Genomic DNA, 216,644 nt, shown 5'->3' with positions numbered 1-216,644 from the left:
TAAAGTGAAACTTCATTCCGTGGAATGCTTTTTACACGGAATGTTAGTACCACAAGGGTATGACCTAAAGGCCCTTGAACCAATCGGGCATTTAGGTGCCGTTTCCCACTTTGACCCTTTTGTATCAATTCAGGTCTTGAAGTGGGAGTCTTATGGCATCTTACATGCGGGATAAACCCTAAAGCTTTATACCTTCCTACAGTATAAAAAAATGCCCCTTCCATAAGAAGAGGCATTTGCAATAACTCCTCTTCTTATCTTTCAAGCTAATGCTTGCTGGATTTGGCACAGTACTATAGAATAGTCCGCTGCCGAGGTTTCTTCGGGCCAGTCCCTCCACCTCTCTCGATAAGAAGTATTTGATTTTTATAATAATATTCAAAAAATCCGGTAAAATAACTCGTTTCTGTTGCTTAAGTTGTTAACTTACGTACAATCCGCTTTCTAAACTTATTAGCTCGAAAGCAATTTTTATCCCTTGTTAAACAAAACGGATATGATGAAATTCAATTCTTGCGCGAAGATGCTTATCTAGTGTAAAAAAGAAAAATCCCTCCTTATTTGTAATAAGAAGAGATTTGCAATTTATGGCGCTCTCTTCTTATTTTTCAAGCATATATGCTTGTTGGATTTGGCACAGTACTATAAAGATAGTCCGCTGCCGAGGTTTCTTCGGGCCAATTCCCTCCACCTCTCTTCATAAGAAGCTTTACGTTATGAACTTATTATAATGTCTATTAGGATACTACTGTTTTTACTTTCTGTCAAATACTTTTTCAGAAAAAAACTTGGCTTGTCGCCAAGTCTTTAGCGAAAGCTGTCGTTTTTCTTATACGATAAAGTGAAACTTCATTCCGTGGAATGCTTTTTACACGGAATGTTAGTACCACAAGGGTATGACCTAAAGGCCCTTGAACTTATCGGGCATTTAGGTGCCGTTTTCCCCTACTTTGACCCTTTGTATCAACTAAAGGCTCTTGAAGCAGGAGTCTTACGGCACCTTACATGCGGGATAAAGCCTAAAGTTTTATACTTTCCTATAGTGTAAAAAAATGTTTCCTTATTTCATTATTTCCCTTCCACCCATGTATGGACGTAATGCAGTAGGGATAATAACCGTACCATCCTTTTGCTGGTAGTTTTCTAAAATAGCAGCTACCGTACGGCCGACTGCTAAACCAGAACCATTTAATGTATGAACAAATTCCGGTTTTGCTTTAGCTTCTCTTCGAAAACGAATATTAGCACGTCTCGCTTGGAAATCTTCAAAGTTAGAGCAAGAAGAAATTTCCCGATACGTATGCTGACTAGGAATCCATACCTCAATATCATATTTTTTACTGGCTGTAAATCCTAAATCACCTGTACACATACTCATCACTCGATATGGTAATTCTAACAGCTGGAGTACCTTTTCTGCATGGTTTGTCAATGCTTCAAGCGTTTCATAAGAGTCTTCTGGTTTAACAAAGTGGACAAGCTCCACTTTATTGAATTGATGTTGACGAATTAATCCTCTTGTATCCCTTCCGGCAGAACCCGCTTCAGAACGGAAGCAGCTGCTAAATGCTGCATATTTTTTTGGTAAATCATCTGCTTTTAAAATTTCGTCTCGGTAATAATTAGTTACAGGAACTTCTGCTGTAGGAGCCAAGAAATAATCCCAGTCCTCCAGCTTAAATACATCTTCTGCAAACTTTGGCAATTGGCCGGTCCCCGTTAAACTAGCTCGATTAATGATTTGTGGTGGCAACATTTCCTCATAGCCATGCTCATCTACATGTAAATCCAACATAAAATTCCACAATGCCCGTTCTAAACGTGATCCTAACCCTTTATAAAATACAAATCGGCTGCCAGTTACTTTACCTGCACGTTCAAAATCGACTATATCCAAATTAGTAGCTATATCCCAATGCGGTTTCGGTTCATATGAAAGTGGTGGCAAGGTTCCCCATTTCCGTATTTCTACATTTTCTTCTTCATCTTCCCCAATTGGTACACTTTCATGAGGGATATTCGGGATAGAGAGCATAATATGTTCCAGCTCATCATTAATTTCCTTCAATTCCTTATCTAGTCTGGCAATTTCATCACCAACTTCGCGCATCGCTTTAATTGCCGGTTCAGCATCTTTCTTTTCCCGTTTTAATACAGAGATTTGCTTCGACGTTTCATTTCGCTTTGCTTTTAATTGCTCCGTATCGGCAATAAGCTGACGTCGTTTTTCATCAAGGTCGCCAAACCGATGGAGCTCGGATAAATCCTCTCCTCGATGCTGTAATTTTTGCTTTACCTCTTCCAAATGATTACGTAAATATTTCATATCCAGCATATACTCGTTCCTCCTTTATTTTTCTTAACAAATCAAAAAACTCCCGTCCCTAAAAATAGGGACGAGAGTATAATTCCCGCGTTGCCACCCTGATTGAAGAATACATATTCTTCCGGCTTCATGTTGTAACGGTACGCAAACCGGGTTTATTTACTATCCAAAGAATTCAATAAACCAGCTTAAGGACGGATTCATAGCTGTCTCACATCGATTCACACCAACCATCGACTCTCTTGGAGAGACATTACTATTACTGCTTCCTGTCATCACTTTTTATTATTATCTTCTATCATAACCGATTTTTTATGCTTATGCAACTATCGCCAATAAATTTACGAAACCTCTTCCACCATGGTTATGAAATAAGCCAATAGTCGCTGATCATCCGTCAATTCTGGATGAAAAGCGGTTGCCAAAAATGGACCTTGGCGAACTGCCACAATATGATCATGATACGTTGCAAGCACTTCAACAGCTGTTCCTACTTTTGTTACGTAAGGAGCACGAATAAATACAGCATTAAAATCATTGGCAATACCTGTTATTTCTAATTCTGCTTCAAAGCTTGCCACCTGACGACCAAAAGCGTTACGAGCAACTGTCATATCAATTAATCCAAGATGAGCTTGAGCTTGTCCTTCAATAGCTTTAGCCATTAAGATCATACCCGCACATGTACCAAAGATCGGCTTTCCTTGGTCGGCAAAATCCCGAATCGGGTCAATAAAACCGTAACTGTCGATTAATCGCCTAATGGTTGTACTCTCGCCGCCAGGTAAGATTAAACCATCTATTTCTGCCAGCTGTTCTTTTTGTTTTATCTCAACTGCCTCAGCGCCACATGCTCTCACAGCTCGAATATGCTCGCGAACAGCGCCTTGTAAGGCAAGTACACCGATGGTCGTCATAAAAAATTCCTTCTTTCTTACTCGCTCCGATCTTGCATACGATCATGAGCTTCTAGTGTACTCATTTCGATCCCCTTCATAGCCTCACCTAGATCCTTAGATAGTTCAGCTATTAATTTATAATCTTTGTAATGTGTTGTTGCTTCCACAATTGCTTTCGCATATTTAGCTGGATTGGATGATTTAAAAATACCAGAACCAACAAATATTCCATCTGCTCCTAACTCCATCATCAATGCGGCATCACTAGGGGTTGCAATTCCACCTGCAGCAAAGTTTACTACCGGCAAGCGACCTTCTTTACGTATCTCAAGCAATAGTTCAAATGGAGCACCGATCTCCTTGGCATATGTCATCACTTCATCTCGTGACATTGCAGTTAGCATACGGATTTCTGATTGTACTTGTCTCATATGCCGAACGGCTTCAACAATATTACCAGTTCCAGGCTCACCTTTCGTACGCAACATGGAAGCACCTTCACCAATACGGCGTGCTGCTTCGCCAAGATTACGGCATCCGCAAACAAATGGTACAGTAAAGTCTGATTTATTAATATGGTATACATCATCCGCAGGGGTTAACACTTCACTTTCGTCAATATAGTCAACACCCATTGCTTCTAATACACGAGCTTCTGTAATATGGCCAATACGTGCTTTTGCCATGACAGGAATGGATACAGCATTTAATACTTCCTCAGTGATCGTTGGGTCAGCCATTCGAGCTACACCACCAGCTGCTCGAATATCAGAAGGTACGCGCTCTAGTGCCATGACAGCAACTGCTCCTGCTTCTTCAGCTATCTTTGCTTGCTCTGCATTGACAACGTCCATAATAACGCCGCCTTTTTGCATTTCAGCCATTCCTCGTTTAACACGGTCTGTTCCTATATTAGACACTGAAAACTCCCCCTAAAGATTTATTTAAAATAGTCCTTTAACCCAGTCTACCACTGTATGGAATAAATCAGCAAAAAAATCACCAATTGCGCTCATTGTAAGCATAAACCAGTTTGCTTTTTCCACTGCCTGATCTGTTACAATATCTACCGTACTCTTACTATCATTTACAATATATCCATAGTCATTTTCGCCTTTATACGTAAGCTTGGCTACTCCAACTTTTTCACCTTTTTTAATTGGTGCCTTTAGTTTTCCTTCTTTATCCAGCTTGTCTTTATCAATCTTGTATTCTATGCGATACATATCTTTTTCATCCGGTTTAATCGGCAGAATGAATGCTTCACCAAGGGAAATACTTACTCTATCTTCTTTTCCTTTAGCAACTGGTAAAGATGTCTTGTCTTTTAATTGATATCCTGCTGGGAATAACTTAGTATTCTCAAAGTTCTGAAAGCCAAAGTCTAATAGTTTAGCAGTCTGCTCAAAGCGTTTCTTTTCACTTTTTGTTTTCATGACGACAGAAATTAATCGACGATCCCCTTTTTTGGCAGTCCCTGTAAAACTGTAACCAGCTAAATCCGTAAAGCCTGTTTTTAATCCATCAACACCTTCATAATAAAACTGCTTAAAAAATGTTGTATTATGCGACAACATATAATTTAAGTTTCGAAGTTCTTTTCCATCAAATGTTGCTGTTGGTTTACTGGATATTTCCAAAGCCTTTGGATAATCATTAATTAAGTGATAAGCCAATAACGCAGCAGATTCTGCCGAAAGAAGATTGGTCCCATTAGGATCTGTTCCTTTAGGGTAATTATCTCCTAACGATTTATTTTCAATCCCTGTGGAGTTAACGAATTTAAAATCCGGAAGCCCCATTTCTTTTCCCTTTTTATTCATCATTTTTACGAATTCACCTTCTGAACCTGCAATCAGTTCAGCTAAGGCAATCGTAGCTGCATTATCAGAAATAAGCGCCATCGCATGGTACAAATCTTTTACTGTATAATCTTTAGATTGTTTTAATCCAATTCCTGAAAAAGTAGAATCCGCAGAAATACTGTATGGATAGTCGCTAATCTGTGTTGTTGTATCCCAGCTGATTTGACCCTTTTCGACCGCTTCCCATACAAGATATTCTGTCATCATTTTGGTCATACTAGCTGGGGGAAGTGCTTTATCTGCATTTTTGGAAAATAAAATTTTACCTGTATTTGCATCTACTAAGATTGCAGATTCTGCTTCTAGTTCTACTTCTGCAGCCTGTAATTGATATGGCTGCGATAATATGGTCAGCATGACAACTGCTGCTGCTAGAAAAAATACGAAACTCTTTTTAAAAATATGTTTCACCTTCTTGTACCTCCACCCTGTAGTTTAACCTCTATGTCTATTTATGCACATTTATTCTTTATGAAAGTGCACTTAGTTATTTTACCATATAAAATAATAAAAAAATAGACGGGATTAACACCCCATCTAATATTTTCTTATACTTACTAGTACAAGTTACAAGAATTGCATGGCAAACTGTTGTAAAACACGGAACTTCATATACATAAAGACTTGGCTTATCGCCAAGTCTTTATGGCGACAGTTATTGTTTTCTTATACGATAAAGTGAAACTTCATTCAGTAGGAGTTTTCTTCCTTCTCCTACTGAATGTTAGTACCACAAGGGTATGACCTAAAGGCCCTTGAACCAATCGGGCATTTAGGTGCCGTTTTCTCCCACTTTGACTCTTTGCACAAACCCAGGTCTTGAAGTGGGAAACTTACGGCACCTTACATACGGGATAAAGCCTAAAGTTTTATACTTTCCTATAGTGTAATAAAGAATCTAACAAACAGGTAAGCAAATTAACTACAATATTAAAGGTAAAGTTACCCATTATGAAGGGCTCAAAAAGAGAGCGTCTTTACACAATATAGTTTGGAGCTTCTTTCGTAATTTGAACATCATGCGGATGACTCTCTCTTAATCCGGCGTTGGTAATTCGGATAAAACGACTATTATTGCGCAATTCATCAATTGTATTTGTACCACAATATCCCATTCCAGCACGTAATCCTCCGACTAATTGATGAACGGTATCTGCTAGAGGGCCTTTATAAGCAACGCGCCCTTCAATTCCCTCTGGAACGAGCTTTTTCGTTTCTGCATCTTCTTGGAAATAACGATCTTTTGAGCCTGCCTTCATCGCACCAACTGATCCCATTCCACGATAAACTTTATATTGTCTTCCTTGATAAATTTCAGTTTCCCCGGGGCTTTCTGTAACTCCTGCAAATATACTACCAAGCATAACAGCATGTGCTCCTGCAGCTAGTGCTTTCACAATATCTCCAGAGTATTTAATGCCACCGTCTGCAATGACAGGTACATTGTATTCAGCAGCAGCTCTTGCACAATCATATACAGCTGTAATTTGCGGAACACCGACACCCGCGATTACTCTGGTCGTACAAATAGATCCAGGGCCAATACCGACTTTAACAATCGATGCACCTGCTTCAATTAAAGCCTTCGTTGCTTCACTAGTAGCGACATTACCTGCAATAATATCTAAATTTGGGTAGGCTTTACGAACCGCCTTCACCTGATCAATGACGCCTTTTGAGTGACCATGAGCTGTATCAATTACAATAACATCAATACCTGCTTCAACTAGCTTTTCGATTCGTTTCATTGCATCAGCAGTAACTCCGACAGCAGCACCTACAAGTAGCCTTCCTTGTGTATCTTTGGCAGCATTCGGAAATTCGATAACTTTTTCAATATCCTTAATTGTAATAAGCCCTTTTAAAATGCCGTCCTCATCTACTAATGGCAGTTTTTCAATTTTGTATTGTTGAAGGATTTTTTCGGCTTCCGTAAGTGTTGTACCAACCGGTGCTGTCACTAAATTTTCACTCGTCATCACATCAGAAATGGATATGGAATAATCCTGGATAAAGCGGAGATCTCGATTTGTTAAAATACCTACAAGCTTTTTCTCCTCAATGTTGTTTACAATAGGCACACCTGATATACGAAATTTCCCCATCAAATGTTCAGCATCATATACTTGGTGTTCCGGTGTTAAAAAAAATGGGTTTGTAATAACACCGCTTTCCGATCGTTTTACTCGGTCTACTTGCTCAGCCTGCTCCTCTATGGACATGTTCTTATGAATAATACCAATTCCACCTTGGCGAGCCATAGCGATGGCCATCGACGCTTCTGTAACAGTATCCATTCCTGCACTGAGAAGTGGAGTATTCAACTTGATGTTCTCTGTTAACTGCGTACTGACATCAACATCCTTTGGTAATACCTCTGATTTATCAGGAACTAATAACACATCGTCAAAGGTTAATCCTTCTTTTACAAATTTGTCCTTGCGCATGCTTATCCTCCTCTTTATTTTTGGTTACTTACTTAAGCTGTGATGTTTTTCCGTACATTACTCCATGTATGGTAATTTCGTACTTGCATACACTAGTAATACATCTATTTTTATATACAATACGCCAACCTATTAGGTTTTTCAAGTTGATTTCACTGGAATTAAAAAGTAATTCGATTCTAAATATTTTTATAGTTATGAGGTCATTACCATGGATATAGCTTATTTATTTATGTCTTACTTACAGTCACAACAAACAGCACAAACATTTTTATATCATTGTTATACACAACTAGAGGACGAAGATGCCGAAATAAAAAGCTATGAAAACTGTAATGCATTTATGTATTACTTAGATCACGGCATTCATTTTTATCGTCAAGGTGAGCAAACAGAACCATTTATGCAGCCGATTCTTTACTATTACGGGATGATCCATCTAATTAAGGCTTGTTTATTAACGAAACGTCCAAATTATCCTGAATCAACGAGTCTATTAGCTCATGGCGTTACTGCAAGAAAACGAAAAAAAAAGAATTATTCATTTATGAATGATGAAATAAAAGTGCAGCATAATGGGCTTTTCCCTTATTTCTGTGAACATTTATACAAGCAGCCTGTTCCATTTACAAAGCGTACAATGCAAGGGTTATTAGCGCTCATACCAGAAATAAATCCATTATTTATTTTTCAAAATCAAGCAAAATTGATCGTTGTTGGAAAACAATATTCACCGCTTTTAGAGTTCCCGGTTAACCTGTTAGATAATTATCATCTTACTGATCAGGCATTTATTCGTCGAGTGGAAGCTTATCTTCCTCCTATCAAATACGTAGATATAGATAAACAGATGATTCGTATGGAGGTAGCTTATCCAATCACCGAAGCTAATGGACCTTTCTTTATGCATCAGCAAACGAAAGAATTATATTTCCCGTTAGATAGGGAAAACTTTTTACCAATTCATGAAGTAATGATCCATTATCTGCTGCTGTACAACCTAAGTATGCTATGCCGCTATGAAACGGAGTGGTGGGGGGATTTATTTGTTAACAAACCAGATATAGACTTTCCGTTTATTTTACATTTTTTACAAATCACAGCTCATAAAATCCCCTCTTTATTGGCACATGAGCTATGGCAGCAGACAGGTAACAGTAAATAGAGAGTGCTCCATTACAATATTTCTTCAATAAACAGCTGTGGATGATTTTCTAAGGAGATAATTTGCTTGTTTTCATCTAATCGAATCATTGGACGCGTTGGTTTTTGTTCATCGGTAAAGACTATTTCACCAATTTGCTGATTAGATAGTTTCACCTTGGTACCAATGGAAAAACTAGCCAACCCCTTAATAAAATGTTGTACTATTTCAGGATCCAGCTTGCTAAATTGTTCTTTTCTCAACACTTCAACAACACGAAATGGGGATTGCTTGGTTTTATATAATCGCTCAGATGTCATCGCATGGTACGTATCAGAAACAGCTATTATTCGGGCAAAGCGATTAATTTTGTCTTTTTTGAGTCCAAGTGGATAGCCACTCCCGTCCATCCGTTCATGATGCTGTAAGATAGCTTGTTTTACTTCTTCTTTTAAGGCTGGCAACTTTTCTACATATCGATACGAATACATCGGATGTTTTTTTATTTGTTCCATTTCTTTTTCCGTAAGTTTGGATTGTTTTTGAATAATCGGTTGGTCAATACGGGCCATACCGGAATCGCTCAAAAATCCGCCTAAGCCGATTTGCAGCCATTCTCCCTTCGCATAATCCATTTTATAGCCTAGGTAAGCCGATAGCATAGCAACCGCTATATGGTGATGGTAAAAATAATCTTCTTTGTTTGCATAATGATGAAGTTTATAAACCGATTTTTCAATCTCATCCATTCTTTCCAATAATGGCAGTAAAAGTTCACGTACCACTATAATGTCTACATTAGCCCCGTTTCGCCATTTGTCAAAGAGTTCTCTATATCGCTTAATAACATAGCGGTAATGTGCCTCTAAAGAAGTCTTATTTCCTTTTGCTTCGTCTTGTTCTGGCCCAAAGCATTTGCCATCTGCTAACTTCGACGCCACTTCGACCGTATCAACTAAAAATTTGCCTAAAATAATCCTATGTTCTTCTGTAATCACCGTATTTTTTGGAATAATTGGCCGATTCGATTTCCCCTTCACATCAAGAAGCAATATACAACCAGGAACAAGCTGCTTCGTTTGTACTCGCATATAAACTCCCCCTTAACACCATTATATTTTCTTATACGATAAAGCCTAAAGTTTTATACTTTTTTCCTATTGTGTAAAAAAAGATGGCATTATTATAAAATAAAGCCATCTTTTTTATCATCTAGATTCTCATAGTTACAACTTAGTTCTAATTCTTCTTTATAAAAACAAAAAATTACTCAAGCAATATCCGTTTCACTTTAGCCCTCTTGATTTTCTTCGTTTGTTTCCTCATCATTTTCTTCCATTGTTTCTTCTGTCTCTTCTTGTTCTTCTTCATCCTGATCAATCCGGGCAACGGTGGCTACCTCTTCATCTTCATGTAAACGAATTAAGCGAACCCCCATTGTATTACGACCCGTTTCAGATATTTCTTGAACTGGAATACGGATAAGTACACCCGCAATTGTAATTAGCATCAAGTCTTCTTCACCTGAAACTGCTTTAACTGCTACAACTTGTCCGGTTTTCTCGGTTAGGTGACAAGTGAAAATACCTTTTCCACCACGATTTGTTACGCGGTATTCGGATTCTGGTGTTTGTTTTCCATAACCCTTACTCGTTACATGCAAGATTTTTACACCCGGTTGTAATATTTCCATCGAAACGACTTCATCATCTGCTCTTAAAGATATTCCTTTTACACCAGCCGCTGTTCTTCCCATTGGGCGAACTTGATCCTCTGGAAAACGAATGAGATAGCCATTTTTTGTGGCAATCATTATGTGTTTCGTTCCATCCGTTAGACGAACAGATATCAGCTCATCATTTTCACGAAGACCAACCGCAATTAATCCACCTTTACGGATATTGGCAAACTGAGAAAGAGAAGTACGTTTTGAAATTCCATACTTTGTCGTGAAGAATAAAAATTGATCTTCGCGATAATCGTTAACAGAAATTACCGCATTGACCCATTCATCTTTTTCAACTTGTAATAAATTAATGATTGGTATTCCTTTGGCTGTTCGGCCAAATTCAGGAATCTCATACCCTTTCGTTTTGTATACTTTTCCTCTATTGGTAAAGAATAGTATCGTATCATGGGTTGACGTTGATACAAGATGCTCAACGAAATCATCTTCATTCGTTCCCATCCCTTGAATTCCTCTGCCTCCACGCCGTTGCGTGCGATACGTGGAAGAAGGAAGCCGCTTAATATATCCCTTATGGGTAAGCGTGATTACGATACTTTCCTCAGGAATGAGGTCTTCGTCTTCAAAAAAGTCGGTGCCGCCAATGACAATTTCCGTACGGCGTGGATCATTAAATCGTTCTTTAATTTCTGTCAGTTCTTCACGAATGATTTCAAGCACTTTTTCCTCATCAGCTAGAATTGCTTTTAGCTCTTGGATTAAATCCTTCAATTCTTTATATTCATTTTCAATTTTTTCTCTTTCCAAACCTGTCAATCGTTGCAAGCGCATATCCAAAATTGCTTGAGCCTGCTTTTCAGAAAGTTTAAACCGCTCCATCAAGCCATTACGCGCAATATCCGTAGTTTTTGAACTACGAATTAATTCAATGACTTCATCTAAATTATCTAAAGCGATTCGCAAACCTTCCAAGATATGTGCACGTGCTTCTGCTTTACGTAATTCAAAAGCAGTGCGACGTTTAATGATTACGATTTGATGATTTAAATAATGAGAGAGACATTGTTTAATGTTTAACACTTTCGGTCGACCATCAACCAGTGCTAGCATATTAATACCAAAAGTAGTTTGTAAGGCTGTATACTTATATAAATTATTTAACACTACATTGGCATTGACGTCCCTACGCAATTCAATTACAACACGTAGCCCTTCACGATCAGATTCATCCCGTAAATCCGTAATACCTTCAATCCGTTTGTCACGGGCTAGTTCGGCAATTTTCTCAATAAGCTTTGCTTTGTTTACCTGATAAGGTAATTCGGTTGCAATAATCACGGGCTTGCCGTTTGCCATTTCTTCAATCGATACCTTTGCTCGAACGGTTATCGAACCTTTTCCCGTTTCGTAAGCTTTGCGAATACCACTTCTACCAAGTATTTGTCCGGCTGTTGGAAAATCAGGCCCGTGAATATAGTCTTCCATAAGTTCATCTATTGTAATATCAGGATCTTTACTTAATGCCAATACGGCATCAATTGTCTCTCCTAAGTTATGAGGAGGAATATTTGTTGCCATTCCAACTGCAATTCCAGAGGCTCCATTGACTAAAAGGTTTGGAAACCGGGCTGGAAATACAACAGGTTCCCTTTCCGATCCATCATAGTTATCTGTAAAATCAATCGTGTCCTTGTTTATATCTCGTAACAATTCCATGGCTATTTTCGACATTCTTGCTTCTGTATAACGCATAGCTGCTGCTGAATCACCGTCTACAGAACCAAAATTACCATGACCATCTACAAGCATATTACGATAGCTAAAATCCTGTGCCATTCGTACCATCGCTTCGTAAACAGCTGTATCGCCATGTGGGTGGTACTTACCAATTACTTCACCAACAATACGCGCAGACTTCTTATAAGCCTTATCTGCATGCATTCCTAAATCATTCATTGCATATAATATTCTACGATGAACAGGCTTTAAACCATCACGAACATCTGGTAACGCACGAGAAACAATAACACTCATTGCATAATCAAGAAACGATGTACGCATTTCCTGTCCAAGATTGATATCTTGAACTTTTGGACGTTGTTGATCCGCCATTGAACTACTACCTCCATTCACTCGCTAAGCGCCTAGAACTAGTTTTATCCGAGAAACTTAAGAAAGATCAATAGCGTAAGAGGCTTAGTAAACCTAAAAATTTTTACAACGGAGCGACCTCTACGTTAAACACTTCTTAAGCCGTAAAACAAAAACTTATATTCTATAGCAAACGTAGTGATTTTCAATTAACTTTAAATATCTAAATTTTTAACGTATTGTGCATTTGCCTGGATAAAGTTTCTTCGCGGTTCCACTTTATCCCCCATTAGCACATCAAAGATATGGTCTGCTTCGATAGCATCCGTCAACTCAACTCTTAAGAGAGTACGCGTCTCTGGATTCATGGTTGTTTCCCAAAGCTGGGCTGCATTCATTTCCCCTAAACCTTTATAACGCTGCAAGCCTGGTTTGGGAGCCTTTGGTAACTCAGCTAAAATCTGTTCCAATTCTTTTTCGTTATAGGCATAATGAATTGCCTTTCCCTGCTGAATCTTATAAAGCGGAGGCTGAGCAATGTAAATATACCCATGCTCAATTAAAGGACGCATGTAGCGATAAAAGAAAGTGAGCAATAATGTACGTATATGGGCACCATCAACATCAGCATCTGTCATTAATACAACTTTATGGTAGCGGGCTTTAGAAATATCAAAATCTTCACTAATACCAGTACCTAAAGCCGTGATAATGGATCGCACTTCATTGTTAGATAAGATTCTATCCAGTCGTGCCTTTTCCACGTTTAGAATTTTTCCGCGTAGTGGTAAAATAGCTTGAAAATGACGATCTCTTCCTTGTTTTGCTGATCCTCCAGCAGAATCCCCCTCAACGATATAAAGCTCACTAATAGATGCATCCTTGGAAGAACAGTCTGCAAGTTTACCAGGTAAGTTAGAAATCTCTAAAGCACCTTTTCTACGTGTTAACTCCCGTGCCTTCTTCGCTGCTGCACGAGCTCGTGATGCCATTAATCCTTTATCAACAATGATTTTTGCTACATCAGGATTCTCAAATAAAAACTTGGAAAATAATTCACTAAATACGGAATCCGTAACTGTTCGAACCTCACTATTACCGAGCTTTGTTTTTGTTTGACCTTCAAACTGTGGATTCGGATGTTTCACAGAAACAATCGCTGTTAACCCTTCACGAACATCTTCACCAGATAAATTAGGGTCATTTTCTTTAAACAAATTATTCTTTCTGGCGTAGTCATTAATTACACGTGTTAAACCTGTTTTAAAACCCGATTCATGTGTACCACCTTCATACGTATGAATGTTATTGGCAAATGAATATAGGTTACTTGTAAATCCATCATTATACTGTATTGCTATTTCCACAGTGATACCCTGTGCTTCGCCTTCTGCGTAGAAAGGTTCATGTAGCACTTCTTTGTTCTGATTAATAAATTCAACATAAGAGCTGATGCCACCTTCATAGTGATAGCTTACTGGCTCTCTGTCTGTCCGTTTATCTTCCAGCGCAATTGTTATTCCTTTATTTAAGAATGCGAGTTCTCTTAGCCGCTGTGATAAAATATCAAAGTTAAATTCTGTTGTCTCCGTAAAGATAGTAGTATCAGGTACAAAGTGAACGATTGTTCCAGTTATATCTGTTTTTCCAACAATCTGAATTTCACCTTGTGGAACACCTCTTTCAAAGGCTAAATAATGAATTTTATTATCTCTATGAACATAGACTTCTAATTTACTGGAAAGCGCGTTAACTACCGAAGCACCTACGCCATGAAGTCCTCCAGAAACTTTATAACCTCCACCGCCAAACTTACCCCCAGCATGGAGAACGGTCATGATCACTTCTAAAGCAGGTCTGCCTGTTTTTTTCTGAATATCAACAGGAATTCCTCGTCCATTATCTTTAACGGTAATACTATTATCCTTTTCCACAATGACTTCAATGCGATCACAATACCCGGCTAAAGCTTCATCAATACTATTATCTATTATTTCCCAAACGAGATGGTGCAGCCCTTTCTCACTTGTAGATCCAATATACATTCCCGGTCGTTTACGAACTGCTTCTAACCCTTCCAGGACCTGAATTTGATCTGCATCATAGGCTTGTTCCTTCATGACTTTATCTTCCATCGACATGTTTTCACTTCCATTTCTATACTTCTTCCGAGTCCAATTCTTTTACATCGTCTGAAAAATCATTAAGCTTACTAATCGTTGAAATCATACTTGCTCGTTTTTTTAAGGTAGAGACTGATAAAGAGCTATAATAAATCAAATCTTTTGTTATCATAATCGATTTTGCAGCCTCCAATGGACCAACGATCTTATGTTGCTTGCTTGATTCGGTTATCAATTCTTCCATGATCGTGGATGATGAAATTAAATGATAATCAATAATAGCTATAACATCACAGGAATGGATGACATTATTATTACCGATATGAATAAACATGATTATTCCCCCGAATTTAAGTTTCTATCTTGCCATCTTTAACATGAAAGATCGTAGCCTTATCAAGCGTTTCATGCTCAATACCGTCTACACTTGTTGTAGAGACAAAGGTCTGTACCTTTCCATGAATTGTATTTAACAAATGGGACTGTCGATAATCATCCAATTCACTTAACACATCATCAAGCAATAACACTGGATATTCGCCCACCTCATTATAAATTAATTCGATTTCTGCAAGCTTTATGGATAATGCTGTTGTACGTTGCTGACCCTGTGATCCATAGATTTGTACATCCTTGTTGTTAACGTAAAACAACAGATCGTCTCTGTGCGGACCAATCAATGTTGTACCTCGATCGATCTCTTTTTCCTCAATATCCCGAAATTTATGAACATATATATCTTTTATTTTCTCCTTCTTTGCGCCTTCTGATACTTCAATCGTAGGAGAATAGGTAATTTCCAGCGATTCAAGCTCCCGACTAATCCCGAAATGAATTGGACTTGCCCACTTTCTAAGTAAATCCAAAAAAACAAACCGCCTTTCAAGTAAGGTCGCGGCGTGTTCTACCAGCTGATCGGTTAAAACGTGTAGCATCGTTTTGTCCTGCTGTGGACGCTTTTGCAATTGTTTCAATAGATGATTTCGTTGTTTGAGGATTTTTTGATATTGTCCTAAATGATATATATATGTGGGTTGGATTTGGCCAAGCTCCATATCTATAAAACGTCTGCGAATTTGTGGCGGTCCCTTAACAAGTGTTAAATCCTCTGGGGCAAACATGACTACATTTAAAGCCCCTATATAGTCACTTAATCGCTTTTGTTCAATTCCATTTAGCTTTGCTTTTTTCCCCTTCGAAGAGATAATAATTTCTAATGGGAATGACCGATTTCGTTTAGAAACCTTACCATTTATTTTAGCATACGATTCATCCCACTTAATTAATTCCTTTTCCCTGGGCGTTCGATGGGATTTTGTAACAGCTAATAAATAAATAGCCTCCATCATATTGGTTTTTCCTTGCGCATTCTCACCAATAATTACATTGATCGTCTTATCAAATGATATATCCAATTCTTTGTAATTACGGTAATTTTTTAATTGCAATTGTTCTATATGCATGTTTCATCCTCTTTTAATCCCTAGGAATATTTCATGTGTGGTGTTTTACCGTATCTCAGGTGCTTATAAAATTCAACATTCAAAAGTTGTACGTGAGGAAATTTCTAAGTAGAAAGATGTCAGAAAGTTCCTGCCAAATAAAGTTTTACTTGATTCCAAGGGGTACCCTGTCTAGGTGAAAAGAGGCAGGAATTTATGTACCTGCTTCTTTCACAACTTGGAAACGTCCTACATCATCGATTTCAATGATGTCATCCGGATATAACTTTTTCCCTCTTCGATGCTCTCGTTCTCCGTTTACTACGACACCTACGTCTTGTATATATCCTTTGATCATTCCGCCAGAATCAAAAATGTTAATCAACTTGATAAACTGTCCCAACGGAATATAGTCTGTTTTAATTGTTATCTTCTCACACATGTAATCACTCATTTTCCTTGAAATTGCTTTATTTCAATCCACGCTCTTTTGTTTAAGATAATGATTATGCTTTTAAAGAAATATAAACTTTATCACGGAATGCCTAAAATATCTTCTATTCCTATTTTACTAAAGATTTGTCCTTATGGAAAGGTATCTCCCTTCTTTTATAAAATAAACGCTGAATTAGGCTTAAAATTACTTTTAAAGCAGTAATTTTATCGAACGAGAAGTTTGGTCTTTCTAAATACAAACAAACCGAACAATTATAAATGAATTGTTCGGTTTGTGCTATTTATTATTTACATATGTCCCAGTCCTATATATTTCGCTTCTATTAGGATGGGCTAAAAAGTTTGGCAAAAGGAAAACATCGTTAGCAACACATCATGGTTTTTTAAGTTTGTTTTCGATCTTCATTGGCCTTGGTCTTCTCCACTTGAACACCCAATAGGAGCTTTGCGAGATTCTAAAATGTTCGAACTGGTAAAATAAGTTGCAATATGGAATCATCTTCTACTGGATGAATAATAAATGGTCGCATTGCACCAGTAAATTCAATCTTTACTTCATCATAGTCAATCGCTTTTAATGCATCCATCATATATTTTGAGCTAAAAGAGATTTTTAAATCTTCCCCTTCCTTAGAAGAAATGGCTATCTCTTCTGTGACATTACCTACTTCCGGATGATTACTAGCTATTTCCACCATATTATTTTCTTTTGTTGTTAAACGAACCACATTATTTCGTTCTTCTCTTGCTAAAAGCGATGCTCGATCAATCGTATGCAATAATTCTTTCGTATTAAAATAAAGCACTGTTTTACTTTGTGTCGGGATTAAGCGGGATGTTTCCGGATAGTTTCCATCCAGCAAACGAGATAAAAACTGTAAACGTTTGGTTCGAAATAATATTTGGTTGCTTGTAACACTAATTTGGATTTTTTCTTCGCTGTCATCGATAATTTTATTCAATTCATTTAAACTTTTCCCTGGAACAACTACGTTGGAAAACTCAATTCCTGTTTCTGCGATTGGGACGGTACGGGACGCTAAACGATGACTATCGGTTGCTGAAAAAGTAAGGGTTTGATCCATCAATTTCATATTTACCCCGGTTAAAATAGGACGAGTTTCCATTGTTGAAACAGCAAACACGGTTTGTTTAATTAAACTTTTTAATAAGTCAATTGGGATTTCAAAACTATCTGCCGCTTGCAATGACGGAAGTTGCGGATATTCTAGGGCGTCTTGACCATTTAAATTAAATTTTGCCTTTCCTGAACGAATGGTTATTTTTAAATTTTCATCGGCTTCAATTTCTACTTTATTCTCCGGCAGTTTACGTACAATGTCAGGAAAGTATTTTGAATGTAATACAATGCTACCTTCTTCTATATAATCAATATAAACCATTCCATCTTCTTCAGCTGGAATATATGATTCAATTGAAATATCGGCGTCACTTCCAGTTAACGTAATCCCGTCTTGTCTAACTTCTAGCTTAATACCTGTTAAAATCGGTACAACCGTACGGGGGGAAATAGCCTTCATTACATTTTGTACTGCTGTAAGTAATTGATCACGATCAATAATAAATTTCATGAAACAAATCCTCCTAATGGAAGTTTAAATTGATTAGTTGTGGTGTTGCATATATTATATTAATTATTTTTAATAAAATAGTAATAATAGTAATAAGCCTTGTTATTATGTGGATAAGTGAAAAATATACAAACGAGACAAGTTATGCACATGTGGATAACTTGTACATAAGTGTGATTGACTTGTGCACATTGTGCACAACTAAATTTTATAAGCGCTGTTCAAAAAGTTCGGTAAAAAACATATTGAATTTTATTTTACATTAGGATGAATTATAATTTAACGATAAGTATCCGCATCTCTCTCCATTTAAACACTTTTATTGTTTAGGGTTTATGAAAGAGAAACGCCTATAAAGCTCAATTGGTTTAGGTGGCAGGGAAAGAAAGACTTCTTGATTAGATGTCGAACGTGAGAAAAAGCAATTATCTTTTTAACGACAAGAACACAAACGTCGACAGAGATACATTGCGCTTTTTCAAGAATGTTTGAATCATTAGCCCCTGACTTTGGATCTTTACCCCTTTTTTTGAACACGCACTTCACGTACTTATAATGATTTTAATTGCTCCTTAATTTCCTCAATTTCTTTTGCTAATTGGGTGTCTTTTTCTACAAGCCTCGATATTTTTTCATGAGCATGGATGACTGTTGTATGATCACGTCCTCCAAACTCTTCACCAATCTTCGGTAAAGACAAATCAGTTAACTCTCTTGATAAATACATAGCAATTTGTCGTGGAAAGGCAATTGACTTTGTCCGTTTTTTTGCTAAAAAATCTTCTAAACGAACATTATATTTTGCTCCGACCACTTCTTGAATGTTGGGAATTGTAATTGCTTTTGGTTTGTTGCTTGGAATAATATCCTTTAATGCATCCGCTGCAAGTGATGCATCAATATCTTGATTAACTAAAGATGAGTAAGCAACTATTCGGATTAAAGCACCTTCTAATTCTCGAATATTTGTATCAATCTGATTTGCAATATATAGCATGACTTCATTTGGTATATCTAAACCTTCTGCTTTTGCTTTTTTGGTAAGTATAGCAATCCGAGTTTCTAAATCTGGCGGAGTTATATCTGTAATAAGTCCCCATTCAAAGCGCGAGCGTAGCCGATCTTCTAAGGTAGGAATTTCCTTTGGAGGCCGGTCACTGGAAATGATGATTTGTTTATTGTCATCATGGAGTGCATTGAATGTATGGAAAAACTCCTCCTGTGTTGATTCTTTCCCTGCAATAAATTGAATATCATCAATTAATAATACATCGACATTACGGTATTTATTGCGAAAATTAACGGTTTTATTATCCATAATGGCGTTAATAAATTCATTCGTAAATTTTTCCGACGATAAATACACTACTTTTGCATTTGGATTATGATCTTGTACATAATGACCAATGGCATGCATTAAATGGGTTTTCCCCAATCCAACTCCTCCGTAAATAAATAACGGGTTATAAGCTTTGGCTGGCGCTTCTGCTACTGCTAAAGATGCCGCATGTGCAAATCGGTTTCCAGCACCAATGACAAATGTGTCAAAGGTATACTTAGCATTTAGCATTGATTTTGGCGATTCGTCATGATCAGTCGGTTTTCGTTTTGATGAGGTTTCCCTAGAATCATTTGTCGCTTTGGTGTTTGGAATAATAAACTTTGCAATAATTTCTGAACCGGTTATTTCCGTTAAAATATCAGAGATTAACTTCGTATATTGGTTTTCCAGCCAATCCCTAGCAAATTCATTAGGTGCAGAAACAATCAGAGTATTGTTTTCAATCGCTTCTGCTTTTGTGTTCTTTAACCACGTATCAAAGCTAGGCTTACTAATCTTTTCTTCAATTCTTTCAAGTGTTGCAACCCAAATCTCTTGTATATTTTCCAACCAGAAGTTCACTCCTTTCTTGAAAGAATATTTGATTATCTGCAATTTTCATTATCCAATGATGGGAAGCTATTCCAAAAAATACCATTGCTATACAGTTTGTTTCGTAATGTTTTGTACCTGTAGACATATGTATGCCTTTAAGGACTAATGGAACGCATTTACGACGGAGCTAATAAAAAACAACGACATGGTGCTTTTAGCTGATTTTGGTACTAAGATAAAGTGGAAGACAAATGTGGACTTCTGCTGTATGTAACTAGCTCGTATAAATTCGTAATTAGAAGCGGTTCATTTTGAAACGAACGTCTAATATAACTGTTCCTGTTTAGTTTATAAAGGCATATTTTCCTCATTAATTACATATACATGACAGAAAAAGCCTCTCTCAATCTATGAATAAAGATGGAAAGGCGTATTCAGTAATGAAAAAATAATCATATATAAATTTTGCATCTTGTGGATATTGGATAGCAGTTTCTATGCAAGTGAAAACAAACTATCAACGTTATCCACAGCAGTGTTGATAATATTATAAACGAGGATGTTTACAAGTATCCACAACTTATCCACAACCTGTGGGTAAGTTGTTTTGTTTTTTTAGTTCTGCACAGGTTAAACACAAATATAATATCAGAAAAAACATTGAAAAGCAATGGTATTTCGACACTTATCCACAAAGTCCAGTGCTTGTAGACAATAATTGTCCACACCACTATATTTTGTGATTTCCCTGTCGATAATTGTTGTGGATAGAAAAATGAAGACGAAAAACGTTGCACAAGGGCTGTGGATATCTAGACTGTAACATGTAAGCTAGGAAATATAGAAGGCTTTCCATACTGTGGAGTTTTATTTTACATAGAGGATGAACAGTAGAGGTATAGGTTGAATTGAGTGTGGTAATAATTTTAGATATATACGTATAAGTTCCATTAGAGATTGCTTGTATTAATGACTTACTATATCTTTAGTTTAAAATTGATTTTTTAGAACAAGTTGACAGATCATATTCCTTTTACGTATAATTACAAAGACTGTCTATGGATTGATTAAAATTCGATAAATTCATCCCTTGGGGAGGTGCAGAATAAATGAAAAGAACGTTTCAACCAAATAATCGTAAACGTAAAAAAGTACACGGCTTTCGCTCACGCATGAGCACTAAAAATGGACGTAAAGTAATTGCTCGTCGTCGTCGAAAAGGAAGAAAAGTCTTGTCTGCATAGGCCACTGAAATAATCAGTGGTCTTTTTTCAGATGAAAAGCGCAGTCCAATCGGAGAGAATTATGGGTACTTGCGCTTTTCTTTTATACATAAATATGAGAGATTAGGATAGATAGCTAAGCGTTTTGTAGTAAAGGTGATTGTACAGTGAAGAAAGAATACCGTATTAAAAAAAATAGTGAGTTTCAACATGCCTTTAAGTTTGGAAAATCCTTTGCAAACCGGCAACTTGTCATTTATTATGTAGAAAGAGAAGGTCAAGAGCATTTTCGAATCGGTCTTTCTGTAGGTAAAAAGATAGGAAATGCGGTGACGAGGAATCGCATTAAACGTTGTTTACGACAAGCCTTCCATGAGTTAAAGGATAAAATTGCTTATCCATATGATATTGTAATTATTGCCAGACATCCGACTAAGAATATGCAGTATAAAGAAATTAAAAAAAGCTTAATGCATTTATTATCTAGGGAACAGTTGTTAAAAATTCGATAATGGATATAGAATCTTACGTTTAATTAGGTTAAAATAACGATATAGATACAGTCGAGAAGTTATTGATAAGGACCTGCGTACTTGTCTTGTACTTAGTTAGGAGGAAGAGTGTTGCGTAAAAAGTTTTGGTTGCTAGTAGGGTTGATTAGTTTACTAGTAATTTTATCTGGATGTAATGAAATAAACCAACCGATAACAGAGGAAAGCGAAGGAATTTGGAATTCTTACTTCGTTTATCCGATTTCATGGCTTATCACTTATTTTGCTGATTTATTTAATCAAAATTATGGACTGGCTATAGTAGTTGTTACTATTTTAGTTCGTCTGTTGCTGTTACCATTAAATATAAAACAATTAAAAAGCTCTAAAGCCATGCAGGATATTCAGCCAAAGTTAAAAGAGCTACAGCAAAAATACAGTTCTAAAGATGCTAATACTCAGCAAAAATTACAACAGGAAACGATGGCATTATTTCAAAAATATGGTGTCAATCCACTTGCAGGTTGTTTGCCCATTTTTATACAAATGCCGATTTTAATAGGTATGTACCATGCTATTATGCGAACAGAATCGATTAAAACAGGAAGCTTCTTATGGTTTGAATTGGGTTCGCCCGATCCCTATTATATTTTACCGCTGATTGCCGGGGGAGCAACATTCCTACAGCAAAAGCTGATGATGGCAGGAAGTCCGGCAGCGCAAAATCCACAGATGATGGTCATGTTATATGTGATGCCGATTATGATTACGGTCTTTGCCATTTTCTTCCCAGCTGCATTAGCGTTATACTGGGTAGTAGGTAATATCTTTATGGTTGCTCAAACTTTATTTATCCGTAAGCCAATAATGGCTGATAACAATAATGGAGGAGACAAAAAGTGAAAGAAATAACTGCTAGTGGACAAACAGTTGAAGAAGCGGTCCAAGCAGCACTAGAGCAGTTAGAAACAACCAGGGACCATGTAGAAGTTGAAGTCATTGATGAAGGCAAAAAGGGACTGTTTGGTGTATTTGGTTCAAAACGAGCCTACGTTAAAGTTCGCATCAAGGAAAATCCAATTGAAAAAACAGAAAAATATCTCCAAAAAATGATAGAACAAATGAATATCGTTGCTACTGTTCACACTTCTGTAGAGGACAATCATGTGACGTATGAGGTAGAAGGGAAAGACATTGCCATTTTAATTGGTAAACGCGGACAAACATTAAATGCACTACAGTATTTATTGCATTTAGCAATCAATAAAAATGGTGGTACTGAATATCTCACGGTCACATTAGATGCAGAAGGATATCGAGCTCGTAGAAGAGAAACTCTCGAGGCGCTTGCTTTAAAAATGGCAGATAAGGCAATTCGCTTAAATAAAAAGATAGCACTCGATCCGATGCCTGCATTTGAACGAAAAATCATTCATAGTGTACTTCAATCGAATAAATCTGTTACGACTTATTCGGATGGTCAAGAACCGCATCGACATATTGTGATTCAACCATAAGTGAATTATTCATCCGCTTAGTTTTTAACTGAGCGGTTTTTTATCTATAAATATTATACCTATACCCTATGAATGAGGGTTCATTTTATCTAGTTAGAACCTTCCCAGTTTGTATGTCGCTATCAATTACTGTGCTTTTTTTAGGTTCTTATAGAAAGAAAAAGTTTCAGTGTTTTAGTATGTAGACAAAAAATACAATAGTTCTCCTCTTTTTTGTTCATTATTAAAAATAAACGATTTTAAAATAGAAGCAGTTATCCACATGTGTATAATAATTACAATTATTTGCGAGAAAATATTGTGGATAACTTTATTTTTTGTTCAATTTATGATATTCTATTAAGTTAGTGACAATGAAAATTATGTTACTTGATATAGATGAAACTGTAATAGGTTGGAGGTGATTTGCAAGTGGGAACAGATACAATCGCTGCCATATCAACACCGATTGGTGAAGGAGCCATTGCTATTGTTCGTCTTAGTGGTCCAGAGGCTATAGCAATCGCTGCAAAAGTTTTTACGGGTAAAAATTTAATAGACGTAGCTTCTCATACGATTCATTACGGAAAAATTATCGAACCGGAAACGAAAGAGGTTGCTGAGGAAGTAATGATTTCTGTAATGCGAGCACCAAAAACATTTACTCGTGAAGACGTAGTTGAAGTAAATTGTCACGGAGGCATGGTAGCTGTAAACCGCGTATTAGAAATAGTGTTAAGTCAAGGAGCTCGTATTGCAGAACCGGGTGAATTCACAAAGCGGGCATTTCTTAATGGCAGAATTGACTTGTCACAGGCAGAAGCTGTAATGGATTTAATTCGGGCGAAAACAGACAAAGCGATGTCTGTAGCTTTGAAACAGATGGATGGGCGATTATCTGCTTTAATCCGTCGACTCCGTCAAGATTTATTGGAAACAGTTGCCCATGTAGAAGTTAATATTGATTATCCAGAATATGACGATGTGGAAGAAATGTCACATGAAATGATGCGTACAAAGACTAAAGAAGTATATGCTGAGATTAACAACCTTTTACAGGTAGCTAAACAAGGTAAGATTTTACGTGAAGGCTTGGGAACCGCAATTATTGGTAGACCAAATGTCGGTAAATCGTCACTAATGAACGCGCTTGTTCAGGAAAATAAGGCAATTGTCACTGAAATACCTGGAACAACGCGGGATATTATTGAAGAATATGTAAATGTAAGAGGAGTTCCGTTGCGATTAGTCGATACTGCCGGAATTCGAGAGACAGAGGATATTGTTGAAAAAATTGGTGTAGAACGATCACGGCAAGTATTAAAGGAATCCGATTTAATCTTGTTCGTGTTAAACTATAATGACGTATTAACCGAAGAAGATGAAAAGCTGTTTGCAGCTATTCAAGGATTGGATTATATTGTTGTTATTAATAAAACAGATTTGGAACAAAAGCTGGATCTAGATCGTGTTCAAGAATTAAGTGAGGGAAAACCTATTGTTACCACCTCCTTATTGAAGGAAGAGGGGGTAGATGAGCTGGAAAAGGCGATCTCTAAGACGTTTTTTGCTGGAGAAATGGATATGGGTGATTTAACCTATGTTTCTAATGTCCGCCATATTCAACTGCTCAAACAAGCTAAAAAAGCTTTAGAGGATGCAATGAAAGGATTGGAGCTCGGTTTACCGTTAGATATTGTGCAAATTGATGTAACCAGAACGTGGGAACTGTTAGGTGAGATAATTGGGGATACAGCAAGTGACAGCCTCATCGATCAGCTATTCTCACAATTTTGTTTAGGAAAATAACGATACTCTTAATTAGAAAGGATGAGACCAATGACTTATGATGCTGGACATTATGATGTAGTCGTGGTCGGTGCAGGTCATGCAGGAGTTGAGGCTGGTCTTGCAGCTGCAAAAATGGGAGCAAAAACATTAATGCTTACCTTAAATCTAGATATGATTGCCTTTATGCCATGTAATCCATCGATTGGCGGTCCTGCCAAAGGAATTGTCGTTCGCGAAATTGATGCCCTTGGAGGAGTAATGGCAAAAGTCATCGATAAGACGCATATTCAAATGCGTTTATTAAATACTGGAAAAGGACCAGCTGTTCAAGCGCTGCGGGCCCAAGCTGATAAACCTTTATATATTAAGGAAATGAAAAAAATCATCGAAAATGAAAAAAATATTACACTTCGTCAAGGAATGGTTGACCGCTTAATTGTTGAAGACGGTGTATGTAAAGGTGTTATTACAGAAACAAATGCTGCATACCGAGCAGAAACTGTAATTGTTACCACCGGAACGTTTATGCGTGGAAAGGTCCTTATGGGAGATCTGGAATATGAAAGTGGGCCAAATAATCAAAGACCAACGATTAAACTATCGGAAAATCTGGAAGAACTTGGCTTTGAATTGGTTCGTTTTAAGACTGGTACACCACCACGAGTAAATAGTCATACCATTGATTATTCGAAAACGGAAATTCAACCAGGTGACGAAACACCACGAAGCTTTTCGTATGAAACGACAGAATATATTACCGACCAAATTCCCTGCTGGCTAACCTATACGAATGAATTTACACACAGAATAATTAATGACAATTTGTCACTTTCTGCTATGTATTCAGGAATGAAGAGAGGAACAGGACCTAGATACTGTCCGTCCATTGAGGATAAAATTGTCCGTTTTAATGATAAACCACGTCACCAAATCTTCCTAGAGCCAGAGGGAAGAGATACGGAAGAGGTTTATGTACAAGGATTATCAACTTCTTTACCTGAATCCATACAACATGATATTGTTCGCAGCGTAGAGGGATTAGAAAATGCAGAAATTATGCGTCCCGGCTATGCAATTGAATATGATGCGATCGTACCGACTCAACTTTGGCCAACATTGGAAACAAAGAAGATATCTGGATTATTTACAGCCGGGCAAATAAATGGAACATCTGGCTATGAAGAAGCAGCGGCGCAAGGGATCATGGCTGGAATTAATGCGGCCGCAAAGGTTCTTGGTAAAGAACCAGTTATCCTAGATCGATCCCAAGCTTATATTGGAGTACTCATTGATGATTTAGTAACAAAAGGTACCAATGAACCATACCGTCTTTTGACATCGCGTGCTGAATATCGTCTCTTGTTAAGACATGATAATGCAGATTTACGCTTAACTGAATTAGGATATGAACTTGGACTTATTTCTGAAGAACGATATGCTGCGTTTACTGAGAAATATCGTTTAGTTGAAGAGGAAAAGAAAAGATTGCATAAATTAGTTATTAAGCCTACACCTGAGGTAAATGCTTTATTAGAAAAAGCGGGTGCAACTCCAATGAAAGACGCAATAAAGGCATATGATTTATTAAAAAGACCTGAGCTATCCTATGATATATTAGCTCCGATTATTGATGCTGATCTAACTTTGCCACAAGATGTGACAGAACAAGTCGGTATTCAAATTAAATATGAAGGATATATTAAAAAAGCAAAAGAACAAGTAGAACGTATGTTAAAAATGGAAGGAAAGAAAATTCCTAGCGATATTGATTATGATCAAATTAGCGGAATTGCTTCAGAAGCGAGAGAAAAATTGAAGAAAGTACGCCCACTCTCAGTGGGGCAAGCATCACGTATTTCAGGTGTAAATCCGTCAGATATATCTATTTTAGTTGTCTATATTGAACAAGGAAATGTCGCTCGGTTAGCTAATTAATTATAATAAGTAGATTTAGTTGTATCTTGCTAAATCTGCTTATTTTACATAAGGAGTTTATTGAATGAATCCAGAGCAATTTTTTCAAGTATTACAGGAAAAGGGAATAGAGTTGGATGCACAACAAAAACAACAATTTTCCATTTATTTCCATAACCTGATTGAATGGAATAAGAAAATTAATTTGACAGCTTTAACAGTGGAAGCAGATGTGTATTTAAAACATTTTTATGATTCGGTTACCGCAGCATTCTATTTTGATTTCACTGATGTAAAGTCAATTTGTGATGTGGGTGCTGGAGCAGGTTTTCCGAGTATTCCGTTAAAAATATGCTTTCCTCATTTACAAATAACTATTGTAGATTCATTAAAAAAACGCATCGGCTTTTTAAACCAGTTAGCGTTGGATCTTTCACTAAACCAGGTGGCATTTTACCATGATCGTGCTGAAAACTTTGGTAAAAACACAAAATTTCGTGAATCATTTGATATGGTAACGGCTCGAGCTGTTGCGCGCATGTCAGTATTAAGTGAACTTTGTTTGCCACTTGTGAAGAGGCAAGGAGTTTTTTTGGCGATGAAAGGAGCAAAAGCAAAAGAAGAAGTAGATCAGGCTAAGTTAGCCATTGAATTACTTGGCGGAGAATTGAAAAGTATTCATACGTTTACTTTGCCACAAGAAGAAAGTGAACGCTCCATTATTGAGATTTATAAAACACGAAAAACCCCAAAAAAATATCCTAGAAAACCAGGAATCCCAAATAAAGACCCGATTGATTAAGCTGGAAAGAAAAACACACACAATTTCTAATCAGTTTGATAAGTGTATATGAAACCAGGAAAATAGATTTTTATCCCATCTAAGGGGTAATGGGGTTATAAGACTCCGTTCTAGATTTATAGAGAATATGCAAAAGTCTAAGTGGAAAATAACGACACGTAAATGCCAATTTATTCAGGTGTATGGAACATGAGAGACTGCTTGAATAGACATCGCAGTTTTTCAAGGACAAGAAAAGCTGCGTCAGCGACGCATCACGATTTTTTCAAGGGGAAAAGTACTCCTTAAGTGAAGTTTCATTTTATTTCAGACGCTTGCAGTTTGTACGTCGCTAACTGAGCACCTAAGCTATTTTCTAGTGATATCAGTGTGGGATGAAGTAAGATCTCATTGATAGCAGTTTCATTTTTTTTCGCATGTAAGATGTCGTAAGCCTCCCACTTCAAGAGCCTTTAGTTGATACAAAAGGGGCTAAGTGAGAGAAAACGGCACCTAAATGCTTGATTGGTTCAAGGGCCTTTAGGTCATACCCTTGGGGTACTAACCTTCAGTAGGAGAGGGAAGCAAACTCCTACTGAATGAAGTTTCACTTTATAGAAATAAGAAATAAGCATATTCTTTCAACTAGAAATATGGTAAAATAAAGTCGAACAAACAACGTAAAAAAATAAAGAATAGATTACGCGCAGCAGCATCTTGCTGCGGCGTTTTTTCTTATATGTTAAGAAATGTTGAAATTTTGCACAGAAAGCGCTCCGTCTATTATTTCATGTTTTTCATATAATTGCAGCTACATAATTACCTCCTTTTATGAGCTTAAAATAGTAGTCAAAAGAAAGAGTGGTTGATAGTACAGTCATAGTTATACCTAAATGCAAAGAATTAGCGATGTGAACGTTTTACTATGAAACCTTTTCCTATGCTATAATGAACATAACATAGTAATCCATATAAAATGTTTCACGTGAAACATTTTATATTTTATACATAGATAGTTTTTAAAAGTACAATTGAGGTGGTGTGGGATTATGGTGAAGCCCTTTAACCGTTTTTTTGGAATCGGTGATAAATCTGAAGTTGACGTCGACGAGGAGACGAATCATTCAGACGAGGTTATTCAGATTCCCGTTAAAAATATAAAACCTAATCGATATCAGCCAAGGTCGATATTTAGTGATGAAAAAATAAAAGAACTTGCTCAAACGATTCAAACCCATGGAATGATTCAACCAATTATTGTTCGCCAGCTGGATGAAGCTGAAGAAGGCGAGGAACAATATGAAATTATTGCAGGGGAACGACGTTGGCGTGCTGTCAATTCTTTAGGTTGGGAATATATTTCTGCAATTGTTAAGGAAATGACTGATACAGAAACAGCTTCAGTCGCTCTTATTGAAAACTTGCAGCGGGAAGAACTGACTGTAATTGAAGAAGCAGCTGCCTATGCAAAATTAATTGAGCTCCACTCCTTAACACAGGAAGCACTAGCACAGCGACTAGGTAAAAATCAATCAACCATAGCGAACAAGCTTCGACTATTAAAATTACCAGATGCTGTACAAGAAGCATTGCTAGAGAAGTATATTACAGAAAGACATGCTCGTGCATTAATTAAAATAAAGGATGAAGAACAGCAAATAAAACTATTGCAAGAGATAGTCGAAAAAGGTCTGAACGTTAAACAAACAGAAGATCGCATTGCTAAAATAAACGAAAAGAATAAACCAACAAAGAAAAAGCCAACTGTAAAGCGAAAGGGATTTAATAAAGATATCCGCATAGCTATGAATACGATACGTCAATCATTAAATATGGTTTCCGATACAGGAGTTGAAGTGGAGTCAGATGAACAAGATCTAGAAGATTATTATCAAATTACAATTAAGATACCAAAAAAGAAATCATAATTTTACATGTTACGTAAGTACAGAAAATTAATTTTGTAGTTTGTGTTTTGAGTATGAGTACAACAAGCATTTATCTGTGCAAAACCTGTAGTACAAGACAGGCTCTGTTTTTAAGAATAGACATTCTTAGGATTTATCCTAAAATCAACGAGACTAGTTCATATTTTTAGTAAAGTTTAATTATCTATAAATGAGCCCATTGATAAATTAAATAATAGCAGGTACTTCAAAAAACATAATATTTTTATTGATTTATAATTATATATTTTTATAAATACCCATCTTCCACTCTGAAAGATGGGTATTTTATACATTTCTTCATTAGTTGTATAGAAAACAAAAGCAAAAATATTAAAATAGGGGAACATGTTCATTAGTAAATTCAGGAAAAAACATTTATTTCACGCTTTCTTGCTCACCGGTTGATTACGAATTGCTAACAAAAGTGAAATAAGTCCACTATTTAATAGAAAAAGTGATAAAATAGATAGTATATTGTTTTTAGGTAGGTGTCAACATGGGAAAAATAATGTCCATCGCAAATCAAAAAGGTGGTGTAGGAAAAACAACTTCATCGGTAAATCTAAGTGCATGTTTAGCACATTTAGGTAATAAAGTTCTTCTCGTAGATATTGATCCTCAGGGGAATGCAACAAGTGGAACAGGGATTAACAAAGCAGATGTAAAACATTGTATTTACAATGTTCTTGTCGAAGAACTACCTGCTGAAGAAGTGTGTATTCCAACAACTATAGACAACTTAGATATCATACCTGCTACTATACAGCTTGCCGGTGCAGAAATTGAACTGGTGCCAACAATATCTAGAGAGATTCGCCTGAAAAAATCGTTGGAAAACTTGAAATCAGCCTATGACTATATTATTATTGATTGCCCTCCATCATTAGGATTATTAACTTTGAATGCGTTAACCGCCTCGGATACGGTTATTATTCCAGTACAGTGTGAGTATTATGCATTGGAAGGGCTTAGTCAATTACTGAACACGATAAGACTTGTACAAAAGCATCTTAATAAGACACTGATGATTGAAGGTGTATTATTAACAATGCTTGATGCCCGAACGAATCTCGGTTTACAAGTAATAGAGGAAGTGAAGAAATACTTTCAAGATAAAGTCTATCGAACGATAATTCCTAGAAATGTAAGACTAGGTGAGGCTCCAAGTCATGGTCTGCCAATTATTACTTATGATGCAAAATCAAAAGGCGCGGAAGTATATCTTGAATTAGCGAAGGAAGTGATGGCCAATGGCGAAAGGGTTAGGTAAAGGGATTAATGCTCTGTTTCCAGATATTGAAGAAAAACATGATGATGTTATCGAGGAAATAGCTATTAAAGATTGTCGCCCAAACCCATACCAACCACGAAAAACATTCCATGCTGATGCGATTGAGGAGTTGAAGGAATCTATTTTAGAATACGGTATCATTCAACCTTTAATTGCTCGGAAAAGTATCAAGGGATATGAAATTGTTGTTGGCGAAAGAAGGTTTCGTGCTGCTAAAGAAGCAGGGTTAGAAAGCATACCGGTTATCATTAAAGAATTAACGGATGAAAAAATGATGGAACTAGCACTTTTAGAGAATCTTCAACGTGAAGATTTGACGCCAATTGAAGAGGCACACGCCTATGCAAACTTAATGAACGAATTAAAGATAACCCAAGAGGAATTATCAAAACGTCTTGGAAAAAGCCGATCACATATCGCAAATATGATTCGCTTACTCTCTTTACCAGAACAAGTTATCGCTTATATTAATAATGGGGAACTTTCAATGGGGCATGGCAGAGCTTTGTTAGGGCTAAAAGATAAAACAAAGCTCCAAGCAGTAGTGCAGAAAATTAGAAAAGAAAAGTTAAACGTACGACAAGTTGAAAAGTTAATTATCCAATTAAATGATAGACCGGTTCAGAAGAAGGAAAAACCTAAGAAAGATTTGTTTATTAAAGAAAGAGAAACATTTCTTAGAGAAAGGTTCGGAACCGCTGTCTCCATTCAAAGAGGTAAACGAAAAGGGAAAATAGAAATTGAGTTTTATAGTGACGATGATCTCCAACGTATCATCGAAACGTTAGAAAACTAATGAATAGCTAAAAGGCTGGCATCTTATTGTCAGCCTTTTATTTCTTTAAGAATTTATATCCTCTATAACATGACGGGTAGCTTATTTGAAAGTATCTTTGTCTAACCTTATACGCTTAAGTACCAAGCAAACTACGATCTTCTTTCTACGATAAGTCAATCGTCGGCTTGAGTCTAAAGGAAGTTCAAACTAAAAGCGGGCTTACCGCTCAGGCATCGGCATGCTCCTGTTGTAGGGGCATATTTCCTTATCCCATGTAATGTAAGGAGTCATATTTCTCTCATTTGAAAATTGGCATAACATATTGTGAACTTTTATGAGAGAACCGCCGCCTAAATACCCGATTTGTACGGATGACAGACAGATGAGCTTCAGAAGCACTACATCAAACTATTCAAGGATGTCGGTCATAAAGATGTTGCAACCGGATAAGGAAGCTACGTAAGCAATAAATCGTGGTTTTTTCAAGAATAAGGAAAAACTTCAGCAATATGTCGTGATTTTTTTAAGGACAACCGAGTTTATTAGTTTTCGTTGCATTTCAAGAAGAGGTACGCTTTCAATAAAGTTTCACTGTATCTCGTGGTAAGTTCCCCTGTTTACCTGATCTTATAGAGTGCTTGTACTTTATGTATCTCTATGGGAAAGTATAAAACTTTAGGATTTATCGTATAAGAAAAACGATAGCTTTCGCCAGAAAGACTAGGCGACCAGCCAAGTCGTTCAAAATATTGTTGTTCTTTGGTGTACCGACCTTTTCATTAAAAAATAGATTACTAGAGTAAAGAATGTTTCACGTGAAACATAAAATAATAGCATACGATTGGCTGACATGTTTTATAGAGATAATATAATAGGCTTGTAAACATAGCAGGTATAAGTTGAATTAATGTATTGAAAAGGGAGAAAACAGAATATTAGTTATAACGGTGTACATTGACTTCGTAAATTCCTAAAAGAGATTATGCAAGGAATTGGACTTTCAGTCATGTTAATCGGCTTGCAAATGGCGATTGCTGCAGAAAATATAATGTTGTTTACTCAGTCTATTAACTGGTACTATCATAGTTGAGTTCTTTAATTGGAAAAGGGCTTTGATTTAGGAAAATGGTTAAGTAGTGCATTGGCAATATCAATTAATCCTGATCGGATATCAATTTTAAATACTGCTTCGTTAATTTTCGTAATCTATAATGGGAGCATTAGATAGTGACATCGAGGAAATCATGAAGTTTTTATCACCAAATATATTTCAGATGGATTTGTTTGCTTTAGTATGTCCCTTTAAGGTGAGGTGTTTTGTTGTCCGTGTTCCCTGTAGTTTTTTATACTATGGAGCAATCACTGTATTACCGCTGACTAGTACCGAATGCTTTTTTTTAATGGATTGATTACTGAGCTGATTGCAGTTGGTGGTATCCTTATCTTTGCAATTGAAATAAACTTTTTAAACATTATTTCCATTCGAATGGGAAACTTGCAGTTGGAATTATCTTTTATGTCTATCAATTATTTTAATAGAATTTGTAATGTATACCGTATCTAAGAAGATGTAAGACTCCCACTTCAAAATTTATAGAGAATATACAGAATTATAAGGGGGTAACGGTATCTAAATGGCAGTTCATTCGGTACGATAGGCCAGCGTTACTGCTTGAATAAGCATCGCACGAAGTAAAAGTGTGTTTCTTTGTCAGGGAAAGAAAAACTTCGACAGTGACACATCGCATAAAGAAAAAGAGCTTTCCCTTTTTTAGGAAAAGAAAGACTGCATGAATAGGCTTTCGCACATAGAAAAAGTTCCCTTCTTTTTCAAGAACGCCTAAGATTTTAGTTTTTGTTCTACTTCCGTTAGTAGGGGACGAATGAAAAAGCCCCACTGAAAAGAAGTATCACTATATTTTTAAGTCATTTAAAGATAAAAATAAATCTTCGTGAATGCTTATAAAAATTAGCTAATGGAAGAATTCGATCCTTGCGTAATAATGGCAGGGGAAGTTTTTCTGAATGTTAAACGCTGATCTAATTCGTTTAAAAGTTCAGCGATAGATCGAGCCATTGTCATCACAAGGTTAAGTCTCGTGTTTTGTAAAACGGAATACTCCATAAATCCACTAATATTGACAACACCTGTAATATGAATATCCCCGATTGGTGGTAATGGTTTATTCAGTGCAGCACCCGGTTTGATTGCACCTTTTCCGGCAATAATTTGCCCCACTGAAGTTGCTTTTCCTAAACAAGCATCGATTGCAATAATAAACGGATGATGATATGTTGCTTCAATACGGTTTATATATTCTGTTAAGTTAGTTGCATGAACTGGATTATCTAATGTACCATATATGGATATATGTTTTAGTTTTTTCTCTGCAATGAAGCTTCCAACCAGCGGCCCTAAAGAATCGCCTGTTGAACGATCAGTACCTATAGATAAAACGACATATTCACGTGGTACCTGTGGCATCCAAGAAATCATGTGTTCCAGCATTAAAGGAATGAGCTTAGGATCACTATGATGCATGCGATAATTCTTCCTTCTATTATCAAATGTGTTTTTTAAATTCATAGCTTATCCTCCAAAAACATATTGGTATAGTATACGGTTATTTTTTTTAATCTATACATGGAATATAAAACATTGGGGGAAATAGGATGGTTAATGCAGGATTGAAATGGATGTTTTTAATCATTGGAACAACAATCGGTGCCGGTTATGCTTCTGGAAGGGAATTATGGCAATTTTTTGGGCATGAAAGTGGACTAGCAATTATTCTATTTGCCCTCTTTTTTACAATTTGTTGTATTGTTATTATGACGATTAGCCATGAGCAAAGATCAACCCATTACTTGCCAGTTTTACGTGAAATTGTCGGTGTAAGATTGACGGGAGTATATGATGTTATGATTTTTGTTTATTTATTTACCACAACAGTAATAATGATAGCAGGTAGTGGAGCAACATCTCAGGCGTTTAACTTTTCATATTGGTGGGGTATAAGTATAATAATTATTGCTTTAATTATTTTGTTTTTAAAAGGGATCAATGGACTTTTATCAATGAATCAATTTATTCTGCCATTGCTATTAACCGGACTATTATTTGTACTATTATGGTTTACATATGATCAAAAGCTTGATTTATTTTCACATTGGCATGAGCAACGTAATTGGATAGCGGCTTTTCCGTTTACGGCTCTTAATATCCTTCCATTGATAGCGGTATTAGGTGCAATTGGAAATAAAGTCCAGTCAAAACAAGAAATTTGGATTGCTTCGGTTGGCAGTGGACTCATATTAGGAGTTATTTCTTTTATTTATAATAATAGTTTAATTCAGATCGCTGATGAAATATTATTGTACGAGATTCCATTATTTGCAATTATGAAGAATTATCCGTTTCAAATGCTTGTTTTTATGAGTATTCTATTGTGGTTTGCTATTTTTACCACAGCAGCAGCCGGAGTTCTAGGCATTGTTACAAGAATACAGGATTATATTCAACAGCCTATATGGTTGCTTGTTTGCCTTACCTTAGCTACAATGATTCCATTAACAGCATTAGGATTTTCAACATTGATTGAATATCTATATCCAATCTATGGAATTTTAAATCTATACGTATTAACAAGACTGTTATTCTTTCCGATTTGGAACAAAATAGATAACAAAAAAGCATCATAATTAGTTTGGGAGGTATAAGATGAAGCTATCTCAGAACAAAATAGAAAATGAAGTAGAAAAAGGAATAGATAATGTAAATAACCAATTAACAGGCTTTTGGAAATATATAACCGGACCAGAATTATGGTGGGCTGTAGTGGAGGGTATCATTAGCATTATCGTTATTCTCCTTTTAGCCTATACAGCAGTGCGAATTAGTCGCAAGCTAGTAGATCGTTTGTTTAAAAAACGAGAAAAAGGCCCAATTCGTATCTCCGAACGCCGTGAAAATACATTAAAAAAATTAATTAAAAATGTTATAAAATATGTTGTATATTTTATTGCTCTTATAATGATACTTGATGGGGTATTTGGCTTCAAAGTAGGTGCATTAATAGCAGGTGCAGGAGTTGCTGGTTTGGCAATCGGTTTTGGTGCCCAAAACCTCGTTCGAGATGTTATCTCAGGCTTCTTCATTATTTTTGAAGATCAATTTTCTGTAGGTGATTATGTCAAAGTCTCCGGTATAGAAGGTACAGTAGAAGAAATAGGTTTACGTACAACCAAAGTGTTAAGCTGGACAGGCGAAATGCATATTTTACCCAATGGAAATATAACACAAGTCGTTAATTATTCTGTCCATAACGGATTAGCTATCGTAGATGTTAATGTTCCATATGAAAATAGTGTCGATGATGCAGAAAGATTAATTAATGAAGTTGCAGCAACGTTACCAGATAAATATGACTTTCTGGTTGGAACACCGGAGATTATTGGGGTACAAAATCTCGCAGCCTCCCACTTTGTGATTCGTGTAATAACGGAAACACTACCTGGTTTTCAGTGGGCGGGGGAGCGTAATATTCGACGTGATATCCAGGATTATTTATACAGAAATGGTATTGAAATTCCTGCTCAACGGATAGTCATGTATTCACGAGAACAAAAGGAAAATATGTTAGATAAAAGTCAAATGCAACAATTACAATCAAATTCACACCTGCAAAGAGCTCATCCAGACGATGATGAACCAGAACAGTCTCAAGAAGGCGATCGATAAATAAATGCTATAATATAAGGAAGAAAAAAACGAGGAGTAGAATAAAAATGGAAGGAAAACAATTTGGACTTCATGACGTTGTACAAATGAAAAAGCCCCACCCATGTGGAGAAAATCGGTGGAGAATTATTCGAATGGGAATGGATATCCGTATTAAATGCTTAGGTTGTGATCATAGTGTTATGATTCCAAGAAAGCAGTTTGAGAAAAAAATGAAGAAAGTATTAGAAAGAAAAGAGCAGTAGAACAAATCTAATTTCTCCGTTTTTTCACTTACCCTTTAGATTATTAGCAGATATGTAGGTTTCCTAATCATATAATTATCAAGCAACTGTTAGTGAAATTGAATGAAGTAATATGATTTATCTTAACGTATTCAGATAAACATTTCTACCTGTAAAAATGGAGTTTTCAGTGATAAAATGGTATAATATAAGGTAGATAAAAAGAAAAACAGAAATATAATAGGGTAAGAGGCAAAAGTAGGCATATTAAACTTGCCTACTTTTGTTTTTTGTCTGCTTGTCATTTTTTTTGCTTGTATCTATAATTAAAGGAACAAACGCGTTCTTATGAATGGAATCCTTAAGGAGTTGAAATTTGCATGTCATTAACAGCAGGAATTGTTGGACTTCCAAATGTTGGTAAATCAACATTGTTTAATGCTATTACTCAAGCTGGGGCAGAAGCAGCAAATTATCCATTTGCTACGATTGACCCTAATGTTGGAATTGTGGAAGTACCCGACGAACGCTTAAATAAATTAACGGAATTAGTAAAACCAAAAAAAACAGTACCAACGACATTTGAATTCACAGATATTGCTGGTATTGTGAAGGGGGCTAGTAAAGGAGAAGGGTTAGGAAACCAGTTTTTATCACATATTCGTCAAGTAGATGCAATTTGTCAGGTTGTCCGCTGTTTTCAAGATGATAACATTACCCATGTCTCTGGAAAAGTAGATCCAGTTGATGATATGGATACGATTAATTTAGAATTAATCCTTGCAGATTTAGAAACTATAAATAAACGCTTACAACGAGTAGAGAAGCTGGCACGTCAAAAGGAAAAGACGGCGGTTTTAGAATATGATGTTCTCCTGAAATTAAAAACAGGGTTAGAAGAAGAAAAACCTGCAAGAGCACTACAATTTACAGAAGAACAACGTAAACTAGTGAAGGGTTTGCATCTTCTTACGAGTAAACCAATGCTTTATGTTGCAAACGTTAGTGAAGATGAAGTAACGGATCCTGATGCCAATGAAAACGTACAGAAAGTAAAGGAATATGCGATTAAAGAGGATGCGGAAGTGATTGTCGTCTGTGCGAAGATTGAAGAAGAAATTTCTGAACTAGATCCGGGAGAGAAGAAGCTGTTCTTAGATGAATTAGGAATTACGGAATCAGGTTTAGATCAATTGATTAAGGCATCTTATCATTTATTAGGCTTAGCTACTTATTTTACAGCTGGAGAACAAGAGGTACGAGCTTGGACATTTCGTAAAGGAATTAAAGCGCCACAAGCAGCGGGTATTATTCATACTGATTTTGAACGAGGTTTTATCCGTGCAGAGACAGTTTCTTATGAAGATTTATTAGCAGCTGGTTCGATGGCTAAAGCCAGAGAAAATGGGAAAGTAAGGTTAGAAGGAAAAGAATATATCGTACAAGATGGCGATGTTATTCATTTCCGATTTAATGTTTAATCAAACGTAAAAAAGGATCTCTCGAAACCTTGTAATGTAGAATGAATTTTGGTATAATACACTATCGTGAGTAATTAATTATTTGAATTACTCCTTGCTCCTAGTAGAATAAGTATTTACATAGGGGCCGTAAGTCCAAAAGGAGGTGCTACGGATGAGAAAATATGAAATCATGTATATCATCCGCCCAGACATGGAAGAGGAAGCGCAAACAGCTTTAATTGAGCGTTTCAAAGGAATTCTTACTGAAAATGGCGCGGAGATTGAAAAAGTTGATGAAGTAGGCAAGAAACGTCTTGCATATGAAATCAATGACTATCGTGATGGATACTATGTAATCATTAACTTCAGTAGTGATGAACAAGCTATTAGCGAGTTTAATCGTCTTGCGAAGTTTTCTGATGATATTATTCGTCATATTATCGTTCGAGAAGATGATCAATAATAAGGAGTGGTTCTGATGTTAAATCGTGTCGTACTTGTCGGCAGGTTGACGAAGGATCCTGATTTACGTTATACCCCAAGTGGAGTAGCTGTAGCTAATTTTACGCTTGCAGTAAACCGTCCTTTTTCAAATCAGCAAGGAAATAGAGAAGCTGACTTTATCAATTGTGTCGTCTGGCGTAGAGCAGCAGAGAATCTTGCTAATTATATGAAAAAAGGAAGCATGGTAGGAGTTGACGGACGTTTACAAACTCGTCGTTTTGAAGGACAGGATGGCAAGACTGTTTTTGTAACCGAAGTCGTAGCAGACAGTGTACAGTTTTTGGAATCAAAAGGCTCCTCGCAAGGTGGGGGACAAAGCTCATCAGGATTTCAACCAAATAGAAACCAGAGCCCATATGAACCTAATCAATTTGAACCTAATGATCAAGACAATCCATTTAGTAATAATGGAGAGCCTATTGAAATATCAGATGATGACTTACCATTCTAAACTAGAAGGAGGGGTTATAAATGGCGGCTCGTCGTGGACGCGCAAAGCGTCGTAAAGTGTGTTACTTTACAGCGAACGGAATTACACACATTGATTACAAAGATGTTGATTTGCTAAGACGTTTTATTTCCGAACGTGGAAAAATTCTTCCTCGTCGTGTAACTGGAACCTCTGCAAAATATCAACGTAAGCTAACAAAAGCAATTAAGCGTGCTCGTACAATGGCATTATTGCCATATGTTAACGATTAAACAAAAAACCTTCTATATTTAGTCCGTTTAGGGCTAGGTATAGAAGGTTTTTTCATTGTCTGGAAAATGATATTTGCTTTTACCTAGCATCGTCTAGCTTAAGCACCCGTGCAGCTAACAAACTTGTCTGCTTCCTTCGATAAGTCAACATCGGATTCTCTCGTAGCTGCAATTTTTCTTATACATACTAGTTTTTAGCAGTAAGTTAGCAATTCTAAAAAATTTTAAGATACCATTATAAGTATAACGATTATCATCTTTGCGCTAAATATGACAGGTTTTGTTTACAATCAAAATTGTATATGTATATCATTTTGTAAGAAACTGCATGAAACACGAACTTGGAATTTGGCTGTTATTTTTCAACAGATAATTTTTTAAAGCCATAGGATTCAAAGATCTTAGCAGTTTGCTCAGATTGTAAGTAGTCAATAAATGTTTCTGCATCATGATGATTCGTACTATATGAGGTAATACCTGTATAATATTGAATAGGAGAATGTAAGTCTTTATTTATTTCCTTGATTACACGGATTTGTTCATTCTGATGAGTGTCCGAAGCATAAACAATCCCTAGCTCTGCTTTATTACTTTCAACATAATCAACGACTTGATGGACATCTTTTAAAAATAAATATTTATCTTTAAGGTCTTCCCATAAGCCAGCAGATTCCAATGCTTCTTTTGCATAATTTCCGGAAGGGACACTAACAGGATCGCCAAGAGCAAGTTGGTCAAACGGTATAAATTTTAAATCCTCTAATTTCAATAAATCAAATTGACTATCGGCATTAGTAATTAATACAAGATCATTCCCAATAAATTTTTTTAAGGAATTTTTTATAATTAATCCTTCTTTATTTAACACATCAACCCATTCATAATTTGCTGATAAAAATAAATCGACAGGAGCACCTTGTTGAATTTTGCTAGCAAGCTGACCAGAGCTGGCATAAGTAACTTCCACAGTAATATAGGGATGCTTTTTTTCAAAGGCTGTGATTATTTCTGGCAGTGCATCCTCTAAGCTCGTAGCAGCAGATATATATATGGTATTTTTCTTATTGGATTTTTGAAAGAGCTCATCTTCCTCACTCATAGCACAACCAGCTAATATAATTAAGCTAAGCATCAGAAATAAAACGCGTTTCATGTAAAACCTCCTAGTCATTTGTTTATTCAGCATGTTATGGGGCATTGAAGGCAGAAAAAATTAAATAGAAGCAGATCCATTATTTTTTTCTTCTCTTTGGATATACAGAAATGATTAAAACAATAAACAAGAGAGAATAAATACAAAATATTAAAAGATACATATTGCCAATCGGTAAAAATAATGCAGCTAATGAATACACTAGAAAAGGAATGGTTGTTGTATAAGCAGTCATTTTCCAGAGAATAGAGTATTTTAATTTTCGCTGCATTAGTTTAGCTAATCCTGTACCAACAGCTGCAATCAAAGAAATAAGCATAAATACAATGATGGATAATGGTAAATAATTAAAGATAAAAAAGTAGATAATCTTAAAAAAAATATTTAGTGCATTAGCCAGTTTACTGCTACCTAATAAATAATCAATAAAAGCTGGTAGGGAGACAATGAATAGTAAAAGCAGTATGTAAAAAATTGTTATATCCATTCCAATTCGATTAAGCTGAAAAATTGCTTTCTTTTTTGGTAGTTTGATACTATGTAAAAATGCCCGGAGAAATACCATTTTCGTCATCCTTATTTCGTTTATATACCCATTATAGTAAAAATAACGGATAATTACCTTTCTAGGGGTTTGAAATAAGAAAATAAGCCCTTAAATAGGGTATTCAAGAGGATGTTAAAAAAAACGGTAAAAATAATGCCGCGAAATTCATGTACATTAGCATATATAAACTTTAGTTGGGACGGAATCTCATTCTAGTATTAGCCAAGTTTGAGATAACTTATGCGATACCGGGTTCCCCTTGCTTGAAATTTTACTTTGTTATTTCCCGGGAAATATTTTTTCTACTCCTTTCGACAACTATTTCTGCAAAAAACATGTTATTATAATAAGATGGAATAGTAACAATCTAAGTTAGATGAGGTGCAAAATGAATCAATCAAAAAGAATGACAGACGGGGCTTTATTAACGGCTGTTTTTATTGTAATATTGCTAGCTAGTATGTTCATTCCAATTTTATCAGTAGCTGCTATATTATTTTTGCCAATACCGTTTATAATGTTTACATCAAGATATGACTGGAAACCGGCTTTACTTATGTTGGTAGCTGCTATATTATCTTCTATATTAGTTGCAACTTTCATATCCATTCCGCTTGCTGTACCGGCAGCAATTGGTGGTATAATGATTGGAGGAGCAATTCATAAGAATCTTTCAGCTTATGAAACATGGGCACGAGGGACTTTTGGATTTATTATCGGTCTATTGTTTGCATTTGTGTTTACGCAAGTGGTTCTTCAAGTAAATATATTAAATGAATTTAAACAAATAACAGATGAGTCATTTAAAATGTCGGTTAGCTTAATGGATCAATTTACAACTGAGGAACAAACGGAAGCATTTCAGAAATCAATGGAGCAAGCGGTAACACTATTAACTAATTTATTCCCGTTTTTCCTTGTTTGTGCAGCAGTTTCACAAGCATTAATTAGTCAATGGCTCGGTTACAAACTTATTAATCGACTTGAAAGGAAAAAATTACGTTTTCCCCCATTTCGAACATTACGTTTTCCAGTAAGCATCCTATTTATTTATCTATTTGCATTGCTTTCGTCCTACATGATTACTGATCCGGATAGTATGCTATTTATGGCTGCGCAGAATTTTATTTTTATTATACAAATGCTGTTAACCATCCAAGGATTTTCGTTCCTATTTTTTTATGCACATCATAAAAAGATGACGAAAGCATTTCCTATTATTTGCATCGTAATAGCACTATTTATGCCCCCCCTTTTATTTATTGTTCGTTTTATAGGGATTATTGATTTAGGGTTGAATCTAAGGGATCGACTGGAGAAAAAGAGGTAATATTGTCTATGGAAAAAAACGTATCCGCTTTGTCTTTATCGCCTGACTTTTTGAGCAAACTTACATACGATTTAAAAAAGTGTTGCACAGTAGGAGCTGAATGTGATGTCAGATAAGCAAAAAAGGCCGAAACTGCGGACTCATGTATGGGTTATTTATTTATTATCCATTATCTTGCTTAGTGTTGCTTGGTATTTCCAATGGATACTTGGGATAGTGATGACGATCCTGTTAGCTGTTTCGCTTTACTATAGCATCCGTTCTGAACAAGCTTTGCAGGACGAAGCCGAAAAATATATTACAACATTATCATACCGAATTAAAAAAGTTGGAGAAGAGGCATTATTGGAGATGCCGTTTGGGATTATCTTATTCAGTGAAGATTATAAAATTGAATGGGCAAATCCGTATATGAACCAATTTGATGACGGCACATTAGTCGGTGATTCACTTCATACCTTATCGGAGGATCTAATTCCGATGATAAAGGAGAACAAAGACAAAATTTGGTTTGAATTACAAGGCTATGTATTTGAAACGGTTGTGAAAAAAGAAGAACGGCTGCTTTATTTATTTGACCGAACAGAGCAATCAGAATTACAAACACAATACCGTAATGAGCAAACGGTACTTGGATTTATCTTTCTGGATAATTATGAAGAGATTACGCAAAACATGAATGACACAAGTAAAAGCCACTTGAATTCACAAGTTACTTCCGTTTTAAATGAATGGTCAAAAAAGTATGGTCTTTATTTAAAACGGACATCCCAGGAACGGTTTCTTGCTGTTGGGACGAAGCAAATATTAGAACAGCTGGAAAAAGGTAAATTTGAAATTCTAGATGAAGTTCGGGAATTAAGTGGTGAAAGAAATACACCTGTGACACTAAGTATCGGAGTTGGTGTAGGCGATGTGGACTTACCAACACTTGGCGAATTAGCACAGTCCAGCCTTGATCTTGCATTAGGTCGTGGTGGTGATCAAGTGGCTATTAAGGATGAGTCTGGTAAAGTTCGTTTTTATGGAGGAAAAACAAATCCAATGGAGAAACGAACGCGAGTAAGAGCAAGGGTTATTTCTCATGCCTTAAAGGAATTGATAAAAGCGAGTGACAATGTTATTATAATGGGCCATAAGGCACCTGATATGGACTCATTAGGATCAGCAATCGGTATTTTAAACATTGCACTTGCTAATGATGTACCTGGCTATATTGTCTTTGATCCGGAAGATGTGGATACAGGAGTCCATCGTGTAGTTAAGGCTATTAAACAAGATAAAGAGCTTTGGCAATATTTTATTGATCCAGATGAATCGGAATCTATTATCAATAATCGAAGCCTTGTCGTTGTAGTCGATACCCATCGGCCTTCTATGGTGGCAAATGAAGTGTTGTTACAGAAATCAGATTATAAAGTTGTTATAGATCACCATCGTCGGGGAGAAGACTTTATTGAAAATCCTACTTTGGTGTATATGGAGCCATACGCTTCTTCCACAGCTGAATTAGTAACAGAACTTCTAGAATACCAGCCGAAAAAGCTGAAGTTAAGTATGCTTGAAGCAACAGCTCTTTTAGCAGGAATTATCGTGGATACGAAAAGCTTTACGTTAAGAACTGGGTCCAGAACCTTTGATGCTGCCTCCTATTTACGAGCAAAAGGTGCAGATACAGTCCTTGTTCAGGAGTTTATGAAAGAAGATATGGAGGTTTATATCAAGCGCAGCAAATTAATTGAGCGAGCAGAAATGTACCGCGGCCAAATAGCGATTGCTAAAGCTGAGAAAGGTCAGGTGCATGGTCCTGTATTAATTGCTCAGACAGCAGATATTTTGCTGACAATGAGTGGGATAGCTGCTTCCTTTGTCATCTCTGAGAGAAGAGATGGAAGAGTGGGAATTAGTGCCCGTTCATTAGGGGATATCAATGTTCAGGTGATTATGGAAAAAATGAATGGTGGCGGACATTTAACAAATGCTGCCACACAAATTGCTGATATAACAGTTGACGAAGCAGAACAGATGTTAAAACAGATACTAGATGAATATTATGAGGGGAGCGATTCTGAATGAAAGTAATCTTTCTTAAAGATGTTAAAGGTAAAGGTAAGAAAGGCGATGTAAAAAACGTTTCCGATGGTTACGCTCGGAATTATTTATTAAAAAATAATTTGGCCCAAGAAGCAACCCCAGGTAATCTGAAAGCTCTAGAAGCGAAGAAACGCAAACAGAAACAGTTGGAACAAGATGAAAAAGACGAAGCGATAAAATTAAAGGATAAGCTAGCAGAATTAACTGTGGAATTAACCGCTAAATCAGGTGATAATGGTCGTTTATTCGGATCAATAACAAGCAAACAAATCTCCGAAGCGCTAGAAAAAAATCATGGTTATAAAGTGGATAAACGCAAAATTGAGCTGGATTCACCAATTCGTTCATTAGGTTATACCACTGTTCCTGTAAAGCTTCACCCAGAGGTTACAGGCACCATTAAAGTACATGTTATAGAAAAACAATAGACCAAGATAAGCATGAGCAAGCTTTAAGTGAATTTAAAAAGAGGGTAAAAGTGTCGAGATGGCTAAGATCGCAATGTTATTGAAAAAGCATTTTTTCATCGTGCTATGTATTGCTGTGAAGCCTACTCTTACCTGCAAATAGCAATGCTGCTACTAGTACGACCTAGCGAATTTGATCGAGAAGGTGACATCTCCAGCCACCTTTTAAACTGGGTTTTTGAACAACTTTTTTAATACTATACTTGCACATATGGCATTTTCTTATCTTGAGAGCACAAATGAAGACATTTGTGCTTCTCTAATGTTACCTCCGCAGAAAGGGGAGACACTTGATGAATGAGATTGATCGCACACCTCCACACAACATAGAAGCAGAACAATCTATCATTGGGGCGATCTTTATCGATCCAGAGGCGTTTAATACTGCTGCTGAAATACTTAATCCTGAGGATTTTTATCGTGCTAGTCATCAGCGCATTTTTGCTGGCATGATCGCATTGGCTGATCGAGGAGAACCGATTGATGTTGTCACTGTAACTGCTTATTTACACAATGTACAGCAATTGGAGGAAGCAGGAGGCGTCCAATATTTATCTCAGGTGGCAGAAAGTGTACCAACGTCTGCAAATATTGGCTATTATTGCCGTATCGTTGAAGAAAAGGCATTATTGCGGAGGCTTATCCGCTCAGCAACGGATATCGTAACATCGAGTTTTGAGCGGCAGGATGATGTAGAAGATGTATTAAATGAAGCGGAAAAAAGTATCCTTGATGTTTCTAGCAGAAAAAATTCAGGGGCGTTTAAAAATATTAAAGATGTCTTAATTGACGTATATGATAATATTGAGCAGCTGCATCAACAAAATGCGGATGTTACCGGAGTTCCGACTGGCTTCCGGGATTTAGATCGAATTACTTCTGGTTTTCAGCCAAATGATTTAATTATTATTGCTGCCCGCCCATCCGTAGGTAAAACAGCATTTGCTTTAAATGTAGCTCAGAATGTGGCTGTGAATACAGATGAGAACGTGGCTATTTTCAGCTTGGAAATGGGGGCGGAACAGCTCGTACAGCGTATGCTTTGTGCAGAGGGAAATATCGATGCACAACGTCTGCGTAATGGACAGTTACAAGCAGATGACTGGACGAAGTTAACGATGGCAATGGGAAGTTTATCGAATGCTGGCATTTACATTGATGATACTCCGGGAATTCGGGTTGCTGATATTCGTTCTAAATGCCGAAGATTAAAACAGGAGCATGGGTTAGGAATGATTTTAATTGATTACTTACAGCTTATTCAAGGAAGTGTAAATTCCCGTGAAAACAGGCAGCAGGAAGTTTCAGAAATATCACGATCACTAAAAGGATTAGCAAGAGAGCTAAATGTTCCTTTGATTGCACTATCCCAGCTTTCCCGCGGGGTAGAGTCACGACAGGATAAACGTCCAATGATGTCAGATTTACGTGAATCTGGAAGTATTGAACAAGATGCAGATATTGTTGGTTTCCTTTATCGTGATGATTACTATGATTCAGAGTCTGAAAAACAAAATATTATTGAGATTATCATTTCCAAACAGCGTAATGGTCCGGTCGGTACGGTCGAATTAGCCTTTGTTAAAGAATATAATAAATTCGTTGATCTTGATCATCGCTATTCAGAAAGCGATATTCCACCAGTGCCAGTCCAAGCATAGTGAGCAGCCTCTTATGAAAGGTATACACCCCAAACATATTAACATTAGTAGTACAAAACCAAGGCGATGGTTTTGTACTACTTTTTTTACTATAGGAAAGTATAAGAAAAACGATCGCTTTCGCCATAAAGACTTGGCGATAAGCCAAGTCTTTCTAATAGTAGAAGTGAAGAAAAGCCGATCTAACTTATAAAGTGCCATTATCCGTATTCTTTTAAAAGAATGCGTAAGTACGAATCAAATATCTTCATTTATAATAACTTATTAAACGAATATTAATTGATTTATTTTAAAAAATGTTCGTGTTTTACGTTGACTGGTTCTGTTTTTACTGGTAGAATTACTAATGTATTTCAAAAAAACATATATTAAATTTATTCAGTGGAGGTGCACTATGTCCTCAGTAGTAGTAGTTGGAACGCAGTGGGGCGATGAAGGGAAAGGAAAGATTACTGACTTCTTATCGCAAAATGCCGAAGTTGTTGCGCGTTATCAAGGAGGTAATAATGCAGGGCATACGATTAAATTTGACGATATTACGTACAAATTGCATTTAATTCCTTCTGGTATATTTTTTAAAGAAAAAACATGTGTCTTAGGAAATGGTATGGTAATTGATCCAAAAGCATTTGTAGAAGAAATTGCCTATTTGCATGAGCGGAATGTGACGACCGACAATTTACGGATTAGTAATCGAGCGCATGTCATTCTTCCATATCATCTAAAATTAGATGTTTTACAAGAAGCGGACAAAGGCGAAAATAAAATTGGGACAACGAAAAAAGGAATTGGACCTGCATATATGGACAAAGCTGCACGTTGCGGAATCCGCATTGCTGATTTGATGGATAAAGATATATTTCGAGAAAAACTAGAGCAAAATTTAAAGGAAAAAAACCGGCTCTTTGAGAAAGTATATGAAGTAGAGCCTATGCAAGTGGATGATATCCTTGAAGAATATTATGCATTTGGTCAACAAATGGCTCCATATGTCTGCGATACTTCTGTTGTACTAAACGATGCATTGGTTGAAGGGCGCCGGGTTTTATTTGAAGGTGCACAAGGAGTTATGCTTGATATTGACCAAGGTACCTACCCGTTTGTTACATCTTCCAACCCGATTGCAGGGGGCGTTACTATCGGAGCAGGTGTAGGACCAACAAAGATTAATCATGTTGTTGGCGTGTCCAAGGCATATACTACGCGTGTAGGTGATGGGCCATTTCCGACCGAATTAAAGGATGAGACAGGAGATCGTATTCGTGAAGTTGGTCGTGAATATGGTACGACTACAGGCCGTCCACGTCGCGTCGGCTGGTTTGATAGTGTGGTTGTTCGTCATGCTCGTCGTGTTAGTGGGATTACAGATTTATCTTTGAACTCTATCGATGTATTAACTGGAATAGAAACATTGAAAATTTGTGTCGCTTATAAATATAAAGGTGAAATTCTACATGATTTTCCAGCAAGCCTAGCAGTACTTGCCCAGTGTGAGCCGGTTTATGAAGAAATGCCCGGCTGGACAGAAGACATTACTGGCGTAAAGAGCTTGCATGAATTACCTGAAAATGCAAGACATTACTTAGAACGAGTTTCACAATTAACAGAGATTCCATTATCTATTTTCTCGGTCGGACCGGATCGCACACAAACAAATGTTGTGCGCAGCGTTTATAGCTAATTCAAATAACCTTTGTAAATAGACACTTAGTATTGGCTGATAATCGATTACTCTATGAACGATAGGTTCGCTAAGCTTTGTCAAACAATGGCAAAAACTTGGCGAACTTTTTGTATTTGGAATAGGATTTTGGAAATTATATCCGTTTCAATATGGTAGTTATCATTCGAAATACTTATGTCCACCTTTTTTTCTCTTTTTAACATAAAAGGAAAGACGGATTCATGTGTGAACGACGCTTGAATCGTTCTTTTTTCTAGTATAAAATTAAAGTGTTAGACAACGCTCATAGAAATTAAAATTACTGAAATGAAGTTTCACTTTATTTAAAAGTACGATAGAATAGATAGTATTGTAATATAAGAAGGATGTGGCAAAGGTGAATCAAAAGATATTAGTTGTTGATGATGAGCAGCCAATTGCTGATATAGTAAAATTTAATTTAGAAAAAGAAGGTTATGAAGTAATCGTTGCTTATGATGGAGATGAAGCTATTCGTTTAGCACAAGGAGAGAATCCTGATCTAGTAATTTTAGATATTATGTTACCTAATAAAGATGGTAATGAAGTATGTCGGGAGATTCGTAAAACGCAAACGATGCCAATTATTATGCTGACAGCTAAGGACTCTGAAATAGATAAAGTACTTGGGCTTGAACTGGGGGCAGATGATTATGTTACGAAACCATTTAGCAATCGTGAACTAATCGCCCGAGTGAAAGCAAATCTTCGCAGACAACAAGTTGTTCCAGATGATACTGCAAAGACTTCGAAGGATATTAAAATCGGCTCGTTAGTTATTCATCCCGATGCGTATATCGTATCACGTGATGGCGAGCAAATTGAGCTCACCCATCGAGAGTTTGAATTATTGCATTACCTTGCTCGTCATATTGGACAAGTCATGACAAGAGAGCATTTATTGGAAACGGTTTGGGGGTATGACTATTTCGGCGATGTTCGTACGGTCGATGTTACGGTACGAAGACTGCGAGAGAAGATTGAGGAAACCCCTAGTAATCCGATGTGGATTGTAACACGACGCGGAGTAGGTTATTACTTGCGTAATCCTGATCAGGAGTAGGTTTAGTACATGAAAAAAGTTGGTTTTTTTCGTTCCATTCAATTGAAGTTCATTATTATTTATATTTTGTTGTTGCTGGTAGCTATTCAAGTTATCGGCTCGTTTTTTACAACAGAGTTGGAAAACAACTTGATGGAAAGCTTTGAAAAATCTATCGAAGCTCGTGTTGAATTATTAAGTTATAACTTGGAGCAAGCTTTTCAACGTGAACGTGATGAAGAAGACCCAAATGAGCCGAGCTTAGAAGCTGAAATACGAGGTATTGTTTCGGAAGTAGATCTACAGGATATTACGACATTGCAAGTCGTTAATAATCAAAGCAGAGTGATTGCAGCAACAGGATTCGGATCACAAGATGATATTGATAAGAAAACAACCCGCCCGATTATTCAGCGCACGCTGACGACAAATTCACCCGAGATAAGCAAAAATGTAAAAGACAATGACCGATTTTATGTTCTTTCTCAGCCTATTGTTGACGAAAAGGATCCTGATATTGTATTAGGGGTCATCTATTTAGAGGCATCATTAGAGCCTGTATATAAGCAATTGATGAATATTAATGAGATATTCTTTCAAGGGTCCGTCTTAGCAATTACAGTATCTGCGTTTATTGGTATTTTAGTTGCTCGAACGATTACCAAGCCAATTATTGAAATGCGGAGACAAGCGCAAAAAATGGCAAGAGGTGACTTTACTCAAAAGGTAAATGTGTATGGCTGGGATGAGATTGGTCATCTATCAGAAACTTTTAATGATCTAAACAATCAACTAAAGCATTCCTATGCAACGATTGAAGAGGAACGGCGGAAGCTTAGCTCGGTGTTATCCAATATGTCAGATGGTGTTATTGCAACAGATAGTTCTGGTTCGATTACATTGATGAATGAAGCGGCTGGGCGTTTAATCGGTCATAATCCGGATGAAATGGTTGGTGAATTTTTACTGGATGTATTGCATCTGGAAGAAAAAATGGTAGATATATCTGAACTGCATGAGAGTGGATCGATGATCATTGATTTCGGTGATGATGAACAGGATTTTATTCTCCGAGCTAATTTTTCAACGGTGTTTGATGATGAAGAAGATATAACAGGATTTATTACAGTTATCAGTGATGTGACAGAGCAAGAAAAGGTGGAAGCAGAACGGAGAGAGTTTGTTTCCAATGTTTCACATGAATTGCGTACACCGCTTACAACAATGAAAAGCTATGTAGAAGCTTTAACTGATGGCGCTTGGGAAGACAAAGAAATTGCACCAAAATTTCTTCATGTAGTCCATAATGAAACGGATCGGATGATTCGGATGGTTAACGATTTATTACAACTTTCTAAAATGGATGCCAAAGAGTATCCTCTACAGAAGGAACGAGTAGAATTCATTGATTATTTCCATCAAATTATCGATCGATTTGAAATGCAGGCGCCAAATAGGATTCAGTTGAAGCGCGAGTTACCAAATGGTAGTTACTATGTTTGGATGGATAAGGACAAAATGACACAAGTACTCGATAATATCATATCCAATGCCATTAAATATTCTCCTGAAGGCGGTACGATCAAATTAAATGTGGAGTATCGACGTCATCATCTTTTAATTAGTATTCAAGACCAAGGTTTAGGTATTGCTTATGATAAATTGGAGAAAATTTTTGAGCGGTTTTATCGTGCTGATAAGGCAAGAACAAGAAAACTTGGAGGAACAGGACTTGGCTTAGCTATTGCTAAAGAGCTTGTAGAGGCACATCATGGTCAAATTTGGGCAGCAAGCAAAGAAGGTAAAGGGACAACGATCTACTTTACGCTTCCGCTGATGAATCAGAAGCGGAGAGGTGCATAATGAAGTTGGAGACGTTTAAATCAATTTTATTAGTATTGTTGATTGCATTAAGTTTATTGTTAACTTTTGGATTGTGGAATTACAAATCAGATTTTGAACAATTAGAGACAGGAAAAAATTACGCTAGTGAGGTTAGTGTTGGTGGTAAGGAAGAACGAAGAAACAACCTGATTGCACCAAGTTCGATCATCTTTCATATCAACAACGAACATTTTGGTTATAAGGATCCACAGCAAGAAGAGGCGTTTTTTCAAGATATGCAATCTTGGGTAATGACGGATTTTACGATAAGGGAATCATCGTCTAGGGGAATAAAGGATTATGATATTGAAATAACCTTTCCAGATGCTTTACCGATTGAAATTGCAAGCAGTCTTTTTTCGTTTGCAAATGTCGATGAAATCAAAGCAAATTGGTCATTTGATCGTATCTATTTGAAATTAGAAGAAGATACTGCAACGATTTCTATTTTCTTTCCATCGATTGATAAAAGGAGGCTGGCAACCGCATCCTTAAATGTTGCTGTAACGTATAATGGCCTGGAAGATTTATTAAGTTCTCGTAAAGGGCTAACAGAATATTTATTGATTGATAAAGGAACCCGCGATAGTGATGATGATATCTATGTTCGTAATAACACGAAGGGCTTAGAAAAACGATCCCTTATTGTGTCTAAAATATCACCGGATTTATTTGTTGAGGTCTTATTCCCAGACCCAACCCTAATTAGCCGGTCAAATAAAGGAAATACGAACTCAGGTGAGTATTATTATGCTGACAGTACGCGAGAAATGCGAATCAGACAAAAAGAGACGAAGCTGGAATTTTATAATCCTAACTCTACCGAAAATGCATCTGGAGATATTGGACCAATTGAGTTAATTGACCTAAGCATTTCAAGAATAAACTCGCATAAAGGCTGGTTTAATGATTATAAACTGTACGAGTTAAATACAACTAACAATAGTGTTACGTATCAAATGCAATACAATGGTTATCCAGTTCATAATAAAAACGGCTTGACATTTATTGAAACGGAATATGAAGGGCAAGACATCTACCGGTATAGTCGATCCCTATTAAGCTTAGGCAGAGAAGTTCAAACAGAGCAAGTAGAAGTTCCATCTGGTGCAAAAATAATTGCACATCTAATGGGTAATTTAAATGATACAGTCGATATCAAGGATATTGAAAACATTCAATTGGGTTATTATTTTCAATATCAAGAAGATAATTCAGTAATATTGGAGCCGGCTTGGTTTATGCAAGTAAATGGAGATTGGCAGAAGATTTTGTTTTAAAGGATATCTAATTCTTCATATTGGAGGAATTAAGGCATGCAATGGAGTCAGATTAAAACATTATTTATTCTATGTTTCTTAATCCTCAATATTTATCTATTTATTGAGTTTATGGATAAACAAAACAGGGTGGATTCCTTCGACCAGGCAAGTACGGAGGAACCAACGATTGAAGAAATGTTAAAGCAGGAAAATATTAAAGTTAGTGATAAGCACGTGGATGTAACTAAAGATACGTATATTAATGTTGCCCCTAAGAAATTTACCGATGTGGATATTAAAAAGGCTACTGATTTAAAAGGACAGGATGTTCAACTTATTAATAAGACATTGCTTGTCTCCCGTTTTGATAGTCCGGTACCAATTCCACAAGATAAAACAAGTATGAATGAATTGATAAGAAGCTATACGGCTTTTGCTAATGATTATGTATTCTATGGTTGGGATAAGAAAACGAATGTATTGCTCTTCTTTCAACAAAAAAAAGATAGGCCGATTTACTTTAACCGCTATGGTACCATCCTTGTATTCCTAAACAAAGATAATGAGATGGTTTACTATATGCAAACAATGTTGGGAGATGCAAAGGAACAAGGTGAACCAAGTAAGCTCCTTAATCCAATCAAAGCCATTGGGTATTTATATAATCAAAATGAGTTGGTTTCAGAAGACAATGTAACTTCAGTCGATAATGGTTATTATACAAGAATTGGATCTGAGACAGGTTCTAACCAAGTATTTGCACCAACTTATAAGATTGAGGTAAATAAGGAACGCAATTATTTCGTCAATGCGGTAGAAGGTTATGTTAATGCTGGAGATGATACAAAGTTTATTTCAGACACGATTAAAAGTAATCTGAGTAACTTTAAACAGATGAATAAGGACGTGGATTGGAAAGACGATTTTATAAAAATGGTAGAAGAATCGATTATAGAGGATAGCATAACGGAAGATATAAGGATAGAAGAATAGTATAGATAAATCGGAGTGACTATGAATGACTTTACGCTTTAGTGTGTTAGCCTCAGGAAGTACAGGCAATGCATTTTATATTGAAACAGAACAAGAAAGACTGCTTGTTGATGCTGGTTTAAGCGGCAAGCAGTTGGATCGTCTTTTTCAAGAAATAAAAATTGACCCGAGTAATTTATCAAGTATTTTAGTTACTCATGAACATAGTGATCATATTAAAGGGCTTGGTGTTTTTGCTCGAAAATATAAGCTGCCTATTTACGCAAATGCAAAAACATGGCAAGCAATGGAAAAATCTATTGGTAATCTGTCTGTTGATCAGAAATTTCATTTTAACTTGGAGGAAATAAAAACATTTGGCGATATTGATGTTGAATCATTCGGTGTTTCTCATGATGCGGCAGAACCAATGTTTTATACATTCCATCATCAAGGAAAAAAAGTTGCGCTTGTTACGGATTTAGGTTATGTATCGGAGCGTATTAAGAAAATCGTAGAAAGTGCAGATGCTTATATCTTTGAAGCAAATCATGATGTTGGTATGCTACGAATGGGAAGGTATCCATGGAATGTGAAACGCCGTATTTTAGGTGATTCGGGTCATATATCCAATGAAGACTGTGGTCTTGCTTTGGCAGATATTGTTGATAATAATACCCAACGCATTTATTTGGCGCATTTAAGCTTAGATAATAATATGCGCGATCTAGCCCGAATGTCGGTAAATAATGTACTTCAAGAGCGGGGCATTTCCTTAGAATTAATGGATACGTATCACGATAAACCAACTGCATTGTTTGAAGTAAGCTAAACAATTTGTTTATTTTTTCAGCTGTTGGGGGAATAATAAAGAGGACATTTTATCCTAAATGAAAGGCCATGTTTTGATACGTAAGAAAAACAAGATATGTTTCACTGAAGATGAGGCCAGATACGAGTAAAAATTTTCATATCTAACGTATAAAATTGAAACTAGTATTGCCTGTTGTCAAGGCTTAGAGACGGCCAGAGTTTTCTAGAGGCAGGGCGTTTGAATTAATTCTCGGTACTGGACGTATGTAAAGGGGTAGATAAATGGGATATTACGATCAGCATTATCCGCCAAATCCGCAACGGAAGAAGAAGAAAAACTGGCTAATACCACTTTTGCTTGGGGTTATTATTGGTGTTTTACTTGTAACAGTTGCTTTACCAGCACTTGTTGATACAGGAATTCTAACAAATAATGAGCAAGAAGCAGGAACTCGGCAAGACTTAGGTTCAACAAAAAAAGGAAATGGACCAAAACAAGTAATGAACGTCGATATTTCAACACAAATTACCGAAATTATTGATCAAGTAGCACCAGCTGTAGTAGGAGTAATTAATATCCAGCAACAGATTGATTTTTGGCAGCAGGAGGAAAACGGTCAGGCTGGAGAAGGTTCAGGTGTTATTTATAAAAAAGAGGATGGCACAGCTTATGTAGTAACCAATCATCATGTGGTTAGTGGTGCTGATACCATTGAAGTTGTGTTGTTTGACGACACCCGTATTGAAGCAAAGTTAGTAGGAAGTGACTTATTTTCTGATTTAGCGGTGCTAAAAATGGATGGCGATAAGATAAAAAATGTCATAGAAATCGGTACTTCTGCCAATGTAAAAGTAGGAGAGCCGGCGATAGCAATTGGTAATCCACTTGGACTTATGTTTTCCGGATCGGTAACACAAGGTGTTATTAGTGGAAAAGAAAGAACAATTCCGCAAGATTTTAATCAGGATGGTCGAGCTGATTGGCAAGCAGAAGTTATTCAAACAGATGCAGCCATTAATCCTGGTAATAGCGGTGGTGCTCTTATTAATCTTAACGGTCAATTAATTGGTATTAATTCCATGAAAATTAATCAAACAGCTGTGGAAGGATTAGGGTTCGCAATTCCGATTGATTCTGCTCTACCAATAATTAACCAGCTGGAAACGGAAGGAAAAGTAACGAGACCTTACTTAGGTGTTGAAATTTATTCATTAGAAGAGGTACCACAAACGGAATGGAATAATACACTTAAATTGCCGGAAGATATTGAAGGCGGTGTCTACGTTTGGAGTGTAGAGCCACTATCACCGGCGGATCGAGCAGGTCTCAAGCGGCTAGATGTCATTACAGAATTAGATGGTAAGCAGATAAGGAATATGATTGATCTCCGAAAAATTCTTTACCAGGAAAAAGAAGTAGGTGATAAAGTGACTGTTACCTATTATCGAGAAGGAAGGAAACAAGAAACAACAATTGAATTAGGAACACAGAAATAGAGAAAAGCAACGAGCTGCTCGGGATAGTTCGTTGCTTTTTAGCCTAGAGAATGAATGATCTTATAAAGCAAATTTAGTAAATAACTAGGTAATTGCCTAAGCTAGAAAAGGAAATAAGTACTTAGTAAACAGCTTATCCACACGTGAATAAAGGCGCTATTATAAAGGGGGGTTTGAGCTTATCCACAACATTTATAAGTTATACACATTTTGTTGATAAATATAGCGTGGGAAATCAATATATGGTATGAAGAAAGGAAATTATATCAAAATAGGTACGAACACTTGTGCATATGTGGATAAGTTTGTGGATGACAACAGCTTTTCAACAGATAAAATCAAATTATACACGAGTTATCAACAAAAAAGATGTAATTATTGTTAGTTAAGATTATCCACTGTTTTATGTTTACTCCAAGCGATTAATAATAAAATTAACATGACGATATCTAATCGGGCTTCAAATAAAAAAAGGAGCAGCCCTTTATGGAGTAAAATAGGCAATTTTGTTACATACAAGGCACCAAGCATAATCAGAATTAATGGAGCTACAGCTATTTTTAAATAAATTCTCCCTGCTACTAATATTCCACAAGCTACTTCAATGATTGCGATAAGAAACAGAGTAACTTCAGGAAACGGCATTCCCAATTGAGTGAAGGTTGTCTTAAAATCGCTGATAACTAGCTTTATCATTCCTGATGTAATAAAAACAAATGCAATCGCATAGCAGATCCACGGAAACACATGCATATGAACAGTCGATTTCATAAAATCCCTCCTTTCTATTCAGATTTATTCAGCAGCAACACGTCCATTTTTAATAAGCAAATGAACAGTCCGTAAATTTGACATGGAGGATTGCAAAGAAATATGCAAGAGAATCTGCTAGATTGGCTTAGCTAAGTCAGGAAGCAATACCCATTTCTTCATGTCGATGTTTTTAAAAAGTTGCTTCTTCTAGTCTAAGCGCTCAAGCTAAAGCAAAACTTCGCTCTTCTTTCTACGATAAGTCAACCTCGGATCGAATCTAAAGGAAGGTCGGCGAAAACCGGGCTTGCCGCTCAGGTGTCGATATCCCTGTTTTAGAGGCATATTTCCTTTATACGAATGTAAGGAGCCATATTTTCCCCTTTTAAAATTCTGTTTTATGTTTTGGCATGCATGATGAAAAATGGCTCTTAAATTCTGGATTCGTTCAAGGGCCTTTAGATCATATCCTTGCGGTACTAACATTCCGTGAAAAGCGTACCACGGAATGAAGGGTTTCACTTTATCGCTTCAAAAGCTTTGCTGTTTGTATGTCGCTTAAGTGAGTGCCTTTTGTTCATAATATATGCAAATAAGCAGTCAACCTTGCCAAGCATTCTTATAAACCGTATAATTTCTTTATGCAGTGGAAAGGAAGTGTACGTAAAAGAATGATCCGGCGATTTTTTTCTTATTACAAACCCCATAAACGATTGTTTATCGTGGATTTTACATCAGCGGTAATTGTAGCTTTATTAGAACTTGCATTTCCAGTTGCTGTACAATATTTTATTGACCAACTGTTACCGGGAAACGACTGGAACTTGATTGTGCTTGTCAGCATTTTACTTCTTCTTGTTTATATCATAAGTACACTTTTACAATATGTAGTGACTTATTTAGGTCATAAATTAGGAATTAATATCGAAACGGACATGCGTCAAGAATTATTTCACCATGTTCAGCGGCAATCATTTCGTTTTTTTGATAATACTAAAACTGGCCATATTATGAGCCGGATTACGAATGACTTATTTGATATTGGTGAGCTTGCTCATCACGGACCAGAAGATTTCTTTATTTCCCTAATGACGTTTTTTGGCGCCTTTATTATTATGTTTATGATTAATGTAAAGCTGGCATTGATTATTTTGTTAGCTGTGCCAATATTGATTTTTCTAATCACATTTAGCAATATTCAAATGAATAAAGCATGGGGAAAAATGTACGAGGATATTGCTGGTGTGAATGCACGTATTGAGGATGCTGTATCAGGCGCTCGTGTAGTACAATCATTTACGAATGAAGAACATGAGATGAAGCGATTCACAAAAGATAATTTCAGTTTTCGTAAAGCTAAATTATCAGCATATAAGGTAATGGCAATCGTTCATTCTAATATATACATGCTTATGCGGTTAATTACGTTACTCGTACTAGTGGTCGGAGCTTGGCTGACCTATAATAATCAACTAATGATTGGTGAGTTAGTCAGCTTTGTGTTATTTGTTAATGTATTATTTACACCTATTCAAAAAATCACAGCTTTGTTGGAGCTTTATCCGAAAGGAATGGCCGGATTCAAGCGATTTATAGATTTATTAGATGTTGAGCCAGATGTGCAAAATAAAAAAAACGCTCAAGATATCGCTTATTTGCACGGCAACATCTCATTCAATCATGTTTCATTTGCTTATGAAAAAACACAAAAACCGGTGTTAAATGATATAAGTTTTGATATTAAAGTTGGAGAAACAATTGCTTTTGTCGGCCCATCAGGTGCAGGAAAAACAACCATTTGCTCATTAATTCCTAGATTTTATGATATTGATGCGGGGAAAATTACGATAGATGGGGTGGATATTCGGGATATGACGAAGGAGAGCTTGCGTCAACAAATAGGCATTGTACAACAGGATGTTTTCTTATTTACTGGAACATTACGAGAAAACATAGCTTATGGAAAACTGGATGCCACTGATGAAGAAATAGAGTTGGCAGCACGCCGAGCCCATATGGAAGAGTTTATTAACGAATTACCTGATGGATACGAAACACAGGTTGGCGAGCGGGGTTTAAAGCTTTCCGGCGGTCAGAAACAGCGAATTGCCATTGCTCGTATGTTTTTAAAAAATCCACCAATTCTCATTTTAGATGAAGCAACTTCTGCCTTAGATACAGAAACTGAATTGATTATTCAGCAAGCTTTAAATGAGCTTTCAAAAGATCGAACAACCCTTGTTATTGCTCATCGACTGGCAACTATTAAAAATGCAGATCGAATTATGGTCGTGACAAAAGACGGGATTAAGGAAGAAGGCAGTCATGAGCAATTAATACAACGTGATGGCATTTTCGCGCAACTTCATCGTGCCCAAATGCGTTAAGCTTATTTTTTAATAAACAAATTTATTCCGCATCTATGGCACGTAAGACCTCTACTTTAAGAGTTATCGAGAATACGAACAAGTCTAAGTGAGAGATAACGGCACTTTTATACTCGATTCGTTCGAGCGGTAAGGATTAGAGAGGCTGCTTGAATAGGCATCGTTGTTTTTCAAGGACCAGCTATAAAAAGACAAGGTCAAGGAAAGCTATGACAGCAAAAAAGGTGCTTTTTTCAAGCACGCCTGTGAATTGTAAACTTTTGTTCTATTTCTATCCGTAGTGGATGATGAAAATACAAGATTTACTTTATCATAGGTTGTAGCGCAACTTGGTTTAGATAACAAGTTGCGCTTTTCAGTTGTTTTAACTTCATTGTAAAACATACATTCCAAATACGAAGAAATCGATGGCTATTTTGCCAAGTTTTTTAAACAACCTCTTATTATCGGTTGTAGTATGCTCTCTTATCAGTAACATATAAGAAAATACCGTTAGCAAGGCTAAGAACTGACTAGGAAAGCAAATTTTATTATCGAAATTATTAATAATTAATGACAAATTGCAATTTTAAAGTAAAAGATGTTTTGTTCATGTAAGATAAAGGAAAGCAAGTAATATATATAATCATTTAATAGAGAGGGGATTTGCAGATGGAACAATTGGAACAAACCATGCAAGTACAAAGTTTGCCAAGAATTGGTGAGAAAGCCCCCGATTTTACAGCAAAAACGACTCATGGGGAGCTATCTTTAAGCGCTTACAAAGGTAAGTGGGTTGTGCTATTTTCTCACCCAGCTGATTTCACACCAGTATGTACCTCTGAGTTTGTAGCTTTTCAAGAAGTTTACGATCGTCTACTTGGTATGAATACAGAATTAATTGGTCTAAGTATTGATAGTGTTAGCTCTCATATTGCTTGGGTAAGAAATATAGAAGAAAATTTTAATACAACCATTGACTTTCCAATCATAGCGGATCTAGATCAACAGGTTGCTACGAAGTATGGAATGATTATGCCGGAGTCCGATGGTACTGAAACATCACGAGCGGTCTTTGTTATTGATGATAAACAAACGATTCGAGCTTTGATTTACTATCCACTGTCTACAGGACGAAATATGGAAGAAATTGTTCGCCTTGTCAAAGCATTACGAACAACCGATGATCATGAGGTTTCCACGCCGGCGAACTGGGAGCCAGGAGATAAAGTAATTGTAAAGCCCCCGCAAACAAAAGAAGAAGCAAATGAACGTATGAACAATAGTGAGTATGAATGTATCGATTGGTATTTTTGTAAAAAAGAACTGAAGTAAGTTCATCAGCGTTGATTTTCTTTAATCAACAGCAGGGGGAGAAAATAAAGAAGTTGAATCAAGTATAAAAATTTTAGATTTATGTAAAAGCGCAAGCGAGCAGGTTGCCAGCGTTATAAAAATTGCGCTGGCCTATTTTCTTTATTTATTTAATTATATTACATGAAAGAGATGGTTCGAAAAAAGGGTTAACAATGAAACGTTTGAGCTGTTCCGTTTTCTTGTTTCCAGCGTATCTGGTAGCGAATGGCAACGAAACACTTGACACGAATATGCCCTTCTCGATTCGTTCACCTGCTTGTTGAATTCTACTTCAAAAGGTAATGGAATATTCATACAGGAGGATATTTATGTACTTAACCTATTTTTATGATTCGGCACTAGCTCAAGCCTCCTATATGGTGGCATGCCAAGCTACAGGTGAGGCCGCAGTAATTGATCCGTCAAGAAATATTGAGGAGTATGTAAAGGTGGCAAGAGAACAAGGATTTCAAATCCGTGCTGCAGTAGAGACACATATCCATGCTGACTTTGTATCAGGAGTTACCGAACTTGCCAGACGTACTGGGGCAACGATCTATTATTCTTTAGAAGGAGCGGATAATGGAGGATATGACTGGGACGATTCATTATCTGTGCACGGCTTAAGGGATCAAGACATCATCCATTTAGGCAATGTTCAACTAAAAGCAATTCACACTCCTGGTCACACTCCAGAGCATATGTCTTATGAACTAACCGATGGAGCTGCTGGAGACAAGCCAATGGGAGTGTTTACCGGCGATTTTATATTTGTTGGCGATGTTGGCCGTCCTGATTTATTAGAAAAATCTGTTGGCGTAAAGGGTTCCGCTGAGCAAGGGGCTCGCCAACTGTTTGCTTCCTTACAAAAGTTTAAACAATATAGTGATTATATACAAATTTGGCCTGGTCACGGTTCCGGAAGTGCTTGTGGTAAATCACTTGGATCTGTTCCAGCGTCTACTGTCGGCTATGAAAAGTTATTTAATCCAGCCTTCCAACCAACAAATGAAGCTGATTTTATTGACTTTATACTTGATGGTCAGCCGGAGCCTCCAGCTTACTTTACAAAAATGAAAGAAGTAAACAGAACGGGAATGACACCACTTTCTAAAGTATCAACAGCTGTGGAATGGTATCTAACTGGTAATGAAGTCGCTAAATTAGCAAAGGAAATAACCAATCTAGTTATTGATACGCGGAGCATCGAAGTTTATTCTAGAGGAAGTATTCCAGGAACGATTAACCTTCCCTATCCTGATTTATTTGCGGAGTGGTTAGGTCGCCTTGCTAATTATGAAAAAGGTATCTTTATTATTGCAGAACCACATCAATACGCTGACTTACGAAAAATACTAATCAATATGGGAATGGACAACTTACAAGGTTTCTTTCCGCTTTCCGTAGTTAAAACAGCGACAAAACTACAGTCTTATGATCACCAATCACCAAAAAACGTAGATAAAAAGAGAAAAAGCGCTCAGGTACAAGTATTAGATGTAAGGTATCAAGAGGAATGGGAGGAATCACATATTCCAAATGCCAAGCATATCCCGCTGCCTCAGCTGCCAGAACGGCTAGACGAATTAACCTATGATAAACCTATCGCTGTTCATTGTAGATCAGGAAAACGTTCAGCTATTGCCTCCAGCATTTTATTGAATCACGGTTTTGAAGTGATTAATGTAGAAGGCGGCTTTATAAACTGGGAAAATGAAAATCTAGAAATAACCAATAAATGAAAAGAGAGAGTTGCTAATATATGTTCCCCCTAAGGTAGACAGATTAAAAAATAAAAATCGGTTTTGCCTTAGGGGGAGTTATTTATGTTCTATGAATCTTATTCTCATGAATTTATATATAATGTAATAATGGCTTATAAAGATGAAAATGATACACGAAGAAAATTATGTCTGAAATATAAATCAATAATAAGACCCTTTATGAGATGGATTGAGAAATTTGAGAAAGAAAGAGTAAATGGATTAGAAAATTCAAAATAACGGAAAAAGTATTCTAAGGAATTAAAGGAAGCAGGATAAAGTTACAGGTGAAAGAAAAAGGCTATTCTCTTGTTGTTGATACGATCGATTAAAGCTTGAGGATTCGCCAGACATCATCTTCCCTATTAAAAAATAACTCATAGTGTCCCCTATCAAGTTTTTAATTAATTTTTGTTGACAAAAAAATTGGATCCATATAAAATGACTGATAGTCAGTCATCAAGCGGATTTCTTATATATCTATCATTTAACAAAGCAAATCATATAGAGAAAGAGGTGAAGCAGTGGACAATAAAAAAGAAAAAATTATTCGCTCAGCTATTCAAGTATTTAAGGAAAAAGGAATTGAAAAAACGAAGGTATCTGATATTGTTAAAGGTGCTGGCGTAGCCCAAGGTACATTTTATTTGTATTTTCCTTCCAAATTAGCCGTTATGCCTTCCATTGCCGAGGTTATGGTAAAGAGAATTGTGGAAGCGATGGAAGAGGAGGTAAAGCCTGAAAAGGAATTTATGGAACAATTGGAACTAGTGGTTCATGTAGCTTTTAAAATAACAAACGATTATCGGGAAATCTATGCTTTAATGTTTGCTGGATTGGCTTCTAGTCAATATTTAAGTGAGTGGGAAAAAATATATGAGCCTTATTATGCTTGGATGCGCGAGTTTTTAATCCAACCAAAAGCAACGGGATTTCTTCGTGAGAATATGGATGTTGATGCAACGGCCAAATTATTAATAGGTTTAATTGAAGCTGGGGCTGAACAATCTTATTTATTTGATAAACAAGATGAAAAAAAAGCAAATCAAAAACAAAAGGAAGTCCTAGAATTCGCCAAAAATGCAATATGTAAGTAATTTAAGATTATCCAGGTTTTCGCTTAATAAAGCATTAAACTATGGCCAGGAATCGTAACGTTTTAAAACGTATTTGTCTAAGCGAAAACGAGCAGATCGCCTGCGCCGAAAGTTTGGCACTGGCGAAGTTTTTTAATTATAAAATGACTGATAATCAGTCATAATAATGGACACAGGGAGTTAACTGAAAGTGAATAAATCATGGATATACGTAATTTTAACAAGTTTATTTGAATTAATTTGGATTTATGGGTTTAATACAGCATCTACATGGTGGCATTGGGTTTTAATTATTGGAGCGATTTTGTTAGATCTTCATTTCTTGTCGAAAGCTTGTGAAGGTATACCAACAGGAACAGTGTATGCCATATTTGCTGCTGCTGGAACAGTAGGAACAGCATTGATGGATGTCTATATCTTTGGTGGCAGTTTAAGTATGGGGAAAATATTTTTTATGTTTCTTCTAGTTATAGGTGTTATTGGTTTAAAGCTATTTGATGAGCCGAATCAAGCAACACATCAGGAGGTGCATTCATAATGGGATGGTTCTTTGTTGCATGTGCTTCGATGTTTGAAATATTAGGTGTACTAGGTCTTCGGTTATATAGCCAGAATAAGACAATTCTCAGCGGTTTATTGTATCTAGGTGGATTAGGTGCTTCGTTTGCCTTTCTTTATGCATCTTTCTCATATTTACTTGTAAGTGTTTCTTATTCTGTGTTTATGGGAGTTGGTACGGCTGGCGCTGTAATAATGAATATGATTTTCTTTGGTGAATCAACCAATAAATTACGCGTTATCAGTTTAATTTTGATTATTATTGGAGTAGTAGGTTTGAAAGCTTTGTCCTAAAGGATCTGGATGCAATGTTAAAAGTGATGAAAAAAATGGAAGTATTGGACTATCTGGTTAATAGTAATCTACTTAAATTTGTCATTTGAATTTTTTGAAGTATGATATTTCATAGTGATGGGGACAGTTGAAAGTATTTTTATTAATTGTTCAGACATATAATTCATAGAGTATTTGAAATCACTCCTCCCCCATTCTATGATTAAGCCTACTAAGGCATGAGCTTGGTAGCTAGCCTGCAAATCTTGGTTAATCGAATTTGTTTTTTGGACAGTTTGTAAATCGTTGAGGGATAGATCTTTAATAATAGAACAAAGCTTATTTTGAAATCCCGGCAAGATATGTTCATTTAGTAAAATAGTTTGATAGAAGTCGGAAAAGCGCTTGATATGGTTAAAAATTAGAATGGTGGGGGCTTTCATTTCAAGGGGGGTGAATGTTTTTTTATTCAAGTATGGGCTTCTATAGGAATGAACCAAATCAGATAAAATATCTTCAACTAATTCATGAAAAAGTTCGGTTTTCGTTTGATAGTGTTTATAAAACGTCCCTCGATTTATATTGGCAAAATCCACAAGATCAGTAATAGTTATTTGTTGCAGTTCTTTTTCATTCATTAACTGAATGAAAGCAGATTTTAATGCTTGTTTAGATTTTAGAACTCGACGGTCTGTCTTTATCAACTAACTACCACCTATCTGTTGAAACCCTAATTTTTTATTCTATGTCTATCTGAACCAATGAAAAATTCCACGTTATTGAACATAATCCATATCAAATGTTGATTAAGCAACAAAGTACCTCCTATTTGCATATTGATATGTTTATTATAGTACATTATGCTTATGGTATACAATTAAAGTATGTTGATGGTCACAATAAACTAGAAAGGTGAGAAGATATGAAATTAACAGGTAAAGTTGCAATTGTTACTGGTGCAGCCTCTGGAATGGGAAAGGCGATTGCTGAACTTTATGGCCAAGAAGGAGCAAGTGTCATTGTATCTGATATTAATTTAGAAGGAGCAGAAGTAGTAGCGTCATCCATTGTTGAAAAGGGAGGAAAGGCAAAGGCTGTAAAAACCGATGTAGCCATTAAACAAGATATCGATCATTTAATTGACACAACCATTCATGAATATGGCACATTAGATATCTTAGTTAATAATGCAGGTATTATGGATGGAATAGAACCGGCCGGAGAAATAGAGGATGAGAAATGGGAACGAATTTTCTTAATTAATACTACTTCTGTTATGCGAGCAACTAGAAAAGTATTACCTATTTTTCTTGAAAAACAAAACGGTGTTATTATTAATATTGCTTCTACCGGTGGGTTAAATGGTGCACAAGCAGGAGCGGCATATACTGCATCTAAACATGCGGTAGTTGGATTTACAAAGAATACTGGCTATATGTATGCAGATGAGGGAATTCGTTGTAATGCTATCGCTCCAGGGGGAGTAGAAACAAATATTGGATTAACCATGAAACATATAAGCGAATTTGGAGCTGGTCGTACACAAAAAGGACAAGCAGTTATGCCACGTATGGGAAAGCCTGAGGAAATAGCTACGGTTGCTCTATTTTTAGCAACAGAGGATTCAACATTTATCAATGGGACAGTAATTACGGCAGATGGTGGTTGGACAGCGGCGTTTTAATGGAATAACCCCTTCAATTTTATTTACCTATATTCGAAAGGCGTTTGAAGATTTTTCAATGATAACCTAACTGCAAAAGAAAAAAAGCCTGAATGCTGATAAGATAAGGAACACATCAAAAAGAATTGAAAGCGCGTTCATGTCGGGGGAACATTTAACCATAAAACATATAAGTCTAAACGATTGGATGTCCTACACTGAGCAACTAACAAGATTTGTTTCTCTCTGAGCAGTAGGTAAACACCATTGCTGTTGCTCAGTTTTTTATATTCAGCCAATCTAGTCAGGAATTCCCACTATTTTAATGATACAAATTTTGCAAATATCTACATCTACAATTACAGTTTTATCTTTAGCTTTTCTTTCAGCGTTTTTTGTTAACTTATTTCCCATAAAAAATTGTTTTGTTCTTAATTCAAGTGTCTTACCTGGTTATAGTTTTGTATCTCCCATGTCTTTTCTTTGAAATGAATGTTGCTAATACATCCATTCATTAGTGTTGTTTTACCTGAGCCAATTTTCCCATTGGAAACTTCAGCTAATATAGCATTGATGACAGCACCGTGAGCCACTAATAAAATTCGCTTATTAGGAAATTTCTTATTAATCTTTTCCAGTCCTGCCATAACCCGCTGATTAAATTCCTCTCGTTTTTCTTGGTTTGGAAAGCTGCCGCTTGGATACGCTTTTTGCCTTTCTTCTATTGTCATACCTTCAGCGTCTCCAAACGAACGTTCTTTAAAATCGCCCATTTTTATAAGCGGGAGATTTAAGTGTTGGTTAATAATTTGAGCAGTCTCTTTTGCACGTTGTAAAGGACTGCATATAAGGAAATCATAATCAGTCGCATTTAAAAAATTGCCACAAGCTTCAGCCTGTTTTCTACCTGTATCGTTAAGTGGAATATCCGTTTTTCCTTGAAGTCTGCCTTGTTCGTTCCAGTCTGTTTGTCCATGGCGAATAAAACATATACTTGATATTGCCATCCTCTCCCTTACATGCCTTTTAATTAATTATATCAAATCAACAGAGTTGTTGTGTGGAATTTCACAATTATATCAGCAACCTTTTTTCTAAATGGTATCATTAATTATTTTATCTTACGATTGATGCATCCTTAAACAAACATAAATAAAAAATGATGAGTGTTATCTATTCATTTAAAAATTATATATAATAATAGTACGTTTTAAATTTTTTTGTATATTTAGTATAGAAATTTGGCTGTTTAAACTTTTCAAGGTTTGCAGACACACCAGCTTTTTTCTATTTTACATGAATGATCATGAAGATAGGATTATGGAAAAACTTCAACAGCGATACATCGCGTTTTTTTGGGGAACAGCACTCCTTGAATGTAGTTTTCCTTTATCCCGTTAGAGATCTGCCGTTTGTACACCGCTAACTTGCGTTTGCCCTTTTGTGTCTGGTTCATGCGCTCAAGAGCTCTCGCTTTTGCTCTGAAATAAATATATTGGAATTTGTTGCAAATTACTAGAAAGTCGATATATGAAATAATTACTTACAAAGGAGATTTAAACTATGTTTAGTTATTACAGTAATCTATCATCAGAAGTATACGATTTGGATAAGCCGATAGGTCATTCCTTCGGCGATATAGAGTTTTACTTGGAACGTCTTGCTACTAGTACAGGAAAAATTCTTGAGCCTGCTGTTGGTACAGGGCGCATGCTTATCCCGCTTCTAGAAAACGGTCTTGATGTTGAAGGTTTTGATGTATCCTCTGAAATGTTGACTATTTGTCGTGATCATTGTGGAAAAAGAGGTCTGAACCCAAAACTTTTTACAGCATCCATGCAGGATTTCCAAGTCGATCAGAAATACGAAGCGATTATACTGGCATCAGGTACTTTTTTATTACTACATAAAAGAGATGATTCACTAAAAGCGCTAACGAACTTTTACCATCATTTAGCGGATGGAGGCCGAATTATTTTTGATATTTTTCTGCAAACGGATATTGAATTAGGAAAAGCACATACCAAAACATGGAAATGTGAAAATGGAGATGTCATTACATTAGAAACAAAAATAACTCAAGTAGACTATATTCATCAGTATACCGTTTCCCATAATCGGTATGAAAAGTGGAGAAACGGTGTACTCCAACAAACTGAATTAGAGCGGTTTCCACTACGTTGGTATGGAGTAGAAGAAATAAAATTAATTTTACAAACAATAGGATTCAATGATATTACAATCTCTACTAATTATAAATACGGAAAATATCCAACGCAAGCAGATCAATCAATTACTTTTGAAGCAGTAGCAAAAAAATAGATTTTTAGAATACTGTTGAAATCCAAGTGGGAAGATAACGACACCTAAATGCCCGATTCGTTCGGGTCAACAGGACAAGGAAAGCTTCTTGAATAGACATCGCACGAAGAAAAAGCGTTCTTCTTTTTCAAGGACAAGGAAAGCTGCGGCAGCAATACATCGCACGCAGAAAAGTATTTTCCTTTTCAAGGACAAGGAAAGCTTCTTGAATAGACATCGCACGAAAAAGTTTTTTCCTTTTCAAGGACGGGAAAACAGCTTGAATAGGCATCGCATGAAGAAAAAGTGCTTTTCTTTTTTAAGGACAAGAAGGACTACGGCAGCAATACATCGCGATGTTTCAACCAAGTATTGAATTTTTTTACTATTAGTTACTTTTTTACTAATAATACCATCTATGTTCAGGAAAAAGGACACATCATTATTGTCTATTATAAAGAACGAGGATTTTTAACACATAATTTTCATTGAGGTTAGGTAAAATAAGTTCCATGTGTATTGGGATAAACTTATGTTTGTTTTCTTTTCAATTGTGGAATGGAACAATATGTTACTTATAGAGTTGAATGAAGGAGGTATTTTGAAATGAAACCTGAAGACATGCAAATTGGGAGTACACCTCGTCAGCAACAAAATCGCCAGCCAGGGTTCGAATCAGAAATGACCCCTTTCCCACATCAACCTTTAGACTATAAAGGCTCAAATAAATTAAAAGGAAAAGTTGCCTTAATCACTGGTGGAGATAGTGGTATCGGTCGTGCGGTGGCAATTTTGTATGCAAAAGAAGGAGCTAATGTAGCCATTTCTTACTTGGATGAACATCGTGATGCGGAAAAAACAAAGGAACTCATAGAAGCTGAAGGAGTAAAATGTATCTTACTTCCTGGTGATATTAAAGAGGCTGCACATTGTATTGACCTAGTGGAAAAGACAGTGGAGGCATTCGGTAAAATCAATATATTAGTTAATAATGCAGCCATTCAATTTATTCGTGAGGACGTATTGGATATATCTGATGAGCAAATGGAGGACGTATTCCGTGTTAACTTCTTCTCTCAATTTTATTTAACAAAAGCTGCTGTTCGCTGTATGAGCGCAGGGGATTCAATTATTAATACGTCTTCCATCAATGCCTATAGGGGCAACCCTATCTTAATGGATTACTCTGCTACAAAAGGAGCGATAACTGCGTTTACTCGCAGTATTGCCCAAAGCTTGGCTAATAAAGGTATTCGTGCTAATTCTGTAGCTCCGGGTCCTGTTTGGACACCGCTTATACCGTCATCCTTTGATGAAAAGGGAGTGGAGAATTTTGGGCAGGATACGTTAATGAATCGGCCTGGTCAGCCTTCTGAGCATGCTTGGCCGTATGTAATGTTGGCATCAGATGAAGCATCTTATATGACAGGACAAGCGATTCATATCAATGGTGGTGCATGGACATCCTCTTAACACATATTAGCTAAGAGGATATTTAACAAGCGATTCGTCGTTAGCTTTATTAAAAACTAGATAGCACAAGGAAAAGCTCCGTTTTTGACGGAGTTTTTCCTTATGGCTGTATTCTTCATTTAGGCATATAAAGTACTGTAATGTAGTGCTACAGTAAGTATAAAATAAATAAAAATACAATTGGTTTTCATGCTATCGTGAATTTACGCTTGATGGAAAAAGAACGTATCGCTTTAAAAGTAAGCTAGTGGATATACGGAGAAAAATCATAGAACGTTGAAATGAAAAAGACAGTGTTGAAGCTAATCAATAGCTTTGAGGCTGTTTTTTATTGTTTAGAAAACTATAACTTCTACGACTGTCGCTAACTTATTTTGAAAAGTATCTTCGTCTAGCTTAAACGTTCGTGTTGCTAGCAAACTTCAATCTTCTTCCTACGATAAATCAAGATCGGCACGAATCGAAAGGAAGGGCGACTAAAAGAGGGCTTGCGGCACAGGTGTCGGCATACCTCTGTTTTAGAGGCATGTTTTCTTTATCCCGAATAGAAGGAGCTGTATTTGCACTTCTTGAATGAAGTATCACTTTATCTCAAAGTATTATATGTATAGTTTTTGTATAGTTCTATTTTGTACAATATCGATGATAAGAAAATATATACAAAATTATATTACAATGTATATATTTTATTCCTACCTTTTTTAAAACTGGCTGTCCATAACATCCTAAAAAGAATATTGTATACAAAATAACTAGCAACAGAACCTTCATAACTGACATCAAAAGATGTACTAGTAGCTCTATATGTTGCGCAGCCGATGGTTGAATGTGCTGAAGTAAGCTTCCTAAAGGATCAAAGTGAAGCAGAAAAATAAAAAGCGTATAGAATGCTTCAGTTACAAGATTAATATGATGAAAAATTTTAAAAATAAAGGAGGTTGAAAAGTAAAAATTATATTTGCACTTTCGATTGTAGCAGTATTTGTTTACAAATATAATTTAGATGGATTTCAAATAGTATAAAGTAGCCAATGATTATCTAAATAAGGAGATACATTCGTTCTAAATATCCAATCTGTTTATTTTAAAATCAGAATAGTTTTAATTTATAAACTGAAATCATATTTACGGATATGGGTATATAGAGGGTTGTTAGAGAGGGATAAGAAAAGCGGATTACAAACTAATTTTAGAATTGTTTTCAAATGCTTTTCAAAACTCTGTGTAAAGGGGCTGTATCCAATCTCTATGAAGGTACTAATATATATTCGGAAAGGGGTAGCACATTGAAGAAGCAGTTAAGTGTGCTTTTTATTATTTTCCTTTTATTGCAAACAATTTCTAGTAGTCTGGCGTTTCCAATGCAGATCAATGCACAAGAGATAGACAATGAAATTGTAACAAACATGGAGCTAATTGATGAATCAGGGGATTCCATTCAACTAGAGAATAAACAAAAAGCGACACACGTAAGGGTGGACTGGTCAATCAAAGACATAACAGTCGATCCTAAAATAGCTTATACCCAGCCAATACCTACTGCTATTGAAATAAAAAAGAAGCAGGAAGGAAAATTGATGGTAGAAGAAGTAGAAGTGGGAACTTACGTTGTAGATACAGACAACAAGGTAACTATTCGCTTTAAAGAGGAAATTAGCCAATTCCCAAACACTAGCGGATCATTTATGGTAGAAGTTGCTCAGGGCATGCAAGATAAGAATAATGCCGATGAACAGCAAGCTGACAAAGCAACTACTGCTCAAAAAGCAGATAAACCAACAAAAGTTTTACAAGAAGATTCAAATGATCCAAAAGGGGAAGTAAAGCATGATGAAAATTCAACATCTGAAGAAGCAGCAAAATCTGCTGCAGGTAACAAGGAATTGCAGGCGGAGAAGATAGCAGTAGAAAAAGTTGCTTCATTAAATGAAATTACTAAAAATATATTGACTAATGCTGAGGTTTCCTATCAAGACGTGAATGGTGAACCTTTAACAAAACCAGGAAAAGACTCAATAATTTCAATAAAGTATTGGTGGGAATTACCGAATAGACATGGATATAAAGCCGGGGACACCTTTACATTTCAGGTGCCGGAAGAGTTAGATATTTATTCTGAGTTTGAGCGCGTTGAATTGAAGTTTAATGGAGAAACGATCGGCTATTTATCTGTAAAAAAAGATGGGACGGCAACGATTGAATTTACAAAGTTTATTGAAGAATACTCTAATATAAACGGAACTTTCGAGATTTGGACACAATTAAAAGAAGAAACGGTTATTACCGAAAACAGAGAAGTTATTATAACGCCAATTGAAGGAAAGGAAGCTATTACTATACCAATAGATTTTAATCCTGGTTGGCCGGCAGTTGAGAAACAAGGAGTTCCAAATCGGTCCTATAATGCCGAAGAAATTGAATGGACGATAGATTTTAACAAAACGTTAGAGACAATACGTAATGCTAAGGTAATTGACCCGATCCAAAAAGGGCAAGTTCTAAGAGAAGACTCTATAAAATTGTATCATTTAGAGACAAAATTAAACGGAGAAGCGACTCTTGGTGATGAGGTTGAATCTACAGCATATACAGTTAGGAAAACGGAGAATGGGGAAGACTTCACGATTAAATTTAATAAAGATATCCATTCAGCCTATCGTTTAGTATACGTTACAGATATTACCGATGATGATCAAGCTGAATTTAATAATAAAGTGTCGTTAACTGGTAATGACTTTGAGAATAAAAGTGCTGAGGCTACAGTATCTGTTGGTAGAGGAGCGCCTTTAGAGAAAAGAGCTGCACATTACGATCGCGAGAATCAAGTCATTACTTGGGAAATTCGTTATAATTACAATGAGAAAAACATCGCCAAAGAAGATGCGCTGTTAAAAGATTTTTTTAATGGAAGTCAAGAGTTGATAGAAAATTCATTTGTCGTATCAAAAATTACGATTCATGAGAATGGTGGAGAAACGAGTGCGGAAGAAATTGTTAAAGGAACCGATTATACAGTAACTCCTAAACAACAAGGAGATCAAACCGGTTTTCATTTACAGTTTACAGAAGACATTTCTTCTGCGTACAAAATTTTGTATAAAACCAAAGCTTCAGAGCGGGTTTTTGACCAAGAAACAATTACGAATACTGTAAATACTGGCGATCATGAGACAACGGATAATCAAACCATTGACCAAGTAATATTATTTAAAAGTCATGGCACACCGAATTACAAGGATAAGACAATGGAATGGTCCGTTTCCTTCAATCACGATAAACAAAAGATGAACAATGTCGTTGTAGACGATATATTCACCAATAAAGGTCTAACCCTTGTTCCTGAATCACTCAAGATTTCAGGATTGGAAAAAGGAATCGATTATAGACTGACTAAAAATGAAGCTGATCAATTTGAAATTGAATTTCTTAAACCAATCACTGATTCCCATACGATAACCTATACAACGAAGTTTGACTATGAGCAGCGTGAAAATAAGGAAGAGCATTTTGTTAACCATGCATATCTGACTTGGACAGATGAAGAAGGAAATAATAAGGAGAAAGATGCCGAAGCTATATTTAAACCAGATGATTACACACAACATAATGGGTTCAAATATGGTTCCTATAATGCAGTGACAAAGGAAATTACTTGGAATATAGGCGTCAACTATAATTTGAAAACTTTGGAAAGTGCAGTAGTGAAAGATTTTATCCAAGGAAATCAGCAATTGAAGCGTGATTCCATTACCGTCTATGAGATGGAACTCACAGGAGGAGCAAATGGAATAAGATTAAAAGAAGCGGTACCAGGGGAAGATTACTCCATTAAGTTTATAAAAAATGAAAAGGCAGAGCCCGGTTTTCAAGTCTCATTTGAAAAAGAGATGAAGGAAGCATATTTGATTGAATATAAGACGAGTTTGGATGAACTGGAATTAGTCGCAGAAAACTACAAAAATAGAGCAACACTCTACAATGGAGATAAAAAAGAAACCGACTTAGATGCTTCTGTATCTATTCCACATGGAGGAAAATATACGGAGAAGTCAGGCAGTCAGAGCGGGAAAATTATTGATTGGAAAGTAAATATTAACTTTGCCCAGTCAAATGTTAGCAATGCCACCATAGTTGACAATCCAAGTAATAATCAAGCGCTCTTGGAAAACTCATTCCATTTGTATGCAACATCTGTAAATGAACATGGTGATGTCACAAAAGGAGAGAAACTGGAGCTTGGAACCGATTATACCTTAGAATTAAATCAAAATCCGGATTCGTTTATCCTTAAATTTAGAGAAGAAATAAACGAACCATATATGTTGGAATATCAGTCACTCATTCTTGAGAAACCAGGGAATTCTGTAAGTAACAGTATCTCTTTCAATGGCGACAATATTGATGAAGTAGTGAATGAGTCTAAAGAAACGATAAAGGTAAAATATACTAATGGTATGGGAGAAGGCACTGGAGAAATCGGCAGACTAACTGTTAACAAAACAGATAGCAAAACTGGTGAACTCCTTCCAGGTGCTACCTTTACTCTGGTGGATGAGGAAAGTGGGGTTACTATTGGCACGAAAACAACTGGTGAAGGTGGAAAAGCTGTTTTTGATCGATTGCTCTATGGAGATTATACGTTGATTGAAGACAGTGCACCAGATGGCTATTTCATTGATAAAAAACAATATACTATTACGATTAATAAACCATATGAAGAAGGCAGTGCTGAAAAATTAGGGAATCAGTATACAGTTACCAATTCGAAGCTAATTCATGCTGTCCAATTAAATAAGGTGGATAAAGAAACAGGTAAGACCTTATCCGGTGCTTCTTTTGTCTTACAGAAGAAAAATGGAGATACGTATGAGAATATCAATTACGTAACAACAAATGCAGCTGGTATTATTTACAAGGATGGTTTGGAACCTGGAGATTATCAGTTTATAGAAACAAAAGCCCCTAATGGTTACCAACTCAATACGGAGCCAATTCCATTTACAATCGGTAAAAAACAAACAGAAGTTCTTACATTAACAGCAGAGAATATAAAACTTGGTTCGGTGGAATTAACAAAACTTGCTGAAGATGGTGAGAATCAAGTTCTAAAAGATGCAGAATTTCGATTAGAACGTGAAGATGGATCTGTTGTTTATCCGCTATTAAGGACAGATGAGAATGGGAAAATCTTTGTTTCTAATCTTCAGCCAGGCAAGTATCAATTTATCGAAACTAAAGCACCAGCATATTATTTGCTTAACAAGGAACCAATTCCCTTTACTATAGAACCTGGAAAAACAAAGGCAGTAACTGTAGAAGCCATGAATGAACTTATTCTGGGTAAAGTAGAGCTAACAAAGGTTGACAAGGATCAGGAAGAAGTTTCATTAGAAGGTGCTGTGTTCAATCTTTTAAATGAAAAAGATGAAGTTATACAAAAAAATTTAACAACGAATGAGGAAGGTAAAATTGTTGTTGAAAATCTGAAACCAGGCATGTATCAATTCGTGGAAACAAAAGCGCCGGATCATTATCAGTTAAATGCAACTCCAATTAAATTTACAATTGAGAAAAGCAAAACGGAAGCAGATGTTAGGGTAGTTAAGGTGCAAGCAGAAAATGAGCTAATTCCAGGGTCTGTCGAACTTGTAAAAGTTGAAGAAGATAACAAAGATAAGACACTAGAGGGTGCCGTATTCGAACTGCAAGATGCAGAAGGCAACACCCTTCAAGAAGGCTTAACAACGAATGAAGCAGGCAAAATCGTTGTAGAAGACCTGCGACCAGGCAAGTACCAGTTTGTTGAAACCAAAGCACCAGCTCATTACCAGCTAGATGCTAAACCAATCGCGTTTGATGTTGAAACGAGTCAGAAAGAGATATTAAGATTAACTGCAATGAATACGTTGACTACTGGTAAAGTGGAACTTACCAAAATTGACAGAAACGACCAGGCAACGAAACTAGAAGGAGCCGAATTTGAACTGCAAGATGCAAAAGGTAATATCCTTCAAGAAGGTTTAACAACGAATGAGGAAGGTAAAATTGTTGTTGAAAATCTGAAACCGGGCATGTATCAATTCGTGGAAACAAAAGCGCCAAAGCATTATCAACTAGACGAAACTCCAATTAAATTTACGATTGAGAAAAGCAAAATGGAAGCAGATGTTAGGGTAGTTAAGGTGCAAGTAGAAAATGAGCTAATTCCAGGGTCTATCGAACTTGTAAAAGTTGATGAAGATAACAAAGATAAGACACTAGAGGGTGCCGTATTCGAACTGCAAGATGCAGAAGGCAACACCCTTCAAGAAGGTCTAACAACGAATGAGGCAGGCAAAATCGTTGTAGAAGACCTGCGACCAGGTAAGTACCAGTTTGTCGAAACCAAAGCACCAACTCACTACCAGCTAGATAAAGCGCCAATTCCTTTTACGATTGAATTTAGTCAGAAGGAGACACTTAAACTAACGGTAGAAAATACACTTATTCCAGATGAACCAGTATCTAATGATGAGAAAAATAACAATGGACATACGGATACAACTCACACAAACAATGATAACAAGCAGAACCTAGATAAACCGGTACAGCAGTTTAACGACAAACTTCCACAAACTGGAGAAGAATGGTTACGTTATATGATCATTTTAGGTATCTCATTAATCACTTTTGGAGGTATTCTCATCTTATCTAAACGTAAAAATATCTCTTAAGTAAAAGAAAAGGCCCGATGGAAATAACCTTTTGGTTATATGACCATTGGGCTTTATTTATTTTCATTACTCTTTATAATAAATGAACACAGACCTATACGATAAGTCAACATCGGCTCGAATCGAAAGAAAAGCCGACTAAAAGCGGCTTGCGGCTCAGGTTCTGGTCATGCCCCTGTTTTAGAGGCATGTTTGTTAATTATCTTGACGGGGATATGGAGAAAAACATCTCTCCTAAATGCTTAATATTCAAGGAGGGAAACCCTTCCATGAATGAAGCTACGCTTTATCTAGTCAAAAGTTCCCCAGTTTGTATGTCGGTAAATGAGCACTTCTAGCTTTGGTTAAATGTATTAAAAAGAAATAGTAACGTTACAAAACGTTTTTCAGACATAAAATAGGTTAAACACATTCATAACTCTATCGGAGAAGACATAAGCTATAGATATTGCTTTGATAGGGCACCTAACTTGAACTCAGGCATCTAATGATAAGTGACTAGAACAAAGTTAAGAATAAAGCTATTCGATGATAGACATTTTAAATTGTTCCATAAGACGAAGCAAATGATTGTTCCAAAAACTAAACGGGTCTACATGAGCTTGCCACTATCGTTACACCATCCTAATTTTTGTTCTTTTTAAATAGAAGGAATTCAAGGCTAACCCGTATATTATCCAAATCTTACAATATAATGATAAAAATTAAAGTAAAAGGTGTGGACATGCTTATGAAGTGGAATAGCGTGATAAGGAAAAGATATTTATGTTTGGTTATTTCTGTTATCGTTATAATTTCGTTATTGAATCAAAATAATCCATTGCTCGTGACAGCAACAAAAGATATAGACAAAGAAACAATAACTGAAAATGCTTCGTTAGAGGAAAAACTATCAGCCATCCTGATGAATAAGCATTTAGCTGGAACGTCAACAGCTGTTAGCGTTATGCATGCGAACACAGGAAAACTGTTATTTTCGCAGAATGCATCTAGTCGATTACATCCAGCATCCAATATGAAGCTGCTCACTGCAGTATCAGCATTGGAGGTACTGGGTGAGGATTATCAATTTTCAACTGAAATACTAACGAATGGGAAAGTGAAAGGTAATGTACTACATGGAAACTTATATGTAAAAGGAAAAGGAGATCCGACCCTATTAGCGAAAGATTTACAACGTTTTGCTCGTGATTTAAGAAAGCAGGGAATTCGAAAAATAAAAGGCAATCTTATTGGCGATGACACATGGTATGATGATATTCGTCTATCCCAAGATTTAAATTGGTCAGATGAATCTGTTTATACTGGAGCACAAGTATCGGCTTTAACCCTTTCTCCAAATGAAGATTATGACGCTGGAACGGTTATTGTCGAGGTGCTTCCTAGGAAAGCAGCTGAAGGAAAAGCAAAACTACGTATAACGCCTAAAACCGATTATGTAAACATCGTGAATAACACAAAAATGATAAATAAGGATGGGAAAAAGGATATTTCTATTGAACGAAAACATGGAACGAATACGATTGTCGTTGAAGGAACGATGCCGGTAAATGGTTCGAATGCAAAAGATTGGATATCCATTTGGGAACCAACAGGGTATGTATTAGATGTGTTTGAAGTAGCTCTTAACGAAGCAGGTATCTCTTTTATTGGACATTCTAAACCCACTCGGGGGAAAACGCCTACAAAAGCGAATAAGCTAGCTATAAAAAAATCAATACCGTTAAAAGAATTACTTATTCCATTTATGAAACTAAGTAATAATGGACATGGTGAAGTACTTACGAAAGAAATGGGAAAAGTGATGCATAATGAAGGCAGCTGGGAAAAAGGAATAGAAGCTATAGAACAAGTCATGTCTGACATGGGAATCGATCCAACATCCATACTATTACGCGATGGATCTGGGATGTCACATAAAAATATGATCCCAGCAAATGCGCTTACCCAATTACTTTATCATGCGCAACATAAACCTTGGTTTAAAGTATTTAAACAATCCCTGCCGGTAGCCGGGGAATCCGACAGATTCGTTGGCGGCACCCTCCGTGAGCGCATGAAAACGGGACCTGCAAAATCCAATGTGATGGCAAAGACAGGCTCATTAACAGGTATGTCAACACTATCCGGTTATGTAATGACAAAGGATCAACACCCAATTATTTTTTCGATCATGATAAATAACTATCTTGGATCAAGTAAACATATCATGGCGATCGAGGACCAAATCGCTGAGACATTGGCAGAGCATGATTTTTCGAAATAAAATGGAATCACATGACGAAGCATTCTTGGCAGCATTTATCCACCGATTCCAAGGAAATAGACTATACATTTTAGATAAACCAGAAGCAGCCTTGTCTCCATTAAGGCAGATGTCAATGCTGCAGCGAATTCACGATCTTGTAGAAGCATGTTCCAGTTTATTATCTCTACCCATGCGCCTATTTTGATGACATATCCACATGCACTCATTTTTGAGTTGACAGAAGCTGGCATGCAGGAAACCACATTGGAAAAAACAAGTCATTATAAAATAATGGAGCAATTTTTTACGGATAAAGATCGCATGCTTCATCATTTGTTTGAATCGATGTAGTTGTATTTCATTATTTGTCCATAAATCCTCTATTGCAGTGATGAAGAAACGATGGGCGGAAAAACTGGAGAAAATCGATGCATAGGAATTATCCTTATTACCCTATGATGCATGGACAAGAACCCAGGTGACTTAATAACCAGCAGTTTTCATATCATCTGCTAAAAGATTTCGTATCTATCTGCTTAACAAGAGTTAGTTCAAAGTGGTGGGGATATTTGTTGTTTACTTAAATATACCCAAAGTCCAAAAAACAGCATGGTAAACGTTTCACTGAAACAGAAAATAGTTATTCCACAGCTAAAAATGAAGCTGAAAAAACTCAATATGCAAGCTGTAGAATTCAAAGGCGTTACGATTATAGTACTTTTGTTAAAATTTTAACCGTAGTGGATGAAGGAAGACCACTACGGTTAAGAAGTTTCCTTTTATCTGATTTCTTTGATTTTGAAAAAACGATACGCCACATATATCAGGTAGAGAGGTGTTGCGACATAGAGTAAATAAGGAAATCTACCATGTGCTTCAATATTAATGATAACTAACAATGCCCCCAAGAAGATGGTTACAATGGTACCATATCTAGGTAAGGGGATTTGTTTACAGCTTGGTATTTTGATTGTACTTACCATTAAGAAGCACAGTGCAGTGAAAATAACAGTTGTTACAATACTAGGAATTTGTTCATTAAATAAAGTTAATATCGCTAGTATTCCCCCGGCAGCGGTAATTGGTACACCTACAAAATGATTAATAGAATCATTATCTGATGTAATATTGAATCTAGCTAATCGGTACGCCCCAAATAATGGGAATAATCCAGAGACCGCAAAGCCAAGCCATCCACTATTAGAGAATATCGTATAGTATACTAAGAAGCATGGAGCTATGCCAAAAGTTACAATATCAGCTAAAGAATCTAACTCTTTCCCTAGAGAACTTTCAACTCGTAACATTCTGGCAATCCGACCATCCATACTGTCTAACATCATCCCGATAAGAACAAGTACAGCTGCATTTTTATATTGGTTGTTGGCAGCATAACCAATTGATAAAAAACCACAATATAAATTTCCTAATGTAAACATATTTGGTATTTGTTTTTTTATATTCATTTTGCCCCCCTAAAAATCTATTGTTATAGTATATGTATGTGTGCAAAAAGGGGGATAAAAAGGACGAAAAAAATCAAATTGATATGGCTTTTGTTGATCTGTTGATACGTCCTCATCCAAGCCAATCCCTTCATTGCTGACTCGCAGCGAATGTTTATGTCCTAAACATACTGAAAAGACGTTTCCAGCGTGCTTTTTACACATACATTTGGATACATGAGTAAAACTTTATCGGTGAGCCGCCATCTCTAACAACATTACGAAGTACAAGACAAGTGTAGCATAAGAAACAAGCTGACAAAACTGTCTATGTCATTTTTACCACGCTTTTTGAACAGGTTCATAGGTAAATAGTTTATAATAAGCATACCATTTACTCAGATGTCAAAGCCAATTATACTATATTTAGAGAAGAGTATCACAGATAATTTATTTTATATAGGAGGATTCAATCATTGCTTAAGTGGCTTTTTAAGATATTTGTAGAATTGACTGGAAATCGTTTTATGTCCCGATTACTTATACGTGTGACAACGTCTAAATGGAGTCGCATTTTCATTCCGTTGTTTGTAAAAGTTTATCATATCAACCAGGCAGAAATGAAATTACCGTTGTCTGAATACCATAGCCTTCAGCATTTGTTTACTAGAGAGCTAAAATCGGAGATAAGAGCTATTGATAATCATAAGCATGTAATCGTTAGCCCGGTAGATGGTGTAGTTAGTGCTTTTGGATCTGTAAGTGAGGTGGAAAAATATAAGGTAAAAAATCGACAACTAAATTTAGAAGAAATGCTAGGTAGTGAAGAGATAGCAGCAACCTATAAGAAAGGTAAATATATCATTTTATATTTATCTCCTCATCATTATCATAGAATTCATAGTCCTGTAAAAGGGAGGATTACGAACAGCTGGACCCTAGGTGGAAAATCCTATCCTGTTAATTCGCTTGGAATAAAATACGGCAACAAACCGCTTTCAACGAATCGCCGAACGGTTACAGAAATAGAGAGTGAGCTCCAAAATATTGCAGTCGTTAAAGTTGGAGCATTAAATGTGAATAGTATCCACCTTACGAACCAATCAAAAGAGCTAGAACCAGGAGATGAGTTAGCTTATTTCTCATTCGGTTCCACAGTCATTTTGTTAATGGAAAATGAACACCTTCAATTCGCGACAAATGTGACTGTAGGAGAAGAAATAAAATATGGGGAAAGACTTTTATTTCTTAATTAGTTCACGTTTTTGATTTCTTTTTTGATCTTATTATATAGATGGATACGAGAACGATAAAAAGCAAAATCCAAAATGCTTTCGAAGCATGATAGAATACCCGTTCAATAATTTCCCAGTTATTTCCTAATATTGTTCCTAAAATAATGAACGCAGATGCCCAGATAACAGCACCTAAATAGGCAAAGATGGCAAAATACGAATAACGATAATTGGATATACCAGCTAAATAGGCAGTTATATGTCTGACTCCAGGGATAAAATAACCAATTAGAAGAAAAAATCCCCCATACTTTTTATACTTATTTTGAGCCCAAATAATATTTTTTTCTTTTATACGTAATTTTGGGCCAAATCGTTTAATAAACGGAATTCCTAGCTTCTTTCCCAGCAAATAGCTAATAGAAATTCCGATGATAGAGCCTAAAATAGCAATGAAAATGGAATACTTTAGTGACATTCTGCCTAAATACACACTATAGCCTACGTATGTGAGTAGTACCTCATCAGGCAGGGGAAGTCCGATAATACCTAAGACGAGAACAGTAAATATTCCAATATAGCCGTATTGTGTAACAAGACTCCCTAGATCTGACATGCTAATCCTCTTTTCCTTTTTGCAATGAAAGCTTATAAATTATCAAGATGGGTCCTACCTATTTAAAAGGTTTCCCTATTTTAAATGAATTAAATAGGGCTATATAGGGTAGGTCACTCTCCTTTACAAATTATAGCATCGGCAAACATTACTTGCTATATAATTTACGTCAAGTTGATAAACGAGTATAGGCAATGTTAATCAAAGATACAGGATATGACTCAATTAACCCTGTTTTACTTGGTTCTTCTTCTTTTTGGAGAAATGTAGTACTTTCTTAGTAATGCTAAAAGATTAATTCGTTTTTTCTTTGGAGAAATTCCTTGAATGATGAACGATTGTTGCTTTGCTGTCTGCATGATGCGATTTTAATGTAAATGTAGTGATTTTCTGTATCGCATTTCGCTAAGGACGCTTTTCGCTGTATTTGTTGTAGAAGAAATCGATATCGATATAAGAATAGAAAAAAGTTTGCAAGTTTCAGGAATGAGGAGATATGAGGTTCAGCTTAAAATGATCCTAACCGTTTCCAAAAGTGATTAAATTCCCTTTTCCATTCTTTTTTTCTTCTAAAACTTGATCCTGTATAGTTTTAGTATATAGCAGGATTTTAGAAGCTTTAAAGTGCTGTTGTATATGACTTAGAAAATAAGAGGATGGATATGGCAGTGGCAAAATTCCCTTAACATATTTTACATATTATTGGTATAAGCGCCCAATAACTTATATAGGCAAATGCATATAGTGATTACATAGCATAAAAAGAAATGAGGGAATTTTGATGAATGAGATGAATGAGATGAATGAGATGAATGAATGGAATCAAGTGGCTAATGTGCAGGAAAATTATTATTATCCGCATGATCAAGCATTTTATACAGATGAACACCAATTGCAAGCTTTTGATCAAGAGCAATATGTAGGGGATGACTGGCGCATACCAATATTCGGTCCAAGGCCATTCTTTGGACCAAGGCCATTCTTTGGTCCAAGACCTTTCTTTGGACCAGGATTTGGATTTGGCGTTGGACCATTTGTTGGCGGGTTAGCCGGCGGACTGTTAGCCGGATCATTAGTAGGCGGACTAGGAGCTCCATATTATTATCCACCATACTACTGGTAATAATTTTTTTAGGAGAATGTTCAAAAGACGTATAAAAATAGCGCATTGAATTTCATTGTCTGCAGTAATTTCCCTGCTAGCAGGGAAAGTTAAAGTAAGATGAAGTAGGAGCTAATCTTTTAAAAAATTTGTCCTGCATGCAAGGTGCCGTAAGATTCCCACTTCAAGAGTTATAGAAATTACGAAGAAGTTGAAGGGGGATAACGGCACCTAAATGCCTGATTCTTTGGTCAACAAGATAGATATACATCCTGACTAAGCACATCACATCGCATGCAGAAAGAGTGTTATTCTTTTTCAAGGATAGAGTATGCTTCGTCAGCAATATATCGCATAAGAAAAGCGTTCTTCTTTTTCAAGGACAGGAGAAAACTTCGACAGACACTTCGCGATGTTTCAAGAACATTGCGATTTTAGCCTTTGTTCTGATATAAGAAATCATAGCTGTTTCTGCATGGTGGATATCTTTTTTGAAAGTAGCATCGTCTAGCTTAATTACTGGAGCGTATAAGCAAATTTCGATTTCTTTTCTACGATCAGTCAACACCGGCTCTCCGTATTCATGAGAATAATAGTCGCAAAACGAGTAGCTTGAAGTCATTCCCTAGCTCAATTCCCATACATAAGGTGTTTCTTGATATACATAGTAGTTCAGCCAGTTAGAGAATAATAGATGTGCATGCGAGCGCCAGCGATTTAATGGTACTTCTTCTAAATTGTTATTTGGGAAATAGTTTTTAGGAATGGCTGGGTTCAATCCTTTTTTCCGATCACGATGGTATTCCTCAGCAAGTGTATCATTGTCATACTCTAAATGACCAGTTATCATAATATGCTTTTTATCATTTGAAATAATAATGAACGGATCATTTTCTTTCGTAGCAGCCAGCAATGTTAACCGATTATCATTCTGAATCGCTTTCATTGGTGTTCCAGTATAACGAGAATGTGGTGCTAAAAACTCATCATCAAAGCCCCGAATCAGCTCTACTGTTGGATGAAAAACCTGATGGGCGAATACGCCTGAGCATTTGCCAGAAAGCTCATGTTTCCCAACTCCATAGTGATAATAAAGCGCTGCTTGAGCAGCCCAGCAAATATGCAAGCTTGAGCTGACATGCGTTTTAGACCATTCCATAATCTTTTGAAGCTCTTCCCAATAATTTACTTCTTCAAAGGATAACAACTCCACAGGTGCACCGGTTATAATCATGCCGTCATACCGTTTATCTTTAATAGCATCAAACGTATGATAAAACTGTTTCAAATGCGACTTGCTAACCGTTTTTGAATCATGTGTTGCGGTATGCAAAAATGTCACGAGAACCTGTAAGGGAGAATTCCCCAATAGCCGCAACAATTGAGTTTCCGTACGTTCTTTTTCCGGCATTAAATTAACAATCACGATATTTAATGGACGAATATCTTTTGTTGTAGCACGAACCGTATCCATAATAAAAATATTTTCTTTTTCCAATATGTCATGTGCTGGCAACTGCTTTGGAATTGTAATTGGCACTAGGAACCCTCCTTATTTACGTATTTTTACTATTATATAGCAAGTTATGAAGAAGATCTATACCGTGCTTGAAAAAAGAAATCGGTAATGAAACGTAAAGTATGGTCGACTATGGTTTTTGTAATATTTGGGAAATTGTAGCGGAATACGATTTTAACTTGTATGAAGGCAATACCATCGTCCATTTTTGTAAAGAATTTGTATAGCTCTATCCTTTAAAATAAGCATCTAGAAAACTTCTTAAAAATGAATCGTAGAGAAATCGAAATTAATAAAAATATTGTTAATCAAACAACGGAAATTATGTTTTCAGTAACTCGGATTAAGCAAAACATCCTCATGCAATAGAGCTTTACCTTTATCCTCGAAAACCACGATGTATCGCTTGCATACCTTCTCTGTTATTGAAAAAGACAATGCTTTTTATTCTTGCGATGTGCCGCTGTCAATGCTTCTGTTCTATTAACCACATCTTAGATATAGGGTAAACAGATATGTAGGAATTAAAAATCTTGTAAATAGTGAAAAGGAATTAACAGAGATTGGAAAGTAGCTGTAAGGGGGAGTCGATGTGAAAAACACAAAAATAAAGGTAGGGATTTTATTTATACTTATCGGGCTTGTTCTAATTTCCATTCCATTTTATTATGAATGGAAACAGCAAAAGGAAGTAACCGCTTTGGAAGAAGCGCTTGCTATGATTGCCAACGCTGATGGAGAAGATGTAGATTTATCATCTATTGATAATTTACCATTTTCTAAGGAAGAATTAGACGGGGTAGTAGAACTTGAAATACCATCCATCCATTTAAAACAAAAAGTGTTAACAGAGACTACGAATGAAAATTTAAGTGTTGCATTAACGCAAATGAAGCCGAATCAAACACCAGGTAAAAATAATTTTACGATTGCTGGACATCGCGGGTATCGCGGAGATCGCCATTTTCGAAATCTGCCAGAGGTTGTTAAAGGTGATGAAGTGTTATTACATACAAAAGAGCAGACTTTTGTATACCAGGTAAATTCATCCGAGGTAATCGAACCAACAGAAGTACAGGTTTTAGAAGATAAAAAAGGACAAGCGGAAATAACATTAATTACTTGTACAATTGATGGAAAAGAACGAATTGCGACAAAAGGAAATTTAATTAGCACAAAGGGCAAATAAATAGACTGTAACTGGTATTTAGCTTTGAAATAAATTCCATATAATTGGCGATCGAAGTTTTGGTAAAACATATCATGTAGCGATAGTAAATCAATGCTCATAAAAAAGCCTCAGACACAACTTTTTGTGCTAAGGCTTCTTATTGTTTAGGAATTTATAAAATTTGTATAGAAAGCATCTTTGATCTACTGTTCAAGGACGTGGAAGGCTACGACAGCAATACATTCCGGTTTCTCAAGGACAGAGAAGCTCCGCCAGCAATACACCGCGGTTTTTCAAGGAGAAAAGCACTCCCCTTGAATGAAGCATTACTCGATGTAAGGTGCTGCAAGACTACAAACTTCAAGATTTTAGAAAATGCGATGAAGTCTAAATTGGAAAAACGACACCTAAATGCCCGATTCGTTCAAGGGTCTTTAGATCATACCATTAAGGTTCTAAACATTCCGTGAAAGGCGTACCATGGAATGAAGTTTCACTTTATCCCGTCAGAAGATCCGCCGTTTGTACGTTACTAATCACTGCTAGCTTTTGTTCTGACGTTGGGTCATAACCGACCTTCAATCCTTTTTTTGAACACGTATTTAATAAATAATTTTATCGCCGTTAAAGATAGAATTTTTTACCACGACGTAATCCACATTGCGAATCGCTTCCAGTTTTTTTCCGCCAGCGTAGGAAATAGATGATTGTAAATCCTGTTCCATTTCCCTTAATGTGTCTTTTAAAGAACCTTTATGTTCTACAAGCATTTTTTTACCTTCGACATTTTTTCTTTCACCTTTTTGAAATTCGGAAGCAGATCCAAAATATTCTTTCAAAATTTTTCCATCTCTTTCAATCGTTTCACCTGGTGATTCTTCGTGTCCGGCAAAAAGAGAACCAATCATTACCATGGACGCTCCAAAACGGATCGATTTGGCAATATCGCCATGTGTACGAATTCCACCATCAGCAATAATTGGCTTACTTGCTGCCTTTGCACACCAGCGGAGAGCTGCCAATTGCCAGCCCCCTGTACCAAAGCCAGTTTTAATTTTCGTAATACATACCTTTCCTGGTCCAATACCGACCTTGGTTGCGTCAGCACCGGCATTTTCCAGTTCTCTCACAGCTTCCGGCGTTCCTACGTTTCCAGCAATAAGAAAACTGTTTGGTAAATATTTTTTAATATGCTTAATCATATTAATAACCAAATCCGAATGCCCATGGGCAACATCGATCGTAATATATTCTGGTACCAGCTTTTCTTCTGCCAGCTTTTCAACAAACGCATATTCTTCTTCCTTGACACCAACACTAATGGATGCAATGAGTCCACGACTTCGCATATCTTTTATGAAGTCGATACGCTTTTCTGGTTTAAAACGATGCATAATATAAAAATAGCCATTTTCAGCTAACATGATCGCAATTTTTTCATCAATGATTGTTTGCATATTTGCAGGAACGACAGGTAATTTAAACGTATTCCCTCCTAAGGTGACACTTGTATCACATTCTGAACGACTGCTAACAATACATTTTGCAGGAATTAATTGAATATCTTCGTAATCAAATACATTTTCCATGCTTTACACCTCTAAATCCGAATAATAATAAAATATTTTTATTTAACGTTCGTACATTAGTAATGTACACGATTTTGCACAAGAAGTCAAAGTTTTATTTCGAAGGGTTTAAAAACGATAAGGAAATGAGAATAGTTGAGATTTTAGATGGTGAAATTGTGGGGAGAGATCTTCAATAGGGAATTTAAAAAATCGAGTAACGAAAAAGGGGCAGGGACATAAGCAAATACGAAATAGCAAAAACCGAACAATTATTCTATAATTGTTCGGTTTGTTTATGTTTAGAAAAACTTGGCTTATCGCCAAGTCTTTATCGAAACAAGTTTCAATTCTCCGGTTGGTATAAAGGGAAACAGGTAAAGAGGCTTTCAAAAACGGCAACTGGAATTCTTGTGACAAGTAGCGTAGTCTTTATCTTTGCTATGTATATCGTGGTGGGATTGTCTTTGTAAAGCTAATACTTAATGAATGATGTGATAGGGGCCTTTGGGCTGTACTTAGCTTGATTCGAGGCAAAGTATTCTCTCTTCTTTAGCAGAAAGAATCATTTTATACAGGGCTTAAATTTATTAGATTGGATTAAAGATACAATTGCATTGTGGTAAACTAAGGAAAAACGAGATCTGTGAAGGACGTCATACATAATGAAAATCACGATTGTATCAGTAGGAAAATTAAAAGAGAAGTACTTGAAGCAAGGCATACAAGAATATTTAAAACGCTTAAGCACATACGCAAAAGTAAAGATCATTGAAGTGGCGGATGAAAAAGCACCAGAAAACCTAAGTGAAGCGCAAATGTTAGATGTTAAGCAAAAAGAAGGCGAACGCATTTTAAGTCATATTCAACCAGATACATATGTCATTACGTTAGAAATTAACGGCAAAATGCTCACTTCAGAACAATTTGCCAGCAAATTGGATGAGCTCGCCACCTATGGGAAAAGCAAAATAGCCTTTGTCATTGGCGGGTCGCTTGGAATCAGTGCAGAGGTACAAAAACGTAGTGATTTAGCTCTATCTTTTTCAAAAATGACCTTTCCGCATCAGGTGATGCGGTTCATTCTGTTGGAGCAGGTGTATAGAGCATTTCGGATTAATCGGGGAGAACCGTACCACAAATAGGTAGTGGTTTTCTTTAAAATATAATCCCCGAAGTAAGATGGGAGTTGTTTGTAACCATATCCCAGAAAGTAGGAGTCGCTAGGACTCCTACTTTCTGGGATATGTGCAATAAAATAAAATTGAATATCTTTTAGCTTTTTATTGCTAATATCAATTCTTTTGATAGATGCTGCAAGAAGTTGTCTGAACTTTATTACATTTAATCGATCTTTGAGTTCTAGGAATTCTTTAAGTTGCTCGCGTATAAAATCTGTACTGACCTCTTTTACCAGAATATCATTCACTTTTTGCTCACTTAGTAGCTTTGCTAATGAATCCTTTAAATCAGTTTTTTCCATACGGAGTTCAGCAAATCTTTCTTTAGCTTCTTCAGATGTGTAAAATCCTGATCCAGTCATTACACTATCCTGAATCCTTTTCTTTTGAGACTCTAATTCAGCTATACGTTTTTATCATACTAGCTTCAACACTAGTAACATTTTTAGTATATTGTTTAGCAATTTGCTTATTTATTGAATCTGTGATTGCATCAATGACGGAATCGGATTGTAAAGTTTTAGCAAGCCTATCATATACTGATTGTTCTAACACTAGCGTTAACAGTGTTAGGATTGCATACTGCTTTTCCACCGTTATGATAGCGACCGCAAACATAATAACGTAATTTAGTGCCATCTTTATGCCTGGAACCGAAGCGCTTGCCATATATGATCCACATTCTGGACATTTTGCAATTGATGTTAATGGGATGTTCTCAGTATATTGTCGTGGCGCTCCTGTTGACGTTGCTTCATTAATGTGTTTGCCTTATCCGAAGTATCTTCAGCAATAATTGGCTCGTGTATTCCTTTGACTACTATGTAGTTTGGATTTGTGCCTTTTCTTCGTTTTCTCTCCCGTCAATTTGACAGTGCACTAATTCACCTTCAAATTTCAGATAGAGATTTTAGGTGCATCAAACCAAATGGGGAGAAAGATTGGTTCGACAAATTATAAGCATATTCTTATAATTGATCTACTATTCTAGATTCAATCTTTCAATCATAAATAGAAACATTTCTTTTAATGTTTGATATAGAATTTATTTATACTTAATTACTATTGGTTTTATTCTCGTTATAGGTGTTCTATTCCATTATCATGACTTTAAATGAAATATGGTAATATATATGTAGATAATTAGTTACAGGACGGAGAAAGGAAGTTACATCATGACAGAAAAACAACGTAATGCACAAACGACGATAAATGTACAAAAACAGGCCAATTTAATTTGGAACGTTGCTGATATATTAAGAGGGTTATACAAACCACACGAATATGGAAAAGTGATTTTACCCATGACCGTAATTAAGCGATTGCACGATACGTTATTACCAACACGTGATAAAGTGCTTAAAGCGTCAGAGCAATGTAAAGATTTGAATGAAGTTTTTCGACATCGTTTTTTAACACAAGCATCGGGTTATTCCTTCTACAATACTAGCGTATATACATTTGATACATTATTAGCAGATCCAGCAAATATCGAGACAAACTTCCGAGCTTATTTAAATAGTTTTTCAGATAATATGCTAGATATTTTAGCAAACTTTAAATTCGATGTTGAAATTTCTACATTAGCTGATAATGATGCGCTATTTCATGTCATTCAAGAATTTAATAAAAAAGAATCATATCTTGGTCCAGATAAAGTAACTAGTACAGATATGGGATATATTTTCGAGGAATTAGTTCGTAAATTTTCAGAGAGTTATAACGAAGAAGCAGGGGAACATTTCACAAGTCGAGATATTATTTATTTAATGACAGATTTACTTTTAATTGAAGATAGAGATACGCTAACAGGAGAAGATGTTGTAAAAACGGTGTACGATCAAACGATGGGAACGTCACAAATGTTATCAGCAATGCAAGAACGCATCCGGGATTTTAACGAAAATGCAGAAGTAAGAACATATGGACAAGAATTAAATCCAGAAACATATGCAATTGCTAAAGCAGATACGATGATTCGTGGCGGGAATCCAGACAATATGGCAATAGGAAGTACTTTATCAAATGATCAATTTGATGGATATGAATTTGATTACTGTATTTCCAATCCACCTTTTGGCAGCGATTGGAAAAGGGATCAAAAGGCTGTAAAGGCTGAACATGCATTAGGAGAAAACGGACGTTTTGGTGTCGGACTGCCGAAAATAAGTGATGGCCAATTACTCTTTCAATTAAATGGGATCTCAAAGCTAAAAGAGGCAGGAAGAATGGCGATTATTCATAATGGTTCGGCGCTATTTTCAGGCAATCCAGGTGGGGGAGAGAGCAGTATTCGGCAATATGTCATTGAAAATGATTGGTTGGAAACAATTGTCCAATTACCGAATGACTTATTTTATAACACAGGGATATCAACATATATTTGGGTAATTACAAAAAACAAATCCCCCGAACGTGAAGGAAAAGTACAACTAATAGACGCTTCAAAAACGTTTGAAAAACGAAGGAAGAATATTGGGGAAAAGCGTGTAGATATTTCTGAAGAATGTAGACATATGATTGTGCAAGCATATGGTGAATTTGATAATAAAGAATATAGATTAGGTGAAAAAATAGTAGAGTCAAAGATTCTTGATAATGAGGATTTCGGCTATACACGTGTAACGGTAGAAAGTCCGCAACGTGATGAAGATGGAAATGTCATCTTGAAGAAAAATAAACCTGTAGCAGATACGAAATTACGTGATACAGAAGATATTCCATTAAAAGAAGACATTGATGCCTATTTTGAACGGGAAGTATTACCATTTAACCCAGATGCATGGATGGATAGAAAGAGAGATAAAATTGGTTATGAGATACCTTTTACACGATTGTTCTATGAATTTACTCCACCGGAACCTTCTGAAGTAATAGCTGAAAGAATTAAAAAATTAGAAGAATCGATTGTTGCGAACTTCCAAGCGTTATCGAGCAAGGATGTGAGTAACGTTGACTAGAGAAATGAAAGACTCAGGTGTTGAGTGGATTGGGGAGATACCAAAGCATTGGGAAATTTCAAAAATCGGAGCACACTATATTGAAAGAAATGAAAAAGTTTCAGATTTGGATTATGAGCCATTATCAGTTACTAAAGATGGAGTTGTTCCACAATTAGAAACTGCTGCGAAATCATCTGATCATATTAACAGGAAATTAGTCCTTAAAGATGATTTTGTTATTAATTCTAGGTCAGATAGAAAAATGTCAGCTGGCATAGCGTATTCAAACGGGTCTGTATCAGTAATTAATACGGTAATCTATTCTAATTCAATGTCTAAAGAATATACAAAGTATTTATTAAAAAACTATTCATTTGCAGAAGAATTTTATAGATGGGGTTCAGGGATTGTTGCAGATCTATGGTCCACAAGATGGGATAAAATGAAGAATATTTCAATACCAATTCCAGATATTGACGAGCAAGTAAAAATTGGGAAGAAACTGGATACTATTATTAAGAAAATAGATAGCATAATAAATGAAACAAAACTATCAATTGAAGAATTTAAAAGATATAAACAATCTATTATTACAGAAACAGTTACAAAAGGTTTAAAATCAGATGTTGAAATGGAAAGTGTTGATAGAGAAGAGATTAAATATCATCCAAAACATTGGACTTTATCAAAAATAAAATACCATGTAGAAATAGACCCATCAAAACATGAGCATTTATGTAAATTGCCTAGCGAAGCAACTTTTTTACCAATGAATAAGTTAAAAAATGGATTTATAATAAATACAGAAAAAGATAAAACAGAAAAACTAGAAAATAAGTATACGTATTTTGCTGAGGGAGACATTGTAATAGCAAAAGTTAGACCATCTTTTGAAAATGGTAATATCGCAGTTGCTAAAAACCTTCTGAATAAGACTGGATTTGGCACATCCGAAATATTTGTATTAAGAAACAAAGATAAGGGAGTAATTCAAGAATTTCTGTTTTATTTTTTAAGAAATGACATCTTTATACAATATGGTTCTTCAAGTATGACTGGAGTTGCCGGATTACAAAGGGTATCCACAAATTTTATAATGAATTATCCAATTGCAGTTCCACCCTTAGAAGAACAATTAGAAATAGTAAATTATTTAAACTATAAAATAAAACAAATAGATAAATTAATCACAAAAAAAGTAAAGGCAATCGAAGAACTAGAAAACTATAAAAAATCTCTCATCTATGAATATGTAACTGGAAAAAGAGAAGTTTGAGGGGGCAAGAACGTGCTTGAAAACAAAGAAGATCGTTTTGAAAGAGATATTGAAACGAGCTTAACAAATGAAGGTGGCTGGGAATCGGCTGCCTTCATAGATACAAACTACGATCCGCAACAAGGGTTAGATGTTCCTGTTCTATTGTCATTTATTCGTGAAACGCAACCAAAATCATGGAAGCGCTATGAAAAAATTTACCGTACCGATGCAGAAACCAAATTTTTAAAGCGATTTAATGAAGAAGTAAATTCACATGGTCTTTTGCATGTCCTTCGAAAAGGAATCAAAGATCGTGGTGTGTCTTTTAAAGTTGTTTATTTTCGACCAGTTTCTTCTTTAAGCTATGAAAATATTAAACAGTTTGAATCGAACCGTTTTCAATGTATTCGTCAGTTTGCATACAGTAGCAAAAATCGAAACACAATCGATATGGTATTAGCTGTAAATGGCATTCCTCTTGTCGCTTTAGAATTAAAAAATCAATATACAGGACAAAATGTCGAACATGCAAAATTGCAATTTGAAACGAATCGTGATCCAAGTGAAATTGTTTTTCAATTTAATAAACGATTTTTAGTTTATTTTGCTGTCGATCATTTTGAAGTGTATATGACGACAAAACTAGTGAAAAACAAAACATACTTTTTACCTTTTAATCAAGGCTCAAATGGTGCAGGAAAAGTTGGTGGTAAAGGAAACCCACATAATAAAGAAGGATACCCGACAGCATATTTATGGGAACAAGTATTGCATAGGAACCAATTCATGGATATTTTGGAACGGTTCATGAATTTCGAAGTGAAAAAGAACATTTTAATTTTCCCGCGTTATCATCAATTAGATGTAGTAAATAAGTTAGTACAAGATGTAAAAGAGCATGGTTCAGGGAAAAACTATCTCATTCAACATTCGGCAGGTTCAGGGAAATCGAATAGCATCGCATGGTTAGCCTATCATTTAGCTTCTTTACATGATAGAGAGAACAATCCAATCTATTCATCTATTATAATTGTTACCGACCGAACAGTATTAGATCGACAGTTACAAGATACGATTACGAGTTATGAACATACGACAGGACAAGTTGAAGCGATTGGAGATAATAAAACATCTAAAGATTTAAAGAATGCAATTAATGATAAAAAGAAAATTATTATTACAACACTACAAAAGTTTCCTGTCATTTATCAAGAAGTAGATGTAGTAGAAGGAAGAAGATTTGCGATCATAGTCGATGAAGCACATTCTTCGCAAACTGGTAGAAGTGCACAAAAGTTAAAACAAGCCCTAGCAGATAAACAAGCATCGCTTAAAGAGTATCAAGAAATTGAAGAAGATATTGAGAATCAAACTTTAGATGACCAAGACCAACTCGTCCAAACGTTATTATCGCAAGGACAACATCATAATTTAAGTTTCTTTGCTTTCACGGCTACCCCTAAAGAGAAAACAATTGAAATGTTCGGTACAAAACAAGCGGATGGAAGTTATAGACCATTCCATGTTTATAGTATGCGACAAGCGATTGAAGAAGAGTTTATTTTAGATGTATTAAAAAACTATATGACGTATAAAACTTCCTATCGTATCGCAAAAGAAATAGAAGAAAATCCCGAATTACCGAAAACAGAAGCAGTTCGAGCAATTGCCCGGTATCAATCATTCCATCCTTGGGTATTACGACAAAAAACAGAAGTAATGATTGAACAGTTTAGAGAAGTAACGAAAAAAGCGATCGGTGGTAGAGCGAAGGCGATGATTGTTACCCCGTCGCGTCTCCATGCTGTTCGATATATGAAAGAATTTAAAGCTTATATTAAAGAAAAAGGATACATAGACCTAGATGTCCTTGTTGCTTTTTCGGGAACTGTCACTGATGATGGCAATGAATATACTGAATCGAGTATGAACGTAACGAAAGATGGCGAGCGGATAAAAGAAAATCAATTAAAAGAAACTTTTCATGGGGACGACTTTAATTTATTAATAGTTGCAGAAAAATATCAAACAGGTTTTGACGAACCATTACTTCATACGATGTTTGTTGATAAAAAATTACGTGGCGTGAAAGCAGTGCAGACACTATCCCGTTTAAATAGAACGATGCAAGGAAAGAAAGATACATTTATCTTAGATTTTGTGAACACAGAAGAAGAGATATTAGAAGCATTCCAACCTTTCTATGAAGTGACGACATTAAAAGAAGAAGTAAACTTAAATTTAATATACGACACACAAAGTAAATTACGTAAATTTGCATTGTATAATGACGATGATATTGCACAAGTGATGAAATTAGTGAAACAAGCACAAAAGAAACAAGATGAGCGTTTATTAGGTCGCCTATCTAGTTTATTCAAGCCTGTCATTCAGCGTTATGAAGACTTACCAGAAGATACCCAATATGAATTCAGAGTGACATTACGTAACTTTGGTAAATGGTACAACTATGTTGCACAGTTAGATCGTACATTTGATATGGAATTACTAGAAGAAAACATTTACACAGGTTATTTATTAAAGTTTATCCCTAGAGAAAAGCGTGAAAAGGTGGATATTGCAGATAAAGTAAAGCTTGAATATTATAAGCTGCAAAAGGATTTTGAAGGCGAAATCATGCTTGTTGCTGAAAATGAAGAGGGTGGGGAATTAAAACACCCTGAAGAATTTAATGCTAATGTCAAGCCAGTAGAAGAACGTGATTCCTTAGAAGAGATTATCCATCGAATTAACAAACGGTTCCCAGATAACTTTTCGCCACAAGATCGAGTAATTGTGGAAACATTGCACAAGGCATTTACTCAAGAAGTGGATGCAAAAATAGTAAACATGGCTAAAAATAATAGCCAAGAAATGTTTGAAAATAGCTTGTTTAAAGATGTATTTCTTGATCGAGTAATGGATGAGTACACGAAGAATACGGAAGCGTATCAAAGATTGATTGGATCTGACGATTCGTACTTTAAAACTGTCTATGCATTTATTGCAGCGGATGTTTATAAGACGTTGCGTTCGGAATTGTAATGTAACAATAGATTTTTAAAGTTCTTTGAGAAAAGAGTATATTATCATCAACTAGGTCAAGCAAGGTAGACGGAAGTAAAGGATAGAGATATACAACGATTAACAGAATCAAAAGATGAATATAGATTATCACAGCGAATGTCAGTCATTTTAAGAAAAGTTAGGTAAAAACTTTTATCGGTGACTGGCATTTTTTTAAAAACTTTTTACAATGTTGGGTTGGTTAGTTACTATTATGGGATTAAAGTAAAGGCCTTTCTAGCATTATTACTTGAGAAATAAGGAGGAGTATAGTGTACATATCTAAACTAATTATCGATGGCTTTCGGTGTTTTAACGAAAAAACAGAAATCCCGTTAAATAAAGGTCTTACAGTAATTTTAGGGGAAAATGGAAGTGGGAAATCTGCAATCGTTGATGCGATTCGATTAATACTAAATGATGATGAGTTTGGCAGATCAATGGTTTCTGGAGGAGACTTTTGGCACTCATTTGGTAATGAAGGGAATAATGAATCTAGTGTAAGCTTTCGAATAGATATAGAGTTTTCTGAAATGAGGTCTATTGAACAAGTTGCATATTTACCTTGGTTAAAAACGGAGGATTTAAGTACAGCAACTTTACACTTAAAAGTACAGAATAAAACAACTCAAAATAAACACTACAAAAAAGAGATATGGGGCGGAAATTCATCTAGTAGCAGTTTTGAGTGGGATACATATAAATCTATTAAATGTACATATTTACCGCCATTAAGAGATGCAGAGCATCGTCTTAGAGACGTAAGGGGATCTAGATTATCCCGGTTAATTACAAAAATAGACCCAGAAAATACTGCAAAGGAACGTTTAGTTGATACGGTTAAGCAAAACAATCAACAACTGTTAAAAGATGAATTAATTGTAAAAGCAAAAACTAACATTAAATCACGTTTAGTAGAGGCATTGGGAGAAAATCTCGCTCAAGATATCAGTATTTCATTTTCAGATACGCGATTTGAAAGAATTATTGAGAATCTAAAGTTATTGTTTTATCCATTTTTGGATGATAGCACGTCAATAGATAGTTATAGAGAACTGTCTGAGAATAGTCTGGGCTATAACAATTTATTATATTTGGCAACAGTTCTTGCTGAATTAGAAGACGTAAGTAAACAAGAGATATCTAATGAAATCTTACTTATAGAGGAACCTGAAGCTCACCTTCATCCACAACTTCAGACAAAACTTCTTGAATATATTCAGAAACAAGCAGAGATTAAAGGGATTCAAGTCATAGTTACTACACATTCCCCTACAATAGCTGCTTCAATAGATTTTGATAATATGCTTGTTGTTAATAAAAATGAATTAAATAGAAGTCCCGTTATAGTACCCTTAAAGAATGTGGGGCTAAAACCAAAGCAACAGTTCTTTTTACAGAGATGGATGGATATTACTAAATCAACTTTACTTTTTGCAAGAGGTATAATTCTAGTTGAGGGGATTGCAGAGGCACTAGTTGTTCCGGAGTTAGCAAAAAGGGTTTTACACAAAAAGTTAGACTCAAAAGATAAAATTTCAGAGTACTCATTAGAAGAGTATAGTGTTTCAATAATAAATATGGGAGGCATATATTTTGATTCATTCTTTCAGTTATTTATAAATGCAGAAAAAAGTGGAGAAGGAATCCCTATTAGATGTGCTGGAATTACAGACTGTGATCCTGTAAAGGATTCGACCCCTTTTTATGAAAACCAATGTGATTGCAATAATTCAGCCTTAAAGCAACAAACAAATATAAATAAAAGTGAGTATTGCCGTTTATTTAGTAATTTGAAAACCTTTGAGTATGATCTAGCTCTACACGAGGAAAACTTTTCTATAATGTCCAATATCCTTCTTGATATCATAGAAACTGAAGGGTCTATAAAAAAACAAATTAAGGAGAATATGAAACTATTTCCAAGTGCCGCTGATAGTGAAAAAGCTAAAATGGCTAAATATTTATTGGACAGAATAGATGATTCTAGGATTTGCGGTAAAGGTATTTTTTCACAACAATTGGCCTATAAACTCGCAAAAGATGATATTGATTTCACTGTACCTAAATATATTGAAAATGCAATTTTATGGGCATGTAAACTTGAAGAAAAGGGAGTGAATACAGCTGGCAAATCAAGTACTGTTGAAAAACCAAACGAATAAAATTGATTTGATACAATCCGTTTTAAAACATAAAGATATACTAAATACTTCATCACAACAAGCTGATTTTGTATTACAACCATTAAACTATGGTTGTTTCCTTAGTGCCTGTCCGGGTAGTGGTAAAACTCATTCTGTTAGTCTAAAATTTGCCTATGAAATAAACAATTGGATTTCTAAAGCCAGTGGTATAGCATTTTTATCTTTTACAAATAATGCTGCGGATGAAATAAAGAATAGAGCAAATTACTATCTTGAAGAAAAGTCTGTTGGTTACCCTCACTTTGTCGGAACGATTGATAGTTGGATACATGCATATATTTTTCATCCATTTGCTAAAGAAGTTACCGGTTTTATTGGGCAAAACAATGACTACACTCATAAATTAATTCAAGAAGGAAATCATGGTCCGTGGATAAAAAATTATAGTTATAAAAGTGTTTCAATATTAGATTATACATTTGATAAAAATGATGAATTATTGCCTACCAATGACAAAGTAAAGATTGACAATAATGCATATACAATTAGTACATTAATAGAAAGAAAATTAAAGTTTGCTAAGGATGGCTTTGTTACATATTCAGATATAGAATACTGGACGTATAAGGTATTACAGAAGAGAATTGATATATTGCATTTAATCGCACAAAGATTCCCATTTATTATTATCGATGAATGTCAAGATTTGTCTGAGATTCAACTTGAAATTTTTGAGCTTTTAAAACAGGCAGGAGTTTCAATCCACTTAGTGGGAGATTTAGACCAATCAATATATGAATTTAGGAACGTATTTCCTGAAAATGTAAGAGAAAAAATTATAACATGGGGTTTACGAGAATTAGAATTAAGTACTAATTATAGAAGTGTGCAACAAATATGTGATGTTATTACCAAGCTATCTAAAAAACAACAAATAATTGGTACTAAATCAAGTCTCAATAAAAGCTGTTTGCTTTGGGTTTATGACAAAAATGAAGATATGCATAAAATCAGAGATGCTTTTATCAATTTATTAAAAATGAGAAATATAAATATCGAGGATGCAGCAGTAATTGCTAGAGGTTCTTCATTGGTAAATAAACTAAAAGGCTATGAAGAAAATAATAACTTAAACAAGGTTAAGAATAGTATTACATATAAGATAGCTTCTGCAATGGCACACTGGCAAGCAAGTAATGTTTTAGATAAACAATATGCTTTACAAACATTTGGAAATGTATTGGTTGATTTGGTTTATGAAGGGAAAGGAATTAAGAGAGAGAATATTAAGACACCTTATGCTTATCAACCAATGGAGTGGCGTTTAATACTTAAAAACTTTCTTGATAGGCTTGTTGATTCTAGTGACTTCATGAAAAACGGTGTCGAAGAGCAGACATGGAAAGATTGGATTAAAAATGTCTTAAAGACTGAGTTTAAACTATTTATGAGTGAACTTAAAGAAGTTCAAATTACTTTCGAAAAAGTATCTGCAAGATTGAGATCTCCTAATAAACTTACTGAGACTCCAATTTCTAAAAGCCTTTTGGCACGAAAAGCAAGTTCTAATTCAAAGATAAAAGTGGATACGATTCACGGTGTAAAAGGCGAATCTTATAAGGCTGTTCTATTTGTTTCTTCAGTTTCAAAAAACTCTGATGGAGGTCATTTTGAGCAGTGGCTCCAGCAAGGAACAGAAGCAAATAGATTTGCATTTGTAGCATGTTCAAGGCCACAAGAACTATTGGTGCTAGCTATTCCTAAGAATAATAAAGAAATACTCGATCTTGGCTTTTATCAAGATCAGTTGGAGGAATATTACTCATAAAATTAAGAAAGTTACTAAAAGGTATGGCGGATTAGGTTATTAGCTGTATAAGTCTTAGGTAATGAGAATGGAAGTATTTTCATTAATATATAGTGTTTATTTAAGAAATAAAAACTTGTAAGGTGATGGATAAAATTGACCAATTAGATTATGCGGAAACTGTTGATAAGATTATAGAATTAAATAACTTTGCAAACAACTTTTGGTCTAATAGTATTGGTTGGGCGCCTATTGAAGCAGCGAATTTATTGAGCAAGTCAAGATTAGATTGGCAAGTTTCATTATCTTACTCATTGAAAAGATGGGATATTTCACCTCAACATGGAGCAAGGGATGGTGATCTAATTTTGGCTTGGGTAAATCTTGGTGCATTGGTAGAGGGAACTTTGAAAGTTATTTCTTTCTGTATATTTCAATGATTACTCCAAGGATGAAGATAGTATAAAAAATAATAAAGGACTGGTAGAACCTGACTCTATCAAGTTTGATAGACTAAGGCAATTTTTTAATAAAAAAATATGGGAGTCAATAGAAACAGAGGAATTTGATGCATGGGTTTTAAAAATACAACAACGTAGAAATATTATTCATGCCTTTAAGAATAAGGATATCGGGGATTTTTCAGAATTTGTCTCTGATACAAATAAATACCTAGCCTTTCTCATGTATCATTTAGATAGACTACCATATCCAGATTGTCCATATGGAACTAAACACCGTTTATAATACACGAAATTTATTTCGATTAATACTAATTATGTTTTATGCATATGGACCAGTAGCAAATAGCTCTTTGTTTTTTTAAAAGGTAAAATGGAATACAATGAGATCCATCAACTTGATGGATCTCTGCTCATGGTATGGGTATTAAGTTGTGTTATTTAAATCTTTATTAGGAAACAATTTTTCTCAAAGTAGACACCTTTTGCTTAAAACGGGAATCATCCTTCATTTTATCAAGTGGTCCAGAAAATGATTCTATTTCCTTAATTAGTTCTGTTACTGCACTAGATGTAATCTTTATTTTAAGAATTTCTAGCAACTCTCTAAATTTACTCTGGCACAACTTGAATTGAAGACTACTAGATATTGTTTCGTCGTTAAAGGATAATATTGCTATTAGGGCCTGATTAGAATCAAATTGTTTTATTAAACCTGTATAAATAGGGTCAGCGTTCCATGCAGTTCCATGACCATTTGTTAAGAAAGCCTCTACTAATGTTAGAACATACTTTTTATTAACCTGTTCCGGGATTTTTGAATCACCTATTAAACGCGAAAGTTCCCTAGCAAGGGGTGGTTCACTATAAAAATTATTAGTTCCCCTATGTGCTATTAGTAAGTCATCTAAGGCTGTCTCGATTTCAGCTGCCCTCAATCCATCGGGGATATAAGATTCAGCTGATACAATTTCTAAAAATGCTCTAGCGTTATTCTGTTCTTCCTGATCATTATTGGCTACAAACTTTCCATACTTAATACCAAAGAGGTTTTTGGTGTTTTCATCAACCAGTCCCCACAAATATGGTAATAACCGATGTATGTTATCACGCACTTGAGTAGTAGTATCTGTTCTTGTATATATTCCGAATAATCCCTGAGCTAATGTATTGGACTGTTCTTGGGAAAAGTCCTGAAAGAAAGAAGCAATTTGCTTAGCCTCCTCTTCGCTAATTACATTTGCTTTTATATTTGTTAATAATTTTTTTATTTCTATTGTAATATTAGAGAGTGGAAGAGATATAACTTCATTTATACAGGTTTCCAGCCACGATACAATTTGTAATCCAGTTAGTTCATTCTGATTTGGATGTGCAGCACTTGCCCAATTTCTCATATACCTTATATAATCTAAATGTTTGAAGCCTAATTCAGATATCAATCCTATTTCTTTAGCACCATGAATAAGTTCACTGTCATCTATCTTGTCTAAATCAGATTCATCTTTTAAGCGTTTTCTTTTTTCTTGGCTTTTAACCGCATTATCAAAAAAGTAATTTAAATCATAATGGACAACTTGTTTCGCAATTCATTTATTGTTTCGTCCCATAGATAATTTAAAGCTGCATCAAATAGTCCTGCGGTTACAGCTGCTACAAACTTAGATATGTATAATGAATTACTCCTAGACTCTGGACTAAGATTAGATAGTGCATCGGGCATATTTCTATACACATTAATTCGCTGTGGAACTGGAACAAGAACTGAGTCGGAAGGTAATCCACTTTCTTGCAAATATGTTATTAATCCCTTTTCAAACTTAAATAGATCCAGACTAGTATCTTGCTGTTCTGTCAAATTTCCTGAAGTGGTAGTTGTAATTCATTATTCATTTCTTTATCCTCCCTTTAGTTAGTTTTATAGATTAAAATCTTAATCAGTATTTAATATAACAATCTAATAAATGTATTCGGACATTCGAGTATATACAAAATTTTACCATAGTTATCGTATTACGTAAGTAAAATGTTATATAAAACGCTCAGTTTATTCCTGAGCGTTTCGTTTAACTCCTATATAAGCTATTTATTGTTCACAAGGTAAAATACATCACAAAAAGGAAGATAGTCTATACATTTTTGCCCCTCAAATATTCACGGTGAACCGTATCACAAAGTAAATGAGGTCTCTTGAATATATGGAAAAAGTATCCATATTACAGACCATATTAGCAAGAATGGGGACTAATACGAGCTAATGAATACAATCAGCCAAAAGTAGCCCAAACAAAACCCATATATAAAATGATATCAGCAATCATTTTTCCCAAATTTCCTCATATAATCTTTAGAGGTGATAAAATGCCAAGGGTAGCATATACAGATAGTGATGTGGCTTTAGTGGCAAGGATGATGCGGGCAGAGGCTGAAGGTGAAGGCCAGCTAGGGATGCTGATGGTTGGTAATGTCATTGTAAACCGACTAGTAGCTAATTGTTTAGACTTTAAAGATTTAAGGTCCATATACGATGTGATTTTTCAAATACAGGGAGGCAATTACTCTTTCGAAGCTGTACAAAAAGGAAATGTTTTCTACAACAGAGCGAGAGGTGTAGAAAAGAGATTAGCCAAAAGAGTATTAGATTACTGGAGAGAGCATCCATCCAAGTATGCGCTATGGTATTTTAATCCCTATGCACCGTGCCCCCCTACATGGTACGACCAACCATTTGCAGGGCAATACAAGTTACATTGTTATTACGAACCACAGGCAAATACATGCGAAAGTGTGTACATGGGCTAGGTGTTCGGTAAAAGATACAGTTAACATTTGGAAAAGATAGCCTTGCGCGAGGAAGCTTATGCAAGGATTTTTTTAGCTTATCATTGAAATGGTTGGTGAAACAAATAGAAATCACCCTACTAGCCCGTCACGGCGCAGGGTGATTATTTTTTGTTGTCAGATCTATCTGCATACTCCCTTAGTGGTTAAGTATTAAATAAGCCGTTTGGAGATACAAAGGATTACTTGCTGTAAAAAAGACATTTCGCTACTTTTAAATCGTTTCTATGAATCGTACCATAAGTAACGCACAGTAGTTTTTTACATTTATTTATGCTTTATACTTTTTATAAGGAAAAAGTGATATATGTGGAATCACAAATAAACCATCGTTTTCTAGCCGTTCTGCAAAAAGTACATCTTCAATTTTGCTTGATGTTATAGGCTAATAACAGTTCTTTAACCATTGGTCGTCTTTGTTTATTTTTAATTAATACAGAGCCATTAGGTTCTAACAGTACACATGCCACTTCAAAATCGATTGAACACATTTCTTAATAAGGGTTCTTGAGCAATGTATTCTGCTATAATAAACATCCCTTCGATTTGGTCTATGGAAAAACTACGGAGGGAATGTAACCTAGCAAATTTTTTATACTATCAAAACGTATTCCACGAATAATTTAATATATTAGTTAATAGTAATAAATAACTAATTTTCAAATTATTTAATAAGTCGAAATGCTCTTTACTTTACTTAATTTTACAATCATACTAAATTTAGTCAAGGCAACAAGAGCAAGAAAAAACCCCTCCTGCATCGACATGGTAGGTGGGCGGTATCAAATTTAGATTGAAAAGTAAAAATATTAACAAAAATAGTCCGATAAATGAGGAGGAATGAAATAAATGGAAAAACTTATGTATAGGCAAAAGAGGAAACCCTTGACTCGAATGATCAAAGTGACGTTAGCTGCTTTGGCGATGGCCATTGCTTTGGTGGGGGCCGCGGTAGTGCCTGGACAAGCCTGGGTGAATCCAGGTTATCACTACCAGTACCCAGCAGAAGGTGGAACATGGAGGTACGGATTCGTGAACGCTGGACTCCGCTCCGAGTATAACCATCCGACAAAGGTCCACGGCTCGACGGTACAAAAGCTCATCGACGGCAAAGTGGAAAAGACTAACAGGAGTTTAGATACGGCCCCGGGGAAATACTCTAACGCCTATGTTGGAACCATAAACTCGCCGGGTCTGAAGGGTCGTTACTTCTACCGTGTCAACTAATCTAGGCGATACCGGCTGTGGTTGCTGGGGTTTTAGCATGGTGAGTTCCAGATAGTTCTTGGAGTTCCCGCTTTTGTATAAGCACGCATTTATAGTGGCTGTCGGAAGGTGCGTTATTTGCTCTGCTTACGCTGCTGGCAGCGATCATCACTTGAGCGATATGATCGGGACTTTCCACAGGCCATTGATGACGAGCGAGTTAAAATTGTTTTCTTTGCATTAATTTCCAGATAAAAACATATTATGTCATAAATGAATTAGCTTGCCTTACCGTCCACCTATCATGTCGGTGCGGGAATGTTATTTGCCAGATGCAGAATATTTACAAGCTGGCAGTTTTTATCCCAGTGCTTACAAAGCTTCTAAGTTCTGAGCGTTCATGGGTAATACCTCCGTTTTAAGGGGGTGCAGCACATTTAATCGCCTGGTGCTTTCGCGTTCTGGAATTTTTAGATAATGTTTAGGAATGTACTGCGTTCGGATTGTTGAAGAGCTTTTTCGTGATATGATATATCAAATTTCCTTCATAGTAATATATCCACACGAAAAGTAGGTTTCTTTCCATGGCTTGCCAAGGAACCATACCAAAAAAAGAGAGCATATCTATGAAAAAGGCAATAAAATATGAATGAAGGATCATTTTTTGAAAGACCAAATTCTTGTACTAGATCTACTTTGTAGTTTTTATCGTAATTAGTCTCGGTAGAAAATTCTGTTATGTGTTTCCATGCTTGCGTTTTCCGGGCTTCGACTTAGTTATGTTTACCTATTAGTTCTTTTTTAAAGATTGTTGCTTTGGCTATTGCACTGTAAGTTAAGCGAAACGTTTCAGATCAAAAAAATCTTTTTTTATTTTAGCAAATTCGTACATAAAAAACTAGGAATGTTTTGTGATATGACAAAAGAAATAATTCATGTGGTAATTCGAAATGGCTTTCATTTCTGAAGTTTTATTGGGAATAATTTCACGAAATTTACAAGATGCACTATCAGTAATATAATACCGTTAATTAGTAAAGCTTTGATAGCTATTCGGACTGGTAGCCAACAAATGGTTAGAGAAGGTTGTTCGCTAAATGGAAATTAATATCTGAGAGTTTGCAAAGATTTTTTTAAGGAAAACGGTTTTGAAAATATAAAGTGAAACTTCATTCAGTAGGAGTTTTCTTCCATCGCCTACTGAATGTTAGTCGAACGAATCGGGCATTTAGGTGCCGTTTTCTCCCACTTAGACCCTTTGGATCAACTCAAGGTCTTGAAGTGGGAGTCTTACGGCACCTTACATGCGGGATAAATAAGCGAGAAGCTGTAGGTAATTAAGGAGTAGAGTGCAGCCTCAATTTCCCGCTTCAAGTTGGGGAATGATTTATGCCTTACAGATAATTTAAGGTGAAATTTAGCAATTGATGTAAAAGCATCTTGTGTTTTCCAAATTTGAGCTTCACTGAGAGCAAAAACTGTCCGGTACTGTGTAAAAAAAGCTAGAAATCAGCTACTAATCGGCATGTGTTCATTCTATTTGCCAAATCTATGTTAAAACTTTCTTGTAAAACTAAGAATTCATGAACCTTTTTTCCAATTCAGTTTGTTTGTATAATAATAGATAAGTACATATTGGGAGGCGCAGGATATCAAAATCTCAACAAGCAGCAAATTCCTTTTGCCTCGGCTGCCGATAGGTCTTGCATTTGTTAACAGGCCGTATAGTATACAAATGAATGGGGTAAGGATATTCGCTTGTAGTTATAAAAAGAAATTGATCCGTTTGGTAAAAAAGGAATAGGATGCCAAGACACCGCCAACAAGGGCAAGAAAAAACCGCTCCCGTACCGACATGGTAAGTGGGCGGCGAAAAATAGCTTCAAGAGTAAAAAAAGTGACAAAAATGGACAATTGGATGTGGAGGAATGAAATAAATGAAAAAACTTTTGTATAGGAAAAAGACGAGACCCTTGACTCAAAGGGTCAAAGGGATATTCGTTGCGTTGGCGATGTCCTCAGTATACGTCGAATTTGACGGAGATGCAGATGTTGATTGAAGCCCAGGACGTTTCGGTAGCAATTGGTGGGCGGAACGTGCTTGACGGTGAGACCGTTCGTTGCACGCCCGGGATTATGACAGCCCTTGTTGGCCCGAGCGGATGTGGAAAGACGACACTTTTGCACTGTCTCGGGCTGTTGCTTCCAGTGGATCAGGGGCGCATCTTAATCGATGGAGATGATGTCACAAGGTACAGCACTGCGGCCCGGCGTCGGTTCTGGCGTGATCATGCAGCGTTCATACTTCAGGATTACGGCATCATGGATGAGGAATCGGTCGCCTTCAATGTGACCATGCAGACGAGCGTTCTAGGACGACGCGTCACGGGAAACCAAGAACGGTTGGCGCAGGTGCTTGAGCAGACCGGTCTTCAGGGTCGAGAAGGTGAGTTGGCCAGCCACCTGAGTGGGGGAGAGAAGCAGCGACTCGCGCTTGCTCGTGCCATCTACAAAGATGCTACGATACTGTTCGCTGATGAGCCCACGGCTTCACTCGACGCAGCCAATCGGCAAAAGGTCATCGATCTGCTTGCGGAGTTCGCTGCGCGCGGCCGCACGGTCATTGTTTCGACGCACGACTCCGAGATGATTAACGCGTGTGGCGCCCGGCATGAGGTCGGTTCCAATAGTTCGTCACACCACTTATCGACCAGCGATCCTGCTAGTCTAGGAGGGACCTCATGAAATCGGGCACTAAGATTATTATCGGTGTTGTTGGCTTACTGTTGGTAGTGGGAGCAGTTGCGCTCCTAAACGGGTGGATCCCAGTATCAAGGGATACGCACCCGCCATGCGACCAGCTACCGACCGTAGCGGAGGTCAATGCAGCGCTTACTAGTCACCAAGACCTCGCTGAGGAGATCAAAGCGCTCAGTAATGACATTACGGTCGAAGTGGGAAAACCGTGTTCCGATGACCAGGACCGAGGGCTAGTTATGGTGAACTATGGTTCGAAATCCGAGCGTGACGCCATCGCCGACCTACTCAGCCGCCGTGACGGGTTTGGGGTTCCGGTGCATCTGGTGAAGCGCTAACACGAATTTCCGCACAGCCGGTTCGGCGCAACTGTTGTTTGCCACTTGTGTCAATGCAGACTAGCGGATGTCGTCAATCCGAACCTGACTGACGCCGCCAACTGCGCCAAGTATGAGGCGCTGGTCAACTGTACATAAGGCGATTTTGGCGAACGGCTGGTGATAAATTAGTTACAGAGTAAAAGTATTTAGCTGGTTGAATGAGGAGGAATGAAATAAATGAAAAAACATTACCTGCTAATTGAGGCGATTACGCCGAACCCCGGCGATACCGGTTGCGGTCGCCGGGGCTTAGCATGGAGAGTTCGGATAGTTATTGGAGGGCCCGCTTGTGTATAAGCGTATCATAGTGGCTGTCGCAGGTGCATTGTTTGCTCTGCTAGCCCTGCTGGCAGCGATCATCACCGACCTATATGATCGAGACTTTCCACAGGCTATTGGTGTCGAAAGTAGGTTTAGCCTCAACTTTAGCGAATCGAGTTTTTCCGTTACTGAAGCGTTTGCAAAGCTGGAGGAGCTTGATACGCGCTGGGATCTTGGTCTGGTCAAGGTCGCGCCGGATCTTGCCAGCGACGGTGATGACCAGATCTTCGTTGCACTTAACGATGAGGATCTACCCGCCGAATTTACTTGGTTCGGCGGTGATGGTGTAGGAAAGATCGTTGGTAAGGATCGACTTGCCACCTCTTACCCCGATGGATTCTATCTCGTAACCGGCGAAAAAGCTCACTTGGGCGAATTCGAGGACACGCTGAAAAGTGCAGGCGTGGAAGTTGGCCGCGGGGATGCGTCAATTTTTGACAGTCTTGGATTCGTGATTCAAGAAAGAGGATTTGCTGCCGCGGTTCTTTCGGCGTTTGCGCTGATTGTGGCGCTAGCACTGTTCTGGTTGTCGCTGAGGGCGCGAGGGCGTGCTCTTCGTGTTCTGGGCGGATGCCCGACCGTGCGGATTCAGGTACAGGATCTGGCCGGGTTCGGGGGTGTGCTGCTGGTTTCGGCGGGCGCCGTAGCCCTGGCTGCAGCAGTTTATGTAGGTGTGTTTCATGGCTGGATGTACGTCGGTACCTACCTCAAGGCGCTGGTCAGTCTGCAAATCGCCGTCATTGCTGTATCCCTGCTCGCTGCACTTATCATGTCTGCCTCTGCTTGGCCTAGTGCTACCATGCTCGCCACGAGACAGCCGGCGGTAAAGAGCCTGCGTTCGGCGGCGATCGTGATCCAAGCGCTAACGTTCCTCTTGGTAGTGGCTGCGGCTGGGCCTGCTTGGTCCGCATACAAACACTCATCCGCTATGGCTGCTGAAATGGCGCAGTGGAAGAAACTTGCAGACCAGGTCGCCATTGTGTTTGCGACCGACGTTGACGAAATGGACCACATGGAGCCGATGATTGGCAAGCTGGTGAAGGATGCGGAATCGCTTGATGCGGTCGCTCTTTCCTACACTTACACTCAAGAAATGACAATGCCGGCCGATTTGGGGGAGTACTCGGCCATTTCCTACGTGAATCAGCGTTGGCTTGATCTGGTGACCACGGGTGCTCCACAGCCTGCTGTCACATCGGTACCTTATCATAGCCTTCCAGAAGACGTTACACGAATGGTTCGAGAAGAGGCTGAACTCTTATCGAGGGGAGAGCTTTCCAAGGAACTGTTCGCACAGTTCCAGTTCTTGCGGCCGGTCGACGGGTTTCGGTTGCCGGTGGCTCAAGGAGGAGGGGGCGAAAGGCTTCACTTTGCGGACGATGTCCTAGTCGTCGTCGTGCCTTCGCTTTACGACACCTTTAACGATTCTGCCTTGACATCCATGGCCTCGGGTAGCAACATTGTGTTCACCGGTGTGACTGCTACGCAGCAATTGTTAGAGCGGAATGGTCTCGACGTACAGGCGCTACGAGATCGCGGCCTCAAAGGCGAATTGAAAGTTGCCTACATTGCCGAAGAGGGGATTCTCCTCGCGCAGTTCGCAGCGTACGTTGTGTGGTTGCAGAATCTTGCGCTGATTGCATTAGTTGTTGCTTTCACTGTCGCTGCTGCGATCAGTGCGTTGATCACCGCACTGCTTCAGGCAAAGCGTGACTTCCCGCTGCGGGTGGCAGGCCGGTCATGGGCGCGGATCCTCCAGAGCCGAGTGGCGAAGGAATTGCTTGTTGGGGTCGGTCTCGTGGGCGTCGTAGTCTTCTTCCAAAAGCCTGATGCGTTGGGAGCTGTACTCGTGGCCGCGGCGTATGGATTGCTTGTGGTGCCACTAAGCCATTTGTTTGCTGCACGTTGGTGTTTCAATGGCGTTAGTAGGCGTCGAATTTGATCAGAGAGGTGCAGATGGTTGATTGAATCCCAGGGCGTTTCTGTAGCAATTGGTAGGCGGCCGGCTGACGGTGAGACTGTTTGTTGCACGCCCGGGGTCATGACTGCCCTCGTTGGTTCGAGCGGATGTAGAAAGACCATACACTTGCACTGCCTCGGGCTGTTTCCCCAAGTGGATTAGGGAAGCATCTTGATCGACAGAGATGATGTCACAAGGAACGGAACGACGTCAATTCTGGCGTGACCACACAGCGTTCATACTTTAGATTACAGTATCATAATGAGGAGTCGGTTGCCTTCAATGTCGCCATGCAGGCAAGTGGCCTGGGACGAAGCGTCACGGGAACTAAAAATGCAGATGCTTGAGCAGATGGGTCTCAAGAGGCGGTGGAAGAAGGTGAGTAGGCCAGCGCCACGTGAGTGAGGGCGGGAAGTAGCGATTTTGCGCTGTTCATGCCATCTACAAGTACGAGTGATCTGTTCGCCGCTGAGCCCACCGCTTCACATTCACTCGACGCAGCCAACCCGCGAAAGGTCATCGATCTGCTTGCGGACTCCGTCGTGCACGGCCGCACGGTCCATTGTGTCTATGCACGACTCCGAGATGCTCAACGCGTATGGCGACCGGCGTGAGGTCGTTTCAACAGCTCGTCACACCACTCATCGACCAGCGATCTCGCTAGCCTAGGAGCTGTCCGACAGATTGAATGAATAGGTGTTGTAACCACCACAGCTGCTTGATTTAACGAAATATGGGTGGTTATTGACAGATTATCATAATTTAGGCATATTTTAGGCGCATTGTACACCTTATGCTTTGAGTTTTTGTGCAGACTGATTCCGTTTGTATAGTATAGATTTTTGCGATACGTAACCGAGTGTAGAAAACGGTAGAAAGAATTACAGCAATTTTTCAAAGATAGAAACAGAATAAATAATATTCAGATGGGTTCTTTAAATTAGAAGCTCAAATTATCCTATTAATGAATCTTAAGAAGTACTACCCCATACGAACTTACATTTATTTACCCTTTATCCTTTTTATGATGTAAAAGTGATTTATGTGGAATCACAAATAAACCATCGTTTTCTAGCCATTCTGCAAAAAGTACGTCTTTCATTTTGCTGATGTTATGGTCTAATAACTGGTTCTTTAACCATTGGTCATCTTTGTTTATTTCTTTTAAGTGTTCTTTAATTAATACACCATCTTTAATTAGTGTTATCGGAAGGTATACAGGCTGTGGAGGCATATTAAAGTCTTGTAAAGTTGTTTTTTGATACTGTGATTTTTTTAATACACTGATGGAGCCATTAAGTTCTATTAGTGCAAATGCCACTTCACGAATGGAGAAAATTTCACTTTGGCGAAGTAAGCTTTGTAATTGATTAATATTCATGCGACTCTTTTTTAATTGTTCAAAATCGATCTCACCATGTCGAATCACCATTGTTGGTTTACCTTCGAACACTCGTCTTAATAAAAGGGATTTTTGAGCAATGTATTCTACTATTAATACTAAACATCCCCATATAAGTATGGTGAAAATGATATGGGTGATAGGAACACTTTTTTCATAGATAGCATTTCCTAACAATTCGCTCAAGACAATAGCTGAAATAAAATGGAATGGAGTATATTTATCTATTATTTTCTTTCCAATAACTTGGATTAAGAGAAATAGAATAAAGAAACCGATGACTAATTTTAAAGATATTTGTAACAATTCCACTGCATACCCCCCTGCTTCTACTTATTATCTAAAAAATATACCATACTATCATCGTAACCAAGATTTAATGGATAAATACATATTTTTTAGGGTCAATTTTCCAAATTACATTAGAAAACTATTATATAGTAATAATACTTTTTATATTGAAGAAGTAACATCCTAGAGATAAGACAATTAACAGGGGAAAGCGGAGTCGTTAACAGATAACGGTTACATTACTTAGCTATAAAGACGGATCACGAGGAAGAAACCCAAGGTAAGGGCTAGTAGCTATCGCTGTAGAATAAGAGCAATTACCTCCCGAACAACTGGCTAACCATGTCTGTAAAAAAGGGATTTACACAAAATTATTGACACACTCTTTGAAACCATATTTACTAACATACGATATAGAAATAAGACCAAAGCAATCTACTTTTATATAATGCATAAATTATTGCCAATAGGTGCAGATACCTTTATTAGTCCGGTGGGGATATAATGGCTGTCCTTGTTGCAGTGATTAGACAATTTTAGCGTTCTAATTGTCTCCCATTCATATAATTATACGATAAGAGCTTAAGAACAAGAAAAAGGCGTGGAAGCATTCAATTTAGCTAAAAGGTTAAATAAAAATCTAGCATTTTAAAAAAATAGAATATACGAAGGAACCTAGGCTGCTTTGTAGAGTACATGTATCTTTTAACTGTGGGTAATTTAAGCGTATCTACAGTTTTTTTAATTGGTATCCATAAAATTAGCTCTAGAAGAGAAGCAGATAGTTTATAAAGGATAAAAGAATTAAGCCAGGCACCACCTATTTTCCGGATGGTGCCTGTACTTGACTCCCTACTTATTTCGTATAATTATCGAAATATCCTTGGATGTAGATGATTGGTGTACCTTTGTCGCCACTGCCTGAGGTTAAGTCAGATAGGGAGCCGATAAGGTCAGTAAGTTTTCTCGGCGTTGTTCCTTGTGTTTCCATGGAACCTACAAGGTCTTCGGCTTTATTGTTAATATAGTTGTTAATTGCTTCCTCGAGTTCTTTTCCTCTTAAGTCTGCAAAATTATTATCCGCAAGATATTTTAATTTCACTTCGTTTGGCGTGCCTTCAAGACCAGATGTATAAGCAGGTGAGACGACAGGGTCAGCAAGCTCCCAAATTTTCCCTACAGGGTCTTTAAATGCGCCATCTCCGTATACCATCACTTCTACATTTTTTCCAGTCTTCTCTTTCAGCATTTGTTGGATATTATCTACAATAGGCTGGCACTTTCTTGGGAAAAGTTTAACCGTATTCTCGGTTGATTTATTAGAACCTAAAAGGCCGTATGCTTCATTATAGCCACTGCCATCAATAGGCTCAGTTAAGATGTCATCCAGGCTGTAAATTTTTTCTCCCCCATTGGCCTTTAAGATTTTTTTCGTTCTGAATCGTGAATGAATATCACAGCTTAGCACATTTTTAGTATAATCTAAAATCGTTTCTGGCTGATTTGAAAAAATTACTTCGCATTCCATACCGTATTCTTCTACAATGGATTTATAATAATTGATATAATCAATTCCAGTAAAAGGATGCTTTTGATAGCCAAAAAGGTCTCGAAATTCTTTTTCTGTTAACACATCTGTCCAAGGGTTAACGCCTTTTTCATCAAGCATATCCAGATCTACTAAATGATTTCCCACTTCATCAGATGGATAGTTCAGCATGAGGACAATTTTTTTAGCCCCTTTCGCAATACCGCGGAGACAAATCGCAAAACGATTCCGACTTAAAATAGGAAATATGACGCCAATCGTTTCTTCACCAAATTTGGAACGAACATCTTTAGCAATATGATCAATTGAGGCATAATTACCTTGAGCACGTGCTACGACTGATTCTGTTACTGTAACGATATCTTTATCATTTATTTGAAAACCTTCCACCTCGGAAGCTTTTAATACACTATTGACAACAATTTCCTCAATATTGTCTCCCTGATTAATAATTGGACAACGAAGGCCTCTAACAACTGTTCCGACTACTCTTTCCAATATAATCGCTCCTTATAATAACTAAAAATAAAACACTTCTACTTGTAATATACATGAAAAAAGAGTAATAAGTAAAACGAATATATAGAAGTATGTATAAAAAAGCGAATGATATTACGAAAGAATGACAGAACGATCGTGTATTAGCAAGCCATGTCCATGCAAAAAAAAAGCTGTGTCTTCTAAGCTAAATGCTTATAGACACAGCTTTTAATGAGATTAATATAGCCCGTCTTTTTCTTCTTTCATACTGATGAAAATATTTTTTGTTTGGGTGTAGGCATCGAGAACACTCTTATATGTTTCACGACCAATACCTGATTTTTTATACCCACCAAATGGAGCACCAGCTGAGAAGTTAGTATATTGGTTTACCCACATGCGGCCTGTTTCTACTTTACGGGATACGCGAAGGGCAGTATTCAAGTCTTTTGTCCACACACCGCCACCAAGGCCGTATTCGGATTCATTTGCTAAACGAATGACTTCTTCTTCTGTTTTAAATTTAATAATAGTTGCAACAGGGCCAAAGATCTCTTCTTGTGAGATACGCATATGATTAGAAGCATCAGCAAGAATAGTTGGTGCCATAAATACACCATTTTCTAAGCCGTTTTCCTTGATTTGATAACCGCCTGTTATCAATGTAGCGCCTTCTTTTTGGCCAAGTTCAACGTATTGTAATATTTTATCAAGTTGCTTTTGATTGATTTGCGCACCCATTTGCACGCCATCTTCCCAAGGGAGGCCGACCTTAATATTTTCGAAAGCTGTTTTTAATTCACTAACAAATTTATCATAGATGCCCTCTTGAACAAAAATACGTGATCCAGCACTACATACTTGCCCTTGGTTAAATAAAATACCTAATTGAGCACCTTCAATTGCTCTTTCCCATGGTGCATCATTAAAGAAAATATTTGCAGATTTTCCACCTAGTTCTAATGTAGATGGGATTAAACGGTCAGCGGCTGCTTTTGCTACTGTATAACCAACTTCTGTTGATCCAGTAAAGGCTAATTTACTAATGCCTTCATGATGGAGCATGTAATCCCCTGAATCAGCACCTCTACCAGTAATGACGTTAACAACACCTGGAGGTAATACTTGATCTAATAATTTAGCTAATTCTAATATGCTAAGTGAAGTTGATGAAGACGGATGAATAATAACGGTATTTCCTGCTGCAATTGCAGGAGCAATTTTCCAGGCAGCCATTAATAATGGGAAGTTCCATGGAATAATTTGACCTACAACACCAATTGGTTCTTTTAAAGTTAATGTTAATGTATCATCATCTAATTCTTTGGCAGTTCCTTCTTCAGAACGAATAACGCCAGCGAAATAGCGAAAATGATCTGCACTTAATGGAACATCGGCGCCGCGTGATTCTCTCAGTGGTTTACCATTATCCAATGTTTCAACCATTGCTAAATGATCTGCATGTTCATCGATCAAATCAGCAATGTTAAGAAGTAATTTACTTCTTTCTTTAACGCCGACAGTTTTCCAAGATTGAAATGCTTTTGTCGCTGCTTCAACTGCTGTATCGACATCAGCATGTGTTGCATCAATCACTTCAGAGAGTTTTTCACCGGTACTAGGATTATAACTAGCTATTTTTCTGCCTTCCGTGCCTTCTACCCATTGGCCACCGATATATAGCTTGTATGATTTATCAATTCGTTGTTCTGTGTTTACTTTGCTGTTCATTACGAACTCCCCCGCTTTGTTTATAGTTTTCTTATACTGTTTATTTTACTTAGACTTGAAAGTGTTTACAAGAAAATAGCTTGTAGACAGGCATTAAGCTATTTTTTGGGGGAGATTTCCTTTGCTAAAGAAATAGTTTTTAACCTTAAATAGCCTTTTGAAATGTAAGTAAATTATTAAATAGAAGCCCCCTGATCCATGTGAATTTGTTAAATCAGCGGTTATGGTTGCCATTCAGTTACTTATTTGCTGGTTCATTAGGTGAAGAATTAGGCAGGGAGAGGATTTGACCAAAAAGCTACAAAAGAAATAATCTCCTATAATTACATCTATAATTATAGGATTTTGGTGGGTGATATGGCATTTTCCAATTTAGTTTACAATAGGATATTCACTTGATAGATTGAAAGATTTTTCTTGCTTTGGTTACGACATATCCACTTCCTCCACGTTCTTTCACATCTTCAACCATCATGGTAAGTAACAGCTCAGCTTGTTCCGTATCATAGCCAACAAACCAGCCATTTTCTGTTCCCTTCTCGTCATCCTTCGTTGCTTTGATTTCAGCTGTCCCCGATTTTCCAGCAATGGTCATACCGGGGATATAAGTACCACGTGCAGTACCATGCGGATCCTCCACTACCTGAATAAGATAGTTGGTAATCTGATTAGCTATTTCTGAAGGAATCATATTCTGTTTCCATACTTTTCGTTTTTCCCCTTTTAGCAAATATGGATAGAGCATATCGCCTTCATTCACAAAAGGTGTATAAACCAAAGCCAGGTGCAGCGGACTCATCATCACTTCCCCTTGACCATAGGCTGAATCGGCTAATTGAATTTCATTTTTTATACCTTTATTTGAGAGAATGGAAGGTATGATTGTAATAGGAATGGGCAGCTTTTCCTCAAATCCAAACCGCTTTATTTCTTGTGTATAAGTTTCCAGTCCAATATCCAACGCCTCTTGAGCAAAGTAAATATTATCAGAATAAACAAAAGCATCGCGTAACGTTACCTTAGACTTGTCACTGACTCTTGTAACATAGTAATCTCCCCATGATCCATCCTTTGTCCACTTCAATCCGTCTATATGTCTGACCTTTATTTGGATCCATTATACCGGATTTTCGTCCAACTGCAGCTGTCAGTGTTTTAAACACGGAGCCGGGGGCATACAAATTTGTAAAGCGATTCAATAACGGTTTTTGTGGATCTTCACTCCACTCTGCCCATTGCTCATCCGTGAGTCCTAATACAAAAGCATTGGGATCGTAGGAGGGAGAACTGATAAACCAACCAAAGCTGCCCTAAACCATATTCGTTTCACCGCTACCATCTCCTAACCTTTCCAAAGTATTGTATGAATTTAAAACGCATAGACTACAAATGTAATCAATCAAGGTATACCAAGTTACTAAGAAACGAAGTAAATTTATATTGACTACAAGCGTAATTTTATACTACAATTGTAGTCGAATGAAGTCAACAAAAAATAAGAGTCAAAATATGGCTGTCTTATATAATGATGTTGCGAAAATACAATAGAATAAGGTATTTAAGGATAATATATTTTTTAATCATTATTGTCAAAACCCTCATTAAACCAAAAAATTAAAATGGAGGGGAATTCATGTTTCTAACGCTTTTTATTACGGGATTGCTTGTCTCTTCCTTTACGATTGCTATTATTTTACTGATTAAGAAAGTATTCCGAAATCAGTTATCAGCTAAATGGCATTATAATCTATGGTTTCTCTTGCTACTTGCGTTGACACTTCCTTTTATACCAACAAATTTAGTAGTGGAATCTCATCTTATGCCATTTCATACTTTCCAAGAGAATCAAAAGAATGAAAGCAATAGATCAAACGTTGGCGCTGAGCAAGCACTGGACATAAGCGATAATACGTGGATGCAGGATTTTGCAACCAATGTGAATCGTCCTGATTTAGATAATTTTAATATAGTTATTGCGAGTATCTGGCTTATAGGGATATTGGTGCTCTTTATGCTTTATTTCCATGCATGGTTGAAGCTCAGAAGCATAAAGTATTCAGCTATGGCTGTAGAAGATAAAGACGTGCTAGACTTATTTAATGAATGTAAAAGGAAACTTCATATATCCAAAAAGATAAGACTGTTACAAGCTCCACTGGCTGCATCACCGATGACGTTTGGCTTATTTACGACTTATGTGGTTATTCCTAGCGGCTTTCATCAATGGCTCTCCAAAGAAGAGGTTAAATATATTTTTCTTCATGAGCTTACTCATTATAAGCATAAAGATACATTTACGAATTATCTGCTGATTTTTTATCAATTCATTTACTGGTTTAATCCGCTTCTATGGATTGCTTTTCGAGAAATACGTCTTGATAGAGAAATTGCGTGTGATACAGCTGTATTAAATAGGCTGGACAAACATGACCACGCACCATATGGGAAAACACTGATTCATTTTATTCACTCATCCTCAACCTTCAAGCCTATTTCATTAGCTAATCAGCTGAACGGTTCAAAATCGCAAATAAAAAGGCGGATTATGAAAATTGCTGCTTATCAACCGGAGCGCAGGAGTAAAAAGCTTGTAAGTATCGGCGTTTTTATTATAATGTTTATGGTTGTTTTTAGCCAAATTCCATTTGTATCAGCTATGATGTCTAAGCAGGATCGCTATGAATTCCACCATAACCGGGTTAGTTATGAGGACTTAAGCGAATACTTTCACGATTATGAAGGCAGTTTTGTCTTATATGATAGGAATGCGGATGCTTATACCATTTACAATCAGGATCGGAGTACATTAAGGGTATCACCTAACTCCACATACAAGATATTCAGTGCTTTATTAGGTTTAGAAGCAAATGTGATTAAACCTGATCATTCCACCATGAAATGGAGTGGCAATTCTTATCCGTATGATTCTTGGAATCAAGATCATGATCTATCATCGGCTATGGCATTTTCAGTAACATGGTATTTTCAGAAGTTAGATCAGATGGTGCAAGAGGATAAGATCGAAGCATATTTAAAACGAATTAACTACGGAAATCGTGATATTTCAGAAGGCTTAGCAGGATATTGGCTCGAATCCTCTTTACGGATATCTCCTGTAGAGCAGGTACAATTACTTCGAGACTTTTACACAAACAAATTTCAGTTTAAGGAAAAAAATATTCAGACGGTGAAAGATGCTATTCAGTTAGAGGAAGCAAACGAATCTGTTCTCTCAGGTAAAACAGGGACAGGCAGCGTAAATGAGAAAAATACAAACGGCTGGTTTATTGGCTATGTAGAGACAAAGGGGAATACGTACTTTTTTGCCACCAATATTCAGCGAGACGATCATGCTTCTGGAAGCGAAGCAATGGATATAACGCTATCGATTTTAAAGGATAAACACATCTATATACCAGAGGAAAATTTTTAAATAACCGATGAAGGCATTCTAAAGCATAGCTCTCAGAAAGAATAGGGGGAAATTAGCAATGACGAAGCATGTACCAAAAATATCGGAAGCCGAGTGGGAAGTCATGGAATCGTTATGGAAACGATCCCCGCAGCCCCAAACAGCTAATGAAGTATATAAAGCTTTACAGGCATATACGGACTGGAGCCCTAAAACAGTGCGCACACTCTTAGATCGACTTGTTCAAAAAGAGGTTGTTGGTGTAAATCAGGATACAAAGGTTTATACGTTTTTCCCTTTGTATTCACAGGATGAATGTCAGCGAACAGAAGCAAAATCTTTTATTCAGCGAATTTATGGAGGCGCATTGAAATCACTCCTCGTTCAGTTTATGGAGGAAGAAACCTTATCCGATGAAGAAATTAACGAACTACGCTCTATTTTGGATAAGAAGGCAAAAGATAAATAGTAGATAAAACAAGCAAGGTCTAAATGATAGGAAACCCTTATAATAGACAGGAAAAAGAAAGCATATCCATCTGTCTACTATAAGGGGATTTTTTATGGGAAAAATCAATAAGACATATGATGTAACATTCAAGAAGAAAGCAGTAGATCGTTATTTGAAAGATGGCATGGAGTAAGATAGAGTCGCTGAGGAATTGGGTATTTCGTTCAATGATCGTTCGCTGGGTTAAAAACTATGAAGCTGAAGTATAAAGGGATTGGAGGAGAAGCGAGTAAAGGCAAAAGGACCTGGTTAGACCAAGAACTCGCTCTAAAGATCCTGAGCTAATTAAACGTCTTGAAACAGAGAATAAAATGCTAAAAAAGCTCTTAAAGATATGAAAGGGGGGATGGAGGAAGTACCAACAAGTAAGAAGTATAAAGTAATCAATTGTACCTAACAAAAACGCGCATAAGTTTTTAGGCAGCAAGCATACTTCGCGAACTCCTTCTTAACGATAAGTTAACATTAGCTCCTCCCCGTAGTCGTGGTTTCGTTTATTTTGTCACAAGCTCTTATCGCTCGTAGCTAGGGCGTTAGTATCAAGACGAAACCGGCTCACGCATTCGGTTCATGCCCACCTCTCTGTATAAAAGCTACTTTCTGCTCCCATATTAAGTAGCGGAGAGGTAATATAACAGGATTTATGTTATGGATCAGTTGGTTATAAAACATAAATAAGAAGATAATCTAGGGGTTAGATGCTTTTTCTATTTCTAATGGATTCATTTACATTTATCGTGGGAACAATTTGTTTATGGATGAATGGTTGGTTGGGTTTTTCTATTCGTTCTAATAATGTTGAAATAGATAATGCTCCCATAAATTCAAGATTTGTAGCTACATTAGTAATTTTGGGTTGAGCCATTCGGGTAAATTCTGTGTCATCAAAACAAATAATCCCTATATCTTCAGGAATATTGAATTCACGCGATTGCAGGAATGAATTGAGCATAAAGGCTAAGCCAGAGTTAACACAAAACCATGCTTCAGGCATGTCATCAATTTGATTTAGTTTTGTAAATAAAGCCCCTTGGCTTTCCTCGATTTCTGTAATGATATTTTCTTTTTCAAAAGGTAATTCAAAGTGATCTATAGCCCTTTTATAACCACGGTAACGCTCCGAATAGCTTGGAGAAAAAGAGATATCTCCTATAAAGCCGATATTTTTATAACCATTCTCAACAAGTAAAGAAATCGCTGAAAAAGCGCCATCTGTGTTCTTTGTTAGTATGGTATCTGATAAAAGTGTTGGATCGTGGTGATCAACTATAACGGTCGGGATATTTGTGTCAATAATTCTTCTTATCCACTCATTATTACTGTGAGATAAAATTAGAACCCCATCATAATTATTTAAATCATTGGGAATTTCAAGTGTTTCAAATAAAATTGGATCAATTTCTTGGATTGTAAGTTCAATATTCTCTTTCATGCATTTACTTTGAATACTACTTACTAACTCCCCAAAAAAACTTGTCTGTGATAAGGCAAAATTGGTTGCAAAAAGGATAAATTTTAATGAACTTTTTTTAACTTTTCTTTCAGAGTAATTGTAGCCAAGCAATTTAGCCGCCTGTAAAACTGCATTCTTTGTTTGTTGGCTTACACCATTTTTATTTCTTAATGCCTGCGAGACAGAGTTTTTTGAAATGTTTAGATAATCAGCGATATCTTGCATAGTAACTTTATTCATTTTCAATGTACCTCTCTTGTAATCAATTGTAAGTCTATTGTAATGTAAATGAATGTAAAAACCAAGTATTATTACCAAGTAATCTATAAAAATAATTAATTATAATTATTTGTAATGTTAGGTTATAATTATTGACAGATTATTTTTGTCATGATAATATAATTTCGTAAAAGAAACCGTTCACAAAAAGGTAGTGCCAAAAGATAAATGAAAACTCTCTGAATATTGAAGGCTTTACATTGCTTTCGATGAGCATGAATCCTTACAAAAAGGCGTAGCCAAACCTTGTTGCGTAGAGCCATATAGTTTGGTCATGCTCGTCACTCAATGTAAAGCTTTAGTGGGTAAAGGCATTTAGAACTCTTTATGCTCACAAATGTACAATATTAAGGATTTTCGGGTTTTTATGAAAAAGCTTTTGACAGTACCCACAAAAAACAGGAGGGTTTGAAATGAAATTAAAAAAATTTTTTGTAGGTGCTTTCACCGTTTTATTAAGTGCAATTTTAATAACTGGGTGTAGCTCTTCGAATAAAGAAGACACTGGCTCGAAAGATGGTAAAACGGAAATTACTTTTTGGGCGGCACCAAATCCAACCCAGCTAAAATACTGGGAAGAAATGGCTGCAGCTTTTGAAAAAGAAAATGCAGACATCTCCGTTGAGGTAACACAAATGAAAGAAAGTCCTTCCTCAGAAGCGACTATCCAATCAGCAATTGCTTCAAAAACAGCTCCAACACTATCTGAAAATATTAACCGTAGTTTTGCAGCTCAACTAGCCGCAAGCCAAGCGATTGTTCCTTTAAATAAACAAAGTAACTTTGAAAAAATTGTTGAGGGTAGAAATATGTCTCAAACAATTGAAAGCTGGAAGTTTTCTAATGAAAATCAATATGTTATTCCGGTTTATTCAAACCCTATCTTGTTCGGGTGGCGTATAGATCTTTTAAAGGAACTCGGTTACAATGAACCGCCAAAAACCTATAGCGAACTAATGGAGGTTGCTTCGAAGTTGAAAGAAAAATATCCTGATAAAGCACTATGGGCAAAAGGCGATATTGTAGATCCGACAGCATGGATGCGTTGGTTTGATTTCTTCCCATTGTACAATGCAGCAAGTGGTGGAAAGAGTATGGTTGAAAATAACAAATTTGTTGCTGATAAAGAAGCAACTTTAAATGTATTTAATTTGATCAGTGATCTCCAAAAAGAAGAATTATTAATGACTGGAGAGTCTACAGATCCGTTTGAAAATAAAATTAGTCTGATGGCAGATTTAGGCCCATGGACCTTCCCGAATTGGGCTGAAAAATACCCAGAATTGAAACTTGGTGAAAACTATACGATCTCTACACCTGTTGTTCCGGATAATATGAAAAATGAAAAACAAGTTTCCACGTATGCAGATGCTAAAGGAATTGTAATGTATGCCCAAGCAACAGATGAACAAAAAGAGGCCGCTATGAAATTCATGGACTTTGTGTTTAGTGATGAAAAACATGATATGGAATTTTTGGAAACGACAAGCTTAATTCCTGCACGTGATGATGCAACTGAAAATGATGTGTTTAAAGAGTTTTTTGCTTCTCATCCCGAAATGGAGGCTTACGCAAAGAGTGTGCCTTACGCTGTTCCGGCAATGGACAATGAAAAATACAATGATATTCAACAGGTATTTGGCGAACAAGCGTGGGTTCCTGTAGCCAGAGGCGAAAAGGATGCTTCAGTAGCATGGAAAGATATGCAAAAAGCTATTGAAGGAGTGCTTCAATAATGAAGAAGCAAAATAACAAATTGGGCTGGTTATTTACCAGTCCTTATCTTATCTTTACACTTATTTTCTTTTTACTCCCGCTACTTTGGTCTTTTTGGTTAGCTTTAACTGACTGGAATATGATTTCTCCCGATATCAATTTTGTCGGTTTTGATAACTTTTTAAATGCAATGAAAAATCCAGCAGTGCAATCTTCCTTTTTTGTTACGTATAAGTTTTTGATTATATTTGTTCCACTGGCTTTATTTATGTCAATGGGAATAGCTTTATTAGTAAATGGGTTACCAAAATTTAAAGGCTTGTTTATGGTAGCATTCTTCTTGCCTTATTTATCAAGCGGTGTTGTCACCTCATTAATTGTAAAAGGATTGCTTTCTTACAATGGATCTATAAATACTTTTTTAAGAACTGAATTTAATATGAATGTTGATTGGCTTGGGAATCCTAATATAGCGATTTTTATCGTATCATTAATGATTGCTTGGAAAATGTCAGGGTATTACGGACTAATCCTAATCTCTGGGTTAGGAAATATCAATAAAGAAATTTATGAAGCCGCTGCTATTGATGGTGCATCAAGGTGGACTACATTTTGGAAAATAACTTTTCCGATGCTTTATCCAGCGTTCTTTACGGTTACTGTTTTAGCAGTTGGTATTAGTTTTGGTATCTTTACAGAAGTATACCAACTAACTGGTGGAGGGCCTAATTTCGCAACGAATACTTGGCAAATGGAAATTTACAATCAAGCATTTGTTGGCTTGAAATCTGGATATGCCTCAGCTATTGCATTGATTGCCTCAGTTGTAACGTTTGCTTCAATTGCTGTAATTCGCAAATTATTAGAAAGATGGGGTGCAAAAAATGGTTGGTAAATCGAGTAAATTTTCCATGTCCATCCGTTATCTTATCACCATTCTTGTGATGCTTATCATGATTTTTCCCTTTGTTTATTTAGTTCTTCATTCTTTCGCAGATTGGGATCAAGTCGATAGAAAGCTGATTCCTTCCAGTTTCAGTTTACGTTCATGGTCTTGGTTACTTGGAGATTCCGCAACTGCAGCAAATGCTCCTTGGATTGGAGCGTTCATTAATACGATTATCGTTGCTACAATTTCAACGGTTCTGATGATGTTATTTGCATTGACGGTAGGCTATGCATTAGCCAAAGTTAATTTTAAAGGCAAGAAATTGGTGGACAATTTTATTATATTTCAAATGTTTTTCCCAGGGATTATTCTATTGATTCCCCAGTTTTTGTTGGTCACAAAGATGGGTTTATTAGACTCATACACTGGGATGATAGCTCCTACTGCAATTAGTTTATGGGCGATCTTCATGTATACGAACTTTTTTAGAGCGATACCTGATACTTTGATAGAAGCTGCAAAGTTAGATGGAGCCAGTGATTTAACCATTCTGTTTAAAGTTGTCTTACCAATGTCAAAATCCATTACAACAGTCATCTTTTTATTCCTTTATACAGAACGATGGACGAATTTGTTGTGGGATATGATTGTATCGAAAAGCGATCAAACAGTTACATTAAATGTTTTAATATCGCAAATGTTCGGCCCTTATGGGACTTACCCGGGTCCTATGTATGCTGCATCTGTACTATTGACTATACCGTTGATTATTATATTCTTAGTGTTCTCAAAACGATTTCAAGATGGAATGCAATTTACTTTAAAGTAGGTGACTCTTATGAATTGGTGGGAAGAGACAGTTTTTTATGAAATTTATATGCCGTCTTTTAATGATTCCAATCAGGATGGGATTGGAGATTTTCGTGGAATTACTGGCAAAATCGACTATTTAAAAGAATTGGGAATAGGTGGTATCTGGTTAACCCCTTATTATCCGTCTCCTAAAGTAGACAACGGCTATGATATTTCCGACTATTTTTCGATTGATCCAATATACGGTAATTGGGAAGATTTTAATCTTTTTATAAAAAAGGCGCATGATGCCAATATCAGGGTAATTGTTGATCTTGTAGTTAACCATACTTCAGACGAACATACATGGTTTATAGAATCAAGAAGTAGCCACAATAATCCAAAAAGAGATTGGTACATTTGGCGTAAACAGCCGAATAATTGGGAATCCTTCTTTGGCGGCTCTGCATGGACCTTAGATGAGAATACAAAAGCGTACTATTATCATAGTTTTTCGGAAAAACAAGTAGATCTAAATTGGACTCATTCAGAAGTAAAACAAGCAATCTTTGAAGTTATTGATTTTTGGATTGATAAAGGAATTGATGGTTTTCGATTAGATGTCATTAATAATCTAAGTACATCTTGCTCCTTCAAAGATAACCCATATGATGAGGAAGGAAAACAAATCCATCTTAACGATGTGAATCAACCGGGCATATTGGAAGCAATAAAAAGTATAGAAGAGCATGTGAAAAAAAGAAACAGCAGTTTATTTACTGTCGGAGAAATAAGTTCTGATCGGTTGGATTTAATTGAACAGTATGCAGGTCCAGACCTTCTTGATGTAACATTTAACTTTAATTTTGGCAGTTTAGAAAAGCTAGACATAGATGAGATGTTCTTACAATTAAAGCAAATGAAAGAGACCTATCAAGAAAACCGCTATCCTACTTTATTCTTTGGAAGCCATGACATGCCAAGATTTTGGAATCGTTTGGCAAGCAAAGATTTGCGAGTATATCAACTTTTAGCAGCGTTATTACTCACTTCACGTGGTGTGCCATTTATCTATTATGGAGACGAATTAGGTACTGGAGATTTCGTACCTCATTCACTTGAGGAGATAAAAGATATTCAAGCAATCAATCGTTACCACGATGAAAAAAATAAAAATAAAACCGATCAAGCAGCTTTACTTGAAGCCAATAAAGTAAATCGTGATCGTTCAAGAGCATCCATTCAATGGTGGGATAAGAAACAGGATCATTCATGGATAGGATTTGCTAAGAAAAATCCTGATGAAAAACAGATTTTTCAATGGTTCAAACAATTGCTGGCTCTAAGGAAAAAGTATTATCGGGCTATCTATGATTATCAAATACTTAACAAAGAAAATGATCTTATTTATTATCAACTTGGTAAAGTCGTCGTTTTGTTGAATTTTGGTAAGAAAACAAAATTGGATAACAAGTGGGGAAATCTGGACATGCTTTTATCTAATGGAAAAGTTCAAGTTTCCAATGAGCAAATAATTATTACTGATAAAACTACGTGGATTGGAAAAGTGAGGGTTTAGTGTGATTACAATAAGTGAACTCATTACAAAGTATCGGAAAGAACCAAACAGCAAGCTGGTTGAAAGGTTGATTTTTACTGGGGTGGAAGGATTGGATGTCTATAATATTACTGCTCCATTTGTATTAGATAATACTAGATTAATTGCTGGCCGAGTTGAAGCCAGAGACAGTGAACAATCCCATATATGTTTCTTTGAAGAGCTACCACAGCATAAAACATGGAATAAAGTGGAAATAACACAACCGCTTAAGTTACAAGATCCATTTTATACTTGGATAGATGATAAGTTGATTTTAGGAGGAGTAGAAGTCTTTTTTGATGAGAGAGATCCTCGAAAAGCCCAATGGCGTACGTGTCTTTATGAATTTGAAAACTTGCAGTCACATAAGAGAATCTTTGAAGGCCCTCTGGGAATGAAGGATTTACGTTTAAAACAATTAAAAGACGGCCGTATTCTTGTCTTGACACGTCCACAAGGCGAAAAGGGAGGGCGTGGAAAAATTGGCTGTACCATAGTTAATCATCTAAATGAATTGACGATTGAGACCATTGAGCAAGCACCTCTTTTAAAAAATCAATTTATTGATACAGAGTGGGGAGGCGCAAATGAAATCCACCTTCTTAACGAAGGAAGAATTGGAGTTTTAGGACATATTGCACAATTTGATAAGCAACAGAACCGACATTATTATGCGATGACGTTTGAGCTAGATCTGGAATCACTAGAAATGAAATCACCTAAAATTATTGCAGAACGAAGTGATTTCCTAGATGGACCAGCTAAGCGAGAAGACTTAATCGATGTTGTATTTAGCGGAGGTCTCATTCTTATTGATGATCAGGCTGACCTTTATGCGGGTATTAGTGATGCGGATGCACAGAGGTTAAGAATTTCTAATCCATTTAGTGAAGAAAGTAGGTAAAAAATACAATGAACATATATCGTTATCCAAAAAACCCTTTAATTACACCATTAGATGTGCCTCCTTTACATGAAGGGTTTGAGGTAATTGGGGCTTTTAACGCAGGAGTGGCTAAATATCAAGATGAAACAATTTTATTACTACGCGTAGCTGAGCGACCAATCAGCGAAGACCCTATGATTGTAAAAGCACCTATATACAATATTGAAAAACAATCGTTAGATATTTTAGAGTTTAACAAAAGTAATAAAGAATACGACTTTGAAGATCCAAGAACGATACGGCGAAAAGATAAGTTACAAGGTTTTTCTTATCTTACCTCACTGTCATATATCCGGATTGCTCGTAGTAAAGATGGACACCGATTTACCATTGACAAGGACGCATTCATTTGTCCATTTAATCGCTATCAGACCTTCGGTATAGAAGATGCTCGATGCACTCAAATCGGAGATACCTATTATATTAATTTTAGTTCAGTTTCGGAAATGGGAGTATGTGATTCATTAGTAGCAACAAAAGATTTTGTAACCTATCAGGATTTAGGAAATATTTTTGCCCCGGAAAATAAAGATGTTTTGCTTTTCCCTGAAAAGATAAATGGAAAATATTACGCGTTGCATCGCCCATCATTAAAGAGTATTGGAAATCATGATATTTGGATTGCTTCATCGCCAGATCTTTTAGCGTGGGGTGATCACCACCATTTAATTGGTATTCGACCTGGTAGCTGGGATGGTGGACGTATCGGTGGCGGACTTGTTCCAATCAAAACGGAAAAAGGCTGGTTAGAGATTTATCATGGAGCGACTGAAGATCATCGTTACTGCATGGGTGCTGTACTACTGGATTTAGATGACCCAACCAAAGTAATTGCTCGGACCATCGACCCAATTATGGAACCAGAAGAAGACTATGAGAAAGAAGGATTTTTTGGAGAGGTTGTGTTTGGGTGCGGAGGGATTATTGAAGGAGACAAGCTAATCATGTATTATGGGGTAGCGGATACGTCAATGGCTGCATGCGAGCTAAGTATATCTGAGATACTTGATCAGTTAGAAAAAAGAAGGACAGAAAAATGAATTGGAAAGAAAAATATTTAGAATGGTCAGTTAATGAAGAAGTTATCACAGAATTTAAAAAAGAATTGACATCATCTGACGATCAAGAATTAGAAGATAGATTCTATCGATATCTCGAATTTGGTACTGGTGGTATGCGAGGCGAATTAGGTGTGGGAATTAATCGAATGAATAGCTACAGTATTCGAAGAGTTTCTACAGGTCTTGCTAAATATATATTATCAAAAGGCGAAGAAGCAAAAGAAGCTGGAGTTGTAATCGCTTATGACAACCGCTATCAATCAGATTCATTTGCTGAATGGACAGCAAGAATATTAGCTTCTTACGGAATTAAAGTTTTTCTCTCAGATGAAATGAGACCAACTCCTGAATTGTCCTTTTTAGTTCGATCTTATCAAGCTTTTTCAGGTGTGATGATTACTGCAAGTCATAATCCGGCAAACTATAATGGATTTAAAGTTTATGGCTCTGATGGTGGACAGATTACGTTAGAAACAGCCGAGACATTGATGTCAATTCTCGGACAAATCACGAATGAATTAGAAATAACTGCAGAACCGTTAGAATATTATATTGCCAAGGGTTTCGTAATCGTTTTTGGAGAAGAAGCTGATGAAAAGTATCTAAAAAAGCTGAGCTTTGTAACACAAGATCAGCAATTAATGAACACCTATGGCGAGAAGTTAAACGTTGTCTATACTCCTTTGCATGGCACTGGGTTGGATCTTGTTTTCAAAGGACTTACAGCAGCAGGGGTTAAGCATTTATTTGTTGTCAAAGAACAAGCGGATGGAGATAGTGGATTTCGTACTGTAAAGTCTCCAAATCCAGAAGATCCAGCGGCATTTAAGCGAGCAATCGAACAAGGAGAGCGACAAAATGCGGATTTATTAATGGCAACTGATCCAGATGCGGATCGATTAGGAATTGCCGTTAAAGATTCACTAACAAATTCCTATCAATTGCTAAGTGGCAATCAAATTGGTGTATTACTTCTGCATTACCTATTAGAAGTAAAAAAAGCACAGGCAGAGGATCTCTCCCACTATTTTTTGGCAAAAACAATTGTCACTTCTGATTTGGGAAGCGTGATAGCGAAAGATTACTATGTTGCGACTAGAAATACATTAACAGGATTCAAATTTATTGGGGAGCAGATAGCACTCTCGGAAAGAAATAAGGACAAGAAGTTTCTTTTTGGATATGAAGAAAGCTATGGTTACTTGATTAAACCTTTTGTTAGAGATAAAGATGCCATTCAGGCAGCCCTGTTAATTAGCGAAGTAGCGTTATATTACAAATTAAAAGGCGTGACGCTTTTAGAGGCATTAGAGAATATCTACCAACAATACGGTTATTACACAGAGAGTTTAGTTCATATTGAATTCAAAGGAAAAGTTGGTCAACAGTTATTAGGAGAAGCAATCGATAAACTAAGAAATATGAACCTCGACCATATTGGAGGTAAAGGAATTGCTTACAAAGAAGATTATTTACTAGGTGAACGGCTAAATCTTGTAGATGGTTCGGTGGAGTCGATATCTTTACCAAAATCAAATGTCATTAAATTTATTATGAATGATGGATCTTGGATTTGTATTCGTCCTTCAGGAACAGAGCCAAAATGTAAATTATATTTTTCTGTTCATGGGAATAGTAAGCAAGATTCCGACGATGAACTAAACAAATTAAAGGTTGAGATGTTAAGCATTTTTGACCGTTTAAGAGGAGATTTTAGAGAAGCTTGTAAAAAAGTTTAATAAACTTTATACTCAATTTCGAAGTTTATTTATTTTATTTATCTCAGAAGAACGAAGATGGTGCGGTTTTTTAAGAGTAATAATCGTTTTGTTTTGAGTTGCGAGATTTATAATTTCTTTGTGTAAATACACAGATTATTAAAGGTATCGCCTTCCTCTGAGACTTAGTGTTTTTGTAATGACAGTGAACTTCATTTGCGAAAAAGAAAACTGGGACTCAGGTTTAAGCCTGAGTCCGTTATGTTTTGGATGATAAAAGTAAAAATCTCCCTCACATCGACTGTACCAAGGCAGATCTTTTCTATGTTCGCTGTTGATCGCTTGAATTCAAAACAGCGGGGATTAGAGATAAGCAGTTACTTCTGTGGCTAAAAACATCTTGTGAAAAAGAAGCTTCCCTAAAAAACTATGGGTTAACCTTTTTACCAGTAAAGCGATGTTTTATTCCGGCCCTCGCCTTAAATATTTTTATATTTATTTTTACTGCTCCTTGATTGTCCCCTTTTTGTTTAGAAGCTTTTTTTCTAGCTTTCCGAATCTAATTTAAATTGATTTAGCTTCACTATTAATTGATCGCTCATTTCTTCAAGCTGCTTTGCTTGCTCTTGTACATGCTGGAAGGAATGTTGCTGTTCTTTAGCTGTTGCTGAAATTTCCTCGGTACCAGCTGCTGTTTCTTCGGTCACGGCACTAATATTTTGGACAGAAGCGACAATAAGTGAGCTCATCTCACTTGAGACATTGATATCGGAGGCTAGCTGTCCAAGCTGTGTGGAGATTGCTGACACCTTGTTTTCAATGGTAGTAAAAGCGCCGACAGTTTCATTCAGTGAATGAGCTTGTTTATCTGATAAAGAACTTGCATGTGTCGTTGCTTCTTCAATATTAGCAATACCCGAATGAATATTTTGAACCATTAAAAAGATTTGTCTAGTCGCTTCTGAAGATTCATCAGCGAGTTTACGAACCTCATCTGCAACAACAGCAAACCCTTTTCCATGATCTCCTGCACGTGCAGCTTCAATTGCTGCATTTAAAGCTAAAAGGTTTGTCTGTTCAGCAATATCTTTGACAAGTTGAGCGGTTGATTTAATTTCTTCGATATAGTTAACAAAAGAATGAACGGAAGTTTCAATGGATTTTGTAGACTCCATACTTTGTTCCATTATTGTTCGTTGTTCTTTCATCAAGTGTTGCCCATTTTTTACAGAGTCTAAGGCTACTTCACTAGATTGTTTGGAAAGTTCACTACTTTCTACATTTCTTTCAAAATTATTATTCATTTGTTCCACTTTTGCAGCTACGTTTTGGATTTCCTCAGAAATGGATTGACTACCTTGAGCGACTTCGTCCGTTGAAGTGGCTACTTGGGTAGCGCTCTCAGTCAAAATTTGCATTTCGCGTGTCAAGTCTGTACTAAATGTTTGTACGTTATTTCCTATTTGTTCGACAGCTTTAATAGTCTGCTTCAAATTTTCAACCATTTGTTTAAAAGCGTAAATCAATTGGCCAATTTCGTCTTTTCTTTTATTGTCTACATCTATATTAATCGTTAAATCCCCGCCAGCTATAGATGTGGCCATTTCAGCTAAGCGGTGAATGGGTTGTGCTGTTTTAGCAGTTAAGCGCCAGATGGAAAAAAGAGAAACCGTAACTAAGATGATGCTGGCAAAAATCATCATTGTAACAATATCATTGATTGCTTCTTTACGTTTTAGAGTTTCATTCGCATACCACTTATCAGCTGAACGCTGGAGCATAAAGACATCATTCATTATACCGGATATTCTGGCTGCTTCTCGTTTAATAACATTTGCATTTTTTGAATCGAGAGCATCATTGGCAACATTTCTTGTTTCCTGATACTTTCCTGACATTCGTTCATACCAATACTGTTGCTCTTTCGTTTTTAAATTTTTCTTTATTCCCTTTAAATCATCATTCAAAGTCTCAAGCTGTGCTTTAATTTCATTTTTATTTGCTTCAGAAGGGTTGGAAGCATAGTTGTTAAGCACCTGACCGGTTGTCAAAAAAGTACCCCTCAACTCTTTTCCTTCTAACAATATTTCAACATCATCACTTGAGGATTTTTGAATATCGTTCATTTCAAACAGAATAAGAACAATTAGGCAGAGGCTGAGTAACAAAGGAATTAATGAGAAAATAAATAATCGTTTACCGATAGACATAACTTAATCAACCCCTTTTTCCATGACAGCATTGAGTTTTTGTTGTTCATTATGTGATAATTTAATGATTCGAATCGGGGCTAAGCCAACCCCTTCTTCTTTAATTCCTAACTCAAGATGTTCACCAGTTATGGCTTTTCCATCTACAATTTCTTTAACAATATTATATAAGGCGATATCTATATTTTTTAGCATGGAAGAAACGACAGCTTTTTCTGCTACAAAAAATTGATCACTGTCTACCCCAAAAGCATAAATATTCTTTTTTTGTGCCTCAGTTAATGCTCCAATTCCTGTAAAACCAGCGACAGGGAAAAGAAAATCTGCTCCTTTTTTAATTTGTTTGTTGGCCGTATCCTTTCCAGCTTTATCATCGCCAAACGTTCCTGTATAATCAACAAGTACTTTTGCGTTTTTATTCACCTTTTTGACGCCTTCGCGAAAGCCCTGTTCAAATTCCTGGATTGCTGGAAGTTTTTCCCCACCTATGAAGCCAACGGTATCTGATTTTGTCTTCATTCCAGCTAACATTCCAATTAAATAACTTCCCTCATCTACTTTGAAGGAAATAGAAATTACATTTTCACGATCGGAATCAGCATCAAGTAAAATGAATTGTTTTTTGGGATACTGATCAGCAAGTTCATTGATGGCAGATTGTGCATTAAATCCAAGTCCAATGATGACGTCATAATCTCTGTCTATAAGTTCTTGCAATTGTTCTTTGAAATTTCTCTCAACAGGTTCACGATAATCAAACGTGATACCGAGTTCGTCGCGGGCTTTTTCTAACCCTCTAAGGGCAGAATCACTATATGAAGCATCTCCTAACCCACTTTCAGTTACTAATAATCCAAAGCTCATTGTCTCTTTACTTTTCTCGCTTTTATCTTCTGAAGAACAGGACGCCAAAAGCATAAGAAAAAGTAGTACGAACAACAATATGTATGACTTACGCATCTTTTCTCCTCCTTCAAATATAATACGTATATAAACGTCTATAAATAGTATCGACAAATAAAAACCATTATTTAAGTCGTAGGAAAAAAGTATTGAAATAAAAACATGAATCTTTATAAGGGAATTATGAGTCTAACTACTTTTTTATGGAATAGTATTGACAAAATAGAAAATTCTTTCTATAGTAAAAAATAAGTATACGTATATATACGTATATAATAAAAAGAGCGTCAAATAGGTAAAAAGGAGGATAAAATGTCAAATTATGCAGTAGAAGAAGTTGCTAGAAGAATTCAACATACAAATGTTAACCCAGATGTAACGCGAGAAGACATTAAATGGTTATGTGAGGATTGTTTAGAATATGGCTTTGATGGAGTGATGTTGCAACCGTGTTGGATAGAGGAAGCAAAAAAACATCTTGCAGGATCTAATGTAAAAATTTGTACGGCACTTGGTTACCCAATGGGTGGAGCGACAACAAGAGCAAAAGTTTTGGAAATGGAAGAGGTTATTGCTTTAGGGGCTGAACAAGTTGATTTTATGGCGAATATTGGATTTTTGAAAAGTGGAATGCATCAAGAATATCATGATGAAATAACATCGATTGTCCAAGCTGCAGGTGGAAAGGTCACCAAGATTATGCTTGAGTTTGGAATGTTAACAGAAGAAGAGAAAGTAAAAGCAGCAGAGCTTGCAATTCGTGCTGGCGTGACCTATTTGAAAAATTCGAGTGGCTGGGGAAAAGGTGGTCATGCGACAATCGAGGATATCAAACTATTAAAACGAATTGCAAATGGGAAAGTAGAAGTAAAAGCTTCTGGTGGAATACGTGATATGAAGAAAGCTACAGAAATTTTAGATGCAGGTGCTAGTTTAATAGGAACAAGTGCAGGTGCAAAGATAGTTAGCGGCTCTGGGGAAGCGCTTAGCGATTATTAACATCTTCTTTCTTCCAAGTTCATTTGTTATGATAAAGGCATATAACAAATATAGAAGGAGCCTTGCTTGATGGAGGTAAAATTTGTAAAAAAGGAAAATTCAATCCCACTCTATCGACAAATTGCCGAGTGGATGATGGAAAATATTACATTTGAATATTGGAAGAAAGGGCATAAACTGCCTGCGGAAGAAGGTTTAGCGAAACATATAGATGTCAGCAGAGGGACAGTACGTAAAGCAATTTCATTATTAATTGAACAAGGGTTACTCATTCAAGTTCAAGGAAAAGGAACATTTGTGGAAAAACAAAAAATTTCTTACCCCTTTGCCCAAGAACTCATCTCATTTGCAGAATCGATGGAGTCAAAAGGATATACATTTAAGACGAATGTTCTTGAAATGAAAGTTGTGAAAGCTAGTCCTGAAATTCAGCATAAACTTGATCTTGATGAAAATGAAGAAGTTTTCTACTTAAAAAGAGTGCGTTTCATTAAGCATGAGCCTGCTATTCTGTTAGAAAATTGGGTTTCTTTAAAATACTGTTACGGCATTGAGTATGAAGATTTTGAGCAGACAAGTTTATTTAAAGCAATCGAAAAGCGTATAGATGGGAAAATAAATCTAGGGATTCGGAATTTTTCCGCCAAATCTTTAGATAAGGAGCAAGCTGACCTTTTGGGGTTGGAAGTCAGTGATCCTGTTTTATATATTGATCAAATCACATTTGGTCTTAATCAAGTCCCTGTTGAATGCTCTCATATTTTATTACGAACAGATAAATATGAGGTTACATCCATACTTACAAGGTAAAATACAAGCGATTACATGGGGGAGTGTACGGTGGAGCAAAAAACAAAAAAAGTACTTTCAATTGGTAGTTATAATGTTGGCTTAACTTGTAGAACTGGGCGAATCCCTAACTGGGGAGAGACGCTTATTGGCAGCGGCTTTTCCGAAAGCTATGGGGGAAAAGGATCAAACCAAGCTGTTGCTGCAGCTAAGCTAGGTGGAGAGGTAACTTTTGTGGGGTGTTTCGGTGAGGACAAATATGGTGATGACGGGCTAGCCATGCTAGAGAGAGCAGGTGTCGATACCTCTTACATTATTCGAACAAATAAACGTGTAACGGGTGTTGGCATTATTTTGTTAAATGAAGAAAACGATAATTGTATTATTGTTGATGTAGGGGCTAATAAAGAGCTTTGTCCAATGTATATGGACAGCATTGAAAATGTGATTTCTGATTGTGATATAGTCGTTTTTCAGTTGGAAATTCCTTATGAAACAGTAAGGCGGGGGATGGAAATTGCAAAAAGGAAAGGGAAAATGATTATTTTAAATCCAGCCCCTGCAAGAAAAGAAGCAATGGAGTTGTTGTCGTTGGCATCCATTGTTAATCCGAACGAATCAGAACTCCTCATACTAAACGGTAAAGAACCAAGTGATCAACTTACAATGGAAGAATGTGAACGGCTAGCACGACAATTGTTAACAAAAGGACCTGAAGTTGTCATTGTCACAAGAGGGGAGAAGGGCTGCTTTATTGTCACCTCTAAGGAGACAGTGAACATCCCGGCCTATCCAGTTAAAGCTATTGATACGACAGGAGCAGGTGATGCGTTTACTGGAGCGTTAGCTGTAGCATTAGCTGAAGGATACGAGTTGTTGGAAGCGGTTTCTTTTGCGAACCTAGCCGGTGCTTATTGTGTAACGAAGGAAGAAGTTGTTCCGGCATTTGCTACTAGGGAACAACTCAGTCAATTTAAAAATAATAAACAATTTGCCGATATACATGAAGGAGAAGGTTTATTTAAAATATAATGGTGGATACGAATCTACTATGATAATCGGAATACATGATGTATGACGAAGCAGCCGGGAGAATGCAGGATTCATTTTAAGAAACGAAGCAAGGAAAAAAGAGCTGTCTGATTCAAGACAGGTGATGATCGTTTAGGGAGATTCGTGCGATTTCATATGTAATTTATTTGTAAAAAAGTAAAAAATGAGGTGTAAAAAATGAGAAGAGTTATTATAGATACGGATACTGCAGGGGATGATACGATAGCTTTGTTAATGGCTCTACACCATTATAAGGTTGAAGGAGTAACGATTACGGGAGGAAATGTTGATTTTGATCAGCAGGTAGAAAATGCGCTCTACACCATTCAAGTAGCAAAACCGAAAGAATACGTTCCTGTTTACAAAGGTTATGAAGGCCCAATTTTAGCAACTGGAGATGAGCGCCATCGTACTGTTGAGGACGTTCATGGAGAAGATGGAATGGGAGGGGCGCATTTTCCAAAAGCAAAACAGCGACCTGAAACTGGTCATGCTGTTGATTTTATTATTGAAAAAGTGAAGCAGTATCCTGGAGAAGTTTCTCTTCTTGCTATCGCTCCTTTAACCAACATCGCCATGGCAATTAAAAAAGATCCGTCGATTGTTCAGCTTATTCCACACCTTTACATAATGGGTGGGACAAATAATACATTGGGTAATATTACTCCGGCGGCTGAATATAATTTTTGGGTTGACCCCGAAGCCGCCAAGCTTGTTCTTCATTCCGGGATACCGATTACGATGGTTGGTTGGGATATGTGTATAAAATATTCAATTATGGATGATGGCGATCATGAAGAAATAAAAAAAATCGGAACGGCTGGTTCTCAATTTTTTACTGATATTAATCGAGTAGTGATGAAATTTAATAAAGCAGTACATCGTTTAAACGGGACAACCCATCCCGATACGTTACTTGTAGCCATTGCGGCTGATGAAAGTTTGATGACAATGTCTAATCATTATTATGTTGATATTGAAACGAAGGGGGAATTAACCAGGGGTTATAGTCTTGTTGATTTAAATAATCGAATGAATAAAAAACCAAATGTTCGAGTTTGTGAAGCTGTTGATCGTGATAAGTTTAAAAACTCCCTTCTAGAGATGTTAACTACTATTATATAAACGTAATACCAAAACTAAATATATATTTAAGGGGAAAACAGATGCAAATTATTTGGGGTATATTTGGAGTATTGTTTTTATTAGGGCTGGCCTTTCTCCTGTCTAAAGATAAAAAAGCCATTAATGTGAGAACGATTGCCGGTGCTTTAATCATTCAGGTAGTTTTTGCATTCATCGTTCTAAAATGGGAAACAGGGAAAAACATTTTAGGAAGTGTAGCTGCTTTTGTCCAACGTATTATCGATTCTTCTAATGAAGGAATACAATTTGTATTTGGAGGGCTATTTGAGGCAGAGGGAATAGGTTTTGTTTTTGCCTTTCAGGTTTTAACCATTATTATTTTCTTTTCATCCCTAATTTCCGTATTGTTTTATCTCGGTATTATGCAATTTTTAACCAGAATCGTAGGTGGTTTTCTTTCCATACTTTTAAAAACGACAAAGCCGGAATCGTTGTCAGCGGCAGCAAATATTTTTGTTGGATTAACGGAGGCTCCACTCGTTATTAAGCCGTATTTAAGTAAGATGTCAAATTCAGAATTATTCGCTGTAATGACAGGTGGAACAGCTTCTGTTTCCGGCTCTGTTTTAGTAGGTTACTCACTATTAGGTATCCCGCTTGAATATTTAATTGCAGCTGCTTTTATGGCGGCACCAGCAGGACTATTAATGGCAAAAATTATCATCCCTGAAAGAAATTTGAGTGCAGAGGCACAGCCAATTACGTTTCAGAAAGACCCTGATACAGTAAATATTATTGATGCTGCATCGAAGGGTGCATTAGACGGGTTGAAAATGGCCTTAAATATCGGAGCGCTATTACTTGCTTTTATTTCATTGATTTCGTTAGCCAATTTAGGACTTGGCTGGTTTAGTTCTTTGTTTGGATTTGAGGCAATCACGTTGGAAGAAATACTTGGTGTCCTCTTTGCTCCACTGGCGTTTGTAATTGGAGTTCCATGGGAAGAAGCTGTACAGGCTGGTTCTTTTATTGGTCAGAAGTTTGTGCTTAATGAATTTGTTGCTTATAGCTCATTTGCGTCAGAAATAGGTTCGTTTTCAGATAAAACAGTTGCCATTATCAGCTTTGCCCTTTGTGGGTTTGCTAACCTAGGAGCCATGGCAATGCTTCTTGGTGGAATCGGTGGACTTGCACCAGACCGTAGGAGTGATCTCGCTCGATTTGGTTTTTTAGCCGTAATCGGCGGAACTTTAGCCAATTTACTCAGTGCCGCAATTGCTGGGATGTTGCTTTAAAAGCGGGAAAATATTACATAGCCGGAGAGACCATGGTTTGTCCGGCTATTGGTCACTATACATGTATAATATCAAGCTTTCGTAACAGGACTTCCTTTGTTGTGACAATTTGGCGTGTAGGTATACCTTGTTCGATTATACGAATGGATATGTCAATAACTTATCAATCAATGAATAACGATTACAGAAGCCGAAGATTATTGATCATTGACGGTATATTCTAGGTAATAATAGTATAATGATATTAATGATTCTCCTACTAATTGTGCGTTTCGTTCTTAGTAAAATGCCAATCATAAAAAGTTTTCCCAAATAACATCATGTTCAGGAAAATTAGTGTAATACAAGGAGACGGTCAAATCAGGTTAAAGCATAAGCACATGGCATTTTAGGGCTTGGTGAGAAAAATGGTACTACAAAAGAAGGGAATTGAAAAAATGGATAGTCAGATAAAAAAAGAATTGGAAAGATCAAAATCAAAAGATAAAGAAGAACGGTATCAAGCATACTGCAATATTTTAAAAGCAACAGAGCAAAAAGTAGACTGGGCGTACGAAGTTTGGGATCAATTAGTAGAAGATTTATCCCATAAAGATAATCATCAGCGCTCTCGAGCTGCACAATACTTAGCTAATTTAGCAAAGAGTGATCCTGAAAATAGAATAATAAAGGACTTCCCTAAGTTGTGGCAAGTAACAAAGGATGAGAAATTTGTTACTGCTAGACATAGTCTGCAATCGATCTGGAAGGTAGGACTTGCTGGTACAACACAAAAAGAAATGGTCATGGAATATATGGTTGACCGTTTTAAAACGGCTACAGATGAAAAAAATGATACGTTAATTCGTTCTGATATGATACAAAACATGAAGAACTTATATGACCACTTAAATGATGAAAACATCAAACAAACAGCTATGGAGTTAATAGAAACTGTCGATGATGAAAAGTATAAGCAAAAGTATAGGAAAATATGGAAATGATGGAGTGATAACTCCGTTAAGTAGAAACTAGGTTTTATATAAGTATTCCTTTTCCGATTCAGTATCCACATGGCTTTCCTTCAGGTAGAAATAAGCATTCATGGTTCGCTCGCCTATGTTGATGTTTACATGCTCTACTTTGTGCCGACTACGGCAAAGGCAACTTCAGGATTATCTATAGACGCATATCTGATCGGGGATAGGCTTTCTTTGTAATCTCTGTTGAATGTATTATCTGCTGTACCCGTTTTTCCTATAGCATCATAGTCTTATTACTAAACCCAGCCTAAGCAGTATCACCACAGGTTTTTGGTATGCACGTTTTAAGCCGCCTTCCTGCACATGATTTATATACTCCTGCTTCATTTTTATTCCGTCTAATATAGTTGTATTAATCTTTGTGATAAAATAAAGAGAAAATTTTATAGATAAAAAGAGGGGCATCCGACTTTTTTAGGCATAAAAAGTCGTACAACAAAGTCTCTTTTCTATTACAATATGAATGAAAGGAGATAGATGGTATGGACTGGTTGGAGAGAATGAATAACGTATTAGATTACATTGAACAAAACCTTGATCATAAAATAAGCTATAAAAAAATGGCACAAGTTGGCTACTGTTCAGAGTATCATCTTTCAAGAATGTTTTCGTCTATTTCTGGTATATCCCTCTCAGAATACATTCGACGCAGACGCCTAACCCTTGCTGGATTTGAAATTCAAAAAAGTGATATTCGAATAATGGATGTAGCTATAAAGTACGGATATGATTCTGTTGATTCATTCTCACGTGCTTTCAAGAAGACACATGGATTAACCCCCTCAGCCGCTCGTACAAAAGGGACATAATTGAAAGCCCTCCCAAAGATCTCTTTTCAAATTTCTATAAAGGGAGATGCTGAGATGGAATACCGAATTGAACAGTTAGATTTTGAAATAAAGATTGTTGGAAAAAGTAAACCTGTAAAAACGAGCAAAGCGTTTAAAATGATACCTACACTGTGGAATACTGCCAAAAAAGACGGCTTTATGCAAGAGCTTATCGATATGTCTTGGGAAAATCCAAAATGTACACTTGAAAGTCTGTTAGGTGTTTGTGGCAAAGAAGCAGCTATTACCGATGATGAATTCGCATATTATATGGGGGTGCGATATGATGGCGATGCACCAAGTGATATGGAAACATTGATTATCCCGCCAGCCACTTGGGCTGTTTTTCCTAATATTGTGGAGGCTTGGAAAAGGCTATACTCGGAATGGGTTCCAACTTCCGGTTATGAACTGGCTAATTTACCGTGTATGGAATGTTATTATCCTCCAAAGCATAAGCCAAGGCATGAGCTGTGGGTGCCAATTATCCTCTAAATAGGGGTTAATGATGAAAAGGAGTTTCCTCTCGATATGGAAACTCTTTTTGGTAGGACTTGTTGGTTGGAAAATTATTTCTTGGTAAGGATCAGCATTTATATCGTGTATAGAATTTAAGATGGGGATTAATAGCGTGAAAATTATATTCTTTTATTTATCTGAATCCATTTAAATATGAGCAATCAAAGTCAATTCCTACATTTTTACAGTCTTTAATAGAGAGCGAAAATAAAGCTCTAACTATGTTTATCCTGGGATTATGATGAGCCGTATAGTTTGTGCAAAGTATGTCCCGAAAAGGAAACTGTTACGATAACGCAGTAATGGAGAATTTCTTTGGGATTATGAAGTCGGAATTCTCTACATAAAACTTTTAAAATAGAATTAGAAAAATATATACATTACTATAATATGAAACGAATAAAGGCAAAATTTAAAATGAGTCCGCTCTTTTAAAAGTATAAATATTTACGTTTAAAAGAATTAGAAGGTAAATGGGGGTGTGGCCATATTTAGCGATGGGCAATGATAATGAAACGATTACTCGTTCATGACCATTTAAAAGCTCGAATTACACTTTCAGAAGGATTATTATCGATTTTAAATCGGCCATCATTAAAACCACCTATTCTATTTATTGTATATTCAGCTGCTTCTCTAATTTATTCTTAACGAAAAATAGCGATTGTTCTAGCCAGGTAAGGATTATTAAATCGAGGGCTTCGAGACTTTTGACTAGGAGATAACTATATAAATTATCTTTCTAATCGGTATAGTTGATTACAATAATGTACGTTACACTTATTATTCAATTGGTTATATGGTATGTCAATAATAATATATGAGAGAGGGTGTAATGCTCGCTCTTTGTTTCTGGAAAGGGGGGATTTAAAATAATTCGCCCTAATATTGTTTATTGAGGCTTTTTACTAGTTTCCTTGCTATGAATGCGCATTTATTTCTTTATTCTGCCCCTATTCTTAATAGAAAGATATGTTATATTTAACGTTAGTTGGGAATTTGTTACTTTTAAGATAGAGATTTAGAGGGGGACAGAATGGTTATTTAATTGTTAGCCAGAGTTGGATTTTAATGCACCACCTAATTTTGACCTAGCAATCCCACATTACACAAGGAGTTGAACAGGTTGAGTATTTGGTTATTTCGAGCAGGTTCCAAAGGGGAATTTGAAAATAAGTTTTTAAAGGATAATCGCGTTTATTTAACATGGGATGATTTAAATATAAATTTAAAAGAGTTTCCAAATAAAGAGGACTTATATGATTTATTAGTTGAAAAATATAATTTAGAGAAAGAAAAGACAGCTATTAATTGGGCTTCGCAAATATATCCGATAAAAAAGGTGTGGATGTTGAACACAGAAGGAAATGAATAACATATTAGAGGATTAGTACTGATTAATGTCATATTATTGGTAGTGATACATTTAAGTTCTATAAAAATAAAATCCAAAGTATAGCGAGTGAGTCAACAGATCACAGTGCACACATAGTGGGCTAATATAGAGGTACGTAAATAAAAAATTATTAAGAGGTCATATGTTAATGAAAGAACCCATAAATAATTAACTAGAAATGGTTAATTTATTTGTGGGGTCTTTTTTGTACTATAGGAAAGTATAAATTTTTTAGGTTTATAAGCTTTCGCTAAAGACTTGGCGACAAGCCAAGTTTCTCTAATTTTTAAAAGGGTGAACAAGGAGGTGTACAATGTTGAGGCTCAGACGAAGGCGTAACATTTTTTCTTAGGGGGTATGGATGATGGATAAGTACTTTATGGGTATTGATAATGGGGGTACGATAACCAAAGCAGCAATTTACACCTCAGCTGGAAAAGAAATTGGATTAGCAACAAGAAAAACAAAAATGATTATGCCACAACCTTATCACACGGAAAAAAACATGGAAGAATTATGGAAAGCCAATATCTCTGTGATTAAAGAAGCAATTCGTATTTCTAAAATTAAAGTAGAACAAATTGCTGGCGTCTCTATAACCGGGCATGGTAATGGTATTTATTTATCTAATAAGTATGGAGAGCCTGTGTATAACGGAATAGTTTCTACAGATAATCGGGCAAAGCATTATATCGAAAATTGGTATAGTGATGCACGATTTGAAAAAGAAATTTTGCCCAAAACGATGCAATCTATTTGGGCTGGTCAACCAGTGGCTTTGCTAGCCTGGTTAAAGGATAACCATCCAAAAGTAATCGAGGAAACAGATTATATATTTATGGTAAAAGATTATATTCGTTTTAAATTAACTGGGAAAGCATATTTAGAGCTGACGGATATATCTGGAACAAACCTATTAAATGTTAGAGATCGTTGCTATGATAAAGAGCTATTAGCTTTTTTTGGATTGGAAGACATACTGCCTAAGTTGCCGCCGTTGAAGGAATCAACAGATTTGTGTGGATATATAACAAAGGAAGCAGCGAACGTAACAGGTTTGAAAGAAGGAACACCAGTTGCTGGAGGGCTATTCGATATCGCTGCATCAGCGATAGCTTCCGGACTTATAACAGATAAAGAGTTATGCATTGTAGCTGGAACGTGGAGCATTAACGAATTTATTACGAAAACTCCGATAATCGATCGTGAGTTATTTATGACTTCCATTTATTGTTTACCGGAATATTGGTTAGTTACAGAAGCTAGTCCAACTTCAGCAAGTAATTTAGAGTGGTTTATTGATAATTTTATGGTTCAAGAAAAGTTGAATGCGAAAGAAAATGGAGTCCCCATTTATGATATATGTAATGAGATGGTCAAGAATACGACACCAGAAGAAAGTGATCTCCTCTTCTTTCCATTTTTATTTGGTTCAAATACAGTCCCAAATGCTAATTCCTGCTTCATTGGCATGAATAGCTGGCATAAGAAAGAACACCTAGTTAGAGCTGTATATGAAGGTATTGTGTTTGGACATATATACCATATAGAAAGGTTATTACAATATAGAGATAAATTGGAAAAGACCAGAATTGCCGGTGGTGTAACAAAATCAAATGTATGGTTACAAATGTTTGCTGACTGTTTACAAATTCCTTTGGAAATAGTAGAAGTAAATGAGCATGGAACGTTAGGTACAGTTATGTGTGCTGCTGTTATGACAGGAAATTATCATTCCATAAAAGAAGCTGCAGATAAAATGATTAAAATTGAAAGCACGATTTATCCCACTAAAGAAAACAGCCGTATATATAAAGTTAAGTATATGAATTATAAGAAAACATTAAAGAGAATGGAAGAAGTGTGGAAGGTTGGTGTTTACTAGTGAATTTAGGAATAAAAGGGAAAACAGCGGTTGTAACTGGTGGATCTAGAGGAGTTGGTCGTGAAATTGCTTTATCATTAGCAAGAGAAGGAACAAATGTTGTTCTAACCTATCAAGATAATAAGGAAAAAGCAAAAAAGGTCGTAGAGAGGATAAACAAGATAGGGTCGAGGGCAGCTGATCTTCAACTCGATTTATTGGATGGAAATGCAGTATCCAAATTAATTGGTAAAAGCAGCAAGCATTTTGGCGATATAGATATTTTAATTAATAATGCGGCTGCATGGCCAACTAGTTATATAAAAGACATGAGTTTAAGGGAATGGAAGGAGACAATCCAAATAAATTTGGATAGTGTTTTTCTTACTTGTCAGGCTTTTGTCCAACATTGCTTAAGCAAAAAGAAGAAAGGCAAAATACTAAATATAACATCACAAGCGGCTTTTTATGGTTCAACTACAGGTCATGCACATTATGCTGCAAGTAAAGCCGGTATGATTGCTTTTTCTATTTCACTGGCGAGAGAACATGCTAAGGATGGAATTAATGTTAATAATCTTGCTTTAGGTATTGTAGATACAGATATGATGAGAGAATCATTGCAGGAAAAGAATGATTACTATCTAAATCGCATTCCTTTGGGGAGAATAGCAAAGCCTAGCGAGATTGCTGATATTGCCAGTTTTTTAGTTTCTGAGAAAGCAAATTATATGACAGGTGCAACTATTGATGCTACCGGTGGAATGTTAATGAGATAAAAGAATGAATAAAAAAATGGGGGTGATTTTATATGAAGTGCCTAGCCATCACTGATCTATTTATCCCGAAAGATATGATGGAGAAAGGTTTAATTCAGTTACGGGCAGCTGGAATGAAAGTAGTGATTAGAGAATGGTCGCATTCTGATTTAGAAGAATTACAGCATGATAATTTGAAGATAGAACAGCAAGGCAGTGAAGCTGTGAAGTTACCAGAATCTATCTATCAGGATATTGAAGAATATGATGTAATCATTACACAATTTGCTCCTATTAATGAAAACGTAATTAAACAAGCAACGAACTTAAAATTAATTGGCGTACTACGTGGCGGAATGGAAAATGTACATTTGAAATCCGCAACGGATAGAGGAATTCAAGTTCTAAACACTCCTGGGAGAAATGCTAGAAGTGTTGCTGAATTTACAGTAGGAATGATATTATCAGAAGTCCGCAACATTGCTCGTTCCCACGCCGCCTTAAAACAAGGAGAGTGGAAAAAAGACTTTGTAAATGCGGAGTTTGTCCCGGAACTTAAGGATAAGACAGTAGGAATAATAGGCTTTGGAAACATTGGACAATTAGTTGGTAAGCTTCTTAGCAGTTTTGATACGAATATCATTTTTTATGATCCATACTTTCAAGGTGATACAGTATTTGATCAAGTGGATTTAAATACCTTATTACAAAGATCTGATATTGTTTCATTACACGGAAGATTAACAGAAGAAACGAAACATATGATTCGCTACAAACATTTTGAAATGATGAAACATACAGCTGTAATCATAAACACTGCTCGTTCAGGCTTAATAAAAGAAGAGGATCTAATCCGGGCATTAAAAAATCGTCTGATTACTGGAGCGGCTATCGATACGTTTGACGATGAACCTTTAGATGAAAACAGTCCCTTTGTTGAACTTGATAATGTTACAATAACAGCACATATAGCTGGCAGTACTATTGATGCCTTTCAAAACACTCCAAAAAAATTGGCGGCTAGAATATTAGATTGGAAGGAGAATCAGAAATAAGTTTGGGGAATCTAGACCCTGTAGAAGAAGGTTTTGGAGAATATGACTCGTTGTTGACAGTACCGAAAATTATAGGAATTAGGCTTACCAAAAAAGTGTATAGTAACAAATGACTTGTTTTTTATACAAGAAAAACACCTCACTAATAGTTGATAGGCTGACTTAACCTAATTTTACAACTAAAAAGAGGTGTTTTCTTATATAAATATTTAAAATTTCCTTATTTGAAGAACTGAGGTAAATATGTTTTGTGTGCTTCTAACATTTCATCCAATATTACTTTTGCTTTTTCATCACTTGTAATAAGTGGGTTGATACAAAGAGCTAATAAAGCTTGCTCATAAGAACCTGTAACAGCAGCTTTGATTGCAGCTAATTCAAATGACTTTATTTGTTGAATAAGGCCATTAATCGAATATGGAAGTTCTCCAACTGCAAGCGGGATAGGCCCCTGCTTTGTAACAATACAGTTGATTTCAACGATTGTATCGTTAGGGAGACTTGTAATGGCTCCTTTATTACGGATGTTAAGTGTTTGAATATCACCTTTATCATTATATATAGATGATATTAAATTACAAGCAGCATCACTGTAATAAGCTCCTCCACGTTTTTCAAGCTGTGGAGGTTTAATATTAAGATTAGGATCCTTATACAATTCGAACAGTTCATCTTCTAACTGCTTAACAACTTCTGCACGGGTTTTGCCCACTTTAAATTCTTCTAACTCGTTTTTAAGTATGTCACTCGTTTTATAATAATAACGATGATAGGGACTTGGTACTAACCCCAGTCCCTTAACGAAGTCTTTATCCCAAGGTAGTGGAATTATATTTTTCATCGTTAATTGTTTATCCGAGTCTGCCAATAACTCAATAACCTCATCCATTCTTGATTCTCCATTTACATGGACATCCAGACCATATGACATATGATTTAATCCGCCAAAAGTGATACTTATTTGATCAGTTGGGACATCGAGCAATTGAGTAATTGTCATTTTCATGTTAATCGGTACATTACAGAGACCAATTACTTTTTTATGGCTACTATGTCTCATAACAGCCTCTGTTACTATGCCGGCGGGGTTGGTGAAATTAATGAGCCATGCATTAGGGCACAGTTCCGTCATTTCTTCTGCTATATCCAATACAACGGGAATCGTTCGAAGTGCTTTGAACAAACCACCGGCTCCATTTGTTTCTTGACCGATCATGCCATGTTTTAAAGGGATGCGTTCATCTTTAATCCTTGCTTGCAGTAAGCCTACACGCATCTGAGTTGTTACAAAATCTGCGTTTTTTAATGCTTCTTTTCGGTTCAATGTCATATAAACTTTCATTGGCAAGTTGGCTTTCTTTACCATTCGTTTGGCTAAATTCCCGACGATATTTAGTTTTTCTTTTCCTTCTTCTATATCGACTAACCATAATTCACGAACCGGAAGCTCTTTATATCGATTAATTAGTCCTTCAACAAATTCAGGTGTATAACTTGATCCTCCACCAATAGTAGCTATTTTAATTCCGTTTCTAACCAAGGATATCTCCTCCAAATACAAATGTCATTAAAGCACTCGCAGCAAAACCAACAATAATGGAAATGAGTCTTCTTTTTTTAATTAATTGTTTGTCTTCTGTTTTTCCATCAATTTTTGTTAGGACTACACTTATTCCGATGGAAGCAGAAATTCCAGCACTTAAAAAGTAACTCATTGTTTCCGAAATAGGAATATATTTTAAGGGGATGGTAAGAAATAAAACCCCTAAAAATAAAATAGTCATAAATACGAAAACACCTTTAAAGCTAATACGAGGAATTATTCTGGATTGGTTCATAATGAGAAATACCTCCTAAAGAGGGAATCAACCAAGTGATTCCCTTGTAAAAGTGCCTATCTATTCTTGCTCTTGACCTTGCTCCATACTGAGCATTTTTTTGTCATAAACTCTTAGGAAAGGTAGATAAACTACCGCAGATATAGCAATATTTATGAATACTAGAATGATAGAACGCCAATCTCCTCCAGTTGCTAAGTATGCTCCAATTGGTGCAGGGAGTGTCCATGGAGCCCTTATAAATGTCGGCGATACGAGTCCAACCGATGTAGCCAAATAGGATATGGTTGCGGTTATAATTGGTGTGACTATAAATGGGATGATTAAAATGGGATTTAATACAATTGGTAACCCAAAAATAACCGGTTCATTAATGTTAAAAACACTTGGGACAACAACAGCTTTACCAAGATTTTTTAAATATTTTGATTTAGCGAAAATTAACATGACAATAACTAGACCTAATGTGGCACCAGAACCACCAATCCAAATAAACCATTGAAATAAAGGCTCTGGAGCAATGTGAGGTAATTCACTTGCACCGGCAGCAACAGCTTCAGCATTATTTGCTATGTACACTTCCCATAGAGGGCGAGCAACTGAACCGACAACGGATACTCCGTGAATACCGAACGACCAAAAGAATGTAATTAAAAATACAGGAACCAATACGCCGAATAAACTATCTCCAGCAGTAACAAGCGGTGTAGTTAGTTTTTCTACAAGAGCATGTAAATTTACTCCCATCGTTACAGTAATAATAGTCATTAAAATAATTACAATTGCAACAGGTATTAGTGCTTCAAAGGAGCGACTTACGGATGATGGCACCGCATCTGGAAGTTTAATCGTAATTTCTTTTTGCTTACATATCCTAAATATTTCTACAGATAAAATAGATACAATAATAGTTACGAATAATCCACTTCCACCTAGATACTGCATTGGCAGTACAAAGCCTAACTCTTCGACGACAGATGGAGTTATGGTAAGTAGTAAGGAAGCAACTGCAATTTGCGCTCCGGATAATGGGTCGACCTTATATGATTGTGCCAGATTATAACCAATACCAAAGGCTACATATAAGGACATGATAAACATGGTCATTCGATACGGAATTAATATGGCATCAGCGTGACCAGTTGCCCATTTCGTAATTTCCCATGATTCCGGTAATGGAGGGGAAGCAAGTATTAAAAAGAATGACCCTACTATAATAAATGGCAAGGCAGATATTACTCCGTCACGTATTGCCAACAGATGACGCTGTTCAGCTAATCTGGCCATTGGGTTTGATACTTTTTTTTCTAAGAAATCTGTAAACTTAGCCATGAAGATGGACTCCTCTCTCTTTCTGTTTAATTGACTAATTCTTTCAATGTTTTAAATAATGCAGGGCCTCCTAATGGAGTATAAGCTTGTGGTGGAATGGCTCCACAGGGTACACCAAATTCATCCGCCTCTTTTTTTATATTGTCAAAACGATGCTTAATTTGGGGTGCGACCATAACTACATCCCAGTTGTTTTCGAGTTCAGATGCTACTTCACTAGAACCAATAGCTTTAACTTCAAGGTCTTGCCCATGTTTTCCCGCCTCTTTTTTTAGCGAATTTACAACAATTGCACTAGACATACCACCAGAACACACGAATAATACTTTCATTTGATCAGCTCCTTTAATAGTTTTTATCCCGCATGTAAGGTGCCGTAAGACTCCCACTTCAAAATCTTGAGTTGATACAAGGGGTCAAAAGTGGGAGAGAACGGCATCTAAATGCCCGATTGGTTCAACTAACATTTCTTGGGAAAGGCATACAAGAAATGAAGTTTCACTTTATCCCGCATGTAAGGTGCCGTAAGACTCCCACTTCAAAATCTTGAGTTGATACAAGGGGTCAAAAGTGGGAGAGAACGGTACCTAAATGCCCGATTCGTTCAACTAACATTTCTTGGGAAAGGCATACAAGAAATGAAGTTTCACTTTATCCCGCATGTAAGGTGCCGTAAGACTCCCACTTCAAAATCTTGAGTTGATACAAGGGGTCAAAAGTGGGAGAGAACGGCACCTAAATGCCCGATTCGTTCAACTAACATTTCTTGGGAAAGGCATATTAAGAAATGAAGTTTCACTTTATTCTTTAAAACGTGATACGGCGTGGTGTGTGTTAAATATATGATTATAAAAAGTATCACCAAGTTTAATGCATAACCCTATAAATAGTGCGTCAACAACCGCTAACTCTGCAATTCTAGCACTCATTGTACCAACTCTAATGTTTTCCTCTTCTACGGATATATCTAGAATGATATCTGCTTTTCTTCGAGCAAAGGAATTCTTTTGTTGCGTAAGAAGTATGGTTTTCGTATTTTTTTCCTTCGCTGTTTCAATTAATTGTATAACTTCCTTCGTTGCCCCAGACGTACTAACAACGAATAAAACATCATGTTCATCCATATTTGCTGCGTTCGTCATTTGTACATGTATATCAGGGTGGTGAAAAGCTAGTCTATTAATTCGTAATAATTTTAAGGTTAGGTCTTGAGCTACAATAGACGACCCACCTGCACCATATAAGTATATTCTTTTGGCACCATGTAGTATTACGATTGCCTCTTCCAACTGTTGAGTAGACAAAAGTTGTGAAGTTGTTTGTAGAGCTTTTATTGATTTCGTAATGACTTTGTTAATTACTTCACCTATGTTGTCGTCAAATTTTATTGGAGTATCATATATAAATTCATGTTTTTCGAGGCTGATTTCTTTAGCCAGGGCAATTTTAAAGTCTTTAAAACTATGAATACCGACACGTTTGCAAAACCGAATGACCGCAGCTTCACTTGTATAACACTTTTCAGAAAGCTCCTTGGTTGTAAAATTTACAACTTTTTGTGGTTCGTTCAAAATATATTCTGCAACAAGTTTCTCTGATTTGGAGAAGTATTTCATTTGATTCCTAATCATTCTTAAAATATACAAAAGATTGTCTACCCCCTAGAGCTAATATTTCTTGAAAGGGTTTTCGTTCACATGTATTATAGAATAAACGAAATAAAAATTCAATATATTTATCAAAAATACTAAAACAAAATTTCAATCTATGGTATCTTATATACTATAAGAGCGTGTTCAAAAAGAAGATAAAAACGATTAAAGAGTGGCTAAGGTATAAGACCATCCTTGTTACAGCGCCAAGACTAGCACGTCCTATCTAGTCAAAGTAAGCGCTGGCGGAGTATCGAGTAGCTACAGTGTATGCAGTATAATACTGAACAGCTTTCTCTAGACTCATTCCTAATCAGGAGAAGCATTTTTCTTTTCGGGAACGGAGAAGCCAATAAAGAAAACTAGGCTAGTAACAAGCGAAGCGTAGATGATAGCTTAGTTGCACGTATACTAGAACTTGAAAGTTTTTAACAGTTGAATGAACTTCAACATTAAAAATTATCCATTCTAACGTGCAAAGAATTTCTATATGTTATTTTAGTTTGCTTTTTGAACAATCTCAGAAATGAAATTTTTTGGAGGGGTTACAGGATGAATATAGAAACAGAGATATTCCATATTATTTCTCATGGTGGGGATGCTAAATCGATTGCTTATGAAGCACTAGAGCTAGCCTATAATGGCGATTTTGATTTGGCTAATAAAAAAATGGAAGAAGCGAACCAAACCTTAACAAAAGCACATAATACACAAACGAAGCTCATTCAAGCAGAAATAAATGGGGGTAAAGTTGAGATGTCGTTATTAATGGTCCATGCACAGGATCACTTAATGGCGGCAATCAGTGAGATGTCCTTAATTGAACAGATGATCAAGATACTTAACAGGGTAGATCAATTAGAAAAAAAACAAGGAGAGAGTGTGTAAAGATGAAAAAATTGGGAATTTCTATTTATCCAAATCATTCCACAGTAGAAAATGATAAACACTATATACATCTAGCAAGCAAATACGGATTTAAGCGCATTTTTACGTGTTTACTTTCCGTTGAAGGAAATAAAAATGAGATCTTATCTAATTTCAAGGAAACGATTAATTTTGCAAAACAGCTTGATATGGAAGTAATATGCGATATTAGCCCACGTATATTTAAAAGTTTAGGTATCTCATATGACGACTTATCTTTTTTTAATGACCTTGGGGTAAATGGAATTCGATTAGATCTTGGTTTTACTGGGAATGAAGAGTCCATGATGACCTTTAATCCATATGGGTTAAATATAGAGATTAATATGAGTAATGCAACGAAGTATCTGGAAAATATTTTAAGCTTCCAACCTAATCGGAATAAGTTAATAGGTTGTCATAATTTTTATCCACATCGCTACAGCGGTTTGTCGTATGATTTCTTTATCGAATGCAGTAAAAAGTTTAAAAAGCACGGATTGAGAACAGCTGCTTTTGTATCTTCAAAGGCTGCAACGTTTGGACCGTGGCCAATCGTAGAAGGGTTACCCACTTTAGAAATGCATCGCGAATTACCGATCGATGTTCAGGCAAAACATTTGTTTGCCACAACGTTAATTGATGATGTCATTATTAGTAATGCATATGCATCTGAAGAAGAAATGGAACTTTTAAGTCATATGAATAAAGAGAAAATAACGTTTAATATTCAACTAAGTGATTCAGTGAGCGATTTAGAGAAAAAAATAGTATTTGATGAACCTCATTTTTATCGTGGTGATGTTTCTGATTATATGATTCGTTCTACGCAAAGCCGAGTTAAATATAGAGGAGAGTCTTTTCCGCCACATAACACGATAGACATAAAAAGAGGGGATATCATCATAGAAAGCGATTTGTATAAACAATATGCAGGAGAATTACAAATTGCCTTAAAAGATATGAAGAATTCTGGGAAAACAAATGTTATCGGCAGAATACGAGAAGAGGAGATTTTCTTAATTGACTATCTGAAGCCATGGGATAAATTTGCTTTTTCAAATTGGGATAGGTGATAGACATGTATTATATAGTCTTGATGCAGGTGGAACTAAAACGTATGCAGCAGTGATGGATCATGATAAAAATATACTTTTCTCCGTAAAAAATGGACAGGGTAACGTAGCAGTGGATAGGGAAGAGACTCAACATAATATTATGGATGCAATAAAAGTTTGTATGAATAGTGAATATGGTAGTAAGTGTGAGTTTATTGTTTTAGGTGTTGCCGGAATTGAAAAAGGTAATTCTAAATTAGAGTTTAAACAATTGGTGGAGGAACAATTTCAAATACCAACTTTCGTTTTAAATGATGCGGAATTAGCTCTCTATTCGGTTTTAGGAGATGAAAACGGGATATTGGCAATAGCAGGAACAGGATCTGTCTTTATTGGAAAAAATAAATCCACCATTAAAATAATTGGTGGTTGGGGGCATTTGTTGGGAGATGAAGGAAGCTCATATGATATCGGCATTCAGGCATTAAAACGGTTGATCTCCGAAATCGAGCAAGGTTCTATTCAAAAAGAATTTGCTACATCCTTAGCTGGCGAATACCAACTATGGACACCGTCTGCCATAAAAGATTTTGTTTATTCTTCTACAAAAAAAGAAATTGCTGAACTATCCTTATTTGTACATCAACTTGCTAAAAATAAGGATATAGATGCAATCAGACTTTTGGAAAATGCTGGTTACGAAATAGCTCAGCAGGTTATACGGCTGACTAAACTACTCAGATTAGAGCCTCCAATAACCATTGTTTTGAAAGGCGGCCTATTAGAAAAGAATGAATTTATTCAGAAATACGTTGAGATAAAATTAAAAGAATTCTCAACCGATATGTCGCTTCTATTTAGAAATACCCCGGCAGTAACAGGTTCTCTCTATGCATGGAAAAGTCAAATAGGAGGTTAATTATGATGAGTATGTTAGTTGTTGGCCTCATGTCAGGAACCTCATTAGATGGAATTGATGCTTCGCTTGTAAAAATGGAAGGTTATAAAAGAAGAACCCGTATGGAAGTTTTGAAGAGCATATCATTGCCTTACAATGATGAATTGAAGCAAGAACTGCTTTTAGCAATAAATAAAACTAGCTCGAATGTGGAACAAATATGTAGTTTGAACTTTAAGATGGGCTATGTCTTTGCGAATGCTGTAAAAGCAGTTTGTAAAGAAGCCAACATTCATTTACATCAATTAGACTTAATTGGTTCGCATGGTCAAACTTTATATCACATTCCAAAAGCACATCATTCTTTAGCTAAATCAACGTTGCAAGTTGGTGATCCTTCTATCATAGCATATGAAACAAATACAGTAGTTGTCTCTAATTTTAGAACAATGGATATCGCAGCGGGCGGAGAAGGTGCACCTTTAATACCTTATATGGATTGGCTTTTATTTCGGGATGAAAATAAAGGAAGAATATTACAAAATATTGGCGGCATTGGTAATTGCACTGTAATTCCAAAAAATGCTCAAATAAATGAAATATATGCATTTGATACCGGTCCAGGGAACATGATAATAGATGAATTATGTAGAAAATTATGTCACCTTCCTTTTGATGAAGGTGGAAGGATAGCAGCAAAAGGGAAAGTTCACAAGGATATTGTAGATAGATGGATGCAACATGCGTATTTTCGTTTAGTTCCTCCAAAATCAACTGGAAGGGAAGACTTTGGTAGTGAATATACCAAAGAAATACTAACGTTATCTAGCAATTTACCACCAGAAGATTTAATCGCAACAGCTACTTATTTTACAGCCTTTTCCATTGTAGACGCGTATAAAAAATTTGTTTTTCCTAATTCGGAAGTTTCAGAAATAATTTTAAGTGGTGGTGGTGGAAATAATCATACGTTAATTAAAATGATTGAACAGTTACTGCCAACCATCAATGTGTTTACAATTGATCAACTTGGTATAACGACAGATGAAAAAGAAGCTGTTGGATTTGCAGTACTTGCTAATGAAACCATTCATCAGCAGCAGACAAATGTTCCTAAGGCAACAGGGGCTATTGAGCCAGTTATATTAGGACAGATAGCACTCCCGCCTTATGGAGATCATAAACAAATACTAAAAAAAGGATATAACAACAAGACAATACAAGCAAGGTGGGAGAACGATGGCAGATGATTCACAATTAACCGAAATGAAAAATAATAAGTCCAAAAATCTTCATGAATTTTCTACAATGCAAATCATAAAATTAATGAATGAACAAGATAAAAAAGTAGCTGATGTGGTTGCATTAGCACTTCCGCAGATTAAATTAGCTATCGAAACAATGGTACAAGCAATTGAAAAAGGAGGACATGTCATCTATTTTGGTGCAGGAACCAGTGGTAGATTAGGAGTATTAGATGCATCTGAGTGCCCGCCAACATTTGGTGTCTCTCCTGACTTGATACAAGGGGTTATTGCGGGTGGCGATGCTGCGCTTAGAAATGCAATAGAAGATGCAGAAGATAACTGGGAAAATGGAAAAAAAGATGTACTAAATCATGTTACAACAAAAGATGTGATCGTTGGTATAGCATCGAGCGGCAATACCCCTTATGTTTTAGGTGCAGTACAACAGGCAAATGAAATGGGTGTACCAACAATCGGTATTTCGTGCAATGTAGACACGAAACTATCGAAAAATGTTAATATTCCAATAGAGTTACCTGTAGGAGCAGAAATAGTTACGGGTTCAACCCGTCTGAAAGCTGGAACTGCACAAAAAATGGTTTTAAATATGCTGTCTACAGCTACGATGATACGACTGGGTAAAGTATATAAGAACCTTATGATCAATGTGCAAGCAACAAATAAAAAGCTGCGCAAACGGGCAATCAACATTATTCAAGAACTGACTGGTGTTGATGAAATTTCTGCGAAGAAAGCGAATAAGGAAGCAGACGGGGATGTACGCATAGCAATTTTAATGTTGCTGTTTCATATAGATCCAATCAAAGCAAAAATGATGTTGTCTAAGCATAATGGAAATTTTGTTAAGGCGATAAAAGAAAACAGTTTAGAAAGATAAAGAAACTAGCGATAATTAATATATGTAATAGGAATTTAATAAATGGTCTCACTTAAAAGTTGTGGATTATTTATTTCTACTAAATTAAGGTATTGTATTTGGTTTCGCTTATCTAGCGTATTTTTAGTGCAATCAATCAGAGGCTGGGACAAAACGAAAACAGCTGATTAAAAAACAACCATAAATCGTCCTTGTACTATAGTAAAGTATAAAATTTTAGGCTTTATCCCGCATGTAAGGTACCGTAAGACTCCCACTTCAAAATCTTGAGTTGATACAAAAAGTCAAAGTGGGAGAAAACGGCACCTAAATGCCCGATTGGTTCAACTAACATTCCGTGTAAAAAGCATTCCACGGAATGAATTTTCACTTTATCCCGCATGTAAGGTGCTGTAAGACTCCCACTTCAAGTCCTGAGTTCGTGCAAAGGGTCAAAGTGGGAGAAAACGGTACCTAAATGCCCGATTCGTTTAAGGGGCCTTTAGGTCATACCCCCTGAGGTACTAACATTCAGTAGGAGATGGAAGAAAACTCCTACTGAATGAAGTTTCACTTTATCGTATAAGAAAAACTACGGCTTTCGCTAAAGACTTGGCGACAAGCCAAGTTTTTCTAAACACAAACAAACCGAACAATTATAAATGAATTGTTCGGTTTGTGCTATTTCGTATTTGTTTATGTTATAATCTCTTATTATATCTTTTGGTGCGTGATATTTTTTAAGCGATTACCTTGCTTCACCAGGTGCTTGGACTGCTTTAAATGTCCACTCGAGATTTAAAGCGTCCCCTTGAAATTCGTTTTGGTCTTTTCCGTTATCAACAAAGTTAAACTTTACCGCGATATCATCTACTGTACCGGCAGGAAGTCCCTTGTCACCAAATTGTGGGTAAAAAACATGTTTATTAACCGCTTCCGGTTTCATGTTTTTGAGATCTGCCAACGTGGTTTTATAGATGACTTCATCCAGTTTATCGGCATTATATAAAAACTCAACTTCAATATGCTTTCCAAAGTCGTCTGTATTGTCACTTTTAGCATCGATAACAGAATAATTCGTTTCCAATAGTACCTTTTCAATGTCTAACGTTCCGTTGTTTTGCAGCTCAAATGTACGAATCATGGAGTCGCCTGGCTTTAAATTATTAAGATTAATCATTTCTGTTGGTTCAGCATTTAAGTCAAGTGTACCTGCTGCAAATGTATTTTGACTTACCTCTTCATCACTGAAGTATGCATATGTTCCACCGCCTATCATTGCTAAACCAAGTGCTGCTGATAATACCCCAATACCGATTTGTTTTTTAATTCCCATTTCAATATTCCTCCCTGTACATTTTTCCCTTTGTTCCTTGTTCAAAAAAACCAAAACGGTATTGTTATCCTGAAAAGAAAGGTCTTTCAATGAAACAAGTTGTTATCAGCTTTTGAACAGTTACTCGGGGGATTTTTTAGAATACGCTTTATATAAAATTTTTTGTCACCAAATTAAGATACCGCAGTTATTTTTTGATAAACTTAGTAATTTATAAGATGTTGTTTCATTGTAGGTAATTCTTTTGAAAAGTAGCTTCGTCGTCTAGCCATAAGCGCTCAAGCGCCTAGCAAACTTCGCTCTTCTTCCTACGATAAGTCAACATCGGTTCCTCCGTCACCGTGTTTTCTTTATCTCGTCAGAAGACCTCCAGTTTGTACGTCGCTAAGCGAGCGCTTGTAGCTTTTGTGTCTAGCCATAAGCGCTCAAGCGCCTAGCAAATTTCGCTCTTCTTCCTACGATAAGTCAACATCGGTTCGAACCTAAAGGAAGGCCGAGTAAAAGCGGGTTTGCTGCCCGCCGTCGGCATACTCCTGTTAGGCATGTTTTCTTTATCATAAACGAACATACTGTTAAATGTTGGAGCTTATCGTTTTTCCATTAAAAAATTTGCTTCGCTAAGAAGTAGCTGATATCCGCGGTCGGAAATCAACCCGTTCTTTTTCTGTTCATTCAATAAGGTGATAAAGCCGTTCATATGTTTCATAGCTTTATCTTGTAATCCTTGTTCCTCATATTGACTGACGGTTGTTAGATGGATTTTTAATGCATGTGCTGTTTCACTGGAGAGTTCTTTTCCTTCAAAGCGTTCAACAAGTGTTTTGATTGTTGCTGCACTGGCTGGCATGTTTACGAGTAACGGATAATCGGTAATGATGCCGTCCACTCCCCACTCGATTAGTTGTGTAACCCAATTTCGATCATTGACGGTGTAGGGCCATGTTTTGAAGGCATATTTATGGATACGGTCAACGGTTTCTTGATTTAATAAACTTTTATTAGGGTTTACATAATCAGCATATGTTTGAAAGCTTGCTAGCTGTTCATCGGTTATTTTCCCGCCAATGGTTTGGCCATAACCAATCAGTACACCAGTTGGAATCGATGGCAGTAGTTGATGAATTTGCTTAACAGATTCCCAATTAAAAGATTGAACAATGATATTGCTGTTTTCATTTGTGATGTTACGTTTTACTAGTTCATCTGCTATTTTCTGTTCAATACCTGGATAGAGCTCTGGATTTTTTAATTCAATGAGGATACCGATTTCCCCATTATGACGGTCTAATGCTTCTCCGAGTGTCGGTACCTTTTCACCGGCAAATGATTCATGGAACCAGCTTCCTGCATCCAGCTGTCTAATTTCTTCAAAGGTAAAATCTTTAACTGCACCTGTACCATTCGTTGTACGGTCGACAGTTGTATCATGCATGAGAATTAATTCGCCATCTTTTGTCATTTGTACATCTACTTCAAAGTAATCGGCATGATATTCAAGCGCTTTGTCAAAAGCGGCCATTGTATTTTCCGGTGCCTGGCCGGATGCACCGCGATGGGCGATAGTAAAAGAATTCGCCGTATTTGCTGACGCAGAAATGGTTGGTAGTAATACTGTGATACTGATAACAAATAAGGTAATAGCTAAAAGTTTATTCGAACGTTTTTTCATTTTAGTTCTCCTCATCATTCCCCATTTAATATAGAAATGTAGAGATGCTATTCTTTCCACTTATAGTCTGTTATCTGTTCTACCGAATTCATAGATTAAAAAGGGTTATATATTTTACACGATAGGAAAGTATAAAACTTTAGTTTTTATCGTATAAGAAAAATGATAGTCTTCGCCATAAAGGCTTGGCGACAAGCAAAGTTTTTCTTCATGGATAATAGTTATTGCCACTTAGCTAATAGTGCATCTGTTCCGTTCTTAAGTGTTTGATAGGCATTAGTGGAAATGACCTCTTTTTCTTTTTGTTTGTCGAGCAGAAGATGGAAATTAGTCAACTGTTTGACAACTTTATCAACTGCCTCTTTTTCTTCAAATTGACGGACTGTTTTCAGATGTATTAATAGTGTCCGTGCAGCTTTCTTATCTGTTATTTCACCGTTTGCTGCAAGTTCATTTACTTGGTCGATTAAATTTTGTGAGGTAAATGATTTGGTTGTACTTAGGCTGATGACTTTAGCAATTTCGGTATTATCAATTGTTCCGGTTAGTTTTTCCGCTAGAGGACCATATGCATATACTGGGACGTTAACAGCTGTGTGCCCTGTAGTTGTCCAGCCGATTAATGCACGATCACTGATAATTTTAGCGATGGCACTAGCCTTATTTGTAGTTGATTGAACCAAATCGACTTCTTCTTCCGTTAAGTTATGGATACCTGCATAAGTTGCCATAACATCAGCAAAATCGGCATCATGTTTATTTAATTGCTGGCTAATATATTCTGGTGTCCGCTTTACATTGCGTATGACATCTTTATTAAATCCGTACTCGCCGTTTACTCCAATCGACATACCACCTGTTTCGTGGTCGGCGGATACAATAACAAGAGTATTTTTGTCTTTTTTGGCAAACTCAACTGCTTCTTTGACGGCCTTATCGAATGCTAGTGTTTCCTGAATATTCGTTGCCGGATAGTTGGCATGCCCTGCATGGTCAATACGCCCGCCCTCTACCATTAAAAAGAAACCGTCATCATCATGTTGTAGTACATCCAATGCTTTATTTGTCATTTCATCAATGCTTGGCTCATCGGTCAAATCTCGGTCTAATTCGTATGTCATATGGCTGTTATTAAATAAACCTAATAGTTTGTCCGAGTCTGCTTTTGCCATTTCATCTTTATTTTCAATCAGTTGATAACCTTTTTCTTTCGCAGCATCTAAGAGATTTTTTCCATCTTCTCGTTTCCCGCCGTCTCCTTTTGGAAGAAATTGATGCTTTCCGCCACCAAGCAGGACTTCAATGTCATGTTCTAAGATCATTTGTTCAGCGATATTATTTTCTTTATCTCGGTCATCAATATGAGATGCAAAAGCAGCTGGGGTTGCGTGCGTAATTCTGGCTGTCGAAACAAGCCCTGTTGACATACCGCTTTGTTCCGCAGCTTCGAGCACTGTCTCCACATCAAAATGTTCTTCATTTTCATGATGTTCTTTGTTTTTGGGTGCTTTCCCCACTACTCCATTGTCGGTCTTATATGTGGAGGAAAAAGCAGTTGCCGCTGCGGCAGAGTCTGTAACCGTATTATCATGTGAGAATGTTCGTGCATATCCAACATTGGTAAACTGATCCATTGCTAAATCGTCTGCACCATATCCACCCCCTTTAAAGTAAGCTGCTGCAGATATTTGGTTTTCTGCCATTCCATCACCAATTAATAAAATGACATTTTTGGCTGCACCATTCGTTGGTTGACTCTGGTGGTTGGTGTTATCTCTAGCTGCATTTACCATACTGTAGGTAACAATAGAGGTGCTTAATATAACTGCAAGCGAAAGTCCAGCCAGTTTTTTATTTTTTATTTTCATTTCATCTCCTCCATTTTTTGCTAACGCCTATCTGCTTTCTACCATAATAAAGTAATGTTGAAAGACTATTAATCTAAAGTTAAAAAAATGTAAATATTAGATTTTTTGTATTTACTGGTTATTTTTTGTTATATAATAGGGCCTAAGACCGGATAGGTTGATATGTTGGAAAAATACTGTACAAGGTTAGTCACTATTATTTATAAAGTAATTAATTGACTGTGAGGAGATACTTAAACTAACCAGGCAAATCGTTACAGCGTTTGCATGAAGGCATTTACATAGTTATATTTGTAAGAAGTGATCACTAAGCAAGGTCTATGTCTTAACTTGAGATAATGGTAGATGTTAGGAGGGAATCCAGCCAACTTGATAGATTCTGCACTAGTTTTGTAGATTGTTTCCACAGAAAGGATATTTAATCATGCGTTGCTGGACAAAATATAAAATGACAAGCAAAAAATATCTTTTATTTCCACTTGTTATGGGATACCTGTTATTGGTGGCGGTCTCTCAATGGACTACTCCGACAACAGCTTATTTCACGGATAGTCAGAGCATTGATGGAAAGGTATCTGCTTCAAAGCAATTTTGTAAGAAAGAAGAAGAATGTACGACAGAGCAAAAGAGAGTGGAAGAACAAACAAAATCAGAAAATAGGAAACAGGAAGCTGATCAAGGAAAAGCGGCTTCAGATAAACAGGGAAAGAAAGATGAAGACATTACACAAGACAGTTCAACAGATAAAAATAGAGATAAAGCCAACGATAAAAAGCAATCAAATGAGCTGGAAAATAAACATCAAAAGTCGACAGCAGAAGAAACAAATCAAACAACAACAGATAATGCCGCTGTAAATGAGTTGAACGAGCAAACAAAATAACTGTTATATATTGGAGTGAGAATAACAATGAAGGGAAAACGTATGTTAAAGATGTTCAGCAACATGGTCACGGGTCTGTTATTTATTTTACTGCTTGTAACTTTATTTGCTGTTATATCGATGAAAGCATCTGGTGGTGAAGTGAGCTTATTCGGTTATCAAATGAAGACAGTACTTTCCGGATCCATGGAGCCAGAGATGAAAACAGGGTCCATTATTGCCATTAAAGATACAGATGCAAAACAAGAATTTCAAAAAGGTGATGTCATTACATTTAAAACAGAAGATGATGTTTTTGTCACCCACAGAATTGAGCAAGTAAAGGACAATGGGAAGCAGTATATTACAAAGGGAGATGCAAATAATGCAGCTGATTCGGAGCCGGTTGTACCAGAAGATATTGTCGGGACGTATACAGGACTTACCATTCCCTATATTGGCTATGTCATGAATTTCGCCAGTTCCAAAGAAGGTGCTGCACTCATGCTGATCATAGCAGGTGTGTGTTTACTTTTATTTTCCATTTTGATGATCTGGCGCGCATTAAGGCAGTTGGATAAATTAAAAGGTGGAATGAGAGCAGATGTAGAGTAAGTTTTACTGTTATCCGTAAGAGAAAAAAAGACGGAAGTATACATTTTAAAAGTGGGTTGTTTGTTAATCCTTTATAGTATACGTTTAAATACTTTTCGTTGTTGTGCATGAATCAAATCGATCTTTTCATCCATATCTGGTTTGTTTTCACTGGCGTAGCTGTTCAAAAGATTTTCATTTAACACGATCTTCTTTCTATTTTTCAAAAGGTGTAAGGCAGTACGTGCTCTAATAAGATTAACATAGGACGAAGAGAAGCTTGAAATCAATTTATTTTTCACGCCCTAAATAGTCAAGTTAGCAATTTCATTTATTGCTAGCTTTATTTCATCTTTAAGATTATAAAAGTGAGGGGCAATGCGGATGACATCATTTCTAGCCGCAACAAGAATTTGTCTGCTTTTTAAAACTTCTTGTACTTTGGCAGTATCTTTAACGTAAAAAGAGGTTAGGCTTGTTCGATTATCTGTAGACACTGGTCCTGCAAGCTGTAAGCCTTGTTCTTGACTATGGTCAAGAATGAACGAAGTCAGTTCGCTTAAATATGCCTCTATCTTGTCTATTCTTATATCAAGCAGGAGCTTTAAAGCTTCATGAGCGGCATAAACACTTATAAATGAAGGTGTTCCTGTTTCAAAGTGGCGAGCCCCTGTCGCTAAATGGGATTGATAAATATCAAATGTGGAGGTTGAAGTTTGACCTAGCCAGCCGGTTATTCGTGGGGGTAGCTCTTCGGCAAGTTCTTTTTTAATGTACAAAAAAGCAACACCAGGAATTCCTAGCATATATTTACGCATCCCTGCTGCCAGTATATCGATATCCATTTCCTTTACATGAATCGGAATATGTCCTGCTGATTGATAAGCATCAACAAATAAGAGAGACCCTTTACCATGTACGATTTCAGCAATATTGCTAATATTTTGCTTCAAACCATTATAATAATTCACATGAGGAATACATGTAATTAGTGTGTCTGATGTCACTGCCTCTGCAAATTTCTCAATAGGTATTTGTCCATTGGAAGATTGAATTATAGTAAACTTATTTTTAAATGGAGTTTGTGCAGACCAAATATGACCAACAGTAGGGAAAACCATATCGGTAAACACGATTTTGTTTTTCTTTGTGTTATAAGGAAGAGAAGTAGCAATCGCCGATATGGCGTCAGATACCGAACAAAGGATAGCTACTTCATCTCTGTCACAACTAATAAGTTTAGCAAACTTTTCTCTAGTTAATTCCAATGTATGCATCGCTTGATCCCAATTTTTACCTAATTCTAATAAGCTATAATGATATTAATCAATCGCAGCTGAAACATTCTTGGACAAGGCACCCTGTGAGCAGCTGGCTAAATGTGTATGGGTTTTTAAAATAGGGAATAGCGAACGATAGGAATAGGGGTCCAACTGCCTTCCTCCTCGTTTATCTTTTACATAAGGTACTATAAGGCTCCTGTTTCAAAGTGGGTAGAGAATAGGAAGATGTTTAAGTGGAGGATTTATAGCCTTAAATGCCAATTAGTTACTAACTTCATAAAGGGATAAATGAAAAAGCCCATGAATGCAGTTTCACTTTACTTTATAATGATCTATTTTTGTAAAAAGTATGCCGTGGATGTACGATATTTACGTATGACAATCTGCATGTCGTTATCCACGGCGCTCGAGTTTATGTAATATACATGGAATAAATTTGTAGCAAATACGTTTTTGCTAACTATCATTCCTTTAAAGTTCTTTATACTTTAGCTTTAATCCTTTGCTTTTTTCTACTGGATATTTTTTAGCATTCTTCTTTATTTTCTCTTGAATGATTTCTTTTACGTCTAGATTTAAATCATGGCTCAACATGAGTGCGTAAATCATTACATCTGCCAGTTCCTCTTTTATATTTTCAAAATTAGCTTCTACTGCCTGCTCACTTGTTTTCCATTGAAAGTCTTCCAACAATTCTGCAGCTTCCAATGAAAGCGAGATGGCTAGGTCTTTAGGATTGTGAAACTGTCGCCAGTCTCGTTCATCTCGAAATTCGATTAGTTGTTCGATTAGTTGACTTATATCACTCATGTTTTTATCGTCCTTTCCATATAAGTATTAAATCAAACTTTGAATAAATGTTGTTTAATCAAATACTCGTCGACTTTTCTATTAATAGGACTATTATATCTCTTTTTTTGACGTATGTTCAGTGAAATTGAATAATATTCTATCAGATGGTCATATATAATATATTAATAATTATGTTAATTTCTATTATAAATAAACAAAAATAATGCAGTTTGGATACAAATATTATTGTAGTTTAATGCTTTGGATTTGTAAACGATGAGACGAAGCCAGCTCATTTTCTCTATGTTGTTCCTAGTTTGTTTTTACTTAAATATAGTTTAATAAATAAAGGAGAAAAATATCTCATTCCTTTCTGTAAAATAAAAGCCTTTTTCCAAACAAATTTTACATGAATGTTATGGTGTTTTTTTGAAAATTGGAGTATAGTAATGTGAATGATTTCAAGATTTTGATCAAGTTGTTTTAAAGTCTAGTTTGGAGTGAGTTTGTTGATTGATATTTTAATAGCTTTTATCTTAGGCGTTGTAGAAGGGCTAGCTGAATTTTTACCTATCTCTTCTACAGGGCATCTTATATTAGTAGGGCATTTACTAGGTTTTGAGGGAGAAAAAGCAAAAACATTTGAGATCGTTATTCAACTCGGGGCTATCCTGGCGATTACTATTTTATATAAGGAACGTCTTGTTTCTTTATTTAACATTGCACCGATTTTGAAAAAAGAAAAGAAATTTAATGCAATCCATATTATTCTTGGAGTCCTTCCGGCCATCGTTGCTGGGCTATTGTTACATGGAATTATTAAAACCTATTTGTTTCAACCGCAAACGGTGGTCATTGGACTTGTAGCCGGAGCCTTTTTAATGATTTATGCAGAGAGAACAAAGCCTGACCCCACTGCCTACTCTTTAGACGATCTAACGTATCGGCAAGCGTTTATGATTGGATTATTCCAATGTTTGGCTGTCTATCCCGGCTTTTCAAGAGCAGGATCGACTATTTCAGGTGGACTTTTAGCAAAGGCAAGCTATCGAACGGCATCAGAGTTCTCCTTTTTAATTGCACTTCCTGTAATGATCGGAGCGACAAGCTTAGATTTATTAAAAAGTTGGAACCATTTAAGTGTTAGCGATCTCCCAATGTTTACCGTAGGATTTCTAACTTCTTTTGTTGTCGCCCTGTTTGCTGTGGTAACTTTCTTAAAGTGGCTGGAACGAATCGGGTTAACTCCTTTTGCTTATTATCGTATTTTGTTAGCTTTCTTATTTACGATATTTGTTTTACTTTAAAGCTTTCCCTATGTAAAAAGAATAGAGCTGTTAAAGCTTGACCAATTAATTCATCAGCATGATTAATTGCTTTCTTTACAGGTACGTCAACAAATCGTTTTCCACGTAATATGGAGGTATCAACCCGTACATGCTATCATTCCACCAAGAAAACCAGAACCACCTATACTGGCCATCATCCCATTGAAGAAACCTCTTTCTGATAAAGACAGAAATAGTACGAAGCAAATGATGAATATCATTTAAACTAAAATGTTTCGTTTATCACATAAGTAGATAGAGTGCTATTCGATCATGAAAGGCATAAGGAGTAAGTATGTCTTAGTCAAGAGGAACTTGATTTTTTATAAAATACAGAATTATTTTTAGCTCCTTTGAAATCACCTGATTTTGAAGGAGCAGTTTTTTTATAGTGCTTCATGTCTTTTTAAACCATATTCCTTCTTGTTCCGAAGCAAAATAATTCTCCTTCCTTCAAAACAACTTGCTATAGTTATGAGCTTCATGTGTGCAAAAAGAAATTGCACACATTTTTTATTCCTTTTATGAAACGAAGGCATTGTTCTGTTATACGGTGTTGGCATAAAGTTTGCTTGTTGATTCACAAGTGGGCACAAAAAAACGGAGAGGAGGCATTAAAGAAATTAGGAGAGAAATACATCTGAAAACGAGTCGAAAAGTGCATCACAGTAATTGGTAAGCCAGAGTAAGTAAGGGTGTGTTTTACAGTTTTACAAACTTTAAAAAGGAGGAACAGAAAGTGAAAAAAGTAAAAAATAGGAAATTATTGAAACTAGGTATTGTATCCATAGCTTCATGCTTCATTTTTGGAAGCAGTATCCCGGTTTACGCAAAAGCAAATCTCCCTAAAGTGACAGAGTTTCAGAACACATTAGATATCTCTGCACAACCTTCAGAACAAATATATGGCAGTTATTTAACGAATAAATTTAATAACTTCTCTGATTTAGGCGCTTGGCATGGCTATTATTTACCAAGCTACGATGCGAAAGAATTATATGGAGGATTTGCAGGACCTGTAATCATTGCTGAAGAATATCCTGTTAACTTGGCTAAAACGATAAACCAAATTCAAATTAGCAATCGGGACACTGGTGAAAAATATGATCTGCGTAACAGTGACCCAGTTGACTTTACGTATTATCCAGGTCGATTAGTGCAACACTATCAACTTGATGATTTTGATTTAACTTTAAACCTTATTTTTGTCACTAACCGCACTGCTATGATTAAAACGGAACTCAAAAATAATACCAATAAAGCGTTGAATTTAGATGTTTACTGGCAAGGAGAGCTTTTGAATACATTAGCTAATGGAAATAACAAGTTAAATTTAGGTCAATCATTAACAGCAACTAAAAATGGTGTACAAGTTAATTTTTCGGAAATAAGAGATACTTGGAATTATTTTGCTACGGATCAGGCTAAATACTATATTTATCATGATCAGCCAGTCAAAACAATTGTAAGCGGTAATAAGTATGAAACGAGACTAAATAAACCGATTAAAATTAAGCCTAATAAAAGCTTTACAACATACACTACAGAAAGCTATACATTTACAACCAAAGAATTTAATCAGGAAAAAGGAAAGCTAAAAAAATACACCAAGCAGGCGAATAAGCTGTTTAAGCAAAACGAGAAGCGTTGGCAAGGATATTTGGATCGCACCTTTAATGAGAAAAATGATCATAACAATCTTGAGTATCGACATGCTGCTGTAAAAGCGATGGAAACACTAATGACAAACTGGCGAAGTCCTGCCGGCGCTATTAAACATGATGGAATCGTTCCTTCCATGTCTTATAAGTGGTTTATTGGTATGTGGTCCTGGGATTCTTGGAAGCAAGCTGTTGCAGTAGCTGACTTTAATCCAGAACTTGCTAAAAATAATATTCGTGCTTTATTTGACCATCAAATACAATCGAATGATAATGTAAGGCCTCAGGATGAGGGAGCAATTATCGACGCCATTTTCTATAATAAAGAGCAGGCGCGAGGCGGCGATGGTGGAAACTGGAATGAGAGAAACTCGAAGCCACCACTAGCATCCTGGGCAGTTTGGAATGTATATGAACAGACTAATGATAAGAAGTTTTTAAAAGAAATGTATCCAAAGTTAAAGCAATATCATGAATGGTGGTATCGTAACCGTGACCATGATCAAAATGGAATTTCCGAATACGGTAGTACAGTAAGTGAAGCGAACTGGCAAAGGGATGAGAATTATCAGATCATTAAAGATGAAAACGGTAACCCTAAATTAAATCCAGAAGCAGTAATAGAAGCTGCCGCTTGGGAAAGTGGAATGGATAATGCGACTCGCTTTGATCAAGAAGGTGTAGGGAAAGATGATGTTGGTGTTCAAGTCTTTGAAAATAAAAATAAGGATAATAAGGTAATTGGTTATTCCATAAACCAAGAATCGGTTGACTTAAATGCCTATTTATATGCAGAAAAAGCCTTTTTAAAGTCAATGGCGGAAGAATTGAACAAACCAAGAGAAGCTAAGCAGTTTACGAAAGAAGCGAACTACATTAAAAACTATATAAGCAAGAATATGTACGACCAAAAAACCGGTTATTTCTATGATTTACAAATTAATGAAGACGGCTCGAAGAAGAAATTACTAACAAACAGAGGAAAAGGAACAGAAGGTTGGATTCCTTTATGGGCTAAATTAGCAGATAAAGACCAAGCTGGAAATGTCGTTGAAAACATGGTAGATGAAAATAAATTTAATACGTATATGCCATTTCCAACTGCTTCAAAAGACAACCCTAAATACAGTCCTAGTCATTATTGGCGTGGACCTGTCTGGATGGATCAGGCATTGTTTGGAGTTGAAGCACTACAAAATTACGGATACAATAAAGAAGCGAGAACATTAACGGAGAAATTATTTAACCATGCTGAAGGTTTAATGGAGGATGGACCAATTCGTGAAAACTATAATCCTGAAACTGGAAAGGGATTAAGTACTAAAAACTTTAGCTGGTCAGCTTCTTCTTATTATTTGTTGTATAAAAATAGCCTAGTAGATCAAAAAACAACGTCTCAGGATGGGCTATCCATTGATAAATAATCAAGATGCTCATGGATTCATTTTGTAAACATCTAGTAAAATTCTATCTTGGTGAGTACAATAAAAACAAGCAGTATACTAACTTATCATAATGCTGCTAGATTTCTAGTTAAACTATAAATTGAACAACCCCCCTTAAAAGAGTCCAAGCTATCTTTTAAGGGGGATTTTTGTTGGTTGAGGAAACGCCATCCGTTTTTTACATGTTGGATATTTTTTTGAAAAGTAGCTTTGTCTGTCTAGCTTAAATGCTCAAGCTTTGTGCCAACTCCTCAAGATAAGTTACTATCGGCTCAAATCTAAAGGAAGACAAAAAAGCGGGCTTGCTACTCAGGCGTCGGCATACCCCTGTTGCAGGCGATGTTTCCTTTATCACGTGATTTCTTTAGAAGCTCTCCCGTTTAGATGCCGCTAACCGAGCATTTCTAGCTTTTGTTTCCTATACAAGCTTAGGTTATCGTTACGTAAAATTTTCTAAATCGAAGCTTCGTAAATGGATTCGACCGCTTTCCTTAAAGCTGCATTAAACGCTTCATCTGTTTGGTTGACATTCAAATCTTGACTTAAAGCTCTGGAGAAACTAGCGATTAATCCTTCATTTTCTTTCAGCATTTTATTCGCTTCGTCTCTTGTATAGCCGCCAGAAAGTGCGACAACACGTACCACATTTGGATGCTCAATTAGTTCCTTGTATGTGTTTGCTACTGTAGGAATAGTTAATTTTAACATGACATTATCTGATTCGCTTAAATGATTTAAGTGGCGTAGTATTTCAGTTTTTAAGAGCTCTTCGCATTTTTCTTTTTCCGGGCTATGGATGTCTACTTCTGGTTCAATGATAGGAACCAAACCAGCTGCTATAATCTGTTTCCCGATTTCAAACTGTTGACGAACGACAGCTTGGATACCTTCAGGATTCGCTTCTTTAATAACCGAACGCATTTTGGTTCCGAACATATGACGTTCATTTGCCCGTTTTAGTGTTTCGTCTAAGTCTGGAATTGGCTTCATTAAATGCACACCATTTGCTTCTTCAGCAAGTCCTTTGTCTACTTTTAAAAAAGGCACAATTCCTTTCTTTTCGGCTAAATAATCGCCTGTATACATACCTTCTATTTCACGGTCCATCGTTTGTTCAAATAGGATGGCTCCCAAAATATACTTGGGATCAAAGGCTGGTGATGTAATAATCCTTGTGCGCATTTCATGTACTAAATCGAACATTTCCGCTTCATTTTGATACGCATCTTTTGATATGCCATAAGCGGCTAACGCTTTAGGTGTACTGCCTCCACTTTGATCCAGTGCAGCAATAAACCCTTTCCCGTGTTTCATTCTTTCCATTTGACTTTGTTGCATGATTTCCACTCCTTTACCGTAATAGTGCTAGCTTCTACAGCTTAGAACGAAATATACATAAGAAAGTGACAGAAGCAACATTCACATTTTTATTGTAGCACTAATGAAGGAAAGGTTATAGTTATGCGCATGAAAAATCTATTTGAAACACGCACAAGTAAGCAACAATTGTCCGCATGGTAGATTGTATGAATTTTTAGATGTTCATAACATAGACAGGGCATTTAAACAGATAAGAGCTTTTTGCTGTGTGATATAATAAACGCAATAAAAAGCTTCCTATGGGGTGATACATATGAACATTAACAATATTTTTTGCATTGGCCGTAATTATGCAGATCATGCAGCTGAATTAGGCAATGAAGTACCAAAAAAGCCATTGGTCTTCTCCAAGCCAACGAATTCTTTAGTGGAGGCGAATGGTCGGACTGTCCAGTACCCGGCTGATCAAGGTGAAATTCATCATGAGGTAGAGATTGTTTTATATATAGGTAAAGATGTTACCGATCGTGTAAAGGTAGATGATGTAGTAACTAAGATGGCAATGGGAGTTGACTTGACATTAAGAGATGTGCAATCTGAATTGAAAAAGAAAGGACACCCATGGTTAATAGCCAAAGGATTTAAAAATGCAGCTGTGGTTACAGAGTTTTGGAAGTTTCCAGGAGAAGTTGCTTGTTCAGAGAGTGATTTTTCTCTACTATGTGATGGAAAAGTAGTTCAACAAGGGAATATTTCGTCGATGATCTTTCATTTTCAGACGATACTGGAGTATATCCAGGCAAATTTTGGCTTGAAGAAAGGTGATATTATTTACACGGGAACACCAGAAGGAGTTGGCCCAATAGTTGATAGAAAGAAGTATGAACTGAGATGGGGAGATGAAGTGAAAGGGAGTTTTGTAGTGCAATTAAGATGAAGCCTATCTATAAGCATGAGTTACTATGTTATTTAAATTACTATCTCGGTAAGCAAGTGAATGTAAAATGAGAACAAATAAATTCTCGTTTATTGTGTTACCAATTCATGTTAATGCACTCTTCAATAAAAGAATTTCTATCATGCTTAAGTCTATCGAGAGCCAATTGAATTATTTTGAAATAAAAACGAAAAGGCGGGAATCAGCCGCCCTTTCCACATGTTGATTTGATATAAATTTGCGCTTTGATTAGGAGCCATGACTTTTCAAGGTGGCGAATCTCTTTTTTCCAGTAGTTATCCATAACAGAGTAGATAATTTACTATTAGGTGTTATGAGATGCTTTATTTAGTAACCCTTAGCACGTTGAAATGTGTTTACTCCTTCTGTTGTCTTGCCTGACGAATTTTTATTAAGTAAGCTTTTAATAATTCTGCTTCTTCTTCTGTCACATCTGATAAAAATTTTAAATGACAATCTTCTTCGCCAAAGGCGATATAAGATGGCTTTACATTATAAAATTCAGCTAGCTTTTTTAGCATTTCTGGGTTAGGTGTGCGATTGCCTTTTTCATAACGGGATAAATTAACGCTAGAAATTCCTATTAGTTTTGCTGCCTCTTTTTGTTCTAAATTTTGCTTTTTTCTTAATTCAATTAATCGTTTTCCAATATCATTCAAATCATTCACCTCTTTTACCAAAATGGTAATTTAAAACTTGACATTGTTAATGAAAAAAGCTATCATATTACTTGATTACCGGAATGGTAATTTTACAAATTCAAAAAAGAACCTGTTTAAACTGGATAACGTTTTGGTTAGTCCATAGCTTTTTTAAGTTTTTAGGAAGTATCATCCAATATTAGATCGTAACAATAAAGGATTTATTTTCTTTAACATGTCGTTAATAAAGACATTTATAGCGTTTGTGAAAGCGAAACAGGTTTAAAAGTTTGTATTACTAAAACTACTGCAAAGAAACGAGGAGCAGGAAATATTAAGGCTAAAGTCAGATATGATAAAGTAAAATTCCTAATTAAATGTTTAGGAATTGCTCTATAACAGAATTTTCTTATTTTGCTGTTCGTGCTAAGTGGAATCATATGGTATTTTTAGCGCTTTTTAGAGTTCTATTCAGCATCATTTTCACCTAAAATCATAATAACACTATTTATTATTTCGTAATGATTACTCTTTATTTCATGTATCGGTTCCTTTTATTCCCAAAGATGAACTTTCTTGTATTTTCTAGTATGGATATAGAAAATGCAATCATCGAAATGACCCATAATTAACTAATATACTGCTGAGAATATAAAACAGTAAAAGCTAGAAGCGATCACTTTTTATGTAATCGGTTACATACGTTGTTACGTACTGTGGCAGCGGGGAGGTAATAAAAGTTATCTAAAAATATGCTTGTTAGATGTTTTTATATTGGGAGGGACTTGAAATGAAAGTAAAAGATACCATGGATTTGGGCAATTTTGAATTCCTGTCGCGCTTTAAGGAAGCTGAGTTGGAAGATTTAAAGAATTATTTATTTGAAAGAACATATAAAAAAAATCAATTGTTATTTATGGAAGGCGACCCCCGTGAACGAATCTATTTTTTAAGTGAAGGGTATGTGAAATTAGAAAGATCGAACACAGAAGCTACAAGATTGTATGTGGACTATATAAAACCATACAGTATGTTTCCTTATGGCGGTTTTTTTAAAGATAATTTTTATCATTATTCAGCATGTGCACTAACGAGTATTGTTGTCTATTATATACCCACGAAAATATTGGAAGAAAAAGCAATGGATAATATGGAACATTTATTTGTAATTATCAATCATTTATCAACTATATTAGAGTATCATGAAAATCGCCTCCTAACATTGACCACTTCCAATGTCAGGGATCGGGTTGAACAGTCAATCTTGTGCTTGCTTCATGATTTTGGGTATCATGATGGAAAAAAGATAATTATTGATTTACCAATGACATTAACAGAGCTTGCTAAGTTGACAGGAACTTCACGAGAAACCGTCTCACATATTTATAATGAATTAAAAAGAGAAGGGATTCTGTCTATGGTAGACAAACGGTTGGTTATTTATGATATCAATTATTTTATGCATTAGAAAAACATAAAACTGTAGCGTGTCATTCAAATAATGCCGCAAACATTTAGATATTCCATAGAAAGTGCAGCCGGGAAGCTGTTGTGCTAAAGGTGACACCAATCCAGTTATTTCACCCTTTTAGGCACTTTTTTATTTTCCTTCAAAATAACAGATTAGAGTGCGTGTTCAAAAAAAGGTAAAAAGGATCGAGAAGTTCGAGGCGACGAAGTTTCGAGTAGCTAGAGTATGCTATACAGATATATGAGCACTAGTGAATTTTCCTCGAAACACATTCTCACGCAGGAAAAGGGGGTATCCTTTTCCAAGGAACGGAGAAATAAGCCAATAAAGAAAACTTGGCTTAGCAGCAAGCGAAGCGCAGACGAAAGCCTAGTTGCACTTATACTTAGAACCTAAAAATTTTTACCTACGTTGAATGAAACTTCAACGCTAAAATCTATCCTTCTAACGTACGAAGTAATTCGCTGTGTCATTTTTAGTGCATATTTTGAACAACCTCTTAAAGGTAAAAAATGGAAGAATTCTTAAACAGCATCTCTCCAACAATGCTACAGAGAGTTTTCAACATTTAACCCTTTTTAACTTTTTATTAAACCACTAATGTGAAATAATGAACTTAAATTATAGAACTAATTAAAAAGGAGGATACAACATGAATATCGTTCAAGATACGGAAAAAGCAATAAAAAAGCAATTGGAGCAAGCAGTACTAAAAGTTAAGCTAGTGGATAAAGACTCGGACATCCCACTNGGGATGCACTCTGTAACGTATTAGAAGCAGCTGGATATGAGGTAGAGCGTGAGTATTATATTAATGATGCCGGAAATCAAATTCATAATTTAGCTCTGTCTGTAGAAGCACGTTTTATGCAAGCATTAGGACTAGAAGCAGAGATGCCGGAAGATGGCTATTACGGACAGGATATTATTCAGATAGGGGAAGAATTGGCTACTGAAGAAGGCGATACGTGGCTCCATCAATCGAAGGAAGAACGTTTAGCGTATTTTCGCCAATATGGATTAGAGTATGAATTGAAAAAGATTGAAAACGATTTGCAACGATTTCGGGTCAAATTTGATAACTGGTTTTCGGAAATATCTTTATATAAGGAAGGAAAAGTAAATCAGGCTTTGGATAAAATGCGCAAATCCGGTGAAATATACGAAAAAGACGGCGCAACCTGGTTTCGGACAACAAAATATGGGGACGATAAAGACAGAGTTGTCATTAAATCAGATGGCAGTTATACGTACTTAGCTTCGGATATCGCATATCATAACGATAAGCTGGAGCGGGGTTTTGATAAGCTGATTAATGTTTGGGGAGCCGATCACCATGGGTATGTTCCGCGGATGGAGGCAGCGATTCAAGCGTTAGGGTATCCAAAAGATACATTAGAAACAGCCATTATTCAGATGGTGAACCTATTTGAAGATGGAGAAAGAGTGAAAATGAGTAAGCGATCCGGGAAGGCGTTAACGCTTCGTCAATTAATGGAAGAGGTTGGAGTAGATGCGATGCGCTATATGATGAATACACGTTCCTGTGACACGCATTTAGATTTTGACATTAACCTTGCACGTTCACAATCAAACGAAAACCCTGTTTACTATGTACAGTACGCACATGCACGGATTTGTACACTATTAAATAAAGCAAAAGTAGCGGGGTATTCTTATACGGAGTACGATGCTTCCCTGTTACAGTATTCTAGTGAGAAGGAATTATTAAAGATGCTGGGGGAATTTCCACAGCTTGTGTTAGATGCAGCAGAGAAACGAATACCGCACAAAATAACGCAATATGCTTTTGACTTAGCTTCCGCATTACACAGTTTCTATAACGCAGAAAAAGTGTTGGATGAAACACAATTAGCCTTAACAAAGGCTCGTTTGGCATTGTTGGAAGCTGTTAAAATAACGATTGACAATGCGCTCCGTCTAATTGGTGTGCATGCTCCAGAACAAATGTAAGTAATTCGATAAGTGATGGAAAAAGCCACACCCCTAATTGTGAATAAAATCACAATTAGGGGTGTGGCTTTTTCATGTGGGAGTTGTCTATATTTGCCAGCTGTAATGCGTTAAAATTCACGCTATTTATGTAATCGGTTTCACAACAAGATAATGCATAGAAAACTAAGATAGATAGTGAAAGATATATTATTACCATTTACAGGAGGTTATTCACATGAAACATCCATTACATGTTACGTCAGAAATTGGAGAATTACAGACGGTGTTATTGCATCGTCCAGGCGAAGAAGTAGAAAATTTAACCCCTGAGTATTTGCAACGTTTGCTGTTTGATGATATCCCATATCTGCCTATTATTCAAAAAGAACATGATTACTTTGCGCAGACATTACGAAATCGGGGAGTTGAAGTGCTGTACCTTACAACCTTGTTGACGGAAGCACTTCATACCGAAGATTTAAAAAAGCAATTTGTAACAGATATTTTAAATGAATCCAATGTAAACATTAATGGGTCCTTCCCACAAATTGCTGACTACCTACTATCTTTTGATACAGAAGCAATGGTTAAAAAGATAATGGCAGGTATAAGAAAATCAGAAATTCCATCAGAGAAAAAGACGCACTTGTATGAATTATTACACGACCATTATCCATTTTATCTAGACCCGATGCCAAATCTATATTTTACGAGAGATCCGGCGGCAACGATTGGTAATGGTTTAACCATTAATACAATGAGAGAAGTAGCCAGGAGAAGAGAATCCTTATTCATGAGTTATATCATTCATCATCATCCAAGATACGCAACGTATGATATTCCAATTTGGCTCAACCGAGATTACCCTCATCCAATGGAAGGCGGAGATGAACTCGTCTTGAATAAGGACACTATTGCTATCGGAATTAGTGCAAGAACAGCAGCAAAAGCAATTGAACGACTAGCAATTAACCTTTTTAAAAGACAAACGGATATTAAACGTATTGTTGCTGTTGAAATACCAAAAATAAGAGCATTTATGCATTTAGATACCGTATTTACCATGGTTGATTATGATAAATTTACCATTCATCCAGAAATTCAGAATAAAAAAGGAGAAATGGATATCTATATCCTCGAAAAAGGAGAAGAAGATACGGTAAAAGTTACGCATAAAACAAACCTCATGCAGACGTTAAAAGAGGTATTGGGCCTGAAAGAAGTTGCCTTAATTCCATGTGGTGGGGGAGATGTTATTGCTGCACCAAGAGAACAGTGGAATGATGGGTCCAACACATTGGCCATTGCACCTGGAGTTGTTGTTACGTATGACCGTAACTATGTGTCTAATAAACTACTTCGTGAACATGGTATTGAGGTAATTGAAGTCATTAGCTCGGAGTTATCTAGAGGCCGTGGGGGCCCTCGTTGCATGAGTATGCCACTTGTTCGAAAAGATATTTAACTATATACCTTTATGTGAAAAGTTGATCAACATATTGATAGAAGAAGCAACATCTTGCTTCTTCTATCAAACTACGAGGAGGAAGAAATGATGACTATAACATTAACTGACCAATTAACAGGTAGACATTTTTTAACATTAAAAGATTTTACTGCAGAAGAAATTCATTATTTGCTTGATCTTGCTGCGGATTTAAAAGAGAAGAAAAAAGCCGGTATCTCTCATCGCTATATGGAAGGGCAAAATATTGCCTTATTATTTGAAAAACCATCAACTAGAACACGATGTGCTTTTACAGTGGCTTGTATTGATTTAGGGGCTCACCCAGAGTATTTAGGAAAAAATGATATTCAATTTGGCAAGAAAGAGTCTGTTCGCGATACGGCGATTGTATTAGGAAGGATGTTTGACGGCATAGAATTCCGCGGATTTGAACAGGAAACCGTAAATGGTTTAGCTGAATATTCAGGTGTACCCGTTTGGAATGGTTTAACGAACCAATTTCATCCAACGCAAATTCTTGCTGATTTATTAACCATTAAGGAAAATATTGGTCATTTAAAAGGGGTTAAGCTCGTTTATGTTGGCGATGGCAGAAACAATATGGGCAATAGCTTATTAATTGGTGGGGCAAAAGTTGGGATGGATGTACGAATTTGTTCCCCGGAAGTATTGTTCCCTAAACGAGAAGTTATTGATTATGCCCAAAAAGTGGCTAAAGAATCCGGTGGAAAAATAAGCATCACATCTAATACGGATGAAGCTGTTTCTGGAGCGGATGTTATCTATACAGATGTTTGGGTTTCCATGGGTGAGGAGGACAAATTTAAAGAGCGGATTGAGTTGCTTTCTCCATATCAAGTCAATAAGAAAATGCTTGAAAAAACAGGAAATAAGCAAGTTATGTTCTTGCATTGTTTACCAAGTTTTCATGATTTAGAGACAGAGGTAGGAAGAGAAATTTACGAAAAATTTGGGCTAAAAGAGATGGAGGTAACGGATGACGTCTTTCAGAGTGAAAACTCATTTGTATTTGAGGAAGCCGAAAATAGATTGCATACGATTAAAGCTGTCATGGCTGCAACAAATGGGAGCGTAAAAAGCGAAGAGGGGAAACGACTTTTCTCCCCACTTTTAAAAGAAGGTGAATGAAATGGGTGAAGACGATAAAAAGTTAGGTCTAGTTACGCTAATTGCGCTTGTAGTCGGTTCCATGGTTGGTGGAGGAGCGTTTAACTTAGCAGGGGATATTGCGCTTGGAGCGAATGCTGGAGCTGCTATTATCGGTTGGATAATAACGGGGATTGGAATTATCGCGCTTGCCTTTGTCTTTCAAAATTTAACATTACGAAAACCAGAATTAGATAGTGGTATATATAGTTATGCGAAAGCTGGTTTTGGCACATTTTTAGGATTTAATAGTGCATGGGGATATTGGTTATCTGCATGGCTTGGGAATGTCGCTTATGCAACATTGGTGTTTTCTTCCATTGGCTACTTCATTCCTGTTTTTGAAGGTGGACAAAATGTTGCTAGTATTCTGGGTGCATCTGTTGCCTTATGGTTGGTTCATTTTCTAGTATTACGCGGAATTAGTTCTGCAGCTTTTATTAACACGGTCACGACCATTGCGAAAGTTATTCCGATTTTCCTGTTTATTATTGTAGCTATTATTGCATTTAAATGGGATACATTTACATTTGAATTTTGGGGAAGGGAAGGATTTTCCTGGGGATCTGTTGCTGAACAAGTAAAAAGTACGATGCTGGTAACACTATGGGTATTTATTGGTATTGAAGGCGCAGTGGTAATGTCGGGAAGAGCGAAAAATCGTTCGGATGTAGGAAAAGCAACGGTTATTGGTTTGATTAGCGTGCTGCTTATTTACATTTTAATTTCTTTACTATCCTTAGGAATTATGCCAAGAGAAGAACTAGCAGCATTGCCTAACCCCGCTATGGCGTATGTTATGGAAGCAATTGTTGGAAAATGGGGAGCAATTGTCATTAATCTTGGGCTTATCATTTCTGTTATGGGTGCTTGGCTCGGATGGACGATGTTTGCAGCCGAGTTACCTTATGTTACGGCTAAAGATAATGTATTTCCGAAATGGTTAGCGAAAGAAAATAAAAATAAAGCGCCAGTGAATTCCCTATGGTTAACAAACGGCTTAGTACAATTATTTCTCATTACGCTATTATTCTCAGAAACAGCTTATAACTTTACATTTTCTCTGGCATCTTCAGCTATTTTGATTCCGTATATGCTATCCGCATTTTATCAAGTAAAGCTGACAGTAACAGGAGAAACGTATGAAACGCAACAAAAGCGCAAGAGAGAGAAAGTAGTAGGTCTCATTGCGAGTATTTATGCAATTTGGCTTGTATACGCTGCTGGAATTGATTACTTACTCCTAACGATGCTGTTATATGCACCTGGTATTCTGTTATACAAATGGGCGTTAAAAGAAAATAATATTCAAAAACAGGACACCAAATTAGAAAAAACTTTGATGCTCATCATTGTAGTCTTAGGTGTTATAGCATTAGTTGGATTGATAACTGGAAAAATAAGTATTTAAAAGAATATTTAAAAAGAACACTGCAAATTTTCATTGACTCGTTTTGTTCGGTTCATGTATGAAATATGCTGTTCATAACTACACTGTCACGGGTTTTGAATAAATACAATAGATGGAATCTTCAATCAGTTGGGGATTCATTATCCCTAACTGATTGTTAGAATGAACGGAATCGGGCAATTTGACTTGCAGTTGGATATCGCGCTTTTCCTCCTAGGTTTCACCTCGTAGCATGGAAGGGAAGGTCTTACTGCCAGTTACATGCGGGTTCATAACTGAATTTTAGGAAAAGAGGGATAGATGGATGAAAAATAAACGAATGGTTATCGCCCTTGGCGGAAATGCGATACAGTCTGGCATTGCAACAGCTGAGGCACAACAACAAGCATTAAAACATACAACAGAACAATTAATTCAAATCATTAAACAAGGCTATCAAATTGCTATTACGCACGGGAATGGTCCTCAAGTTGGCAATATTTTATTACAACAAATGGAATCCGATAGTGAAAAAACGCCGGCCATGCCTTTAGATACGTGTGGAGCTATGAGTCAGGGAATGATTGGCTATTGGTTAGAAAATGCAATGGATGAACAACTCAAGCAAGCAGGATTGGACAAGCAAGTAACTGCTATGATAACCCGAGTGGAAGTCGATCCTGACGATGAAGCTTTTCGTCATCCAACCAAACCAATTGGACCTTTTTATTTGGAGTCGGAAGCAAGAAAACAAATGGAAGCGGACGGTGTACGATTTTGTGAGGATGCTGGACGAGGCTTTCGAAAAGTTGTCCCTTCCCCAAAACCGGTAAGTATTTTAGAGCATGCGGTAATTAAGACATTAATCGATAACGGTACCATTGTAATCAGTACTGGAGGTGGAGGTATTCCGGTATATCAAAAGAATAAAAAGATTTTTGGCTTGGAAGCGGTCATTGATAAGGACTTTGCCTCAGAAACGCTAGCGGAATTAATTCATGCAGACACACTCATGATTTTAACAGAGGTGGAACATGTATATGTTCATTACAATTTACCTAATCAACGAGCACTTAAACAAGTAACGACGAAAGAGTTAAAGGAATTCGTAAAGGAAGGTCAATTTGCTGCTGGTAGTATGTTACCAAAAGTAGAGGCTGCGATGGCATTTGCTGAATCGAAGCCAGGTAGAAAATGCATTATTACTTCTTTGGATAAGGCTTTAGAAGCGATACGGGGAAACGCCGGAACGACGATTATAAGCGAATAGAATACACGTTTAAATGAGGGAGAATCTACTACAATTGCGTAACCTTTGATGAATAGATTCTCCCTATTCGTGTATCTGAGAGGAGAATGATGATGGATAAACAAGTACGTCAACGAAAGATACGAGAGCTCGTTCTAACCAAAACCATTCGTACCCAAAAGGAATTGTTGAAGTTATTAAAGCAAGCTGGATGTGACGTTTCACTGTCTACGATCGTAAGAGATATGAAAGAGCTTCATATTATAAAAAAGCATTTTCCTGATGGAAGAAGTTATTATTCTTTATCAGCTAATATAAAGGATTGTATGAAAAATCCGATAAAAAGCTTACAAGCATTATTTGCTGATGCAATTATATCCGTTCATGCTAAAGCCTACTTCGTGATGATCAAGACAATTCCCGGAAATGCAAAAGCGATTGGCTATTTCATGGAGGGTCTAAACTGGAAAGAGGTGAAGGGAGTTATTAGTGGAAATGATCAGTGCTTCCTGCTTTGTCGTACAGAAAAGGAAGCAGAAGATATGAAAAGGAGATGTATTTCCATATGGAATAAAGCTTAAAAGGTTGCTCAAAAAAGGTAAAAATAACATATCGGGTTTTTCAGCAAGCATATCTATCTCAAGACAAGGAAAACGCCACAGCGAATAATCGGATTCTCAGGATAGTACGATTGTAGAAGCTATCACATTTTTATCTTCTTTTTGAACATTACTGATAGGATTAGTTGAACTTTTAAGGAAGGGGAGTACAACATGGATGTCAAGCAAAAATATAGTGGTTTGTTTAGAGGGAAAACACTAAAAACAAAAATTTTAGTTCCATTTATTTTCTTAATACTCTTTGCTGGTGGAATAGTAGCTATTATCAGTTATAATTTTACAATTAAAATGATGGTTAATGAGCTGACAAAGAGTGCTGAAAGTCAAATGTCAAATATGAGCGATACATTTGACATGTTTTTTGCTAATACTGATACGATTCTTAATCAATATACATCGAGTCAGTTAGTATTGGATTATAAATCGAAAAACCGGGATGAATTGTTAGAACGTATGCAGGAAACAAAAGATGCAAATTCGGCAATGACGTTTATCTATGCTGTTGATGAAAAAACGGGTGACATGATTGATCCGACAGCTGATTTAGATGAAGATTATAATCCAAAAGAGCGGCCTTGGTATAAGGAGGCAGTAGCAGCAAGCGGAGAAACGATTTGGACCAGTCCCTACATCGATGAAGGAACAGGAGAAATAGTTTTAACTGCCGCACGTGCTTATTATAAAAAAAATGAATTAAAAGGAGTTTTTGCCGTAGATGTTACTATTAATACATTGATGGATATGGTCCAGACCATGGAAATCGGTGAAACTGGTTATGCAGTTGTATTAGATGAAGCAGGCAACTATATTGCTCATTCAGATAAAGGCAAAATTGGAAAGGCCGCTAATGACGAGCTATTCGGTAAGTTAAACCGGCTGGGAAAGAAAGGATCAGTGGAGTATCAGTTAAACGACGAAGAGAAAATCATGAGTTTTGTGAAAAATACTACTACAAATTGGTTGATAGGCGGTACAGTCGATAAAGCTGAGTTTGCGAAAAAAGCACAATCCATTATTTGGCCAATTGTTATTGCATTAGTCATCGTTATTGGTATTGGTATTATTTTTTCACTATTCATTACATCAAGAATTACGAAACCCATTCAGTTGGTTATGCAGCGGATGAATAAAATTGCCGACGGCGACCTAAGTAACCCGCCATTATCTACTGATTTGCAGGATGAAACGGGGCAGCTTATCATCGCATCTAATAAAATGAGTGAGAATATGCAAGATTTACTTAGTCGTATTCAGACAGCTTCGGAAACAGTTAGTAGTCAAAGTGAAGAATTAACACAGTTTGCCAATGAAGTTAACTCTGGTACAGAGCAGGTGGCAACAACCGTGCAAGAGCTTGCAGCTGGTTCGGAAAATCAAGCCCATAGCACGAATGATCTAGCAAATGGTATGTCTCATTTTATGACCAAAATAAAGGATGCGTATGAAAAAGGTATAGCTGTGGAAGCCAATTCAAAAATAGTTCAGGATTTAACTAAAGATGGAAGCAAGCGAATGCAGGAATCTACTGCACAAATGGATACCATTTATTCGATTGTACATGATGCTGTCGAAAAAGTAGCAGGTTTGGATGAACATGCTAAACGGATTAGTGAATTAATTGCAATGATTCATCGCATTTCAGACCAAACCAACTTACTGGCTTTGAATGCTACGATAGAAGCCGCACGAGCAAGAGAGCATGGAAAAGGCTTTGCCGTAGTAGCTGATGAAATTAGGAAGCTAGCAGAAGAAGTAGATATGTCACTGACAGATATTACAGAGATTGTCACAAGTATTCAGAGCGAATCTGTCAAAGTCACAGATTCATTGCAAACGGGTTATCACGAGGTTGAAGAAGGAACCAGTCACATCCAAACAACATTACAGACGTTTGGGCACATAAAAGAAGCAATCTCGGAAATGGCAAATCATATTATCGTCATGTCCAGCCATTTACATGATATTACTGAAGCTGGTCAAGCCATGAATCGATCTATCGAAGAAGTAGCATCTATTTCACAGGAGGCGGCTGCTGGAGTCGAGGAAGTATCGGCAACAACAGAGCAAACAAGCACTTCTATGGAAGAAGTCGTTCATAGCTCTGAGCGGCTGGAACAATTAGCAGATGATCTTCATCAATTAATCACGAAGTTTAAATTCTAATTTTTAGCCTCATAGTGTTTAACTCAGCGAACAATCATGAACTAGAAATACCCAATTCCTGGAGCGACTCTATCATACCTCATGCCATCTTTTAAATAACGATCTACTGCTTTCTTCTTGAATGTCACATCATATGTCTTATTGATTTTTCCCGGATAAAATCCCCTCCATAGTAGACAGATTAATATGTTTTCTTTTTTCTGTCTACCTATAAGGGGATTATATCATTTTGCTTCTCCTCTTTTTTGGGGACTCGTGAGAAACCAATTCGCAATCCAACCCATAGCTAAATTATAGCCTAAATAAAATCGTCTATAAATATAATAATTAAATAATATATTAATATAATAATATATTTGTGTATTTATATATTTATGGTAAAATATTGGTAGAATAGGATTTAATATTAATTCATTAGACGTCATAGTAAGATAGTTTTTTGTTTTGGGATTAATATTAAACAAATATTTATTGAGGGTGCATTAGTTAAAAGTATTACCAACAACTAAATAATGAGGGAGAGATTTTATCTGTGAAAACTATTAAACGTCCTTTGTCGATTGTAGCTATATTAATTATGTTGATTAATATAGTGCCTAATGTTCTGTTTTCTCCAAATAGCGTAAGCGCCGATACAACGGAAGATAACAATGTCCTATACGTTAAAATTAAAGAGGGCGGAAAGGATTACAGTTATTTTCGAAAAATTGGAAAAACAGATGGCGCAATTCGTGTTGACTATATGGTAGATTCACAAGGTAACCCAGTTTTATGTTTGGAATTTGACAAAGATGTGCCAACGGAAAAAATCAAGTACACTAAAGGCGGAGAGCTAAGTCATCATGTCCAGTACATTGTAGAAGCCTTTCATGGCAAAAATAATGGTAAAAGTCAAATGACAGGTGATACATACAAAAAGTATTTTATCGCTCAAAATGCTATTCGCTTAGTATTAGGTCAAATAGATAAATTAAACAAATCTGAATTAGAAGGTTTCGACATGGGGCATAGAAAAGATACTGCCATAGCTGATAATATCAATAAGCTTGCTGATATGGCTAAGAATTCAAAAAAGCCAGCTAAGCCTTCTTTAGAATCTAGCCTAGCTTTTACTACTAATGATCTTACGTTTACGCAAGGCCAAGATGGTAACTATTATACAGGTTTAACAAGTGTAAAGGCTGATAGTACAGGTACATTAAAAGATTTAAACGTATCTGTTAATAATTCTAAAGTAAGTATTGTAAATGAAAATGGTAAGCATTTAAAGAATGTGGAGCCGAATCAAAAGTTCAAGCTTAAATTACCTAGTAATCATATTGATGGTAACGCTTTATCTGTTGAGCTAAAGGCAAATGCTAATTTCAAGTTAGAATATCCAGTACCTATCAAATGGATAACAACCAATAAACAGTATCAATCTGTTACTGGATATGATTATGAGCATGCGAAGCATAGTAAAAATGCTGAAATTAAAGCAAACCTTCAAGAAATGAAGGGTTCTATCGAAGGTCTAAAAGTTGGCTCTGATAGCAAAAAGCTTGATGGTGTAAAAGTCGGTCTTTTCAACACGAAAGGTGATAAGATCGCTGAAACAGTCACCAAAGATGGCGGAAAGTTCAGCTTCACTAATGTTGACTACGGTAAGGCTGTTGTAAAAGAGATCGCAGGCGTTGATGGCTATGTCGTAAGCAATAAAGAGTACCCTATTGAGATCACCAAAGATGGCCAAGTTGTTAGAGTGGAGATTGAGAATAAGCGCATTAAGGGAGCTGTCGCAGGTTTAAAAGTTGGCTCTGATGGTAAAAAGCTTGATGGTGTAAAAGTCGGTCTTTTCAACACGAAAGGTGATAAGACCGCTGAAACAGTCACCAAAGATGGCGGAAAGTTCAGCTTCACTAACGTTGACTACGGTAAGGCTGTTGTAAAAGAGATCGCAAGTGTTGATGGCTATGTCGTAAGCAATAAAGAGTACCCTATCGAGATCACCAAGGATGGCCAAGTCGTTAAAGTGGAGATTGAGAATAAGCGCATTAAGGGAGCTGCCGCAGGCTTAAAAGTTGGCTCTGATGGCAAAAAGCTTAATGGTGTAAAAGCCGGTCTTTTCAACACGAAAGGCGATAAGACCGCTGAAACAGTCACCAAAGATGGCCAAGCTGATAAAGTTAAAATGGAGAACGAAAAAGAAGTTGAAGTCCTACCGAAAACGGGTGATACTTCAGGAGCTTTACCAATTTTATTAGGAACATTGTTTATTGCGTTTGCTGGTATGATTATATTCATATCTAAACGCAAAAAGAAGAAAGAAGCATAAAACTTCTTAAAGAGGCTGGGACATAACTAAAAGGAGCTGATTAAAAAACGAACCATAAATCGTCCTAGTACTATAGGAAAGTATAAAATTTTAGGGTTTATCCCGCATGTAAGGTGCCGTAAGTTTCCCACTTCAAGAGCCTTTAGTTGATACAAAGGGTCAAAGTGGGAGAAAACGGCACCTAAATGCCCGATTGGTTCAATTAACATTCCGTGTAAAAAGCATTCCACGGAATGAAGTTTCACTTTATCCCGCATGTAAGGTGCCGTAAGTTTCCCACTTCAAGTCCTGAATTGATACAAAAGAGTCTAAGTGGCAAAAAACGGCACCTAAATGCCCGATTGGTTCAAGGGCCTTTAGGTCATACCCTTGTGGTACTAACATTCAGTAGGAGAGGGAAGAAAACTCCTACTGAATGAAGTTTCACTTTATCGTATAAGAAAAACTACGGCTTTCGCTAGGGATTTGGCGATAAGCCAAGCTTTTCTAATGTATACGCAAGTTTTTAGCGTAGTCAACATATGTAGACTCCTCCTGGGAATAGATCGAGCTAGAGATCCCACAGGAAAGCGATCTTTGCTTTCCGAGGAAGCTTTAGGCCGTGCCCGCGGAAAGCGAAATATGTTGACGTAGCGAGGGTAGGAATTTTTTTAACAAAAACAAACCGAACAATTATAAATGAATTGTTCGGTTTTTGCTATTTCGTATTTGCTTATGTCCCAGCCTCTCTTACGTTGACGGCAGTCGTACCTTGTGTAGCTTTGTTACACAAATGAATTGTTAAAAGTTGGAGAACGTTACCTAGGTAAAAACGACTCCCGAGTCCCAGAAGATTCATATCTTGAAGGTGAAAGTCCTTCCTTGGGAGTGCTGGTACAACCCAAGAAGCCTAATCTAGGTCATCATCATGAGGTGTTGTCTGAAGGAGATGCAGGAAACCGAGAGGACTGTAGGCGGATAAGTAGACTCAAACGAATAGTGAACTACAGAGGCGGGGATAAGTTGACGACTATCCGTAAATAATGGGAAGTTTTCCTCATAGGTGTCTTTTGCCAAAGAACCAGCCGACAAATGGAAACTTAATCTGTGAGAGGTAGTGGGTATGTTTAGAAAGGAAAGTATAAAATAAAAAAGAAATGAGGGAAAAGTAATGAGCAAGTGGAAAAAAATCTTAGTGAGTATATTACTTACTGTTGGTATAATCTTCCTTTTTAGTCCTGCTATAAAAAATGCTATAATTGACGGTAAGATAGACAAAACAATGAACAGAATTACGAATGATTTAAAGCAAGCTGACCTTTATAATAATCGTAAAAACAATAATGAAAAAACGGAGCCTGTTCATGATTTACCAAGTGAATTAGACGTTTTAAAAAGTCTTGATTATGAAGGTAACCCAGTAGCTTTCTTATACATTCCTAGTACGAATCTACAGTTACCGATATATGGTGCTGTCAACAACGAAAGTCTGTTACATGGTGCAGCTGAAATGAAAGATTATAATACATTAGGAAAAGGTAATTACGCTATCGCAGGACACCGTATGCGTAAGAGGGGTTTGCTATTTCATGATATACCACGCCTAAATATTGGTGATGTGGTATATGTAACAGATAAAGATACAGTATATGAATATAAGGTGAATTCGTCTGAAATAATAAAAGAGGATGAAACGGAAGTAGTTGCAGAAAGAGGAAAAGACGAAATAACTTTACTTACATGCGATATTCCTAGCGAACCTTTTAATCGAGTGGCTGTAAAAGGAGACCTGATAGGTAGTTTTCAATATTCGGATGATTTCATCTCTAATTCAAACAAAAAATAAATGACTCAAAAATAGAAAGTAATGTCTTGATAATGCATATAAAATATCCGATATATTATATGACATAATAATCAATTGTTGATAGGCGAATACCTTGAAAGGAGAAAGTCAGTTAATGATTAATGAAAAACAGATAAGTAAAGGTGGTAAGAACAAGAGTTTAGCAGTAGATCCTTATGTTCATCATGAGTATAAGAAATTAGCGGCTTATACTAATAGAACAGCAAAAGACTTACTTGAAATAGGACTAGAGTTGTTAAAGGAGAAATATAATTATCGTGATTACGGAAATATGGATTAATTAAAAAGGCACTTGAAAAATTATTTCAAGTACCTTTTATAATCTCTCGATCTTAAAGCTATAATAATGAAAAATATTAGTAGTAAGCAATTTCACTTTCGCTGTATCCCTAACACCCTTGTATAATTGCAACTCCCTTTGTTCCGCTATAGGAAAGTATAAAATTTTAGGGTTTATAGTATAAGAAAAACTACAGCCTTCGCTAAAGACTGGCGACAAGCCAATTTTTTCTAAAAAATCTTTCGGTAAATACGTTATTTTAATTTCTGCAAATTCTTAACAGAGCAATTTCCTTTTCTTTAACTGATAAGGAATTTAGCGGCTCTACATTTTTAACAAAATTATTTTTCCGCCAAATATCATGCAAATATATCGTCTCCTAAATCCTCTATTCCTGATCATGTGCTCGTTTTTGGTTGGGTACTATTATTAGTTGATGTACCCCTCTTTAGTTTTGTCTACCTCAACTTCAACTGTTGGTTCGGGGTGAATAGCTTAGGTGTAGTTTGTGACTCATCCCAGAATGGTTTTGTCTATCTTTTTTATCAATTGTTTGTAAATTAAAACTAAAGTATATGAAAGCAAAAATCGTAAGAAAAAAGTGAAAGAGGTGTTAGTGCTATAAGTAGGATTTATCTATCAAGGAGTAATCTAAGGGCTTGTACGATGAGCTACCAAAGGAGGTACAATGGTGAATCATCTAATTAAAATAGAACACTATTTGAAACACCCAAAGGAACGGCAAAAGCTCCTGCTTGGTTTGGGCGATAGATGTCTGCATATAAAGTAGTTCCATCTCGCATCGTACAAGGAACATTTTTTTCTAACAAAATGCTTGTCATAATAGTCTTCCTCGTGGATTGTTATATTGGATAGCACATAAAATATAAAAAGCCCATGATTGATCTTGGGCTTTTTATGCTATAAACGGCTACAGTTTCTTTTATTTCACATGTAAGCTGGTCCTCTCAGACTGCCATTTAAGGGAGCCTGAGGAGAACAAAAAAGTCTAAGTGGAGATAACGGCATCTAAATGTCCGATTCGTCCAATAGGTGGTACCCTTGTGGTGCTAACCATCAGTGGGAGATGATAGAAAGTCCTACTAATGGAAAATTCATTCTACCTCGGCGTGAGCCGTTTTTCTAACCAACCCATACCTAAGTCAGCAATAACCGCCATTAATGCAGTTGGGATGGCACCTGCCAGGATAATTGCGGTGCCGTCAGATACGTTCGTTCCACGGATGATAATATTACCTAAACCGCCACCACCAATAAAAGCACCAATCGTTGCAATACTGATACTAATGACTAAAGCTGTTCTTAATCCAGCCATGATAACAGACAATGCAAGTGGTAATTCCACCATGCGCAGTAATTGAAATTTAGTCATGCCCATGCCACGCCCCGACTCAATCAATGCTTGATCGACATTACGGATTCCAGTATACGTATTACGAACAATTGGCAAAAGCGAATATAAAAATAACGAAGCAACCACTGTGTTTGGTCCCAGTCCCAAGACAAGCATGAGGACTGCCAGCATAGCTAAAGCAGGAATTGTTTGGATAATATTCGTAAAAGAAAATACCCACTTGCTTAATTTCGCATGTCTGGCGATGAAAATGCCAACAGGAATAGCAGCAATGGCGGCAAACAAAACACCGTAGGCAGACATTAGAAAGTGCCGGTAGAACTCTTCCCATACATAGGAGTAGTTTTGTGCGTAATAGTTCCATAACTCGGTTAATGTTTGCAAGAAATCACCTTCTCTCCTTAATCTTCAAAGTAATTGTTTTTTTCAAGAAATTCCTTGGCGACTACATATGGTTCTTTCATTTTCACATCTGCTTCGTAGTTCATATATCTCATCGTGTCTTCATCAATTTTTCCAGCTAACGATTCAAGAACTTTACGGACTTCTGGGTGGCTTTTCAATAGATCATTTCGCGCAACTGGAGAAGCATCATACGGCGGGAAAAAATTCTTATCATCTTCTAAGTTTACGAGATTAAATTCTTCAATTCGGCCATCCGTTGTATAGGCTAAAACAACATCCATTTCGCCGCTGGCTACAGCTTGATAAACAAGGCCAATTTGCATCGGATACGTTTTTCCGAATTCAAAGCCATATGTTTTAATAAAGCCTTGATAGCCGTCCCCTTCACGATTAAGCCAAGCATTATCTACCCCTAATCGTAAGTCAGTTGCATAAGGTTCAATATCAGAAACCTTTTTTAAGTTCTTTTCTTTTGCCAACTCACTAGTAACGGTGAATGTATAGGAGTTTTCAAATCCATATGGGTCAAACCATGTTTGATCAAATCGTTTTTGAAATTCACGCTGGACAATTTTTAATGCTTCATCTGTATCGGTAACAAGCTCCATTTGCAAGGTACCCGGTAAGTCTGTTCCAGTATACCTGGTTCCTGTAATGTCTACTTCTCCCTGTTCAAGTGCCTGATGCTGCACAATGGACGAGCCCATATTTCCGATAATTTCGGCTTTGTAATCTGTCTTATGCTCAATTAATTGTTTAATTATATATGCTACCGTCATTGATTCTGACGTATTAAGTGCACCAATTTTTATAGTGTCTGTTGATGAACCACTAAGTCCGGGTAAGGAACATCCATTTAAAAGGAGTAATGCCAAGATCATCATTGTAATAATGATTCGTTTCTTCCCTTGTTTAACCAATGTACGTATCCTCCTTTCTAAGCAGCCTCTGATGAATTTCGAATTCCTTTAGGAGTCAATCGTTCCTCTAAACGACCTAGTAAATAATCAATGATTAATGCGAGTAACGTAGTTGGGATGGCTCCTGCTAGGATAAATTCCGTTTTAAATAAATTTAGTCCGTCAAAAATAAAATCTCCTAATCCGCCTGCACCGATATATGATGCAAGCGTAGCCCAACCGATTAAATAAACGGTTGATAATCGTATACCTGCCATAATAACCGGCATTGCCAATGGTATTTCTACCATGCGGATGCGTTCCCAACCAGTCATTCCCATACCAAGACCTGCTTCTAATATACTATCATTCAGGTTGTAGACTCCTATATAGGTATTACGTAAAATGGGGAGGAGCGAGTAGAAAAATAGAGCGGTAATGGCGGGAACCTTTCCAATTCCTAAAAGTGGAATAAAAAAAGCCAGTATCGCTAAGGTAGGGAATGTTTGAATGATGCCGACTAAGGACATTATTTTATCGGCAACTTTAGGGATACGGGTTAACGTAATACCGAGTGGAACGGCTACTAGGATACCTAAAGATATGGAGATAATGGAAATGTAAAGGTGTTCCCAAGCTTTAAATAATAATTGATCCCCATAATCAGCGAAAAATGTTTGTAATGTCTCCACGTAATCACTTCCTTCGTTTTGTGGTACATTCCTAAAAATGGTCCAGCCTGTTCACTGAAGCATTTTCCTTATTCATGTTAAAGGGTGTGTGAGATGATGTTCTTTATTACTCGTCATTTCCCCAAATAGAATCATATACAATATTAGCTAAGCTTGCCCGTGTCACAATTCCAGTAAGCTTGTTTTGTTCATCTACGACAGGAACATAGCGAAAGCCGTTACGCAAAATTTTGTGAACGGAATCACGTAGCAAGGCATGTTGGTCTACTTTATAAATATCCGTTTGCATAATTTGTTTTATATTCCCTTGTTTTCGTCTGTTTTGTTCAATCATTTCAATATCAATCATACCTTTTAAAACATTAGCGGTATCCACTACTAACAAGGAATCTACTTTGTGGTTTTTCATGATCTTGATAGCTTCAGAAATAGTGTTTTTCTCGTCAATGGTAATTGGATGTTCGTTCATAATTTGTGCGACAGTTTGTAAATTTGGTCTAGATTCAATGAGACGATGTTTTCCAATAAATTCCTCTACAAACTCATCCGCTGGGTTACTTAATATTTCTTCTGGTGTGCCAACCTGGACAATTTTTCCTTGACGCATAATCACAATCCGATCTGCAAGCTTGATTGCTTCATCCATATCATGGGTAACAAAAACGATTGTTTTGCCAAGCGATTGTTGCAGCTTTTTAAATTCATCCTGCAACCCATCTCGTGTAATAGGATCCAATGCACCAAAAGGCTCGTCCATTAAAATAAGTGGAGGATCAGCAGCAAGTGCTCGTAATACACCAATCCGTTGTTGTTGACCGCCACTTAATTCATTCGGATAACGATCTAAATATTCTGTACGCATATTGACTAATTGTAATAATTCCTCTGCACGTGCACGACGTTTATCCTCAGGCCAATGAAGTAGTTTTGGTACGAGAGAAATATTTTCTGCGATTGTCATATGAGGGAACAAACCGATTTGCTGAATAACGTAGCCAATGGACCTTCTTAACTCTACTTCATCTTGTTCGTTAATATTTTTACCGTTTATATAAATAGTACCTTCTGTTGTTTCAATTAATCGGTTAATCATCTTCATCGTTGTTGTTTTACCACAACCGCTTGGCCCGATAAATACGATGAATTCACCGCTGTCTATTTCCAGATTGATATTGTCGACTGCTTTTGTTCCGCCTTCATACACTTTTGAAACATGATCAAATTTAAGCAAAACAAAGCACCCCCTTCATATTTTTCTTGATCTTTTCACCGCCTTATAGACCTAAAGTAATTATAGAAGAATGCAAATTAAAACAAAACCAGCAAAGCCCTTCATAATCTTTGTAAAATGTATAAAAAATATATTTTACACATTTTATACTCGATTATTCGTATAATTGCTTTATTTTGCTATAAAATAGTCAACATTTGGCTTTTTTGTTTTTGAAAAAATTATGGTATATTAGCTTTTACAATAGTACAATTCAAGGGGTAAATAGGTATGGAAAAGCTTGCAGACCAAATGGAAATGTTAGAAAATGAAATGATTGAAAAAATAGCCGATAATGTGCATACTTTTGGAGTCTCTAAAACGGTTGGCAGGGTATTTGGGATTATTTGCATGCGGAAGGAGCCAATGACGCTCGAACAATTGTCTGAAGCAATGGGAATGAGTAAAATGCGGATGAGTCAAGTGGTTCGTGAGATGATAGAACTAAATATCGCTGAAAAAGTTTTTGTCAAAGGTGTACGCAAAGATTTAATTAAAGTAGATAATGACTATTATCAAACATTTATCACTTTGTTTTCTGCTAATTGGCGTAAAACCATTAGTAAAAGCAGATTACAAGAGCACAATCTGCGCAGACAATTAGTGAAACTGCAAGAAGAGGCACTCCCGAGTAAGGAAGTAGAAGCCCAGATAAATATATTATTAGAGGAAATCAAAAAATCACTAGACTATTATAATTGGATTAGCCGTTTAATAGAATTTTTTGAGTCCGGTGAAATTTTTAAGTATGTACCAAAGGGGCAGGATTAAGCCTCTTTAATTGATGGTAAAGTGAATATACCATAGGAAAAACGTAATCCCCTTTTGAAGCGGATCTGTTTATAGCAGATCCGTTTTTTGCTGTATAAATATCAGGGTAGAGTGGTTTCTAAGGTGCCTAACAAATGACACATAGTAAAAATGAAGTATGGCTACTATCGTTTTATTAGTAAATGGCATTTGTTGGAGATGCTCAAAAAGTCTAATCCAGAATAATCTAGTGAATGTGTTGTTGCTTTGGTTCTCTATACTTTTATTCAACCACATATTGCCCTTCAAAAGCCATGTTATCTGAAGCTAGAGAAAGTATACTTACTTGCTTATTGGAAATAAATAACCAGAGCAGAAAAAAGCTTTTCCTACTAGGGAGGAAAATGTTTATTTGCTGGCCAAAACCGTTTTCATATATAGTTAAGCTGTAGCAAACAAGTAAAAAACTTCACAATAGGAGGTCGCCATGAAAAGCTCAAAAGTTCAAGAAACTTTAATGAAATGGCTGATGCCAATCGCAAATAAAGTTGAACAGCAGAAGCACCTACAAGCAATCAAAGACGGAATGATTGCAATTATACCAATTATCATTATAGGATCGTTTTTTATTTTGCCAATAGCATTTATGAATGTGTTTCCAAGTGGTCCTATCCATGATTTTTTTGCAAATAATATTGAAATTCTAACCTATCCAGATAAGTTTACGAATGGATTATTATCCATTTATGCAGCGTTTTTTATTGCCAATTCTTTAGCTAAGAAATATGGGTTAAAATCATCCCAATATGGTATTACAGCAATTATTACTCATGTGATTTTAAGTGGGGTAATTACAGAGTCTGGCTTAGATATAACTTATTTAGGAGCTCAGGGGCTATTTGTAAGTATTATCTCTGCCATCTTAACCGTAGAAATAACCCGATTTATGATTAATAAGAAAATGGTTGTCAGACTTCCATCTAGTGTGCCACAAATGGTTGGGGATAGCTTTAGTAACTTATTTCCAATGGTTGTAAACATTATTATTGCAACGGCGATAGCCATTATTTCAACAAAACTAGGAGATGTGGCTTTTCCACAAGTAATTATGAACGTTTTAGCGCCAGCTATTAGTTCGATGGATAGTTTACCATCATTATTAATTGTTATCTTTTTAACTCAGTTTTTATGGTTTTTCGGTTTACACGGACCGGCAATTACTTCAGCAGTCTGGGCACCATTTGCAATAACATATCAAGCGGAAAATATTGCCGCTTATAGCGCTGGCGCCGAAGTAACTCACATCTTTACGTTTGGGTTATACTATAACATATTACAAGTAACAGGATCGGGGTTAACGCTTGGTTTAGTGTTATTAATGATGCGATCAAGAGCAAAGAACTTAAATGCGATTGGTAAGGTTTCTATTATACCTTCACTATTTGGAATTAATGAACCACTCATATTTGGTGCACCAATCATATTAAACCCATTTATGTTCATTCCTTTTGTATTCGGACCGTTACTTATAACCATACTAACGTATTTTGCAATGACTACTGGTCTTATTGGCATGCCAATTGCCAACCCGCCAGGATTTTTGCCACCTGGAGTGGGAGCATTTTTAATGACATTAGATTGGAAAGCTGTGGTCTTCGTTTTTGTCAGCTTAATCATAATGACATTGATTTATTTTCCATTCTTTAAAGCCATGGAAAGCAATGAGTTGAAAAAAGAAAAGGAAAAAACAGCTTAAGTTATATGTATTAAGTAAGGGGACGTACGAAGTAAATTTCCACTAATAGAGATATTGCCGAACTAGTGATTCGTGCTAATATTTTGGAGATGTCTTAAAGCCAGTATATTTTCTAAAGAGAGTAGGTGATATCTATGTTTACGGAACGCCAAAAAGAAATAATTGAGCTAATTCTTAAAAATAACACGGGAGTATTTGGAGCTAAATTAGCTGATAAGTTGAATGTTTCTACAAGAACCGTAAGAAATGATATCGCCTCAATTAATAAAGCATTAAGTGAAGAAGGCTTTAGTATTCATTCATCTAATAAAAAGGGTTATTATCTTAACCCGGAATATATAGAGAGCTTAAAGGCATTCATTGACCCAATGGTAAAAAAACAAACCCTATTGCACCAAAATAATGATGATCGCCTCTATGCAATATTAGGAGAAGTATTATTTAAAGGACATCAGGATTGCTATGATTTGGCAGATCGTTTATACGTGTCAGAGCAAACTATTTTTAAAGATATAAGTAAACTCAAACAAATGTTAAATGATAAATATAATGTTACACCTATTCGATTCCACCAGAATACGATCCGTGTTAAAGCGTCAGAAGATGAAATAAGATATGTGTTATTTAAAATGCTAAAAGAGCTGGTCTTATCAGATAAACAAGATTATTTGCAGGATTTACAGCTACTAGTAAATGGAAATTTTGATTATAAAGAACTTGATTTATTGAAAATAAAAATAAAAAATCAATTAGCTGCGCAAAAGCTTATCGTCGATGATAAATCTTTCGAAATGATTGTTGTTGCGATTTATATTGTTGTTATTAGGAATAGATTTGGCTTTACGATAAAGACGGAGACAAAATCATTTTTCAATGGGAATATAAGCTCTTTACTTAACGAATTAATCGAATCAGGAATCGATATTAAAGAGCATGACAAAACCGGTTTAAATCGTTTCTTTTGGTCACTTAAAATACCTACAAGTACGATGTCTGTTGATGAAAATATCAGTGTTACTGCCTTAACCATATTGAATGATTTTAGCCGAGAAGTAATGGATAAATATAGTATCGATTTAAAGGAAAGTGTAGAAACGATAGAGAATTTAAAGGTTCATATCGAATATATGCTGCGTCGGTTAGATACAAACTATGAGTTATCCAATCCGATTATAGGAGATATTAAGAAGCGCTATCCATTTGCTTATGAAGTGGCGATGTTGATTGTTCATATCGTGTATCGATATCAAAAGAAGTATTTAGTAGATGATGAAATATCTTATATCGCCATCTATATTGAGATTTTTTTAAGAAAAAATAATATTCGGTTAAAAACAGTTGTGATTAGTGATACAAGTATGGGAATTAATCATATTATCCAAAATTGGCTTGCGAGTAATTTTATCAATCATATTGAAGTTACAGCGTGCCTGCCGTTGATTGCTCTTGAGAAGTATTTAGAAAATAATGATGTAGACTTAATCATTGCCACAAACATTTTAAATATAGACGAACAAATACCATGTCATGTTATCGAGAGAATACCGGAACGAAGTGATTATTTCTCCCTTGCTAACACCATCCATAAAATAAAAAACAGCAATCGATATGAAAAGTTGATTTTAAGAATGTTTAGTGATGAGTTTGTTGAAATATATGACAAGGCTTTTGAATTCCCAGAATTAATTGGAAAGATGGCACAGAAGTTTAAACAGCATAACCGCATCGATGATGTGGATGGATATGTAAAGGATGTGATTCAACGAGAGGAAAATTATCCAACTACATTAGGCAAATATTTTATGATTCCACATCCATTAACTTCATTTGCGAAAAAAACGACGGTCAATGTGGCTTTACTAAAAAAGCCACTCATCCATAATGGAGAAAAAATAAAAATTGTTTTTCTGTTAGCTATTGAAAATAAAATGGATGATGATGTTAGCACATTGTTTCATTTTATTCAGCAGTTAGCCTTGGATAATGATTCTATCTCCAGCTTGCTGGAGGCGAAGGATAAGAAGGAGTTTCTGGATAAGATTATTAGCTTAACCAAATCTTTTTTTGACAAACATCTATTAGATTGAATGAAATGTTTAATCAATAAGAAGGAGTGAATGAAATGAGAATTTTATTAGTTTGTAATGCAGGAATGTCAAGCTCTATCTTAGTGGATAAAATGAAAAAGGCTGCTGCGATTAAAAATGAGGATGTAGTTATAGAAGCAAGATCGAATAATGGTTTAGGAGAGGAAAAAGGAAAGTGGGATGTATGTCTAGTTGGCCCACAGATTATTTACGCTGTAGATTCCATTCAAGAGACATTACAAATTCCTGTAGCTGCTGTGGAGCCTAGAACCTATGCAATGGCTAATGGAGAAGAGGCATTACAGCAAGCTCACAAACTACACGATGAAAGGAAAGCTTAACAATATGTCCATGGTGGAGAATTTATCCGAAGTAGCAATGAAAATTATTACTTGTGCAGGACTTGCAAAATCTAACTATTTAATGGCTTTGGACGATGCTAAAAAAGGGAATCGAGAAGCGGCTATGAAAAAGCTACAAGAGGGTTCTGATGTTTATTCTGAAGCACACCATATTCATTCATCTGTTTTAACAGATGAAATGCAAAAGTTAGAACCCCAAGTAAGCTTACTGTTAGTTCATGCAGAGGATCAACTGATGAGTGCAGAAACGATAAAGATTTTAGTACAAGAATTAATAGAAGTATATCAAGCTAATTAAACTTTTAATCTATGGAGTTTTTTAGATATTCAATATTACAAACAGAAAATGAACAAGGAGAGACGTTACTATGAGTCAAGCTTATAATATTTGGGCGGAAACAAAAACAAGAAATAACTTTGCAACGGATGAGATTGTTTCTTCATTGCAGAAAGCAATTCGTAGAGCAATGGTGGAGGAAGCTTGTGGATATGCATATGAATTGTATATTAGTTCACCACAATTATTAGACAGACTGTGGAGAAGATTATTAACCATTTCAGTTGAAGATATCGGCTTTGGTAATTTAGATGCTGCTTTACATGTTCAAAATTTAAATGAAATGAGAAAGAATTTTCCGTATAATGATGGCGATCAGCCAATGTATTTCATTCATGCCATTCGTATTTTATGTGAAAGCACGAAAGATAGATCTAGTGATTATTTAAAAAATATTATTATTAAAGGTTTTGCCATGGGTAAAAAACCGGAAATCATGGATGTAGCACTTGATAAACATACAAAACGAGGAAAGGAAATGGGTAGAGGTTCTAAGCATTTCTTTGAAGAAGCAACAAAGGTAATTCCTCAATTAGAAGTTGAAAATAATTACAGAGAACGCTACGGAAAGATATTAGAAACGTATGATCCGAATAATGTTGTGCCAAACGCTTTTGTTTACAGTCCAGATCAATATTAATCATAAGACAAGGCTAAATCTCTTAGAGATTTAGCCTCTTTACTATTTAGGGAACTGTAAAACTATTTTATTGTGGATATCTTTTTTGAAAAGTAGCTTCGTTGTCTAGCTTAAGCGCTTGAGTGACTAGCAAACTCTTCCTACGATAAGTCATCATCGCTCGAATCTAAAGGAAGCCGACTAAAAGAGGGCTTGTCGCTCTAGCGTCGTTTACCCTGTTTTAGAGGCATGTTTTCCTTATCCCGTATGTAAGGTGCCGTAAGACTCCCCATTCAAGAGTTATAGATAATAAGTAGAGAAACGGCCCCTAATGCCTGATTGGTTCAGTGGGCTTTAGGTCATATTTTGCGGCACTACTATTTCTGGAAAAAACATTCCAATAAATGAAGGTTCACTTTAGCTTGTCAGAAGTTCTGTCGTTTTTACGCTACTAACCGAGAGCTTCTAGCTTTTGTTACCATTATACAGTTTATAGCAGGTTCTGTGACTGGAAAGCATAATAAATGGTAATTGCCAAGGAATCATTGGTTATCTCGTTTGTACTTCGTTTCACTTTAGGAAAAACAAAAGGGAAAACCGGAATTAACATTTTTACAAAAGTGGAAGATAAACCAAGATGGTGAAGCAAAAATATTTATTGCTCCACCATGCTCATTAGCCAAAGATTTTCTGTTGTAACCAACGCCCCGTTGGTGTATCAGCCAGTCCGCCTTCTCCTGTTTCCCGTAAAGCAGAAGGCATCGTTTTGCCAATTCGATACATAGCACCAATAACTTCATCGCAAGGAATGCGACTGGTGACACCAGCTAGCGCCATATCTGCAGAAACAATGGCGAGTGATGAACCTGCTGCATTTCGCTTTACGCAGGGAACCTCTACAAGTCCAGCCACCGGATCACAAACAAGTCCGAGCATGTTTTTTAATGTAATGGCAAATGCTTCTGCTGATTGCTGCGGAGTTCCCCCAGCCATTTCAACAATAGCAGCCGAAGCCATCGCACCCGCGGAACCTACTTCTGCTTGGCATCCCCCGGCTGCTCCGGAGATAAAGGCATTATTGGCGACAACAAATCCGAACGCCCCAGCGGTAAATAAATATCGTACCATCTGTTCACGAGTTGGGTTTAATTGGTTTTTTACAGCAAATAATGTCCCTGGGACGCAACCGGCGCTTCCTGCAGTTGGAGTTGCACAAATAATCCCCATTGCTGCGTTGACTTCGTTTGTTCCCATTGCTTTACTTACCGCATCCAACAGTAGATGGCCAGATAAAGGTGTTTTTTCTTTCATGTAGTTTTGAATTAATACAGCATCTCCGCCAGTTAAGCCGGTTACTGACTTAACCCCTTTTAAGCCGTCCTCAACCGCTTTTTCCATCACCTCTAAATTTTTTTCCATTTCTGCCATAACTTCTTCACGAGTTTTTTCTTTCACGTCCATTTCTTGTCGAATCATTACTTCCGAAATGGGTATGTTTTCTTTTTCTGCCAACTCTACAAGTTCTGCTACTGTCCGAAACATAGATTAACCCCTTTCTCTTAAAATTTTAACTAACGATCGTGCAAATATTGGTAATATGCGCTGCTTTTTGTAGTTCATGCATAACCGTTTCCTTTATATTTTGGTCCACTTCAATTACCATTAACGCCTCATCACCAACATCTTTCCGATTTACTTCCATATGTCCAATATTGATTTCGTGTTTTGCTAATATGCTAGTGACCGAAGCAATTGCCCCAAATCTGTCATTATGCATAACTAACAGAGCCGGATGGTTACCTGATAAGCGAAGCACAAAACCGTTTAGCTCGGTAATTTCAACTTTTCCACCACCGATGGAGATACCTACTAATTCGATTTGATTCGTATCACTTCCTATGATTAAGCGCACGGTATTCGGATGATTAACTGCAGCTGTGTCTTCAATAAACTCTATATCAAAATTGCGTTCTTTTGCAATGTCTAATGCTTTACTCATTCGTGGGTCATCCGTTTCAAAGCCAAGCAACCCACCTACTAATGCGAAATCAGTACCATGACCTTTATAGGTTTTGGCAAAAGATTCATATAAGTGAATTTTAGCCCATGTTGGTTCTTCGCCCAATAAGTTGCGAGCAGCTTTCCCAATTCTTGCTGCGCCAGCAGTATGAGAGCTAGAAGGACCAATCATTACTGGACCGATAATATCAAAAACAGAATTATATTTCATACCAATCACCACCTATTGTTTATACTATTATGTTAAACGATTCTTTGTAAATCATTTATGAATAACTTTTTTATACCATTATCCGTTAATTTCCGCCAATTCATGCACCCATCGGATTTTAAAGTTTTAGAGCCAATATATCCCCAAAGCGCACTGCATGCTGCGCAACGAAGCGCCATAATAGTTACACCTTTGATTCATATTAAATCCATACATAACTGCAAAGCCAGTAAGATGATATCTACTTGTGATAACGGTTCGATAGCAACAGTGATCGTCGTTTTTCGGTCACCAAATTTTATACGATAAAAAAGACATAGTTTATAAATGAAGAATCGAACACAGCTAGTGCGCCTATTGCCATTGGGACACCTGTTAAGCCAAGCATAGCAGGCAATGCCATCAAGCTTAACAGAGCTGTTGCAACAACGGTGATAACGCCTCCTAAGATGATTTCCATGAGGTAATGGGGCTGGTATTGGTTGCTTCGGGTATCATACCGCTAATATCAGTAATGTGGCATCAACGATTGGATCGGCAAAATACAGCGATTAGTCGTGTTAGTGGTCGGGCTACACAAATGGAAACAATTAAATCCAGTCGATCAGGAACCTTGGCTTCAATTTGTTTTACAATAAATGATATTAGGTACCCAGCAATAAAGCCTGGAAGTAATCTCAGTTTGGCTGAAGAAACACCAACGATTAATGCATAAACTGGCGATACACCCATGGCTAAGGCATCGAGTACAGCACCTGCTACACCTCCCATACTTCCAGTAGCATCACCAACCTCTCCTCAAAATTCAACATGTAATAAATTGCCGCCTACATAACGCTATACGCTTCTACTAAAAAGGTGCAATTGCAGCATAGTTAATGCACCCATTGCTTCATTCCTCTTGGTGCTTTGTAGCTAAACAATGAAATAAAGCTAAAACAAGATGAATAGTATCGTCCTTTTTAAAATGTCTTTATGTGTATTTTGCGCTATTACTATTTTTCTACTTCAACTTGGTATTCGTTTAACGAGCGTACCTTATGAAGGTAATTATAAATAGTAAACTTTGATACACCTAGTCTCTGAGCTACATACTCTGTTGCTCCTTTTATTAAGAAAACCCCTTTTTCATCTAAAATCCGTACACAGTCTACTTTTTCGTCAATTGACATTTCTACTGGTGCTTTTTTGTGATCGAGAATAACTCGATCTACCATTTCGTGAATAACATCATGTACCGAATTAAAAAATGTTTCCGTTGCTTGTTTTTCTTGTTGAAAATTAATAAATTGTTCAATTTCTCCACCAAATTGTATGAACAGACTAATATCATAGTTCATACAAAGTGCCCCAATAATTTTTTCCTTGTCATCTCTTAAAAAAACGGTAGAGGATTTCAGTACTTTCCCTTGCTTGGATTGCGTTTTATAACTGGGAATATCTTGTACATCTTCTTGCTTTTTAGTTAATTCATTTAAAACGAGATCCGTAATTGGTGAACCAATTTTCCTACCTGTGACATTACCTGCAAGATGAATTAACGAATGCTGTAAATCAGTGAAGTCATGTACAGCCACTTCACAACGATCCCCAAACATTTTTACAATCATATCTGCTGTTCGAATGGCTAAGTCGAATATAACGTTATTTTTATCTCCCATGGTTAATACCTGCCTTTGTATCCGCTTCCATTAATCTGCAAATCTAGCATAACATAAAATAAATAGATTTCAAATAATATTTTAGGTGTTAAAAAAATTTTGTAAAACTCATATTTTTGTAAACAGAGATGTTGCACGGAAATAAATGAATAATAAATCTTGCAACACAAAGTAATAGTAAAAATTGCATCTCATTGTGTCTTCAAAAAGAGGGCCACTAGACCTAAAGACAGGTATAATTTTGATGAAGGATTATATAAGTTATAAATTCAGGAGATGAAACTTTAAAATTTCGTTGCCACTTTTCCTCATGATGCGGAAAAAGTATAATTGTGTGCTTAGAAACGAGAGTGGTACACTTAAACTGCAGGCATGTACTGGTACTTTAAGTCTAGGACAATAATTTATTAATTTAAATGAACTTCCTTTTCATCTAAAGTACATCAATATTACTTTTATGAAGGTGAGGATGTTTTATGAAGAAGAAACTATCAGTAGTTATTGCAGGCGGTGGGAGCACCTATACTCCGGAAATAATTCTAATGTTGTTAGACAATTTGGATCGTTTGCCATTAAGAAAGATTAAGCTTTATGATAATGATGAAGAAAGGCAAAATAAAGTTGCGAAAGCATGTGAGATATTGATCAAAGAAAAAGATCCAAGCATTGATTATGTAGCAACGACAGATCCTGAAGAAGCATATACCGATGTTGATTTTTGTTTAGCACATATACGTGTTGGAAAATTACCGATGCGGGAATTAGATGAAAAACTTCCATTGAAGCATGGTTGCGTAGGACAAGAAACGTGTGGACCGGGTGGAATTGCTTATGGTATGCGTTCAATCGGTGGGGTGCTGGAAAACATTGATTATATGGAAAAATATTCACCTCATTGTTGGATGTTAAACTATTCAAACCCAGCTTCGATCGTAGCGGAAGCGACACGTAGATTACGCCCTAATTCTCGAGTGATAAATATTTGTGATATGCCAATTGGTATGGAGCATAGCATTGCTGATATCGTTGGTGTTCCTTCTCGGAAAGATTTAGATATTAGATATTACGGATTAAACCACTTTGGCTGGTATACATCAATCAAAGATAAAGCAGGAAATGAATTACTACCTGAATTAATCGAGCATATGAAAACATATGGCTTTATCAATGGAGAAAAAGGTATGGCAACAGCTAATAAAGACAGTTGGTTTGAGACAAACCTATTTGCTAAGCACTTAGTGGAAGTCGAGCCTACTACTATTCCAAACACGTATTTAAAATACTATTTATATCCAGACTATGTCGTAGAACATACAGATCCAAATTACACACGAGCTAATGAAGTCATTGATGGGCGTGAAAAAGAAGTATTTGAAGCGTGTGCGGAGATTGAAAAAAATGGTCATTCCCAAGGTACAACACTGGAAATCGGAATTCACGCAGAATTTATTGTTGATTTAGCTACCGCATTAGCCTTCAATACGAAAGAGAAAATGCTTATTATTGTAGAAAATAAAGGAGCTATTAAAAACTTCCCAGATGATGCAATGGTAGAAATACCATGTATTGTAGGAAAAGATGGTTATGAACCATTAGCGATTGGTGAAATACCAACTTTCCAAAAGGGTTTAATGGAACAGCAGGTAGCTGTGGAGAAGCTAGTGGTAGAAGCATGGATAGAACATTCGTATCAAAAACTATGGCAGGCACTTACATTATCGCAAACGGTTCCAAGTGCTACAGTTGCAAAACAGTTACTAGATGACTTCATTGAGGTGAATAAAGAGTATTGGCCAGAGCTTCATTAATCGTATATGACAACAGCTTGGTAAAATGATGCGGCAAATGCTGAACCACCTTTATCCCGCATGTAAGATGCCGTAAGCCTCCCCCTTCAAGACCTTGAGTTGATACAATAGGGAATATGTGGTAGTTAACGGCATCTAAATGCCCGATTCGTTCAGAGGCCTTTAGGTCATACCCTTGTGGTGCTAACATTTCTTGTGAAAGGCATTCCAAGAAATGAAGTTTCACTTTATTCGTGAATTCATATGGTATGATCGTAATATATTGACGATAACACTGGCTTTTTATATTGACCTATCTGTTATAATAAAAAATGGAGAAATCGTTGTCGTTAAGAACAAGGTATCGACCTAACGGAGCGAAACGATTTTGCTTTCTAAACACGAGTCGCGCTTGATTCGCTTTCCCATTATCGTCCCCTTCACGAGTTTTTTGATAATGGCTAAGTGGATCACAGCGCGATTATATGTTTACGTTTAATAGAAGTTGATTCGGCATTATAAAAAGATATTTTTTGCGTATAGGCGAGGCCAACATAGCATTATAAGTACCAAAGGATTAGCGTTAGCTGGTTTTTCTTTAGACAACAAGGCGTTAACGTGCAGTGTATTACGAGATATTATTAGAAAGGCGTCATAGGATGGACAAACGTGTATATTTATTAACAATTGTATCTTTTGTAGTAGGAATGGTTGAATTAATTATTGGAGGAATATTGGATTTAGTTGCGGAAGATCTGCATGTCAGCTTAGGGAAGGCTGGACTATTAATCACTGTCTTTTCTTTAGTATTTGCGATTACCGCTCCCCTTTTAATGATTGCTACAGCGAAAATAGAGCGGAAACGTCTAACCCTTATTTTCTTATTCATTTTTTCGCTTAGTAATTTACTTGTTGCCTTTAGCCCTGTTTACAGTGTGCTATTTATCGGACGAATGCTTTCAGCAGCAAGTGGTTCATTGCTGATTATATTATGCTTAACCATCGCTGCAAATATAGGAAGTGAAAAGCACCGTGGTCGTGCCATTGGTTTTGTTTCGATGGGGATTAGCGGGTCGATTGTCTTAGGAGTGCCGATTGGTCTAGTACTGGGTAATGCGTTTGGCTGGAGGGCTCCTTTTCTATTCATTGTATTTTTAACGATTTTATCCATGCTTGGAGTTTATTTATTGATGGACAAGGTTCCGCCTAAACCGCAAGTATCCTTAAAGGAGCAAATCAACTCCTTAAAAGAAAGTAAGATCTTTTTAGCGCATGGTACAACCTTTTTATTTATGGCTGGACATACGATTTTATATGCTTATTTCACCCCATTTGTCAAAATGACGATGGGTATTAGTGGAAGCTGGTTAAGCGTCTTTTATTTTATCTTCGGTATTGCTGCTGTAAGCGGTGGTGGTGTCGGAGGAACATTATCGGATCGGTTTGGATCTAAAAGAACAATGATCACAACGCTGATTATTTTCTCTTTATCCATTTTTACGCTTCCATATACGACTTCGGTTTTAGCCTTATTTATTATAGTGATGATTATTTGGGGAATGATGAGCTGGGCAATTACTCCAGCTTTACAAAGTTATTTGATTGAGTCTGCGCCTGAGACAGCGGATATTCAACAAAGCTTAAATAATTCTGCACTGCATTTTGGTATCGCATTTGGTTCTCTTATTGGTGGAATTGTTATTGAACAGGCTTCCGTTGAGAAAAATGCTATGGTTGGAGGAATATTGATAAGCCTTTCACTAGTCACGATTATGCTCTCGATGTCGAAGGTAAGAAAGAGAAGTATTACTAGCTAAAATAAGATGCTATAGCGTACATCTAAAAAGGGCTGGGACATAAGCAAATACTAAATAGCACAAACCGAACAATTCATTTATAATTGTTCGGTTTGTTTGTGTTTGGAAAAGCTTGGCTTATCGCCAAGCCCTTAGCGATAGCCATCGTTTTTCTTATACGATAAAGTGAAACTTTAGGGCAGGCATCGTCATGTGATTAATGACGGATTCAAAAACTTCTTTATTAATCAAGCACTCTCTAATAAGAACTTTAAGAACGCGATCATTTTTTCTACTAACTGAAGCCTATCCTTCATTTAAATAAGATTCTGCAGATAGAACATCTACAGAATCCTATAATGTTTAAATTACTCAAAAAATGTAGTTAATTTTCGGAATCGATTTTGTTTTGTTTAATGCAATTGATTACCTTGTTGAACAGTAGTATAGCTATTTAGCATTTGCTGCATATCCTGTTGGTTTAGTTGTGCAACCTGATAATACCCATGCTTATTCTGATAAAGGAAAATTTCATAGCTCATTTCAATAAAGTTGGGAACACTATCGGCAACAACACGGCGCAGTACAGGATTTGTCATTTCTGTAGCTGCCATCGCCATGAGAGGAGATAGCGATTTTGCGTGTCCTAACATATAACTTGAAATTCCTTGGTCCGAGATTTCGTTCACAGAAGTATTAGGCTTTTTTGGCTGACCAGGTTTCATTCCAAAAATGGCGTCATTGTCTTGCTGCATTTTATAAGTTTGGGTCGGTACCGAAGGGTCTTTTCCTGTTTTGAACGTTTCAACAATTGTATTGTAAGTCTGGGTAACAAAAGCTGTTTGTCGCTTTAAAATGTCCATTAATTCTGGGTCTTGAATATGCTGCTCATACAATTGATAGTGGTCAAGCATGCTAATAACACCTGAAATGACTTCGTGTGCATCAAATACTTCGTGTCCTCCGATATGAGGCATTCCTTGCTGTTGGGGCATATTCTCAGGCTGTTTCTGATTTCCTGGTTGATTCATCTGTTGCATAATGGATTCCTCCTAGTTTTAATATTCATTCTCTATATTTTCCAGTTCAATAATTTTTATGTGCGAAAGGACAAACTTTTTCATGAGACTCTTTCCTCATAAATCCAGTTACCCTGGAGAGGGTAAGAAAATTGACAAAGAAAGGATACGATTTGTCATGCTATCATTTCATTTGTATCTAACTAATATTAACAGGAGTGAACGGATTTGGAAAAATAGAAGGGTTTCTTGGAGTGATGAAAACAGCTGCGATCTGCATGTTTATCTTGGTAGCTGGTTTCTTAATAATAAAAGATTGGATGAATGGTGCAGAGGTAGTAACGTCACTAGAAAAAGATAAAGGTTTCTTTTCAAAAGGAGCAGCAGGGTTTTGGGAATCACTGATTTATGCATTTTATGCTTTTGGCGGGGTTGAAGTTATGGGGCTTCTCGGAAATTGCCTAAAAGATCACAAAAGGCTCTACGTTCAGGCAGAATAAAAATACTACTTGTATTTACCAGCATTTATTTGTTTCCATTGGACTTGTACTAGCACTTGTTCATGGCACAACATAAATGCTAGATGAGAGTCCACTTACCGCACTTGCCTTCTTTGTTCTCCGCTATGTTACTGGTATTTTTACTGAGGTTTTTGTCATTGGAGGCTTCTCTACGATGGTAGTAGCATTATTTGCTGGGATTACCATTTTGACTTCGTTGAGGATCAAGATGCACTGACCATTTTAGCCGAACGGGGAATGGTTAAAGACTACTTTCAGCTTGTCTGTTTACAGCAAGCGGCTTAGTCGTTTCTATACTATTTCACTTGCTTTCCCGGAAAGATTGTTTGAGTACTTGATAACAGGCGCGGGATTAATGCTTCTATATAATTGGCTCTTTATTTTGGCAACATTTTAAAGCGAGAAATGAGAATCTAGCTCATTGTTGGGATGCAAGCAGAGTCGGTTTTGTTGTAAGTTTATTGTTTATTATGCTAATAACAATTGCAAGTGTTTATTATAAAAAGCAAGTGGAAAAAAGAAGCTAATGAAGAAAGGTAGACAGCTTCTACTTTATATGTTTAAAAGGACATTGGATTGGACTGCTATCGTCGTCGCTTAAAAAATACTGCTTCCATTCATGATTATCTTCTTCTCCATACCACTTTAAATCAGGATGACCCGGGAAGCCATCATAATTTACCAGCCTTTTACGAATAATGGTTTTCATTTTTCGACCAAAGGACGTACTTCCATTCAATGATGCAAATACCCAGCGTGGCTGAAAAGCTATGCAAAGGCAAGGAAAGTATCGGCTTTTTCGCTGTTTATGCCCGGGTGTAGCACAAAAGGAAAAATAAGGTTCTCCATGAAAGCAAAACTCCCATTTATAATGAGCCGGATTTTCCGGAATGTCTTTTGGCCACTCGTGCTCATCAATGGCTGCTAGGCGATTAAGTACATTCCAAAATAAGTTGCGATAATCTTCCACTGTATAATTTCCATATATATCCTTTGGCGTTTGGAAAAATACTGCTAGTGATGTATAACTCCCTAATTTACGTGAACTGCTTCCATAATCTTTTAAAGCAGTAGCTAGAACTTTTATGGAGCTTTCCTTACGTGGATCGTCTATAAAGCAAAACCGAAGCTGGTTTTCTAAGAAACCGTGTCTTGCAGGAACACAAGGGTACGTATTATCATCAGTAAGCATGGAAGCAAAATATTTATACGCTGCTTGTTTCCACTCAGGTAATGTTTCTAGCTGTTGTTCTAATAACATTTTGTCAAAGAGTACACCCATTTTACTTTCTTCCTCCTTCTACCATAATCTATTGCTGAAGAATGAAATGGGTGCTTGCTTATTTTTAAGTAAGTGTTCAAAAGCCGAAGGAAATGACATAGGAACGTTGTCGTACGTAATGATTTATAAAAATTTAGCATGTCTCAACGTTTAAAAAGACTTTAGAAATCTATGAGTCGATATTTCTAAATTGCTAAAAGGCTACGGTATACAGTGTTAGAATTTCAAGTAGTCATGCAAATACAGATTACCTAGTTCAGGTAGGGCTAGCCCAATTTTCCTTGAATGAAGAAAGTAATTGCTTCATATCCAAAATAGAGACCAAATCCAAGTAGCATGATTCCGCCTCCAATCGTGATGATGGATAATACGTGTGGAGGAAAGAATTTTCTAAACGTTGAGGCGACCCCTGCCATAAATATATCCCATATGATAATTCCTAAAAAGATACCGCTGCTGTAGAGGATAAGCTGATAATTATTATAAAGATCGCTAGTTTTTGCTAAAACGGCACCGTAAATACCCAACCAAAAGATGATATTTAACGGATTAGAAATAGCAATTAAAAACCCCATATGAAATGATTTTCTTTTTGAAGATGCTTTTACAGAGGGTTTTGCTTCTACTAAATTTTTTGCTCCAATTATGCTTTCTATCCCTGTATAAACAAGAATGAAACAACCAAATAGCCAGAGAAATGTTTTCATAAGCGGCGTAGTTAGGAATGAAGCAACACCAAAATAAATAAGCAGCATAAATAAAAGATCGCTAATCATTCCGCCTAATCCGACTAACCAAGCATGTAAAAAGCCGTGGCGCATGCCTCTATTTAGTTGTGCGGCATTAATCGGTCCAATCGGTGCAGATAAGGAAATACCAAGTAGGGCATAACTGATAAAAGTGTTCATTACTATAACCTCCAGATGGGGAATAAATTATTATTATTCTATTCATAATAGATGGCTTGTACGACAGATTTTTAAACGGGTATAAAAAAGTTGCACCATTGTAAAATAAAGCTAAACAATCAAAAGCGTTAACTGCTTGTCACTAGTCAAGCTCTTTTATTGAACTAGGTTAAAAGAATAGAATCCCGGGGAGATGTAAAGAGAAGTAAATGTTTGGGAATGGTCGCTTTATTGAATCCATTGAAAATTTGATATGTGGCTAAAGAACAAATCATGGTATACTTAGGCTTAGATGGGGTGATAGTTATGCAGCGTTTAATCTTTGAATCTGCTTGGGATAAAACAATTGATGTCAAGGATCGGCAGGATATTATTACAGCTTTTGAACAGGCAAAGCAATCCGGGGATAATCAATTGTTTATACCACTCTGCAGCGCAATAAATCATCGCCGTGATTTATTAGTTTCAGTAATTATTCAAAATGATACGGATAAAATATTATCCTTACAACATAAAACATTAATGTATAAAGAAGGAACTAAGCCAATTGCTACCCAAACGTTTCATGATAGAAGATTGACGATTCCGGCTAAGTGTAGCATGCCATGGACATTTATCTTTCCATGTTCCACGTTAAAAAAAGAGCCACAGCTGGAAGATGGCCACTTGCAAGTAGTGTTATAATTAATTGGAGATGGGGCTATTATGACAAAGCGAACATTGGTAATCAATCTAAAGCTTGAAGAATCACTAGTACGTACGATAAAGCAATTTCTCCCAGACTGGAACATTGTCGCAGCTAATGATTCTGTTCTTTTAACTGACGATTTAAAACAAGCAGAAATTATTTTACACTGGAGTCAGAAGATCGAACCACTTGTACTTGAAGAAAATAAAAACTTAAAGTGGTTACAAACATGGACGGCAGGTATTGATTCCCTTCCACTACCGGAATTACAACAAAAAGGGATTTATGTTACTAGTGCTAACGGTGTACATGCTTATCCAATATCGGAGACGATTTTTGCACTCATATTAGGTTTAACTCGTAAAATTCATACATATGTTCGCCAGCAACTAGAGAAAAAATGGTATCATGCTCGTCTCAATCTAGAGATTCATCATCAAACAATGGGTATTATTGGTGTTGGAGCAATTGGACTGGAAACGGCCAAGATTGCGAAAGCTTTTGGTATGCAGGTGCTTGGTGTCCGCCATTCAGGAAAGGCCACCGATTATGTTGATAAAATGTACAAGCCAGATCAACTGAATGTAGTGCTCCCTCAATGTGATGTTGTTGTTATCACGTTACCATTAACAAAAGAAACGACCTATATGTTTACTAAAGATCAATTTAAACAAATGAAGGATACAGCTATTTTAATTAATATAGGTCGCGGTCCAATTGTAAAGGAAGATGATTTAATTCAAGCATTACGGCAACATGAAATTGCTGGTGCCGGTCTTGATGTGTTTACAACGGAGCCGCTTCCGGAGGATAGTCCGTTTTGGGAGATGGAGCAAGTCATTATTACCCCACATACGGCTGGATCAACGAAACATTATGATGAACGTGTTATAAAGGATATCTTTTTACCTAATTTAAAGCGATATCTTCAAGGAGAAGTACCACATATGAATCTAGTTGATTATGAGAAAGGATATTAACTAATTAAGCCATCCTCTTTTTTATACTATAAGAAAGTGTAAATTTTAGGGGTTTATAGTATAAGAAAAACGATAGCTTTCGCCATAAAGACTTGGCGATAAGCCAAGTCTTTCTAATAAAAGCGGATGGCAACTAATTTTGCAAATAAGGTGATAGAAAATGAACATATTATGGGACTTTGATGGAACATTAATCGATACATATCCCAGCTATACCAAATGTTTTAAACAAATTTTACCAGATGTAAGTGAACAAGAAATATACAATAAATTAAAAAAATCATTTGCGCATGCAATTGAATCTTTTCATATGACAGATGAGCAAGAAAAGGAAGTACGCCATTTAGTTGACCGTATATCACCAGAAGATGTGACTCCTTTTTCCGGATTGGAAGAGGTACTGCAATATGCAAAGGTAAATGTAATTATGACACATAAAGATCGTAAAAATGTTTTACGCATCTTAAATCATCATCATTTAACCGGTTATTTTACGGATATGGTTACAAGCGATGATGGGTTTCCACGTAAACCGGATTCTTCCTCTTATACGTATTTACATCAAAAATATCAGCTTGATTTAGCAATAGGAGACCGTAACATTGATCTTATTCCTGCAAAGGGGTTAGGCATAAAAACCTGTATTTTTCAAAATAAGCAGGTCGATGCAGATTATTATTTGGCTAGCTACTATGATTTTTTTAATGTTGTAACCAGGTGAATTTTTCTACGATGGTTCAAATGAATCAGGTTTTGTTGAAAATGGTTCAAAAATTAATCCGAAGCAATCCCCGTAAACAGAGGGTTTGCAGATAGGGGTTCGAGACTGCAAGATAGACCAACGGATTTTTAGCAACGTCATTTTTTACCACATTGTTTATCAAAACATCCTCTTTTCTTTATTACAGATATAGTATAATATACTATTGTATCCTGTGTTTGGAGGGCTGTTTCTAAAACAGGTTGGATGCCTCAAAGCAATATAGCTAACACGTGACGCTATATTGCAATGCTGTTTCAATTCAGCGAACGTAATCTTTCAGATGTATGGAAATGTTATATAATTATATGTGCATTATTTCACAATTAGTTTGTTGCTGTGTGTAGTGGATGTATTAAATTTGATAAAGGAGTTAGTTATTCCAATGGATCTTCAACCAATTGATCAAGCAGTTAATCTTGCTTTAAAAAAGAAACATTTATTAAATACGTCTTTCCCTAAATATATACTCCGTGCCATATTGTCAGGATTGTATGTAGGAATTGGCTTGATGTTATCATTTCGGTTAGCGGAAGGATTTTTTGATATTCAGTCACCGATGTCGACCATTATGTCTTCCATATTTTTTGGTATCGCCCTTGTTTTAATTATTTATGGGGGAGCCGAATTATTTACTGGAAATACCATGTACTTCACGATGAGTACCATTCGTAAACAGACAACGATTAAAGATACATTAAAAAATTGGCTTGCCTGTTATAGCGGGAATTTGATTGGTGGTATTATTTTTGCGTTATTAGTTGTAGGAACAGGGATATATGCAGTTACAGAAGATAGTCAGTTTTTAATGAAATATGCTGCTGCTAAAATGGACTTGAATATCTGGTATTTATTTTTCCGCGGCATCTTGTGTAATTTAATTGTTTGTCTAGCTGTTTGGATACCGATGAATATAAAAGGAGACGGCGCTAAAATCTTGGTGATGATGCTGTTAGTATTTGGTTTTGTTGCTTCTGGCTTTGAGCATAGTGTAGCAAATATGGTTACTTTTTCTTTAGCTTTAACAGCACCACATCCAGAAACGATAACTTTAGCAGGAGCTATTTATAATCTAATTCCTGTTACACTAGGAAATATTATCGGTGGTGGCTTCTTTGTCGGAGGAGTATACGCCTACCTAGCTTCTCCAGCTAAACAGAAATCAATCAACTTTACTGCTGATGAAAGAAAATTAGGTTAAAGAGGGGTCAAAAAGTTAACTCGAAACGTTTTATAAGCGAAAGAGTCTCGGCCAATATTTTAGACGACGAGACTCCTTGCTTTATATTAATTTATTTTGCATCTAAGATGTCCTAAAACTTAATTTTAAAGAAAATCCCCACTGCATGAGGGTTCACTTTATGCGAACTAAATTAATTTACGCTTCTTCCATTTGCAGCACTTGCTTGTTTGTTTTTTTCGATAGCATTAACACCCATAACGACAATGATAAATTCCTCCATCGTTAATTTATCTGTGTGATTCAATAATTCATATGCTGATGAAGAGAAGAAACTATTATTCCGTCTAAAGGATGCTATTTCATGATTTTGTTCATCATATATCGTGAATTCTCTAGAGAAAGCAGGAGAATGGATGTTGTATAAATCTCCATTACTTGTAGTATATGTGTACTTTTTAGAAAACGAGAACCAGCTCGTTTTTAATGTGCCAAGCATTACACCGTCTGCATTCATTACGATCCACTGACTGGAAAAGAAACCCTTGAACCTGCCCTCTGCTAGCTTAGTAGTATGTTGATCATATACGGTCACTCCAGATGAGAATACACTCTTTAAATCCAAATAACCAATCTTTTCATTTTGCTCATTTTTAATATCTGTGTATCCCGAGGAGAAGAAGTTGTCTGTTATATAAACTTTATCATCCACGACATTACGCTCCTTTTTCTATTTCTGGATTACGGGCAGTGTACCACACGAAAGCACGTTTTGCCATGTCCATTGGAATTTCTTCTAGTGATTGTACATGAATAGGTTTTCCGCGATTTGTGACCTCAATGTTGGCAAGATCAAATGGTTTCGTAATAAAGTTTTGCATGAGATTAAATTCAATGATTTTCTCTCTTGTAGTAATTAATGTTGTAAGTGAAAAGCCGCCTGTCCGCATCTGTAATAATTCACCATGTATTAAAACGCCTGAAAAATAAAAATCGAGAAGTCTTGCAGTATACGTTAAGATAAAGAGAATAATTGATACGGCCCACCATTCAGGGAAGAAAATCATAATAGTGGCTGTCGCAATCAGCCAAAACCATGGTATTCGACATAACCGTGCTATTAGTGATTTTTTTGGTAATCGTTCCATATTTGGTTTTACTTCATATCCTGGCAGCAGTTCTTCAATGATAGTGTAGGCCCGATTGATTGGTAAGAAAGGATACAACGAGTTTACTTCATCTTCAGTATCAATCCCCCCTGTGCTAATTAACTTTACTTCAGCAATCTGCAGCATTCGTTTTAATAAAGATTGTTCAATATGCACAGCTTGCACATTTCGCTTGCGAATGGAAAAATGATGTTCGTTTAATACGCCTTTCCGAATATAAATTCTTTCATTATCAGAAGAAATTTCATAGCGTCCGTAACGCAAATAAGTTTGGATGAGACCAAAGACTACCATGATGAAGATTGCTGCAATAATTGCAGTGGTAAGCAGTACCCAGGATTTAACTAGGAAGTCATATGCTTCTTTGGCTATATTGGAAAGATCGTATAATTCATCTATGTTATCGAAGAACGATACAAGTAAAGGGATTAGTAATAAATAGCTAAATGACAGTACCGAAGCTTTTAGGATATCCTTTTTGGTAGGATTAAAGTGAATTGTTTTTTCGTTTGATTTATAATCGGATGTTTCCCCTTCAATATCCGTAGCTTCGGCAGTTTTTTCTTTAACTTCTTGCTGTTTATAATGATCGAGTATTTGTTCTATTCGTTCAGCCTCTTCCTTTGTAATAACCGTAAAAGTAAAGGATGCTTCTTCATTTTCAGCACCTGTTTCCAAGGTTAATTTGGTTAGAGAAAACATTCCCAAGTAAAAAGGAGTTTCTATTTGAACATTTTGTACACGATCGTATGGTAAATGATGTTGTTTTCGTGTAAAGACACCCTGCTTCCATTCAACAGAGCTCTCTGTTAATAGATATGTAGTGCGTAACCACGTTAGGATAACAGCAAAGATTTTATATATAAGATAGAGCAAAAAAAGGACCCTTCCAATCTTTACCCAAGTTGCATCAGATGAATAATTAATAACAAATAAAATCAAAAAAATAAAAAAGACGTCTTTTAAAGAACGAATAAATGAGACGAGCATTGTCATTGGATGCAATCGTTTACCTGTCTCCATCAGTTTTCCACTTCCTTAATTTTTGCAAGGCTGGCAATTTTATCTCGCAGTGCTTTAGCTTGAACTTCTGGTATTCCCGGGATTTCATGACTAGAGGCCATCGTTCCAATCGATATGGTATATAGACCATATTTTCGTAATATCGGTCCTTGTTCTAAGCTGACATATTGAACTTTCGTCATAGGAATTACTTGATGCGTCATATTCCATCTACCATGTTTTAATTGAACATATTCTTCATCAACCCCATATCGCCAATATCTTTGCAGTAAAACAGGTTCTAAACCAATACTCCAAATCGCTGAAATAATTCCTAGTCCTCCCAAGGCCCATAATACATAAATCACCCAATTATACCAGTCATAATTAGCATCTAAGACAATTAAAACGGTAATGATAACAAGAAAGATAAAATGACCAATTATATTGGAAAATCGCCATACATGAATAGCCTTTTTTGATATTTTTTCGGTGGGTTCCTGTATTGTTTCATACAATGGATAGTCACTCCTTATTAAGGTATGCGTCTAGTTAGTTGTATTACGATCGAAATAGTACTTTTGTTTCATTAAAATTGGACTGCCGATACTATTTGTTGTGTATTTAAATTTAGAAAAATGCAAATATTGGGGAATCAGGCTCGCTTTTAAGTTGCAGGTTATTGTGATCTTACCCAAAATCGATAAGGGAGAAGCAAGATAAAGCTATTTCATCTAATTAAATGTAAAAAGGGCTGGTTGATCAATTGAAACAAGAATTTGTCTTGATAGCCCTTTAAAGAGTAGCTTAATCTCCTATTAAATACTTGGAAGAAAAAAATATCGGCTGTATTTTAGTCCTTATGGATGAACCATATGATTTATTTATAACAAACTTAGGATTTAAGAAAATCTCTACCATTGTAGAATATCAAAGAGATTTAAAGCATCTACCAGCTATAGAAAATTCTATTTCTACTTATTCATTATCTGAAGGTGAAATGACTGAGCAAGTTTTGCAGAACTCTATCAGGCTTGCCGTTCAGGATCAGCTAATAAAAATAAACTACATTTGATAGAGCAGGTAATGATCACTTATCAATGAGCAGAGAGAGGATTGGAAATCAAATTGTTATTACGTTACAGAGAAGATTGAAGTTGTAGAACTTTCCATTCCTCACATTGAATACAGTTGATGAAGGGGGGGATTGTTTTAAATTTGGAATCGTTCCTAAGTGACGAAAGCTAAGCTATGAAAAGATTCATTTGATTAGTTTATTATTACTCAACGTATGCATGTTTTGAAAATATATAGGCGAAGAGAATACACTAATGATATTGATATTCAAAAGGAATGGTTTCAAGCTGCGAGGTCAGAAAGGAATTATCCATTAGGAGATTTTTTGAATAAAATGTAATGGACGGTTTTAGAAAGGAAAATATATCATTTTAGCGGTGAAGTTAAAGACGGTATCGCTGACCAATGTATGCATGAAATAGGCAGTCACTAGCGCCAATGACGTCTTTAGACATCTCAATAAAAAAGTTAAAATCATTACTCGAAAAATACACCATCTAAGCGAGAGCATTTTTGTTATCTCACCACGTAGTTTTATGATTTTTTCTTATTGCTGTTGGTTTGACTAATATCAAATAATTGTAGGGTTTTAATGGAATTTAGAAAAGCTTCCATTTCGTCAAATACCACTACTTGCTGATTTAAAGATAAAAGTTTACTTTTTTTCTTTTCACGTGATATACAAGCTAATATCAATGCAAAATGATCTTCTACATTGGCGTGATTGAATAGAGGGTCAAAAATTGATATTAATTCGTTTATTAAAATTAGTTTTTGTTTGATGTCATCTGCTTGATCATAAGTTTTTTTCCATTTGATCCACTCATTGATCAGTTTCATTTTCGTGTTTTCTTCTAATTCAACAGCAACTTTTTTATCTGTTAAATTTTCAAAAGCGAAATCCCAGATAATTTGATTCATTTCATTATTCAATAAACCTTCTTCTATTAATCGAGACGTAATAAAATGACGAGTTTGCTGATAATCCATTGATATAATCATCTCCTAATAGGTTTAATAAAGAAAAATGATTGCTTATAATCTATTTAAACAGTTGAAAAAGGACTAAATGAAATAAATTAACGGTGGCGTAATGCCAAAAGAAAAAATGCTATTAGCGTATACAGATCAAAATATTGCATGTGATAGACAAAGGCGGAAAAATCAATGAAAGCTTCTGACATCCACGTTCACCCTTATACAGATAGGAATTAATGAACAACGTTTTATTTATATTTTCCAAAATATAGCTGTTTATACACCAATACTCTAAAGTTAATCTACCTTTTACATATAAGAGTAACAGAAGATATAAAAGATTTTCAGTATTAAAATCATCAATTAGATGAAAATTTTGTTAACAAGGCCTCTAGGGGGTATTCCAAATTTTGGAGACAACATAATTTGAAGTTGAATTAGTGGTTGTCCATCATAAATAACAGCATATTATTGATGTTAGAGATATAGATTAAATAAACATTGCTAACAAGATCAAGCTACTTTTTTTATTACATCGTGGACTCAAACAAAAGAATTGGCATAACAAAGAAAATGAATGGGAGTACATTAAAGTGATTGCCAATGTGTTTAAACTGGAACTCGTGTAACTTTTTAACGAAAAAGAGGTAAGTCGCTATCAAAATTACCAAAGTAAAGCAAAAATAAGTATG

General features: G+C 36.4%; 168 protein-coding genes, 6 pseudogenes, 2 riboswitches and 1 other annotated feature. Of the genes and pseudogenes, 111 read left to right on the top strand and 63 right to left on the bottom strand.

The features are described from left to right. Positions 1-251 precede the first annotated feature (251 nt). Positions 252-355, bottom strand: a riboswitch (SAM riboswitch). A gap of 243 nt (positions 356-598) precedes the next feature. Next, positions 599-706, bottom strand: a riboswitch (SAM riboswitch). Between the two features lie 354 nt (positions 707-1,060). From serS to guaB, 5 genes are all read right to left on the bottom strand, one after another. Beyond that, the gene (serS, locus tag BN1066_RS07930) at positions 1,061-2,335 is read right to left on the bottom strand and encodes a serine--tRNA ligase (protein ID WP_077318885.1); all 1,275 of its coding nucleotides are present in this window, start codon (positions 2,333-2,335) and stop codon (positions 1,061-1,063) included. A gap of 54 nt (positions 2,336-2,389) precedes the next feature. Then, positions 2,390-2,611, bottom strand: a binding site (T-box leader). 56 nt (positions 2,612-2,667) lie between these two features. Next, positions 2,668-3,243 (bottom strand): pyridoxal 5'-phosphate synthase glutaminase subunit PdxT, encoded by a 576-nt coding sequence (pdxT, locus tag BN1066_RS07925; protein ID WP_077318884.1) that lies wholly within the window; start codon positions 3,241-3,243, stop codon positions 2,668-2,670. 17 nt (positions 3,244-3,260) lie between these two features. After that, positions 3,261-4,145 (bottom strand): pyridoxal 5'-phosphate synthase lyase subunit PdxS, encoded by an 885-nt coding sequence (pdxS, locus tag BN1066_RS07920; protein WP_077318883.1) that lies wholly within the window; start codon positions 4,143-4,145, stop codon positions 3,261-3,263. Positions 4,146-4,169: 24 nt separating this feature from the next. Then, entirely contained in the window at positions 4,170-5,501 is a 1,332-nt protein-coding gene (locus BN1066_RS07915) for a serine hydrolase (RefSeq protein WP_077318882.1), read from the bottom strand. A gap of 566 nt (positions 5,502-6,067) precedes the next feature. Then, positions 6,068-7,537, bottom strand: coding sequence for an IMP dehydrogenase (guaB, locus tag BN1066_RS07910; RefSeq protein ID WP_077318881.1), 1,470 nt, complete (start codon positions 7,535-7,537; stop codon positions 6,068-6,070). 211 nt (positions 7,538-7,748) lie between these two features. On the opposite strand from guaB, the gene BN1066_RS07905 reads away from it, so the two are divergent. Beyond that, positions 7,749-8,702: a YaaC family protein gene (locus BN1066_RS07905; protein ID WP_077318880.1), complete on the top strand. Its 954-nt coding sequence runs from the start codon at positions 7,749-7,751 to the stop codon at positions 8,700-8,702. An 11-nt stretch (positions 8,703-8,713) separates the two neighbouring features. Here the strand turns inward: BN1066_RS07905 and BN1066_RS07900 are convergent, their stop codons facing one another. From BN1066_RS07900 to dnaA, 8 genes are all read right to left on the bottom strand, one after another. Next, on the bottom strand, positions 8,714-9,772 hold the full coding sequence (locus BN1066_RS07900) for an HD-GYP domain-containing protein (protein WP_077318879.1): 1,059 nt from the start codon (positions 9,770-9,772) through the stop codon (positions 8,714-8,716). A 200-nt stretch (positions 9,773-9,972) separates the two neighbouring features. After that, on the bottom strand, positions 9,973-12,480 hold the full coding sequence (gene gyrA, locus BN1066_RS07895) for a DNA gyrase subunit A (RefSeq protein ID WP_077318878.1): 2,508 nt from the start codon (positions 12,478-12,480) through the stop codon (positions 9,973-9,975). Between the two features lie 194 nt (positions 12,481-12,674). After that, a complete protein-coding gene (gene gyrB, locus BN1066_RS07890) occupies positions 12,675-14,600 on the bottom strand; it encodes a DNA topoisomerase (ATP-hydrolyzing) subunit B (RefSeq protein WP_077318877.1) in 1,926 nt (641 codons plus the stop codon). A 16-nt stretch (positions 14,601-14,616) separates the two neighbouring features. Beyond that, complete coding sequence (gene remB / locus BN1066_RS07885; protein WP_077318876.1) at positions 14,617-14,916, bottom strand: extracellular matrix regulator RemB; 300 nt, start codon at positions 14,914-14,916, stop codon at positions 14,617-14,619. Positions 14,917-14,932: 16 nt separating this feature from the next. Beyond that, positions 14,933-16,045: a DNA replication/repair protein RecF gene (gene recF, locus BN1066_RS07880; protein WP_077318875.1), complete on the bottom strand. Its 1,113-nt coding sequence runs from the start codon at positions 16,043-16,045 to the stop codon at positions 14,933-14,935. Between the two features lie 193 nt (positions 16,046-16,238). Next, positions 16,239-16,466 (bottom strand): S4 domain-containing protein YaaA, encoded by a 228-nt coding sequence (gene yaaA, locus BN1066_RS07875; protein ID WP_077318874.1) that lies wholly within the window; start codon positions 16,464-16,466, stop codon positions 16,239-16,241. 469 nt (positions 16,467-16,935) lie between these two features. Then, on the bottom strand, positions 16,936-18,072 hold the full coding sequence (gene dnaN / locus BN1066_RS07870; RefSeq protein ID WP_077318873.1) for a DNA polymerase III subunit beta: 1,137 nt from the start codon (positions 18,070-18,072) through the stop codon (positions 16,936-16,938). A 550-nt stretch (positions 18,073-18,622) separates the two neighbouring features. Beyond that, positions 18,623-19,963: a chromosomal replication initiator protein DnaA gene (gene dnaA / locus BN1066_RS07865; RefSeq protein ID WP_077318872.1), complete on the bottom strand. Its 1,341-nt coding sequence runs from the start codon at positions 19,961-19,963 to the stop codon at positions 18,623-18,625. A gap of 1,094 nt (positions 19,964-21,057) precedes the next feature. Here dnaA and rpmH point away from each other — a divergent pair. The 10 genes from rpmH to BN1066_RS07815 all read left to right on the top strand — a co-directional run bounded on the left by rpmH (position 21,058) and on the right by BN1066_RS07815 (position 31,680). Further along, positions 21,058-21,192, top strand: coding sequence for a 50S ribosomal protein L34 (rpmH, locus tag BN1066_RS07860; protein ID WP_077318871.1), 135 nt, complete (start codon positions 21,058-21,060; stop codon positions 21,190-21,192). Positions 21,193-21,338: 146 nt separating this feature from the next. Further along, a complete protein-coding gene (rnpA, locus tag BN1066_RS07855) occupies positions 21,339-21,683 on the top strand; it encodes a ribonuclease P protein component (RefSeq protein ID WP_077318870.1) in 345 nt (114 codons plus the stop codon). A 111-nt stretch (positions 21,684-21,794) separates the two neighbouring features. Then, positions 21,795-22,565 (top strand): YidC family membrane integrase SpoIIIJ, encoded by a 771-nt coding sequence (gene spoIIIJ, locus BN1066_RS07850; protein WP_077318869.1) that lies wholly within the window; start codon positions 21,795-21,797, stop codon positions 22,563-22,565. Further along, on the top strand, positions 22,562-23,179 hold the full coding sequence (gene jag, locus BN1066_RS07845; RefSeq protein ID WP_077318868.1) for an RNA-binding cell elongation regulator Jag/EloR: 618 nt from the start codon (positions 22,562-22,564) through the stop codon (positions 23,177-23,179). The genes spoIIIJ and jag overlap by 4 nt, the downstream gene beginning before the upstream one ends. 411 nt (positions 23,180-23,590) lie before the next feature. Beyond that, the gene (gene mnmE / locus BN1066_RS07840) at positions 23,591-24,967 is read left to right on the top strand and encodes a tRNA uridine-5-carboxymethylaminomethyl(34) synthesis GTPase MnmE (RefSeq protein ID WP_077318867.1); all 1,377 of its coding nucleotides are present in this window, start codon (positions 23,591-23,593) and stop codon (positions 24,965-24,967) included. A 30-nt stretch (positions 24,968-24,997) separates the two neighbouring features. Beyond that, entirely contained in the window at positions 24,998-26,884 is a 1,887-nt protein-coding gene (mnmG, locus tag BN1066_RS07835; protein WP_077318866.1) for a tRNA uridine-5-carboxymethylaminomethyl(34) synthesis enzyme MnmG, read from the top strand. A gap of 64 nt (positions 26,885-26,948) precedes the next feature. Beyond that, the gene (gene rsmG, locus BN1066_RS07830; protein WP_077318865.1) at positions 26,949-27,665 is read left to right on the top strand and encodes a 16S rRNA (guanine(527)-N(7))-methyltransferase RsmG; all 717 of its coding nucleotides are present in this window, start codon (positions 26,949-26,951) and stop codon (positions 27,663-27,665) included. Between the two features lie 1,028 nt (positions 27,666-28,693). Continuing rightward, positions 28,694-29,572, top strand: a complete 879-nt coding sequence (gene noc, locus BN1066_RS07825; RefSeq protein WP_077318864.1) for a nucleoid occlusion protein — start codon at positions 28,694-28,696, stop codon at positions 29,570-29,572. A gap of 517 nt (positions 29,573-30,089) precedes the next feature. Further along, the gene (locus BN1066_RS07820) at positions 30,090-30,863 is read left to right on the top strand and encodes a ParA family protein (RefSeq protein WP_077318863.1); all 774 of its coding nucleotides are present in this window, start codon (positions 30,090-30,092) and stop codon (positions 30,861-30,863) included. Continuing rightward, positions 30,844-31,680, top strand: a complete 837-nt coding sequence (locus BN1066_RS07815; RefSeq protein WP_077318862.1) for a ParB/RepB/Spo0J family partition protein — start codon at positions 30,844-30,846, stop codon at positions 31,678-31,680. Before BN1066_RS07820 ends, BN1066_RS07815 begins: the two co-directional genes overlap by 20 nt. 1,951 nt (positions 31,681-33,631) lie before the next feature. On the opposite strand, the gene yyaC is transcribed toward BN1066_RS07815, so the two are convergent. After that, the gene (gene yyaC, locus BN1066_RS07810) at positions 33,632-34,249 is read right to left on the bottom strand and encodes a spore protease YyaC (protein ID WP_077318861.1); all 618 of its coding nucleotides are present in this window, start codon (positions 34,247-34,249) and stop codon (positions 33,632-33,634) included. 86 nt (positions 34,250-34,335) lie between these two features. Between yyaC and BN1066_RS07805 the strand changes: the two genes are divergently transcribed. The 7 genes from BN1066_RS07805 (at position 34,336) to rpsR (ending at position 39,296) form a co-directional block, all read left to right on the top strand. Further along, a complete protein-coding gene (locus BN1066_RS07805) occupies positions 34,336-35,364 on the top strand; it encodes a YkvI family membrane protein (protein ID WP_077318860.1) in 1,029 nt (342 codons plus the stop codon). 19 nt (positions 35,365-35,383) lie between these two features. Beyond that, the gene (locus BN1066_RS07800) at positions 35,384-36,403 is read left to right on the top strand and encodes a mechanosensitive ion channel family protein (RefSeq protein ID WP_077318859.1); all 1,020 of its coding nucleotides are present in this window, start codon (positions 35,384-35,386) and stop codon (positions 36,401-36,403) included. 47 nt (positions 36,404-36,450) lie between these two features. Next, positions 36,451-36,648 (top strand): DUF951 domain-containing protein, encoded by a 198-nt coding sequence (locus BN1066_RS07795; protein ID WP_077318858.1) that lies wholly within the window; start codon positions 36,451-36,453, stop codon positions 36,646-36,648. Between the two features lie 359 nt (positions 36,649-37,007). Next, positions 37,008-38,108 carry a redox-regulated ATPase YchF gene (gene ychF, locus BN1066_RS07790; RefSeq protein WP_077318857.1) on the top strand — a complete coding sequence of 367 codons (1,101 nt, stop codon included), beginning with the start codon at positions 37,008-37,010 and terminating at the stop codon, positions 38,106-38,108. 154 nt (positions 38,109-38,262) lie between these two features. Then, the gene (rpsF, locus tag BN1066_RS07785) at positions 38,263-38,553 is read left to right on the top strand and encodes a 30S ribosomal protein S6 (RefSeq protein WP_077318856.1); all 291 of its coding nucleotides are present in this window, start codon (positions 38,263-38,265) and stop codon (positions 38,551-38,553) included. A 15-nt stretch (positions 38,554-38,568) separates the two neighbouring features. Then, entirely contained in the window at positions 38,569-39,045 is a 477-nt protein-coding gene (gene ssb / locus BN1066_RS07780) for a single-stranded DNA-binding protein (RefSeq protein WP_077318855.1), read from the top strand. 20 nt (positions 39,046-39,065) lie between these two features. Further along, a complete protein-coding gene (gene rpsR / locus BN1066_RS07775; protein WP_077318854.1) occupies positions 39,066-39,296 on the top strand; it encodes a 30S ribosomal protein S18 in 231 nt (76 codons plus the stop codon). Positions 39,297-39,651: 355 nt separating this feature from the next. Here rpsR and modA read toward each other — a convergent pair whose 3' ends face one another. Together modA and BN1066_RS07765 are read right to left on the bottom strand one after the other, a co-directional pair. Continuing rightward, positions 39,652-40,449 (bottom strand): molybdate ABC transporter substrate-binding protein, encoded by a 798-nt coding sequence (gene modA / locus BN1066_RS07770; RefSeq protein ID WP_179104320.1) that lies wholly within the window; start codon positions 40,447-40,449, stop codon positions 39,652-39,654. Between the two features lie 79 nt (positions 40,450-40,528). Continuing rightward, positions 40,529-41,014 carry a DUF1189 family protein gene (locus BN1066_RS07765; protein ID WP_077318852.1) on the bottom strand — a complete coding sequence of 162 codons (486 nt, stop codon included), beginning with the start codon at positions 41,012-41,014 and terminating at the stop codon, positions 40,529-40,531. 370 nt (positions 41,015-41,384) lie between these two features. On the opposite strand from BN1066_RS07765, the gene BN1066_RS07760 reads away from it, so the two are divergent. The 11 genes from BN1066_RS07760 (at position 41,385) to BN1066_RS07710 (ending at position 55,720) form a co-directional block, all read left to right on the top strand. Next, positions 41,385-42,326 carry a YybS family protein gene (locus BN1066_RS07760; protein WP_077318851.1) on the top strand — a complete coding sequence of 314 codons (942 nt, stop codon included), beginning with the start codon at positions 41,385-41,387 and terminating at the stop codon, positions 42,324-42,326. A gap of 105 nt (positions 42,327-42,431) precedes the next feature. After that, positions 42,432-44,402 (top strand): DHH family phosphoesterase, encoded by a 1,971-nt coding sequence (locus BN1066_RS07755; RefSeq protein ID WP_077318850.1) that lies wholly within the window; start codon positions 42,432-42,434, stop codon positions 44,400-44,402. Next, entirely contained in the window at positions 44,399-44,848 is a 450-nt protein-coding gene (rplI, locus tag BN1066_RS07750) for a 50S ribosomal protein L9 (protein WP_077318849.1), read from the top strand. The genes BN1066_RS07755 and rplI overlap by 4 nt, the downstream gene beginning before the upstream one ends. A 332-nt stretch (positions 44,849-45,180) precedes the next feature. Then, positions 45,181-46,548 (top strand): replicative DNA helicase, encoded by a 1,368-nt coding sequence (dnaB, locus tag BN1066_RS07745; protein ID WP_077318848.1) that lies wholly within the window; start codon positions 45,181-45,183, stop codon positions 46,546-46,548. 394 nt (positions 46,549-46,942) lie between these two features. Beyond that, on the top strand, positions 46,943-48,229 hold the full coding sequence (locus tag BN1066_RS07740) for an adenylosuccinate synthase (protein WP_077318847.1): 1,287 nt from the start codon (positions 46,943-46,945) through the stop codon (positions 48,227-48,229). 379 nt (positions 48,230-48,608) lie between these two features. Next, on the top strand, positions 48,609-49,313 hold the full coding sequence (gene yycF, locus BN1066_RS07735; protein WP_077318846.1) for a response regulator YycF: 705 nt from the start codon (positions 48,609-48,611) through the stop codon (positions 49,311-49,313). Positions 49,314-49,322: 9 nt separating this feature from the next. Beyond that, positions 49,323-51,155, top strand: a complete 1,833-nt coding sequence (gene walK / locus BN1066_RS07730) for a cell wall metabolism sensor histidine kinase WalK (protein ID WP_077318845.1) — start codon at positions 49,323-49,325, stop codon at positions 51,153-51,155. Next, on the top strand, positions 51,155-52,456 hold the full coding sequence (locus tag BN1066_RS07725; protein ID WP_077318844.1) for a YycH family regulatory protein: 1,302 nt from the start codon (positions 51,155-51,157) through the stop codon (positions 52,454-52,456). The genes walK and BN1066_RS07725 overlap by 1 nt, the downstream gene beginning before the upstream one ends. Before the next feature lie 36 nt (positions 52,457-52,492). Then, positions 52,493-53,431 carry a two-component system regulatory protein YycI gene (locus BN1066_RS07720; RefSeq protein WP_077318843.1) on the top strand — a complete coding sequence of 313 codons (939 nt, stop codon included), beginning with the start codon at positions 52,493-52,495 and terminating at the stop codon, positions 53,429-53,431. 25 nt (positions 53,432-53,456) lie between these two features. Beyond that, positions 53,457-54,242 carry an MBL fold metallo-hydrolase gene (locus BN1066_RS07715; protein ID WP_077318842.1) on the top strand — a complete coding sequence of 262 codons (786 nt, stop codon included), beginning with the start codon at positions 53,457-53,459 and terminating at the stop codon, positions 54,240-54,242. A 263-nt stretch (positions 54,243-54,505) separates the two neighbouring features. Then, complete coding sequence (locus BN1066_RS07710; protein ID WP_077318841.1) at positions 54,506-55,720, top strand: S1C family serine protease; 1,215 nt, start codon at positions 54,506-54,508, stop codon at positions 55,718-55,720. A 381-nt stretch (positions 55,721-56,101) separates the two neighbouring features. Here BN1066_RS07710 and BN1066_RS07705 read toward each other — a convergent pair whose 3' ends face one another. Further along, positions 56,102-56,491 carry a DoxX family protein gene (locus BN1066_RS07705; protein WP_245799734.1) on the bottom strand — a complete coding sequence of 130 codons (390 nt, stop codon included), beginning with the start codon at positions 56,489-56,491 and terminating at the stop codon, positions 56,102-56,104. Between the two features lie 650 nt (positions 56,492-57,141). On the opposite strand from BN1066_RS07705, the gene BN1066_RS07700 reads away from it, so the two are divergent. The 6 genes from BN1066_RS07700 to BN1066_RS07675 all read left to right on the top strand — a co-directional run bounded on the left by BN1066_RS07700 (position 57,142) and on the right by BN1066_RS07675 (position 63,904). Beyond that, positions 57,142-58,857: an ABC transporter ATP-binding protein gene (locus tag BN1066_RS07700; protein ID WP_077318840.1), complete on the top strand. Its 1,716-nt coding sequence runs from the start codon at positions 57,142-57,144 to the stop codon at positions 58,855-58,857. A gap of 651 nt (positions 58,858-59,508) precedes the next feature. Beyond that, entirely contained in the window at positions 59,509-60,171 is a 663-nt protein-coding gene (locus BN1066_RS07695; protein WP_077318839.1) for a peroxiredoxin, read from the top strand. Positions 60,172-60,521: 350 nt separating this feature from the next. Continuing rightward, a complete protein-coding gene (locus tag BN1066_RS07690) occupies positions 60,522-61,934 on the top strand; it encodes an MBL fold metallo-hydrolase (protein ID WP_179104319.1) in 1,413 nt (470 codons plus the stop codon). 545 nt (positions 61,935-62,479) lie between these two features. Continuing rightward, a complete protein-coding gene (locus tag BN1066_RS07685; RefSeq protein ID WP_077318837.1) occupies positions 62,480-63,052 on the top strand; it encodes a TetR/AcrR family transcriptional regulator in 573 nt (190 codons plus the stop codon). 190 nt (positions 63,053-63,242) lie between these two features. Next, positions 63,243-63,590, top strand: coding sequence for a DMT family transporter (locus BN1066_RS07680; RefSeq protein WP_143695748.1), 348 nt, complete (start codon positions 63,243-63,245; stop codon positions 63,588-63,590). Next, positions 63,590-63,904: a DMT family transporter gene (locus tag BN1066_RS07675; RefSeq protein WP_077318835.1), complete on the top strand. Its 315-nt coding sequence runs from the start codon at positions 63,590-63,592 to the stop codon at positions 63,902-63,904. Before BN1066_RS07680 ends, BN1066_RS07675 begins: the two co-directional genes overlap by 1 nt. A 68-nt stretch (positions 63,905-63,972) precedes the next feature. On the opposite strand, the gene BN1066_RS07670 is transcribed toward BN1066_RS07675, so the two are convergent. Beyond that, positions 63,973-64,587 carry a TetR/AcrR family transcriptional regulator gene (locus tag BN1066_RS07670; protein ID WP_245799733.1) on the bottom strand — a complete coding sequence of 205 codons (615 nt, stop codon included), beginning with the start codon at positions 64,585-64,587 and terminating at the stop codon, positions 63,973-63,975. Between the two features lie 218 nt (positions 64,588-64,805). Between BN1066_RS07670 and BN1066_RS07665 the strand changes: the two genes are divergently transcribed. Further along, positions 64,806-65,567 (top strand): SDR family oxidoreductase, encoded by a 762-nt coding sequence (locus BN1066_RS07665; RefSeq protein WP_077318834.1) that lies wholly within the window; start codon positions 64,806-64,808, stop codon positions 65,565-65,567. Positions 65,568-65,977: 410 nt separating this feature from the next. On the opposite strand, the gene BN1066_RS07660 is transcribed toward BN1066_RS07665, so the two are convergent. Then, entirely contained in the window at positions 65,978-66,547 is a 570-nt protein-coding gene (locus tag BN1066_RS07660) for a histidine phosphatase family protein (RefSeq protein ID WP_077318949.1), read from the bottom strand. 562 nt (positions 66,548-67,109) lie between these two features. Between BN1066_RS07660 and BN1066_RS07655 the strand changes: the two genes are divergently transcribed. From BN1066_RS07655 to BN1066_RS07635, 5 genes and pseudogenes are all read left to right on the top strand, one after another. Next, a complete protein-coding gene (locus BN1066_RS07655) occupies positions 67,110-67,868 on the top strand; it encodes a class I SAM-dependent methyltransferase (RefSeq protein ID WP_077318833.1) in 759 nt (252 codons plus the stop codon). 585 nt (positions 67,869-68,453) lie between these two features. Continuing rightward, a complete protein-coding gene (locus BN1066_RS07650) occupies positions 68,454-69,320 on the top strand; it encodes an SDR family oxidoreductase (RefSeq protein ID WP_077318832.1) in 867 nt (288 codons plus the stop codon). A gap of 1,286 nt (positions 69,321-70,606) precedes the next feature. Further along, positions 70,607-76,033 carry a SpaA isopeptide-forming pilin-related protein gene (locus tag BN1066_RS07645; RefSeq protein WP_179104318.1) on the top strand — a complete coding sequence of 1,809 codons (5,427 nt, stop codon included), beginning with the start codon at positions 70,607-70,609 and terminating at the stop codon, positions 76,031-76,033. Positions 76,034-76,778: 745 nt separating this feature from the next. Beyond that, positions 76,779-78,299 carry a D-alanyl-D-alanine carboxypeptidase/D-alanyl-D-alanine endopeptidase gene (gene dacB, locus BN1066_RS07640; RefSeq protein WP_077318948.1) on the top strand — a complete coding sequence of 507 codons (1,521 nt, stop codon included), beginning with the start codon at positions 76,779-76,781 and terminating at the stop codon, positions 78,297-78,299. A 4-nt stretch (positions 78,300-78,303) separates the two neighbouring features. Next, positions 78,304-78,632 (top strand): annotated as a pseudogene (locus tag BN1066_RS07635) (AAA family ATPase); the annotation flags it as partial. Between the two features lie 428 nt (positions 78,633-79,060). Here the strand turns inward: BN1066_RS07635 and pssA are convergent. Next, positions 79,061-79,747, bottom strand: a complete 687-nt coding sequence (pssA, locus tag BN1066_RS07630; protein ID WP_077318830.1) for a CDP-diacylglycerol--serine O-phosphatidyltransferase — start codon at positions 79,745-79,747, stop codon at positions 79,061-79,063. Between the two features lie 455 nt (positions 79,748-80,202). On the opposite strand from pssA, the gene BN1066_RS07625 reads away from it, so the two are divergent. Then, on the top strand, positions 80,203-80,982 hold the full coding sequence (locus BN1066_RS07625) for a phosphatidylserine decarboxylase (RefSeq protein WP_077318829.1): 780 nt from the start codon (positions 80,203-80,205) through the stop codon (positions 80,980-80,982). A gap of 1 nt (position 80,983) precedes the next feature. Here the strand turns inward: BN1066_RS07625 and BN1066_RS07620 are convergent, their stop codons facing one another. Further along, positions 80,984-81,577, bottom strand: coding sequence for a DedA family protein (locus BN1066_RS07620; protein ID WP_077318828.1), 594 nt, complete (start codon positions 81,575-81,577; stop codon positions 80,984-80,986). 781 nt (positions 81,578-82,358) lie between these two features. Between BN1066_RS07620 and BN1066_RS20700 the strand changes: the two genes are divergently transcribed. After that, positions 82,359-82,700, top strand: a complete 342-nt coding sequence (locus tag BN1066_RS20700; RefSeq protein WP_245799732.1) for a hypothetical protein — start codon at positions 82,359-82,361, stop codon at positions 82,698-82,700. A gap of 604 nt (positions 82,701-83,304) precedes the next feature. Here BN1066_RS20700 and metA read toward each other — a convergent pair. Then, positions 83,305-84,219, bottom strand: coding sequence for a homoserine O-acetyltransferase MetA (metA, locus tag BN1066_RS07605; protein ID WP_077318826.1), 915 nt, complete (start codon positions 84,217-84,219; stop codon positions 83,305-83,307). Positions 84,220-84,790: 571 nt separating this feature from the next. On the opposite strand from metA, the gene BN1066_RS07600 reads away from it, so the two are divergent. After that, positions 84,791-85,387: a class D sortase gene (locus tag BN1066_RS07600; RefSeq protein ID WP_077318825.1), complete on the top strand. Its 597-nt coding sequence runs from the start codon at positions 84,791-84,793 to the stop codon at positions 85,385-85,387. 584 nt (positions 85,388-85,971) lie between these two features. Here BN1066_RS07600 and guaC read toward each other — a convergent pair. After that, positions 85,972-86,958 carry a GMP reductase gene (gene guaC, locus BN1066_RS07595; protein ID WP_077318824.1) on the bottom strand — a complete coding sequence of 329 codons (987 nt, stop codon included), beginning with the start codon at positions 86,956-86,958 and terminating at the stop codon, positions 85,972-85,974. A 644-nt stretch (positions 86,959-87,602) separates the two neighbouring features. Here guaC and rlmH point away from each other — a divergent pair. Continuing rightward, positions 87,603-88,082, top strand: coding sequence for a 23S rRNA (pseudouridine(1915)-N(3))-methyltransferase RlmH (rlmH, locus tag BN1066_RS07590; protein WP_077318823.1), 480 nt, complete (start codon positions 87,603-87,605; stop codon positions 88,080-88,082). On the opposite strand, the gene BN1066_RS19775 is transcribed toward rlmH, so the two are convergent. Together BN1066_RS19775 and BN1066_RS07585 are read right to left on the bottom strand one after the other, a co-directional pair. Then, complete coding sequence (locus tag BN1066_RS19775; RefSeq protein WP_143695746.1) at positions 88,004-88,480, bottom strand: hypothetical protein; 477 nt, start codon at positions 88,478-88,480, stop codon at positions 88,004-88,006. The genes rlmH and BN1066_RS19775 overlap by 79 nt on opposite strands. 37 nt (positions 88,481-88,517) lie before the next feature. Then, positions 88,518-88,787, bottom strand: coding sequence for a hypothetical protein (locus BN1066_RS07585; protein WP_077318822.1), 270 nt, complete (start codon positions 88,785-88,787; stop codon positions 88,518-88,520). Between the two features lie 506 nt (positions 88,788-89,293). Here BN1066_RS07585 and BN1066_RS07580 point away from each other — a divergent pair. From BN1066_RS07580 to BN1066_RS20695, 6 genes are all read left to right on the top strand, one after another. Then, positions 89,294-91,078, top strand: a complete 1,785-nt coding sequence (locus BN1066_RS07580) for a type I restriction-modification system subunit M (protein ID WP_077318821.1) — start codon at positions 89,294-89,296, stop codon at positions 91,076-91,078. Then, complete coding sequence (locus BN1066_RS07575; protein ID WP_245799731.1) at positions 91,071-92,336, top strand: restriction endonuclease subunit S; 1,266 nt, start codon at positions 91,071-91,073, stop codon at positions 92,334-92,336. The genes BN1066_RS07580 and BN1066_RS07575 overlap by 8 nt, the downstream gene beginning before the upstream one ends. Positions 92,337-92,348: 12 nt before the next feature. Further along, positions 92,349-95,363 carry a type I restriction endonuclease subunit R gene (locus BN1066_RS07570; RefSeq protein WP_077318820.1) on the top strand — a complete coding sequence of 1,005 codons (3,015 nt, stop codon included), beginning with the start codon at positions 92,349-92,351 and terminating at the stop codon, positions 95,361-95,363. Positions 95,364-95,656: 293 nt separating this feature from the next. Next, positions 95,657-97,549, top strand: coding sequence for an ATP-dependent nuclease (locus BN1066_RS07565; protein WP_077318819.1), 1,893 nt, complete (start codon positions 95,657-95,659; stop codon positions 97,547-97,549). After that, complete coding sequence (locus BN1066_RS07560; RefSeq protein ID WP_245799730.1) at positions 97,530-99,359, top strand: UvrD-helicase domain-containing protein; 1,830 nt, start codon at positions 97,530-97,532, stop codon at positions 99,357-99,359. Before BN1066_RS07565 ends, BN1066_RS07560 begins: the two co-directional genes overlap by 20 nt. 125 nt (positions 99,360-99,484) lie before the next feature. Continuing rightward, a complete protein-coding gene (locus BN1066_RS20695; RefSeq protein ID WP_245799729.1) occupies positions 99,485-99,778 on the top strand; it encodes a hypothetical protein in 294 nt (97 codons plus the stop codon). Between the two features lie 473 nt (positions 99,779-100,251). On the opposite strand, the gene BN1066_RS07550 is transcribed toward BN1066_RS20695, so the two are convergent. Together BN1066_RS07550 and BN1066_RS20430 are read right to left on the bottom strand one after the other, a co-directional pair. Continuing rightward, positions 100,252-101,241 (bottom strand): hypothetical protein, encoded by a 990-nt coding sequence (locus tag BN1066_RS07550; protein ID WP_218668069.1) that lies wholly within the window; start codon positions 101,239-101,241, stop codon positions 100,252-100,254. Positions 101,242-101,357: 116 nt separating this feature from the next. Further along, a complete protein-coding gene (locus tag BN1066_RS20430; RefSeq protein WP_218668068.1) occupies positions 101,358-101,657 on the bottom strand; it encodes a hypothetical protein in 300 nt (99 codons plus the stop codon). A gap of 503 nt (positions 101,658-102,160) precedes the next feature. Here BN1066_RS20430 and BN1066_RS07545 point away from each other — a divergent pair. The 4 genes from BN1066_RS07545 to BN1066_RS07525 all read left to right on the top strand — a co-directional run bounded on the left by BN1066_RS07545 (position 102,161) and on the right by BN1066_RS07525 (position 109,246). Then, positions 102,161-102,601, top strand: coding sequence for a cell wall hydrolase (locus BN1066_RS07545; protein WP_077318817.1), 441 nt, complete (start codon positions 102,161-102,163; stop codon positions 102,599-102,601). Positions 102,602-103,489: 888 nt separating this feature from the next. Then, a complete protein-coding gene (locus BN1066_RS07540) occupies positions 103,490-103,867 on the top strand; it encodes a lactococcin 972 family bacteriocin (RefSeq protein ID WP_077318816.1) in 378 nt (125 codons plus the stop codon). A gap of 2,028 nt (positions 103,868-105,895) precedes the next feature. Then, complete coding sequence (locus BN1066_RS07535; protein ID WP_077318815.1) at positions 105,896-106,591, top strand: ABC transporter ATP-binding protein; 696 nt, start codon at positions 105,896-105,898, stop codon at positions 106,589-106,591. Positions 106,592-107,272: 681 nt separating this feature from the next. Further along, positions 107,273-109,246: a hypothetical protein gene (locus BN1066_RS07525; RefSeq protein ID WP_077318813.1), complete on the top strand. Its 1,974-nt coding sequence runs from the start codon at positions 107,273-107,275 to the stop codon at positions 109,244-109,246. 1,024 nt (positions 109,247-110,270) lie between these two features. Here the strand turns inward: BN1066_RS07525 and BN1066_RS07515 are convergent. The 5 genes from BN1066_RS07515 to BN1066_RS21185 form a co-directional block, all read right to left on the bottom strand. After that, a complete protein-coding gene (locus BN1066_RS07515; protein ID WP_077318812.1) occupies positions 110,271-110,978 on the bottom strand; it encodes a DUF421 domain-containing protein in 708 nt (235 codons plus the stop codon). An 835-nt stretch (positions 110,979-111,813) separates the two neighbouring features. Further along, the gene (locus BN1066_RS07510) at positions 111,814-113,004 is read right to left on the bottom strand and encodes a coenzyme F420-0:L-glutamate ligase (RefSeq protein ID WP_077318811.1); all 1,191 of its coding nucleotides are present in this window, start codon (positions 113,002-113,004) and stop codon (positions 111,814-111,816) included. A 219-nt stretch (positions 113,005-113,223) separates the two neighbouring features. After that, entirely contained in the window at positions 113,224-114,717 is a 1,494-nt protein-coding gene (locus BN1066_RS07505; RefSeq protein ID WP_077318810.1) for an aldehyde dehydrogenase family protein, read from the bottom strand. A gap of 391 nt (positions 114,718-115,108) precedes the next feature. Further along, complete coding sequence (locus tag BN1066_RS07500; protein WP_179104317.1) at positions 115,109-115,801, bottom strand: penicillin-binding transpeptidase domain-containing protein; 693 nt, start codon at positions 115,799-115,801, stop codon at positions 115,109-115,111. After that, entirely contained in the window at positions 115,746-116,009 is a 264-nt protein-coding gene (locus BN1066_RS21185; RefSeq protein ID WP_077318808.1) for a penicillin-binding transpeptidase domain-containing protein, read from the bottom strand. Before BN1066_RS21185 ends, BN1066_RS07500 begins: the two co-directional genes overlap by 56 nt. Before the next feature lie 341 nt (positions 116,010-116,350). Here BN1066_RS21185 and BN1066_RS07490 point away from each other — a divergent pair, with 341 nt between their 5' ends. Both BN1066_RS07490 and blaI read left to right on the top strand, forming a co-directional pair. Continuing rightward, the gene (locus tag BN1066_RS07490; protein ID WP_077318807.1) at positions 116,351-118,150 is read left to right on the top strand and encodes a BlaR1 family beta-lactam sensor/signal transducer; all 1,800 of its coding nucleotides are present in this window, start codon (positions 116,351-116,353) and stop codon (positions 118,148-118,150) included. A 58-nt stretch (positions 118,151-118,208) separates the two neighbouring features. Further along, the gene (blaI, locus tag BN1066_RS07485) at positions 118,209-118,598 is read left to right on the top strand and encodes a penicillinase repressor BlaI (RefSeq protein WP_077318806.1); all 390 of its coding nucleotides are present in this window, start codon (positions 118,209-118,211) and stop codon (positions 118,596-118,598) included. Positions 118,599-119,334: 736 nt separating this feature from the next. On the opposite strand, the gene BN1066_RS07475 is transcribed toward blaI, so the two are convergent. Further along, positions 119,335-120,333 carry a substrate-binding domain-containing protein gene (locus tag BN1066_RS07475; RefSeq protein WP_077318805.1) on the bottom strand — a complete coding sequence of 333 codons (999 nt, stop codon included), beginning with the start codon at positions 120,331-120,333 and terminating at the stop codon, positions 119,335-119,337. Positions 120,334-120,785: 452 nt separating this feature from the next. On the opposite strand from BN1066_RS07475, the gene BN1066_RS07470 reads away from it, so the two are divergent. Genes BN1066_RS07470 through BN1066_RS07440 form a run of 7 tightly spaced genes read left to right on the top strand, consistent with a single transcriptional unit; the run spans position 120,786 to position 129,115 of the window. After that, positions 120,786-122,108: an ABC transporter substrate-binding protein gene (locus BN1066_RS07470; RefSeq protein WP_077318804.1), complete on the top strand. Its 1,323-nt coding sequence runs from the start codon at positions 120,786-120,788 to the stop codon at positions 122,106-122,108. After that, positions 122,108-122,983, top strand: a complete 876-nt coding sequence (locus tag BN1066_RS07465) for a carbohydrate ABC transporter permease (protein ID WP_077318803.1) — start codon at positions 122,108-122,110, stop codon at positions 122,981-122,983. Before BN1066_RS07470 ends, BN1066_RS07465 begins: the two co-directional genes overlap by 1 nt. Beyond that, complete coding sequence (locus BN1066_RS07460; protein ID WP_077318802.1) at positions 122,973-123,806, top strand: carbohydrate ABC transporter permease; 834 nt, start codon at positions 122,973-122,975, stop codon at positions 123,804-123,806. Before BN1066_RS07465 ends, BN1066_RS07460 begins: the two co-directional genes overlap by 11 nt. A gap of 9 nt (positions 123,807-123,815) precedes the next feature. Then, positions 123,816-125,348, top strand: a complete 1,533-nt coding sequence (locus BN1066_RS07455; protein WP_077318801.1) for an alpha-amylase family glycosyl hydrolase — start codon at positions 123,816-123,818, stop codon at positions 125,346-125,348. Between the two features lies 1 nt (position 125,349). Continuing rightward, on the top strand, positions 125,350-126,273 hold the full coding sequence (locus tag BN1066_RS07450) for a DUF1861 family protein (RefSeq protein ID WP_077318800.1): 924 nt from the start codon (positions 125,350-125,352) through the stop codon (positions 126,271-126,273). 8 nt (positions 126,274-126,281) lie between these two features. Then, entirely contained in the window at positions 126,282-127,355 is a 1,074-nt protein-coding gene (locus BN1066_RS07445) for a BtaManbiosPhlase (protein ID WP_077318799.1), read from the top strand. Further along, complete coding sequence (locus tag BN1066_RS07440; protein WP_077318798.1) at positions 127,352-129,115, top strand: phospho-sugar mutase; 1,764 nt, start codon at positions 127,352-127,354, stop codon at positions 129,113-129,115. The genes BN1066_RS07445 and BN1066_RS07440 overlap by 4 nt, the downstream gene beginning before the upstream one ends. A gap of 524 nt (positions 129,116-129,639) precedes the next feature. Here the strand turns inward: BN1066_RS07440 and BN1066_RS07435 are convergent. Next, positions 129,640-131,304, bottom strand: a complete 1,665-nt coding sequence (locus BN1066_RS07435) for a methyl-accepting chemotaxis protein (RefSeq protein WP_077318797.1) — start codon at positions 131,302-131,304, stop codon at positions 129,640-129,642. Positions 131,305-131,307: 3 nt separating this feature from the next. Further along, a complete protein-coding gene (locus tag BN1066_RS07430; RefSeq protein ID WP_077318796.1) occupies positions 131,308-132,264 on the bottom strand; it encodes a BMP family lipoprotein in 957 nt (318 codons plus the stop codon). Between the two features lie 255 nt (positions 132,265-132,519). Here BN1066_RS07430 and deoC point away from each other — a divergent pair, with 255 nt between their 5' ends. The 13 genes and pseudogenes from deoC to BN1066_RS07370 all read left to right on the top strand — a co-directional run bounded on the left by deoC (position 132,520) and on the right by BN1066_RS07370 (position 144,873). Beyond that, positions 132,520-133,206: a deoxyribose-phosphate aldolase gene (gene deoC, locus BN1066_RS07425; RefSeq protein ID WP_077318795.1), complete on the top strand. Its 687-nt coding sequence runs from the start codon at positions 132,520-132,522 to the stop codon at positions 133,204-133,206. A 69-nt stretch (positions 133,207-133,275) separates the two neighbouring features. After that, positions 133,276-134,016 carry a GntR family transcriptional regulator gene (locus BN1066_RS21015; RefSeq protein ID WP_077318794.1) on the top strand — a complete coding sequence of 247 codons (741 nt, stop codon included), beginning with the start codon at positions 133,276-133,278 and terminating at the stop codon, positions 134,014-134,016. 30 nt (positions 134,017-134,046) lie between these two features. After that, positions 134,047-135,027 (top strand): ribokinase, encoded by a 981-nt coding sequence (gene rbsK, locus BN1066_RS07415; protein WP_179104316.1) that lies wholly within the window; start codon positions 134,047-134,049, stop codon positions 135,025-135,027. A gap of 198 nt (positions 135,028-135,225) precedes the next feature. Next, entirely contained in the window at positions 135,226-136,173 is a 948-nt protein-coding gene (locus BN1066_RS07410; RefSeq protein ID WP_077318792.1) for a nucleoside hydrolase, read from the top strand. 41 nt (positions 136,174-136,214) lie between these two features. Next, positions 136,215-137,429, top strand: coding sequence for a NupC/NupG family nucleoside CNT transporter (locus BN1066_RS07405; RefSeq protein ID WP_077318791.1), 1,215 nt, complete (start codon positions 136,215-136,217; stop codon positions 137,427-137,429). A 437-nt stretch (positions 137,430-137,866) separates the two neighbouring features. Then, positions 137,867-138,412, top strand: coding sequence for a hypothetical protein (locus BN1066_RS07400; RefSeq protein WP_077318945.1), 546 nt, complete (start codon positions 137,867-137,869; stop codon positions 138,410-138,412). A gap of 521 nt (positions 138,413-138,933) precedes the next feature. Beyond that, a pseudogene (locus tag BN1066_RS07395) lies at positions 138,934-139,776 on the top strand (AraC family transcriptional regulator). Positions 139,777-140,057: 281 nt separating this feature from the next. Then, a pseudogene (locus BN1066_RS07390) lies at positions 140,058-140,235 on the top strand (IS3 family transposase); the annotation flags it as partial. Between the two features lie 75 nt (positions 140,236-140,310). Further along, positions 140,311-140,451 (top strand): hypothetical protein, encoded by a 141-nt coding sequence (locus BN1066_RS20160; protein WP_179104315.1) that lies wholly within the window; start codon positions 140,311-140,313, stop codon positions 140,449-140,451. Positions 140,452-140,926: 475 nt separating this feature from the next. Beyond that, positions 140,927-141,175: a hypothetical protein gene (locus tag BN1066_RS07385; protein WP_245799728.1), complete on the top strand. Its 249-nt coding sequence runs from the start codon at positions 140,927-140,929 to the stop codon at positions 141,173-141,175. 385 nt (positions 141,176-141,560) lie between these two features. Then, positions 141,561-143,081, top strand: a complete 1,521-nt coding sequence (locus tag BN1066_RS07380) for an FGGY-family carbohydrate kinase (RefSeq protein ID WP_218668067.1) — start codon at positions 141,561-141,563, stop codon at positions 143,079-143,081. Next, positions 143,081-143,839, top strand: coding sequence for an SDR family NAD(P)-dependent oxidoreductase (locus tag BN1066_RS07375; protein WP_077318789.1), 759 nt, complete (start codon positions 143,081-143,083; stop codon positions 143,837-143,839). The genes BN1066_RS07380 and BN1066_RS07375 overlap by 1 nt, the downstream gene beginning before the upstream one ends. A 32-nt stretch (positions 143,840-143,871) precedes the next feature. Beyond that, on the top strand, positions 143,872-144,873 hold the full coding sequence (locus BN1066_RS07370) for a 2-hydroxyacid dehydrogenase (RefSeq protein ID WP_077318788.1): 1,002 nt from the start codon (positions 143,872-143,874) through the stop codon (positions 144,871-144,873). 220 nt (positions 144,874-145,093) lie between these two features. On the opposite strand, the gene BN1066_RS07365 is transcribed toward BN1066_RS07370, so the two are convergent. The 5 genes from BN1066_RS07365 to BN1066_RS07345 all read right to left on the bottom strand — a co-directional run bounded on the left by BN1066_RS07365 (position 145,094) and on the right by BN1066_RS07345 (position 149,689). Beyond that, the gene (locus BN1066_RS07365) at positions 145,094-146,413 is read right to left on the bottom strand and encodes a 6-phospho-beta-glucosidase (protein WP_077318787.1); all 1,320 of its coding nucleotides are present in this window, start codon (positions 146,411-146,413) and stop codon (positions 145,094-145,096) included. Beyond that, on the bottom strand, positions 146,406-146,711 hold the full coding sequence (locus BN1066_RS07360; protein ID WP_077318786.1) for a hypothetical protein: 306 nt from the start codon (positions 146,709-146,711) through the stop codon (positions 146,406-146,408). The genes BN1066_RS07365 and BN1066_RS07360 overlap by 8 nt, the downstream gene beginning before the upstream one ends. A gap of 60 nt (positions 146,712-146,771) precedes the next feature. Next, positions 146,772-148,043 carry a PTS sugar transporter subunit IIC gene (locus BN1066_RS07355; RefSeq protein ID WP_077318785.1) on the bottom strand — a complete coding sequence of 424 codons (1,272 nt, stop codon included), beginning with the start codon at positions 148,041-148,043 and terminating at the stop codon, positions 146,772-146,774. Between the two features lie 26 nt (positions 148,044-148,069). Next, positions 148,070-148,375: a PTS sugar transporter subunit IIB gene (locus tag BN1066_RS07350; protein ID WP_077318784.1), complete on the bottom strand. Its 306-nt coding sequence runs from the start codon at positions 148,373-148,375 to the stop codon at positions 148,070-148,072. Between the two features lie 468 nt (positions 148,376-148,843). Then, the gene (locus tag BN1066_RS07345) at positions 148,844-149,689 is read right to left on the bottom strand and encodes a MurR/RpiR family transcriptional regulator (protein WP_245799727.1); all 846 of its coding nucleotides are present in this window, start codon (positions 149,687-149,689) and stop codon (positions 148,844-148,846) included. Positions 149,690-150,247: 558 nt separating this feature from the next. On the opposite strand from BN1066_RS07345, the gene BN1066_RS07340 reads away from it, so the two are divergent. Genes BN1066_RS07340 through murQ form a run of 5 tightly spaced genes read left to right on the top strand, consistent with a single transcriptional unit; the run spans position 150,248 to position 154,702 of the window. Continuing rightward, positions 150,248-150,583, top strand: coding sequence for a PTS lactose/cellobiose transporter subunit IIA (locus BN1066_RS07340; protein ID WP_077318782.1), 336 nt, complete (start codon positions 150,248-150,250; stop codon positions 150,581-150,583). A 2-nt stretch (positions 150,584-150,585) separates the two neighbouring features. Then, positions 150,586-151,677, top strand: a complete 1,092-nt coding sequence (locus BN1066_RS07335) for a DUF871 domain-containing protein (protein WP_077318781.1) — start codon at positions 150,586-150,588, stop codon at positions 151,675-151,677. Next, complete coding sequence (locus BN1066_RS07330; RefSeq protein WP_077318780.1) at positions 151,652-152,578, top strand: BadF/BadG/BcrA/BcrD ATPase family protein; 927 nt, start codon at positions 151,652-151,654, stop codon at positions 152,576-152,578. Before BN1066_RS07335 ends, BN1066_RS07330 begins: the two co-directional genes overlap by 26 nt. Positions 152,579-152,589: 11 nt before the next feature. Then, positions 152,590-153,807 (top strand): anhydro-N-acetylmuramic acid kinase AnmK, encoded by a 1,218-nt coding sequence (gene anmK / locus BN1066_RS07325; protein WP_077318944.1) that lies wholly within the window; start codon positions 152,590-152,592, stop codon positions 153,805-153,807. Continuing rightward, positions 153,797-154,702, top strand: a complete 906-nt coding sequence (murQ, locus tag BN1066_RS07320; protein ID WP_077318779.1) for an N-acetylmuramic acid 6-phosphate etherase — start codon at positions 153,797-153,799, stop codon at positions 154,700-154,702. Before anmK ends, murQ begins: the two co-directional genes overlap by 11 nt. 727 nt (positions 154,703-155,429) lie before the next feature. Here the strand turns inward: murQ and BN1066_RS07315 are convergent. The 3 genes from BN1066_RS07315 to BN1066_RS07305 all read right to left on the bottom strand — a co-directional run bounded on the left by BN1066_RS07315 (position 155,430) and on the right by BN1066_RS07305 (position 159,554). Then, positions 155,430-156,017 carry a CalY family protein gene (locus BN1066_RS07315; protein WP_077318778.1) on the bottom strand — a complete coding sequence of 196 codons (588 nt, stop codon included), beginning with the start codon at positions 156,015-156,017 and terminating at the stop codon, positions 155,430-155,432. Between the two features lie 586 nt (positions 156,018-156,603). Next, positions 156,604-157,686, bottom strand: a complete 1,083-nt coding sequence (locus BN1066_RS07310; RefSeq protein WP_077318777.1) for a glycerophosphodiester phosphodiesterase — start codon at positions 157,684-157,686, stop codon at positions 156,604-156,606. A 221-nt stretch (positions 157,687-157,907) separates the two neighbouring features. Further along, on the bottom strand, positions 157,908-159,554 hold the full coding sequence (locus BN1066_RS07305; RefSeq protein ID WP_077318776.1) for an alkaline phosphatase: 1,647 nt from the start codon (positions 159,552-159,554) through the stop codon (positions 157,908-157,910). A 424-nt stretch (positions 159,555-159,978) separates the two neighbouring features. On the opposite strand from BN1066_RS07305, the gene BN1066_RS07300 reads away from it, so the two are divergent. Beyond that, positions 159,979-160,437, top strand: a complete 459-nt coding sequence (locus BN1066_RS07300) for a SipW-dependent-type signal peptide-containing protein (protein WP_077318775.1) — start codon at positions 159,979-159,981, stop codon at positions 160,435-160,437. 27 nt (positions 160,438-160,464) lie between these two features. Beyond that, positions 160,465-161,031 carry a signal peptidase I SipW gene (sipW, locus tag BN1066_RS07295; RefSeq protein ID WP_077318774.1) on the top strand — a complete coding sequence of 189 codons (567 nt, stop codon included), beginning with the start codon at positions 160,465-160,467 and terminating at the stop codon, positions 161,029-161,031. Positions 161,032-161,315: 284 nt separating this feature from the next. Here the strand turns inward: sipW and BN1066_RS07290 are convergent. Beyond that, positions 161,316-162,443: pseudogene (locus BN1066_RS07290) on the bottom strand (aminotransferase class V-fold PLP-dependent enzyme). A 321-nt stretch (positions 162,444-162,764) separates the two neighbouring features. Further along, the gene (locus BN1066_RS07285) at positions 162,765-163,103 is read right to left on the bottom strand and encodes a nucleotide pyrophosphohydrolase (protein ID WP_077318773.1); all 339 of its coding nucleotides are present in this window, start codon (positions 163,101-163,103) and stop codon (positions 162,765-162,767) included. A 491-nt stretch (positions 163,104-163,594) separates the two neighbouring features. Here BN1066_RS07285 and bacA point away from each other — a divergent pair, with 491 nt between their 5' ends. Together bacA and ygjK are read left to right on the top strand one after the other, a co-directional pair. Continuing rightward, entirely contained in the window at positions 163,595-164,392 is a 798-nt protein-coding gene (gene bacA / locus BN1066_RS07280; protein ID WP_077318772.1) for an undecaprenyl-diphosphate phosphatase, read from the top strand. A 760-nt stretch (positions 164,393-165,152) separates the two neighbouring features. Beyond that, positions 165,153-167,498 carry an alpha-glucosidase gene (ygjK, locus tag BN1066_RS07275; RefSeq protein ID WP_077318771.1) on the top strand — a complete coding sequence of 782 codons (2,346 nt, stop codon included), beginning with the start codon at positions 165,153-165,155 and terminating at the stop codon, positions 167,496-167,498. 474 nt (positions 167,499-167,972) lie between these two features. Here the strand turns inward: ygjK and BN1066_RS07270 are convergent, their stop codons facing one another. Next, a complete protein-coding gene (locus BN1066_RS07270) occupies positions 167,973-168,857 on the bottom strand; it encodes a fructose bisphosphate aldolase (RefSeq protein WP_077318770.1) in 885 nt (294 codons plus the stop codon). Between the two features lie 295 nt (positions 168,858-169,152). Between BN1066_RS07270 and BN1066_RS07265 the strand changes: the two genes are divergently transcribed. Further along, positions 169,153-169,776 (top strand): fumarylacetoacetate hydrolase family protein, encoded by a 624-nt coding sequence (locus tag BN1066_RS07265; protein WP_077318769.1) that lies wholly within the window; start codon positions 169,153-169,155, stop codon positions 169,774-169,776. Between the two features lie 377 nt (positions 169,777-170,153). Here BN1066_RS07265 and BN1066_RS07260 read toward each other — a convergent pair whose 3' ends face one another. Beyond that, a complete protein-coding gene (locus BN1066_RS07260; protein WP_281250256.1) occupies positions 170,154-170,465 on the bottom strand; it encodes a helix-turn-helix domain-containing protein in 312 nt (103 codons plus the stop codon). Positions 170,466-171,228: 763 nt separating this feature from the next. On the opposite strand from BN1066_RS07260, the gene BN1066_RS07255 reads away from it, so the two are divergent. The 11 genes and pseudogenes from BN1066_RS07255 to BN1066_RS07205 all read left to right on the top strand — a co-directional run bounded on the left by BN1066_RS07255 (position 171,229) and on the right by BN1066_RS07205 (position 186,362). Further along, positions 171,229-171,906 (top strand): Crp/Fnr family transcriptional regulator, encoded by a 678-nt coding sequence (locus BN1066_RS07255; protein WP_245799725.1) that lies wholly within the window; start codon positions 171,229-171,231, stop codon positions 171,904-171,906. 741 nt (positions 171,907-172,647) lie between these two features. Next, positions 172,648-173,883: pseudogene (argS, locus tag BN1066_RS07250) on the top strand (arginine--tRNA ligase); the annotation flags it as partial. Positions 173,884-174,100: 217 nt separating this feature from the next. Next, entirely contained in the window at positions 174,101-175,330 is a 1,230-nt protein-coding gene (arcA, locus tag BN1066_RS07245) for an arginine deiminase (RefSeq protein ID WP_077318767.1), read from the top strand. Positions 175,331-175,420: 90 nt separating this feature from the next. Continuing rightward, entirely contained in the window at positions 175,421-176,482 is a 1,062-nt protein-coding gene (gene argF, locus BN1066_RS07240) for an ornithine carbamoyltransferase (RefSeq protein WP_077318766.1), read from the top strand. A 1-nt stretch (position 176,483) separates the two neighbouring features. Beyond that, complete coding sequence (arcD, locus tag BN1066_RS07235) at positions 176,484-177,911, top strand: arginine-ornithine antiporter (RefSeq protein ID WP_077318765.1); 1,428 nt, start codon at positions 176,484-176,486, stop codon at positions 177,909-177,911. 304 nt (positions 177,912-178,215) lie between these two features. Continuing rightward, positions 178,216-179,160 carry a carbamate kinase gene (gene arcC / locus BN1066_RS07230; RefSeq protein ID WP_077318764.1) on the top strand — a complete coding sequence of 315 codons (945 nt, stop codon included), beginning with the start codon at positions 178,216-178,218 and terminating at the stop codon, positions 179,158-179,160. 92 nt (positions 179,161-179,252) lie between these two features. Then, the gene (locus BN1066_RS07225) at positions 179,253-179,720 is read left to right on the top strand and encodes an arginine repressor (RefSeq protein ID WP_179104313.1); all 468 of its coding nucleotides are present in this window, start codon (positions 179,253-179,255) and stop codon (positions 179,718-179,720) included. Between the two features lie 192 nt (positions 179,721-179,912). Next, positions 179,913-181,922, top strand: a complete 2,010-nt coding sequence (locus BN1066_RS07220) for a methyl-accepting chemotaxis protein (protein WP_077318762.1) — start codon at positions 179,913-179,915, stop codon at positions 181,920-181,922. Between the two features lie 532 nt (positions 181,923-182,454). Then, positions 182,455-184,236: a prealbumin-like fold domain-containing protein gene (locus BN1066_RS07215; RefSeq protein WP_077318761.1), complete on the top strand. Its 1,782-nt coding sequence runs from the start codon at positions 182,455-182,457 to the stop codon at positions 184,234-184,236. Positions 184,237-185,386: 1,150 nt separating this feature from the next. Further along, positions 185,387-186,061 carry a class A sortase gene (locus tag BN1066_RS07210; RefSeq protein WP_077318760.1) on the top strand — a complete coding sequence of 225 codons (675 nt, stop codon included), beginning with the start codon at positions 185,387-185,389 and terminating at the stop codon, positions 186,059-186,061. Between the two features lie 115 nt (positions 186,062-186,176). After that, complete coding sequence (locus BN1066_RS07205) at positions 186,177-186,362, top strand: hypothetical protein (RefSeq protein WP_077318759.1); 186 nt, start codon at positions 186,177-186,179, stop codon at positions 186,360-186,362. Positions 186,363-187,066: 704 nt separating this feature from the next. Here BN1066_RS07205 and BN1066_RS20155 read toward each other — a convergent pair. The 5 genes from BN1066_RS20155 to BN1066_RS07185 all read right to left on the bottom strand — a co-directional run bounded on the left by BN1066_RS20155 (position 187,067) and on the right by BN1066_RS07185 (position 190,964). Beyond that, positions 187,067-187,204, bottom strand: coding sequence for a hypothetical protein (locus BN1066_RS20155; protein ID WP_179104312.1), 138 nt, complete (start codon positions 187,202-187,204; stop codon positions 187,067-187,069). A 278-nt stretch (positions 187,205-187,482) separates the two neighbouring features. After that, positions 187,483-188,121 carry an ABC transporter permease gene (locus tag BN1066_RS07200; protein WP_077318758.1) on the bottom strand — a complete coding sequence of 213 codons (639 nt, stop codon included), beginning with the start codon at positions 188,119-188,121 and terminating at the stop codon, positions 187,483-187,485. 17 nt (positions 188,122-188,138) lie between these two features. Continuing rightward, complete coding sequence (locus BN1066_RS07195; RefSeq protein WP_077318942.1) at positions 188,139-189,026, bottom strand: osmoprotectant ABC transporter substrate-binding protein; 888 nt, start codon at positions 189,024-189,026, stop codon at positions 188,139-188,141. A gap of 53 nt (positions 189,027-189,079) precedes the next feature. Beyond that, a complete protein-coding gene (locus tag BN1066_RS07190; protein ID WP_077318757.1) occupies positions 189,080-189,733 on the bottom strand; it encodes an ABC transporter permease in 654 nt (217 codons plus the stop codon). Between the two features lie 106 nt (positions 189,734-189,839). Next, positions 189,840-190,964 carry a betaine/proline/choline family ABC transporter ATP-binding protein gene (locus tag BN1066_RS07185; protein WP_077318756.1) on the bottom strand — a complete coding sequence of 375 codons (1,125 nt, stop codon included), beginning with the start codon at positions 190,962-190,964 and terminating at the stop codon, positions 189,840-189,842. A 270-nt stretch (positions 190,965-191,234) separates the two neighbouring features. Here BN1066_RS07185 and BN1066_RS07180 point away from each other — a divergent pair, with 270 nt between their 5' ends. The 6 genes from BN1066_RS07180 (at position 191,235) to BN1066_RS07155 (ending at position 196,935) form a co-directional block, all read left to right on the top strand. Beyond that, positions 191,235-191,774 carry a GbsR/MarR family transcriptional regulator gene (locus BN1066_RS07180; RefSeq protein WP_077318755.1) on the top strand — a complete coding sequence of 180 codons (540 nt, stop codon included), beginning with the start codon at positions 191,235-191,237 and terminating at the stop codon, positions 191,772-191,774. A gap of 466 nt (positions 191,775-192,240) precedes the next feature. Further along, positions 192,241-193,509, top strand: coding sequence for a PTS sugar transporter subunit IIC (locus BN1066_RS07175; RefSeq protein ID WP_218668066.1), 1,269 nt, complete (start codon positions 192,241-192,243; stop codon positions 193,507-193,509). A gap of 134 nt (positions 193,510-193,643) precedes the next feature. Continuing rightward, a complete protein-coding gene (locus tag BN1066_RS07170) occupies positions 193,644-195,596 on the top strand; it encodes a BglG family transcription antiterminator (protein ID WP_077318754.1) in 1,953 nt (650 codons plus the stop codon). 35 nt (positions 195,597-195,631) lie between these two features. Further along, entirely contained in the window at positions 195,632-195,937 is a 306-nt protein-coding gene (locus BN1066_RS07165; RefSeq protein WP_077318753.1) for a PTS sugar transporter subunit IIB, read from the top strand. A gap of 4 nt (positions 195,938-195,941) precedes the next feature. Continuing rightward, positions 195,942-196,256, top strand: a complete 315-nt coding sequence (locus tag BN1066_RS07160; protein ID WP_077318940.1) for a PTS sugar transporter subunit IIA — start codon at positions 195,942-195,944, stop codon at positions 196,254-196,256. A 70-nt stretch (positions 196,257-196,326) separates the two neighbouring features. Beyond that, positions 196,327-196,935 carry a hypothetical protein gene (locus tag BN1066_RS07155; RefSeq protein WP_077318752.1) on the top strand — a complete coding sequence of 203 codons (609 nt, stop codon included), beginning with the start codon at positions 196,327-196,329 and terminating at the stop codon, positions 196,933-196,935. A gap of 654 nt (positions 196,936-197,589) precedes the next feature. Here the strand turns inward: BN1066_RS07155 and sdaAA are convergent. The 4 genes and pseudogenes from sdaAA to BN1066_RS07135 all read right to left on the bottom strand — a co-directional run bounded on the left by sdaAA (position 197,590) and on the right by BN1066_RS07135 (position 200,805). Continuing rightward, entirely contained in the window at positions 197,590-198,456 is an 867-nt protein-coding gene (gene sdaAA, locus BN1066_RS07150; RefSeq protein ID WP_077318751.1) for an L-serine ammonia-lyase, iron-sulfur-dependent, subunit alpha, read from the bottom strand. 25 nt (positions 198,457-198,481) lie between these two features. Beyond that, on the bottom strand, positions 198,482-199,144 hold the full coding sequence (sdaAB, locus tag BN1066_RS07145) for an L-serine ammonia-lyase, iron-sulfur-dependent subunit beta (protein ID WP_077318750.1): 663 nt from the start codon (positions 199,142-199,144) through the stop codon (positions 198,482-198,484). Positions 199,145-199,176: 32 nt separating this feature from the next. Continuing rightward, a pseudogene (locus BN1066_RS21180) lies at positions 199,177-200,113 on the bottom strand (PTS sugar transporter subunit IIC). A 26-nt stretch (positions 200,114-200,139) separates the two neighbouring features. Beyond that, positions 200,140-200,805 carry a helix-turn-helix transcriptional regulator gene (locus tag BN1066_RS07135; protein WP_077318749.1) on the bottom strand — a complete coding sequence of 222 codons (666 nt, stop codon included), beginning with the start codon at positions 200,803-200,805 and terminating at the stop codon, positions 200,140-200,142. A 476-nt stretch (positions 200,806-201,281) separates the two neighbouring features. Here BN1066_RS07135 and BN1066_RS07130 point away from each other — a divergent pair, with 476 nt between their 5' ends. Both BN1066_RS07130 and BN1066_RS07125 read left to right on the top strand, forming a co-directional pair. After that, entirely contained in the window at positions 201,282-202,613 is a 1,332-nt protein-coding gene (locus tag BN1066_RS07130) for a 6-phospho-alpha-glucosidase (RefSeq protein WP_077318748.1), read from the top strand. Positions 202,614-203,251: 638 nt separating this feature from the next. Then, positions 203,252-204,409, top strand: a complete 1,158-nt coding sequence (locus BN1066_RS07125) for an MFS transporter (protein ID WP_077318747.1) — start codon at positions 203,252-203,254, stop codon at positions 204,407-204,409. A 392-nt stretch (positions 204,410-204,801) separates the two neighbouring features. On the opposite strand, the gene BN1066_RS07120 is transcribed toward BN1066_RS07125, so the two are convergent. Continuing rightward, positions 204,802-205,428: a spore coat protein gene (locus tag BN1066_RS07120; RefSeq protein WP_077318746.1), complete on the bottom strand. Its 627-nt coding sequence runs from the start codon at positions 205,426-205,428 to the stop codon at positions 204,802-204,804. Between the two features lie 233 nt (positions 205,429-205,661). Here BN1066_RS07120 and BN1066_RS07115 point away from each other — a divergent pair, with 233 nt between their 5' ends. Continuing rightward, entirely contained in the window at positions 205,662-205,907 is a 246-nt protein-coding gene (locus BN1066_RS07115; protein ID WP_077318745.1) for a hypothetical protein, read from the top strand. A gap of 568 nt (positions 205,908-206,475) precedes the next feature. Here BN1066_RS07115 and BN1066_RS07110 read toward each other — a convergent pair. Together BN1066_RS07110 and BN1066_RS07105 are read right to left on the bottom strand one after the other, a co-directional pair. After that, on the bottom strand, positions 206,476-207,210 hold the full coding sequence (locus tag BN1066_RS07110) for a YqcI/YcgG family protein (RefSeq protein WP_077318744.1): 735 nt from the start codon (positions 207,208-207,210) through the stop codon (positions 206,476-206,478). 266 nt (positions 207,211-207,476) lie between these two features. Then, a complete protein-coding gene (locus tag BN1066_RS07105; RefSeq protein ID WP_077318743.1) occupies positions 207,477-208,118 on the bottom strand; it encodes a LysE family translocator in 642 nt (213 codons plus the stop codon). A gap of 306 nt (positions 208,119-208,424) precedes the next feature. On the opposite strand from BN1066_RS07105, the gene BN1066_RS07100 reads away from it, so the two are divergent. The 4 genes from BN1066_RS07100 to BN1066_RS07085 all read left to right on the top strand — a co-directional run bounded on the left by BN1066_RS07100 (position 208,425) and on the right by BN1066_RS07085 (position 211,747). Next, the gene (locus tag BN1066_RS07100; RefSeq protein ID WP_179104311.1) at positions 208,425-208,802 is read left to right on the top strand and encodes an SLAP domain-containing protein; all 378 of its coding nucleotides are present in this window, start codon (positions 208,425-208,427) and stop codon (positions 208,800-208,802) included. 21 nt (positions 208,803-208,823) lie between these two features. After that, positions 208,824-209,786, top strand: coding sequence for a D-2-hydroxyacid dehydrogenase (locus BN1066_RS07095; RefSeq protein WP_077318741.1), 963 nt, complete (start codon positions 208,824-208,826; stop codon positions 209,784-209,786). Between the two features lie 160 nt (positions 209,787-209,946). Continuing rightward, the gene (locus BN1066_RS07090) at positions 209,947-210,507 is read left to right on the top strand and encodes an HAD-IA family hydrolase (RefSeq protein ID WP_077318740.1); all 561 of its coding nucleotides are present in this window, start codon (positions 209,947-209,949) and stop codon (positions 210,505-210,507) included. A gap of 424 nt (positions 210,508-210,931) precedes the next feature. Beyond that, on the top strand, positions 210,932-211,747 hold the full coding sequence (locus BN1066_RS07085) for a formate/nitrite transporter family protein (RefSeq protein WP_077318739.1): 816 nt from the start codon (positions 210,932-210,934) through the stop codon (positions 211,745-211,747). A gap of 172 nt (positions 211,748-211,919) precedes the next feature. Here BN1066_RS07085 and BN1066_RS07080 read toward each other — a convergent pair whose 3' ends face one another. The 4 genes from BN1066_RS07080 to BN1066_RS07060 all read right to left on the bottom strand — a co-directional run bounded on the left by BN1066_RS07080 (position 211,920) and on the right by BN1066_RS07060 (position 215,964). Further along, positions 211,920-212,438, bottom strand: a complete 519-nt coding sequence (locus BN1066_RS07080) for an LURP-one-related family protein (RefSeq protein ID WP_077318738.1) — start codon at positions 212,436-212,438, stop codon at positions 211,920-211,922. A 4-nt stretch (positions 212,439-212,442) separates the two neighbouring features. Beyond that, the gene (locus BN1066_RS07075) at positions 212,443-213,918 is read right to left on the bottom strand and encodes a PH domain-containing protein (RefSeq protein ID WP_077318737.1); all 1,476 of its coding nucleotides are present in this window, start codon (positions 213,916-213,918) and stop codon (positions 212,443-212,445) included. Then, entirely contained in the window at positions 213,918-214,415 is a 498-nt protein-coding gene (locus tag BN1066_RS07070) for a PH domain-containing protein (protein WP_077318736.1), read from the bottom strand. Before BN1066_RS07070 ends, BN1066_RS07075 begins: the two co-directional genes overlap by 1 nt. Before the next feature lie 1,093 nt (positions 214,416-215,508). After that, on the bottom strand, positions 215,509-215,964 hold the full coding sequence (locus BN1066_RS07060) for a hypothetical protein (RefSeq protein WP_077318734.1): 456 nt from the start codon (positions 215,962-215,964) through the stop codon (positions 215,509-215,511). Positions 215,965-216,644: the final 680 nt, after the last annotated feature.

It is taken from the genome of Virgibacillus proomii, from assembly GCF_900162615.1.
GTDB classification, from domain to species: Bacteria; Bacillota; Bacilli; order Bacillales; family Amphibacillaceae; genus Virgibacillus; species Virgibacillus proomii.
This window is presented reverse-complemented; position numbering and strand designations above follow the sequence as displayed.

Coding starts and splice junctions, on each gene's coding strand:
- serS (WP_077318885.1), bottom strand. CDS start 2,335: ATGCTGGATATGAAATATTTACGTAATCATTTGGAAGAGGTAAAGCAA.
- pdxT (WP_077318884.1), bottom strand. CDS start 3,243: ATGACGACCATCGGTGTACTTGCCTTACAAGGCGCTGTTCGCGAGCAT.
- guaB (WP_077318881.1), bottom strand. CDS start 7,537: ATGCGCAAGGACAAATTTGTAAAAGAAGGATTAACCTTTGACGATGTG.
- BN1066_RS07905 (WP_077318880.1), top strand. CDS start 7,749: ATGGATATAGCTTATTTATTTATGTCTTACTTACAGTCACAACAAACA.
- BN1066_RS07900 (WP_077318879.1), bottom strand. CDS start 9,772: ATGCGAGTACAAACGAAGCAGCTTGTTCCTGGTTGTATATTGCTTCTT.
- gyrA (WP_077318878.1), bottom strand. CDS start 12,480: ATGGCGGATCAACAACGTCCAAAAGTTCAAGATATCAATCTTGGACAG.
- gyrB (WP_077318877.1), bottom strand. CDS start 14,600: ATGTCGATGGAAGATAAAGTCATGAAGGAACAAGCCTATGATGCAGAT.
- remB (WP_077318876.1), bottom strand. CDS start 14,916: ATGTTTATTCATATCGGTAATAATAATGTCATCCATTCCTGTGATGTT.
- recF (WP_077318875.1), bottom strand. CDS start 16,045: ATGCATATAGAACAATTGCAATTAAAAAATTACCGTAATTACAAAGAA.
- yaaA (WP_077318874.1), bottom strand. CDS start 16,466: ATGTGTGAGAAGATAACAATTAAAACAGACTATATTCCGTTGGGACAG.
- dnaN (WP_077318873.1), bottom strand. CDS start 18,072: ATGAAATTTATTATTGATCGTGATCAATTACTTACAGCAGTACAAAAT.
- rpmH (WP_077318871.1), top strand. CDS start 21,058: ATGAAAAGAACGTTTCAACCAAATAATCGTAAACGTAAAAAAGTACAC.
- mnmG (WP_077318866.1), top strand. CDS start 24,998: ATGACTTATGATGCTGGACATTATGATGTAGTCGTGGTCGGTGCAGGT.
- rsmG (WP_077318865.1), top strand. CDS start 26,949: ATGAATCCAGAGCAATTTTTTCAAGTATTACAGGAAAAGGGAATAGAG.
- noc (WP_077318864.1), top strand. CDS start 28,694: ATGGTGAAGCCCTTTAACCGTTTTTTTGGAATCGGTGATAAATCTGAA.
- BN1066_RS07820 (WP_077318863.1), top strand. CDS start 30,090: ATGGGAAAAATAATGTCCATCGCAAATCAAAAAGGTGGTGTAGGAAAA.
- BN1066_RS07815 (WP_077318862.1), top strand. CDS start 30,844: ATGGCGAAAGGGTTAGGTAAAGGGATTAATGCTCTGTTTCCAGATATT.
- yyaC (WP_077318861.1), bottom strand. CDS start 34,249: ATGAATTTAAAAAACACATTTGATAATAGAAGGAAGAATTATCGCATG.
- BN1066_RS07805 (WP_077318860.1), top strand. CDS start 34,336: ATGGTTAATGCAGGATTGAAATGGATGTTTTTAATCATTGGAACAACA.
- BN1066_RS07800 (WP_077318859.1), top strand. CDS start 35,384: ATGAAGCTATCTCAGAACAAAATAGAAAATGAAGTAGAAAAAGGAATA.
- BN1066_RS07795 (WP_077318858.1), top strand. CDS start 36,451: ATGGAAGGAAAACAATTTGGACTTCATGACGTTGTACAAATGAAAAAG.
- ychF (WP_077318857.1), top strand. CDS start 37,008: ATGTCATTAACAGCAGGAATTGTTGGACTTCCAAATGTTGGTAAATCA.
- rpsF (WP_077318856.1), top strand. CDS start 38,263: ATGAGAAAATATGAAATCATGTATATCATCCGCCCAGACATGGAAGAG.
- ssb (WP_077318855.1), top strand. CDS start 38,569: ATGTTAAATCGTGTCGTACTTGTCGGCAGGTTGACGAAGGATCCTGAT.
- rpsR (WP_077318854.1), top strand. CDS start 39,066: ATGGCGGCTCGTCGTGGACGCGCAAAGCGTCGTAAAGTGTGTTACTTT.
- modA (WP_179104320.1), bottom strand. CDS start 40,449: ATGAAACGCGTTTTATTTCTGATGCTTAGCTTAATTATATTAGCTGGT.
- BN1066_RS07765 (WP_077318852.1), bottom strand. CDS start 41,014: ATGGTATTTCTCCGGGCATTTTTACATAGTATCAAACTACCAAAAAAG.
- BN1066_RS07760 (WP_077318851.1), top strand. CDS start 41,385: ATGAATCAATCAAAAAGAATGACAGACGGGGCTTTATTAACGGCTGTT.
- BN1066_RS07755 (WP_077318850.1), top strand. CDS start 42,432: ATGTCAGATAAGCAAAAAAGGCCGAAACTGCGGACTCATGTATGGGTT.
- rplI (WP_077318849.1), top strand. CDS start 44,399: ATGAAAGTAATCTTTCTTAAAGATGTTAAAGGTAAAGGTAAGAAAGGC.
- dnaB (WP_077318848.1), top strand. CDS start 45,181: ATGAATGAGATTGATCGCACACCTCCACACAACATAGAAGCAGAACAA.
- BN1066_RS07740 (WP_077318847.1), top strand. CDS start 46,943: ATGTCCTCAGTAGTAGTAGTTGGAACGCAGTGGGGCGATGAAGGGAAA.
- walK (WP_077318845.1), top strand. CDS start 49,323: ATGAAAAAAGTTGGTTTTTTTCGTTCCATTCAATTGAAGTTCATTATT.
- BN1066_RS07725 (WP_077318844.1), top strand. CDS start 51,155: ATGAAGTTGGAGACGTTTAAATCAATTTTATTAGTATTGTTGATTGCA.
- BN1066_RS07720 (WP_077318843.1), top strand. CDS start 52,493: ATGCAATGGAGTCAGATTAAAACATTATTTATTCTATGTTTCTTAATC.
- BN1066_RS07715 (WP_077318842.1), top strand. CDS start 53,457: ATGACTTTACGCTTTAGTGTGTTAGCCTCAGGAAGTACAGGCAATGCA.
- BN1066_RS07710 (WP_077318841.1), top strand. CDS start 54,506: ATGGGATATTACGATCAGCATTATCCGCCAAATCCGCAACGGAAGAAG.
- BN1066_RS07705 (WP_245799734.1), bottom strand. CDS start 56,491: ATGAAATCGACTGTTCATATGCATGTGTTTCCGTGGATCTGCTATGCG.
- BN1066_RS07700 (WP_077318840.1), top strand. CDS start 57,142: ATGATCCGGCGATTTTTTTCTTATTACAAACCCCATAAACGATTGTTT.
- BN1066_RS07695 (WP_077318839.1), top strand. CDS start 59,509: ATGGAACAATTGGAACAAACCATGCAAGTACAAAGTTTGCCAAGAATT.
- BN1066_RS07690 (WP_179104319.1), top strand. CDS start 60,522: ATGTACTTAACCTATTTTTATGATTCGGCACTAGCTCAAGCCTCCTAT.
- BN1066_RS07675 (WP_077318835.1), top strand. CDS start 63,590: ATGGGATGGTTCTTTGTTGCATGTGCTTCGATGTTTGAAATATTAGGT.
- BN1066_RS07665 (WP_077318834.1), top strand. CDS start 64,806: ATGAAATTAACAGGTAAAGTTGCAATTGTTACTGGTGCAGCCTCTGGA.
- BN1066_RS07655 (WP_077318833.1), top strand. CDS start 67,110: ATGTTTAGTTATTACAGTAATCTATCATCAGAAGTATACGATTTGGAT.
- BN1066_RS07650 (WP_077318832.1), top strand. CDS start 68,454: ATGAAACCTGAAGACATGCAAATTGGGAGTACACCTCGTCAGCAACAA.
- pssA (WP_077318830.1), bottom strand. CDS start 79,747: ATGAATATAAAAAAACAAATACCAAATATGTTTACATTAGGAAATTTA.
- BN1066_RS07620 (WP_077318828.1), bottom strand. CDS start 81,577: ATGTCAGATCTAGGGAGTCTTGTTACACAATACGGCTATATTGGAATA.
- BN1066_RS20700 (WP_245799732.1), top strand. CDS start 82,359: ATGAATGAGATGAATGAGATGAATGAGATGAATGAATGGAATCAAGTG.
- guaC (WP_077318824.1), bottom strand. CDS start 86,958: ATGGAAAATGTATTTGATTACGAAGATATTCAATTAATTCCTGCAAAA.
- rlmH (WP_077318823.1), top strand. CDS start 87,603: ATGAAAATCACGATTGTATCAGTAGGAAAATTAAAAGAGAAGTACTTG.
- BN1066_RS19775 (WP_143695746.1), bottom strand. CDS start 88,480: ATGACTGGATCAGGATTTTACACATCTGAAGAAGCTAAAGAAAGATTT.
- BN1066_RS07585 (WP_077318822.1), bottom strand. CDS start 88,787: ATGGCAAGCGCTTCGGTTCCAGGCATAAAGATGGCACTAAATTACGTT.
- BN1066_RS07580 (WP_077318821.1), top strand. CDS start 89,294: ATGACAGAAAAACAACGTAATGCACAAACGACGATAAATGTACAAAAA.
- BN1066_RS20695 (WP_245799729.1), top strand. CDS start 99,485: ATGGATAAAATTGACCAATTAGATTATGCGGAAACTGTTGATAAGATT.
- BN1066_RS07545 (WP_077318817.1), top strand. CDS start 102,161: ATGCCAAGGGTAGCATATACAGATAGTGATGTGGCTTTAGTGGCAAGG.
- BN1066_RS07540 (WP_077318816.1), top strand. CDS start 103,490: ATGGAAAAACTTATGTATAGGCAAAAGAGGAAACCCTTGACTCGAATG.
- BN1066_RS07535 (WP_077318815.1), top strand. CDS start 105,896: ATGTTGATTGAAGCCCAGGACGTTTCGGTAGCAATTGGTGGGCGGAAC.
- BN1066_RS07505 (WP_077318810.1), bottom strand. CDS start 114,717: ATGAACAGCAAAGTAAACACAGAACAACGAATTGATAAATCATACAAG.
- BN1066_RS07490 (WP_077318807.1), top strand. CDS start 116,351: ATGTTTCTAACGCTTTTTATTACGGGATTGCTTGTCTCTTCCTTTACG.
- blaI (WP_077318806.1), top strand. CDS start 118,209: ATGACGAAGCATGTACCAAAAATATCGGAAGCCGAGTGGGAAGTCATG.
- BN1066_RS07475 (WP_077318805.1), bottom strand. CDS start 120,333: ATGAATAAAGTTACTATGCAAGATATCGCTGATTATCTAAACATTTCA.
- BN1066_RS07470 (WP_077318804.1), top strand. CDS start 120,786: ATGAAATTAAAAAAATTTTTTGTAGGTGCTTTCACCGTTTTATTAAGT.
- BN1066_RS07465 (WP_077318803.1), top strand. CDS start 122,108: ATGAAGAAGCAAAATAACAAATTGGGCTGGTTATTTACCAGTCCTTAT.
- BN1066_RS07460 (WP_077318802.1), top strand. CDS start 122,973: ATGGTTGGTAAATCGAGTAAATTTTCCATGTCCATCCGTTATCTTATC.
- BN1066_RS07455 (WP_077318801.1), top strand. CDS start 123,816: ATGAATTGGTGGGAAGAGACAGTTTTTTATGAAATTTATATGCCGTCT.
- BN1066_RS07445 (WP_077318799.1), top strand. CDS start 126,282: ATGAACATATATCGTTATCCAAAAAACCCTTTAATTACACCATTAGAT.
- BN1066_RS07440 (WP_077318798.1), top strand. CDS start 127,352: ATGAATTGGAAAGAAAAATATTTAGAATGGTCAGTTAATGAAGAAGTT.
- BN1066_RS07435 (WP_077318797.1), bottom strand. CDS start 131,304: ATGTCTATCGGTAAACGATTATTTATTTTCTCATTAATTCCTTTGTTA.
- BN1066_RS07430 (WP_077318796.1), bottom strand. CDS start 132,264: ATGCGTAAGTCATACATATTGTTGTTCGTACTACTTTTTCTTATGCTT.
- deoC (WP_077318795.1), top strand. CDS start 132,520: ATGTCAAATTATGCAGTAGAAGAAGTTGCTAGAAGAATTCAACATACA.
- BN1066_RS21015 (WP_077318794.1), top strand. CDS start 133,276: ATGGAGGTAAAATTTGTAAAAAAGGAAAATTCAATCCCACTCTATCGA.
- BN1066_RS07410 (WP_077318792.1), top strand. CDS start 135,226: ATGAGAAGAGTTATTATAGATACGGATACTGCAGGGGATGATACGATA.
- BN1066_RS07405 (WP_077318791.1), top strand. CDS start 136,215: ATGCAAATTATTTGGGGTATATTTGGAGTATTGTTTTTATTAGGGCTG.
- BN1066_RS07400 (WP_077318945.1), top strand. CDS start 137,867: ATGGATAGTCAGATAAAAAAAGAATTGGAAAGATCAAAATCAAAAGAT.
- BN1066_RS20160 (WP_179104315.1), top strand. CDS start 140,311: ATGAAACGATTACTCGTTCATGACCATTTAAAAGCTCGAATTACACTT.
- BN1066_RS07380 (WP_218668067.1), top strand. CDS start 141,561: ATGGATAAGTACTTTATGGGTATTGATAATGGGGGTACGATAACCAAA.
- BN1066_RS07370 (WP_077318788.1), top strand. CDS start 143,872: ATGAAGTGCCTAGCCATCACTGATCTATTTATCCCGAAAGATATGATG.
- BN1066_RS07360 (WP_077318786.1), bottom strand. CDS start 146,711: ATGAACCAATCCAGAATAATTCCTCGTATTAGCTTTAAAGGTGTTTTC.
- BN1066_RS07355 (WP_077318785.1), bottom strand. CDS start 148,043: ATGGCTAAGTTTACAGATTTCTTAGAAAAAAAAGTATCAAACCCAATG.
- BN1066_RS07350 (WP_077318784.1), bottom strand. CDS start 148,375: ATGAAAGTATTATTCGTGTGTTCTGGTGGTATGTCTAGTGCAATTGTT.
- BN1066_RS07340 (WP_077318782.1), top strand. CDS start 150,248: ATGAATATAGAAACAGAGATATTCCATATTATTTCTCATGGTGGGGAT.
- BN1066_RS07335 (WP_077318781.1), top strand. CDS start 150,586: ATGAAAAAATTGGGAATTTCTATTTATCCAAATCATTCCACAGTAGAA.
- anmK (WP_077318944.1), top strand. CDS start 152,590: ATGTTAGTTGTTGGCCTCATGTCAGGAACCTCATTAGATGGAATTGAT.
- murQ (WP_077318779.1), top strand. CDS start 153,797: ATGGCAGATGATTCACAATTAACCGAAATGAAAAATAATAAGTCCAAA.
- BN1066_RS07315 (WP_077318778.1), bottom strand. CDS start 156,017: ATGGGAATTAAAAAACAAATCGGTATTGGGGTATTATCAGCAGCACTT.
- BN1066_RS07310 (WP_077318777.1), bottom strand. CDS start 157,686: ATGAAAAAACGTTCGAATAAACTTTTAGCTATTACCTTATTTGTTATC.
- BN1066_RS07305 (WP_077318776.1), bottom strand. CDS start 159,554: ATGAAAATAAAAAATAAAAAACTGGCTGGACTTTCGCTTGCAGTTATA.
- BN1066_RS07300 (WP_077318775.1), top strand. CDS start 159,979: ATGCGTTGCTGGACAAAATATAAAATGACAAGCAAAAAATATCTTTTA.
- sipW (WP_077318774.1), top strand. CDS start 160,465: ATGAAGGGAAAACGTATGTTAAAGATGTTCAGCAACATGGTCACGGGT.
- BN1066_RS07285 (WP_077318773.1), bottom strand. CDS start 163,103: ATGAGTGATATAAGTCAACTAATCGAACAACTAATCGAATTTCGAGAT.
- BN1066_RS07270 (WP_077318770.1), bottom strand. CDS start 168,857: ATGCAACAAAGTCAAATGGAAAGAATGAAACACGGGAAAGGGTTTATT.
- BN1066_RS07265 (WP_077318769.1), top strand. CDS start 169,153: ATGAACATTAACAATATTTTTTGCATTGGCCGTAATTATGCAGATCAT.
- BN1066_RS07255 (WP_245799725.1), top strand. CDS start 171,229: ATGAAAGTAAAAGATACCATGGATTTGGGCAATTTTGAATTCCTGTCG.
- arcA (WP_077318767.1), top strand. CDS start 174,101: ATGAAACATCCATTACATGTTACGTCAGAAATTGGAGAATTACAGACG.
- argF (WP_077318766.1), top strand. CDS start 175,421: ATGACTATAACATTAACTGACCAATTAACAGGTAGACATTTTTTAACA.
- arcD (WP_077318765.1), top strand. CDS start 176,484: ATGGGTGAAGACGATAAAAAGTTAGGTCTAGTTACGCTAATTGCGCTT.
- arcC (WP_077318764.1), top strand. CDS start 178,216: ATGAAAAATAAACGAATGGTTATCGCCCTTGGCGGAAATGCGATACAG.
- BN1066_RS07225 (WP_179104313.1), top strand. CDS start 179,253: ATGGATAAACAAGTACGTCAACGAAAGATACGAGAGCTCGTTCTAACC.
- BN1066_RS07220 (WP_077318762.1), top strand. CDS start 179,913: ATGGATGTCAAGCAAAAATATAGTGGTTTGTTTAGAGGGAAAACACTA.
- BN1066_RS07210 (WP_077318760.1), top strand. CDS start 185,387: ATGAGCAAGTGGAAAAAAATCTTAGTGAGTATATTACTTACTGTTGGT.
- BN1066_RS07205 (WP_077318759.1), top strand. CDS start 186,177: ATGATTAATGAAAAACAGATAAGTAAAGGTGGTAAGAACAAGAGTTTA.
- BN1066_RS20155 (WP_179104312.1), bottom strand. CDS start 187,204: ATGACAAGCATTTTGTTAGAAAAAAATGTTCCTTGTACGATGCGAGAT.
- BN1066_RS07195 (WP_077318942.1), bottom strand. CDS start 189,026: ATGATGATCTTGGCATTACTCCTTTTAAATGGATGTTCCTTACCCGGA.
- BN1066_RS07180 (WP_077318755.1), top strand. CDS start 191,235: ATGGAAAAGCTTGCAGACCAAATGGAAATGTTAGAAAATGAAATGATT.
- BN1066_RS07175 (WP_218668066.1), top strand. CDS start 192,241: ATGAAAAGCTCAAAAGTTCAAGAAACTTTAATGAAATGGCTGATGCCA.
- BN1066_RS07170 (WP_077318754.1), top strand. CDS start 193,644: ATGTTTACGGAACGCCAAAAAGAAATAATTGAGCTAATTCTTAAAAAT.
- BN1066_RS07165 (WP_077318753.1), top strand. CDS start 195,632: ATGAGAATTTTATTAGTTTGTAATGCAGGAATGTCAAGCTCTATCTTA.
- BN1066_RS07160 (WP_077318940.1), top strand. CDS start 195,942: ATGTCCATGGTGGAGAATTTATCCGAAGTAGCAATGAAAATTATTACT.
- BN1066_RS07155 (WP_077318752.1), top strand. CDS start 196,327: ATGAGTCAAGCTTATAATATTTGGGCGGAAACAAAAACAAGAAATAAC.
- sdaAA (WP_077318751.1), bottom strand. CDS start 198,456: ATGTTTCGGACAGTAGCAGAACTTGTAGAGTTGGCAGAAAAAGAAAAC.
- sdaAB (WP_077318750.1), bottom strand. CDS start 199,144: ATGAAATATAATTCTGTTTTTGATATTATCGGTCCAGTAATGATTGGT.
- BN1066_RS07135 (WP_077318749.1), bottom strand. CDS start 200,805: ATGGGAGATAAAAATAACGTTATATTCGACTTAGCCATTCGAACAGCA.
- BN1066_RS07130 (WP_077318748.1), top strand. CDS start 201,282: ATGAAGAAGAAACTATCAGTAGTTATTGCAGGCGGTGGGAGCACCTAT.
- BN1066_RS07125 (WP_077318747.1), top strand. CDS start 203,252: ATGGACAAACGTGTATATTTATTAACAATTGTATCTTTTGTAGTAGGA.
- BN1066_RS07120 (WP_077318746.1), bottom strand. CDS start 205,428: ATGCAACAGATGAATCAACCAGGAAATCAGAAACAGCCTGAGAATATG.
- BN1066_RS07110 (WP_077318744.1), bottom strand. CDS start 207,210: ATGGGTGTACTCTTTGACAAAATGTTATTAGAACAACAGCTAGAAACA.
- BN1066_RS07105 (WP_077318743.1), bottom strand. CDS start 208,118: ATGAACACTTTTATCAGTTATGCCCTACTTGGTATTTCCTTATCTGCA.
- BN1066_RS07100 (WP_179104311.1), top strand. CDS start 208,425: ATGCAGCGTTTAATCTTTGAATCTGCTTGGGATAAAACAATTGATGTC.
- BN1066_RS07095 (WP_077318741.1), top strand. CDS start 208,824: ATGACAAAGCGAACATTGGTAATCAATCTAAAGCTTGAAGAATCACTA.
- BN1066_RS07090 (WP_077318740.1), top strand. CDS start 209,947: ATGAACATATTATGGGACTTTGATGGAACATTAATCGATACATATCCC.
- BN1066_RS07085 (WP_077318739.1), top strand. CDS start 210,932: ATGGATCTTCAACCAATTGATCAAGCAGTTAATCTTGCTTTAAAAAAG.
- BN1066_RS07075 (WP_077318737.1), bottom strand. CDS start 213,918: ATGGAGACAGGTAAACGATTGCATCCAATGACAATGCTCGTCTCATTT.
- BN1066_RS07060 (WP_077318734.1), bottom strand. CDS start 215,964: ATGGATTATCAGCAAACTCGTCATTTTATTACGTCTCGATTAATAGAA.